General features: G+C 69.2%; 194 protein-coding genes, 1 tRNA gene and 2 riboswitches (2 of these 197 running past the window's edge). Of the genes, 106 read left to right on the forward strand and 89 right to left on the reverse strand.

Translation table 11 applies throughout. The features are described from left to right. From ACWPN5_RS09465 to ACWPN5_RS09530, 14 genes are all read right to left on the reverse strand, one after another. Positions 1-484: the 5' portion of a TetR/AcrR family transcriptional regulator gene (locus ACWPN5_RS09465; protein ID WP_145690998.1), read on the reverse strand. Its footprint begins 281 nt before the window's first position; only the first 484 of its 765 coding nucleotides appear in the window; it begins with the start codon at positions 482-484; the stop codon falls past the left edge of the window. 91 nt (positions 485-575) lie between these two features. Then, a complete protein-coding gene (locus tag ACWPN5_RS09470) occupies positions 576-1,190 on the reverse strand; it encodes an isochorismatase family protein (protein WP_145690990.1) in 615 nt (204 codons plus the stop codon). Beyond that, on the reverse strand, positions 1,187-2,233 hold the full coding sequence (locus tag ACWPN5_RS09475) for a 2,5-dihydroxypyridine 5,6-dioxygenase NicX family protein (protein ID WP_145690982.1): 1,047 nt from the start codon (positions 2,231-2,233) through the stop codon (positions 1,187-1,189). Before ACWPN5_RS09475 ends, ACWPN5_RS09470 begins: the two co-directional genes overlap by 4 nt. 27 nt (positions 2,234-2,260) lie before the next feature. After that, positions 2,261-3,070, reverse strand: coding sequence for an alpha/beta fold hydrolase (locus ACWPN5_RS09480; RefSeq protein WP_492295284.1), 810 nt, complete (start codon positions 3,068-3,070; stop codon positions 2,261-2,263). Positions 3,071-3,085: 15 nt separating this feature from the next. Further along, a complete protein-coding gene (locus ACWPN5_RS09485; protein WP_114861281.1) occupies positions 3,086-3,841 on the reverse strand; it encodes a maleate cis-trans isomerase family protein in 756 nt (251 codons plus the stop codon). Between the two features lie 135 nt (positions 3,842-3,976). Then, positions 3,977-5,200: an FAD-dependent monooxygenase gene (locus ACWPN5_RS09490; RefSeq protein WP_492295285.1), complete on the reverse strand. Its 1,224-nt coding sequence runs from the start codon at positions 5,198-5,200 to the stop codon at positions 3,977-3,979. A gap of 85 nt (positions 5,201-5,285) precedes the next feature. Then, on the reverse strand, positions 5,286-6,050 hold the full coding sequence (locus tag ACWPN5_RS09495) for an ABC transporter ATP-binding protein (protein WP_492295286.1): 765 nt from the start codon (positions 6,048-6,050) through the stop codon (positions 5,286-5,288). Continuing rightward, entirely contained in the window at positions 6,047-6,847 is an 801-nt protein-coding gene (locus ACWPN5_RS09500; protein WP_492295287.1) for an ABC transporter ATP-binding protein, read from the reverse strand. Before ACWPN5_RS09500 ends, ACWPN5_RS09495 begins: the two co-directional genes overlap by 4 nt. Next, entirely contained in the window at positions 6,844-7,815 is a 972-nt protein-coding gene (locus ACWPN5_RS09505; protein WP_492295288.1) for a branched-chain amino acid ABC transporter permease, read from the reverse strand. The genes ACWPN5_RS09500 and ACWPN5_RS09505 overlap by 4 nt, the downstream gene beginning before the upstream one ends. Before the next feature lies 1 nt (position 7,816). Beyond that, positions 7,817-8,689 carry a branched-chain amino acid ABC transporter permease gene (locus ACWPN5_RS09510; protein ID WP_492295289.1) on the reverse strand — a complete coding sequence of 291 codons (873 nt, stop codon included), beginning with the start codon at positions 8,687-8,689 and terminating at the stop codon, positions 7,817-7,819. 292 nt (positions 8,690-8,981) lie between these two features. Further along, positions 8,982-10,118, reverse strand: a complete 1,137-nt coding sequence (locus ACWPN5_RS09515) for an ABC transporter substrate-binding protein (protein ID WP_145690936.1) — start codon at positions 10,116-10,118, stop codon at positions 8,982-8,984. Between the two features lie 277 nt (positions 10,119-10,395). Beyond that, entirely contained in the window at positions 10,396-10,785 is a 390-nt protein-coding gene (locus ACWPN5_RS09520) for a hypothetical protein (protein WP_492295290.1), read from the reverse strand. A gap of 95 nt (positions 10,786-10,880) precedes the next feature. Next, the gene (locus tag ACWPN5_RS09525; RefSeq protein ID WP_145690930.1) at positions 10,881-11,159 is read right to left on the reverse strand and encodes a hypothetical protein; all 279 of its coding nucleotides are present in this window, start codon (positions 11,157-11,159) and stop codon (positions 10,881-10,883) included. Between the two features lie 158 nt (positions 11,160-11,317). After that, the gene (locus ACWPN5_RS09530; protein ID WP_145690928.1) at positions 11,318-12,589 is read right to left on the reverse strand and encodes an amidohydrolase/deacetylase family metallohydrolase; all 1,272 of its coding nucleotides are present in this window, start codon (positions 12,587-12,589) and stop codon (positions 11,318-11,320) included. Positions 12,590-13,268: 679 nt separating this feature from the next. Here ACWPN5_RS09530 and ACWPN5_RS09535 point away from each other — a divergent pair. From ACWPN5_RS09535 to ACWPN5_RS09605, 15 genes are all read left to right on the forward strand, one after another. After that, the gene (locus tag ACWPN5_RS09535) at positions 13,269-14,120 is read left to right on the forward strand and encodes a sulfite exporter TauE/SafE family protein (protein ID WP_247888549.1); all 852 of its coding nucleotides are present in this window, start codon (positions 13,269-13,271) and stop codon (positions 14,118-14,120) included. 7 nt (positions 14,121-14,127) lie between these two features. Next, a complete protein-coding gene (locus ACWPN5_RS09540) occupies positions 14,128-15,717 on the forward strand; it encodes a gamma-glutamyltransferase family protein (RefSeq protein ID WP_492295291.1) in 1,590 nt (529 codons plus the stop codon). 60 nt (positions 15,718-15,777) lie between these two features. Next, complete coding sequence (locus tag ACWPN5_RS09545; protein WP_145690923.1) at positions 15,778-16,932, forward strand: ABC transporter substrate-binding protein; 1,155 nt, start codon at positions 15,778-15,780, stop codon at positions 16,930-16,932. Between the two features lie 172 nt (positions 16,933-17,104). Continuing rightward, the gene (locus tag ACWPN5_RS09550) at positions 17,105-17,977 is read left to right on the forward strand and encodes a branched-chain amino acid ABC transporter permease (protein WP_035682121.1); all 873 of its coding nucleotides are present in this window, start codon (positions 17,105-17,107) and stop codon (positions 17,975-17,977) included. Further along, positions 17,974-19,011: a branched-chain amino acid ABC transporter permease gene (locus ACWPN5_RS09555; protein WP_492295292.1), complete on the forward strand. Its 1,038-nt coding sequence runs from the start codon at positions 17,974-17,976 to the stop codon at positions 19,009-19,011. The genes ACWPN5_RS09550 and ACWPN5_RS09555 overlap by 4 nt, the downstream gene beginning before the upstream one ends. Continuing rightward, positions 19,008-19,811 (forward strand): ABC transporter ATP-binding protein, encoded by an 804-nt coding sequence (locus tag ACWPN5_RS09560; protein WP_145690919.1) that lies wholly within the window; start codon positions 19,008-19,010, stop codon positions 19,809-19,811. Before ACWPN5_RS09555 ends, ACWPN5_RS09560 begins: the two co-directional genes overlap by 4 nt. Then, positions 19,798-20,502 carry an ABC transporter ATP-binding protein gene (locus ACWPN5_RS09565; protein ID WP_014199601.1) on the forward strand — a complete coding sequence of 235 codons (705 nt, stop codon included), beginning with the start codon at positions 19,798-19,800 and terminating at the stop codon, positions 20,500-20,502. The genes ACWPN5_RS09560 and ACWPN5_RS09565 overlap by 14 nt, the downstream gene beginning before the upstream one ends. A 21-nt stretch (positions 20,503-20,523) precedes the next feature. Further along, positions 20,524-22,893, forward strand: a complete 2,370-nt coding sequence (locus tag ACWPN5_RS09570) for a xanthine dehydrogenase family protein molybdopterin-binding subunit (protein ID WP_492295293.1) — start codon at positions 20,524-20,526, stop codon at positions 22,891-22,893. Then, positions 22,890-23,702: an FAD binding domain-containing protein gene (locus tag ACWPN5_RS09575; RefSeq protein WP_492295294.1), complete on the forward strand. Its 813-nt coding sequence runs from the start codon at positions 22,890-22,892 to the stop codon at positions 23,700-23,702. The genes ACWPN5_RS09570 and ACWPN5_RS09575 overlap by 4 nt, the downstream gene beginning before the upstream one ends. Next, entirely contained in the window at positions 23,699-24,187 is a 489-nt protein-coding gene (locus ACWPN5_RS09580; protein ID WP_247896037.1) for a (2Fe-2S)-binding protein, read from the forward strand. Before ACWPN5_RS09575 ends, ACWPN5_RS09580 begins: the two co-directional genes overlap by 4 nt. Positions 24,188-24,191: 4 nt before the next feature. Further along, the gene (locus tag ACWPN5_RS09585) at positions 24,192-24,902 is read left to right on the forward strand and encodes an SRPBCC family protein (RefSeq protein WP_492295295.1); all 711 of its coding nucleotides are present in this window, start codon (positions 24,192-24,194) and stop codon (positions 24,900-24,902) included. Positions 24,903-25,020: 118 nt separating this feature from the next. Beyond that, positions 25,021-26,202, forward strand: a complete 1,182-nt coding sequence (locus ACWPN5_RS09590; RefSeq protein ID WP_492295296.1) for an amidase — start codon at positions 25,021-25,023, stop codon at positions 26,200-26,202. Further along, the gene (hpxZ, locus tag ACWPN5_RS09595) at positions 26,199-26,579 is read left to right on the forward strand and encodes an oxalurate catabolism protein HpxZ (RefSeq protein WP_145690904.1); all 381 of its coding nucleotides are present in this window, start codon (positions 26,199-26,201) and stop codon (positions 26,577-26,579) included. The genes ACWPN5_RS09590 and hpxZ overlap by 4 nt, the downstream gene beginning before the upstream one ends. A 98-nt stretch (positions 26,580-26,677) precedes the next feature. Continuing rightward, complete coding sequence (locus ACWPN5_RS09600) at positions 26,678-27,163, forward strand: MarR family winged helix-turn-helix transcriptional regulator (RefSeq protein WP_051140919.1); 486 nt, start codon at positions 26,678-26,680, stop codon at positions 27,161-27,163. A gap of 174 nt (positions 27,164-27,337) precedes the next feature. Beyond that, positions 27,338-28,543, forward strand: a complete 1,206-nt coding sequence (locus ACWPN5_RS09605) for a YlbE family protein (RefSeq protein WP_492295297.1) — start codon at positions 27,338-27,340, stop codon at positions 28,541-28,543. A 28-nt stretch (positions 28,544-28,571) separates the two neighbouring features. Here ACWPN5_RS09605 and ACWPN5_RS09610 read toward each other — a convergent pair whose 3' ends face one another. The 8 genes from ACWPN5_RS09610 to ACWPN5_RS09645 all read right to left on the reverse strand — a co-directional run bounded on the left by ACWPN5_RS09610 (position 28,572) and on the right by ACWPN5_RS09645 (position 38,231). Then, on the reverse strand, positions 28,572-29,501 hold the full coding sequence (locus tag ACWPN5_RS09610; protein ID WP_492295298.1) for an electron transfer flavoprotein subunit alpha/FixB family protein: 930 nt from the start codon (positions 29,499-29,501) through the stop codon (positions 28,572-28,574). A gap of 35 nt (positions 29,502-29,536) precedes the next feature. Then, positions 29,537-30,286 (reverse strand): electron transfer flavoprotein subunit beta/FixA family protein, encoded by a 750-nt coding sequence (locus tag ACWPN5_RS09615; RefSeq protein WP_119506411.1) that lies wholly within the window; start codon positions 30,284-30,286, stop codon positions 29,537-29,539. Between the two features lie 30 nt (positions 30,287-30,316). Beyond that, positions 30,317-31,786, reverse strand: coding sequence for an FAD-binding oxidoreductase (locus ACWPN5_RS09620; RefSeq protein ID WP_492295299.1), 1,470 nt, complete (start codon positions 31,784-31,786; stop codon positions 30,317-30,319). A gap of 29 nt (positions 31,787-31,815) precedes the next feature. After that, the gene (locus ACWPN5_RS09625; protein ID WP_145690274.1) at positions 31,816-33,270 is read right to left on the reverse strand and encodes an aldehyde dehydrogenase family protein; all 1,455 of its coding nucleotides are present in this window, start codon (positions 33,268-33,270) and stop codon (positions 31,816-31,818) included. Between the two features lie 158 nt (positions 33,271-33,428). After that, on the reverse strand, positions 33,429-34,409 hold the full coding sequence (locus ACWPN5_RS09630) for a ketopantoate reductase family protein (RefSeq protein WP_492295300.1): 981 nt from the start codon (positions 34,407-34,409) through the stop codon (positions 33,429-33,431). 25 nt (positions 34,410-34,434) lie between these two features. Next, the gene (locus ACWPN5_RS09635; protein ID WP_492296373.1) at positions 34,435-36,225 is read right to left on the reverse strand and encodes a TRAP transporter large permease; all 1,791 of its coding nucleotides are present in this window, start codon (positions 36,223-36,225) and stop codon (positions 34,435-34,437) included. A gap of 169 nt (positions 36,226-36,394) precedes the next feature. Beyond that, positions 36,395-37,042: a TRAP transporter small permease subunit gene (locus tag ACWPN5_RS09640; RefSeq protein ID WP_492295301.1), complete on the reverse strand. Its 648-nt coding sequence runs from the start codon at positions 37,040-37,042 to the stop codon at positions 36,395-36,397. 103 nt (positions 37,043-37,145) lie between these two features. Further along, positions 37,146-38,231 (reverse strand): TRAP transporter substrate-binding protein, encoded by a 1,086-nt coding sequence (locus tag ACWPN5_RS09645; RefSeq protein ID WP_200479249.1) that lies wholly within the window; start codon positions 38,229-38,231, stop codon positions 37,146-37,148. A 388-nt stretch (positions 38,232-38,619) separates the two neighbouring features. Between ACWPN5_RS09645 and ACWPN5_RS09650 the strand changes: the two genes are divergently transcribed. The 8 genes from ACWPN5_RS09650 (at position 38,620) to ACWPN5_RS09685 (ending at position 47,602) form a co-directional block, all read left to right on the forward strand. After that, positions 38,620-41,289, forward strand: a complete 2,670-nt coding sequence (locus ACWPN5_RS09650) for a 2-oxoglutarate dehydrogenase E1 component (protein WP_492295302.1) — start codon at positions 38,620-38,622, stop codon at positions 41,287-41,289. Between the two features lie 42 nt (positions 41,290-41,331). Continuing rightward, the gene (locus ACWPN5_RS09655) at positions 41,332-43,020 is read left to right on the forward strand and encodes an acyl-CoA dehydrogenase family protein (RefSeq protein ID WP_492295303.1); all 1,689 of its coding nucleotides are present in this window, start codon (positions 41,332-41,334) and stop codon (positions 43,018-43,020) included. A 112-nt stretch (positions 43,021-43,132) separates the two neighbouring features. After that, entirely contained in the window at positions 43,133-44,092 is a 960-nt protein-coding gene (locus ACWPN5_RS09660; protein ID WP_014199620.1) for a LysR family transcriptional regulator, read from the forward strand. Between the two features lie 137 nt (positions 44,093-44,229). Next, positions 44,230-44,982 carry a glucose 1-dehydrogenase gene (locus ACWPN5_RS09665; protein WP_145690268.1) on the forward strand — a complete coding sequence of 251 codons (753 nt, stop codon included), beginning with the start codon at positions 44,230-44,232 and terminating at the stop codon, positions 44,980-44,982. 158 nt (positions 44,983-45,140) lie between these two features. Beyond that, entirely contained in the window at positions 45,141-46,346 is a 1,206-nt protein-coding gene (locus tag ACWPN5_RS09670; protein WP_492295304.1) for a CoA transferase, read from the forward strand. A 75-nt stretch (positions 46,347-46,421) separates the two neighbouring features. Continuing rightward, the gene (locus ACWPN5_RS09675; RefSeq protein WP_492295305.1) at positions 46,422-46,595 is read left to right on the forward strand and encodes a hypothetical protein; all 174 of its coding nucleotides are present in this window, start codon (positions 46,422-46,424) and stop codon (positions 46,593-46,595) included. 124 nt (positions 46,596-46,719) lie between these two features. Next, positions 46,720-47,322, forward strand: a complete 603-nt coding sequence (locus tag ACWPN5_RS09680) for a cytochrome c oxidase subunit 3 family protein (RefSeq protein WP_492295306.1) — start codon at positions 46,720-46,722, stop codon at positions 47,320-47,322. A gap of 4 nt (positions 47,323-47,326) precedes the next feature. Then, the gene (locus ACWPN5_RS09685) at positions 47,327-47,602 is read left to right on the forward strand and encodes a cytochrome C oxidase subunit IV family protein (RefSeq protein ID WP_145690265.1); all 276 of its coding nucleotides are present in this window, start codon (positions 47,327-47,329) and stop codon (positions 47,600-47,602) included. Between the two features lie 61 nt (positions 47,603-47,663). On the opposite strand, the gene purT is transcribed toward ACWPN5_RS09685, so the two are convergent. Together purT and ACWPN5_RS09695 are read right to left on the reverse strand one after the other, a co-directional pair. Continuing rightward, entirely contained in the window at positions 47,664-48,833 is a 1,170-nt protein-coding gene (purT, locus tag ACWPN5_RS09690) for a formate-dependent phosphoribosylglycinamide formyltransferase (protein ID WP_492295307.1), read from the reverse strand. Positions 48,834-48,930: 97 nt separating this feature from the next. After that, entirely contained in the window at positions 48,931-49,428 is a 498-nt protein-coding gene (locus ACWPN5_RS09695; protein WP_145690263.1) for a hypothetical protein, read from the reverse strand. 341 nt (positions 49,429-49,769) lie between these two features. Here ACWPN5_RS09695 and ACWPN5_RS09700 point away from each other — a divergent pair, with 341 nt between their 5' ends. From ACWPN5_RS09700 to ACWPN5_RS09710, 3 genes are read left to right on the forward strand one after another with little or no spacing between them, the layout of a single operon-like run. Next, positions 49,770-50,801, forward strand: coding sequence for an iron ABC transporter substrate-binding protein (locus ACWPN5_RS09700; protein WP_492295308.1), 1,032 nt, complete (start codon positions 49,770-49,772; stop codon positions 50,799-50,801). Then, the gene (locus ACWPN5_RS09705) at positions 50,725-51,810 is read left to right on the forward strand and encodes a FecCD family ABC transporter permease (protein WP_247888528.1); all 1,086 of its coding nucleotides are present in this window, start codon (positions 50,725-50,727) and stop codon (positions 51,808-51,810) included. Before ACWPN5_RS09700 ends, ACWPN5_RS09705 begins: the two co-directional genes overlap by 77 nt. Beyond that, on the forward strand, positions 51,807-52,610 hold the full coding sequence (locus ACWPN5_RS09710) for an ABC transporter ATP-binding protein (protein ID WP_145690261.1): 804 nt from the start codon (positions 51,807-51,809) through the stop codon (positions 52,608-52,610). The genes ACWPN5_RS09705 and ACWPN5_RS09710 overlap by 4 nt, the downstream gene beginning before the upstream one ends. Before the next feature lie 7 nt (positions 52,611-52,617). On the opposite strand, the gene msrQ is transcribed toward ACWPN5_RS09710, so the two are convergent. The 8 genes from msrQ to ACWPN5_RS09750 form a co-directional block, all read right to left on the reverse strand. Further along, positions 52,618-53,262 (reverse strand): protein-methionine-sulfoxide reductase heme-binding subunit MsrQ, encoded by a 645-nt coding sequence (gene msrQ / locus ACWPN5_RS09715; protein ID WP_492295309.1) that lies wholly within the window; start codon positions 53,260-53,262, stop codon positions 52,618-52,620. 1 nt (position 53,263) lies between these two features. After that, entirely contained in the window at positions 53,264-54,211 is a 948-nt protein-coding gene (gene msrP / locus ACWPN5_RS09720) for a protein-methionine-sulfoxide reductase catalytic subunit MsrP (protein ID WP_145690259.1), read from the reverse strand. 119 nt (positions 54,212-54,330) lie between these two features. Next, complete coding sequence (locus ACWPN5_RS09725) at positions 54,331-55,359, reverse strand: Gfo/Idh/MocA family protein (RefSeq protein WP_492295310.1); 1,029 nt, start codon at positions 55,357-55,359, stop codon at positions 54,331-54,333. A 5-nt stretch (positions 55,360-55,364) separates the two neighbouring features. Then, positions 55,365-56,000, reverse strand: a complete 636-nt coding sequence (eda, locus tag ACWPN5_RS09730; RefSeq protein ID WP_492295311.1) for a bifunctional 4-hydroxy-2-oxoglutarate aldolase/2-dehydro-3-deoxy-phosphogluconate aldolase — start codon at positions 55,998-56,000, stop codon at positions 55,365-55,367. Further along, entirely contained in the window at positions 55,997-56,746 is a 750-nt protein-coding gene (locus ACWPN5_RS09735; RefSeq protein WP_492295312.1) for a GntR family transcriptional regulator, read from the reverse strand. Before ACWPN5_RS09735 ends, eda begins: the two co-directional genes overlap by 4 nt. A gap of 22 nt (positions 56,747-56,768) precedes the next feature. After that, positions 56,769-57,701 (reverse strand): sugar kinase, encoded by a 933-nt coding sequence (locus tag ACWPN5_RS09740; RefSeq protein ID WP_492295313.1) that lies wholly within the window; start codon positions 57,699-57,701, stop codon positions 56,769-56,771. Between the two features lie 149 nt (positions 57,702-57,850). Next, positions 57,851-58,795: a DMT family transporter gene (locus ACWPN5_RS09745; RefSeq protein WP_492295314.1), complete on the reverse strand. Its 945-nt coding sequence runs from the start codon at positions 58,793-58,795 to the stop codon at positions 57,851-57,853. 166 nt (positions 58,796-58,961) lie between these two features. Beyond that, positions 58,962-59,438, reverse strand: coding sequence for a hypothetical protein (locus ACWPN5_RS09750; RefSeq protein ID WP_145690254.1), 477 nt, complete (start codon positions 59,436-59,438; stop codon positions 58,962-58,964). Between the two features lie 378 nt (positions 59,439-59,816). Between ACWPN5_RS09750 and ACWPN5_RS09755 the strand changes: the two genes are divergently transcribed. From ACWPN5_RS09755 to ACWPN5_RS09785, 7 genes are all read left to right on the forward strand, one after another. After that, the gene (locus ACWPN5_RS09755; protein WP_145690253.1) at positions 59,817-60,611 is read left to right on the forward strand and encodes a response regulator transcription factor; all 795 of its coding nucleotides are present in this window, start codon (positions 59,817-59,819) and stop codon (positions 60,609-60,611) included. A gap of 341 nt (positions 60,612-60,952) precedes the next feature. Then, on the forward strand, positions 60,953-62,197 hold the full coding sequence (locus ACWPN5_RS09760; RefSeq protein WP_014199642.1) for a flagellin N-terminal helical domain-containing protein: 1,245 nt from the start codon (positions 60,953-60,955) through the stop codon (positions 62,195-62,197). Between the two features lie 125 nt (positions 62,198-62,322). Continuing rightward, complete coding sequence (gene flaF, locus ACWPN5_RS09765) at positions 62,323-62,715, forward strand: flagellar biosynthesis regulator FlaF (RefSeq protein ID WP_145690252.1); 393 nt, start codon at positions 62,323-62,325, stop codon at positions 62,713-62,715. Beyond that, positions 62,705-63,157 carry a flagellar biosynthesis repressor FlbT gene (locus tag ACWPN5_RS09770; protein WP_145690251.1) on the forward strand — a complete coding sequence of 151 codons (453 nt, stop codon included), beginning with the start codon at positions 62,705-62,707 and terminating at the stop codon, positions 63,155-63,157. The genes flaF and ACWPN5_RS09770 overlap by 11 nt, the downstream gene beginning before the upstream one ends. A 4-nt stretch (positions 63,158-63,161) precedes the next feature. Further along, a complete protein-coding gene (locus ACWPN5_RS09775) occupies positions 63,162-63,554 on the forward strand; it encodes a FlaG family protein (protein WP_145690250.1) in 393 nt (130 codons plus the stop codon). Next, entirely contained in the window at positions 63,551-64,345 is a 795-nt protein-coding gene (locus ACWPN5_RS09780) for a DUF1217 domain-containing protein (RefSeq protein ID WP_145690249.1), read from the forward strand. The genes ACWPN5_RS09775 and ACWPN5_RS09780 overlap by 4 nt, the downstream gene beginning before the upstream one ends. Before the next feature lie 88 nt (positions 64,346-64,433). Beyond that, positions 64,434-65,468: a hypothetical protein gene (locus tag ACWPN5_RS09785; protein ID WP_014199647.1), complete on the forward strand. Its 1,035-nt coding sequence runs from the start codon at positions 64,434-64,436 to the stop codon at positions 65,466-65,468. Positions 65,469-65,541: 73 nt separating this feature from the next. Here ACWPN5_RS09785 and ACWPN5_RS09790 read toward each other — a convergent pair whose 3' ends face one another. The 9 genes from ACWPN5_RS09790 to ACWPN5_RS09830 all read right to left on the reverse strand — a co-directional run bounded on the left by ACWPN5_RS09790 (position 65,542) and on the right by ACWPN5_RS09830 (position 70,128). Continuing rightward, positions 65,542-66,078, reverse strand: a complete 537-nt coding sequence (locus ACWPN5_RS09790) for a hypothetical protein (RefSeq protein WP_211111706.1) — start codon at positions 66,076-66,078, stop codon at positions 65,542-65,544. A gap of 227 nt (positions 66,079-66,305) precedes the next feature. Further along, positions 66,306-67,376 carry a hypothetical protein gene (locus ACWPN5_RS09795; protein ID WP_145690248.1) on the reverse strand — a complete coding sequence of 357 codons (1,071 nt, stop codon included), beginning with the start codon at positions 67,374-67,376 and terminating at the stop codon, positions 66,306-66,308. 21 nt (positions 67,377-67,397) lie between these two features. Continuing rightward, positions 67,398-67,748 carry a hypothetical protein gene (locus ACWPN5_RS09800; RefSeq protein WP_014200165.1) on the reverse strand — a complete coding sequence of 117 codons (351 nt, stop codon included), beginning with the start codon at positions 67,746-67,748 and terminating at the stop codon, positions 67,398-67,400. Between the two features lie 61 nt (positions 67,749-67,809). Then, positions 67,810-68,385 carry a RebB family R body protein gene (locus ACWPN5_RS09805; RefSeq protein WP_492295315.1) on the reverse strand — a complete coding sequence of 192 codons (576 nt, stop codon included), beginning with the start codon at positions 68,383-68,385 and terminating at the stop codon, positions 67,810-67,812. After that, positions 68,382-68,615 carry a RebB family R body protein gene (locus tag ACWPN5_RS09810; RefSeq protein ID WP_145690246.1) on the reverse strand — a complete coding sequence of 78 codons (234 nt, stop codon included), beginning with the start codon at positions 68,613-68,615 and terminating at the stop codon, positions 68,382-68,384. Before ACWPN5_RS09810 ends, ACWPN5_RS09805 begins: the two co-directional genes overlap by 4 nt. Positions 68,616-68,740: 125 nt before the next feature. After that, positions 68,741-69,013, reverse strand: coding sequence for a RebB family R body protein (locus ACWPN5_RS09815; RefSeq protein WP_014200162.1), 273 nt, complete (start codon positions 69,011-69,013; stop codon positions 68,741-68,743). 96 nt (positions 69,014-69,109) lie between these two features. Then, positions 69,110-69,376: a RebB family R body protein gene (locus ACWPN5_RS09820; RefSeq protein ID WP_492295316.1), complete on the reverse strand. Its 267-nt coding sequence runs from the start codon at positions 69,374-69,376 to the stop codon at positions 69,110-69,112. A 91-nt stretch (positions 69,377-69,467) separates the two neighbouring features. After that, the gene (locus tag ACWPN5_RS09825) at positions 69,468-69,737 is read right to left on the reverse strand and encodes a RebB family R body protein (protein WP_492295317.1); all 270 of its coding nucleotides are present in this window, start codon (positions 69,735-69,737) and stop codon (positions 69,468-69,470) included. A gap of 100 nt (positions 69,738-69,837) precedes the next feature. Next, the gene (locus ACWPN5_RS09830) at positions 69,838-70,128 is read right to left on the reverse strand and encodes a RebB family R body protein (RefSeq protein WP_014200159.1); all 291 of its coding nucleotides are present in this window, start codon (positions 70,126-70,128) and stop codon (positions 69,838-69,840) included. Positions 70,129-70,632: 504 nt separating this feature from the next. Here ACWPN5_RS09830 and ACWPN5_RS09835 point away from each other — a divergent pair. The 3 genes from ACWPN5_RS09835 to ACWPN5_RS09845 all read left to right on the forward strand — a co-directional run bounded on the left by ACWPN5_RS09835 (position 70,633) and on the right by ACWPN5_RS09845 (position 72,635). Beyond that, positions 70,633-71,265 carry a YitT family protein gene (locus ACWPN5_RS09835; RefSeq protein WP_145690245.1) on the forward strand — a complete coding sequence of 211 codons (633 nt, stop codon included), beginning with the start codon at positions 70,633-70,635 and terminating at the stop codon, positions 71,263-71,265. Positions 71,266-71,382: 117 nt separating this feature from the next. Beyond that, positions 71,383-71,757, forward strand: coding sequence for a hypothetical protein (locus ACWPN5_RS09840; RefSeq protein ID WP_200479493.1), 375 nt, complete (start codon positions 71,383-71,385; stop codon positions 71,755-71,757). A gap of 128 nt (positions 71,758-71,885) precedes the next feature. Next, positions 71,886-72,635, forward strand: a complete 750-nt coding sequence (locus ACWPN5_RS09845; protein WP_145690243.1) for a superoxide dismutase — start codon at positions 71,886-71,888, stop codon at positions 72,633-72,635. A gap of 83 nt (positions 72,636-72,718) precedes the next feature. Here ACWPN5_RS09845 and ACWPN5_RS09850 read toward each other — a convergent pair whose 3' ends face one another. Next, a complete protein-coding gene (locus tag ACWPN5_RS09850; protein ID WP_492295318.1) occupies positions 72,719-73,399 on the reverse strand; it encodes an energy-coupling factor ABC transporter permease in 681 nt (226 codons plus the stop codon). Between the two features lie 172 nt (positions 73,400-73,571). Continuing rightward, positions 73,572-73,810: riboswitch (cobalamin riboswitch) on the reverse strand. 144 nt (positions 73,811-73,954) lie between these two features. Here ACWPN5_RS09850 and ACWPN5_RS09855 point away from each other — a divergent pair. Continuing rightward, positions 73,955-75,883 (forward strand): glycosyltransferase family 9 protein, encoded by a 1,929-nt coding sequence (locus ACWPN5_RS09855; protein ID WP_492295319.1) that lies wholly within the window; start codon positions 73,955-73,957, stop codon positions 75,881-75,883. Positions 75,884-76,090: 207 nt separating this feature from the next. Further along, positions 76,091-77,242 carry a glutathionylspermidine synthase family protein gene (locus ACWPN5_RS09860; RefSeq protein WP_492295320.1) on the forward strand — a complete coding sequence of 384 codons (1,152 nt, stop codon included), beginning with the start codon at positions 76,091-76,093 and terminating at the stop codon, positions 77,240-77,242. A 102-nt stretch (positions 77,243-77,344) separates the two neighbouring features. On the opposite strand, the gene ACWPN5_RS09865 is transcribed toward ACWPN5_RS09860, so the two are convergent. Together ACWPN5_RS09865 and phaR are read right to left on the reverse strand one after the other, a co-directional pair. After that, positions 77,345-77,569: a hypothetical protein gene (locus ACWPN5_RS09865; RefSeq protein WP_200479490.1), complete on the reverse strand. Its 225-nt coding sequence runs from the start codon at positions 77,567-77,569 to the stop codon at positions 77,345-77,347. A 144-nt stretch (positions 77,570-77,713) separates the two neighbouring features. Beyond that, the gene (phaR, locus tag ACWPN5_RS09870) at positions 77,714-78,376 is read right to left on the reverse strand and encodes a polyhydroxyalkanoate synthesis repressor PhaR (RefSeq protein ID WP_145690238.1); all 663 of its coding nucleotides are present in this window, start codon (positions 78,374-78,376) and stop codon (positions 77,714-77,716) included. Positions 78,377-78,861: 485 nt separating this feature from the next. Here phaR and ACWPN5_RS09875 point away from each other — a divergent pair, with 485 nt between their 5' ends. The 6 genes from ACWPN5_RS09875 (at position 78,862) to ACWPN5_RS09900 (ending at position 83,940) form a co-directional block, all read left to right on the forward strand. After that, positions 78,862-80,109, forward strand: a complete 1,248-nt coding sequence (locus ACWPN5_RS09875) for an alpha/beta fold hydrolase (RefSeq protein WP_492295321.1) — start codon at positions 78,862-78,864, stop codon at positions 80,107-80,109. A 112-nt stretch (positions 80,110-80,221) separates the two neighbouring features. Then, on the forward strand, positions 80,222-81,397 hold the full coding sequence (locus ACWPN5_RS09880; protein WP_492295322.1) for an acetyl-CoA C-acetyltransferase: 1,176 nt from the start codon (positions 80,222-80,224) through the stop codon (positions 81,395-81,397). Between the two features lie 98 nt (positions 81,398-81,495). Then, a complete protein-coding gene (gene phbB / locus ACWPN5_RS09885) occupies positions 81,496-82,218 on the forward strand; it encodes an acetoacetyl-CoA reductase (protein WP_119510469.1) in 723 nt (240 codons plus the stop codon). A gap of 278 nt (positions 82,219-82,496) precedes the next feature. Continuing rightward, positions 82,497-82,967 carry a hypothetical protein gene (locus tag ACWPN5_RS09890; protein WP_145690236.1) on the forward strand — a complete coding sequence of 157 codons (471 nt, stop codon included), beginning with the start codon at positions 82,497-82,499 and terminating at the stop codon, positions 82,965-82,967. A 14-nt stretch (positions 82,968-82,981) separates the two neighbouring features. Beyond that, positions 82,982-83,509 carry a hypothetical protein gene (locus ACWPN5_RS09895; protein WP_145690235.1) on the forward strand — a complete coding sequence of 176 codons (528 nt, stop codon included), beginning with the start codon at positions 82,982-82,984 and terminating at the stop codon, positions 83,507-83,509. 5 nt (positions 83,510-83,514) lie between these two features. Next, positions 83,515-83,940, forward strand: coding sequence for a hypothetical protein (locus ACWPN5_RS09900; RefSeq protein WP_145690234.1), 426 nt, complete (start codon positions 83,515-83,517; stop codon positions 83,938-83,940). A gap of 387 nt (positions 83,941-84,327) precedes the next feature. Here ACWPN5_RS09900 and ACWPN5_RS09905 read toward each other — a convergent pair whose 3' ends face one another. From ACWPN5_RS09905 to ACWPN5_RS09915, 3 genes are all read right to left on the reverse strand, one after another. Further along, a complete protein-coding gene (locus tag ACWPN5_RS09905; protein ID WP_145690233.1) occupies positions 84,328-84,729 on the reverse strand; it encodes a hypothetical protein in 402 nt (133 codons plus the stop codon). A 5-nt stretch (positions 84,730-84,734) separates the two neighbouring features. Beyond that, entirely contained in the window at positions 84,735-85,988 is a 1,254-nt protein-coding gene (locus ACWPN5_RS09910) for an MFS transporter (protein ID WP_186466221.1), read from the reverse strand. Positions 85,989-86,103: 115 nt separating this feature from the next. Beyond that, positions 86,104-87,039, reverse strand: a complete 936-nt coding sequence (locus ACWPN5_RS09915; protein WP_200479233.1) for a LysR family transcriptional regulator — start codon at positions 87,037-87,039, stop codon at positions 86,104-86,106. Between the two features lie 97 nt (positions 87,040-87,136). On the opposite strand from ACWPN5_RS09915, the gene ACWPN5_RS09920 reads away from it, so the two are divergent. Next, the gene (locus ACWPN5_RS09920) at positions 87,137-87,598 is read left to right on the forward strand and encodes an NUDIX hydrolase (protein WP_145690231.1); all 462 of its coding nucleotides are present in this window, start codon (positions 87,137-87,139) and stop codon (positions 87,596-87,598) included. Here ACWPN5_RS09920 and ACWPN5_RS09925 read toward each other — a convergent pair. The 6 genes from ACWPN5_RS09925 to ACWPN5_RS09950 all read right to left on the reverse strand — a co-directional run bounded on the left by ACWPN5_RS09925 (position 87,561) and on the right by ACWPN5_RS09950 (position 95,590). Further along, on the reverse strand, positions 87,561-88,397 hold the full coding sequence (locus ACWPN5_RS09925) for a putative bifunctional diguanylate cyclase/phosphodiesterase (RefSeq protein ID WP_492295323.1): 837 nt from the start codon (positions 88,395-88,397) through the stop codon (positions 87,561-87,563). The genes ACWPN5_RS09920 and ACWPN5_RS09925 overlap by 38 nt on opposite strands. 201 nt (positions 88,398-88,598) lie before the next feature. Further along, on the reverse strand, positions 88,599-89,699 hold the full coding sequence (ychF, locus tag ACWPN5_RS09930) for a redox-regulated ATPase YchF (protein WP_492295324.1): 1,101 nt from the start codon (positions 89,697-89,699) through the stop codon (positions 88,599-88,601). Between the two features lie 118 nt (positions 89,700-89,817). Further along, a complete protein-coding gene (locus ACWPN5_RS09935; protein WP_492295325.1) occupies positions 89,818-90,627 on the reverse strand; it encodes an energy transducer TonB family protein in 810 nt (269 codons plus the stop codon). Positions 90,628-90,655: 28 nt separating this feature from the next. Continuing rightward, positions 90,656-92,893, reverse strand: a complete 2,238-nt coding sequence (locus ACWPN5_RS09940) for a TonB-dependent receptor (RefSeq protein ID WP_492295326.1) — start codon at positions 92,891-92,893, stop codon at positions 90,656-90,658. Between the two features lie 220 nt (positions 92,894-93,113). After that, positions 93,114-93,539 (reverse strand): DUF2946 family protein, encoded by a 426-nt coding sequence (locus ACWPN5_RS09945; RefSeq protein WP_492295327.1) that lies wholly within the window; start codon positions 93,537-93,539, stop codon positions 93,114-93,116. A 101-nt stretch (positions 93,540-93,640) separates the two neighbouring features. Next, positions 93,641-95,590, reverse strand: a complete 1,950-nt coding sequence (locus ACWPN5_RS09950; protein WP_492295328.1) for an ATP-binding response regulator — start codon at positions 95,588-95,590, stop codon at positions 93,641-93,643. Positions 95,591-95,730: 140 nt separating this feature from the next. Here ACWPN5_RS09950 and ACWPN5_RS09955 point away from each other — a divergent pair, with 140 nt between their 5' ends. Next, positions 95,731-96,750: a chemotaxis protein CheB gene (locus ACWPN5_RS09955; RefSeq protein WP_492295329.1), complete on the forward strand. Its 1,020-nt coding sequence runs from the start codon at positions 95,731-95,733 to the stop codon at positions 96,748-96,750. A 46-nt stretch (positions 96,751-96,796) separates the two neighbouring features. After that, the gene (locus ACWPN5_RS09960) at positions 96,797-97,795 is read left to right on the forward strand and encodes a chemotaxis protein CheB (RefSeq protein WP_492295330.1); all 999 of its coding nucleotides are present in this window, start codon (positions 96,797-96,799) and stop codon (positions 97,793-97,795) included. Positions 97,796-97,816: 21 nt separating this feature from the next. Here ACWPN5_RS09960 and ACWPN5_RS09965 read toward each other — a convergent pair whose 3' ends face one another. From ACWPN5_RS09965 to ACWPN5_RS09975, 3 genes are all read right to left on the reverse strand, one after another. Beyond that, the gene (locus ACWPN5_RS09965; RefSeq protein WP_492295331.1) at positions 97,817-100,093 is read right to left on the reverse strand and encodes a CheR family methyltransferase; all 2,277 of its coding nucleotides are present in this window, start codon (positions 100,091-100,093) and stop codon (positions 97,817-97,819) included. 1 nt (position 100,094) lies between these two features. Next, positions 100,095-103,007: a DNA polymerase I gene (gene polA, locus ACWPN5_RS09970; protein ID WP_492295332.1), complete on the reverse strand. Its 2,913-nt coding sequence runs from the start codon at positions 103,005-103,007 to the stop codon at positions 100,095-100,097. A 100-nt stretch (positions 103,008-103,107) separates the two neighbouring features. Further along, the gene (locus ACWPN5_RS09975) at positions 103,108-103,770 is read right to left on the reverse strand and encodes a DUF6766 family protein (protein ID WP_492295333.1); all 663 of its coding nucleotides are present in this window, start codon (positions 103,768-103,770) and stop codon (positions 103,108-103,110) included. A gap of 154 nt (positions 103,771-103,924) precedes the next feature. Here ACWPN5_RS09975 and ACWPN5_RS09980 point away from each other — a divergent pair, with 154 nt between their 5' ends. After that, positions 103,925-104,458, forward strand: coding sequence for a hypothetical protein (locus ACWPN5_RS09980; protein ID WP_492295334.1), 534 nt, complete (start codon positions 103,925-103,927; stop codon positions 104,456-104,458). 73 nt (positions 104,459-104,531) lie between these two features. On the opposite strand, the gene ACWPN5_RS09985 is transcribed toward ACWPN5_RS09980, so the two are convergent. The 3 genes from ACWPN5_RS09985 to ACWPN5_RS09995 form a co-directional block, all read right to left on the reverse strand. Further along, positions 104,532-104,608: transfer RNA gene (locus tag ACWPN5_RS09985), tRNA-Arg, on the reverse strand. A 96-nt stretch (positions 104,609-104,704) separates the two neighbouring features. Further along, a complete protein-coding gene (locus ACWPN5_RS09990; RefSeq protein WP_492295335.1) occupies positions 104,705-105,682 on the reverse strand; it encodes an alpha/beta fold hydrolase in 978 nt (325 codons plus the stop codon). Between the two features lie 13 nt (positions 105,683-105,695). Then, positions 105,696-106,709, reverse strand: a complete 1,014-nt coding sequence (locus ACWPN5_RS09995) for an ABC transporter ATP-binding protein (protein ID WP_145690218.1) — start codon at positions 106,707-106,709, stop codon at positions 105,696-105,698. 171 nt (positions 106,710-106,880) lie between these two features. On the opposite strand from ACWPN5_RS09995, the gene ACWPN5_RS10000 reads away from it, so the two are divergent. From ACWPN5_RS10000 to sucD, 7 genes are all read left to right on the forward strand, one after another. Beyond that, a complete protein-coding gene (locus ACWPN5_RS10000; RefSeq protein ID WP_079285642.1) occupies positions 106,881-107,072 on the forward strand; it encodes a zinc-finger domain-containing protein in 192 nt (63 codons plus the stop codon). A gap of 339 nt (positions 107,073-107,411) precedes the next feature. Continuing rightward, positions 107,412-109,475 (forward strand): putative bifunctional diguanylate cyclase/phosphodiesterase, encoded by a 2,064-nt coding sequence (locus ACWPN5_RS10005; RefSeq protein ID WP_492295336.1) that lies wholly within the window; start codon positions 107,412-107,414, stop codon positions 109,473-109,475. 369 nt (positions 109,476-109,844) lie between these two features. Continuing rightward, positions 109,845-110,534, forward strand: coding sequence for a GntR family transcriptional regulator (locus ACWPN5_RS10010; protein ID WP_035673347.1), 690 nt, complete (start codon positions 109,845-109,847; stop codon positions 110,532-110,534). Between the two features lie 41 nt (positions 110,535-110,575). Continuing rightward, on the forward strand, positions 110,576-112,333 hold the full coding sequence (gene oxc, locus ACWPN5_RS10015; protein ID WP_492295337.1) for an oxalyl-CoA decarboxylase: 1,758 nt from the start codon (positions 110,576-110,578) through the stop codon (positions 112,331-112,333). 110 nt (positions 112,334-112,443) lie between these two features. Continuing rightward, a complete protein-coding gene (frc, locus tag ACWPN5_RS10020) occupies positions 112,444-113,721 on the forward strand; it encodes a formyl-CoA transferase (protein WP_114862152.1) in 1,278 nt (425 codons plus the stop codon). A gap of 234 nt (positions 113,722-113,955) precedes the next feature. Further along, positions 113,956-115,152, forward strand: a complete 1,197-nt coding sequence (gene sucC / locus ACWPN5_RS10025) for an ADP-forming succinate--CoA ligase subunit beta (protein WP_492295338.1) — start codon at positions 113,956-113,958, stop codon at positions 115,150-115,152. Position 115,153: 1 nt separating this feature from the next. Further along, positions 115,154-116,029 carry a succinate--CoA ligase subunit alpha gene (gene sucD / locus ACWPN5_RS10030; protein ID WP_014241630.1) on the forward strand — a complete coding sequence of 292 codons (876 nt, stop codon included), beginning with the start codon at positions 115,154-115,156 and terminating at the stop codon, positions 116,027-116,029. Positions 116,030-116,304: 275 nt separating this feature from the next. Here sucD and ACWPN5_RS10035 read toward each other — a convergent pair whose 3' ends face one another. Next, on the reverse strand, positions 116,305-117,192 hold the full coding sequence (locus tag ACWPN5_RS10035) for a LysR family transcriptional regulator (RefSeq protein WP_145690141.1): 888 nt from the start codon (positions 117,190-117,192) through the stop codon (positions 116,305-116,307). A 104-nt stretch (positions 117,193-117,296) separates the two neighbouring features. Between ACWPN5_RS10035 and ACWPN5_RS10040 the strand changes: the two genes are divergently transcribed. Both ACWPN5_RS10040 and oxlT (ACWPN5_RS10045) read left to right on the forward strand, forming a co-directional pair. Continuing rightward, on the forward strand, positions 117,297-118,514 hold the full coding sequence (locus ACWPN5_RS10040; RefSeq protein WP_492295339.1) for an MFS transporter: 1,218 nt from the start codon (positions 117,297-117,299) through the stop codon (positions 118,512-118,514). 454 nt (positions 118,515-118,968) lie between these two features. Then, positions 118,969-120,231 carry an oxalate/formate MFS antiporter gene (gene oxlT, locus ACWPN5_RS10045; protein WP_145690150.1) on the forward strand — a complete coding sequence of 421 codons (1,263 nt, stop codon included), beginning with the start codon at positions 118,969-118,971 and terminating at the stop codon, positions 120,229-120,231. 87 nt (positions 120,232-120,318) lie between these two features. On the opposite strand, the gene ACWPN5_RS10050 is transcribed toward oxlT (ACWPN5_RS10045), so the two are convergent. Then, on the reverse strand, positions 120,319-120,507 hold the full coding sequence (locus ACWPN5_RS10050) for a hypothetical protein (protein ID WP_114861944.1): 189 nt from the start codon (positions 120,505-120,507) through the stop codon (positions 120,319-120,321). A gap of 204 nt (positions 120,508-120,711) precedes the next feature. Then, positions 120,712-120,824: riboswitch (TPP riboswitch) on the forward strand. A gap of 115 nt (positions 120,825-120,939) precedes the next feature. On the opposite strand from ACWPN5_RS10050, the gene thiC reads away from it, so the two are divergent. Then, entirely contained in the window at positions 120,940-122,781 is a 1,842-nt protein-coding gene (thiC, locus tag ACWPN5_RS10055; protein ID WP_200479137.1) for a phosphomethylpyrimidine synthase ThiC, read from the forward strand. A gap of 84 nt (positions 122,782-122,865) precedes the next feature. Here thiC and oxlT (ACWPN5_RS10060) read toward each other — a convergent pair whose 3' ends face one another. The 5 genes from oxlT (ACWPN5_RS10060) to gcl form a co-directional block, all read right to left on the reverse strand. Then, entirely contained in the window at positions 122,866-124,164 is a 1,299-nt protein-coding gene (gene oxlT, locus ACWPN5_RS10060) for an oxalate/formate MFS antiporter (protein ID WP_492295340.1), read from the reverse strand. 254 nt (positions 124,165-124,418) lie between these two features. Continuing rightward, a complete protein-coding gene (locus ACWPN5_RS10065; RefSeq protein ID WP_145690136.1) occupies positions 124,419-125,681 on the reverse strand; it encodes a glycerate kinase type-2 family protein in 1,263 nt (420 codons plus the stop codon). A 279-nt stretch (positions 125,682-125,960) separates the two neighbouring features. Further along, positions 125,961-126,923, reverse strand: a complete 963-nt coding sequence (gene glxR, locus ACWPN5_RS10070; protein WP_247888519.1) for a 2-hydroxy-3-oxopropionate reductase — start codon at positions 126,921-126,923, stop codon at positions 125,961-125,963. A 10-nt stretch (positions 126,924-126,933) separates the two neighbouring features. Beyond that, a complete protein-coding gene (gene hyi / locus ACWPN5_RS10075) occupies positions 126,934-127,731 on the reverse strand; it encodes a hydroxypyruvate isomerase (RefSeq protein ID WP_145690134.1) in 798 nt (265 codons plus the stop codon). Between the two features lie 208 nt (positions 127,732-127,939). Further along, positions 127,940-129,709, reverse strand: a complete 1,770-nt coding sequence (gene gcl / locus ACWPN5_RS10080) for a glyoxylate carboligase (RefSeq protein ID WP_145690133.1) — start codon at positions 129,707-129,709, stop codon at positions 127,940-127,942. A gap of 195 nt (positions 129,710-129,904) precedes the next feature. Between gcl and ACWPN5_RS10085 the strand changes: the two genes are divergently transcribed. Together ACWPN5_RS10085 and ACWPN5_RS10090 are read left to right on the forward strand one after the other, a co-directional pair. Beyond that, positions 129,905-130,528, forward strand: coding sequence for a thiamine phosphate synthase (locus ACWPN5_RS10085; RefSeq protein WP_145690132.1), 624 nt, complete (start codon positions 129,905-129,907; stop codon positions 130,526-130,528). Between the two features lie 170 nt (positions 130,529-130,698). Beyond that, entirely contained in the window at positions 130,699-131,388 is a 690-nt protein-coding gene (locus ACWPN5_RS10090) for a GntR family transcriptional regulator (RefSeq protein WP_114859145.1), read from the forward strand. A gap of 41 nt (positions 131,389-131,429) precedes the next feature. Here ACWPN5_RS10090 and pyk read toward each other — a convergent pair whose 3' ends face one another. Further along, a complete protein-coding gene (gene pyk / locus ACWPN5_RS10095) occupies positions 131,430-132,893 on the reverse strand; it encodes a pyruvate kinase (RefSeq protein ID WP_038528090.1) in 1,464 nt (487 codons plus the stop codon). 192 nt (positions 132,894-133,085) lie between these two features. Here pyk and ACWPN5_RS10100 point away from each other — a divergent pair, with 192 nt between their 5' ends. Both ACWPN5_RS10100 and ACWPN5_RS10105 read left to right on the forward strand, forming a co-directional pair. Beyond that, positions 133,086-133,838 (forward strand): NUDIX hydrolase, encoded by a 753-nt coding sequence (locus ACWPN5_RS10100; protein WP_200478792.1) that lies wholly within the window; start codon positions 133,086-133,088, stop codon positions 133,836-133,838. A gap of 260 nt (positions 133,839-134,098) precedes the next feature. Then, positions 134,099-135,844, forward strand: coding sequence for a PEP/pyruvate-binding domain-containing protein (locus ACWPN5_RS10105; RefSeq protein WP_492295341.1), 1,746 nt, complete (start codon positions 134,099-134,101; stop codon positions 135,842-135,844). 85 nt (positions 135,845-135,929) lie between these two features. Here ACWPN5_RS10105 and ACWPN5_RS10110 read toward each other — a convergent pair whose 3' ends face one another. Further along, the gene (locus tag ACWPN5_RS10110) at positions 135,930-136,379 is read right to left on the reverse strand and encodes a CBS domain-containing protein (RefSeq protein ID WP_145690129.1); all 450 of its coding nucleotides are present in this window, start codon (positions 136,377-136,379) and stop codon (positions 135,930-135,932) included. Between the two features lie 347 nt (positions 136,380-136,726). On the opposite strand from ACWPN5_RS10110, the gene ACWPN5_RS10115 reads away from it, so the two are divergent. Next, complete coding sequence (locus ACWPN5_RS10115) at positions 136,727-137,476, forward strand: sulfite exporter TauE/SafE family protein (RefSeq protein WP_145690128.1); 750 nt, start codon at positions 136,727-136,729, stop codon at positions 137,474-137,476. Positions 137,477-137,498: 22 nt separating this feature from the next. Here ACWPN5_RS10115 and ACWPN5_RS10120 read toward each other — a convergent pair whose 3' ends face one another. Then, positions 137,499-138,047 carry a gamma carbonic anhydrase family protein gene (locus tag ACWPN5_RS10120; RefSeq protein WP_492295342.1) on the reverse strand — a complete coding sequence of 183 codons (549 nt, stop codon included), beginning with the start codon at positions 138,045-138,047 and terminating at the stop codon, positions 137,499-137,501. 139 nt (positions 138,048-138,186) lie between these two features. On the opposite strand from ACWPN5_RS10120, the gene ACWPN5_RS10125 reads away from it, so the two are divergent. After that, entirely contained in the window at positions 138,187-138,417 is a 231-nt protein-coding gene (locus tag ACWPN5_RS10125; RefSeq protein WP_200478789.1) for an FmdB family zinc ribbon protein, read from the forward strand. Positions 138,418-138,427: 10 nt separating this feature from the next. On the opposite strand, the gene ACWPN5_RS10130 is transcribed toward ACWPN5_RS10125, so the two are convergent. Further along, a complete protein-coding gene (locus tag ACWPN5_RS10130; RefSeq protein WP_145690126.1) occupies positions 138,428-139,969 on the reverse strand; it encodes a sigma-54-dependent transcriptional regulator in 1,542 nt (513 codons plus the stop codon). 235 nt (positions 139,970-140,204) lie between these two features. Between ACWPN5_RS10130 and ACWPN5_RS10135 the strand changes: the two genes are divergently transcribed. Continuing rightward, positions 140,205-141,557 carry a D-amino acid dehydrogenase gene (locus ACWPN5_RS10135; RefSeq protein ID WP_492295343.1) on the forward strand — a complete coding sequence of 451 codons (1,353 nt, stop codon included), beginning with the start codon at positions 140,205-140,207 and terminating at the stop codon, positions 141,555-141,557. Between the two features lie 19 nt (positions 141,558-141,576). On the opposite strand, the gene ACWPN5_RS10140 is transcribed toward ACWPN5_RS10135, so the two are convergent. After that, a complete protein-coding gene (locus ACWPN5_RS10140) occupies positions 141,577-142,326 on the reverse strand; it encodes a hypothetical protein (RefSeq protein ID WP_492295344.1) in 750 nt (249 codons plus the stop codon). Positions 142,327-142,455: 129 nt separating this feature from the next. Between ACWPN5_RS10140 and ACWPN5_RS10145 the strand changes: the two genes are divergently transcribed. Next, complete coding sequence (locus ACWPN5_RS10145) at positions 142,456-143,028, forward strand: type 1 glutamine amidotransferase domain-containing protein (protein WP_492295345.1); 573 nt, start codon at positions 142,456-142,458, stop codon at positions 143,026-143,028. A 47-nt stretch (positions 143,029-143,075) separates the two neighbouring features. Here the strand turns inward: ACWPN5_RS10145 and ACWPN5_RS10150 are convergent, their stop codons facing one another. Further along, positions 143,076-143,738: a LuxR C-terminal-related transcriptional regulator gene (locus ACWPN5_RS10150; protein WP_145679601.1), complete on the reverse strand. Its 663-nt coding sequence runs from the start codon at positions 143,736-143,738 to the stop codon at positions 143,076-143,078. Positions 143,739-144,091: 353 nt separating this feature from the next. Between ACWPN5_RS10150 and ACWPN5_RS10155 the strand changes: the two genes are divergently transcribed. The 15 genes from ACWPN5_RS10155 to ACWPN5_RS10225 all read left to right on the forward strand — a co-directional run bounded on the left by ACWPN5_RS10155 (position 144,092) and on the right by ACWPN5_RS10225 (position 158,316). Beyond that, positions 144,092-144,793, forward strand: coding sequence for a LuxR C-terminal-related transcriptional regulator (locus ACWPN5_RS10155; RefSeq protein WP_145690122.1), 702 nt, complete (start codon positions 144,092-144,094; stop codon positions 144,791-144,793). Between the two features lie 118 nt (positions 144,794-144,911). Further along, positions 144,912-146,378, forward strand: coding sequence for a xanthine dehydrogenase small subunit (xdhA, locus tag ACWPN5_RS10160; protein ID WP_492295346.1), 1,467 nt, complete (start codon positions 144,912-144,914; stop codon positions 146,376-146,378). Then, a complete protein-coding gene (gene xdhB, locus ACWPN5_RS10165; protein ID WP_492295347.1) occupies positions 146,371-148,710 on the forward strand; it encodes a xanthine dehydrogenase molybdopterin binding subunit in 2,340 nt (779 codons plus the stop codon). The genes xdhA and xdhB overlap by 8 nt, the downstream gene beginning before the upstream one ends. Beyond that, positions 148,703-149,545, forward strand: a complete 843-nt coding sequence (locus tag ACWPN5_RS10170) for an urease accessory protein UreD (protein ID WP_492295348.1) — start codon at positions 148,703-148,705, stop codon at positions 149,543-149,545. The genes xdhB and ACWPN5_RS10170 overlap by 8 nt, the downstream gene beginning before the upstream one ends. A 100-nt stretch (positions 149,546-149,645) precedes the next feature. Continuing rightward, positions 149,646-149,948 (forward strand): urease subunit gamma, encoded by a 303-nt coding sequence (locus ACWPN5_RS10175; protein ID WP_014240308.1) that lies wholly within the window; start codon positions 149,646-149,648, stop codon positions 149,946-149,948. Positions 149,949-149,959: 11 nt separating this feature from the next. Next, positions 149,960-150,265: an urease subunit beta gene (locus ACWPN5_RS10180; RefSeq protein WP_035673497.1), complete on the forward strand. Its 306-nt coding sequence runs from the start codon at positions 149,960-149,962 to the stop codon at positions 150,263-150,265. A gap of 26 nt (positions 150,266-150,291) precedes the next feature. Continuing rightward, the gene (gene ureC, locus ACWPN5_RS10185; protein WP_492295349.1) at positions 150,292-152,001 is read left to right on the forward strand and encodes an urease subunit alpha; all 1,710 of its coding nucleotides are present in this window, start codon (positions 150,292-150,294) and stop codon (positions 151,999-152,001) included. 184 nt (positions 152,002-152,185) lie between these two features. Next, positions 152,186-153,037 (forward strand): glutamate racemase, encoded by an 852-nt coding sequence (gene murI, locus ACWPN5_RS10190; protein WP_145690118.1) that lies wholly within the window; start codon positions 152,186-152,188, stop codon positions 153,035-153,037. After that, positions 153,034-153,615 (forward strand): urease accessory protein UreE, encoded by a 582-nt coding sequence (locus ACWPN5_RS10195; RefSeq protein WP_492295350.1) that lies wholly within the window; start codon positions 153,034-153,036, stop codon positions 153,613-153,615. The genes murI and ACWPN5_RS10195 overlap by 4 nt, the downstream gene beginning before the upstream one ends. Positions 153,616-153,664: 49 nt before the next feature. Next, a complete protein-coding gene (locus ACWPN5_RS10200; RefSeq protein WP_432612504.1) occupies positions 153,665-154,411 on the forward strand; it encodes an urease accessory protein UreF in 747 nt (248 codons plus the stop codon). Continuing rightward, positions 154,408-155,046, forward strand: a complete 639-nt coding sequence (ureG, locus tag ACWPN5_RS10205) for an urease accessory protein UreG (RefSeq protein WP_035673506.1) — start codon at positions 154,408-154,410, stop codon at positions 155,044-155,046. The genes ACWPN5_RS10200 and ureG overlap by 4 nt, the downstream gene beginning before the upstream one ends. A 100-nt stretch (positions 155,047-155,146) precedes the next feature. Beyond that, entirely contained in the window at positions 155,147-156,022 is an 876-nt protein-coding gene (locus tag ACWPN5_RS10210) for a PRC-barrel domain-containing protein (RefSeq protein ID WP_492295351.1), read from the forward strand. A gap of 28 nt (positions 156,023-156,050) precedes the next feature. Continuing rightward, positions 156,051-156,470, forward strand: coding sequence for a YgaP-like transmembrane domain (locus tag ACWPN5_RS10215; protein WP_200479662.1), 420 nt, complete (start codon positions 156,051-156,053; stop codon positions 156,468-156,470). Positions 156,471-156,757: 287 nt separating this feature from the next. Next, positions 156,758-157,543 (forward strand): enoyl-ACP reductase FabI, encoded by a 786-nt coding sequence (gene fabI, locus ACWPN5_RS10220; protein ID WP_014240318.1) that lies wholly within the window; start codon positions 156,758-156,760, stop codon positions 157,541-157,543. Positions 157,544-157,905: 362 nt separating this feature from the next. Further along, entirely contained in the window at positions 157,906-158,316 is a 411-nt protein-coding gene (locus tag ACWPN5_RS10225; protein WP_038528038.1) for a bacteriohemerythrin, read from the forward strand. Between the two features lie 17 nt (positions 158,317-158,333). Here the strand turns inward: ACWPN5_RS10225 and hutG are convergent, their stop codons facing one another. Together hutG and ACWPN5_RS10235 are read right to left on the reverse strand one after the other, a co-directional pair. After that, positions 158,334-159,152 carry an N-formylglutamate deformylase gene (gene hutG / locus ACWPN5_RS10230; protein WP_492295352.1) on the reverse strand — a complete coding sequence of 273 codons (819 nt, stop codon included), beginning with the start codon at positions 159,150-159,152 and terminating at the stop codon, positions 158,334-158,336. 180 nt (positions 159,153-159,332) lie between these two features. Continuing rightward, the gene (locus tag ACWPN5_RS10235) at positions 159,333-159,683 is read right to left on the reverse strand and encodes an ArsR/SmtB family transcription factor (RefSeq protein WP_014240322.1); all 351 of its coding nucleotides are present in this window, start codon (positions 159,681-159,683) and stop codon (positions 159,333-159,335) included. A gap of 322 nt (positions 159,684-160,005) precedes the next feature. Here ACWPN5_RS10235 and ACWPN5_RS10240 point away from each other — a divergent pair, with 322 nt between their 5' ends. The 5 genes from ACWPN5_RS10240 (at position 160,006) to ACWPN5_RS10260 (ending at position 164,890) form a co-directional block, all read left to right on the forward strand. Next, positions 160,006-160,476 (forward strand): hypothetical protein, encoded by a 471-nt coding sequence (locus ACWPN5_RS10240; RefSeq protein ID WP_200479660.1) that lies wholly within the window; start codon positions 160,006-160,008, stop codon positions 160,474-160,476. 87 nt (positions 160,477-160,563) lie between these two features. Next, positions 160,564-161,781, forward strand: coding sequence for a hypothetical protein (locus ACWPN5_RS10245; protein WP_492295353.1), 1,218 nt, complete (start codon positions 160,564-160,566; stop codon positions 161,779-161,781). Positions 161,782-161,830: 49 nt separating this feature from the next. After that, positions 161,831-163,078, forward strand: a complete 1,248-nt coding sequence (locus tag ACWPN5_RS10250) for a glycosyltransferase family 4 protein (RefSeq protein ID WP_492295354.1) — start codon at positions 161,831-161,833, stop codon at positions 163,076-163,078. Next, on the forward strand, positions 163,071-164,042 hold the full coding sequence (locus ACWPN5_RS10255) for a GumC domain-containing protein (RefSeq protein ID WP_211111492.1): 972 nt from the start codon (positions 163,071-163,073) through the stop codon (positions 164,040-164,042). Before ACWPN5_RS10250 ends, ACWPN5_RS10255 begins: the two co-directional genes overlap by 8 nt. Beyond that, complete coding sequence (locus tag ACWPN5_RS10260) at positions 164,039-164,890, forward strand: glycosyltransferase family 2 protein (RefSeq protein WP_145690111.1); 852 nt, start codon at positions 164,039-164,041, stop codon at positions 164,888-164,890. The genes ACWPN5_RS10255 and ACWPN5_RS10260 overlap by 4 nt, the downstream gene beginning before the upstream one ends. Positions 164,891-164,915: 25 nt before the next feature. Here ACWPN5_RS10260 and ACWPN5_RS10265 read toward each other — a convergent pair whose 3' ends face one another. From ACWPN5_RS10265 to ACWPN5_RS10280, 4 genes are all read right to left on the reverse strand, one after another. Continuing rightward, the gene (locus tag ACWPN5_RS10265) at positions 164,916-165,383 is read right to left on the reverse strand and encodes a helix-turn-helix domain-containing protein (protein WP_145679617.1); all 468 of its coding nucleotides are present in this window, start codon (positions 165,381-165,383) and stop codon (positions 164,916-164,918) included. A 120-nt stretch (positions 165,384-165,503) separates the two neighbouring features. Continuing rightward, positions 165,504-166,325, reverse strand: a complete 822-nt coding sequence (locus ACWPN5_RS10270; protein WP_492295355.1) for a glycosyltransferase family protein — start codon at positions 166,323-166,325, stop codon at positions 165,504-165,506. Continuing rightward, positions 166,322-167,833: an SLBB domain-containing protein gene (locus tag ACWPN5_RS10275; RefSeq protein ID WP_492296376.1), complete on the reverse strand. Its 1,512-nt coding sequence runs from the start codon at positions 167,831-167,833 to the stop codon at positions 166,322-166,324. The genes ACWPN5_RS10270 and ACWPN5_RS10275 overlap by 4 nt, the downstream gene beginning before the upstream one ends. 320 nt (positions 167,834-168,153) lie before the next feature. After that, positions 168,154-169,239, reverse strand: coding sequence for a polysaccharide biosynthesis/export family protein (locus ACWPN5_RS10280; RefSeq protein ID WP_492295356.1), 1,086 nt, complete (start codon positions 169,237-169,239; stop codon positions 168,154-168,156). 292 nt (positions 169,240-169,531) lie between these two features. On the opposite strand from ACWPN5_RS10280, the gene ACWPN5_RS10285 reads away from it, so the two are divergent. Continuing rightward, positions 169,532-170,176 carry a putative metalloprotease CJM1_0395 family protein gene (locus ACWPN5_RS10285; protein ID WP_492295357.1) on the forward strand — a complete coding sequence of 215 codons (645 nt, stop codon included), beginning with the start codon at positions 169,532-169,534 and terminating at the stop codon, positions 170,174-170,176. A 38-nt stretch (positions 170,177-170,214) separates the two neighbouring features. Here the strand turns inward: ACWPN5_RS10285 and aguB are convergent, their stop codons facing one another. Next, a complete protein-coding gene (aguB, locus tag ACWPN5_RS10290) occupies positions 170,215-171,111 on the reverse strand; it encodes an N-carbamoylputrescine amidase (RefSeq protein ID WP_492295358.1) in 897 nt (298 codons plus the stop codon). Positions 171,112-171,509: 398 nt separating this feature from the next. Between aguB and ACWPN5_RS10295 the strand changes: the two genes are divergently transcribed. Continuing rightward, positions 171,510-172,004, forward strand: a complete 495-nt coding sequence (locus ACWPN5_RS10295) for a MarR family winged helix-turn-helix transcriptional regulator (protein ID WP_247888511.1) — start codon at positions 171,510-171,512, stop codon at positions 172,002-172,004. 42 nt (positions 172,005-172,046) lie between these two features. Here the strand turns inward: ACWPN5_RS10295 and ACWPN5_RS10300 are convergent, their stop codons facing one another. Continuing rightward, positions 172,047-173,357, reverse strand: coding sequence for a pentapeptide repeat-containing protein (locus tag ACWPN5_RS10300; RefSeq protein ID WP_145679622.1), 1,311 nt, complete (start codon positions 173,355-173,357; stop codon positions 172,047-172,049). A 178-nt stretch (positions 173,358-173,535) separates the two neighbouring features. Between ACWPN5_RS10300 and phoU the strand changes: the two genes are divergently transcribed. Further along, positions 173,536-174,246 carry a phosphate signaling complex protein PhoU gene (gene phoU, locus ACWPN5_RS10305; RefSeq protein WP_200477841.1) on the forward strand — a complete coding sequence of 237 codons (711 nt, stop codon included), beginning with the start codon at positions 173,536-173,538 and terminating at the stop codon, positions 174,244-174,246. A 45-nt stretch (positions 174,247-174,291) separates the two neighbouring features. On the opposite strand, the gene ACWPN5_RS10310 is transcribed toward phoU, so the two are convergent. Beyond that, positions 174,292-174,516, reverse strand: coding sequence for a ChaB family protein (locus ACWPN5_RS10310; RefSeq protein WP_145690105.1), 225 nt, complete (start codon positions 174,514-174,516; stop codon positions 174,292-174,294). 230 nt (positions 174,517-174,746) lie between these two features. Beyond that, complete coding sequence (locus tag ACWPN5_RS10315) at positions 174,747-175,571, reverse strand: hypothetical protein (protein WP_492295359.1); 825 nt, start codon at positions 175,569-175,571, stop codon at positions 174,747-174,749. A gap of 662 nt (positions 175,572-176,233) precedes the next feature. On the opposite strand from ACWPN5_RS10315, the gene ACWPN5_RS10320 reads away from it, so the two are divergent. From ACWPN5_RS10320 to ACWPN5_RS10340, 5 genes are all read left to right on the forward strand, one after another. Next, positions 176,234-177,661 carry a Do family serine endopeptidase gene (locus ACWPN5_RS10320; RefSeq protein WP_492295360.1) on the forward strand — a complete coding sequence of 476 codons (1,428 nt, stop codon included), beginning with the start codon at positions 176,234-176,236 and terminating at the stop codon, positions 177,659-177,661. A 116-nt stretch (positions 177,662-177,777) separates the two neighbouring features. Next, on the forward strand, positions 177,778-178,536 hold the full coding sequence (locus tag ACWPN5_RS10325; protein WP_145679626.1) for a glycosyltransferase family 2 protein: 759 nt from the start codon (positions 177,778-177,780) through the stop codon (positions 178,534-178,536). A 31-nt stretch (positions 178,537-178,567) separates the two neighbouring features. After that, on the forward strand, positions 178,568-178,891 hold the full coding sequence (locus ACWPN5_RS10330; RefSeq protein ID WP_200477840.1) for a lipid-A-disaccharide synthase N-terminal domain-containing protein: 324 nt from the start codon (positions 178,568-178,570) through the stop codon (positions 178,889-178,891). Continuing rightward, positions 178,888-180,573: an ArnT family glycosyltransferase gene (locus ACWPN5_RS10335; protein ID WP_492295361.1), complete on the forward strand. Its 1,686-nt coding sequence runs from the start codon at positions 178,888-178,890 to the stop codon at positions 180,571-180,573. The genes ACWPN5_RS10330 and ACWPN5_RS10335 overlap by 4 nt, the downstream gene beginning before the upstream one ends. A 155-nt stretch (positions 180,574-180,728) precedes the next feature. Next, positions 180,729-181,112, forward strand: a complete 384-nt coding sequence (locus ACWPN5_RS10340) for a hypothetical protein (protein WP_145679629.1) — start codon at positions 180,729-180,731, stop codon at positions 181,110-181,112. Here ACWPN5_RS10340 and ACWPN5_RS10345 read toward each other — a convergent pair. Further along, positions 181,109-182,071, reverse strand: coding sequence for an ROK family protein (locus tag ACWPN5_RS10345; RefSeq protein WP_492295362.1), 963 nt, complete (start codon positions 182,069-182,071; stop codon positions 181,109-181,111). The genes ACWPN5_RS10340 and ACWPN5_RS10345 overlap by 4 nt on opposite strands. 256 nt (positions 182,072-182,327) lie before the next feature. On the opposite strand from ACWPN5_RS10345, the gene ACWPN5_RS10350 reads away from it, so the two are divergent. The 7 genes from ACWPN5_RS10350 to ACWPN5_RS10380 all read left to right on the forward strand — a co-directional run bounded on the left by ACWPN5_RS10350 (position 182,328) and on the right by ACWPN5_RS10380 (position 189,202). Then, positions 182,328-183,134, forward strand: a complete 807-nt coding sequence (locus tag ACWPN5_RS10350) for a hypothetical protein (protein ID WP_145690099.1) — start codon at positions 182,328-182,330, stop codon at positions 183,132-183,134. 400 nt (positions 183,135-183,534) lie between these two features. Further along, a complete protein-coding gene (locus ACWPN5_RS10355) occupies positions 183,535-184,440 on the forward strand; it encodes a branched-chain amino acid ABC transporter permease (protein WP_145679632.1) in 906 nt (301 codons plus the stop codon). Positions 184,441-184,444: 4 nt separating this feature from the next. Continuing rightward, positions 184,445-185,956, forward strand: a complete 1,512-nt coding sequence (gene livM, locus ACWPN5_RS10360) for a high-affinity branched-chain amino acid ABC transporter permease LivM (protein ID WP_492295363.1) — start codon at positions 184,445-184,447, stop codon at positions 185,954-185,956. A 29-nt stretch (positions 185,957-185,985) separates the two neighbouring features. After that, entirely contained in the window at positions 185,986-186,855 is an 870-nt protein-coding gene (locus ACWPN5_RS10365) for an ABC transporter ATP-binding protein (RefSeq protein WP_247883410.1), read from the forward strand. A gap of 3 nt (positions 186,856-186,858) precedes the next feature. Beyond that, positions 186,859-187,569 (forward strand): ABC transporter ATP-binding protein, encoded by a 711-nt coding sequence (locus tag ACWPN5_RS10370; RefSeq protein ID WP_014240352.1) that lies wholly within the window; start codon positions 186,859-186,861, stop codon positions 187,567-187,569. Next, complete coding sequence (locus ACWPN5_RS10375) at positions 187,569-187,928, forward strand: DUF6867 family protein (RefSeq protein WP_145690096.1); 360 nt, start codon at positions 187,569-187,571, stop codon at positions 187,926-187,928. Before ACWPN5_RS10370 ends, ACWPN5_RS10375 begins: the two co-directional genes overlap by 1 nt. Positions 187,929-188,101: 173 nt before the next feature. Next, on the forward strand, positions 188,102-189,202 hold the full coding sequence (locus tag ACWPN5_RS10380) for a branched-chain amino acid ABC transporter substrate-binding protein (RefSeq protein WP_492295364.1): 1,101 nt from the start codon (positions 188,102-188,104) through the stop codon (positions 189,200-189,202). Between the two features lie 100 nt (positions 189,203-189,302). Here the strand turns inward: ACWPN5_RS10380 and ACWPN5_RS10385 are convergent, their stop codons facing one another. Beyond that, complete coding sequence (locus ACWPN5_RS10385; RefSeq protein ID WP_145679637.1) at positions 189,303-189,566, reverse strand: hypothetical protein; 264 nt, start codon at positions 189,564-189,566, stop codon at positions 189,303-189,305. Here ACWPN5_RS10385 and ACWPN5_RS10390 point away from each other — a divergent pair. The 3 genes from ACWPN5_RS10390 to ACWPN5_RS10400 all read left to right on the forward strand — a co-directional run bounded on the left by ACWPN5_RS10390 (position 189,552) and on the right by ACWPN5_RS10400 (position 192,381). Further along, complete coding sequence (locus tag ACWPN5_RS10390) at positions 189,552-189,977, forward strand: hypothetical protein (RefSeq protein WP_247888509.1); 426 nt, start codon at positions 189,552-189,554, stop codon at positions 189,975-189,977. The two genes, ACWPN5_RS10385 and ACWPN5_RS10390, sit on opposite strands and share 15 nt — an antisense overlap. A gap of 423 nt (positions 189,978-190,400) precedes the next feature. Continuing rightward, positions 190,401-191,441 (forward strand): OmpA family protein, encoded by a 1,041-nt coding sequence (locus ACWPN5_RS10395; protein WP_492295365.1) that lies wholly within the window; start codon positions 190,401-190,403, stop codon positions 191,439-191,441. A gap of 295 nt (positions 191,442-191,736) precedes the next feature. Further along, positions 191,737-192,381 (forward strand): response regulator transcription factor, encoded by a 645-nt coding sequence (locus ACWPN5_RS10400; protein WP_145690093.1) that lies wholly within the window; start codon positions 191,737-191,739, stop codon positions 192,379-192,381. Here ACWPN5_RS10400 and ACWPN5_RS10405 read toward each other — a convergent pair. Next, entirely contained in the window at positions 192,358-193,821 is a 1,464-nt protein-coding gene (locus tag ACWPN5_RS10405; RefSeq protein WP_492295366.1) for an ATP-binding protein, read from the reverse strand. The genes ACWPN5_RS10400 and ACWPN5_RS10405 overlap by 24 nt on opposite strands. A 148-nt stretch (positions 193,822-193,969) precedes the next feature. Between ACWPN5_RS10405 and ACWPN5_RS10410 the strand changes: the two genes are divergently transcribed. Both ACWPN5_RS10410 and ACWPN5_RS10415 read left to right on the forward strand, forming a co-directional pair. After that, positions 193,970-194,269: a 4Fe-4S dicluster domain-containing protein gene (locus ACWPN5_RS10410; RefSeq protein WP_200479866.1), complete on the forward strand. Its 300-nt coding sequence runs from the start codon at positions 193,970-193,972 to the stop codon at positions 194,267-194,269. 85 nt (positions 194,270-194,354) lie between these two features. After that, positions 194,355-194,795, forward strand: a complete 441-nt coding sequence (locus ACWPN5_RS10415) for a DUF4383 domain-containing protein (protein ID WP_200479865.1) — start codon at positions 194,355-194,357, stop codon at positions 194,793-194,795. A 19-nt stretch (positions 194,796-194,814) separates the two neighbouring features. Here ACWPN5_RS10415 and ACWPN5_RS10420 read toward each other — a convergent pair whose 3' ends face one another. The 4 genes from ACWPN5_RS10420 to ACWPN5_RS10435 form a co-directional block, all read right to left on the reverse strand. Then, a complete protein-coding gene (locus ACWPN5_RS10420) occupies positions 194,815-195,504 on the reverse strand; it encodes an RluA family pseudouridine synthase (RefSeq protein WP_492295367.1) in 690 nt (229 codons plus the stop codon). 22 nt (positions 195,505-195,526) lie between these two features. Beyond that, positions 195,527-195,877 (reverse strand): hypothetical protein, encoded by a 351-nt coding sequence (locus tag ACWPN5_RS10425; protein ID WP_492295368.1) that lies wholly within the window; start codon positions 195,875-195,877, stop codon positions 195,527-195,529. Between the two features lie 79 nt (positions 195,878-195,956). Next, the gene (locus ACWPN5_RS10430) at positions 195,957-197,591 is read right to left on the reverse strand and encodes a fumarate hydratase (protein WP_145690088.1); all 1,635 of its coding nucleotides are present in this window, start codon (positions 197,589-197,591) and stop codon (positions 195,957-195,959) included. Between the two features lie 238 nt (positions 197,592-197,829). Continuing rightward, on the reverse strand, positions 197,830-200,859 hold the 3' portion of the coding sequence (locus ACWPN5_RS10435) for a Pls/PosA family non-ribosomal peptide synthetase (protein WP_492295369.1). It continues 954 nt past the right edge of the window; the window shows 3,030 of its 3,984 coding nt (coding positions 955-3,984); its start codon lies off the right edge, out of view; the stop codon is at positions 197,830-197,832.

Raw genomic sequence — 200,859 nt, forward strand, 5'->3', positions numbered from 1 at the left:
TGCGCAGCTTGTAGGAAATCTCCGGCGGCTCGGTGTGCAGCCGGGCCTGGAGCCGCATGAAGGTGCGGCCTCCCTCCGTCTCGCGCATGGCGAGCGCCGGCATCAGGAAGGCGTAGACGATGTCGCGCACCGGCGGCGGCGCGGGACCGCGGCGCAGCGCCTCCAGCCGCTCCATGCGCTCGTCGGCGATCTTCCGGCCGCGGCGCAGGAAGACCTCCTCGAACAGCCCGTGCTTGGACCCGAAATAGTAGCTGATGAGGGCCTGGGTCACCTCGGCCCGGTCGGCGACGTTGCGCAGGCTGGTGCCGGCGTAGCCGAGGTTGGCGAACTCCAGCTCCGCCGCGTCCAGGATCTGGTCGCGCACGTTGCTGGTGCCCTCCGGACGGCCCGGCCCGGCCCGGCGGCCGCGCGCGGGGCGGCCCCGCGCCGGGCCGCTCTCCGGCGCGGTGTCGGCGACGGGCGCGCTGTCCTGGACTTTGCTCATCGGTCGGCTCATCTCACTCCCGGCGGCACGCTTCGGATGGAAAGTCTAACATGGTGCAACGCCTGATCCCTCTTTCAACCCTGCTCCATCCTCATAGCGCGAGAATGCGCTCCGCCGGAACCACGTCGCCGTATTTCTGGCCGATGTCGAACAGGTTGGCCTCGTGCGGCGCCAGGGCGCGGTCGCCCACGCAATCGGCCATGACGACCGGGCGGAAGCCGTGGCACATGGCGTCCACCACGCTGGCCCGGACGCAGCCGCTCGTCGTCGCTCCGGCGATCAAAAGAGTCTCGACGCCGCGCTGTGTCAACCACGGCGCCAGCCCGGTCCCGAAAAAGGCCGACGGAACCGTCTTGCGCACCACCAGCTCCCCCGGCACCGGGGTCAGCTCCGGCACGATGGCGCTGATGGCGGCGTGCTCGGTCAGGGTCTGCATGCCCGGCACCTTGATGGAGAAGACGTTCCCGTCCGACCCGTCGTCGGCGTAGACGATCCGGCTGTGGGCGACGAACCAGCCGCGATTCCGGGCCTTCTCCAGCACCTGCGCCGTGCGGGCGATGGCCGGCGCGATGTTGCCGCCGCCGAACACCGCCGGGTCGGCGAAGCCGTTGACGAAATCGACGATCAGCAACCCGATCTGGCCCTGGATGCCCAGCGACCGGCCGAAGCCCTGCCGCTCATAGACGGCCTGTTCCGAAACACTCATGCCAGTTCCTTTCCGGCGAGCAGCTTGCCCTCGCGGACGACCTCGCGCCCGTCCAGGCGGACGGTGCAGTTCCGCATGGGAATGTCGATGTGGCAGGCGGTGGTGCGCGACCCGCCCGCCTCGTTGTTGGGGCCGAGCGAGAAGAGGAAGTTGCCGGCGAAGGCCCGTGCGTCCATGCCCAGCGTCTGTTCCCGGTCGTAGAGGCCGAGCGTCGACCAGCGCGCCCGCTTTTGCGTGCCCCAGCCGATGTGGGAGATGGCGTAGGCCTCCGGGTCGGCGAAGGCGTCCATGTAGTCGTTCAGCAGGTCGGCGTCCAAGCCGCCGGTGATGGCGGTGACGTAGCCCTTCTCCACCGTCATCTCGATCTGGGAGGTCAGGTAGGACTTCATCGGCAGCAGGATATCGCCCTTGTCGAGGATGATCCGCCCGCTCGCCTGCCCCTCGTTGGGGAAGGTGAAGCCGAAGCCGCTCGGCCAATGGTCCCAGCGCCCCGGCTCGTCGACGAAGCCGTATTCCTGCACCGTCGGAAACTCGCCGATGGGCAGGCGCAGGTCGGTGCCGGCCCGCGAGGTGACGTGCATCTCCTTCGCCGCCTTCAGCAGCGCGGTCGCCTCGCCGACGGTCGCCTTGTCCTCCAGGCTGGGCAGCAGGCGGACCAGCACCTCCGGCGGTTCGACGGCCAGCAGAATCTTGGTGCCGCTCTCCAGGATCTCCATCTGCTCCGGCGAGAAGAGCAGCGTCATCAGGTCCAGCACCAGATCGCTTTCCTTCAGCGCGGCCATGGCGGCGCGGTTTCCGGTCAGCGGGGTGGTGCCGAGATAGGCGAGGCTGTCGCGGCTGTGGGCGTGCTCCGCGTTCACCGGCGGCAGGTCCAGCCGGTTGACCCGCGCGCCCAGGTTCGAGGCGGCGATCAGGGCGGTGCGCAGGGTCTGCGGGTGGGTGCCGTCGCTGGTCAGGACGGTGACCACCTCCTGCGGCTTCAGCTTCGACAGGGTCAGAACATGGGTCCAGGCGCGGACCATATCGGCGTCACTGACGGGCATGATGCGTGTCCCTTTCCGGATGGGCGGTCAGACGGCGGTGCCGAGGACGGTGCCGAAGGCGCGGTAGAAGCCCTCTTCGTCGTCCCAGGGGATCATGTGGCCGGCCCCCTCGACGCGGGTCACGGCCAGCTCGGGCTGGAGCTTGCGGATTTCCGCCTCCTCCTCGGGCCGGATCACGTCGCCGCGCCCGGCGGCGATCAGCAGGGCCGGGCAGGGGATGCGCGGGAAGTCGGCGTGGATGTCGTCGGTCTGGAAGTCGTTGAAGGCGGTGACGATGGCCCGCTCGTCGCAGGTGTGCAGCCATTCCGCCCTCAGGCGGAGCTGGTCCTCCGTCCAGGTCGGGCAGAAGGGCCGCATCGCCTCCAAGTCGGCGCCCTCGCGCATCAAGCGGATGGAGTCCACGTACCAGGGAAGCTGTGCCGGGTAGGGGCGACGGCCCGGTCCGGAGACCGGCGGATCGACCATGACCAGCCGCGCTGGGGCGGCGCCGTGGCGGCTGACCGCGCGCAGGCCGATGCGCGCGCCCATGGAATGGCCGACCAGCGCGTAGTCGCGCAGGCCCAGCGCCGCGGCGAAGGCCGCCACGTCGGCGGCCATGGCGTCCAGCCCGTAGTCGAGCGCGTCCGACGCCTCCGACAGGCCGCGCCCGCGCACGTCGAGCACGTAGGTGTCGAAGTTGCGCCCGAAGCGCTCCGCCACGAAGCCCCAGGTGACGGCGGGGCTGGTGATTCCCGGAACGATGACGACGGGACGCCCCTGGCCGCCGTAGCGCAGGTAATGCTGGCGGATGCCGTTGGCGCGGACGTTCGCGCCGTAGCGGTAGGTGCTGCTGGTCATGGCGTACCTCCCCGCTCAGTAGGCGCCGGAGAGCAGGGCGCCGGCCCCCGGAACGCGCGTCGGCAGGCCCAATGCCTTCAGCTTGGCGTAGGTGGTGGCGACGGCGGCGCTCAGCACCGGCTTGCCGGTCATCGCCTCGACCTGCGCGATGGCGGGCAGCGACGGCATCTGGACGCAGGCCGACAGCACCACGGCGTCCACCCCGGCGGTGTCCATGCCGGCGACGATGCCCGGCAGGCGGGACGGGTCGTGGCGCCCGACCTCCAGATTGTCGGGAATCTCCAGCGCCCGCCAATCGACGACCTGCACGCCCTCATGCTCGATGTAATCGACGACGAGCTGGGCCAGCGGCTTCATGTAGGGGGCGACCAGGGCGATGCGCTTTGCGCCCAGCACATGCAGCCCGTCGACGAGCGCGCCGGCGCTGGTGATGACCGGGGCCGTCCCGCCGTTCTCCGCGGTCCGCCCGTGCAGCCGCTCCTGCGAGACGCGGTGATAGCCCTTGCCCATACTCATGATAGCGACGAGGCAGGCGTAGCCCAGCACGTCGACGCGGGCGTCCGACAGCTCCAGCGCGCAGCGGTCGGACTCGGCGTCCATGGCGGCGAGTTCTTCCTTCTTCACCGTCTTCATGCGCATGCGGCTGGAATGGAAGGTGAAGCGGGTGCCGTGCGCCAGCGCGTGGGCGGTCAGCATAGCCGGGATTTCCGTCTCCATGGTCGTGTTGGAGCTGGGGACGATCTGGCCGATGCGGTAGGTCTTGTTGGTCATGGTCGGTCCTTGAGGAAGTCTTCTGGCAGCTGGCCCCCACCCCGGCCCTCCCCCGCTCTTGCGGGAGAGGGTGCCTTCTGCGGAGCGGCGGCAGTCCCCTCCATCTCGCAGAGGGGGAGGGTTAAGGAGGGGGCATCACGCCACGAGGCGCGGCTTGTCGGAGAGGTTCGGGCGGAAGGCGCGGGCGTCGTACTGGTAGACCCAGTTGGCCTGGATGCCGGTGGCCTGCGGGTTGAAGAGCCCGCGCAGCCAGTACATGAAGTCGCGCTTCGCCTGGGCCAGCGGGGAGGGCAGGTGGTAGGTGCGCCCGCGCTCCCGCGCCTCCAGCTGGACGCGGCTGGTGCGGGGAAGCCGCTCCGCCTCGTAGTCGCGCAGCGCCGAGGCCACGTCGCCGCCGTGCCCCTTCAGGGATTCGGCCAGCACATAGGCGTCCTCGATCGCCATGGCCGCCCCTTGCGAGAGGAAGGGCAGCATGGGGTGCGCGGCGTCGCCCATCAGCGTGATGCGGCCCTTCGACCAGCTCGTCATCGGGTCGCGGTCGAACAGGCCCCATTTGTAGACCTGATCCACCTTGCTGAAGAGCGTTTCCACGTTGCGGTGCCAGCCGCGGAAGGCGCCGAGCATCTCCTCCTTGCTGCTGGGAGCGTTCCAGGACTCCTCGACCCACTCCTTGGTCTCGGCGACCGCCACGATGTTCACGGCGTTGCCGCCGCGCACGTAGTAGGTCACGACGTGGCTGTGCGGCCCGAACCAGAAGGAGGCGTCGGGGCTGACGTAGTCCACCACCCCGCCGGTCGGCACCACGGCGCGGTAGCACATGTGGCCGGTGAAGCGCGGCGCCTCCGGCCCGAACAAAGCGGAGCGCACGACGGAGCGCACGCCGTCGGCGCCGACGATCAGGTCGGCCTCGTATTCGCTGCCGTCGCTGAAGCTGGCGACCGCCGTGCTCTTGTCCTGGCGCACCCCGGTGCAGCCCACCCCGAAATTGGCGACGCTGTCCGGGACCAGCGAGGCCAGGATGGCGTGCAGGTCGGCGCGGTGGATGTGGATGAAGGGCGCGTCGTAGAGCACCGGGCAGGTCTCGATCAACGGCGTGCGGAAGCTCTCCCGCCCGCTGCGCCAGTTGCGCCCGACCAGCGATTGCGGCAGGAAGCCGGCGGCCAGCATCTTGTCCAGAAGCCCCAGCGACTTGATGACCTTCACCGCGTTCGGCGTCATCTGGATGCCGGCGCCGATCTCGCCGAAGCCCGGCGCCCGCTCGAACAGGCGGACCTCGAAGCCGCGCTGGAGCAGGCTGCCGGCCAGCGCGACGCCGCCGATGCCGCCGCCGACGATGCCAATTCGCATGTTGGTTCGCACTCTTGCCTCCTGAAGGACGGCGACCGAGAATTGTTCGGTCGTTCGTTTAATTATTCGTGACACGGCCTTTCGCCGTGTGGCGGCCTCAGCCGCCCAGATAGGCGCGCAGCAGGTCGGGATCGCCGCGCAGCTCCGCCGAAGGGCGGCTGGCGGTGATGCGGCCCGTCTTGACCACATAGGCGCGGCTGGCGACGCCCAGCGCGTTGTGGATGTTCTGCTCGACCAGCAGGACGGTCACGCCGTGGCCGTTGACGGAGCGCACCACGTCGAACACCTCGTCGGCCATCTTCGGGCTGAGGCCGAGGCTGGGCTCGTCCAGCATCAGCAGCCGCGGCTCCGACATCAGCGCGCGGGCGATGGCGAGCATCTGCTGCTCGCCGCCGCTGAGCGTGCCGGCCATCTGGCGCGACCGCTCGCGCAGGCGGGGGAAGCGGTGGAAGGCCATGCCGATGCGCCGCTGCACCTCCTCGCGCGAGCGGCAGAGATAGGCGCCGAGCGCGATGTTCTCCTGCACCGTCATGTTCGGCCAGACGTGCCGTTCCTCCGGGCAGTGGGCGATGCCGGCGGCGACGATGCGGTCGGCGGGCAGGTTCGCGATGGACTTGCCGTTCCAGGTGATGGTGCCGGAGCGCGCCTTCAGCAGGCCGGAGATGGCCCGCAGGATGGTGCTCTTGCCCGCACCGTTGGCGCCGATCAGGGCCACCGTCTCGCCGGCCCGCACGTCCAGCGACACGCCGTGCAGCGCGGCGGTGGAGCCGTAGGCGACGTGCAGCCCATCCACGGCGAGGACCGGCGCGTCGGCGGCCTGCGCGATGGCGGAGGGCGAGGGGAATTCGGAGAGCAGCGTCATGCGGCGGCCTTTCCGAGATAGGCTTCGGCGACCTGCCGGTTCTCGATGATCTCGGCGGGCCGGCCCTCGGCCAGTTTGCGGCCGAAGTTGAGGACGACGATCCGGTCGGACACCGACATGACCAGATCCATGTTGTGCTCCACGATCAGCAGCGCGTCGATGCTGCGCCCGATCAGCGTCTTCAGCACCGCGCCGAAGGTCCCGGCCTCGTGGCTGTTCAGCCCGGCGGCGGGCTCGTCGAGCATCAGCAGGCTGGGCTTGGCGGCCAGCGCCACCGCGACCTCCAGCAGGCGCAGCTCGCCGCAGGACAGCAGATGCGCCGGGGCGTTCATGCGCTGGGCCAGACCCATGGTCTCGACGATGGCGGCGGCGCTCTCCCGCGCCTCCCGCTCGGCGCGGCGCACCGCCTCGCCGGGGAAGAAGGTGGCGAGGAGGGATTGCCGGCTCGCCATGTAATGGCCGGTCAGCACATTCTCGAAGACCGTCAGCCGCTTCATGACGTTGGTCTTCTGGAAGCTGCGGACGAGGCCGAGCCGGGCGATGGCGTGGGGCTTGCGGTTGGTGATGTCCTGCCCCTTGAAGCGGACCCGCCCGTTGCTCGGCGCGTAGAAGCCGGTCAGCATGTTGAAGCAGGTCGTCTTGCCGGCGCCGTTGGGGCCGATCAGGCCGACGATCTCGCCGGGGTCGATGTGGAAGCTGAAGTCCTTCACCGCGGTGATGCCGCCGAAGGTCATGGTCAGGTCGTCGGCGCGCAGCAGCGGCTGCCGTTCGGTGGTCGGCTGGGTGGTCGCCGTCATACGGTGCGCTCCTTCGCGGCGTTGAGGGTCGGCTTGGCGGCCTGCTGCTCGCGGCGCAGGGCGATGAAGCCCATCAGGCCGTTGGGCAGGAACAGGACGATGGCCATGACGATCAGCCCGAACAGGGTGAGGCGGAGTTCCTGCACCTCGCGCAGATATTCCTCCAGCACCGTCACGATCACCGCACCGGCCAGCGGGCCGATCAGCGTGCCCTTGCCGCCCAGCAGGACCATGATGATCATCGTCGCCATGAAGGCGAAGCGGAACACCTCCGGCCCGACGAAGGAGATGTAGTGGGCGTAGAAGCCACCGGCCAAGCCGGCCAGGAAGGCGCCCAGCACGAAGGCCTGCATGGCCGTTCCGAAGGGATCGACACCGATGGACTGCGCGACGTAGCGGTTCTCGCGCACCGCCACCGCCGCCCGGCCGGCGTTGGAATAAACGAAGCGGTAGGAGAGGTAGAGCGCCACCGCGGCGATGCCCAGCACGATCAGGAAAAAGCCGGCCTTGTCGGTGACCGTGACGTCCCCGAAGAGGGTCTGGCCGACGCCCGCCAGCCCCATCGGGCCGTTGGTCACCGCGATCCAGTTGTTGGCGACGATGCGCAGCACCTCGGCGAAGGACAGGGTGACGATGACGAAGTAAGGGCCTTGCAGGCGCAGCGTGATCGCCCCGATGGCGAAGCCGAAGACGGCGGAGACCAGCCCGGCCAGCGGGATCGTCATCCACATCGGCATCCCCGCCTGGGTGGACAGCAGCGCCGCCGTGTAGGCGCCGGTGCCAAGGAAGGCGGTGTGGCCCAGCGAGAACTCGCCGACATAGCCGACCACCAGATTGAGGCTGCTCGCCAGCACCGCGTAGAACAACGCCATGATGGCGAGGTGCAGGATGTACTGGTCCGTCACCGCGAAGGGCAGAAGCGCCGCCCCCGCCAGAAAGGCCAGGAGGATGTTGCGTTCCAGGGTCATGTCAGGCCCTTTCCGTGCGGATCGAGAACAGGCCCTGGGGCCGGAACAGCAGGATCAGGATGACCAGGACGAAGCCGATCACGTCCACCATGCCCATGGAGACGTAGCCGCCCCACATCGCCTCGGCGACGCCCAGCAGCAGGCCCCCGGCGATGGCGCCGGCGAAGCTGCCCATGCCGCCGAGGATCACCACGACGAAGCTCTTCAGGCTGATCAGCCCGCCGACCGACGCCTGGGCGGAGTAGATGGAGGCCAGCAGCATCCCCGACAGCGCGGCCAGCGTGCAGCCCAGCGCGAAGGTGGCGGCGTAGACGTGGCCGGTGCGGATGCCGGCGAGGCTGGCCGCCATCGGGTCCTGGAAGGTGGCGCGCATCGCCGCCCCCAGCCGGGTCCGGCGGATCAGCAGATGGGCGCCGACGATCAGCGCGATGCCCACCGCCACGGCCAGCAGGCGCAGCTTGGTCACCGCGATCGGGCCGAAGAACAGCGGCCCTTCGGCCATCGCGCCCGCCACCTTCATGGGCGCCGGGCCGACCAGCAGAAGCGTGCCGTTGACCAGGAAGATCGACAGGCCGATGGTCAGCAGGATGCCCGGCTCCTCACCCTGGCCGCGCACCCGCTCGATCAGGAAGCGGTCGACCAGCCAGCCGACGGCGGCCATGAAGGCGGCGACCACGACCAGGCCGCTGAAGAAATCGAGGCCCAGGTAATTGGTGACGAACCAGCCGCTGACCCCGCCCAGCATGTAGAACTCGCCATGGGCGAAGTTGACCACGCGCATCAGGCCGAAAATCAGCGTCAGGCCGAGGGCGGAGAGCGCGTAGAACACGCCCATCACCAGCCCGTTGGCCAGGAACTGCGGAAAGAGATCCATGACGTTCTCGCAAAAGCAGGCCCGCACAAACGGTGCGTTGGATCGGTGTGCCCAGGGTTAATCGCATTTGAAGTCCCCTCTCCCCTCCGCTCACGCGCAAACGAAGTTTGCGCTGACGCGGCAGGCGGACCTTTGGTCCGCCGAAAGCGGGGAGAGGGTTAGGGTGAGGGGGTTGTGCTTTTGCCGGACGTATCGTCTTGCACATCCCCCTCACCGGCCCTTCGGGCCACCCTCTCCCCAGAGGGGAGAGGGCTATTTGGCCAAATGCGACGGCCCTGGCGGCGTCCGCCGGTCAGTGCGGCGCGTCCACCGGGGTGGAGGCGATCACCTTCGGTTCGCCCTTCTCAATCCGCACCAGCACCGCCTCGAAGCCGTAGGCCTGGCCCTTGTCGGTGAACTTGTAGACGCCGTTCGGCGCCTCGTAGCTGGTCTTGGCGAGCGACGCCCGGATGGCCTCGGCGTCGGTGCCGCCGGCCCGTGCGATGGCCTGCCCGGCGATGTTCAGGGCGTTGTAGCCGGCGGCGCCGTACTTGCCGGGCTTGATGCCGTACTTCGCCTGATATTTCTGGACGAACGCCTGGTTGCGTGGGGTGTCCATGCTGGAGGCGTAGGGGACAGCGGCGTGGATGCCCTCCGCGGCCTCGCCGGTCAGGTTGATGAAGTCGGCGGTGGCCCAGGAGCCGACGCCGAACACCTTGGTGTCCAGCCCCATCTCGCGGATCTGCTTGACCAGGATGGAGCCGTCCTGCGTCTCCGCGGCGACGAACACGCCGTCCGGCTTGGCGGCGCGCAGCTTGGTCAGCAGGGTGAAGAAGTCGGTGGCGCCGTGGTCGAAATACTCGGTCAGCACCGTCTTGACGCCCAGCGCCGTCAGGTCGCGGGAGAATTCCTCGACCCCGCCGCGGCCCCAATCGTCGTTGACGCCGATGTAGGCGACCTTGGTCAGCTTCAGGTCGTTGGCGAGGATCTTGGCGAAGGCCTCCGCCATCAGCGCGTCCGTCTCGGCGGCGCGGAAGAAGTAAGGGTTGCCCTGCTCTGTCAGGCTGGCCTTCGACGACACGCCGGTGATCAGCGGCAGCTTGTATTTCTGGGCCACCGGCATGATCGCCGCGGTGGCGGAGCTGCAGAAGGCGCCGACGAGCGTGACGACCTTGTCCTTCTGCACCAGCTTCTCGACGGCGTTGACCGAGTTGGCCGGGGTGCACTGGCCGTCCTCGACGATCAGTTCGATTTTCTTGCCGAGGACGCCCCCCGCGGCGTTCATCTCCTCGACGGCGAGCCGGGCGCCTTCCACCACGGACTTGCCGTTGTAGGCGACCGATCCGGTCAGCGGCTGGACCAGCCCGATCCTGACCGTGTCCTGCGCCTGCGCCGGAACCGACGCGGCGACGCCGGTCAACAGCAGGCCGCCCAGTACCACGTTTCTCATCTCTCCCTCCGCGTTCGACGGTGATGTCGCGATGACGGCGAATGACGATTCCCTGTCGGCGCCCCGCCGCTCTCGGCGTGGGCGCGTCGGCCCGTTGCGGGAACGCATGCCGTCCGATGCGGCAACCGTTCCCGTGTTTTATTATACGGCCAATTAATTATTCAGGGATGCTAACGGTCACGTCGCGGCGCTGTCAATCGCTTTTCCGACGAAGGCGGTTGGGGATTTTCCGGAGGGATTTTTCGCGGAGAGGTTTTGCGCCCGCTCGGGGCGCTCCTCAGCGGAGCGCGTCGAGCGTGTCGGCGTTGGGGCAGAGCAGCGCGTGCTCCGGCTGCGTGCAGCCCTCGGCGAGCAGATGGCGGCAGGTGCGGGCGCTGCGGCAGAGCGCGCAGACGCGCTGCAGATCGTTCATCAGGTCGGGGCGGTCCTGTTCCACCGCGGCGCCGTTGACGCCGTGCAGCGCCATCGCGGCGGGCAGCAGCGCGCCGACATGGCCGGCGCGCAGCACGGCCGGCGCGGTCAGGTCGGTCAGGCCGGCGTCGGCCAGCACGCGGTCGCGGTCGTGCGGCGCCAGTGCCTGAAGCGCGTTCAGGGACCGCGCGCCGCGCCAGCCGCGCAGGAGTTTCGCGCACAGGCCCTCATGCGGCGCGGGGGCGGGGGTGGTCATGGGAGTCTCCGAAGCGGGTTATTAATCGTTCGATTAATATTCGCCGCCAAGCCCCCCCCGGCGCCTTGATGTGGATCAGCCGCGCGCGGCTTTTATCACGGGGACGGCCGCGTCCCGACGCAGCGCACGGCGTAGCGCCGGAAGCCGAAGCCGGACTCGCCCTCGCACCGCTCGACCACGAAGGCCGCGCGCCGTGTGACGACGCGGCTTCCCATGGCGAGCGGGGTGTCGTGGGCCAGCTCCAACATCATGCGCTGCTGGCGCTGCGGGTGGGACAGCAGCAGGGCGCGGGCCTTGCCCAGCCGCCGCCCCTCGGCGTCGCGGCAACGGGCCGGGACCTCGAACATCCAGAAGGCAAGCGCGGCTTCGGACATGGGCGGAGTCCTTGTCGGATGGTGGGGTGTTCGGGTGCCGACGGTGCCCCCTCCCTAGCCCTCCCCCTCTGCGAGGTGGAGGGGACTGCCGCCGCTTCGCCGAAGGCACCCTCTCCCGCGAAGCGGGGGAGGGTTAGGGTGGGGGCGAGTCCGCCGCGTTACGCCGCCGCCGGAATCGGCTTCGGCAGCAGCGGGCTGTCGACCTCCTGCACCACGCCGTCGCGCAGCGAGAAGGCCGGAACGATCATCTCCGGCGCGGTCACCCGCTCGCCGCTGTTGTCGCTGAGCTGCCAGCGGCCGGCCTTGACCTCCAGCACCGCCACGTCCGCGGCCATGCCCGGGGTCAGCGCGCCGATCTCGTCGGCCATGCCCAGCATGGCGGCGGGGTTGCTGGTCACCGTCTTCAGCACGTCGCCCAGCGCCATGCCGAGCGTCAGAAGCTCGGTCATCGCGTGGGTCAGGCTGAAGGGGGCGACGCCGTAGAAGGGGTTGGCCTCGCGGTCGCCGCCGGCGCCCGCCGTCGGGGCCTTCACGTTGTAGCCGTGCAGGTCGGCGCCCAGCGTGTAGGGCAGGATGCCCGCCGCCAGCGTCCGCCGCGCCATCTCGAAGCTGAAATGCGAGCCGTGGCCGACGTCCACGGTCAGGCCGCGCTCCAGCGCCTTGTAGATGACCGGATGCACCTCGCCGGTGCGGGTCGAGATGAAGCCGCCGGGGTGGCGGGTGAAGGGGTGGGCCAGGATGTCGCGCGAATCCAGAAGCGGGACCAGCTCCTCCACCAGCATGTCGGGATCGACGGCCTCGCCGCCCTCGACCTCCGGCCAGAGCTGGCCGAGATGGACGTAGAGCGGCACGCCGATGCCGTCGGCGATGCGCTTGGCCTGCTTGATCACATCCAGGCCCCAGCGCGAGGCGCCGCCGACCTCCGCGTGGGCCTTGATGCCCTTGACGATGTCGCGGTTCTCGCGCCCGACGCGGATGGTGGCGTCGACATCAACGCAATCCGGGCGGTAGAGCTGCGGGTAATAGTGCCCCTCCAGCCCGCCGACCAGATAGGCCGACAGGAAGCACAGCGTGCGCGAGCGCGCCGGCTCGGCGATGAAGCGGCGGAAGGCCGGCAGGGTCATCAGGCTCGGCCCGCCCTGGTCGACCAGCGTCGACACGCCGGAGCGCACGCCCACCATGTCCGGGTTCAGCCCGAACCGCCCGGTGACCTTCTCGAAGACGTGCGCGTGGGTGTCGATCAGGCCCGGCGTCACGAGCTTTCCGGTCACGTCGAGGATGGTGTCGGCGGCATCGTCGGGCAGCCGTTCCGCCACCGCCGCGATGCGGCCCTTCGCGACCGCCAGATCGCCGACCAGATCCAGCCCGTTGGCCGGATCGAGAATCCGTCCGCCGCGGAGCACGAGGTCGAACGTGTGCGTCTCTGACATAACCCACCTTCTTGCGCTGATTTTTATCTGGCCGTTCTTTCAGCAAGCGTCATGCCAAGGCGGGATGGCGTCGCCGGGGCGCACAAAACTTCAGCACACTGACGAATGACCGCCTGTTGGGCATTCGGTGGTCAAAATACGCACAATACGGCATACCACGGCATGCGCCCGCCGCCCGTCGGCGCTCTGTTTTCCGCAGTATACTGATGATTCACGACGCGGCGGCGTGGCGTGGCACCCTGCCGCCGATTTGTGCACGAACATGGAAGCCAGGGCGAAAACCAGGGGTTTCCAGGGGCTCCGGGGGCGGTCCGCCGTCGCCGCGCCGGGGCATGCACGGGCTCTTCACGAGCATCGTCATATCGTCAGTATGCTGATGAATGCCCGTGCGGCAGGCAGAGGTTGCGCAGGAATCAAGCGGAAGGCCGATCCGCTCATAACTCACAATTATGTGTTGTTTATCAACGGGCTGGCCGCCGTTTTCCAGCGGCCGCGTGGCCCTTCCATCCATCCGTTTGCCCAACATTAGGGCGATTTCCGGCCCTGGCGCCGCGCCGCATTAGCCCTTCCGCCGAACCGAATTACGCAGTGGTCTGCCGGTTGGCACGGCGTTCGCAAAGGGATGGGAAACCAACGGAAAAAGTCGGATATCCATAAAAATGAGAGGGTTTCTGCAGATGTGGCGGGGCATCCCGTGACCGGGCTGGGGATCGCGGCGGTGCCGCAGCTTCCCATCCTCGGCGGCGGGCTGCTGCTGGCCGGCGGTTTCGCGGGGCTGGCGGCCGGCATGATGGGGGTCGGCGGCGGCATCGTGATCGTGCCGGTGCTCTATCACCTGTTCACCGTGCTGGGCGTGGACGACGCCGTGCGCATGCACGTCGCGGTCGGCACCTCGCTCGCCACCATCATCGCCACCTCGCTGACGTCGCTGCGCGCCCACCGCCGCCGCGGCGCCGTGGACGGCGAGCTGCTGCGGGCCTGGGGGCCGGCGATCTTCCTCGGCGTGCTGGCGGGAACGGCGGTGGCCGGCGTGGTGCGCGGCCCGGTGCTGACGGCGGTGTTCGCCGGGATGGCGGTCCTGGTCACGCTGCACATGCTGTTCGGCAAGCCGGAGTGGCGGATTGCCGACGGGCTGCCGAGCGGCGCGCCGCGCCAGGGGCTGGCCGGCGGCATCGGCATGATGTCGGCGATGATGGGCATCGGCGGCGGCACGCTCAGCGTCCCCATCCTGACCCTGTTCGGCTACCCGATCCACCGGGCGGTCGGCACGGCGGCGGCGCTCGGCTTCATCATCGGCGTGCCGGGAACGGTGGGCTTCGTGCTGACCGGCTGGAACGTGCCGGGTCGCCCGGATTTCAGCCTGGGCTACGTCAACCTGCTGGGGCTGGCGCTGATCCTGCCGGCCTCCATGGCGATGGCGCCGCTCGGCGCGCGGCTCGCCCACAGCCTCGACACCCGCGTCCTGCGCCGCGTCTTCGCCCTGTTCCTGGGGCTGACGGCGGCGCGGATGATCCACGGCCTTCTTCCCTGAGGTTCCCATGCTGAACACGCCGCGCAGCCGCCGGGGAATGGTCACCTCCCCGCATCATCTCGCCAGCCAGGCCGGTCTCCAGATCCTGCGCGACGGCGGCACCGCCGTCGAGGCGGCGGTCGCGGTCGCCGCGGCGCTGGCCGTCGTCTACCCGCACATGACCGGCATCGGCGGCGACGGCTTCTGGCTGATCGCCGAGCCGGGACGCGACCCCGTCGCCATCGACGCCTGCGGCGGGGCGGGCAAGGCCGTCTCGCTCGACCTCTACCGGCGCCACGGCCACGCCACCGTGCCTTGGCGCGGGCCGCTGGCGGCGAACACGGTCGCCGGCACCATCGATGGCTGGCGCGAGGCGCTGGCCGTCAGCGCCGGCTGGGCCGAGCCGCTGCCGCTCGCCCGCATCCTGGAGGAGGCCATCGCCCACGCCGAGCAGGGCATCCCGGTCACCGCCAGCCAGGAAGGGCTGACCCGCCAGAAGCTGCACGAGCTGAAGGACGTTCCCGGCTTCGCGGACACCTTCCTGCCGGGCGGCGCCGTGCCGCTGGAAGGCGCGACGCTGAAGCAGCCGGCGCTGGCCGCCACGCTGCGCCGGCTGGCGGCGGAGGGGTTGGACAGCTTCTACCGCGGGCCGCTCGCCGCCGTCATCGCGGCGGATCTGCAGCGCGCCGGCGCGCCGGTGGACGCGGCGGATCTCGCGGGTCACGCGGCGCACCGCCGCCCGGCCCTGTCGGTCGGCGTGCGCGGGGCGCGGCTGTTCAACCACCCGCCGCCGACGCAGGGGCTGGCCTCGCTGATGATCCTCGCGCTGTTCGACCGGCTGGGCGTGACGGAGGGCGAGGGTTTCGACCACATCCACGGGTTGATCGAGGCGACCAAGCAGGCCTTCCTGGTCCGCGACCGCGAGGTCGGCGACCCGGCCTATATGGGGCGGGAGGCGCAGAGCTTCCTCGACGACGCGGTGCTGGATGGGTTGGCGGCGAACATCGACCGCGCCCGCGCGCTGCCCTGGCCGCATGTCGCCAAGCCCGGCGACACGGTGTGGCTGGGCGTGATCGACGGGCAGGGCCGCGCCGTCAGCATGATCCAGAGCGTCTATTTCGAATTCGGCTCCGGCCTCGTCCTGCCGGAGACCGGGATAACCTGGCAGAACCGCGGCGCCTCCTTCCGACTGGCGGAGGACGGCTGGAACGCGCTGGCTCCGGGGCGCAAGCCCTTCCACACGCTGAACCCGGCAATGGCCCGCTTCGACGACGGGCGCGGCATGGTCTACGGCACCATGGGCGGGGAGGGGCAGCCGCAGACGCAGGCCGCCGTCTTCTCCCGCTACGCGATGTTCGGGCAGGGCCTGCAGGCCGCCGTCACGGCGCCGCGCTGGCTGCTCGGCCGCACCTGGGGCGAGGACAGCGTGACGCTGAAGCTGGAGAGCCGCTTCGACCCCGCCCTGGTCGCCGCCCTGCGCGACGCCGGGCACACGGTCGAGCTGCTCGATCCTTACACGAGCACCATGGGGCATGCGGGCGCCATCGTCCGCCATGCCGACGGAACGCTGGAGGGGGCGACCGATCCCCGCAGCGACGGCGCGGTCGCCGCCTGGTGAGTTCCATTGGGTGACCACCGCCTACTGACGGTTCAAATCAAAAAGAGGGGGCTAGACGACATGCGGACGATGAAGACCACGGCGTTGCTGCTGAGCGCCGCGCTGCTGGCGCCGGGCGTGGCCTTTGCGCAGGAGACGATCAAGATCGGCGTCACCCAGCCGCTGACCGGCGCGGTCGCCGCGTCGGGCAACTACGTCGCCAACGGCGCGCGGGTGGCGGAGGAGGTCGTGAACGCCAACGGCGGCGTTCTCGGCAAGAAGATCCAGCTGATCATCGAGGACAACAAGAGCAACCCGAAGGAGGCCGTCGCCTCCGCCGAGAAGCTGATCGTGCGCGACAAGGTCCCGGTGCTGATGGGCGCCTGGAGCTCCACCTTCACCCTGGCGGTGATGCCGAAGCTGGTGGAGTACGGCGTGCCGATGGTGGTGGAGACCTCCTCCTCGACCAAGATCACCACCTCGGGCAACCCGTGGGTCTTCCGCATCGCCCCGACCTCCGCCATGGAGGCCAAGTCCTTCGCGGAGAAGCTGGACCACTTCCAGCCGGCCATCCAGAAGGCCGATTTCCTGGCGGTGAACAACGACTTCGGCCGCGGCTCGGCGGAGGAGTTCCGCAAGATGCTCCAGGCCAAGGGCGTCAAGATCGGCGTCACCGAGACGATGGCGCCGGAGGCCACCGACCTGTCGGCCCAGCTCTCCAGCATCAAGCAGTCGGGCGGCGACACGCTGTTCGTCACCACCGGCGTCGAGCAGATCACCCTGATCCTCAAGCAGGCGGCGGAGCTGCGCCTGCCGCACCGGGTCATCACCAACGGCGGTTCCTCCTCCCCCGACCAGCTCATCGCGCAGGCGGGGGCCGCGGCGAACGGCGGCTACTTCACGCTGTTCTTCGCCCCCTGGTTTCCGGAGAAGGCGGTGCACCCGACGGTCGCCAAGACCTTCGTCGATGGCTGGAACAAGAAGGGCTACGACTTCGCCGGCCTGACCGAGGGCTACCGCGGCTATGACGGCATCATGACCATCGTGGAAGCCATCAAGACGGCCGGCAAGGCCGAGCCGCAGGCCATCCGCGACGCGCTGTGGACCGTCAAGCTGGACGGCGTGAACGGCGACATCGCCTTCAAGAAGGACGGCCCGGAGGGCAAGGAGAGCGGCCAGAACGAGGCCAACGTCTACGTCGTCCAGGTGAAGGACGGCAAGGTGACGATGCCGTAACCGGCTTCACCGCCCTCTCCCGCCCCGGGAGAGGGAAGGGGCCCGCGCCGCAGGCGTGGGAAGGGTGAGGGTCGTACGAGGATCAAGGCGCTGATCCTTGCCGGTACCCTCACCCGCCGCCTTCGGCGCCACCCTCTCCCGGGGCGGGAGAGGGGAAGTAAGGAGACACGCGGTGGAAGCGCATCTGCAGCATCTTTTGAACGCCGTGGTCCTGGGGGGGACCTACGCGCTGCTGGGAATCGGCCTGACGCTGATCTTCGGCATCATGCGCGTGGTCAACTTCACCCATGGCGAGCTTTACACCTTCGGCGCCTACATGGCCTACATGCTGGCCGGGATGATGGGGTTGAACTTCTTCATGTCCCTGGCGATGGCAGCCGTGCTGGGCATGGCGCTGGGCGCGCTGATCGAATTCACGCTGCTGCGCCCGCTGAAGGGCGCCGACATCGACACCACCATGCTGGTGATGATCGGCGCCGGCATCGCCATGCAGGCCGGCGAGCAGCTCGTCTGGGGCGGTGTCGCGAAGTCCGTGCCAAGCCCCTTCCCGACCGAGCCGGTGGTGCTGGGGTCGGTGTCGGTGGGCATGAACCGGCTGTTCGTCCTGGGCGTGGCGCTGCTGCTGCTGGGCGGCTTCTACCTGCTCATCAACCGGACCAAGCTGGGTGTGGCCATGCGCGCCACCTTCCAGGACCCGGACACGGCGGCGCTGATGGGCGTCAACCGCGGGCTGATGTACACGCTGACCTTCGCCCTCGGCTCCGGCCTCGCCGCCACGGCGGGGGCGCTGCTCGGCCCGATCTTCGTGGTCACGCCGACCATGGGCGATCTGGTGGCGCTGAAGGCCTTCGCCATCGTCATCCTGGGCGGTCTGGGCAACATCCCCGGCGCCACCATCGGCGGCTTCGTCCTGGCGCTGGCCGAGGAGTTCGGCGCCGGCTACCTGTCGTCGGGCTACCGCGACGCCATGGGCTTCATCCTCATCATCGCCGTGCTGATCGTGCGGCCCCAGGGTCTCTTCGCCATGAAGGAGCGGATCGGATGACGACGCGTCTCCTCCCCTGGCTGTTCGTCCTGGTCATGGCGGTCGGGCCGCTGTGGCTGGGCGACCAGTACATCCTCTACGTCCTGACCTCGACCGGCATCTTCATCATCGGGGCGATGAGCCTGAACCTGCTGCTCGGCTACACCGGGCAGCTCAGCCTGGGGCACATCGCCTTCTTCGGCATCGGCGCCTACACCAGCGCGCTGCTGTCGCTGGGCTTCGACCTGGACCTCGGCGGGGCGGAACCCTTCGTGCTGGGGCCGCAGCCGGTGTGGGTCGCCTTCCTCGGCGGCATCCTGGTGGCGGCGCTGTTCGGCTTCCTGATCGGCAAGCTCGCCTTCCGGGTGCGCGGGGCCTACTTCGTCATCGTCACCATCAGCTTCGCCCAGGTCATGCGCATGGTCGCGCTGAACTGGGTGGACCTGACCGAAGGGCCGATGGCGCTGAACAACATCCCGCCGCTGTCGGTCTGGCTGCCGTGGGACGGGGTGCTCCCGCTCTACAAGAAGGAATACAACTACCTTCTGGTGCTGGCGGTCGCGGTGGTCTGCTTCCTGGTGATCCAGCGGCTGGTGCAGTCGCGGGTGGGCCGGGCGCTGGTCGCGCTGCGCGAGAACGAGTCGCTGGCGCGCTCGGTCGGCATCGACGTGACGCGCTATCTGGTCGTCGCCACGGTGATCGCGGCGGGCATGGCCGGGGCCGCGGGCGGGCTCTACACCCACTACATCCGCATCGTCGACCCGGACGTCTTCATGTTCATCTACACGGTGACCATGGTCATCATGGTGGTGACGGGCGGCAAGGGCACGCTGGTCGGGCCGATCGTCGGCGGCCTCGCCTTCGGCGTCCTGCCCGAGGTGCTGCGCGAGGTGGCGCGGCCCGAGGTGCAGTGGATCATCTACGGCGTCGCCATGATCGTGGTCGTCTTCTTCCTGCCGCAGGGCATCGTCCCGGCGGTGAAGAACTGGTTCGCCGGCCGCCGCAAGCGCGTCGCCGGGACGGCGCTGGGCCTGCGCAAGGAGACCTCGGCATGAGCCTCGCGTTCGACGAATCCGCCGCCCCGATCCTTGAGGTGCGCGAGGTCGCGGTTCACTTCAGTGGCCTGATCGCCATCGCCTCGATGAGCTTCGCCGTGCCGGAGGGGGAGATCGTCAGCCTGATCGGCCCCAACGGGGCGGGCAAGACGACCGCCTTCAACGTCATCACCGGCTTCCTGAAGCCGACTGGCGGCAAGGTGCTGTTCCGCGGCACCGACCTGACGCGCCTGTCCTCCAACCGCATCGCCGGCCTGGGCGTCGTGCGCACCTTTCAGCGCACCAGCATCTTCGCCGGCTGCACTGTCTTCGACAACGTGCTGACCGGGATGCACCGGCAGGGGAAGGCGGAGACCTGGGGGGCGCTGCTGCGGCTCGCCTCGGTGCGGGCGGAGACGGAGCGGATGCGGGCGGCGGTGGCGGAGATCCTGGCCTTCGTCGGGCTGTCGCACCGCGCCGACGAGCTGGCCGGCAACCTCGCCTACGGCGAGCAGCGGCTGCTCGGCATCGCCATCGCGCTGGCCGCTGATCCGAAGCTGCTGCTGCTGGACGAGCCCGCCGCCGGGCTGAACCCGTCGGAGACGGAGGCCTTCATGGGCGTCGTCCAGCGCATCCGCGACCGCGGCGTGACCATCCTGCTGGTCGAGCACGACATGCGCATGGTGATGACCATCTCCGACCGTGTGGTGGTGCTGAACCACGGGCGCATCATCGCCGAAGGCCCGCCGGAGGTCATCCGCGCCAATCCGGACGTGATCCAGGCCTATCTGGGCCAGGGGGTGAAGCATGCTAAAGGTTGAGGGGATCACCGTCTGCTACGGCCAGATTCCGGCGCTCCGCAACGTCTCGCTGACGGTGGAGGAGGGGGAGCTGGTCACCCTGATCGGCGCCAACGGCGCCGGCAAGACCACCACGCTGCGCGCCATCAGCGGCCTGCTGCCGCTGGCGTCGGGCCGCATCACCTTCGAAGGGCGGGAGATCGGCAACGCAGCACCCCGCACGGTGCTGGCGCTCGGTGTGGCCCACTGTCCGGAGGGGCGGCGCGTCTTCCCCCACCTGACCGTGCGCGAGAATTTGGAGATGGGCGCCTATCTGCGCCGCGATCATCAGGCGGTGGCCCAGGACATGGAGCGGCTGTTCCACCGCTTCCCCCGCCTGAAGGAGCGGCTGAACCAGCCCGCCGGCACCATGTCGGGCGGCGAGCAGCAGATGCTGGCCATCGCGCGGGCGCTGATGTCGCGCCCGAAGATCGTGCTGTTCGACGAGCCGTCGCTGGGCCTCGCCCCCAACCTCGTGGAACGCACCTTCGAGATCGTGTCGGACATCCGCCGGGAAGGGACCACCGTGCTGATGGTCGAGCAGAACGCCTACGCCGCGCTCGACATGTGCGACCGCGCCTACCTGCTGGAGAGCGGGCAGGTGATGGAGCAGGGCACCGGGCAGGCCATGCTCGCCAACGACCACATCCAGCGCGCCTATCTGGGCGGTTAAGAAAAAAGAGAGGGTCAGGGAATGGGAGAGGTTAGCACCGCCGGCTCGGGCGCCGGCTCGGGCGTCGGCGCCAGGGTCCGCCGCAAGGAGGACGACCGGCTGCTGCGCGGGCGGGGCCGCTTCGTCGGCGACATCGCCCTGGTCGGCATGAAGGAATTGGCCTTCGTGCGCAGCCCGGTCGCCCACGCCACCATCACCGGCATCGAGATTCCGGAGGAGCACCGCGGCGCCGTCTTCACCTGGGCGGATCTGGCGGCGGGCGGCGTCAAGCCGATCCGCGCCGTCTCGGGCCTGCCCGGCTTCAAGGTGTCGGAGCAGCCGGCGCTGGCCGACGGCAAGGTGCGCTTCGTGGGTGAGCCGGTGGCCGTCTGCGTCGCCGCCACCCGCGCCGAGGCGGAGGACATCGCGGCCTCCGTCTTCGTCGATTACGCCGAGCTGCCGGTGAATTCCGACATGCTGGAGGCGGTGACGCCGGGCGCGCCTAAGGTGCACGACCACTGGCCGGACAACGTCTTCCTGGAGACCAACGTCGGCGGGAACATCGCGGAGATCGCGGCCACCGCCCCGGTGAAGGTGTCGCGGACCATCCGGACGGCGCGCCAGTGCATGGTGCCGCTGGAGGGCAAGGGCGTGGTCGCCCATTGGGACCGCCACGTCGAACAGCTCGTCCTGACCACCTCGACCCAGATGCCGCACATCGTGCGCGCCGGCCTGTCGGAATGCCTGGACCTCGACCAGGGGCTGATCCGCGTGGTGGCGCCGGACGTCGGCGGCGGCTTCGGCTGGAAGGGCCTGCTCCAGCCGGAGGAGATCGTGGCCGCCTGGATCGCCATGCGCCTCGACCGCCCCGTCCGCTGGACCGAGGATCGCCGGGAGCATCTGGTCGCCGCCGCCAACGCCCGCGAGCACCATTACGAGATCACCGCCTACGCCGACTCGCGCGGGCGGCTGCTGGGGATCGAGGCCGACGCCTGGGTCGATGCCGGCGCCTACTCCGTCTATCCTTTCTCGGCCTGCCTGGAGGCGGCGCAGGTCGGCAGCATCCTGCCCGGCCCCTACGACTTCGCGCATTACCGCTGCCGCACCTTCTCGGTCTGCACCAACAAGCCGCCGATCGTGCCTTATCGCGGCGTGGCGCGCACCGGCGTCTGCTTCGCCATGGAGCAGATGATCGACGCCGTGGCCGACGCCGTGGGACGGGAGCCGTGGCAGGTGCGGCTGGAAAACCTCGTCCCGCCGGAGAAGATGCCCTTCGACAACGTGACGAAGAAGCATTTCGACAGCGGCGACTATCCGGAATCCGTCCGCCGCGCCGTCGCCGCCATCGAGCTGGAGGGCTGGCGCGCCCGCCAGAAAAACGGAGAGCCGGACGGCCGGCTGATCGGCGTCGGCTTCGCCACCTATTGCGAGCAGTCGGCCCACGGCACCGCCGTCTATCACGGCTGGGGCATTCCCATGGTGCCGGGGCACGAGCAGGCGCAGGCCCGCATCACCCCGGACGGCGGGCTGGAGCTGCGCGTCGGCGTGCAGTCGCACGGCCAGAGCATGGAAACCACCTTTGCCCAGGTTGCGCACGAGGTGCTGGGCATCCCGCTGGAGAAGATCAAGCTGGTGCACGGCGACACCGGCCTGACGCCCTATTCGACGGGCACCTGGGGGTCGCGCAGCATGGTCATGGCCGGCGGCGCCGTCGCCACCGCCTGCCGCACGCTGGCCGAGCGCCTGCGCAAGATCGGCGCGCATCTGATGCAGGCCGGGCCGGAGGGCGTGCTTCTGGACGGCGGGTCGGTGAAGGCCGGGGCCGCCGCGGTGACCATCCGCGAGATCGCCCACACCTGGTACCGCGCGCCGCAGCTTCTTCCCGCCGACGTGGACCGCGGCGGGCTGGAGGTCACCGCCGGCTACAAGCCGGGCAGCGACCACGGCACCTTCTCCTACGCCACCCACGCCGTGGCGGTGGCGGTGGACCCGGAGATCGGGCAGGTCGAAATCCTCGATTACGTGGTGGTCGAGGACGCCGGGACCATGGTCAACCCGATGGTCGTCGACGGCCAGATCTACGGCGGCGTCGCCCAGGGCGTCGGCACCGCGCTCTACGAGCGGATGCCCTACGACGCGGAGGGCCAGCCGCTCGCCTCCACCTTCGCGGATTACCTGATCCCCGGTTTCACCGAGGTCCCGCACGTAAGGATCATCCACATGTTGACCCCCTCGCCCTACACCGAGTTCGGCGTGAAGGGCATCGGCGAGGGCGGCGCCATTGCCCCGCCGGCGGCGATCTGCAACGCCATCAACGACGCGCTGAAGCCGCTGGGAGTCATCGTCACGAACGCACCGATGACCCCGGAAGTGATTCTCTCCGCCATCGCGGGCAAGCGGGGTGCGGCATGAAGGCGGTCGATTTCGACTACGCGCAGCCGGCGACGCTCGACGCGGCGCTTGAGCTTCTGGCGCGCGAGGACGTGATGGTGCGGCCGGTGGCCGGCTCCCAGTCGCTCGGCCCCATGCTGAACCTGCGGCTGGCCCAGCCGGAGCTGCTGGTGGACATCACCCGCATCGCCGAGCTTCAAACGATCCGCCAGGAAGGCGACCGGTTGGTCATCGGGGCCTGCGTCACCCACGCGCGGCTGGAGGACGGCGACTACCCGGACGTGACGCGCGGCGTGCTTCCCAGCGTGGCGGCGGTGATCGCCTACCGCGCGGTGCGCAACCGCGGCACCATCGGCGGCAGCCTTGCCCACGCCGACCCGGCGGCGGACTGGGTGAACGTGCTGACCGCCCTCGGCGCCGAGGTGGTGATCGCCGGCACGGGCGGGTGGCGCAGCGTGCCGATGACCGACTTCATCCTCGGCGTGTTCGAAACGGCGCTGCAGCCGGGCGAGATCGTCGCGGAAATCCATGTCCCCGCCCTGTCCGACCGGGCGCGCTGGGGCTATTACAAGGTCTGCCGCAAGACCGGCGAGTTCTCCCACGCCACCGGGGCGGTGCTGATCGACCCGGCCCGCGGCGTCCAGCGCTGCGTCGCCGGTGCGACCTCCGGCAAGCCGGTGGTGATCGACGGCCCGGCCCTGTTCGAGGGCGGCTGCACCGAAGCGGCGATGGCCGCGCATCTCGCCGGCAGCCCCGCCGCGGACGACCCCATCGCCCTTCGGACCCACACCGTCGCGCTGAAGCGCGCCATCGCGCAGGTGATGTCATGAGCGCCCACGCCAAAACCATTTCCCTGACCGTCAACGGCACGCGGGTCGAGGCCAGCGTGCCGCCGCGCCAGCATCTCGGCGACTTCCTGCGCGAGCGGGAATTGCTGACCGGCACCCATCTGGGCTGCGAGCACGGCGTGTGCGGCGCCTGCACCATCCTGATCGACGGCGAGCCGGCGCGCTCCTGCATCACCTTCGCGGTGGCCTGCGACGGGCGGTCCGTCACCACGGTGGAGGGGCTGGACGACGACCCCGTCGCCGCGGAGCTGCGCGAAGCCTTCTCCGCCGAGCACGGGCTGCAGTGCGGCTTCTGCACGCCGGGGATGCTGGTGGCGGCGCGCGACGTCGTGCTGCGCCGCCCGGACGCCGACAATCCGGCGATCCGCACGGCGATGAGCGGCAACCTGTGCCGCTGCACCGGCTATGTCGGGATCGTCAACGCCATCCGCCGCGTCATCGACGCGCGCAACACGAACGCGGGGTAAGCCCATGCCGACCATGACCCAGACCCTTGCCGTCAACTTCCCGCGCGCCCGTGTCTGGCCGCTGCTCGGCGACGTGGAGCAGGTGATGTCCTGCATGCCCGGCGCCTCGCTGACCAAGCCGCGCGAGGGCGACCGGATCTTCGGGCAGATGCGCGTGAAGCTCGGCCCCATCGCCGCCGCCTTCGCGGGCGAGGGCACGCTGACGATGGACGAGGCGACCCACACCGGCGTCATCCATGGCCAGGGCACGGACCCCAAGAACAACTCCCGCGCCAAGGCCGACGTGACCTTCGCCGTTGTGGAGGAGGGGCCGGGGACGCGCATCGACCTGACCGTCGATTTCACGCTGACCGGCGTGCTGGCCCAGTTCAGCCGCGGCGCCATCGTGCAGGAGATCGCCAACCGCCTGACCGCCGAATTCGCCCGCAACCTGGAAGCCAAGCTCGCCGCGACCGCTCCGGTGGCGGAGGTGGCTGCGTCCTCGGATGCGGTGGCCGCTCCGGCCCCGGAGCCTGCCTCCAAGCCTGCCCCCGAGCCCGCCCCCGAGCCGGCCAAGGAATTGAACGCTGGCAATCTGCTGTGGAGCATGGTGAAGGATTGGCTGCGCAAGCTCTTCTCCAACCCTCTCCCCTCTGGGGAGAGGGTGGCCCGAAGGGCCGGTGAGGGGGATGCGCGTGGCGGTGCGTCCGGCAAAAGCGCAACCCCCTCACCCTGACCCCTCTCCCCGCTTTCGGCGGACCAAAGGTCCGCCTGCCGCGTCAGCGCAAACTTTGTTTGCGCGTGAGCGGAGGGGAGAGGGGATTCGAACCTACGTTAAGATTGACCATCCCATCATGCCGAACGACCCCCTGAACGCCTTCGTCCCCTACGGTCGGACCGAGGTCGCCGGAGCCGCAGACGGCCCGCTGGCCGGGCTGCGCTTCGCGGTGAAGGACCTGTTCCACATCGCCGGCCTGCCCACCGGGGCCGGCAACCCGGACTGGCTGCGCACCCACGAGGTCCCGCGGGAGACCGCGCCCGCAGTGCAGCGGCTGCTCGACGCCGGGGCGCGCGTCGCCGGCAAGACGCTGACCGACGAGCTGGCCTGGAGCTTGGCCGGCGAGAACGCCCATTACGGCACGCCGGAGAACCCGAAGGCGCCCGGCCGCATTCCCGGCGGCTCCTCCAGCGGGTCGGCCGCCGCGGTGGCGGGCGGGGCGGTGGACTTCGCCATCGGGACGGACACCGGCGGGTCGATCCGCCTGCCGGCGAGCTATTGCGGCCTCTACGGCATCCGGCCCAGCCATGGGGCGGTTCCGCTGGACGGCTCCGTTCCCTTGGCGCCGAGCTTCGATACGGTGGGCTGGTTCGCCTGGGAGGCGGCGCTGCTCCGCCGCGTCGGGGCGGTGCTGCTGCCCCCGTCGTCCGCCCTGGGGCCGGATGCGGCCTTCCGCCGCCTGCTGGTCGCCGAGGACGCCTTCGCCATCGCCGGAGAGGCGGTGCGATCCGCCCTCGCCCCGGCCGTGGAGTGTCTGCGCGGGCGGTTCGGGGCGGCGGACGCCGTAACGCTGGCCCCGGAGGGGCTGGAGCAATGGCGTCCGGTCTTCCAGACGCTTCAGGCCGCCGAAGCCTGGGCAGCGCACGGCGCCTGGATCACAGCAACGAAACCGACCTTCGGACCGGGCGTGCGCGACCGCTTCGCCGCGGCCGCCACGCTCGACCCCGCACTGGCCCGCGCGGCGGCGCAGACGCGGGAGGGCATCCGGCGGCGGATGGACGACCTGCTGGGCATGGACGGGCTGATCGTCCTGCCCAGCGCGCCGGGCATCGCGCCGCTGCGCGGCTCCTCGGGGGCGGCGGTGGACGCGGAGCGCGGACGGGCGCTGGCGATCCTCTGCCCTGCCGGTCTGGCCGGGCTGCCGCAACTCTCCATTCCCGCGGCGCGGCTCCAGGGCTGCCCGCTCGGCCTGTCGCTCATCGGGCCGCGCGGCAGCGACTCCGCGCTACTGGCCATCGCCGAGGACCTCTTCGCATGACGCCTGAGATCAACATCCCCGAGGTGGTGGCCGAGGTCACCGCCGCCTTCGAGCGCTACGAGCGCGCGCTGACCGGCAACGACGTGGCGGTTCTCGACGAGCTGTTCTGGAACCACCCGGCGACCCTGCGCTACGGCGTGGGCGAGAACCTGTACGGCTACGAGGCCATCGCCGCCTTCCGCCAGGGCCGCCCGGCGGCGGGGCTGGACCGGGTGTTGCGCAACACCGTCATCACCACCTACGGCCGCGACATGGCGACCGCCAACACCGAGTTCACGCGCTCTTCAACCGAGCGCGTCGGGCGGCAGAGCCACACCTGGGTCCGCATGCCGGAGGGCTGGCGGATCGTCGCGGCGCATGTGTCGCTGATGGGCTAGAGGTCACGGACGTCCGGCCCGGTTGCCGATCCTCCGGCCCGCCGCCATCCTCTCTCTGTTCACCGCTTTCCCAAACCCGCTCCGACGGACCGCCCGCGATGACCTTAGACGACCCCCTGATCGAAGAGGCGTACCGCGTCCTGGCGGAGCGTCCCGGATTCCTCATCCGCCGCCTGCACCAGATCCATGTGGCCATGTTCATGGAGGAGTGCGCGGAGTTCAACATGACCCCCGTCCAGTACAGCGTGCTGACCGCCCTGGTGGACCGGCCCGACCTGGATCAGGTGACGCTGGGCGCCCAGATCGGCATCGACCGCACGACCACGGCGGGCGTTCTGGCCCGGCTGGCCGAGCGCGGTCTGATCCAGCGCCGGGCCAGTCCGGTGGACAAGCGCATGAAGCTGGCCGCCATCACCGCGGAGGGGCGGAAACTGCTGCGCCGCATGGACAAGAAGGCCCAGCGCGCCCACGACCGCACCATCGCGCCGCTGCCCAAGGAGGACCGGGCGGTCTTCCTGCGCTACCTGCTGCATCTGGTCGACGCCAGCAACGGCTACGGCCGTGCGCCCCTGCATCTGCCATGAGGTGAACCATCCCCTCTCCCGCCCCGGGAGAGGGAGGGACCCACGCGCCAGCGTGGGAGGGTGAGGGTGCCGCCAAGGATCGGCGCCTTGATCCTCGCACGACCCTCACCCGCCCGCTCTCGCGGGCACCCTCTCCCGGGACGGGAGAGGGGTTGCACGCAAAGGACACACGCGATGAAAGACGCCACCGCGCGGGCCGTAGAGCGGATGCTGGCTGCCGATCCGGTGTGGACGGCGACCGGAACCGCCGGCGAGCGGATCGGGCTTGACCGCCACACGCTGCTGCACGCCGGGCCGCCCTTCGCCGATCCGGCGGAGATCTGCCCGCCGATCCTCAACGCCGCCGCCGCCGCGCTGCTGTTCGAAGGCATGGCCGGCGGCGTGGAGGAGGCCCGCGCGATGGTGCGGAGCGGCGCCGTGACCCTGCGCCCGGCGCAGGATTTCGGCGTGGTCACCCCGCTCGCCGCGGTGGTGTCGCGGTCGATGTGGCTGCATGTGGTGGAGGATGCCGGCGGCTCCGGCGTGCGCGCCTACAGCCCGCTCAACGAGGGCGGCGGCCCCGCCCTGCGCTTCGGCATCGTCAGCGGGGCGGTGGTGGAGCGTCTGCGCCTGCTGCACGGTGCGGTCGGACCGGCGCTGGCCGGGATCGGGCCGGTGACGCTGACCGGAATCGCCCGCGAGGCGATGGAGCAGGGGGATGAGCTGCACGGGCGCGTCGGGGTGGCCTCGGCGCTGCTGACCGAAACGCTGGTGTCGCGGCTGGGCGGGACCGGCGAGGTCTGCGCCTTCCTGAAGGAGGCCGGGCAGTTCTTCCTCAACCCATGGATGGCCGCCTGCAAAACGATGCTGCTGACCGGCGACGGGGTGCCGGGGGCGGCGCTGGTCACGGCGGCGGGCGGGAACGGGGTGCGCTTCGGGCTGCGCCTGTCGGGCATGATGGGCGAGGGCTGGGCGAGCGCGCCGGTGGCCGCGCCGCAGGGGCCGGACATCGGCCCTCCCGGCGGAACTCCCCGCCCGCGCCTGCCGGCGATCGGGGACAGCGCCGTCATCGACGCGCTGGGCTTCGGCGCGCTGGCGCTCGACGCCGCGCCGCTGCTGCGGGCGGAGCTGGGGGCGGCGGCCGAGACGGCCATCGCGGCGGCGGACCGGCTGCTCTGCGCAGACCACCCCGTCCATGGGCGGCGCGTCGGGATGGACGCCCGCGCCGTGCTGTTGGGCGGCCCGGTGCCCCCGGTCTGTCTGGCCGCCCTGCACGCGGCGGGGGAGGACGGGATCGTCGGGCGCGGCCTCGCCTGGCACCCGCCCTCCTGCCACGCCGAGGCGGTGGCGGTGGTGCACCGGCTGAGCCGCGCCGATCTCCCCGCCGCCTCCGCCCCTTAGGGGTAACGTCCGCGGGGATGCGTCGGCGTCACACCCCGGCCGTCAGCTCCGGCACCGCCTTGAAGAGGTCGGCGACGAGGCCGTAGTCGGCGACCTGGAAGATCGGCGCCTCCTCGTCCTTGTTGATCGCGACGATGACCTTGCTGTCCTTCATGCCGGCGAGGTGCTGGATGGCACCGGAGATGCCGACGGCGATGTACAGCTCGGGCGCCACGATCTTGCCGGTCTGGCCGACCTGGTAGTCGTTCGGCACGAAGCCGGCGTCCACCGCCGCCCGGCTGGCGCCGACCGCCGCACCAAGCTTGTCGGCCAGCGCCTCCAGAAGCTTGAAGTTGTCGCCCGACTGCATGCCGCGGCCGCCCGACACCACGATCTTGGCCTGGGTCAGCTCCGGACGCTCCGACTTGGTCAGCTCCTGCCCGACGAACCTGGCCGAGCCGGCGTCGCCCGTCCCGGCGATCGTCTCGACCGTCGCCGAACCGCCGGTGGCGGCGGCGGCCTCGAAGGCGGTGGTGCGCACCGTGACGACCTTGATCGGGTCGGCGGACTTCACCGTGGCGATGGCGTTGCCGGCGTAGATCGGCCGCTCGAAGGTGTCGGCGGAGACCACCCCGGTGATGTCGGAGATCGCCGCGACGTCGAGCAGCGCGGCGACGCGCGGCAGCAGGTTCTTGCCCTCCGACGAGGCGGCGGCCAACACATGGCCGTAGCCCCTGGCGAGGTTGACGACCAACGGCGCGACGTTCTCCGGCAGCGGGTGGGCGTAGGCCGCGTCATCGGCCAGCAGCACCTTGGCCACGCCGGCCACCTTGGCCGCGGCCTCGGCGACGGCCTGGGCGCCCTGGCCGGCGACCAGCACATGGATGTCGCCACCGATCTTGGCGGCGGCGCTGACCGCGTTCAGCGTGGCGGCCTTCAGCGCGGCGTTGTCGTGTTCGGCAATGACGAGAATGGACATGTCAGATCACTTTCCCTTCAGGGCGCATTTGCCCCTCAGATCGCGCGGGCTTCGTTCTTCAGCTTGTCGACCAGGGCGGCGACGTCGGCGACCTTGACGCCGGCCTTGCGCTTGGCCGGCTCGGCGACCTTGAGCGTGGTCAGGCGCGGCGCCACGTCGACACCCAGCGCGTCGGGGGCCAGCGTCTCGATGGGCTTCTTCTTGGCCTTCATGATGTTGGGCAGCGAGGCGTAGCGCGGCTCGTTGAGGCGCAGGTCGGCGGTGACGACCGCCGGCAGCGTCAGCTGCACCGTCTCCAGCCCGCCGTCGATCTCGCGGGTCACGGTGACCGAGCCCTCGCCCGGCGCGACCTTGGAGGCGAAGGTGCCCTGCGGCCAGCCCAAGAGGGCGGCGAGCATCTGGCCGGTCTGGTTGCAGTCGTCGTCGATCGCCTGCTTGCCCAGGATGACCAGGGTCGGGCCTTCCTTGTCGACGAGCGCCTTGAGCACCTTGGCGACGGCCAGCGGCTGCGTCTCGGCGTCGGTCTGGACCAGGATGCCGCGGTCGGCGCCCATGGCGAGGCCGGTGCGCAGGGTCTCCTGCGCGGCCGTCGGGCCGACGGTGACCACGATGACCTCGGTCGCCTTGCCGGCTTCCTTGAGGCGGACGGCCTCCTCGACGGCGATCTCGTCGAAGGGGTTCATGCTCATCTTCACGTTGGCGGTCTCAACGCCGGAACCGTCCGCCTTGACGCGGATCTTGACGTTGTAATCGACCACCCGCTTGACCGGGACGAGGACCTTCATGAGTTTCATCCTTGACTGGCGGAACCGCGCTCAGGCGCGCAGGATCTTGCCGGGATTCATGATGTTGTGCGGATCGAAGGCGCGCTTCAGCGTTGCCATCATGTCCAGCTCGACCGCCGACTTGTAGCGCGGCATCTCGTCGATGCGCAGCCGCCCGATGCCGTGCTCGGCGGAGATGGACCCGCCCAGCTCGACGACGATGTCATGGACGATGGCGTTGACCGTCGCCAGCTTCGCCTTCCATTCGGCCGGGTCGCCGCCCTCCGCCTGGATCGGGTTGAAGTGGATGTTGCCGTCGCCGAGATGGCCGAAGGCGAAGGGGCGGATGCCCGGGCATTCCCGTTCCAGCGCCGCGTTGGCGCGGTCGAGGAAGCGCGCCACGCGGGAGATCGGCACCGACACGTCGTGCTTGAAGGACACGCCCTCGCGCTTCTGGCCCTCCGGGATGCCCTCGCGGATGCGCCACAGCGAATCGGCCTGGGCCTTGGAGGCGGCGACGACGCCGTCCAGCACCTCGCCGGCCTCCATGCCCGCTTCCAGGATGCCTTCCAGCATCTCCATCAGGCGGTTGCCGCCGTCCTGGTCGGCCAGTTCGACCAGCACGTACCACGGGTAGCGGTCGCGCAGGGGATCGGGCACGTCCGGCACATGGCGGCGGGCGACGTCGATGCAGTCGCGCTGGATCAGCTCGAAGGTGATGATGCGGTCGCCGGCCACGCCCTTGGCGCGGGTCAGCAGGTCGACGGCGTCGCTGGGCGCCGACACCGCGACCAGCGCCGTGGCGGTGGCGCGCGGCAGCGGCGACAGCTTCAGCACCGCGGCGGTGACGATGCCGAGCGTGCCCTCCGACCCGATGAAGATCTGCTTCATGTCGTAGCCGGCGTTGTCCTTGCGCAGCCCGCGCAGCCCGTCCCAGATCCGCCCGTCGGGCAGCACCACCTCCAGCCCGGCGACGAGGTTGCGCATGTTGCCGTAGCGCACCACCTGAACGCCGCCGGCGTTGGTGGCGATGTTGCCGCCGATCTGGCAGGAGCCTTCGGCGGCGAGGCTCATCGGGAACAGCCGGCCGATGTCGCGCGCCGCGTTCTGGATGTTGGCGAGGATGCAGCCGGCCTCGACCGTCATCGTGTCGTTGTCGATGTCGATCTCGCGGATGCGGTTCAGCCGGTTGGTCGAGAGGACGATCTCCGTCCCGTCGGCGTGCGGCTGGCTGGCCCCGGTCAGGCCGGTGTTGCCGCCCTGGGGCACGATGGGGGTGCGCGTCTCCGCGCAGATGCGCACCACGGCCGCCAGCGCCTCGGTGCTGTCGGGCAGCACCACGGCGGGCGAGCGGCCGACCCAGCCGTCGCGCCAGGATTCCATGAAGGGCTGCATGGTGCCGGGATCGGTGATCAGCCCGCGGTCGCCGACGATGGCGTGGATGGGGGCGAGCACGGCCGTCGCGAAGTCCGGCCGCCCGGCGGTCAGGGTGTCGTTGGACCCCGAAATGTCTTTGGACAAGGAGACTCTCCCTGGGCTTCGGTTCGGCGTCACAGCGCGCGATAGGCCGTCTTGATGATGGTGTAGAACTCGATGGCGGAGCGTCCCTGCTCGCGCGGGCCGTAGCTCGACATCTTCCGGCCGCCGAAGGGGACGTGGTAGTCGACGCCGGCCGTCGGCAGGTTCAGCATGGTCATGCCGGCCTGGATGTTGGCCTGGAAGTGGCGGGCGTGCTTCATCGAGTTGGTGATGATGCCCGACGACAGGCCATAGTCGGTGTCGTTGGCGACAGCCAGGGCCTCCTCGTAGTCCTTGACGCGGATGACGCTGGCGACCGGGCCGAAGACCTCTTCCCGGTTGATGGTCATGGCGTTGCTGGTCTCGGTGAACAGGGTCGGGGCGAGGAACCAGCCGCGCGTCGGCCGGTCCAGCCGCCCGCCGCCGGAGGCCAACTGCGCGCCTTCCTTCAGGCCGGTGTCGATGTATTGCAGGTTCTTGGTGAGCTGGAACTCGTCGATGACCGGGCCGATCTGCGTCTCCGGCAGCAGGGCATGGCCGACGCGCAGCGCCGCCATCCGTTCGGTCATCGCAGCGACGAAGGCGTCGTGGATGGAATCCTCGACGATGAAGCGGCCGGTGGCGGTGCAGCGCTGGCCAGCGTGGAAATAGGCGCTGTTGACGCCGATCTCGGCGGCGCGCTCCGGGTCGGCGTCGCCCAGCACGACCAGCGGGTTCTGGCCGCCCAGCTCCAGCTGGACGCGGATCATCCGCTCCGCGCAGCGCACGGCGATGCGCCGTCCGGTGTTGACCGAGCCGGTGAAGGACACCGCGTCCACCGCGTCGACCACGGCGGCGCCGACGTTCGGGCCGGCGCCGATCACCAGATTGAACAGGCTGCTGGGCATGCCGTGGGCTTCCAGCGCCTCCGCGATCAGGCGGGTGACGGCGATGGAGATGCCGGGGGTCTTCTCCGACGGCTTCCAGATGACTGCGTTGCCGAAGGCCAGCGCCGGGGCGATCTTCCACATCGGCGTGGCGACCGGAAAGTTCCACGGCGTGACGAGGCCGATGACGCCGACCGGCTCGCGCGTCACGTCGACCTCGACGCCGGGCCGGACCGAGCCCAGCGTCTCGCCCGGCGCCCGCAGCGCCTCGGCGGCGAAGAAGCGGGCGAGGTGGGCGGCGCGGGTGATCTCGCCCAGCGCGTCGGGGATGGTCTTGCCGCCCTCGGTCGCGGCGATGCGGGCCAGCTCGTCCTTGCGGTCGAACAGCGCGCGCGAGATGGCGTCGAGCACCAGCGAGCGCTGCTCCACCGTGGCGGCGCGCCATTGCGGCTGGGCGGCGCGGGCCGCGGCGACGGCTTCAGTCACGTCGTCGGCGCCGGCCAGCGAGTAGGAGCCGGCCAGTTCGTCCAGGTTCGACGGGTTGAAGATGTCGAGCCGGTCGCGGCCCGGACGCCAGGAGCCGGCGATGAAGTTGGTGATGCGATCGGAAGCGGGGGACATTGGTTGTCTTCTCCGGAAAACGGTTCGTTGGGAAGCGCTGCCCCCTCCCTGACCCTCCCCCGCCCTTGGCGGTGGAGGGGACTGCCGCCGCGTCGCGGAAGGCACCCTCTCCCGCAAAGCGGGGGAGGGTTGGGGAGGGGGCTGGTGGCGTCCTGCGCTCAGGCGCGCGCCACCCGCTCCTTCAGGGCGGTCAGCGCCCACAATGTTTCGATGGTCGGCACCGGCACGCCGCGGCGGCGGGCCAGCTCCAGGACGGTGGTCACGATGGGGTCGATCTCCATGCTGCGCCCCGCCTCGAAATCCTGGAGCATCGACGGCTTGTGGCCGGGCACGCCGCTGCCCCGGCTCAGCCGCTCGTCGATGTCGTCGGGCAGGGCGACGCCCCAGGCATGGGCGACGTTCAGGCATTCGCGCATCAGCCGGCCCTGGACGGCGGCCATGCCGGGGGCCTGCTCCATGGCGCCCATGGTGGCGCCGGTCAGCACGCTGGTCGGGCCGACCGCCATGTTGAGCATCAGCTTGTTCCACAGCGTCACGCGGATGTCGGCGGGCAGGCGGGCGGTGGCGCCCGCCGCGTTGAAGGAGTCGGCCAGGGCCGCCAGCTTTTCCGCGTGGTCGCCGGGCCGGGGGGCGCCGAAGGCCAGCACCGGCAGCGCAGTGTGGGCGACGACGCCCGGCTCGACGATGCGGGCGGGCAGCACCTCCATCACGCAGGCGGCGACCCGCTCCGGGCCGATGGCCGACCAGATGGCGCCGCCGGGATCGACCACCTCCAGCGGTTCCGGCGTCACGCCGTCGCCAGCGCCGTACAGGTACCACCAGGGAATGCCGTTCTGCGCCGCCACCACCAGCGTGTCCGGCCCGCACAGCGCCGGGAAGGACGCGGCCAGGGCCGGCAGCCCGTGCCCCTTCACCGTGACGATCACCACGTCCTGCGGGCCGAGGTCGGCGGAGGAATCGCTGGCCCGCGGCCGGCTGGTCAGCGTGCCCTTGGGCGTCTGCACGGTCAGCCCGTTCTCGCGGATCGCCGCGAGATGGGCGCCGCGGGCCAGCAGCGACAGCTCGTGCCGGCCCGTGGCGGCGAGATACCCGGCCAGCGCGCCGCCAACGGCTCCGGCTCCTACGACGGCGATGCGCATGTCGCTCTCCCTTTCCCGGTCTCGTTCACTTGAATTCCAGCGGCGGCAGGTCGTCGTTCAGATCGCCGCCGAGGCCCTTGAACTGCTCCTCGATCTGCTTGTCGTCGAGCTTGGTGGCGGTCGACTTGTAATGCATGACCATCTGCGGGAAGGCGATCACCAGGGCCACCATGACGAGCTGGATGACCACGAAGGGCACCGCACCCCAGTAGATCTGGCTGGTCAGGACGGGGGCCGTCTCCTTCTTCGTGATGCGGTCGATGTAGGGCAGCTTCGGCGCCACCGAGCGCAGGAAGAACAGCGAGAAGCCGAAGGGCGGGTGCATGAAGCTGGTCTGCATGTTCACCGCCAGGATGATGCCGAACCACACCAGATCGATGCCCAGGCGATCCGCCGCCGGGGCCAGCAGCGGGATGACGATGAAGGCCAGCTCGAAGAAGTCGAGGAAGAAGGCCAGCAGGAAGACCATCACGCTGACCGCGATCAGGAAGCCCATCTGCCCGCCGGGCAGGGAGACCATCAGCTCCTCGACCCAGATGTGGCCGTTGACGCCGTAGAAGGTCAGCGAGAACACCCGCGCGCCGATCAGGATGAACAGCACGAAGGAGGCCAGCTTGGCCGTCGCGTAGGTCGCCTGCCGCACCATGTCGAGATTCAGCCGCTTCTTCATGGCCGCGAGCGCCAGCGCGCCGACCGCGCCCATGGCGCCGCCCTCGGTCGGGGTGGCGAGGCCGACGAAGATGGTGCCCAGCACCAGGAAGATCAGCGCCAGCGGCGGCACCATGACGAAGGTCGCCTGTTCGGCCATGCGGGAGATTAGGCGCCGGCCGGTCGCCCGCTCCACCACCGCCACCGTCAGGGCGTAGAGCGCGCCCGCCGCGATGGAATCGCCGATCAGGGCCAGGGTGGTCCACTCGTTGACCGTCAGCCACGCCGCCACCGCGGTCAGCGCCGCCGTGGCGACGGACTGCAGGACGAGGCGCTGCGCGCCGAAGCCGCGGTTGAAGGCGGCCGCCAGGAAGGCGACCAGCACCGCCACCGACAGCAGAAGCACGACGTAGTCGGCGCCCGACTTGACATCGGTGCGGCCCATCACCCAGGTGGCGACCGCGCCCGAGAACAGGGCGAGCAGGCCGAGCTGCCAGACGCCGCGCGCGCCGTTCGGCTCGCGGTGGGCGATGGCCTCCGGCGGCAGGCCGGGGGCGGCCTTGGGCCAGATCATCGAAACGACGAAGACGTAGAGGGCGTAGAGGCCGGCGAGCAGCAGGCCGGGGACGAAGGCCGCCTCGTACATGTCGCCGACCGAGCGGCCGAGCTGGTCGGCCATGACGATCAGCACCAGCGACGGCGGGATGATCTGGGCCAGCGTGCCCGACGCTGCAATGACGCCCGACGCCAGACGGCGGTCGTAGCCGTAGCGCAGCATGATCGGCAGCGAGATCAGGCCCATCGAGATCACCGACGCGGCGACCACGCCCGTCGTCGCGGCGAGCAGGGCGCCGACGAAGATCACCGCGTAAGCCAGACCGCCGCGGATCGAGCCGAACAGCTGCCCGATGGTGTCGAGCAGGTCCTCGGCCATGCCGGACCGCTCCAGCACCAGCCCCATGAAGGTGAAGAAGGGCACGGCCAGCAGCACGTCGTTGTTCATCGTGCCGTAGACGCGTTCCGGCAGTGCCTGGAACAGGTCGGGGCGGAACAGCCCGATCTCGATGCCGATCAGGCCGAACAGCAGCCCGTTGGCGGCCAGTGCGAAGGCCACCGGATAGCCGAGCAGCAGCATGCCGACCAGCGTGGCGAACATGATCGGCGCCATGTTGTGGCCGAACCAGCCGCGCCAGCCGTCCTGTTCGGCGAGCGCCGCGGCGCCGGGCACCGGCAGCACGTAGAGCGCCACGGCGACCACCGCCAGCAGCACCAGGGAGATGACGGACAGCCGGACGGCGCGCGGCGAAAGGGAGGGAGAGGTCGTGCTCATCGCGCGGTCACCGGCTGGGGAGGGTGTCGGGGTGGGAGGTGCGCTCGCGTTCGGCCGCCAGCAGCCGTTCCGCCTCGGCCTCGGCCGCCGCCTGATGGCCGCCGGCCCGGTGGTTGTCGTCCGCCAGATGGCCGGACATGATCGCGGCGCGCTTGGCCAGCTCGGACAGGCCCTGGATGAAGAGAACGGTGAAGCCCAACGGAATCAGCATCTTCGCCGGCCATTGCGGCAGGCCGCCGGCGTTCATCGACTGCTCCTCGATCGCGTAGGATGCTAGGGCGAAGGGCCAGGAGGTGACCAGCATCACGAAGCTGAAGGGCAGCAGGAAGGTCAGATGGCCGAACAGGTCGATGGTGTCGCGGGCGCGCTTGCCGAGCTGCGCGTTCACGATGTCGATGCGGATGTGCTCGTCCTCCTTCAGCGTCCAGGGGGAGCAGAGCAGGAACACCGCGGCGAACAGCACCCATTGCAGTTCCAGCCACGAATTCGAACTGACGTCGAAGGTCTTGCGGACGACGGCGTTGACCGCCGACACCAGGATGGCCAGCACGATCAGCCAGGATATCGCCTTGCCCAGCCGCGCGGTGACCGCGTCGACCAGCCGGCAGGCCCCGACCAGGGCCGTCATGAAGGGGGAAGCGTTGGGGCTCGGCATGGTGGGCAGGCCCTCCCGAAAAAGCCGGTCGCGCGGAACGCGACGATGCCATGACCGGGGAGCGGCGGGCCCGCTCCCCGGTCATGGTTGAGGACGTGCCGGATCAGCGCCGGGCGAGGCGGAGGACGGCGCTGTCGTAGGCGTATTCCGACGCCTGGTTCCACAGGTTGGAGTCCGCCTGGAAACGGCGGTAGCTCTCGTAGAACTTCTTGAAGGTCGGGTTCTTGTCCGACAGCTCGTCGTAGAGCTCCATGGCCGCCTTGTGGCTGGCCTGCAGCACGTCCTGCGGGAAGGCGCGCAGCTTGGCACCCTTCTCCACCACGCGCTTCAGCGCCGCCGGGTTCAGCACGTCGTAGCGCGCCACGCTGTCCACGTTGGCGAGTGCCGCCGCCGAGGTCAGCGCCGCCTGATAATGCTTGGGCAGGCTGTTCCAGCGGTTCGTGTTGATGAAGAAATGCTGGAGCGAGGTGCCGTCCCACCAGCCCGGGTAGTAGTAGTTCGGCGCGATCTTGTAGAGGCCGAGCTTCTCGTCGTCGTAGGGACCGTTGAACTCGGCGGCGTCGATGGTGCCGCGCTCCAGGGCCGGGTAGATGTCGCCGCCGCTGACCTGCTGCGGCACGACGCCCAGCTTGGAGAGGATCTGGCCGCCGAGGCCGGAGATGCGGAACTTCAGACCCTTGAGGTCCTCCATGCTCTTGATTTCCTTGCGGAACCAGCCGCCCATCTGGGCGCCGGTGTTGCCGCCGGCGAGCGCCTTCAGATTGTGCCCGGCGTAGAACTCCTCCAGCAGCTTGCCGCCTTCGCCATGGTAGAACCAGGCGTTCTGCTGGCGGGTGTTCAGGCCGAAGGGCAGGCAGCAGCCGAAGGCGAAGCTCGGGTCCTTGCCGACATAGTAGTAGGAGGCGGTGTGCGCCATCTCAACCGTGTCGTTGCTGGCGGCGTCGAGCGCCTGCAGCGCCGGGACCAGCTCGCCGGCGGCGAAGACCTGGATCTGGAACTTGCCGTCGGTGGCCTCGGCGATGTTCTTCGCCATCACCTCGGCGCTGCCGTAGAGCACCTCGATGTTCTTCGGGAAGCTGGACACGCAGCGCCAGCGGATCGTCGGCTCCGACTGGGCGATGGCCGGGGCGGCGAGGGTGGAGGCGCCGGCAACGACGGCGGCACCCTTGAAGAATTGACGGCGCTTCATGTGGATCTTCCTCCCGAGATTTTTGTGGCCGAGATTTTTGTTGCCCGGACGAGGCGATGCCGGCCCGAGGCGCTTGGCCCCCGGTGGATGGCCGGGGAGAGTGTGGTGACCCTGACAGTGGATCAGGCGGCCGCACAGCGGAATGCGTATTGCCGGCATATCAGCCATAAGCGCGGCAAGCCATCAGCGACACGAACGGTTTCACCCGAAACCCGCACGATCCCGCCCCGACCGGTGCGGACGCGGACGGTTTGCTATGCCCGCAATGAATATCTGTTACAGGCACGCCGTGCGCTCCGCACCGCGCGATGGGTCGATAAGCTGGAGGCAACTGGTCTCCGACCGCCATCAAACCGACGGATGTTCAATCGCATGAACGGTGTGCGCCATGTCTAGGCCGTCCTCCCCGCTCAACGCCGCCGGAGCCGCCTATCTCGAAGCGTTGCAGGAGCGTTTCCGCGAGGACCCCGCGTCGGTGGACGTGAGCTGGCGCGCCGTCTTCCAGATCCTGGACGAGCTGGGCGCCGTTCCCGCCGGAACGCCGGCTGGCGTCTCCGCCGGCGATCCAACGGTTCCGCTGCGGCAGGAGGAGATCCGCCAGCGCGGCCACGCCACCGCCGCGCTCGACCCGCTGGGCCGCGCCGCGCCTCCCGCATCCTCCGCGTCCGAGGACGCTGAAACCGCGCGCCTGCGCCGGCTCTACCAGGGCACGCTGACGCTGGAGACCGCGCACATCGACGATCCGGCCCTGCGCTCCTGGCTGCGCGACGCCTACGAGGGGGCGGAGACCGCTCCGCCCGCCGAGGCGCGCCGCCGCGCCCTGGCGCTGCTGACCGCGGCGGAGGAGTTCGAACGGCTGCTCGGCGTCCGCTACCCGACCAAGAAGCGGTTCGGGGCGGAGGGCATGGAGACGCTGATCCCGCTGCTCGACCGCATCCTCGCGGCGGCGGCGGCGGCGGGCGTCACCGAGGTGCAGGTCGGGACCATGCACCGCGGCCGGCTCAGCCTGATGGCCAACGCGCTGGGCAAGCCGCTGGTCGAGCTGTTCGCCGGCATCAAGGGCATGCACCCCTTCCTGGCCGACCCGCCGGTTCCCGCCGACGTGCCCTATCACATGGGGGTGGAGAGCAACCTCTCGTTTGGCGAGCGGTCGCTGGCCCTGACCCTGTCGCCCAACCCGTCGCACCTGGAGGCGATCAACCCGGTCACCCTGGGCCGCGCGCGGGCCCGCCAGGACCTGGAGCGCGACCAGGGCGGCGAGGCCAGGCGGGTGCTCTGCGTGCTGCTGCACACCGACGCCAGCGTGATCGGCCAGGGCAGCGTGACCGAGGCGCTGCAACTGTCCGGCGTTCCCGGCTTCACCGTCGCCGGCACCATCCACGTCATCGTCAACAACCAGATCGGCTTCACCACCGAGCGGGAGGAGGCGCGGACCTCGCTCCACTGCACCGGCCTGTGGAAGGCGGTGGACAGCCCCATCCTGCACGTCAACGCCGACGATCCCGACGCCGCGCTGCGCGCCGCCGACCTCGCCGTGGCCTTCCGGCAGGCGCACGGGCGCGACGCGGTGATCGACCTCGTCGGCTACCGCCGCAATGGGCACAACGAGATCGACGAGCCGCGCTTCACCCAGCCGCTCGACTACAAGGCGATCGACGCCCACCCGCCGGCCCGCGCCCTCTACGCGCAGCGTCTGGCCGCCGACGGGCTGGTCGGCCCCGAGGAGGCCGAGGCGCTGGCCGCCGGGCACAAGACCCGCTTCCAGGAGGCGCTGGCCGCGGCCGCCGACCATCGGCCGAACCACGACGGCTTTCCCGGCGGGCGCTGGGCGCCCTTCGCCCCGGCCGGCGCGGCTCCCGCCGAACCGGACACCGGCATCGCCGACGACCGGCTGCGCGGGCTGCTGGCGGCGCTGGCCGCCATTCCCGAGGGGCTGGCCGTGGACCGCAAGGTGGAGCGCGTCATCCGCCGCCGCGCCGATGAGCCGCTGGACTGGGCGACCGGCGAGGCGCTGGCCTTCGCCACGCTGCTGGCCGAGGGGACGCCGGTGCGGCTGACCGGCCAGGACGTGGTGCGCGGCGCCTTCTCGCACCGCCATTTCGCGCTGACCGACACCGTCACCGGGCGCCGCCATGTCAGCCTGAATCACCTCGGTGTGGAGCAGGCGCGCTTCGACGTGGTCAACAGCCCGCTGTCGGAATACGCCGTCCTCGGCTTCGAATACGGCTACAGCCTGGAGCGGCCCGACGCGCTGGTGATCTGGGAGGCGCAGTTCGGCGATTTCGCCAACGGCGCGCAGATCATGATCGACCAGTTCATCGTCAGCGCCGAGGACAAATGGCGCCAGCCTTCCGGCCTCGTCATCTTGCTGCCGCACGGGCTGGAAGGGCAGGGGCCGGAACACTCCTCCGCCCGGCCGGAGCGCTTCCTCCAGATGGCGGCGCGCGACAACATCCGCGTCGCCCATCCCTCGACCCCGGCCAACTACTTCCACCTGCTGCGCCGGCAGATGCTGCGCCGCGACCGGAAGCCGCTGGTGGTGCTGAGCCCGAAGACGCTGCTGCGCCTGCCCGCCGCCGTGTCGACCCTGGCCGACTGCGCGCCGGGCACCGCCTTCCAGCCGGTGATCGTCACCACTGGGGCGCGGGTGGAGCGCATCCTGCTGTGCAGCGGCAAGCTGGCCTACGAGCTGGAGCGCGAGCGGGCCGAGCGCGGCGCCGAGGCCGTGGCGGTGGTCCGGCTGGAATCGCTGTACCCTCTGCCCGACGCCGCTCTGTCGGCGCTGTTCCGCCGCTGGCCGGGCGCGTCCTGCGCCTGGGTGCAGGAGGAGCCGTGCAATCTCGGCGCCTGGACCTATCTGGACCGCCGTCTGGAGGCGCTGCGCGCGGCCGCCGGCTGTGCCGAGCCGCGCGTCGCCTGCGTGGCCCGCGACGAGGCGGCGTCGCCCGCCGGCAGCTTCCACGGCGACCACGAGGCCGACCAGCGCCGGCTGGTGGAGCAGGCCTTCGCCGGGATCGCCGCGTCCCTCCCGCCCCGCGAGACCATCGCGGCGGACTGAGCAAGAACAACACCAAAACAACACGCACCGAGGAAACCCGCCATGTCGTCCACCCCAACCTCCAACGGCCCGCTTCCGCTGCCCGAGCTGCTGTCCACCACGGCGGCGGCGCTCGACGCGGTGGCGCGGCTGGCCGAGGCCGCCGAGCGCGGCGTCGCCGCGCTGGTGGCGCCGGACGGGCGCGTCGATGCGGCGGCGCTCGACCGCCATCAGGTGGCGGCGCACGGCTTCGCCTGGGTGGCGACCTATGCCGAGGCGCTGCGCCAGATGCAGGGCTGGGCGGAGCGGCTGGACCGCGCCGGCCGGCTGGGCGAGCTGGAGGCCTGCATGCTCCAGGCCGCCTTCGGCGAGTATCTGGCCCAGCTCGACGGCGGTCTGGCGATGAGCCAGGGCGAGATCGTCCGCCCCGCCGATTTCGGGCTGGACGACGCGGAGCGCGCCGCCTTCCGCACCGAGGCGGTGCGCCGGCTGATCGCCGCCGGCAACGCCTCCGCCCTGCGGCTGCGCATCGCCGAGCGGCTGGCCGACGCGCTGCACGGCGGCGGCTTCGGCGAGGCGGCGCTGGAGGACGAGGCGCTCGACATGGTGCGTGAGCAGTTCCGCCGCTTCGTCGCCGACGTGGTGGAGCCGCACGCCCATGAGTGGCACCTGAAGGACGAGCTGATCCCGATGCCGGTCGTCGAACAGATGGCCGAGATGGGCGTCTTCGGCCTGACCGTGCCGGAGGAGGACGGCGGGCTCGGCATGGGCAAGCTCGCCATGTGCGTGGTGACGGAGGAGCTGTCGCGCGGCTACATCGGCGTCGGCTCGCTCGGCACCCGCGCGGAGATCGCCGCCGAGCTGATCCGCCTGGGCGGCACCGCCGAGCAGCGGGCGCGCTGGCTGCCGCGCCTCGCGTCGGGCGAGATCCTGCCGACCGCCGTCTTCACCGAGCCCAACACCGGCTCCGACCTGGGCAGTCTGCGCACCCGCGCCGTGCTGGACGGCGACACCTACCGCGTCACCGGGGCGAAGACCTGGATCACCCACGGCAGCCGCTCCGACCTGATGACCCTGCTGGTGCGCACCGATCCGGACGCCCCCGGCTACCGCGGCCTGTCGATGCTGCTGGCCGAGAAGCCGCGCGGCACCGAGGCCGACCCCTTCCCAGCCGAGGGCATGAGCGGCGGCGAGATTCCGGTTCTCGGCTATCGGGGCATGAAGGAGTACGAGATCGGCTTCGACGGCTTCGCGGTGCCGCGCGACAACCTGCTGGGCGGCGTCGAGGGCCAGGGCTTCAAGCAGCTGATGGCGACCTTCGAATCCGCCCGCGTGCAGACCGCCGCCCGCGCCGTCGGCGTGGCGCAGAACGCGATGGAGCTTGGTCTGCGCTACGCCCAGGAGCGCCTCCAGTTCGGCCGCCCGCTCGCCGCCTTCCCGCGGGTGGCCGGCAAGATCGCCTGGATGGCCGTGGAGACGATGATCGCCCGCCAGCTCACCTACTTCGCCGCGCGCGAGAAGGACAGCGACCGCCGGTGCGACATCGAGGCCGGCATGGCCAAGCTGCTGGCCGCGCGCGTCGCCTGGTCGAACGCCGACAACGCGGTGCAGATCCACGGCGGCAACGGCTACGCGGTCGAGTATCCGATCAGCCGTGTGCTGTGCGATGCCCGTATTCTGAATATTTTCGAAGGGGCGGCGGAAATCCAGGCCCAGGTTGTGGCGCGCGGTCTGCTCACCCGGCGCAATTGATCGCCAGACACGGCGGAGGACCGGGCAGGACTGACCTGCCAGGACTCCGCTTGTGTCATACCGGCGTATTCGCTATCCGACGCGGAGGCCGAACGACGAGACCTGTCCTCCGATGGAACTTCTGGAACTGCGCTACTTTGTTCAGGTGGCCGACCTTGGCAGCTTTTCCAAGGCGTCGGTCAAGCTTGGCATCACCCAGCCGGCGCTCAGCCGGCAGGTCCAGAAGCTGGAGCATGAGCTGCGCACCAGCCTGTTCTACCGCCATGGCCGCGGCGTCTCGCTGACCCAGCAGGGGCGCAAGCTCTACGACGTGGTGCGCCATCTGCTGGGCGCGCTGTCGGAGATCAAGGAGGAGATCCAGGACCAGTCGGAACGGCTGACCGGCTCGGTCACGCTGGGACTTCCCCCGTCGATCTGCGCCACGCTGGGGGCGCCGCTGGCCCGCCGCTTCCACGAGAACTACCCCGACGCCACGCTGCGCATCCACGAGGTGTTCAGCGGCACGCTGCTGGAATGGGTCGAGGGCGGGCGGTTGGACCTCGCCGTGCTCTACGACGCCCGGCGGGGGCGCAGCATGCTGTCCTCGCCGCTGCTCGTCGAAAATCTTCTGCTCGTCCAGCCCGCCAAGGACGCGGTGGCCGGCGACGACGGGCCGGTCGAGGTGGAGACGCTGGGCGGCCTGCGCTTCGTCCTGCCGGGGCTGGAGAACGGATTGCGCCGGGTGGTCGACGCCGCGGTGCGGCGGGCCGACATCGACCTCCAGGTCGACATGGAGATCGATTCCGTCACCGCCATCAAGCAGCTGGTGGAAGAGGGCATGGGCTCGACCATCCTGCCCTTCGGCGCCGTCCACCGCGAGGTGCGCCAGGGCCGGCTGATCGCCCGCGAAATCAGCTCCAAGGACATGCACGCCATGCTCGTCACCGCGACGCCACTGCACCAGCCGGTGTCGAAGGCGACGCGCGCCCTGCTGCGGCTGATCCACGCCGAGGTGGCGAAATGCGTCGCCAACGGCGTGCTCAAGGGCAAGGTCGTCGCCCCCGGCAGCGCCGGGGAGAACAGCGCGCCCTGACGCGATGGTCATCCTGACGCGATGGTCATGACCGGCTGTGCGGGCTGATAGCAGCTATGACGGATGGTCCATAGCACGGCCGGTGCGGCGCGGATAGCCTCCCCATCACCACATAATCCCTTGGGGAGGAAACAAGAATGACGAAGCGTCTGGACGGCAAGGTCGCCCTGATCACCGGTGCGGCGCAGGGGCTGGGCCTCGCGATGGCCGAGACCTTCGTGCGCGAGGGTGGCCGCGTCGCGGTCGTGGACATCAACGGCGACGCCGCCAAGGCCGTCGCCGAACGGCTGGGCGAGTCCGCCATCGGGATCGCCGCCAACGTGACCAAGCTGGCCGACGTCGAGATGACCATCGCCGCCACCGTCGAGAAGTTCGGGCGGCTGGACATCCTGGTCAACAACGCCGGCTCCACCCACGCCAACGGCCCGTTCGAGAACGTGACGGAGGAGGAGTTCGACCGCGTCTTCGCGCTGAACGTCAAGTCGATCTACCTCTACTCCAAGGCGGTCGTCGCGACTATGCGGGCGCAGAAGTCCGGCGTGATCCTGAACCTCGGCTCCACCGCCGGCCTACGGCCGCGTCCGGGCCTGGTCTGGTACAACGCGACCAAGGGCGCCGTGCACAACATCACCAAGTCGCTGGCGCTGGAGCTGGCGCCCGACAACATCCGCGTCTGCGCGCTCGCCCCGGTCGCCACCGAGACGCCGCTGCTCGCCACCTTCATGGGCGGCGACACCCCGGAGAAGCGCGCGCGCATGATGGGCATCGTGCCGCTGGGCCGCCTCGGCCAGCCGACCGACGTCGCCAACGCCGCCCTCTACCTCGCGTCGGACGAGGCGGCCTTCCTGACCGGCGTGGTGCTGGAGATCGACGGCGGGCGCTGCGTGTAAGGCGCGTCGGCCGTTAGCCCCCACCCTAACCCTCCCCCGCTGGGCGGGGGAGGGGACTGCCGCCGCTCTCGTGAAAATCTCCCTCCCCCGCCCAGCGGGGGAGGGCCGGGGTGGGGGCACCCGTCCACTACGTTGTTTCCATCTGGATCGAGACTCCCATGTCCTCGCTTCTCTCCGATCTGCGCGTCGTCGAGGTGTCGGCCTTCATCGCCGCCCCGCTGGGCGGCATGACGCTGGCCCAGCTGGGCGCGGAGGTGATCCGCATCGACCCCATCGGCGGCAACATCGACTATCGGCGCTGGCCGGTGGCGCCGAACGGCACCAGCCTCTACTGGACCGCGCTGAACAAGGCGAAACGGTCGGTGACGCTGGCGCTCGACCGGCCGGAGGGGCGGGAGATCGCCCAGGCGATCATCACCGCCTCGGGCGAGAACGCGGGCTTCCTGCTGACCAACCTGCCGGCCAGCGGCTGGATGGGCTACGAGGCGCTGTCGGCCAAGCGCGACGACCTGATCATGCTGCGGCTGACCGGCAACCCGGACGGGTCGGCGGCGGTCGACTACACCGTCAACTGCGCCAGCGGCTTCCCGATGGCGACCGGCCGCGGCGGCGAGCCGGTGAACCATGTGCTGCCGGCCTGGGACGTCGCCGCCGGCCTCTATCTGGCGACCGGCCTGCTGGCGGCGGAGCGGCACCGCCGCCGCACCGGGCGCGGGCAGGAGGTGACCGTGGCGCTGGCCGACGTCATGCTGGCGACCGTCGGCAACCTCGGCTACCTCGCCGACGTCCGGGTCAACGGCGCGGTGCGGCCGCCGATGGGCAACGACCTCTACGGCGCCTACGGCCGCGACTTCGCCACCGCCGACGGGCGGCGGGCGATGGTCGTCGCCATCTCCAACCGCCAGTGGAAGGCGCTGGGCAAGGCGACCGGGCTGACCGAGCGGCTGGCGATGATCGGCCCGCTGATGGACGTGGACATGAACGACGAGGGCGGGCGCTTCGTGGCGCGCGACGCCATCTCCGCCGTGCTCGCCCCCTGGTTCGCCGCCCGCACCCTGGCCGAGGTGGAGAGCGCTTTCGCCGGGGCGGGAGTGCTGTGGGGGCCGTACCGGGATTTCGGCCAGCTGGTGGCGGAGGACGCGCGCTGCTCCACCGCCAACCCGCTGTTCCGCGAGGTCGAGCAGCCGGAGGTCGGGTCGCTGCTGGTCCCCGGCTCGCCCCTCGGCTTCCCCGGCCTGGGTGAGCGCACCGACCACCGGCCGGCGCCCGTGCTGGGGCAGGACACCGACGCGGTGCTGGCCGACCTGCTCGGCCTGCCGTCGGCCGAGATCGGCCGCCTGCACGACGCCGGCATCGTCGCCTGATCCTGTGAGCGGGGCGAGACGACCGGCGCGCGGGGGTGTTGCTGAGGCTTACGGCGGGCCGCAGCGGCCCGCCTCATGCCGGAGGATGACGCGATGGGCGACAACCGCAACACCGACTCCCAACCGCAAGCCGAGAACGACCGCGCGACCGGCAAGCCCGACGACCAGCCGGCGGCGAGCAAGGACGAGATGACCAAGGCCCAGGAGGACGCGGCGCGGGAGCGTGCGGACAAGGGCGGCTATCAGTGACCGGCGCCAATTGATCAGCGCCAGCTGATCGGCAACCGGCCGCGAGTTTGCCCCTGGGCAAAGACGGCGTCCGTCTCCCGCGTCATGGTCCCTTCCGGTCATCACTTCCGGAAGGACAGCGGACATGACGGAGATTTCCGCGCCGACGGCGGTCGTCGCTGCGGAGGACGCTGCGGACGGGGAGGCCGCCGATTGGGGGCCTCTCTCCAGCCTGCCCGGCAACCCCATGATGTGGATTCTCATCCTGGGGGAGCTGGCGGTCTTCGGGGCGATGTTCATCGGCTTCGCGGTGACGCGCGCGCTGGACCCGGCGACCTTTGACGCGTCGCAGGCGCAGCTGGACCGTCTGCTCGGCGGCGTGAACACCATGGTTCTGGTGACGAGCGGATGGCTGGTCGCCGTCGCCGTGCGGCGCCGGGCCTTGGGCCGCTCCCACCGGGTGGCGATGCTCGGCGCGATGGCCCTCGGCGGCGTGTTCCTCGCCATCAAGGCGGTCGAGTACGGCGACAAGATCGGCCGGGACCTGACGCTGGAGACCAACAGCTTCTTCCAGCTCTATTATCTGCTGACCGGCTTCCACGCGATGCACGTCGCCGCGGGGATCGTCATCCTGGGCATCGTCACATGGTGGGACAGTCTGGAGAACCTGGAGACCGGGGCCGCCTTCTGGCACATGGTGGACCTGATCTGGGTGCTGCTCTACCCCATCGTCTATCTGCTGAGGTGAGGCGATGGCCATCCTGACACGCACCTGGGTGATGCTGATGCTGCTCACCGCCGTCTCGATGTGGGCGGGGCATGGCACCGGCACTCTCGGCCCGCTCGGGGTCGGACTCGTCCTCGCCGCGGCCACCGTCAAGGCCGACCGGATTCTCACCCACTACCTGGACCTTCACCGCGCGGACGGCGGCTGGCGGGCGGGGTTCCGGAGTCTGCTCACCCTGCTGGGGGTGGCGCTCTTCGGGATCTACGTTCTCTATCCGATGATCGGCGCGGCTTTGCGCTGAGAGGCGGTTCGCAGCCGGGTCGCGCCGTCGGAGATCGTCGGTCGCGCCCGGCTCCGCGACGTCACTCGTAGCGGATGCTGATCGCCGAAGCGGCCTTCAGCGCGCGCTCGCGCGCGTCGTCGGTGTCGGTGCCGGCGGCGAGCGCCACGCCCATGCGGCGGTTCTTGCGGGTCGTCGGCTTGCCGAACAGGCGGACGTCCACGTCATGCTCCGCGTTGCCGACGCGCATCGCGTCGGCCAGACCCTCGATGGCGAAGCGCTCGGCCTCGCGGTCGGCCAGGATGACGGCAGAGGCGGCTGGGCCATGAACGTGGATCGCCGGGATCGGCAGGCCCAGGATGGCGCGGGCGTGCAGGTCGAACTCCGACAGGTTCTGCGACAGCAGGGTCACCATGCCGGTGTCGTGCGGGCGCGGCGACAGCTCGGAGAAGACGACCTCGTCCCTGGTGACGAAGAACTCGACGCCGAAGATGCCGTAGCCGCCGAGATTGTCCACGACCTTCGCCGCCATGTCCTTGGCGTCGTCGAGCAGCGCCGCGGGCATCGGCACCGGCTGCCAGGATTCCTGATAGTCGCCGCGCTCCTGACGGTGGCCGATCGGCTCGCAGAACAGGATGCCCTCGCGGGTGCGGACGGTCAGCAGGGTGATCTCGTACTCGAAGGGCACGAACTCCTCGACGATGACCTTCCGGCGGTCGCCGCGCATGTTGGCGACGGCGTAGGTCCAGGCGGCCTCAAGCTCCGCCGCGGTGCGGACGGTGCTCTGCCCCTTGCCGGAGGAGGACATGACCGGCTTGATGACGCAGGGCAGGCCGGTGTGCTCCGCCCCGGCGATCACCTCCTCCAGGCTTTCGGCGTAGCGGTACTTGGAGGTGCGCAGGCCCAATTCCACCGCGGCGACCTCGCGGATGCGGTCGCGGTTCATGGTCATGGTGGCGGCGCGGGCGGAGGGGACGACGGTCAGGCCGGCGTCCTCGAACTCGTGCAGCACCTCGGTGCGGATGGCCTCGACCTCCGGCACGATGAAGTCCGGCGTGTGCTTGGCGATGGTCGCGCGCAGGGCGTCCGCGTCGAGCATGGAGAAGACCTCCGCCGCGTCGGCGACCTGCATCGCCGGGGCGTTGGCGTAGCTGTCGCAGGCGATGACCTCGCAGCCGAGGCGCTTGGCGGCGATGACGAACTCCTTCCCGAGTTCGCCCGAGCCGAGAAGTAGGATTTTGGCCGTGAACATGCGCGGACTCCCGTGACGCAGACGCCCGCGGAGCTTTACCCCAACGCGGGCCGCCCGTACATGGCTGAACGCATGCGTACGCCGCATGGACCGGGCGCTATTGCAGGCTGCCCCAGCGCCGGGTGGCGGGTTCGGCCAGCGCCCAGCGCCACTGGCCGTTCTTGGCCCGGCAGATGGTGGTGACGTTGAAGTCCGGGTCGTCGTCGAGCGTGAAGACCACATCCTTACAGGGGATCGCCTCGCCGAAGCCGCGGGCCACCTGCACGGTGCCGGTCTTGCCGCTCAGCGGCAGCTTTTCCTCCACCGTCCAGGTCGCCGCCTGCCCGACGGCGAGCGGACCGGCGGCGCGGGCGACGGCGTTGTGGACGTTGTCGGTGATCCGCCGCTCCGCGTATTTCACGCCCTGGTCGATGCCGTAGCTGGCCCCGGCGCCGGCGATGATGCCCAGCACCGGGTTGCCGGTGGCCGAACCGACCGTCGCCGCCACGCCCGCCGTGGTCACTCCCGTGACCGCCGAGCCGAAGCCGGCGCAGCCGGACAGCGCGAGCAGGGCGGCGGCGGCGAGGGTGGCGCGACGAAGGGGGGATGCGGTCATCGGGCGGTACGGGCTTTGTGGGCAGAACGCGGCACCCTATCCGTTCGGATGGGGAGGCCGCCCGTGGTCAAAGCGTGACCTTCGCGGGCGGCTTGGCGTGCTTGTCCTATGGACGGTGGCGGGTGCAGACCCCATGCTTTGGAGGGGCGGTTAATCCAACCCTCTCCCCTCTGGGGAGAGGGTGGCCCGCAGGGCCGGTGAGGGGGATGCGCGTGTCGCGGCGTTCGGCAAAAGCGCACCCCCCTCACCCTAAACCCTCTCCCCGGAGGGGAGAGGGGACTTTGAACACGGGTCCATGGAGGTGGTGGCGAATGGAGGGTGGTGCGGGCAGGCGTGGATGGATGCTGGGCGTGGGCACCGGGCTGCTGCTCGCCCTGCTGGCCGGGCCGGCGGCGGCGGAGCGGGTCGTCACGGACTCGTCCGGGCGCCGCGTCGCTCTGCCGGACCGGGTGGAGCGCGTGTTCCCCGCCGGGCCGCCGGCCTCCGTCGTCGTCTACATGCTGGCGCCCGAGACACTGCTGGGCTGGACGCGGGCGATCAGCCCGCCGGAGCGGCCCTTCCTGCCCGACCGCTACGCCGACCTGCCGGAACTGGGGCGGCTGACCGGGCGAGGCAACACCGTCAACCTCGAAACCGTGGTCGCCGCGAAGCCGGACGTCGTCGTCGATGTCGGCAGCACCGCCCCGACCTTCGTCTCGCTGGCCGACCGCGTGCAGGAGCAGACACGGGTGCCGACGCTGCTGATCGACGGGCATCTCGCCGACTCCCCGCGCACCTTCCGCACGCTCGGCGCGCTGATGGGCGTGGCGGAGCGGGGGGAGGAGTTGGCCCGCTACGCCGAGACGACGCTGGCCGAGGTGCGCCGGCGCTTCGACGGCGTGCCGGAGGACCGGCGGCTGAAGGTCTACATGGCGCGCGGGCCGCGCGGCCTGCAGACCGGCATCCGCGGCTCCATCAACGTCGAGGCGCTGGACGTCGCCGGGGTGCGCAACGTCGCGGCGGAAAACCTCGGCAACGGCGGGCTGGTCAACGTGTCGATGGAGCAGGTGCTGGCCTGGCAGCCGGACGCCATCGTCACCATCGACCGCGGCTTCTACGAGAGCGTGTGGACCGACCCGCTGTGGCAGGGGGTGAAGGCGGTGCGCGACCGCCGCGTCTACCTCTCGCCGGGGCTGCCCTTCACCTGGATCGATTCCCCGCCCGCCGCCAACCGCCTGCTCGGCCTGCGCTGGCTGGGCGCCGTCCTCTATCCGGAGCTGTTTCCGGAGGATCTGCGCGAGGAGACGCGACGTTTCTATGCCCTCTTCTACCACCGGGAGCCCACCGCGCAGCAGATCGACGCCCTCCTCGCCGGCAGCCGCCCGCCGGGGTGAGGTCCCCTTCGCGCTGACGCTGGGCGGGGTGGCCGCGCTGCTGGTCGCCGCGGTCTGCGTCGCCTTCAGCACCGGCGCCTACCCCGTCCCACCGGGGGAACTGGCCGGGCTGCTCGCGGCGAAGCTGGGGCTCGGGAGCGCCGCCGTCGCCCCGGCGGTGGAGACGGTGATCTGGGACATCCGCGGCCCGCGCGTGCTGACCGCCATGCTGGTCGGGGCGGGGCTGGCCGCCTCGGGCGCCGCCTATCAGGGGCTGTTCCGCAACCCGCTGGTCTCGCCGGACATCCTCGGCGTGTCGTCGGGGGCGGCGCTGGGGGCGGTGCTGGGCATCTTCGCCTCGCTGCCGGTCCTCGCCATCCAGGGCATGGCCTTCGCGGGCGGGCTGCTGGCGGTCGGGGTGGTGCTGGCCGTCGCCTCGGCCATCCGGGGGCGCGACCCGGTGCTGGTCCTGGTGCTGGGCGGTGTGGTGATCGGGGCGCTGCTGGGCTCCGGCGTGGCGCTGCTGAAGTATCTCGCCGACCCCTACAACCAGTTGCCGGCGATCACCTTCTGGCTGCTCGGCAGCCTGTCGGCGGTCAACCGCGGCGATCTCGCGGCGCTGGTCCCACCGGTGGCGGTGGCGCTGCTGCCGCTGGTCCTGCTGCGCTGGCGGCTGGACGTCATGACACTGGGCGACGAGGAGGCGACGGCGCTCGGCGTGCCGGTGCGGGTGGTGCGGGTGGTGGTGATCGCGGCGGCGACGCTGATGACCGCCGCCGCGGTGTCGGTCAGCGGCATCGTCGGCTGGGTCGGGCTGCTGGTGCCGCACCTCGCCCGGCTGATGGTCGGCCCGGCCTTCGTCCGGCTGCTGCCCACGGCGGTGCTGCTGGGGGCGGCCTATCTGCTGGCGGTGGATACGCTGGCGCGCAGCCTGGGGCCGGTGGAGCTGCCGCTGGGCGTTCTGACCGCGGTGATCGGCACGCCGGTCTTCCTCTGGCTGCTCGCCTTCGGAAAGCGCGGCTGGTCATGAGCGCGCGGCTGTCGGTGGAGGATCTCGCCTTCGGCTACGGCGGGCGGGTGGTCGGTGCCGGGGTCGGCTTCGCCGTGGCGGCGGGGGAGGTGCTGTGCCTGCTCGGCCCCAACGGCGGCGGCAAGACGACGCTGTTCAAGACGTTGCTCGGCCTGCTGCCGCCGCGCGGGGGGCGGGTGCACGTCGATGGCGAGGACACCGCCGGCTGGTCGCCGCGCCGCCGGGCGCTGGCCTTCGGCTATGTCCCGCAGGCGGGAGCCGGGCAGTTTCCCTTCACCGTGCGCGAGATGGTGCTGATGGGCCGCACCGCCCACCGCGGCGCCTTCAGCGCCCCCGCCGCGTCCGACCACGCCGCCGCCGAGGCCGCGCTGGAGCGGCTGGGCATCGGACATCTGGCCGAGCGTGACTGGCTGCGCATCAGCGGCGGCGAGCGGCAGATGGCCCTGATCGCCCGCGCGCTGGCTCAGGCGCCGCGCGTGCTGGTGCTCGACGAGCCGACCGCCAGCCTGGATTTCGGCAATCAGGTCCGCGTGCTGGAGCAGGTGCGGCGGCTGGCGGACGGCGAGGGCGGCGAGGGGCTGACGGTGGTCTTCTCCACCCACCACCCGGAGCAGGCCTTTGCCATCGCCGACCGGGTGGCGCTGCTGCACGGCGGGCGGCTGGCCCGCTTCGGCACGCCGGAGGCGGTCATCACCGCCGCCATGATGCGCGAGGTCTACGGAACGGAGGTCGAGGTGGTGGCCGTGGGGGCGGACGGGATGCGCGTGTGTCTGCCGGTCGGGCTCAAGAGACGGGGCTGAGGCGGGCTCAGGTCCGGTAGGACGGGGAGAGCCGCCGCCCCGCCGCCGGCGACTTCGCGTAGCGCAGCGCGACCAGCCCCAGGAGGATCGCCGCGTAGACGAAGGGCGGGTACTGCCAGCCCTTGACCAGCATCACGTAATGGACGCAGCCCGCCGCCCCGGCGACGAACACCGCCTTGTGCAGCGCCTTCCAGCGCCGCCCGCCGAGCCGCCGCACCATGCCGTTGGTCGAGGTCGCGGCCAGCGCCGTCAGGATCACGAAGGCGCCCATGCCGACCGTGATGTAGGGCCGCTTCACGATGTCCTTCCACACCGCCGCCCAGTCGAAGAACTGGTCCACCCCGACGTAAACGGAGACGTGAAGCAGCGCGTAGAAGAAGGCGAACAGCCCGATCATCCGGCGAAAGCGCGCCAGCCCCGCCTGCCCCGTCAGGATGCGCAGCGGCGTGACGGCCAGCGCGACCAGCAGAAGGCGCAGCGCCCACAGCCCGCTCTGCCGCACCGCCTCGGCCACCGGCTCGGCCCCCAGCCCGCCGCTCATGCCCAGCCAGACCATCCAGCCGAGCGGGAGGAGCCCCAGGGCGAACACCGCCGGCTTCGCCCAGCGCGAGGACAACGCCTGGGCGACCGGGCCTTTCGACGTTGCGGCCATCTCAGTAGTTCTTCCGCAGATCCATGCCGGTGTAGAGGGACGCCACCTCCTCGCCATAGCCGTTGAAGGGCAGCGTCTTGCGGCGCGAGAACTCGCCGACGCGGCGCTCCGTCGCCTGGCTCCAGCGCGGGTGGTCGACCTCCGGGTTCACGTTCGAATAGAAACCGTACTCGCGCGGCTGCGAACGGTTCCAGGAGGTCGGCGGCTGATCCTGCGTCAGGGTGATGCGGACGATCGACTTGATCGACTTGAAGCCGTACTTCCACGGCACGACCAGCCGCACCGGCGCGCCGTTCTGGTTGGGCAGCGTCTCGCCGTACATGCCGACCGCCAGGATGGTCAGCGGGTGCATGGCCTCGTCCATGCGCAGCCCCTCCACGTAGGGCCATTGCAGCACGGGATACTTCAGGCCGGGCATCTGCGAGCGGTCGGCCAGCGTCTGGAAGGCGACGTACTTGGCGTTGCCGGTCGGGTCGACGCGCTTCAACAGCTCGGCCAGCGGGAAGCCGACCCAGGGGATGACCATCGACCAGCCCTCGACGCAGCGCAGGCGATAGACGCGCTCCTCCAGCGGGAAGGCCAGCAGGTCCTCGATGCCGAAGGTGGTGGGCTTCCCGACATCGCCGTCCACCGCGATCTCCCACGGACGGGTGCGCAGCGTGCCGGCGTTCTCGGACGGGTCGGTCTTGTCCGTCCCGAACTCATAGAAATTGTTGTAGCTGGTCGCCGACTTCATCGGAGTCTGGGCGTCCATCTTGGGGTCCTTCGGGCTGACCGTCAGCGGGGCCTGGAAGGGCGCGGCCAGCGCTGGGCCCGAGAGGGCACCCGTGCCGCCGAGCGCCAGGGCTGCGGCGCCGCCGGCCATGATCGAGCGCCGGGACAGGAACAGGCCGCGGGGCGTCACCTCGTTCTCGCTGGCTTGCGACGCGCTCCGGACTTTGATGAGCATGAACACTCTCCACAGGAAAGCCGACGGGAGGCGGCAGCGCCCCCCATCCCTCATCTAGCCTTGGTCGCCGCTCCCGGCAAATCAAGCGCGGGACACGAGTTCGTGAGTGTGACGTGAGGTCAGTCTTCCGGAATCGCCGTGACGGCGCCGCTTTCCGAGGATTTGAGGATCGCCTCGATCAGCCGGTGGACCTTCAGCGCCTCCCGCCCGGACACGCGCGGCTGGGTGCCGTGGTCGAGCGCGTCGAGGAAGTCGGCCAGGACGGCGCGGTGGTGGGCGTTGGAGAAGGCCATCGGGTCGGCCCCGCCGCCCAGCGTGCCCGCCGTTTCCCCCGCCTGGACCGTTTCGCCGGAGCGCAGCTGCACCTCCAGCCGGTCGCCGGTCAGCAGGGCGGAGCCGGCGGTGCCGGCGATCTCGATGCGCTCCGGGTAGCCGGGATAGGCCGCGGTGGTGGCGTCCACCGTGGCGAGCAGCCCGCCGTCGTAGCGCAGGGCGGCGCACACCACGTCCTCGGTGTCGATGGGGCGCAGGCCGCTGGTGTTGGCAAAGGCGGCGACCTCCCGCGGCAGGCCGAGCAGGCTGACATAGAGGTCGAGCGTGTGGATGGCCTGGGTCAGCAGCACGCCGCCGCCGTCGCGCGCCTTCATGCCGCGTCCCGGCTGGGCGTAGTAGGCGTCGTCGCGCCACCAGCGCACCACGACGGAGGCCGACAGCGGGCGGCCCAGCGTGCCGGTGCGCAGCAGCTCCGCCAGCCGTTCGGCGGCGGCGCGGAAGCGGTGCTGGAGCATGACGCCGAGCGTCAGCCCGGCGCGCTCCATGCTCTCCACCACGGCGCGGCAGCCGGCGGGCGTGGCGTCCAGCGGCTTTTCCAGAAGGACATGCTTGCCGGCGGCGGCGCAGCGGGCGACGAGGTCGGCGTGGGTGTCCGGCGGGGTCAGCAGCAGGACGGCGGAGACGGTGGGATCGTCGAGGATCGCCTCCGCCCGGTCCACCGCCGGCAGGCCGAAGCGCGCCGCGAAGGCGGTCCGGCGCTCGGCGGACGGGCTGAAGCAGCCCGCCACCTCCACCCGGTCCGCCAGATCCAGCAGGCTCTGGGCGTGCGGCGTCGCCGCCATGCCCAGCCCGATCACGCCGACGCGACGCCGCATCTGGCTCAGCTCTGGGCCAGGGCGGAGGCCTCGCGGGCCAGCCGCTCGATCTCGGACCAGCGGCGCTCCTTGACCGCGTCGGCCGGGGTCAGCCAGGTGCCGCCGAGCGCGAAGACGTTGGGGAGCGACAGGATCTCCTTCACATGCTCGGCCTTGAGGCCGCCGGTCGGGCAGAAGCGGATCTCCGGCATCAGCGGCGCCATGCCGCGCAGCGCCGGGGCGCCGCCGTTCAGCATCGCCGGGAAGAACTTCAGCTCGCGGAAGCCGTGCTCCATGGCGATCAGCGCCTCGGCCACCGTGGCGATGCCCGGCAGATAGGGCAAGCCGGCGGTCTTGGCGGCCTCGGCCAGACGGTCGGTCAGGCCGGGGCTGACGACGAAGCGGGCGCCGGCGTCGCGGGCCTGGGCGAACTGCTCCGGCCGGATCAGCGTGCCGAGGCCGACCAGGGCGCCTGGAACGCGGGCGGCGATGGCCTCCGCGCAGGCTAGCGCCGCGGGGGTGCGCAGCGTCACCTCCAGCGTGTTCAGGCCGCCGGCGACCAGCGCCTCGGCCAGGGCGACCGCGGTGTCCGGCTCGTCGAGGACGAGGACCGGGACGATGCGCGGGCCGGACAGGGAGGGTTCAAGACGCGGGTGGGTCATGTCAGGGCCTCGACAGGAGAGAAGTAGAGTGGGGTGGCGTGCCGCATGTCGTCGATGGTCAGCAGCAGGCCGTCGATGTGGTCGCCGAGCGCCGTCACCGCGCGGTCGGGGTCATGGTCCGCGATGGCGGCGACGATGGCCTCGTGCTCGGCGATGACGGTCGCCAGGCGGCCGGGGTAGGGAAGCGTCATGTGGCGGCAGCGGTCGATCTGCACCTTCACCTGCTGGGTGATCGGCCAGAAACCGGGGTAGCCGGCGATGTCGGCGATCAGCGCGTGGAACGCCTCGTCCGCCTGATGGAAGCCGTCGGCGCAGCCTGAGGCGTCCACCTCGCGCTGGCGCTCCAGATTGGCCTGGAGGGCGGCGACCTGGCTGCGGGTGGCGCGTTCCGCCGCGAAGCGGACGGTCGCCTGCTCCAGCGTCTTGCGGATCAGGTTGGCTTCCGGCAGGGCGGCGATGGGGATGCGGGCCACGAAGGTGCCCGATTGCGGAAAGACCTCCACCAGCCCCTCGTCGGCCAGCCGCAGGACGGCCTCGCGCACCGGGGTGCGGCTGACGCCGAAGGCTTCGGCCACCAGCTTCTCCACGATCGGGTCGCCCGGCTTGCGGGCCAGCGACACGATGTCGGCTCGCAGGTCGCGGTAGATCGCCGCCGCCGCCGTGGTCCCGCGCTGCGACGCGCGGGGCGGCTTGACGATGGCGGGAACGGTCGTGGCCGGGCCCGTAGAAGGTTGGCCTGGGGGCATGGAGGGTCCCTCCGTCAGGGGATCAGCCGTCCAGCACGGACGCCATGGCGTCGCGCGGGATGACGGCGCCGCGGTGCTGGATGACCACGGCGGCGATGCGGTGGGCGGAGCACGCCGCCTCCACCGGGCCGAGGCCCTTCAGGCGGGCGCTGAGGTAGCCGGCGCTGAAGCTGTCGCCCGCCGCGGTGGTGTCCACGACCTTGGCGACCTTTTCCGACGGCACGGTCTCCTCGAGGCCGGGGGCGGAGACGATGCAGCCCGGCTTCTCCAGCTTGAGCACGATTTCGGTCACACCGGCATCGCGCACGCGGGCCATGGCGGTGTCGGCATCGGCGTCGCCGTAGAGGCCGCGCAGGTCCTCGACGCCCGGCAGGGCGATGTCGGCGCGGCGCAGCATCGCGTCGTAGGCGCGCTGCGCCGTCTCGCGGTCGGGCCACAGGCGGGGGCGCCAGTTGGTGTCGAAGGCGACGCGGCCGCCGCGCTCGCGCAGGCGGTCGAGCATGGGGAACAGCACCTCCCGCCCGCGCTCGCCCCAGATGGCCAGGCTGATGCCCGACATGTAGAGCAGGTCGTAGTTTTCCAGATCGGCGACCAGCGCCGGGCTGTCGGGCAGCACGAACAGGTCGCGGGCCGGCGCGGAATCGCGCCAGTAGAGGAAGCGCCGTTCGCCGCTGTCGTCGGTCTCGATCATGTAGAGGCCGGGGACGCGGTTGGGGACGCGCAGCACATGGCCGGTGCCGACCCCTTCGCCTTCCCAGGTGGCGACCATGGCGTCGCTGTTGCCGTCATCGCCCAGCGCCGTCACGTAATCGGTTGCCACGCCCAGCCGCGCCATGTAGACGGCGGTGTTCAGGGTGTCGCCGCCGAAGCCCATGGTGAAGGTCCCGTCGGGACGGCGCACCAGCTCGATCATGCATTCGCCAAGGGCCGCAACCCGGCGCGCGGACTCACCCATCGCCATCCCCCGTCCGACGGACCAACCCCGCCGGTCTGTGCTAAAGAGTTCGAACAGCACGGGTTTTTAGTCCCGTGCCTCCTGGGGGCAAGTATACTAATATATCAATATCCGAGGCAAGGCTTTTCGGGCCCCGGCCGTTGCTGTGGTCATGCGGCGTTTTGCTGCTGCTTCTTGCGCAGCCGCTCGCGGTGGGCGGTGTAGAGGCCGCTGGCGATGATGATTCCGGTGCCGAGGAAGGTCCAGTGGTCGGGCAGGGCGTCGAAGATCAGGAAGCCCAGCAGCGTCGACCAGACGATCTGCACGTAGGAGCAGGGGGCCAGCACCGACGCCTCGCCGAAGCGGTAGGCCTGCACCATCAGCCATTGCCCCATGGTCGAGACCAGACCGATCAGGGCGCCAAGCGCCACCTCCGTCGCGGTCGGCATGGTGACGTTGAAGGGCAGCAGCATCGTCAGCACGGCAAGGCCGGTCAGGGCGGACCAGATCAGGGTGGTGGTGGGGTGCTCCTGCCCGGTCATCTTGCGGGTGATGACCACGCCGGTCGCCCAACTCATCGCCGACAGGATGGGGAAGATGGCCGCCGGCTGGAAGGCCGCCCCACCGGGCCGGATGACGATCAGCACGCCGAGCAGGCCGACCAGCACCGCCGCCCAGCGGCGCGGCCCGATCTTCTCGCCCAGCACCAGGATCGACAGCACCGTGACGAAGACCGGCGAGACGTAGCTGGTCGCCGCCGCCTCGGCCAGGGGCAGATAATGCATGCCCATGATGAAGAACAGCGCCGACCCCAGCATGCCCAGCCCGCGCAGGACCTGGAGGCCGGGGCTGGCGGTCTTCATCACCGGCGGGCCGCCGCGGATCATCAGAGGCAGCAGCAGCGTGGTGAAGCCGACGTACCGCATCCAGCCGATCTCGATGGAGGGCAGCGTCTGGGCCAGATACTTCGCCGTCGCGTCGGAACAGGAGAAGAAGAAGACCGCGGCGACGACCATCAAAATGCCGCGCACGGGATCGTCGCGGCGCTCGCGGCCATGGGACGGCATGGTCTGGGCGGCGGACACCCCTTCCGGGGGTCGGGAGCAGTCGGGCATGGCCGGAGGGCGCTTCCAGGCAGGAGGGCGGCAAGCGGAAGGATGGCCCGGGTCTCGGCCCGGTTGACCGTCAGGTTACTGATATATCATGCCTGGGAACAATGGTGCGGAGCGTCATGGCAGCCATACGGCCCGGCCCCGCGAATCCACAAGACGGGCCTGCGGGTCAGCCGTCGCCACGCTCCGTCGGGGCGGGCGGGCGCAGGGCCGAGGTCACGGCGGGCGCCGGGCGCAGCAGGGGCGTTGGCGGGTTGATCGGCAGATCCATCAGGCCACGGCGGGCGGCGTTGCGCTCCAACTCGTAATCGGGGTCGGGAAAGCGCTGCAAAAGCGTCTCGTAGGTGTCGCGGGCGGCGGCGGGGCAGCCCAGGATGCGAAACGCCTCGCCTTGCCGCAGCAGGGCGCCGGCCTCCGTGCCGCGGTGGTAGGAGGCGAGGCTGGCCGCCACGGCGAACCAGTGGTCGTAGGCGGTCCACAGTGCCTCCACCGTCGGCCCCTCGCACCGCCCGGCCTCCACCGCCGCCTCCAGCGCTTGGCGATAGGCGGTGTCGGGCGCCGGGCTGGTCATCGCGCAGCCGCCCGCCAGCAGGAGAGCGCCCGCAAGCGCGGTTCCGGCAAACGCCTGTCGGTTGCGGGTCGGCATCGGTTCCTCTCCCCGTTCGCATCCTGTCGCCACCAGTGAAATACAACCCGGTTAAAGCCCGGTTCAAGCCTGAGGGATGGCCTGACGGATCGCCCGTGGGATGGCTGGCACGGAGGTTCGGCGTTGCGGGCAACTCGGGAGGAAAATGCTTCGAATTTCGAGGCAAAGAGCAGCCAAGAATCTACGCCTTAACGGATATTAAAAGTCATATAAAAGCAGGCCGTAACATTATCCCTTGAGGTAAGCCGGATGGTTGACTCGCGGTACAGGAAGGCTATTACCTGAGGGTGTGAGAAAATAAAGCACTCGGAATTAAGGAAAATTTTAAGTGCCTTGTCGTCCCGCCCTCTAGTTGAAACCCCTGTTGCGGAGAATCCCATGCGCGCTGTCCTGGTTGAACCGAATCCCCTGATCGCCGACGCGCTCGGCCGTCAGCTCGGCATGGGGAAGATCCGCTACGACCGCCAGGACTGGGCCGGGCTGGAGGAGCTTCTGCAGGAGCAGGGAGCCGACGGGCTGGGCTACGACGCCATCGTGCTCGGCAGCGTCGACGACCCGGCGCGCTGCGTGGCGGCGCTGCGGGCGCATCAGGTCGGGGCGGCGATCCTCTGCCTGCTCGACCGGCGCTGCGTGACGACGACGGTGGAACTGCTGCACGCCGGGGCCGACGACGTGCTGGTCAAGCCGGTGGTCAGCGCCGAGGTGCGGGCGCGCATCGAGGTGGCGCGGCGGCGCTCGCGCGGCCTGCTGAGCAACGCGGTGCGGGTCGGGCAACTGACGGTGTTCCTCGACGGGCGCGACCCGGAGGTCGCCGGCGAGCGGCTGCGGCTGAGCCAGCGCGAGCACGCCATCCTCGGCGTGCTGGCCGCCCACCACCGCCGCGTCGTCTCCAAGGAGCACATCTACGACGAGGTCTACGGCCTGTCCGGCGCCGACCCGCTCGACAAGGTCATCGACGTCTACATCTGCAAGCTGCGCAAGAAGATCGCCGAGGCCACCGGCGGCGCCCGCTACATCGAGACCGTCTACGGCCGCGGCTACAAGTTCGAAGCCCCGCCCGAGCATGAAGAGGCCGTTCCGGCCGCCGCACCCGCCACCGCCGCCCGCCGCTTCCCGGCCATCCCCTTCGCCGCCTCCGGCCTGCATCCCGGCTGTCTGGTCGCCGCCGAGTGACAGCGCCATAATTTCAAAGTCCCGCCCTACCTTCCGCTTTCGACAATTCGCCCTTCCGACATTTTGAAAGACGCCACGGCTGCGGCCCTTCGGGGCACGGCGGCTGAGCCGCTGTGCGCGGTTGCTGCATTTTTATAAAATGCGTGATTACTTTTAAAAAACGCCAATTTTTGAAGACGTGTTCGTTCCCCTGAAAAGGCTGCGGTTTTTTTACTCCGGTTTAAACGGGGTCGGTCACAGTCGAATGGTCGGTTGCGCGCCCATAAAAACCAAGTGGGAAGGCCCGCGCACCCGGCCCCAGCGTCAGAAAGGCGCTCTGCATCTCGCGAATGGAGATACACATGGCCTCGATTATGACCAACACCTCGGCGATGACCGCGCTGCAGACGCTGCGCCGGGTGACCGACGATCTGGCAACCACCCAGGATCGCATCTCGACCGGTCTCAAGGTCAACAACGCCAAGGACAACGCCGCCTACTGGTCCATCGCCACGACCATGCGCGCCGACGTCGCCGGCTTCAAGGCGGTGAAGGAATCGCTGGAACTGGGTTCGGGCACGACCAACACCGCGTCGGTGGCGTCCAAGAACATCGTCGAGAACCTGCAGACGCTGAAGGCCCGCGTCATCGCCGGCCAGACCAACGGCGTCGACAAGTCGCTGATCCAGAACGACATCGACCAGCTCGTCAAGCTGGTGAAGGGCGCCGCCGCCGACGCCTCCTTCAACGGCGATAACCTGCTGCGCATCACCTACTCCAACGACGGCACGGCCAAGGACCAGAACGTCGACATCCTGGCGTCGCTGAGCCGCAGCGCCGGCACGGTCGATCCGAGCTACATCAGCTTCCAGCGCCAGGACATGCAGGTCACCTCGATCGTCGGCAAGGCGACGATTGAGCAGCAGGTGGACTCCACCAACGACCTGAAGGCCAGCGTCGGCATCGCCATCGGTGCGCCGGACACCACCTTCATCGACGGCCAGAACCTGGGCCTGGGCAACCTGACCCTGAACGTCACCAACGAGGCGGGCACCAAGACCGCCGTGACGGTGGACCTGTCGGGCATCGACTACACCACGGATCTGGCGACCACCCAGGGCCTGATCGAGACGGCGGTCAACACGGCCCTGACCGCGGCCGGCGGCGACTTCCAGGTGGCCTTCAACGGCGACAAGCTGGAATTCACCGACCAGGACCTGAACACCGACGGCAACTTCACCGCCAAGGTGGACAGCCTGTGGGTCGGCTCGAAGGAAAGCGACGCCTTCGGCGGCCTGGCCGACCTGACGCAGATCGACGTGACCTCCAACGCCACCAAGTCGCTCGAGGTCATCAACGGCCTGCTCGACAAGGCCATCGGCAAGGCCGCGGTGATCGGTTCCATCGAGAACCGCGTGTCGGTGCAGAACGACTTCGTGTCGAAGCTGACCGACTCGATGAACAAGGGCATCGGCTCCCTCGTGGACGCCGACATGAACGAGGAATCGAGCCGCCTGCAGGCCCTCCAGGTCCAGCAGCAGCTCGCCACCCAGGCGCTGTCGATCGCCAACCAGGGTCCGCAGAACATTCTCTCGCTGTTCCGCTAACCCGGTCCGGCCGGCGTCCCTCTCCCGAGGGGGCGCCGGCCTCTTTTTCCTTGCCCGATCCGGCTCCCTTTTCGCTGCCCCAGCCCCCTTCCGGCGCCCCCGTGCGCGTTGCATAAGGTGCGACCATGAGCATCGCCGCCTACCAGCAGACGATGGCCGAGTGCGAAGACCCGCGCCGCATCGAATATCTGGTCTTCCTCCGCATCACCCTGGATCTGGAGGCCAACCGCGACGCCGGCTGGCGGTCGGCGGCGCTGAAGGACGCGCTGTGGCGCAACCTGGAACTCTGGAACACGCTGCGCGCCGACCTGCTGGAGGACGGCAACGCGCTGCCCGAGGCGCTGCGCGCCGGGCTGGTCTCGCTGTCCTTCTCGGTGGCGCGCCAGACCACCCAGGTGCTGCGCGGCGAAGCCGACGCGAGCGTGCTGATCGACATCAACCGGTCGGTCATGCGCGGCCTGCAGGGCGTGGCCCGCACCGAGGCTCCCGCCGCGATGGAGGCGTCCTATGGCGCTTAAGCTCCGCCTCAAGCCCTGCGAGCGCGTGGTCATCAACGGCTGCGTCGTGCAGAACGAGAACCGCCGCTACACCCTGACCGTCAGCAACTTCGCGCAGATCATCCGCGGCAGCGACATCATGCAGGAGGACGAGGCCGACACCCCCGTCCGCCGCGCCTACTTCGTGATCCAGAGCATGCTGCTGGACCCCCAGGCCGCGGAACAGTACGGCAGCGTCGTCGCTGGCATGATGGCCAAGCTCTACACCGCCTTCATGCATCCGGAGATGCAGGACCGCATCATGCAGGCGATGAGCAACGTCAGCGACCGCGACTACTACAAGGCGCTGGCCTGCCTGCGGCCGGTGATGGCCTACGAGGACGGGCTGCTGAACGCGCAGCGCTCCTCGCGGGACGAGCGCATTCCCGAGACTCGCGTGCCCCAAACCCACGCGGAGGCGTGACGCCATGCCCGCACCCATCCAGGGACTGACCGGCGGCGTGTCCGGCGTCAACGGCGAGCGCGGCACCGCCAGCGCCGACCTGATCGCCGAAGCCCGCCAGCGCCAGGCCGACCGGCTGCGCGCCGCCCAGGCCGAGGCCGTCAAGGCCACCGAGGTGGTCGAGGAAAGCCGGACATCGGCGGAAGCCGACAACGGCCGCCGGCCCGATCCAATCTTGCCCGACCCCATCCCGCCCTACCGCGTCAACCTCGACCCCGGCACGGGCCGCCTGTCCACCGAGGTGCTCGACACCCACACCGGCGAGGTGATCCTGCGCATCCCGCCCTCCTACGCCGACCCGGCGGAGGACGCGGCGGAGGAGAGCGGCCGGCCGGCGACCCCGGAGGTGAAGGCATGAGCACGCTCCAGGATTATCGCCAGATCGTCCGCAACCAGGACCGCTACGACGCGATGATCCGCTCGCGCCCCGACGTGAAGCGCAACATCGCCTATTTCGAGGCCAACATCGGCAAGATCTCCAGCGCCGAGGAGCTGCTGAAGGACGACAAGCTCTACCGCTTCGTCATGGTGGCCTTCGACCTGGAAAGCCAGACCTACGCGCGCGCCCTCATCCGCAAGGTGCTGGACCAGGGGGTGAAGGACCCGGAGGCGCTGGCCAACCGCATGAACGACGCCAAGTTCAAGGAGATGGCCACCGTCCTGTCCTTCAAGGAGACGGGCGGCGCCACGCTGAAGGAGCCGGCGATCGTCAAGGCCATCGTCGACCGCTACATCGACGTGTCGCTGGAGGTGAAGGCGGAGGAGAGCAACCCGGCGGTCCGTCTGGCGCTCTACTTCGACCGCAAGGCGCCGCGCATCACCAACTGGTATCAGGTGATGGCCGACCGCGCGCTGCAGAAGGTGGTCTTCACGGCGCTCGACATTCCCGAGCAGTCGGCGCTGGGCGATCTCGACCGGCTGGTCGACAAGCTGAAGAAGCGCTTCGACATCGCCGACTTCAAGGACCCGGCCAAGCTCGGGAAGTTCCTGGACCGCTTCTCGGCCATGTACGACCTGAAGAACGGCGGTCCCGCGGGAGCCTCGACAAACCTCCCCTACATCGGGCCGATCAACAGCCGCGGACGCTCCTCGATCGTCGCCATCGACCCGTCCATCACCATGTCGCTGCTGAACTTCCCGCGCTTCTGAGCGGCGGCGTTCCGGCTGACCGAATTCCGGGAGACTGGCTGTGCAGCCGAGCCGACAGGCCAGGCCGCCGGGCGCTTGGCCGCACGTCGTGGCCCTGCTGCCCGGCCCGGACGACCGGGACGAGGACACGGCCCGCGACTCCCTTCATATCCTGCCGATGACGATCCTGCCGCTGGAGACACCCGGCCTGCGCCGGGCGCGGCTGATCAAGAACGTCCGGCTGCAGACGGTGGTGGAGCTGTTCAACGACGTTCACGCCGGCAGCGGGCAGGTCATGCCCAGCCAGTTGCCGCTGCATTTCGGCAACCGCTCGCCCGAGTTGGACCGCGACCTGCTGATGATCGGGCAGATCGCCCAGGCCGCCAGCTTCGACGTCTATTCGCTGCGCATCGAGCTGCGCCGCCTGAAGATCGCGGTGGACGAGCACGCGGCACTCCGCCTGTCGCAGCGCCGGAAGGACCAGCTCACCCGCTACATGCGCGTCTTCACCCGGCCGCTGATCGAAAGCGTCTACGGCAGCGACGACGTGCAGGTGCAGAATGTCGAGGACCTGATCCGCCTGTTCGCCGAACCCGATCTGGCGGAGGTGCGCCGCCGGCTGACCATGATGGCCGACCGGCTGGACATCGCCATGGCCGACATCCCGGCCTTCCTGGAGGAGTATGGCGACATCTTCCTGTCGCTGGCCTATTTCAAGCAGTGCCTGGACGAGATCGTCCCCGACGTGCAGGCCTTCCTGGCCTGGATGGACGCGGTGCGCGGTTTCAGCGAGGTCCGCCGCGACGCCCGGCACGCCCGGATGCTCGACGAGGTGGGGCGCGACCTGACGGAGATCGCCGCCTCGATCACCGGGCGCTTCGAGAGCTTCGACAACCGCTCCAAGGACTTCTGGCGCAACATCAACGCCCAGAGCTTCCGCAGCATCCGCGACCTGATCACCAACCACCACGTCACCATCGGCGGGGTGCTGTGCGGGCTGGCGGTGAAGATGGCCCTGTGGAAGGCCCGTTTCTCCAGCGGCGGCGGCCCGGTCCGCCGGCTGGAGTTCATCCGCTCCGAGATCCTGCCGGGCCTGTCGCACATCCGCTCCCTGGAACGCTCGGCGCGGAGCGGAGGGCGGTAGATGCGGTGCCGCCCCGCGCGCCGGGAGACCGCGCGGTGTCGCGGTCATTCCGGGGCGTAGGTCGATGGCGGCCTCAGAGGGCCGGGTCGCCCTTGCTGTTCATCGCCCGGGCGATTTGGGCGCTGGCCGCGGCCATGGCCTGCTGCGCCGCCTCGTTGGCGGCGGTGACGGCCTTCTGCTGCTGCTCGCTGGCCTGCTGCATCGCCTGACCGCCGGCGCCGGCTCCGCTGGCGGCCTGGAGCGCCTGCGACATGGCCTCGTTCGCCTGGGACATCGCGCCCTGTTCGTCGGCGTGGCCGCCGGGGTGCGCGGTCAGGCCGGGAATCGCCTCCACGGCGTGGCCGGCGAGCTGGATGGCCTGCTCGACGGCGGCCAGAGCCTGCTCCGCGGCCGCGTTCACGCTTTTCACCGCGTGGTCGAGCAGCGCGCTGGCGATTTCGGCAGGCGTCTTGGTGCCTGCCTCGAACGGCGCCGTGTCGGCCGGCGGCGGTGCGTTCACCGCTGGCGCCGCAGGGGACGCCGCAAGCGACGCCGCAGCCGGCGTCTCCGGCGTCGCCGGAGCGGCCGACGGTTCAGGGTTGGGGCTGCTGGGGGGCTGGGAAACGCCCATCCTTCGATCTCCTTCGTCCGGTTCGGTTTTGCGATGCGGGCGCCGCCGGGGCTGTCCGAGCCCTCGCCGCCGTCGGCACCTCCGCCGCCGCTCCGGTTGGCCTGGAGGGTGGCGAGGGCGGTGTGGAGGGCGGCGTGGAAGGCGGTGCACAGGGAGGTGCCGATGGGGGCGCCCCGGTCACCGCCGGTCGCGGCGGGGCCTGTGGAGGCGAGTCCTGTCGCGGCGAGTCAGGCGGCGGCGGTGGTGACGGCGGCGGCGGGGGGATCGGGGCGAAAGCAGCGCAGGGAGATCACCCCCGCGGCCCCCATCTGGATTTCCGCCTGGTTGCCCTTGCCGAAGATGGGAAACAGGCAGGACGCGCCGTCCTGGCCCATGATGCCGCGTTGCGGCGGCGTCGCCGACAGCAGGGCCTGCGCGCCGGCGAGATAGCCGGCCACCAACACGCGCACCGCGTCGCCGGTCTCATCCCGGAAGGCGGTGTCGCGGACGATCTGCAGGGCGCCGTCCGACAGGCGGGCGAAGCCGATCGGCCGGCCGCGCTTCTGCCAGTTGGAAACGGCCCGCGCCACCTCCGCCGGGGCGGCCAGCGGGGGAACCTGCGGGCATTCCAGGAATCCGAAGAGCTGCGGCAGGATGGTGTCCAGCGCGCCGCCGGCCCGCTTCTTCCGGTCGTCCGGCGTCGCGGTCAGGGAGCCCAGCCGGTTCACGTAGATCAGGTAGAACTGATAGAAGTCCGCGAACTCCTGCACGGTGCGCGCCTGCTCCACCGCGAAGGCGGCCGCCTCCTTCTGAAGCTCGGGATTCGCGGTTCCCTGGCTTTCCTTGCGGTAGAGCAGCTCCTGCACCGCCAGCTGCTCGTCGAAGCCCATGAACTGGAAGACCGGAGCCCCGGAGACCCCCAGCCCGGCGAGGAAGGACGCGCTGGCGGCGAAATCGTCCTGCGTCAGGAGATTGTGGTCGGCGAGGATGCGCTTGACCTGGGCCGACACGGTGGCGCTGGTGTCGCCGGATTCGGCGTCGGCCAGCGTGCGCAGGCTGTCCACCCCCAGCGTCATCAGCTTCACCGGGCTGACCATCAGCTTCAGATTGGGCAGCAGGGCCAGCCGCGTTGCGTGAAGGCCCTGCTGGACCTGCTCCACGAGCGTGCTCTCGTCCGGGAAATCGTAGCGCGGACCGGCGTTGCTGATGGCCCAATCGAGCCACTCCGACCCGCCATCGATGAAGGCGAGCGCAAGCCGCCCCAGGTCGGTCAACCCGGCGCGGTTCTGGATCATCTTGTTGGCGACAGAGACGGTCATGGTGGGACACCTGCGTAAGGGTCAGCTCGACGGGAAGCTATTCAGGACCGTGGAGGCCGCGGTACCGATGCTGGTGAAGTCGTTGGCGGCGCTGGTCATCATTCCCTGCGCCTGGGTCAGGGCGGTGACGTATTTCGGGTCGCCGGTCGCCAGAAGCTGCGCCATCGCGACACCGATCGCCGTGGTGGCGATGGTCGAGACGTTGCGCAGCGTGTCCGTCGCGTCCTGCACGGCCATGGCCGTGGACTGGGCGACCGCCTGATAGGCTTTCCCCGCGCCGCTGGTGGTGACGACCTGCTGGCTCATGGTCGCCGTCTGCGTCTGGTTTATGACGTCAATGATCTGGGCATTGACCTTCGTGGGCTCCGACATGAAGGCTCCTCGCTCGTTGTGGCCTGGACGGCCGGCCGCTGGGGGATGGGCGCGGGGTCAATCACGACCCGCCGCTGACGGTGCTGTTTCCAGTGCCGCCACTGACGGTGCTGTTTCCAGTGCCGCCACTGACGGTGCTGTTTCCAGTGCCGCCGCTAACGGTGCTGTTCCCGGTACCGCCGCTGACGGTGCTGTTTCCGGTGCCGCCACTGACGGTGCTGTTTCCGGTGCCGCCGCTGACGGTGCTGTTCCCGGTGCCGCCATTGACGGTGCTGTTCCCACCGCCGCCGCTGACCGTGGAGGGCAGGGTGGTGAGCGAGGTCGTCAGCAGCGGGGTCAGCGGCTGCAGCGGCGACGCGCTGCTCCCGGAGGTGGGCGCGCCCGAGGGCGGAGGCGGGGGCGTGGTGGGGAAGGGCACGGACAGCATCTTGGCGCAGGCGGCGGTGACCGCGGCGGAATTGACCATGCCGGCGTTCTGCTGGCGGTGCACGGCGTTGTGCATCGCCATGCCGAGCGTCTCGACCATCACGGCGTCGAGCATGGCGAACGACTGCGCGGGGGACTGTCCCGTCAGAAGCGTGACGATGTCCGACGTCGCGTCGATCACCTGGGTGTTCACGGTGCCTTCGTCGCTCATGATTTTGCGGTTCCCTTGGTGATGATCAGCGTGAGGACCTGGGCGAGCGCGGCCTCGGTGATGACCTGGGCGCGCTGCTGGTTGGCGACGGCGTTCTGCATGGCCAGGCCGAGGCTGTTGGCCATGGCGACGTAGGTCATGTCCATCGCCAGGGATGGGGTCAGGCCAAGCGGTATCGCCGTGTTCGCCGCGACCGATCCGGCAAGACTGGAGGAGCCTCCATCCGGCATTCGCACACTCCTGCCTTCAGGCTGCTGCCACTGGCTTCTGCGGATGCGGGCTTATGCGCGACCGGGCGCTTCAACCTGCAGCGGAGGCCGCCCCCGGTGTCCCGAGGGCGGCCCGCCAGCTCTCCTTAGGAGAGGCCCAGGATCTGGGTGGTGACGACGCCGGTCGAGGCCGTGTCGACGGAGTACAGGGTCGACAGGCCCTGCGTGGTGGCCGCCTGCATCACCACGTAGGACTGCTGCTGGTTGTTCGTGGCGTTGTGGGCCGCGTTCGACAGCGCCTGGCTGGTGGCGACGAACAGGTTGCCCATCGCGACGGCCGGGGCGTCGCCCAGGACCTTGGTGTTGACCTGGGAGACCGAGTCCGTGATCTGGTTGTTCAGGGCGGTCGGGAAAGCCATCGTGTTTGCTCCTTACATCAGATGTTGCGTTGGTTCGAGGCCAAAGCGCCGGCGGCGGTGCGGCGGACGGCGGCGGGTGCCGCGTCCGCCGACCGGTCAGCCGAGGAGCTTCGACGTGGCGGCGCCGGTGGTCGCGGTGTCGATGGAGTAGAGCATCGCGACGCCCGTCGTCGTGGCGGCCTGCGCCGTGACGTACATCTGCTGCTGCGCCAGGGTCGCGTTGTGGGCCGCGTTGGCCAGCGCCTGGGCGGTGGCCTGGTACAGGTTGCCCATGGCGATCGCCGGCGAGCTGCCAACGACCTGGACGTTGCTCTGGGCTACGGAATTGGTGATCTGGCTGTTGACTGCCGTCGGGAAAGCCATCTGACGTTATTCCTTGGCGAATGGTTCGGGATGGATGGCCGGCGGCCCGTTCCGGATGCCCGCGGGCGCCCGGTCCTGGCCGGTCGGCTCATCAGCTCCCCAGGATCGACTTGGTGGCGACGCCGGTGGAGGCGGTGTCGATCGAGTAGAGCGTGGCGACGCCCATGGTCGTGGCGGCCTGCATGGTCACGTAGGACTGCTGCTGGTTGTTGGTGGCGTTGTGGGCCGCGTTGGCCAGCGCCTGGGCCGTGGCCTGGAACAGGTTGCCCATGGCGATCGCCGGGGCGTCGCCCAGGACCTTGGTGTTGGCCTGGGTGACGGAATTGGTGATCTGGTCGTTCACGGCGGTCGGGAAAGCCATTTGTTCGTCCTCTTCGGTTGTCTGCCGCCCGCCCGCGATCCCTCATGGAAGGCGGGGTGGCGCAGGTGGTTTGAAACGTCGACGGCGGCGCGGGGCCGGCTTACGAGCCGAGGCCCTTGACGCCGGTGCTGAGGATGCTCTTCGTCGCCACGCCGGTGGAGGCGGTGTCGATCGAGTAGAGCGTGGCCACGCCCTGGGTGGTGGCGGCCTGCGCGGTCACGTAGGACTGCTGCTGGGCGTTGGTGGCGTTGTGGGCCGCGTTGGCCAGCGCCTGAGCCGTGGCCTGGAACAGGTTGCCCATGGCGATCGCCGGAGCGTCGCCCAGGACCTTGGTGTTGGCCTGGGTGACGGAATCGGTGATCTGGTCGTTCACGGCGGTCGGAAATGCCATTGTCTTTCCTCACTGGTGGGGCCGGTTTCAAAGGCGGCCGCTGGTGGCGTCGATCATTCACGCACCCCCATGCGACCATGGGATGCGCGAACAGCGGACGGTGCGACTGTAGCGATGTGAGGTGTCGGCCGATTGGTCTATCCGGCGAAAGACTCCGCCGCATCGCGCGAACTTTGTGCGTCTGGGTTGCGCCATGGCCGGCAATGCGGGGAAAGCGTGTGACGCCGGCCGGACCGATTCTTGCGCGGCGGGAGCAAGAACGCTGACGGGGCCGCGCAACGCCGCGTCCCGGCGCCGCCGACCCGGTCGTTGGAGACCGGCGCCATCCGGCGGAATCGATGGCCGGGGCCCCGGCGACGGGGGATGGCGCAGCGACGCCCCGCGGATTGAGGGGGGCGCCAACGAACTCACGCCACTCTATTCTTGGTCTGGTCTTTGATGCTACTGTCAAAAGGGATCGAAGTCTGGAAGGTGCCCAGCGTGCTCAAGAAAAGTGCAGTATCCGTGGCTGCCAACACTGCCATTGCAACAAATGAAACCAAACGGGCGTCGCACAGCGCATTTGATAATGCGCAGGGGCAGCTGTTCGGCATCATCATGACCGCGTTCGGGATTTCCATCCTCCATGCCGCCGGATTGATCACCGGACAGGCGGCGGGGCTGTCCTTCGTCATCGCCTACGCCACGGGGCTGGATTTCGGCCCGGTGTTCTTCGTGGTGAACCTGCCCTTCTACGCGCTGGCGCTGGCGCGCATCGGCTGGCGCTTCACCGCCAAGTCGCTTCTGGCGGTGACGAGCATCTCGGTGCTGACCACCCTGGCCCCGCAGGCGATCCGCTACGACGCGCTGCACCCCTATGTGGCGGCGGTGCTGGCGGGCTTCTGCATCGGCATCGGGGTCATCGGCCTGTTCCGCCACGGCTCCAGCGGCGGCGGGGTGGGCATCCTCGCCTTCTACATCCAGGAGAAGACGGGCTTCCGCGCCGGCTGGCTCCAGGCCATGTTCGACGTGGTGATCTTCTCCATGGCGGTCTTCGTCATCGATGGGAAGGCGGTGCTGGCCTCGATGCTGGGGGCGGCGGTGCTGAACGCCTTCGTCGCCTTCAACCACCGGACGGACTGGTACGTGGCCCGCTGAGGGCCGCTTCCTTCGGCGGCGACCGGCGGGGCTAATCCGTAGGGGCCTTTGCCGCGGCGGCGTTATCGGTTGGATGATGACCTACCCGATCGAACGAACCCCCGGAGCCCTTCCGCCATGCCGACACCGCCGCAGGGAACGCCCGACCGTGGGCTGAAGCCGTTCATCCTCGCCATTCATCGCGAAGCGCTGGTCACCGCCGCGGCCAAGGGACTGACCGGCACCCTGGCGCAGGTCGCCGCCCTCCAGGACACCGCCAGCCTCGCCTCGGCCAGGGCCGGACGCCCCGTCACGGAGGAGGAGGTGATGCGCCTTCTGCTGCGCGAGCGCCGCGCCCGCGGGATCCTCGAGGCGGCGGAGACGGTCCCGGCCGCGCCGGTCCGCAAGCCGTCGGCCGCACCGTCGCGGTTCCGTCTGGGGCGTTGGCGGACCGTGGCGCTGGGCATGGCCCGCGTGTCGTCCGCCGGGTTGGCGGGAAAGGCCCGCCTGTAGAAATCGGTCGGCGCGCGGTGCGCCGGTACCGAGTGACTACGCCCATTGCCCTGTTGAGTGAGTTGGGAGGCGCACTGAGGCTGTGGCTTCCCCGCCGTTCGGCACGAAACACAACATTGGGAGGTCTCATGTCCGTTCGCCTGGATCGCCGCCAACTGCTGCTGTCCGCCGGCGCCGCCGCGCTGGTGCTGGCCGCGGCGCCGCGCTTCGTTTGGGCTCAAGCAGCAGGCCAGGCACCGGGCGGCAAGGGCTTCACGCTGCCGCCGCTGCCCTACGCGCCCGCCGCGCTGGAACCGCACATCGACGCGACGACGATGAGCGTGCACCACGACAAGCACCATCAGGCCTATGTCGACAACCTCAACAAGGCCCTCGCCAACCATGGCGATCTCCAAGCGATGCCGCTGGCCGACCTGCTGAAGCGCGTGCCGGAGCTTCCGGAGAGCATCCGCACCGCGGTGCGCAACAACGGCGGCGGGCACGCCAACCACAGCATGTTCTGGAGCATCATGGGGCCGAACGCCGGCGGTGCGCCGGACGGCGAGGTCGGGGCAGCCATCACGCGCGACTTCGGCGGCTTCGACGACTTCAAGACGCGCTTCAACACGGCGGGCGCCGGGCAGTTCGGCAGCGGCTGGGTCTTCGTCACCGCCGACCCGTCGTCGGGCAAGCTGGCCATCGCCGCCCGCCCGAACCAGGACTCCCCGGCCATGGAGGGGGTGCCCGTGCTGATGGGCAACGACGTGTGGGAGCACGCCTATTACCTGAAGTACCAGAACCGGCGCGCCGACTATCTGGCGGCCTGGTGGAACGTCGTCGACTGGGGCGCGGTGAACCGCCGCTACGCGGCGATCCGCAAGGGCGAGCTGGTGATCTGACCGGTCCGCTGATCGGAAACGGAAAAGGGCGGCGGGGATGTCCCCGCCGCCCTTCCTGCGAACCATCCGGTCCGAAGCGCCGGTCAGGCGCCCTGGTGCAGGCGGATGTTGAACAGCGGCCCCTGGCTCTGGCGGCGCAGCGTCTTGGCGACGGCCAGCACGGCGAGGTCGGCCAGCGGCTCGACGATGATGACGGTCATGTAGGCGGCGCCGAAGGAGGCGACTTCCGTCACGGTCTCGGCGGTGAAGCCGTGGCCGTAGAAGGCCCAGAAGGCCACCCAGGCGACGATGCCGCCCTGGTAGGCGGTGGAGAGGGCCAGCGCCTGCGAATACTTCAGGTCGACATAGGGGGTGGCGTCGGGAACGATCCGCTTCGCCAGCAGGCTGATGCCCCACAGCGGGACCAGCAGCGTGGTGACGTTCATGCCGTACTGCGGCAGGTCGAAGGGCGCGAAGAACAGGCCCTGGATCAGCAGGCCGGCGGCGAGGCCGATGGAGGCCGCACCGGCGCCGAACAGCAGGAGCAGCGTCGAGCCGAGGATCAGGTGAACCTCCGACACGCCCACGGGGTGGTGCGGGAACACCTCGAAGAAGCTGAAGACCAGCGCGGTGGCGATCAGGCTGCGCAGCACCAGCGGCGCGACCCCGCCGTTGTTGCGGACGTCGTCGCGCGCCAGCTTTCCGGCCATCGCGAAGCCGCCGGCGGCCGTCGCGTAGCTGAGAGCGATCTTGGCGCCGTCGACGACGCCGGGTTCGATGTGCATGCTCTATGCCCTTTCCGAGTCTGCCATGCGTTGGGAGGGCGTCGTTGCTGGCAGGCACCGGCATCGCAACCCCCTTGGTCCCCTGGATGGGCGCACCGGGGGACGGCTTGCGGAAGACGGGCGGCCGTCGGGCCGGACATCGGCAAGCGACCACCGGGGCACCCCGCCCGAGGACGTACGTTCGGTTACGGCAGGTCTCCTGGCTCGCGGGTCAAGGCGGCATCGTCCGGCCTTCCCGGCGCCCGTTCCCGCAGGCGGCGCCAGTGACACGGAAAGGACGAGGCCGCTCACCGCTCACAGTTGCGGGGGCAGCGCCGGATTTGCCGTTTCTCCCCGATTGGGGCGACGCACCGGCTTCCCTCTTAGCCCCGCGACCGGAGGACGCGGGGAACCATAACCGGCGCCAGGGTAGGGGCGGGGTCCCCCGCCGTCAAGAGGGGGATGGCGACCCATCGGGGGAGTCGCACGGCTTCCTTGACACCGCTCCCGCGGAACCGACAAGGTCCGGCGGACTGCGCGAGGCCGGATCAACGGGCGAAGGACGGGGTTGCGGGCATGCTACCGGTTCATTTCCTGACCATCGTCCTGAACGGCGATCCCTTCATCCGCTATCACCTGGAGGTGTTCCGCCAACTGCCCTTTCCCTGGCATTGGCACGTCGTGGAGGGGGTGGCGGAACTGGTCAACGACACCGCCTGGAGCGTGGCGCAGGGAGGGCGCGTCCCGCAGGACCTGCACCGCGACGGCCTCAGCAGCGACGGCACCTCGGCGTATCTGGACCGCATCGCCGCGGAGGAGACCGGGCGCGTGTCGGTCCACCGCAAGCCGCCGGGGGTGTTCTGGCGGGGCAAGCTGGAGATGGTGTCCGCGCCGCTGGCCGCCATGACCGAGGAATGCCTGCTCTGGCAGGTCGATGCGGACGAGCTGTGGACGGTGGAGCAGATCACCCGCGCGCGCCGCATGTTCCTCAATTCGCCGTCGCGCACCGCGGCGCTGTACCTCTGCCATTTCTTCGTCGGCCCGTCCCTGCTCCTCGACAGGCTGGACAGCTACGGCAACCACCGCTCCTACGAATGGCTGCGGACGTGGCGCTATCGGCCGGGAGACGCTTGGCAGTCGCACGAACCGCCCCGGCTGACGCGCCCGCAGCCGGACGGGTCCGCGGTCGATCTCGGCGCGGCCAACCCCTTTCTGCACGAGGAGACGGCGGCGGGCGGGCTGGTCTTCCAGCATTTCGCCTACGCGACGCGGGAGCAGGTCGCGTTCAAGGAAGTCTATTACGGCTACGACGGCGCGGTCCGGCAATGGGACGCCCTGCAGGCGGCGGGACGGTCGGTCGGCGGCGGCACCCTTGCGCTGCGCGATTTCTTCCCCTGGGTGACCGACGCGGCGACCGTCGTCCGCGCCGAGCACGCCCTGGTGGAGCCGCTGGCGCGCCCGGATGCCGAGGGGACCTGGGGTTTCGTGCCGCCGGCGCGGGGCGCCTCGACCGCCCCGGCGGTGGCGCTGCTGCGGGACTCCGGTTCCGCCGTCCGCCGCCGCACGCTCGTCCCCGGCGAGCCGCCGCCCTTTCCGACCGACCTGATCCAAAGCGTCGGCGTGTTCCTGCTCGACGGGGCCGGCGCCGTGCTGCGGGCGTCGGGTGTCCTGCGGGAATTGCGGCGCGCCTTGCCGCTGGCCCGGATCACCGTCTTCGCGACGCCGGACGCGGAGGCGGCGCTCGCCCTTTGCCCTTACGTCAACCAGCGGGTCACGCTGCCGCCGCTGAAGGGGCGGGCGCCCGACGACGCGCTGGTGAGTGCGGTCCGCCGGGAGATCGGCGAGCAGTTCCGTGGCGCCTTTGACCTCGCGGTCAACCCGATCCGCGGCGAGGATGCCGGCTTCGCCAACCGCCTGATGCAGGACACCGGCGCGCTGCTCCGCCTCGGTTGCAGGGTCGGTCGGCCGGTGCGCGGCTACTACGCCGACGCCTTCCTGACCCATGTCGCAACGACTCCCAGCGGTCTGATGGGCGCGCTCGGCGCCGGGGACGCGGAGACCGTCACGGAGGTCTGGACCTCCCCCGCCGGTGAGCGGGCCGCCGCCGCGCTTCTGACCGAGGGCGTTCCGGCGCGCTGGCGCTGCGCGGTCGGACTGTCCGCGGCCACCGGCAGCGGGACCCTGTCGGAGCTGTGCCGCCGCCTCGCCGCGCGGGGCGACACCGCCCTGGTCCTGGTCGGCGAGGAGGCGGCGAAGGGGGCCGCGGCGCGCATCGCCGGGGAAACCGGGGCCGCCTGCGTGAACGCGGTGGGGAGGCTGGGCTTCGACGGGCTGTCCGCCCTGCTGCGGCGCTGCGACCTGTTCGTCGGAACCGGCGCGCCGGCGGAGGACATCGCCGCGGCGGCCCGGCTTCCCATGGTGGCAACCGGCCCGCAGCAGGGCGATCCGACCGCCGAGGCGATGGAGGGCGCCATCGCGGCTTGGCTGGCCGACCGCGCTTATTGATGGGCGTTCCCGCCGGGTCTGTGGGATCCGCGAGGGGAAGCGTGGAAAAACGGAGGGGCAGGCGCGCAAGGCGCTTGTGTTGGCGCGTTTGCGCCGCAATGATCCGCCCCCACCGAATCCCGGACGGCCGCAAGCGGCGCGCCGCAGCGGGGCAAAACCATGGATTGAATCCGGCGGCCCGGTAAGCACACGATGCGCAGAGCAGTCATGAAACCCCGTGCGGATTGGCGTCCGGGGCTCCGCAAATACCCCTACGGCGTTCGCGCCATGAGCGCCGGCGCCTTCTGGCGCGAGGACGTGCGGTACGAGTTCTCCGCCCACCAGATCGACCTGATCGAGAGCGTCGCGGACGAGCTGCACACCATGCTGCGCGAGGCGCTGCGCGCGACGGTGGACGGTCGGGCGCTGGCCCGGCTGGGGGTGCGCGGCGGCGTGGGGCGGCTGCTGGAGGCCTCCTGGAACGACTATTGGGCGTCCGGCCGGCTGAACGAGCGGGCCGGCGCGCTGATCGGGCGGCTGACGCTGGCCTATGACGGGCGCGATTCGGTCAAGCTGGTAGCCTGCAACTACGACACGCCGGAGGGGCTGTTCGCCGCCTCGATCATCCAGCGCAACTGGCGCGAGGCCCTGATGGGCGACGCCAACCAGTTCAACGGCCTGCACGAGGGGCTGGTGGAGCGCTGGGAGGAGCTGGCGGCCGGCATGCCGGGCCGCGGACTGGTCCATCTGGCCTGCGCCACCCCCGACCCGATGCGGGAGAGCGAGCTGGTCTATCTGGCGGCCACCGCGGCGGAGGCGGGGATCGCCACGCATCTGCTGCCGCTGCAGAGCCTGGGCTGGGACGGCCGGCGTTTCGTTGACGACGAGGGGCGGACGGCCTCCTGGCTGGCGAAGATCTACCCCTGGCAGGGGCTGGCCGAAGACACCTTCCTGCAGAAGCTGCGCATGGGCGGCATGAGCATGCTGTCGCCGCTGTGGTGCTGGCCGATGTCGAACCACGGGCTGCTGGCGACGCTGTGGTCGCTCTACCCGCGCCACCCGAACCTGTGCCGCGCCGCGCTCGACCCGGATGAGCTGTCCGGCTGCGACGCGGTGACCGAGCGCAGCCTGTTCGGGCTGGACGACGCGGCCCAGCGCATGACCGCGCACGGCAGCATCGTTTCGGACACCGGCAGCGCCGAGTATCCGGGCGGACGGGTGTGGCTGGAAACCCCGCCGATCTTCGAGGAGGAGGGCGTCCACGCGCTCCTGCACTGCTGGATCATCGGGGACAAGTGCCTGGGCATGTCGGTCCGCGAGTTCGCGGACCCGCGGGTCGGCTCCGACGCGGCAATGGTGCCGCACATCTTCCGCGGCTGACGCGCCTTTCCAAAGGCGGGCGGAGCCGCCTGAGGAGCGGATTGAGCCCGCCCCGTCTGTGAAGGGCAGGGCGGGCGTGTCGATTGCGATCCGCCGGGAAGCTCAGCGGCCTCGGCCGGGGGCGAAGGGGTTGGGCAACGGCGAGCCGAAGGCCGCCCGGCGGGCGTCCCGCCACGCGACGTCGTTGCCGACGCCGCTGTGGGTGGCCGACACCGACACCACTTGGCTCTGGTGGCGCAGCCAGCCGCGCAGCTTCTCCTCGAACCGCTGGGCGTCCTGAGCGTCCGCAACCTCCAGTTCCATCGTCATCTGCAACTCGGTCTTCATGGCGTTCCTCCTGTGGACCGTTCCGTTGAGCAAACAGCCGGGCGTGTCACTGGTGCCGAAAAACAGAAAAGGGCGGGGAACTTTCCCCGCCCTGCGCCGCAGAACCGCTGATGCGATGGCCGTCGATGCGCTGCGCGCCGCCGTTCACTTCCCTTCGGGCTTCGCCGGGCGGGCCGGCTTGGCGATGCTGGCGATCTGCTTCTGCAGGTCGTCGATCTGCTTCTGCAGTTCCTCGTAGGTGTGGGCGGCCGCGACCGCACCGTTGGGCGGAGCGGCGGACGGACCGGGAGCCGCCGGGCGGGGCGGGGGGGCGGGGTGCTCGCCGGGCTGCCCGTCCTCAGCGCCGCCGAAGGGCGAGAACATGCGCATGGCCCGTTCGAACATCGCCATGTTCTGCTTGCCGACCTCTTCCAGCCGGCCGAAGGGGAACATGCCGCCCAGCGTGTTCTGGAAATAGTCGCGCATCTGCTCCTGGTTGCGCGAGAACGACTGCATCGAATATTCGAGGTAGCGTGGCACCATCCACTGCATGTTGTCGCCGTAGAAGCCGATGAGCTGGCGCAGGAAGCTGATCGGCAGCAGGTTCTGGCCCTTGCTCTCCTCCTCCACGATGATCTGCGTCAGCACCGAGCGGGTAATGTCCTCCCCGGTCTTCGCGTCATAGACCACAAAGTCGAGGCCGTCCTTGACCATCTGACAGAGATGGTCGAGCGTCACGTAGCTGCTGGTCGCCGTGTTGTAGAGCCGCCGGTTGGCGTACTTCTTGATCGTGATCGTCGCGGACTTCTGGTCTTCCTTGTCGGCCATCGCTGTTTCTTTCAAGAAGGGTCGTGCGGCGGGTATGTTCCAGATATAAGGACTACTCGAAGGAATGCACCCTGTCCAGTGCTGTGCCGCAGCGCTGCGACCCCAGGTGGACATCCTCCCGATAATTCGGGATTCGCGACATTTTTGATCGGTCCTTCGCGGCTCTGGTCAAGCGCACCGCCTCCCCCATATACTCCCGGCCATGGCCGAATCGTCCGAATCCGACATCCCGTCCCTGGAAACGCTCGCGCAACGGTACCTCGACCTGTGGCAGGAACAATGGGCGGCCTGCGCCGCCGATCCCGAGATGGCCGATGCCGCCGCCCGCCTGTTCCAGATGATGGCGCAGGGCGCCGCGGCGATGGCGCCCTTCGTCCTGGGGCCGGGCGGTTTCGCCTACAGCAGCGCGCCGGGCGCCGGCTGGAATCCGACGCCGGCCCCGTCCCAGCCAGCCTCATCCCAGCCGTCCTCCGAGGGAGAACCGCGTGACCGGGGACAACGCCACGATCCCCCCGCACCCCACACCACGGCTGGGGCCGCGGCCCCTGGCGCTGCATCTGGCGACGGTGGCGGCGACGCTGCTCAGCTCCTCCGCCGCATTGCCGCACTTGAGGAACGGCTCGCTGCCATGGAAGCCGCATCTGCGGGAACGGGCGGAGGACCTGCGCCGACGGATCGCCGCAACCGACGCGGACGCGTTCGCCCAGGCGGTTGACCGGGAGGTCCGCCGCCAGCTCTCCCTCGCCTTGACGGGGATCGAGCGCTACCGCCACCATCCCTACCGCCGCGACCTTCCCGACCCGCCCGTGCTGTGGACGGAAGGGGCGTCGCGCCTGCTCGATTACGGCGCCCTCGGCCCGGCGACCGGCGCGCCGGTGCTGTTCGTGCCGTCGCTGGTCAACCGCCATTACATCCTCGACCTGTCGGCGCGCAAAAGCCTGATGCGCTGGCTGGCCGCGCAGGGGCTGCGCCCCTTCCTGATCGACTGGGGCACGCCCGGCCCGCTGGAGCGGCGCTACAGCCTGACCGATTACATTGCCGGACGGCTGGAACGGGCCCTCGCCGCGGTGGTGGAGGCGGTGGGCCGGCCGGTTCCGGTGGTCGGCTACTGCATGGGCGGGCTGCTCGCCACCGCGCTGGCGCAGCGCCGCCCCAAGGAGGTCGCGGCGCTCGGCCTGCTCGCCACGCCCTGGGACTTCCACGCCGAGGACGCGGGCATGGCCCGCCGCGCCGCCGCCGTCTTCCAGCCTTTCGGCCCGCTGCTCGACGCCTGGGGGGAATTGCCGGTGGACGTGCTGCAGGGGCTGTTCGCCCAGCTCGACCCGCTGCTGGCGCTGAAGAAATTCTCGCAGTTCGCCCGCATGGATCCGGACAGCCGCGCCGCGCTCGCCTTCGTGTCGCTGGAGGACTGGCTGAACGACGGGGTGCCGCTGGTCGCCGGGGTCGCCCGCGACACGCTGGCCGGCTGGTACGGGCGCAACGACACGGCGCGCGGCGAATGGCTGGTCGCCGGCCTGCCGGTGGAGCCGGCGCGGCTGCGGATGCCGGTCCTGGCGCTGATCCCGGAACGCGACCGCATCGTTCCGCCGTCCTCGGCGGTGGCCCTGGCAAGATCAATCGACCGCGCGCAAATGATCAGGCCGCCGCTCGGTCATATTGGCATGGTGGTCAGCGCCGGAGCCGAAACAGGCGTCTGGCGACCCCTGGCCGAATGGCTTAGTGCGGCAGGATAACCGCAGCCAGTCAGGTGTCTTGCATTGCGGGAAATCCGCGCATAAGGTTTTTCCCACTCCGTGCGGCCCACTGACACGATAATAAAACTGACAAAATCTGAGGAGCGTCAACATGACCGAGGTTGTGATCGCCAGCGCAGCGCGTACTCCCATTGGCAGCTTCAACGGGGCGCTCAGCAGCGTGCCGGCCCATTACCTGGGTGAGATCGCCATCCGCGAAGCGCTGAGCCGCGCCAAGACCGACGCCGCGGAGGTGACCGAGGTCATCCTGGGCCAGATCCTGACCGCCGGTCAGGGCCAGAACCCGGCCCGCCAGGCCGCCGTCAACGCCGGCATCCCGGCCTCCGCCACCGCCTTCGGCATCAACCAGCTCTGCGGTTCGGGTCTGCGCTCGGTCGCGCTCGGCTACCAGGCGATCCGCAACGGCGATGCCGAGGTGATGGTCGTCGGCGGCCAGGAGAGCATGAGCCAGGCCCCGCACGTCATGCATCTGCGCAACGGCGTGAAGATGGGCGCCGCCGAGATGCTCGACACCATGCTGAAGGACGGCCTGATGGACGCCTTCAAGGGCTACCACATGGGCACGACGGCCGAGAACGTCGCCCAGAAGTGGCAGCTGACCCGCGAGGAGCAGGACGTCTTCGCCGCCGCCTCGCAGCAGAAGGCCGAATCCGCCCAGAAGTCGGGCCGCTTCAAGGACGAGATCATCCCGGTCACCATCAAGGGCCGCAAGGGCGACATCATCGTCGCCGACGACGAGTATCCGAAGCACGGCACCACCGCGGAATCGCTGGCCAAGCTGCGCCCGGCCTTCTCCAAGGAGGGCACGGTGACCGCGGGCAACGCGTCGGGCATCAACGACGGCGCCGCCGCGCTGGTCCTGATGACCGCCGAGAACGCCGCCCGCCGCGGTCTGACCCCGCTGGCCCGCATCGTCTCCTGGGCGACCGCCGGCGTCGATCCGGCGATCATGGGCACCGGCCCGATCCCGGCCTCCCGCCTCGCGCTGGAGAAGGCCGGCTGGAAGCACGAGGACCTGGACCTGATCGAGGCGAACGAGGCTTTCGCCGCGCAGGCCCTGGCCGTGAACAAGGACCTTGGCTGGGACACCTCCAAGGTCAACGTCAACGGCGGCGCCATCGCGCTCGGCCACCCGGTCGGCGCGTCCGGCGCCCGCGTCCTGACCACCCTGCTCTATGAGATGCAGAAGCGCGACGCCAAGAAGGGCCTCGCCACCTTGTGCATCGGCGGCGGCATGGGCATCGCCCTCACCGTCGAGCGGGGCTGATGACAAGCGGGCCGTTCCCTCCGGGGTGCGGCCCGTTTCGTATGTGTGCCTACAGAAACCCATAAAGAATCCAACATCAAGCTCTGGGGGAGGAGCCAATGGCTCGAGTTGCAGTCGTCACGGGCGGAACGCGCGGTATCGGCGAAGCCATCTCCGTCGCGTTGAAGAACGCCGGCTATGTCGTCGCCGCCAACTACGCCGGCAACGATGAGAAGGCGAAGGAATTCTCGGCCCGCACGGGCATCGCGGTCTACAAGTTCGACGTGTCGGACTTCGACGCCGTGAAGGATGGCATCGCGAAGATCACCGCCGAACTCGGGCCGGTGGACGTGGTGGTGAACAACGCGGGCATCACCCGCGACGGCGTGATCCACCGCATGACCCCGCAGCAGTGGAACGACGTCATCGCGACGAACCTCACCTCCTGCTTCAATCTCTGCCGCAACGTCATCGACGGCATGCGCGAGCGCGGCTTCGGCCGCATCGTCAACATCGGCTCGGTGAACGGTCAGGCCGGCCAGTACGGTCAGGTGAACTACGCCGCCGCCAAGTCGGGCATCCACGGCTTCACCAAGGCGCTGGCCCAGGAGGGTGCTGCCAAGGGTGTCACCGTCAACGCCATCGCGCCGGGCTACATCGACACCGACATGGTGCGCGCGGTGCCGCCCAACGTGCTGGAGAAGATCGTCGCCCGCATCCCGGTCGGCCGTCTCGGCAAGGCCGAGGAGATCGCTCGCGGCGTGCTGTTCCTGGTCGGCGACGACGCCGGCTTCATCACCGGCTCGACCCTGTCGATCAACGGCGGCCAGCACATGTACTGATCGGCCGGTGCCTTGACTCCCGGGTCTGCGGACCCGTTTGAAGCGACACGAAGCCTTCGCCCCTCTCCCGCCACCGCGGGGGAGGGGTTTTTCTTTTCCTCGCTCCCAAACGGCCGACTGGCCTGGGGGCGCAATTCATTTTGAGTTGCACCGCAAAAAATAGAGAACTCTTATAAACTATATACATACTCCTATATGCACGCTTTAGGTGTGGACTCAAACGACCGAAAAAATTAAAACTGAATTCGAGAAATCTTCGAGTTCATACAGGCCAAGAAATGAAAAAACGAACTGCGGGAATTGCGACCCTTCGTGTTGCCGTCTTGACGCTGGCGTTGGCTGGTTGCGCGACGGCGGACCAGCACAGGGCGGCTGTGGCGAACAATTCAAATGATCGGGTGACGGTCGGAACGGTCCAGCGCGAAATTCGCGTCGGCATGTCTTCCGCGGACGTCGTTCAGGTCCTGGGTTCGCCGAACATGGTGACCACGGACGAGCAGCGGCGTGAAAGCTGGGTCTACGACAAAATCTCGACGGAAACGGCCTACTCCACGTCCCAGGGAGGCGTTTCCGCTCTGGTCCTTGGCGGCGTCCTGGGGCCGGCCGGACTCCTGGGGGCGGGGGTTTCGCCGGGCTATGGTGAGGCCAGCGGTGCGAAGTCCGTAACGCAGCGCACTCTGACGATCATCATAAAGTTCGACAACGCTCAGCGCGTTCGGGACTTTGCCTATCGCACGTCGAGCTTCTGAGCGGGGGCCTTGTGATGAAGAAGACGATCGCGGCAACTTTGGCTGCCGCCTTTCTCATGTCCGGTTGCCAGCAGACCATTCCCAAGGAAGCCCTCCAGCTTTCCCATGAGAGCCTGCAGCAGCGGCAAATGCAGACGCGTCGCTTCGACACCAGTGAAGAAGCCAAACTGCTTCAGGCGAGCGCGGCGGTCATCCAGGACCTTGGCTTCACCATTGACGAGAGCACGGTTCCCGCCGGTCTGATCGTCGGTTCCAAAGACCGCGACGCGACCGAGGCCGGGCAGGTTGCCGGCGCGGTCGTCATGGCCGTCCTGTTCGGTGCAAACGCGATGCAGTTCGACACCAAACAGAAAATCCGCGTCAGCCTCGTGACGCGACCCATTGACGATCAGAAGACGGCCGTCCGGGTCACGTTCCAACGCATTGTCTGGAACAACCACAACGTGGTGTCGAAGATCGAAGGGCTGACCGATCCGGTGATGTATCAGCAGTTCTTTGACAAGCTCTCCCAATCCGTGTTCCTGACGGCCAACGAGATTTGATGATCATGAAGAAGTTTTTTGCTTTTCCGATGATCGCCCTGGCGATGACCGTCAGCGCCTGTCAGACGGATTCGCGCAGCCAGGTCCTCGAAACCTCCAAATCGCAGGTTCAGGTTCGGTCTTATCAGACGCGGGCCTACGACACCACCGACCAGCAGAAGATGCTGCGCACCATCATCGCGACGCTTCAGGATCTCGGCTTCGTGGTGGACAAGGCGGACGCGACGCTCGGTACGGTCAGCGCCACGAAGCTGGACGGCTATCTCCTGCGGATCACGGTGACCACGCGGGCTCGCGGCACCACGCAGACGCTCGTCCGGGCCAACGCCCAGTACAACATCATGCCCGTGGAAGATCCGGCGCCCTACCAGAGCTTTTTCGACGCCCTGTCCAAGGCGATGTTCCTGGAGGGGCATCAGGTCGACGCCTGATCACCGCCGGCGGCGGCCTTCATCATGGTGGAGGCTGCCGCACCGGGAACCCGAAAAAGCGAAACCCCCGCGCGGGGGGCGGGGGTTTCAGCGGCTGTGCCAGGACATCCGCAATGGTTGAGCCGTCTCAACGGCAATGTTCAGAAATGTGTGGCCGAACAGGTCGGCTTCCTCAAGTAAGCGCAGGTGGACTCATGATGATCACACCCTCCTGGCTACGGGAACATTTGCTGTGATGAGAAGCTGGCTTTTGGGCCAACTTGATGCGGTGTCCACCGCGTCTTCACCTCAACCAGTGTTGCTCTGAGAGATAGCCTGCTCTTCCTGGCGGGGGTTGTCAATACCCGAACTGCGGTCCTGTTGCCGCTTGATGACGGGTTTTTGACGTCACTTGAACTGGAAGCCGACCGGCCTCTTGTCGTCCAGCGAGACCACCGCGCAGCCGCCCAGCGCCGGGCCGACCGACAGCTCGCCGTAGGCGGTGACCGCCCCTTCCTCCTTCAGGCGGCCGACGAAGCCGCCGCCATCGCTGCGGGCGACCCAGGCGAAGGGGATCCAGGTCTGGCGCACCGGCTGGCCGCCGGCGCGGACCACCGCGGTGAAGGCGTCGGCGGTCGGGGTGCCCGGCGGGAAGACGGCGAGCACCGTGCCGCCGTCCTCCTCGTTGAGAGCCGCCTGCTTCAGCGCCACCCCCGTCACCGCCGCCCAGACGACCAGCGCCAGCGCGCCGAGCGCCAGCGCGAAGCCGTGGCCGAAGCCGGGAGAGGAGGCGGGCGCCGGGTTCGTCATGACCGTCAGGCCTTCGCTTCCGCCGCCAGGGCGGGGGCGGGCTTCTCGGCGATCGGCCAGTTCACCACCGCGGCGGCAAAGGCCAGGGCCACGCTGGCCCACCACACCATGTCGTAGGAGCCGATGCGCTCGTACAGCACGCCGCCCAGCCACACGCCGAGGAAGCCGCCCACCTGATGGCTGAGGAAGGCGAAGCCGTAGAGCATGCCGAGATAGCGCGTGCCGAACATCAGAACGACGAGGCCGGAGGTCGGCGGCACCGTGGACAGCCAGAGCAGGCCCATCGCCGCGGCGTAGAGGATCACCGAAACCGGGGTGACCGGCAGCAGGATGAAGAGCGCCGTGCACAAGCCGCGCAGCGTGTAGTTGGCGCAGAGCAGCAGGCGCTTGCTCATCTTGCCGCCCAGCACGCCCGACATGTAGGAGCCGACGACGTTGAACAGCCCGATCAGCGCCATCGCCCAGGAGGCGAGGCCGGGGCTGATCCCGGCGGCGGTCAGGTAGGGCGGCAGGTGCGTGGTGATGAAGGCGAGCTGGAAGCCGCAGACGAAGAAGCCGGTGACCAGCAGCACGTAGCTGCGGTGCTTGAAGGCCTGCCGGATCGTCGCGGCGAAGCCGATGTCGGCCCCGGTGACGGCCTGCGCGCTCTTCGACCCGGCCGCCCCGGCGAAGGAGGAGGCGAGCACCGGGATCATCAGCATCGAGGCGCCGAACAGGATCAGCGCCGTCTGCCAGCCGTAGGCGGCGATGAAGGCTTGGCCGGTGGGGGCGAACAGGAACTGGCCCATCGAGCCGGCGGCGGTGGCGACGCCCATCGACCAGCTCCGCTTCTCCGGCGGGACGATGCGGCTGAAGCCGGCGATGACGATGCCGAAGGACGCCCCGGCCAGACCCAGACCGATCAGCAGGCCGGAGCTGAGATGCAGCATCAGCGGCGTGTCGGCGTAGGGCATCAGCGCCAGCCCCAGCGCGTAGAGAACGCCGCTGATCCCCAGCACCAGCGCCGGGCCGTAGCGGTCGCAGAGCGCGCCGGCGAAGGGGGTGCCGATGCCCCAGACCAGATTCTGGATGGCGATCGACAGGGCGAAGACGTCGCGGCCCCAGCCGTGCGTCTCCGACAGCGGTGCAGTGAACAGGCCCATGCTGGACCGCGGGCCGAACGCCAGCATGGCGATCAGGCAGCCGCAGGCGACGACGAATCCCGGCGTCCGCCAGGAGCGGGGCGACGGCGCCCCGCCCACCCGGTTGCTGGTGTCCAAGTTATCCTCCCTCGGCGCGGGCTGTGGCCGGTGCGGCAACGCTGGCCCGCGTCTCATCAGGGTCACACGATAAGCGTGCGCCGGGCGTGCAGCAAATTCACAATGGGAAAGAAGGTTATTCGGCCGCGGAATGGCAGGGCAGGGGCAGAGGCGCCTCTTCCGCCGGGGGCAGCAGGTCCAGCAGGCTGTCCTCCAGCGCGTCGAAGACGGGGCCGATGCGCCCGGTGAAGCGGCCGCGCAGCAGCCACACCGCGACGGTCAGCGCGAAGTCCGGGCACTCCAGCGGCCGCACCTGCGTGGCGTGCAGCGTCGGGGCGATGAGCCGCAGCGGCGCCAGCCCGAACCCGACGCCGCGGGCGACCAGCGACAGCAGCAGCGACTGGTCGAATCCCTCCACCGTGACGTTCAGCGCCGGTCCGTGCTGGGCCATCGCCCGGCCCATGGCGGTCCGGTACTGGCAGCCCTCGGGCTGGAGCACCCAGCCCACCGCGTTCATCGCCGGCAGGGTCCAGTCCCGCTGCCCGGCCAGCTCGGCCGACGCGACGATCCGCACCGGCTCGCGCGAGATGCAGACGGCGTCCAGGTCGTCCGGCGGCGTCTGGGCGTCGTGGGTCAGCACCAGCGCGCCGTCCAGCGTGCCGTTGCGCACCTGTTCGACCAGCGGCGTGCTCCAGTCCGAATGCAGGCGGATGGTCAGGCCGGGGAAGGCGGCGCGCAGCCGGTCCAGCGGATGGTGCGCGGCAATGGCGCTCAGCACATGGGCCACGCCCAGCCGCAGCAGCCCCTTGGGCTGGGCGGCCCCGGCGAAGGCGTCCGACAGCTCGTCCGTCGCCTTCAGCACCCGGTGCGCGTGGGCCAGCGCCATCTCGCCGTCGCGGGTCAGGGCCAGCGGCTTGGTCTGACGGTCGAACAGGGACACGCCAAGCTCCGCCTCCAGCCGCTGGATCAGGCGCGAGACGGCGGACTGGGTCAGCCCCAGCCGGTGCGCGGCCTCCTGCACCGACTGGGCTTCGGCCACGGCGACGAAGGTGCGGATCTCGTTGAGCTTCATGGCGGCGTCCGGGGCGGCGGTTCGTTCGGCCTCTTGGCCACTGGTATCCGACTGTCCCCCTGGGTTAGCGTCGGGTCAAGCGCAACGAGGAGCAACCATGTCCAGCACACCCCCCGCCGACCGTTCCGGCCGTGAATACCCCGACCGTCCCTGGGTGGGGGTGGGCGCCGTGGTGTGGCGCGGCGACCGGGTGCTGCTGATCCGCCGGGGCCGTCCGCCGCGGATGGGGCAGTGGAGCCTGCCGGGCGGCGCCCAGTCGGTGGGCGAGACGGTGTTCGAGACGGCGGTGCGCGAGGTGCTGGAGGAAACCGGCCTGCACGTCGTGCCGACCGAGGTGGTCACGGTGGTGGACGCCATGACGCTCGACGACACCGGGGCCGTCCAGTACCACTACACCATCGTCGAGGTGGCGGCGGAGAGCCCGGAGGGCGAGGCGGTCTGCGCCGACGATGCCCTGGAGGCGCGCTGGGCCACCATTGAGGAGGCCGCGGAACTGACCGAATGGGACGAGACGGAGCGGGTCATCCGCCTGTCGGCGTCGCGGCGAGCCGCCGGATGAAGTCGGGGACCTGCGCCGCGTCCAGGGGCTTGGCCAGCAGATAGCCCTGGATGCGGTCGCAGCGGTAGGCGCGCAGATACAGAAGCTCCTCGTCGGTCTCCACCCCTTCGGCGATCGCCTGCATCCCCAGCGCATGGGCGAGGTCGATGATGGCGCGCACGATGGCGGCGGCGTCGCGGTCCTGGACCATAGCCTGGGTGAAATGCTTGTCGATCTTCAGCGCCTCCACCGGCACGCGGCGCAGCAGGGACAGCGAGGAATAGCCCGTCCCGAAATCGTCCAGCACCAGCCGCACCCCGGCGCCGCGCAACTGCGTCAGCACCTCGCGCGAGGACTCGCTGTGCTCGAACAGGGCGGTTTCGGTCAGTTCCAGCTTCAGGTTGGCGGCGGGCAGGCCGGTTTCGGCGAGGATGCCCAGGACGGTGCGGGCGAAGCCGGGGTCCTGCAACTGCCGCGCCGACAGGTTCACCGCCACCGGCACGTCGGCGATGCCGTCCTGCATCCAGCCCGCGGCGGTCTCGCAGGCGCGGCGCACCGTCCATTCGCCGAGAATGTGGATGGCGTCGCTGGTCTCCGCCATGGGAATGAAGACGTCGGGCGGGATCACCGTTCCGTCGTCGAGCCGCCAGCGCGACAGCGCCTCGAACCCGGTCAGACGGCCGCTGTGGGTGTCGGCCTGCGGCTGGAAGGCGAGGCGCAGCTCGCCATGCCGGATGGCGTCGCGGACGCGGTCGGAGAAGGTGCCGGCACCCGGCGCGATGGCACCCGGCGCGACGGTCGCGTTCTGGTTCACCGCCATATCCCCTCCGGTCCGGCCCTCGGTTGTCGCCCATCCAATGGGACTTAACAGCCGAAACGAGGCTTGTTAACCATATCTCAGGGGTATTTAAGCGGTTTTTCCAGTTTTACGAAAGGGTTAACGGATTTCTCGACGGTGATAAGATTGGGTGTTGTTAACCCCTTCTCCCTCGCAGAGGGGAAGGGGTTAACGGAATTCCAATCAGACGTTGAAGCGGAAATGGAAGATGTCGCCGTCGTTGACGACGTATTCCTTGCCTTCCTGGCGCATCTTGCCGTTGTCCTTGGCGCCCTGCTCGCCGCTCAGCGTGACGTAGCTGTCGAAGTCGATGGTCTCGGCCCGGATGAAGCCGCGCTCGAAATCGGTGTGGATGACGCCCGCCGCTTCCGGGGCCTTGGCGCCGCGGCGCACGGTCCAGGCGCGGGCCTCCTTCGGGCCGACGGTGAAGAAGGTGATGAGGTCGAGCAGCTGGAAGCCGGCGCGGATCAGCTTGTTGAGGCCGGTCTCCTCCAGACCGAGGGATTCCAGGAACTCCTGCTTCTCGGCGGCGTCGGAGAGCTGGGCGACCTCCGCCTCGATGGCGGCGGAGATGACGACCATGCCGGCGTTCTCGGCCTTGGCCTTCTCGGCGACCTTGGCGGTCAGGCTGTTGCCGGTGGCGGCGGAGGCCTCCTCGACGTTGCAGACGTAGAGGACGGGCTTGGCGGTCAGCAGCATGAACTGCTTGAAGACCGGCTTCTCCTCCTCGCTGACCTCGACGACGCGGGCCGGCTTGCCGTCCTGGAGGACCTTCAGCGCGCGCTCCATCAGATCGGCCTTGATCTTGGAGTCCTTGTCGCCGCCCTTGGCCTTCTTCTGGAGGCTGGTGAGCTGGCGCTCCAGGCTCTCCATGTCGGCGAGCATCAGCTCCGTCTCGACCACCTCGGCGTCGCGGAGGGGATCGACGTTGCCTTCCACATGGGTGACGTCGTCGTCCTCGAAGCAGCGCAGGACGTGGACGATGGCGTCCACCTCGCGGATGTTGGCGAGGAACTGGTTGCCCAGACCTTCACCCTTCGAGGCGCCGCGGATCAGGCCGGCGATGTCGACGAATTCGAGCTGGGTCGGGATGGTCTTCTGCGACTTGGCGATGGCCGCCAGCTTGTCCAGCCGCGGGTCGGGGACGCCGACGCGGCCGACGTTCGGCTCCTTGGTGCAGAAGGGGAAGTTCGCCGCCTCGGCCGCCTGGGTGGCGGTCAGCGCGTTGAACAGGGTCGACTTGCCGACGTTCGGCAGGCCGACGATGCCGCAATTGAAGCCCATGGGGGTGCTCGCCGTCGGAAATCTCGGGAATTGGGGCGCTTTATCCTACGTGGAGCCGCAAAGCGCAAACGGGAAGTGGGGGTGGGCAGGGTTGAGCGCCGCTTCCGGCGCGCCGGAGTCACCGCGGGCGGAACAGGAAGGGCACGGAGAAGACGCGATCCTCCGCCGTCAGGCCGGGCGGCGGGGTGGGGAAGGGGGATGCCTTGCGCACCGCGGCCAGGGCCGCCCGGTCCAACGCCTCGTCGCCGCTCGACGTCAGGATGGCGGCGTCGAGCACCTCGCCCGCCGTGCCGAGGGTCAGCTTGACGGTGGCCTGCCCGCCGCCGACCACCTTCTCCGGCTTGTGCCGTCCGATCCAGGCCCAGACCTGCGCTCCGTAATCCACCACCGCGCCCCGGCTCGCCGAGACCGGCTCGGACGCGGCGGCGGCGTGGCCAATTCCGGTTTCGGTGGACGGCGCCGGGGAAGGATTCGGAACAGGAGCCGCCTGCGGTTTCGTCATCGCCTTGACGGGCGGCTTCGGCGCTGGCTTTGGCAGCGGCTTGGGTGGTGGTGGAGGGATCGCTTCCGGTGCGGATTCCGGAGCCGGCTCAACCACCGGGGGCGCCGGTTCGGGAGTGGGCTCCGGCTCCGGTTCCGGTGCGGGGTCCCGCTGCGGCTCGATCTCCGGGGTGATCTCCGGCTCGGCAACCGCTGCCGGCGGCGGGCCGCTGTCCGCCTCGGACGCCACTAGCATCACCTCGATCACCGGGGTGATGGTGTCGTTGAGGCTGACGGCGCCGGTTTCCTCCGCGACGATGCCGGGGGCCGCTCCGGCGGCGGACAGGAGGACGGCCAGGACGCCGGCGTGCAGCGTCCCGGACAAGGCGAGCGCCCCCAGCGGCCGGCGGGCCGGCTGGGGACGCCCATGCAGGCGGATCGCGCGCAAGGCGGGGGACCTCGTCAGCCGGCCTCCATCAGAACGCCATGGTCAGGCCGAGGGTGAAGGACCTCCCCATGCCAGCCAGCGCGCCGATCGGCTGGCGGTTGCCGCTGGCGCGGAAATCGCCATAATCGACGCCGCCCAGCGGCAGGTCGTAGTGGGCGTCGAACAGGTTCTCGATCCCGACGTCGGCGCGCAGGTTGCCCCAGACGTAGCTGGTGCGCAGGTTGACCAGGGCGTAGCTGGGTGTTTCCGGCTCGTTCCGCCCGGAATCGACCAAAGACTTGCGCCCGACCATCTGGAACTCCAGGACGCTGCTCCAGTCGCCCAGCCGGTGGCCGAGGTCGATCGTCCCGTTCAGCGGCATGATGTGATAGAGGTCGCGCCCGGTGTCGAGGTTGCGGCCGCGGACGTAGCTGACCACGGCACCCACCGTGAACTCGCCCAGCCGCTCGTCCTGGTGGACGGTGCTGCGGCCCTCGGCGTTGATGCCGTACAGCTCCGCCGCGTGGTTGGCGAAGCGCAGCTGGACGAAGCCGTTCGACAGGGTGCCGACGCGGTCGGCGTCGATGAAGTTCTCGACGTGCGAGTAATAGGGCGTGACCTTGACCGACCAGCGCTTGGCCGCGGCGTCCTGCCAGGCGGCGGTGGCGCCGACCGTGTAGGCGGTCTCCGGCTTCAGGTCCGGGTTGCCGACATAGCCGTTGGCGTCGCCGTACCAGCCGATCATGGTGGAGGACATGCCCCCGGTGCCCCAGGCGAAGCGCTCGTACAGGTTGGGCGAGCGGGTCTTGCGGGCGAAGCCCAGCTCGTAGCGTTCCGACGCGGACGGCGCGAAGCGGAGCAGGGCGGTGGCGTCCATGTTCACGTCGGTCTTGGAGCGGTCGCCCCGGTTGAAGGCCCGCGCCGCCGCCGCGTCCGGGTTCGCCATGCCCATCATGCCCATGCCGATCGTGTTGGCCCAGGAATAGGGCTGGACCGGCCCGTTCTCCATCCACACCACGTCGTTGCGCACGCCGAGCAGCGAGGTCCAGGCCGGGGTCCAGCGCTTCTCCCACTCGGCGAAGGTGCCCAGCCGGTCGCGCCGCGCGTCGTTCAGGTTCACGAAGGTCAGCGGCGACATCATCGCCGCCCCGGCGACCGGCGGCCACCAGTCGTCGATGCGGTAGCGGACCAGCTCGTTGCCGACGCGCAGCGTGTCCTGCGCCGACAGCGGCACCTCCGCCGAGACGGCGTAGCCCATCTCGTGCGAGTCCGTGTTCATCGGCATGCCGCCGCGGTCGGCGCCGCCCTTGTCGTGCAGGAAATTCATGGCGTGGACGGTGCGCTGCCAGAAGGCGCGGCCGTCCAGCGTGCCCCAGTCGAACTCGCCCTTGTAATGGCCGTTCAGCGTGGTGCCGCGGTTCAGCGTCATGTCCATGCGCTGGTTCGCGAAGCCGGAATAGGGCGAATACTGGTAGCCGCCGGACAGGGTGATCTCGTGCCCGTCCTTGCGCGCGCTGGCCGACAGCGCGTGGTTCTGCACGTTGTAGAGGGTGGAGCGGACCTTGTCCCCGTCGCCGTCCTCGTAATCGTCCGCCCGGCTCCAGGCGCCGCTGTAGCGCAGGCTGAACCGCTCGGTCGCCGCGGTGGCGGTGCCGGACAGGGTGGTGCCGTTGCCGTTCGAGCGGTAGACGGTGGACAGGCTGCCCTCGCCGTGGATGGGCTCGCCGGGCTGGGCGTAGACGGCGGGCTTGCTGGTCACCGAGACGGTGCCGGCGATGCTGTCGCCGCCCTTGCTGACCGGGGTGACCCCGGCGATGGCCTCGATGGCGCCGATGATGGTGGGGTCGGCGTAGGACAGCGGCGCGTTCATGTGGTTGGCGCAGGCGGCGGTCATCGGCATGCCGTCGAGCTGGACGCGCACGCGGTCGTCGGCCAGACCGTTCAGCGCCGGCAGGCTGGAGAAGCCGCCCGCGCTGTAGAGCGACACGCCCGGCAGGCTGCGCAGCAGCGCCGCGGCGTCCGGGCTGGCCAGCTTACGGCTGGCGATTTCGGCGGCGTCGAGCGTGCCGGCGCCGAGCGGCCGGGACAGACCCGTCTCCGGCGCCGTGGCGGCGGGGGCGGTGTCCGTCTCGACCGGGACGGCGGGCAGGGCCTGCGGGGTCTGGGCTTGGGCCGGTGCTGCGCTCAGCGCGGCGAGGACCGCCGTCAGAAGGGCGGTGGAGGCGAGAAGGCGCTTGGACAAGCGGGGGGCGTTCGCCGCGGCGGCGGCGGTGGTCAGGCGAATCATCGGGGGCTCGTTCTCGACAGGGGACGAGTGAAAATCGGCGCAGCCTTGCCGTCCCGCCCGGTCACCGATCCGCGCGCGGGTGGCGCGCAAGGGATCGCGACCGGCGGATTGCGGTGCGAAGGCTGGCGTGACGGATGATGAGGTTGGGCACGGTCGGGAGGGCCGCGCCGCCGGGCTCAACAGCCGGGCGCGGCGATCACAGGGCGCGTGCCGAGTGCGGTCAGACGAGGGCCGGGGGCGCTCGGGCCTTCAGCCGGGACAGGAACCAGCCGGCGGCGATGTGCTGGCCGGGCAGCCCGATGGAGCTGTGGGCGACGACGGAAACCGGCAGCACCACGGTCAACGGCGGCGGCGGCGCGGTGAGGCCGGCGACCAGCCCGCAGACCGGGCAGTCCTCGCCCATGGACAGCGTGGGCTTGCTGTCCGGGATCTGGGCCGGAAGCAGGGATTGGGGCGGTGGGCCGTCGGGGAGGGTGATGGAGGCCATGCCCTGCGGTGTGCAGATCATGACCGTCTCGCCGGTCGCGGCGTTGACCACCGGGACCAGGAAGGCCCAGCCGAGAAGCTGCAGCAGCAAGGCCATGCCGCCCGCCATCACGGCGGCGCGGCCCAGCCTGCGTCCGATGCTTCCGAGCGAAACCCGCATGTCCCGGGCGAACCCCTTTATCCGAGCAAGGGGTTAGGCTAATCGGGCTAAGCCGAAGGGGCAATGGACCATTGGTCGCACCCCCGCGCCGGCACGCAACCTCAGGAGGGCAACACCTCGCCCAGCGCGCCGGCCAGATCGGCGGGCAGCACCGGCTTGTGCAGCAGGCGGCAGCCGAGCGACATCGCCTCGCGCAAGCGTTCCGGGGCGGTGTCGCCGGTGATGATGATGCCCGGCACCGGCCAGCGCTGGCGCACCAGTTCGACCACCGAGCGCCCGGAGTCGCCGCCCGGCAGACGGTAGTCGGTCAGCACCACATGGGGGCGCCGCAGGCTGGGCAGCGTCGCGGCCAGCTCCCCCGCCGAGGACACGGCGACCACGCGCAGGCCCCAGCGCTTCAGCATCATGGTCATGCTGCGGCGGACCTGCTCGTCGTCCTCGACCAGCAGCACCGTGCGCCCCTTCAGCCGCGGCTCCCGGCTGACGGCCGGCACCGCCGCGGCGCCGGTGGCCGGCTTGCGGGCGTAGGGGACCGTCACGGAGAAGACCGAACCCGACCCGACCCACGAGCGCAACGTCACCTCCGTTCCCAGCAGGTGGGCGATGCGCGACACGATGGACAGCCCCAACCCGAAGCCCTGGGTGGCGTTGCGCTCCGGGTTTTTGAGCTGGCGGAACTCCTCGAAGATGGCCTCGCGGGCGTCCTCGGGGATGCCCGGCCCGTTGTCCCACACCTGGAACTCGACCCCATCCGCCCGGCGGCGGCATCCGACCAGCACCCGGCCTCGGCCATCCATTCCTTTGCCGTCCGTTCCCTTCGGCCGGCCATGGGCGATGGCGTTGGACAGCAGATTGCGCAGCATCCGTTCCAGAAGGTGCGGATCGGTGCACACCGCAAGGCGGCTGGGCTGGCAGCGCAATTCGATGGACGAGGCCTCGGCCACGCCGCGGAATTCCTCGGTCAGACGGGTCATCAGGGCGGTGGGGGAGAAGTCTGCGACCGACACCTCGATGACGCCGGCCTCCAGCCGGGACAGGTCGAGCAGCCCGCTCAGCATGCCGTTGAGGCTGTCGATGGACGCCTTCAGCCGGTTGAGCGATTCCTGGGCGATCGGGTCGGCGCCGACCGAGCCGAGCAGGACGTGGGCGTAGAGGGCCGCCGCCTGGATCGGCTGGCGCAGGTCGTGGCTGGCCGCGGCGAGGAACTTGGTCTTGGCCCGGTTCGCCGCCTCGGCGGCTTCCTTGGCGCGCTTCAGCTGCTCCTGCGTCCGCTTGCGCTCGGTCACGTCGCGGAAGATCACGGCGATGCGGCGCTGCTCGGGGGCGCCGACCTTGAAGACGTAGAAGCTGAGCCACTTCTCCAGCGGACCGGCGTACAGCTCCGTCCGCGTTGGTTCCCCGTCACGGGCGGCGCGGCCGAACACCTCGTACCAGTGATCCTCGAAGGCCGGGCTGATCTCGCGCAGCCGCCGCCCCACGAAGTCCTCCCCCATCATGCGCTGCGCCGCGGGATTCATCTCCAGATGGAGGACATCCGCCGGCCGGTCGCCGTCGAACAGGACGTCGGCGAGGAGGAACCCCTCGTCCATCGCCTCGAACAGGGTGCGGAACCGCCGCTCGCTCTCGGCGAGCTGGGCCGTGCGCTCCTCGACCCGCTGCTCCAGATCGGCGTTGGCCTCCTCCAGTTCCTCGGTGAGGACCTGAAGCTCCTCGTAGGAGGTCTGGAGTTCCTCCGACAGATGGCTTTCGTCCCGGCGGAGCGTGTTCAAGCGCTGGTCGGAGTCCGCCAGGGCGTCGAGCAGTTCCGCCCGGCGGGTTTCCGACAGGGTGAGGCGTTCGCGCAACGCGGCGATCTCCTGCCGCTGCGCGGTCATCTCCTCTTCCATCTGAATCCGATCGGCGGCGAGAAGGCGGGCTTCCTCCTGCGCGTCCTCCGCCGTCACCAGGGCCTGTTCCAGGCTCCGGTCCAGCTCCGCGACGCGCTGGCGCAACGATTCACATTCGGACTCGCGCGCCTCGTCCCCCGCATGGATGGATGCCGATCGGTTCAAGCCCTCCCCCTTCGCTGGGAACGAATGATTGCACAGACCGCACAACAGCGCGCACGTGGAAAAGTTATAAGACCAAAGCCGGGATTTCCCGGCCGAAGCGCTGTTGGTGCTTTGCATGCAAAAACGGTTGTGCCCGACCCATGGATAAGAGGGACATCCTGGCCATCGGGGCCTCCGCCGGCGGGATCACCGCCCTGCGAAGGCTGTTTGCGGCCATGCCGCGCGACGTGACGGCTACGGTCTTCGTCGTTCAGCACATCGGTGCCACGCACAGCGTGCTGCCGGTTCTGTTGTCGCGCGCCGGCTGGCTTCCCGCCTTCCATCCCGAGGATGGCGAGCCGGTGCGGGAGGGCTGGATCCACGTCGCCCCGCCCGATCATCATCTGCTCGTCAAGGACGGCTGCGCGCTGGTGCGCCGCGGGGCGCGGGAGAACCGCTGCCGCCCGGCCATCGACCCGCTGTTCCGGTCGGTGGCGGTCGCCTATGGGGTGCGGGCGGTGGGGCTGATCCTGACCGGCACGCTGGACGATGGAACCGCCGGGCTGCGCGCGGTCAAGCGCTGCGGCGGGCTGGCGCTGGTCCAGGACCCGGACGACGCCGAATGGCCGGACATGCCGCGCAACGCCATGCGGCACATCTCCGTGGACGCCTGCGCCCCGCTGTCCGATCTGCCGGCGCTGCTGGGCCGCCTGATGAACGAGCCGCCCGGCCCCCCGGTGCCGGTGCCCGACGACGTCGCGATGGAGGCGCGCGTCCCGGAGAACGAGTTCGACGCGGTGCCGGAACTCACCGCCTCCGTCGGCAAGCCGAGCACGCTGAGCTGCCCCGATTGCGGCGGCAATCTGGTGGAGATCGAGGATGGCCCGCTGCTGCGCTTCCGCTGCAAGGTCGGCCACGCCTACGGCCCCGAGACCCTGGCGGAGGCCCACCGGGAGTCGATCGAGAAGGCCATCTGGGTTGCCCTGCGCACCCACCAGGACCGAGCCATCATGTTCCGGCGCCTGGCCGAGCGGGCCCGTGAGCACGGCCACGCCGCCGTCGAGGCCCATTGGGCCAAGTCCGCCCGGGAGGCCGAGCGCACCGTGGCGATGCTGAAGGAGGTGCTGTCCCAGCAGGGTCAGGCGTTGGCAGGCAGCATGGCCGGGGAAGGGGAGGATTGATGACAGCGCCTCCAGCCGATGCGGAACGGGCCAAGGCTGGGGCATCATGACGGACAATGCCCTGATCGTGGTCGGCGCGTCGGCGGGTGGGCTGGAGGCGCTGGAGGCCCTGGTCGGCGGCTTGCCGGGCGGGCTGCGCGCGGCGGTGTGTGTCGTCCTGCACATCGGGGATCGGCCCAGCGCCGCGCCGTCCATTCTTGACCGGGCCGGGCCGCTTCCGGCCAGCCACGCCACGGACCGGGAGGCGCTCCGATGCGGCCGCATTTACGTGGCGCCGCCGGGGTGCCATCTTGTGGTGGAACCGCCCTGGTGCCTGCGCCTGTTGCGCGGGCCGCGCGAGAACGGCACCCGGCCCGCCGCCGATCCGCTGTTCCGGTCCGCCGCGCAGGCTTGCGGACCGGCGGTCATCGGCGTGGTCCTGTCGGGGACGTTGAACGACGGCACGGCGGGCCTTGCCGAGATCAAGCGGCGGGGCGGCGTCGCCGTGGTGCAGGACCCCGTGGATGCGCGGTATCCCGGCATGCCGCGCAGCGCGCTCGACCACGTTGCGGTCGATCACTGCGTGCCGGCGGCGGCCATGGGGGCACTGCTCGTCCGGCTGGTTGCGGAACGCGATGCGGACGCCACACCGCCCGCGGCATCCAAGGAGACGCCCATGGAAGGCATATACGACTTGAACAGGCCGGCCGCCCTGACCTGCCCGGATTGCGGAGGGGCGCTCCGGGAGACCAGGGTGGACACGCTGCCCTACTTCACCTGCCACATCGGCCACCGCTACGGCGCCGACAGCATGGAGGAGGCGCAGCTTCACAGGATGGAGCAGGCGTTCGAGGTGGCGCTGCGGGCTTTGAACGAACGCGCCGCCCTGTGCCGGCGCCTTGCCGAGACGGCGCAGGGCATGGGGCAGGCGCTGTCCGCCAAGCGGTGGGACGAGGCCGGGCGCGAGGCGCACGAGCGCGCGGAGGTGCTGATCCGCTTCCTTGGCGAGGAGTGGATTCGCCCCCCTTTCCACCCCGGAAGCGGCAATGCGCCCGACCGGTTCTGACTCGTCTCCCTACCTGACCCCTTACTCCGCCTCCGCCTTCTCGCCGCCCTCCGTGCCGAGATGCTGGCGTTCGGTGGTGTCGTGCACCATGGCGACGAGGATCGGCGGCTGTTCCCCGCCGAAATGCTGAAGGCAGACCTCGACCGGATGGGGGCCGCGCTGGCTGCCCTGCATCACCGTCTCGAAGACCACCTCCTCCTTGTCGCCCGAGAGAAGAGGCGCCACGAGCGCCCGGAAGCGCTCCACCGGCACCTCGGGCATCAGATCGTGCACGGCCAACCGTTTCAGATGCTCCAGCTTGTAGCCCAGCTTGGTCTCGGCGCCGCGGTTCACCAGCAGGAAACGGAAGCTGGACGGGTCCAGGAAATAAACCTCGTTCAGGGATTCGCCGATGATCCGTCCGAGATAGCCGGCGAAGGCCTCGCTGCGCGTCTGCTCGGTCACGTCCTCGATGATCAGGACGACGCCGCGGGCCTCCCGCGCCTCGTACAGCAGCGGGGAGAGCCGGACCCGGCAGGTCACCGCGCGGCCGCGCCGGTCCACGGCGTTCAGCATGACGGGCGTCTGCGGCGCCTCGCTGTGCAGGACCCTCTCCAGGTCGAGGCGGAGCCGGTGCACCGGCAGGCCGATGTCGAGGTCGAGGAAGTCCTCGTCCTGCACCTCCTCGGCGCGCAGGCCCCACATGTTCTCGCCCCAGCGGTTCCAGGAGCGCACGCGCAAATCCTGGTCCAGGACGATGATGCCCACGTCCATGCTGCGCAGGACCGATTCCGAGTAGCGGCGGAACTCCCCGGACTCCTCGCCCTGGCGGCGCAGCTCCTCGTTGGCGACCTCCAGCTCCTCGTTCGCGGAGCGCAGCTCCTCGTTCATGGTCTCCAGCTCCTCGTTGGTGGACTGGAGTTCCTCGTTGGTGGTTTCCAACTCCTCGTTGGTGGACTGGAGCTCCTCGTTGGTCGTCTCCAGCTCCTCGTTGGAGCTTTGCAGCTCCTCGATTGTCGTCTCCAGGCTCTCCTGGGCCGCCTCCAGCTCCTGCTGCACCTGGAAATGCCGGCTGGTGTCGGTGAAGCCGAGCAGCGTCGCGAAGGGCTTGCCGTCGCGCCCGTAGAGCAGGGAGATTTCGATGGTCAGGCGCATCGGTTCGCCCGGCGGGCGGGCGAATTCCTGATGCTCGATGCGCACCACGCGCCCGGTCTTCTGCACCTCCTCGATGCGCGAGCGCAGCTCCGCCGGGCGGTAGGAGATCGACAGGTCCTGGAACGGGCGGCCGATGTCGATCTCGCCCACGTCGAGAAGGCGCCGGGCCATGGCGTTGGCGAAGACCAGGATGCCATCGCCATTGACCGACAGATAGGCAGTGGCGCTGCTGTCGACGATGCCTTCCATCAGCCGGCTCTGGAAGCTCTGCCGGTGGTTGTTGTTCTCCGGCGCGATGGTCAGGCTGCCGCCCAGGCTGCGCCGCCATTCCTGCGGCACCTTGCGGAAGATGCGGCTCTTCAGGTTCACCGGCTCGAACATTTTGGAGCGGGCGAGCTGGGTCTCCGCCTTGCCGAGGAACAGGACGCCGTCGTTGGTCAGCGCGTAGTGGAGGCGCGGCAGGACGATGTTCTGGGTGTCGCTCTCCAGATAAATCAGCAGGTTGCGGCAGACCAGCAGGTCGATGCGCGAGATCGGGGCGTCGGTCACCAGATTGTGCCGCCCGAAAATCACGCATTTGCGCAGCTCGCGCTGGAAGACATAGTGGTTGTTGGTGCGCTCGAAATACCGCTCCAGCAACGCGGGCGGCACGCTTTCCACGTCGCGCGGCGAGTAGATGGCGTGCCGCGCGGTGTTCAGCGCCGCATCGTCCAGGTCGGTGGCGTAGATCTTCACCCGGTTGATGAAGGCGTCCTTGCCCAGAGCCTCGGCGAGCAGCATGGCGAGGGAATAGGGCTCCTCCCCCGACGCGCAGCCGGCGCTCCAGATGCGGATGGGGTCGCGGTCGGACCGCTGCGCCAGGATCTGTGGGACTACGTCCTTCCGCAGCACGTCCCACGACTCGGTGTCGCGGAAGAAGGAGGTCACGTTGATCAGCACGGTGTTCAGGAGATGGATGAATTCCTGCGGGTCGGCTTCCAGCAGTCCGTGGTAGGCGGCGAAATCCTCGCAGTCGGCCTCCTCCATCCGGCGGCGGATGCGCCGTTGCAGGCTGGTGCGCTTGTAGCCGCGGAAATCGAGGCCGCGGCTTTCCTGGATGTAGCGGATCAGCGCCTCGAACTCGGGGTCGGCGGGTTCCTTGGCGCTGGCATCCTTGCCGGACATCTCAGTGCGCCTCATCCCAATTGCCGCCGATGCCGGCCTCCGCCACCAGCGGCACGCCGAGCGTCGCGGCCCCCTCCATGACCTGCCGCACCAGGGCGGCGGCGCGTTCGGCCTGATCCTCCGGCGCCTCGAACAGCAGTTCGTCGTGCACCTGGAGCAGCATGCGGACCTCGTCGAAGCCGGCCTCCGTCAGGGCGGCGGGCACGCGGGCCATGGCGCGCTTCATGATGTCGGCGGCGGTGCCCTGGATCGGCGCGTTGATCGCCTGCCGTTCCGCGAAGGCGCGGCGGGCGGCGTTCTTGTCGTGGATGCCGGGGATGTAACAGCGCCGCCCGAACAGAGTCACCACATGGCCGTTCTGGCGGGCGAAGGCCTTGGTCGCCTCCATCCACACCTTCAGCTCGTGGAAGCGCTCGAAATAGGCCTTGATGAAGGCGTTGGCCTCGCCCGGCGCGATGCCGAGCTGGCGGCCCAGCCCGAAGCCGGAAATGCCGTAGATGATGCCGAAGTTGATCGCCTTGGCCTTGCGCCGGATTTCCGAGGTCATCTGGTCCAGCGGCACGCCGAAGACCTGGCTGGCGGTGGCCGCGTGAATGTCGATGCCGTCCTGGAAGGCCTGTTTCAGCGCGGCGATGTCGGCCATCTCGGCGACCAGCCGCAGCTCGATCTGCGAATAGTCGATGGAGATCAGCTTGTGGCCGGGAGCGGCGACGAAGGCGCGGCGGATCTTGCGCCCCTCCTCGGTGCGGACCGGGATGTTCTGCAGGTTCGGGTCGGTCGAGGACAGGCGGCCGGTGTTGGTCGCCGCCATGGCGAAGGCGGTGTGGACGCGCTCCGACCCCTCGACGATCTGGGCCTGGAGCGCGTCGGTGTAGGTGTTCTTCAGCTTGGCGAGCTGCCGCCAGTCGAGCACGCGCTGGGCGATGACGTGGCCCTGCTCCGCCAGCTCCTCCAGCACGCTGGAATCGGTGGAGTAGGCGCCGGTCTTGCCCTTCTTGCCGGTGCCGAGCTTCATCTCGTCGAACAGGATCTCGCCGAGCTGCTTGGGCGAGCCGATGTTGAAGCTGCGCCCGGCGTGCCCGTGCACCTCCTTCTCGATCTCCGCCATGCGGACGGCGAGGTCCTGGGACAGGCGGGCGAGTGCGGCCCGGTCCACCCGGATGCCGCAGGATTCCATGTCGGCGATCACCGGGACCAACGGGCGTTCCAGCGTCTCGTAGACGGTGACCATCCGCTCGTCGACCAGCCGCGGCTTCAGCACCCGCCACAGGCGCAGCGTGATGTCGGCGTCCTCCGCGGCGTAGGCCAAAGCCTTGTCCAGCGGCACGCGATCGAAGGTGATCTGGTTCTTCCCGGTGCCGCAGACCTCCTTGTAGGGGATGGTCGTGTGGGCGAGGTGCAGCTCCGCCAGCTCGTCCATGCCGTGGCCGTGGGCGCCGCCCTCCAGCACGTAGGAGATCAGCATGCTGTCGTCGATTGGCGACACGCGCACGTCGTGGCGGGCGAAGAGCTGATGGTCGAACTTGAAATTGTGCCCGATCTTCAGGATGGCCGGGTCCTCCAGCACCTCCTTCAGGGCCTTCAGCGCGTCCTCCGCCGGGATCTGCTTGGGCGCTTCCGGCGTCTCGAAGGACAGCTCCCCGCTGGCCGCGGCGTTGGGGGCCTGATGCGCCAGGGGGATGTAGCAGGCCAGCCCCGGCTCGGTCGCCAGCGAGATGCCGACCAGCGTCGCCGTGGCGGGGGTCAGCGAGTTGGTCTCGGTGTCCACGGCCAGGACGCCGGTGGTGCGGGCGCGCTCCAGCCAGACGGCCAGGGCGTCGAGGTCCTGCACCAGTTCGTAGCGCTGCTCGACGTCGGTCGGCGGGGCAGGGCGGCTGCGCGGCGCGCCGATCTCCGCCGCCGGGGCGGTGCCGGTGGAAGCGGTGGCCTTGGCCGGGCCGGCGGACGGCGTGACGGATGAGGGGACGGCGCCGTCGGCGATGGTGCCGTCCTTGCGCATCTCCGCCTCGACGCGGCTGACGATGGTGCGGAAGCCCTGGGCGCGCAGGAAGTCGATCAGCTTCTGGTGGTCGGGCTCGCGGACGCGCAGCTCCTCCAGCGGCTTCGGCGGCGGGGCGTGGTCGTCCAGCAGGACGAGGCGGCGGGAGATCCGCGCCTGCTCCGCGAAGTCGATCAGCTTCTGGCGGCGGGCCGGCTGCTTGATCTCGCCGGCGCGGGCCAGCAGCGATTCCAGGTCGCCGTATTCGGTGATGAGCTGGGCGGCGGTCTTCACGCCGATGCCCGGCACGCCCGGCACGTTGTCGACGCTGTCGCCGGCCAGCGCCTGCACGTCCACCACCCGGTCGGGGGCGACGCCGAACTTCTCGAACACCTCGTCGGGGCCGATGGGCTTGTTCTTCAGCGGGTCGAGCATGCGCACGCCGGGGCGGACGAGCTGCATCATGTCCTTGTCGGACGACACGATGGTGACCTCGCGCCCGGCCTCGTTGGCCAGCCGCGCGTAGGTGGCGATCAGGTCATCGGCCTCGTAGCCCTCCAGCTCCAGGCAAGGCAGGCAGAAGGCCTCCGTCGCCTCGCGGATCAGGGCGAACTGGGGCTTCAGCTCCTCCGGCGGCTCCGGGCGGTGGGCCTTGTATTCGGGATAGAACTCGTTGCGGAAGTTCAGCCGCTTCGAATCGAAGACCACCGCCACCGCGGAGGCCTTGAGGTCAGCCAGCAGCTTCAGCAGCATGTTGGAGAAGCCCAGCACCGCGTTCACCGGCGTGCCGTCCGGGCGGTTCAGCATCGGCAGGGCATGGAAGGCCCGGAAGATGAAGCCCGACCCGTCCACGAGATACAGGCCGCTGCCTTCCCCGGCGGGCGCGGGGGCGTCGGTGACGGTCTGGAGCGTGTCGGTGGTCTTTTCGTCGGACATGATGCGGCCTCTTCCCTTCGGGGCGATACCATGGCCGAAGGCGGCCCGAGAGTCGAGCGCCCGACGCCCCCGAAAAGACCGGTCGTGAAGGGCCGTGCGGTCAGTCGCCGGTTTGGCGGTTGGGGGCGGCGACCGGCTTGGATTCGGGGGAGCCGCGCTCGCGCAGATAGATGCCGAGCACGACCAGAACCCCCATGGACAGGAACTCGCTTTGCCAGTTCTGGAAGCTCTCGTACCAGAATTCCGGATCGGCGAGGGTTTCGCCCATGGTCCGGATGGGCTGGTGATGCCACGCCGCCTCCTCGTTCGAGCGCCGCGTGCTGCCCGCCAGATGCAGGACGAAGGACATCACGAACAGCGTCACCAGCGCGACGCTGAGCGAGTGGGAGTAGAGCCGCAGCAGCAGGCCGCCCCGGTGCACCGGCCAGGGCGCGTCGGGATCGCCGCGCCGCCGCTCGGGCGCTTCGTCCTCCGGGTTGGCCTCTCCCGGCTTCTTGGATTCCGAGGAGCCCTTCTGGACCAGGATGGCGGTCAGCAGCACATAGACCGACATCTGGAGGAACTCGCTCTCCCAGTTCTCGAAGGTCGCCGACAGGAAATGGCCGGTGGTCAGGTAATCGAGGAAGCCGACGGGCGGCTGGGCGTGCAGGTGAAGCTCCTCCGCCAGGGCCCGCCACCCGGCCAGCACCTGCCCGACGATGGAGACGAGGAACAGCCCGAACAAGGCGACCGACAGTCCGTTGTCCCGCAGAAAGCGACGCATGTGCTGCACCTTGATTCCGATGCCACGCCCTGATCCGTTCAACGCTTGGCCGGGCAAGAGGTTTCGCCGGCGCCCCTGGGGCTTCGCCAGGAACCTTGAAAGGCGGGGTCCTGTTGATTGGAGGCTCACCACAACAACCTCTGGTCCCTTTCCCATGAACCACTCTGTCGCCGGAGCCATCGCCGGGCTGGCCGGCACCGTCGCCATGACGGCGGCCATGCGCGCGATGTTCCGCGCCCTGCCGGAGAAGGACCGTTACCCGTTGCCGCCGCGCCTGATTACCGACCGGGTCGTCGGCCCGACCGGTGTGATGGACGCGCTGGACGAACCGGAGCGCCGCGACCTGACGCTCGCCCTGCATTACGGCTACGGCGCCGCCGCCGGAGCCCTGTATCCGGTGGTCGCGCAGCGCGTCGGCGGACCGGCGGTGGCGACAGGGATCGGCTACGGCCTCGCGGTCTGGGGCGCCAGCTATCTCGGCTGGATTCCGGCGATGCGCATCCTGACCCCCGCAACCCGCCATCCACGTGCCCGCAACGGCCTGATGCTGGCCGCCCATGTGGTGTGGGGAGGGGTGACGGGAGTCACGGCCGCGTATTTGATGGGAGGGGGGAACCGGAGCCGGGCCGGTGAGGACCCGATGGCGGGCACCCGCGAGCATGCCCCTGTTGTCCGGGAGCTGGCGTAGCGTTCAAACAGCAATGCGGGGATACAAATAAAAAAAGGCCTAGCCCGCATTGCGGCTAAGCCTTTGAAATCGCTGGCGGACCCGAATGGATTCGAACCATCGGCCTCTGCCTTCGGAGGGCAGCGCTCTATCCAGCTGAGCTACGGGTCCATCATCAGCGGAGGCGCACCATAGCGAAAAGCCTGACCGAGTGCAAACACTCCTTTCGACATTTTTTCACCCCCCGCCGGGGCCGCCCATCCGTGCTTATTTCGCGGCCAGGAGGCTGCGGTTGCGGTCGGCGCCGCTGGCCAGGGGCTGCTTGGGGTTCTCGAGCCAGGCGGCGATGTCGTTGACCACCACCTGACCCTTCAGGTCGCGCAGCAGCATGTGCCAGCCGTCGGGATAGACCGCCACCACATGCCGCCCGCCGGACTCGAAGTCCTCGACCGCGCGGTTGACAGGGGTCTTCGGCAGCACCTCCTCGTGGGCTCCATAGAGCACCAGGGACGGCACCTTCAGATGGGCGCAGGCGGCCAGGGCGGTGCCCATCAGGTCGGTCAGCCCCTCCAGCGCATCGACGCGGGAACCCTTGATGACCAGCGGGTCGCGCCCCAGCGCGCGCAGCATCTCGATGTTGTCGGACGCCTGGATCTTCAGGTCCTTCGGTGGGTGCACCACCATCCCCGGCACCATGTTGTAGCTGAGCCAGAGCAGGGCCCGCGGGAAGAAGCCCATCGCGTCCCGGCCCCAGACGGCGGGGGCGACCAGGACCGTGCCGTTCACGTCGGGCGGAGTCGCGCTGGTCATCGCCGCCAGCACCACGGCGCCGCCCATGCTCTCGCCCATCAGATAGACCGGCAGGCCGGGATGGCGGGCGTGGATCTGCGAGACGGCGGTCTTGAGGTCGGCGACCAGCGTGTCGGTGCCCGGCCAGATGCCGGTGTTCCGCGTGGCGCCGAACCCCCGCTGGTCGTAGGCGTAGACCGCGATCCCCCGCGCGGCGAGGCTGCGACCGGCCCCGTCGAAGGCGTTGGAATAATCGTTGTAGCCGTGCAGGGCCAGAACCACCGCGTGCGGCGCCCCGCCCTCGGGCAGCCAGCGGCGCAGCGGCAGTTCGAAGCCGTCGGCGGCGACCAGGGCGCTGTCGGTCAGGGCCGGCTGGGCCACGGGGAGGCCCATCGGCTGGTAGGCCGCGGTGCAGCCGGACAGCAGAAGGCCGATCCCGACGATCAGTTTTGCCATCCGGCCGCCCGCCCTACGCCGCATCGTGCGCGATCTCCTTGCGGGCATGCGCGCCGCCGGTCAATTGCAGGAAGATGTCCTCCAGGTCCGACTCCTCGGTGCTGAGGTCGACCACCCCCAGCCCCGCCCCGGCCAGCGCGGCGAGGATGCCGTCCACCCGCTGGCGGCTCGGCTGATAGCGGACGATCAGGCGCCGCGGCTCGGCCAGTTCGGCGGTGAAGGCGGACAGCTCCGCCGGCACGGCGTCCAGGTCGCGGTCGACCAGCACGGTCAGCGCCTTGGCGTCCACCCGGCGGAGCAGCGTCGCCGTCGGCTCGCAGGCCACCACCGTGCCATGGTTGATGATGGCGATGGAGTCGCACAGCTCCTGCGCCTCCTCCAGATAGTGGGTGGTCAGCAACACCGTCGAGCCCTCGCGGTTCAGCTTGCGCACATGCTCCCACAGCTGGATGCGCAGTTCCACGTCCACGCCGGCGGTCGGCTCGTCCAGCACCAGGACGGGCGGGGTGTGCACCATCGCCTTCGCCACCATCAGCCGCCGCTTCATGCCGCCCGACAGCGACCGGGCGTAGGCGTCGGCCTTGTCGCGCAGACCCACCGCCTCCAGCAGCTCCTCGGTCCGGCGCTCGGCCTTGGGCACGCCGTAGAGGCCGGCCTGAAGCTCCAGCATTTCCCGCGGGGTGAAAAAGGGGTCCATGTTCAGTTCCTGGGGGACCACGCCGATCGACGCCCGCGCCTGGCGCGGATGGGCGTCGATGTCGGTTCCCCAGATCGACACCGTGCCGCCGGTCTTGTTGACCAGTCCGGCCATGATGTTGATGAGCGTGGACTTGCCCGCTCCGTTCGGCCCCAGCAGCCCGAACACCGCACCGCGCGGAATCGCCAGGTCGATGCCCTTAAGGGCTTGTTTCGGGCCGGCCTTTCCAGAGGCCTGGTAGGTCTTGGTGAGGCCGCGCACCTCCACGGCGTAGGCGGGGACAACGTGGGCGGGCAGGGCGGCGGCGTTCAGCGGGGCGTTCGCAACCATGGAGTCGAAAGGGCCTTTCCAGTCGTGCCCCGAGTCCGAACCCCCGGGGTCGATCACTGTCCAATCACTTGATCCGTCCGGCGCGTTGGGTATGATCCGACCCCGCGCGCGTGCCTCATTCGGTGGGCATCTTAACGATGGCGTTAACGCGCGCGTGTGTCAAAGCGGAGGATGTCTGCCATGCAGCCAATTGAAACGATCGAAGTCGAGACTCTGACCGTCGGATGCGACGGTGGTGGTGGCGCGCTCGGCCACCCGCTGGTCTATCTGACGCTGAGCGCCGAGGGGAAGGTCGAGTGCCCCTACTGCTCGCGCCACTTCGTCCTGAAGGAAGGCGCGAAGACGGGCACGCACGGGCACTAACCCCGGCGGCGCCTCTTACAGGGCGGAAATCCCGCACGCAGCGAGGGCCGGAGCGATCCGGCCCTTTTTGTTCGCCGGCGGTCCGAGCCGGTGATTCGAGGTGATTCTGTGGCCTTTCCGCCACCCGACGCTGCGACGATGCAACGTGTGGGCGGCGGCGGTCATATGCTTCTTTTGTTGCAATTGTGAAAAATATAGAACGAACCGCCTTGACGCGCGTCGCGATCCGCCCTCTACTTTTTTGCGGCGCAAAAGAGGCGTCCATCGCAATTGCCCGTTCAGGTCCTCCGCATGCTTTTTCCAGAGGCCAACGCTCTCGCGCCAGATGAGGCCCGATCCATGAGCCAAGAGACGGAAGAGCAGTACAGAAGTATTTTCGAGAACGCGGTCGAGGGCATCTACCAGACCACGGTGGACGGGCGTTACTTGCGGGTCAACCCGGCGCTGGCGCGGATCTACGGCTACCGCTCGCCGGACGACCTGATCGACAACCTGACGGACATCGCCGGCCAGCTCTACGTCGATCCCGGCAAGCGCGAGGCCTTCGCCCGCCTGATGGCCGAGCGCGACGTGGTGCAGAGCTTCGAGGCGCGGGTCTTCCGCAACGACGGCTCGATCATCTGGATTTCGGAGAACGCGCGCTGCGTGCGCGACCCGCAGGGCCGCATCCGCTATTACGAAGGCACCGTCCAGGACATCACCGAGCGCAAGCAGCACGAGGAGAAGATCCGGCTGCTCGCCACCGTCTTCGACAGCGTGGCCGACGGCATCCTGATCGTGGACCCCGACCTGTCGGTGCAGGCGGTCAACCCGGCCTACGAGGTGATGACCGATTTCCAGCGCGAGGCGCTCCTCCACCGCCCGCTGGTGATCTTCGCCCCCGGCTCGCACGAGCGCGCCTTCATCGAGGACATCTGGCGCACCGCCCGCACGGAAGGCCGCTGGCAGGGCGAGGTGACCAGCTTCCGCCATTCCGGCGACGCCTTCGCGGCCTCGCTGTCGGTCACGGCGGTGCGCGCGCCGGGCGGGGTGCTGGAGCATTACGTGCTGACGCTCGCCGACATCAGCCAGCGCAAGTACCAGGAACACCAGATCCGCTACCAGGCCAGCTTCGACCGGCTGACCGACCTGCCCAACCGCTGGCTGGTCTGCGAGCGGCTGGAGGAGGCGATCGTGCGCGCCCAGCGCATGCGCACCAAGGTCGCCGTGGCCTTCCTCGACCTCAACCGCTTCAAGCAGGTGAACGACACGCTGGGCCACCACGCCGGCGACGACCTGCTGAAGCTGGTGGCCAAGCGGCTGCGCAACTGCACCCGCGTGTCCGACACGGTGGGCCGGCTGGGCGGCGACGAGTTCCTGATCGTGGCGCCCGACGCGGTGGACCGCGCCGCCGGCGCCCGGCTGGTCGAGAAGGTGCTCTACTCGATGGGCGAGCCCTTCGCCGTCCACAATCAGGAACTCTTCTGCGGCGCCTCGATCGGCGTCGCCTTCTTCCCGGACGACGGCGAGACGGCGGACCAGCTCCTGCGCAACGCCGACCTCGCCATGTACCACGCCAAGCGCAACCCGGAGTGCAAGTTCGTCTTCTACGAGGCGGGCATGCGCGAGCGCACCGGCTTCACGCTGGGGCTGGAAAGCGACCTGCGCCGCGCCGCCGCGACCGGCGAGGAGTTCGAGCTGCATTTCCAGCCCAAGGTGGACATGCCGCGCCGCGGCTTCCACCGGGTGATCGGGGCGGAGGCGCTGATCCGCTGGCGCCATCCGGTCCGCGGCCTCGTCAGTCCGGCGGAGTTCATCCCGCTGGCCGAGGAGACGGGGCTGATCTGGGAAATCGGCGCCTGGACCCTGAGGGAGGCCTGCGGCCGGCTGGCCGGCTGGCTGGCCGCCGGGCTGGACATCGCGTCGGTGTCGGTCAACCTGTCGCCGCGCCAGTTCCAGGACGCGCGTCTGGTGAATTTCGTCCGCGACGTGGTGGACCGCAGCGGCGTGCCGCCCGAACGGCTGGAACTGGAGCTGACCGAGGGCGCCATGATCGGCGACATCGAGAAGGCGGTGACCATCCTGCACGGGCTGAAGGGGATCGGCATCCGCCTGTCCATCGACGATTTCGGGACCGGCTATTCCTCCCTGGCCTATCTGAAGCGGTTCCCGATCAACACGCTGAAGATCGACCGCAGCTTCGTCCGCGACATCGTGCAGTCCTCGACCGACCCGGCCATCGTCAACACCATCGTGAACCTCGCCGACAGCCTGGGCTTCGACACCATCGCCGAAGGGGTGGAGACGGAGGAGCAGGCGGACATGCTGCGCCGCCAGCGCTGCACGCGCATCCAGGGCTTCCTGATCAGCCGTCCGCTGGACGTGGATGCCTTCCAGCGCTTCCTGGTGGAGAACGCCGGGTAACCGGGGCCCGCGATCGCGCTTTCATCCTCGGAGCCTCCCTTGGAGGAATCCCCGGTCGACCGAGCGCCGTCCAACGGCGGCGACGGCGGGGCGGTCGCGTCATCGACGCGCCGGCAGCGGGGGCGTTTGCCTCCAAAAGCTCCCAAACGCGCCGCAACTCCGACGCGACATTCCCCCCAATTCCAAGTGCGTTCGTGAAACAGTTCGCTGAGCGAACATAATCGCTTGCGGGCTAGTGGTATCTGGTATACCGTATCACCAATCCAAGCCGCTTCCCTTCTCCGGGGCAACGAAACCGCGGCCCAAACCCCTTCAGCCGGGGGCCCTTCCAACGTGAAGGGGAAAGAAGAGTCAGGGACGGGAACAGCCATGCAGACGATGAGTTTCTCGGTCGCACCCCTCGATCAGGGGATGAGCTTCAAGGCCAAGGCCTACCAGTCGCTGCGCCAAGCCATCACCCAGATGGACATCTACGGCGGGCCGAGCGAGATCCGCCTCGACGAGCGTCAGCTCTGCGAGGCGCTGGGCGTCAGCCGCACCCCGGTGCGCGAGGCCATGGCGCTGCTGGAGCAGGAGGGCTTCATCCGCTCCATGCCCCGGCGCGGCATCTTCGTGGTGCGCAAGACCAAGGCGGAGATCATCGAGATGATCACCGTCTGCGCGGCCCTGGAGGGCATGGCCGCCCGCCTCTTCGTCGAGCGCGCCGACGAGCGCGGCATGGCCGACCTGCACGAGACCTTCGACCGCTTCGCCGAAGGCGAGCTGGCCGATCACGTGCTGGAGTATTCCGACGCCAACGTCGCCTTCCACCAGTCGATCATCCAGGCCTCGGGCTGCACGCTCATCGCCGACCTGACCGACCGCTTCTTCATCCACATGCGGGCCATCCGCCGCGTCACCATGCGCCGCGGCGGCCGGGCCGAGACGTCCATCGTCGAGCACCGCGACATCATCGACGCCCTGACCCGGCGCGACGCCGACCTGGCCGAGCGGCGGGTGCGCGAGCACACGCTGGGGCTGGCCCGCCATGTCGAACAGCACTGCGATTTTCTCGATTGACCGATCGTGAACCTAATAAGAGTTGGGGAGGAGTAACCCTTATGTCAGCCGTCACAGTCCTCAACAACCAAGCCACGGCCGCCACCGATGCGGAACCGGCGCTGACGGATGGTTTCCAGCTCGTCATCGATGCCCTCAAGCTCAACGGCATCGAGAACCTCTACGTTGTGCCGGGCATCCCGATTTCCGACCTGCTGCGCATGGCCCAGGGCGAGGGGCTGCGGGTCATCTCCTTCCGCCACGAGCAGAACGCCGGCAACGCCGCGGCGATCGCCGGCTTCCTGACCAAGAAGCCGGGCGTGTGCATGACCGTCTCGGCGCCGGGCTTCCTCAACGGCCTGACCGCGCTGGCCAACGCCACCACCAACTGCTTCCCGATGATCCTGATCTCCGGCTCGTCGGAGCGTGAGATCGTCGACCTGCAGCAGGGCGACTACGAGGAGATGGACCAGCTGGCCATCGCCAAGCCGCTGTGCAAGGCGGCCTTCCGCGTGCTGCACGCCCAGGACATCGGCATCGCCGTGGCCCGCGCGATCCGCGCCGCGGTGTCGGGCCGTCCGGGCGGCGTCTACCTCGACCTGCCGGCCAAGCTGTTCTCGCAGGTGATGGACGCCGCCGAGGGCGCCCGCTCGCTGGTCAAGGTGGTCGACGCCGCCCCGGCGCAGCTGCCCTCGCCGGACTCGGTGTCGCGCGCCCTGGAGGTGCTGAAGGGCGCCAAGCGGCCGCTGATCATCCTGGGCAAGGGCGCGGCCTACGCCCAGGCCGACGAGGCGGTGCGCGAGCTGGTCGAGAAGTCGGGCATCCCGTTCCTGCCGATGAGCATGGCCAAGGGCCTGCTGCCCGACACCCACCCGCAGTCGGCGGGGGCGGCGCGCTCGATGGTGCTGAAGGACGCCGACGTGGTGGTGCTGGTCGGCGCGCGTCTGAACTGGCTGCTGTCGCACGGCAAGGGCAAGACCTGGGGCGAGCCGGGGTCGAAGACCTTCATCCAGATCGACATCGAGCCGCGCGAGATGGACAGCAACGTGGCGATCGTGGCGCCGCTGGTCGGCGACATCGGGTCGTGCGTGTCGGCGCTGACGGCGGGCATGGCCAAGGGCTGGACGCCGCCGCCGGCGGAGTGGACGGGGGCGGTGTCGGCGCGCAAGGAGGCGAACATCGCCAAGATGGCGCCCAAGCTGATGAGCAACGCCTCGCCGATGAACTTCCACGGCGCGCTGGGCGCGCTGCGCCGGGTGGTGCAGGAGCGGCCCGACGCTCTGCTGGTGAACGAGGGGGCCAACACGCTGGACCTGGCGCGCGGGATCATCGACATGCACCAGCCGCGCAAGCGCCTGGACGTCGGGACCTGGGGCGTGATGGGCATCGGCATGGGCTTCGCGGTGGCCGCTGCGGTGGAGTCGGGCAAGCCGGTTCTGGCGGTGGAAGGCGACAGCGCCTTCGGCTTCTCGGGGATGGAGGTGGAGACGATCTGCCGCTACAACCTGCCGGTGTGCATCGTGGTGTTCAACAACAACGGCATCTACAAGGGGACGGACGTGAACCCGACGGGCGGGTCGGACCCGTCGCCGATGGTCTTCGTTCCGGACTCGCGCTACGACAAGATGATGGAGGCCTTCGGCGGCGATGGCGTCAACGTGACGACGCCGGACGAGCTGTACCGCGCGGTCAGCGCGGCGATGGACAGCGGCCGGCCGACGCTGATCAACGCGGTGATCGACCCCAACGCCGGGTCGGAGAGCGGCAACATCGGCAGCCTCAACCCCACCAGCGCCGTCCGCAAGGGGCCAAAGACCTGACGATCGAGCGGTAACCAAGGACGCCGGTTCTCCGGTTCCAGGCCGGGCGGCCCTGCCAGCGAGGGGGGGCCGCCCTTTTCAGACACAGAGCACCACCGGGAGGAACGACGATGGGAAAAGCTCTTGAAGGCGTGCGGGTTCTGGACTTTACCCACGTTCAGTCGGGTCCGACCTGCACGCAGCTTCTGGCGTGGTTCGGCGCCGACGTCATCAAGGTCGAGCGTCCGGGCGAGGGCGACATCACGCGCGGCCAGCTGCGTGACGTGCCCGAGGCCGACAGCCTCTACTTCACCATGCTCAACCACAACAAGCGGTCCATCACGCTGGACACCAAGAACCCGGACGGCAAGCGCGTCCTGGAGGATCTGGTGCGCATCTGCGACGTGATGGTCGAGAATTTCGCCCCCGGCGTTCTCGAGCGCATGGGCCTGACCTGGGAGCGCATCCAGGAGCTGAACCCCCGCATCATCGTCGCCTCGGTCAAGGGCTTCGGCCCCGGCCCGTACGAGGACTGCAAGGTCTATGAGAACGTCGCGCAGTGCGCCGGCGGCTCGGCCTCGACGACCGGCTTCGACGACGGCCCGCCGATGGTCACCGGCGCCCAGATCGGCGACAGCGGCACCGGCCTGCATCTGGCGCTGGGCATCGTGACGGCGCTCTACCAGCGCACCCAGACCGGGCGCGGCCAGAAGGTGCTGGCGGCCATGCAGGACGCCGTGCTGAACCTCTGCCGCGTCAAGCTGCGCGACCAGCAGCGGCTGGAGCGCGGCCCGCTGAAAGAGTACCCGCAGTACCCGAACGGCGAGTTCGGCGACACCGTGCCGCGCGCCGGCAACGCCTCGGGCGGCGGCCAGCCGGGCTGGATCCTGAAGTGCAAGGGCTGGGAGACCGATCCCAACGCCTACATCTACTTCATCACCCAGGCGCCGGTCTGGGCGAAGATCTGCGACGTCATCGGCAAGCCGGAGTGGGTCACCGATCCGGATTACGCGACGCCCGCCGCGCGCCTGCCGCGCCTGAAGGACATCTTCGCGACCGTCGAAGAATGGACCATGACCAAGACGAAGTTCGAGGTCATGGAGATCCTGAACAAGTACGACATCCCCTGCGGCCCCATCCTGTCGATGAAGGAGCTGGCGGAGGACCAGTCGCTGCGCGAGACCGGCACCATCGTCGAGGTCGATCACCCGACGCGCGGCAAGTACCTGACGGTCGGCAACCCGATCAAGCTGTCGGACAGCCCGACCGAGGTCACCCGCTCCCCGCTGCTGGGCGAGCACACCGACGAGATCCTGCGCGAGGTGCTCGGCTTCGACGAACGCCGCATCGGCGAGGTCCGCGACAGCGGCGCGCTGGGGCTGGTCGTTCCCCGCATGGCCGCCGAGTAAAGACAGCCGTGGCAGGGGCGTCCCGACGGGACGCCCGCTCCATGCAGCACGGATAACAGGCGCACGCAGTCCCGAAGAGCGGGGGCGTTGACGCACACATCCGGTGAGCCGCAGGCTCACACCGTTATTCTTCCACGGATTCAGCACAGGACGCAGGGTGCCGGCGCGGAAAGCGTCAGCGCCGATGCCGGCCTGCGCCCCGCACCCTTCCATTTTAAACACCCGAAGACAGCCATGAACATCCATGAGTATCAGGCCAAGGGCCTGCTGAAGACGTACGGCGTCGCGGTGCCCCGCGGCGGCGTCGCGTTCTCTCCCGAGGAGGCCGAGACCGTCGCCCGCGAGCTGGGTGGCCCGGTGTGGGTCGTGAAGTCGCAGATCCACGCGGGCGGCCGCGGCGCCGGCCGCTTCAAGGACAACCCCGAGGGCAAGGGCGGCGTCCGCGTCGTCAAGTCCATCGAGGAGGTCGGCAAGAACGCCGCCGAGATGCTGGGCCATGTGCTGGTCACCAAGCAGACCGGCCCGGACGGCCGCGAGGTCAAGCGCCTCTACGTCGAGGAGGGCGCCGACATCAAGCGCGAGCTGTATCTCGGCATGCTCGTCGACCGCGCCACCGGCCGCGTCACCATCATGGCGTCCACCGAGGGCGGCATGGAGATCGAGGAGGTCGCCCACAACACGCCGGAGAAGATCGTCAAGGTCGCCGTCGATCCGGCCACCGGCATCCAGGGCTACCACACCCGCAAGGTTGCCTTCGCCCTCGGCCTCGAAGGCAAGCAGGTCGGGGCGGCGGCGAAGTTCCTGACCGCCATGTACCGCGCCTTCACCGAGCTGGACTGCGCGATCGTCGAGATCAACCCGCTGATCGTCACCGGTTCGGGCGAGATCCTGGCGCTCGACGCCAAGATGGCCTTCGACGACAACGCCCTGTTCCGCCACAAGAACGTGGCCGAGCTGCGCGACGTCGCCGAGGAGGACCCGGCCGAGGTCGAAGCCGCCAAGCATGACCTTAACTACGTCAAGCTGGACGGCAACATCGGCTGCATGGTCAACGGCGCCGGCCTGGCGATGGGCACCATGGACATCATCAAGCTGTACGGCGGCGAGCCGGCCAACTTCCTCGATGTCGGCGGCGGCGCCACCAAGGAGCGCGTCACCGCGGCTTTCAAGCTGATCCTCTCCGATCCCAATGTGAGCGGAATCCTGGTCAACATCTTCGGCGGCATCATGCGCTGCGACGTCATCGCCGAAGGCGTGGTCACGGCGGCCCGCGACGTGAAGCTGCATGTGCCTCTGGTCGTCCGCCTGGAAGGCACGAACGTCGAGCTGGGCAAGAAGATCCTTGCCGAGTCCGGATTGCCGATCCTCTCGGCCGACAACCTCGCCGACGCCGCCGAGAAGGTGGTCAAGGCCGTGAAGGAGGCCGCGTAAGATGGCTGTTCTCGTCGATAAGAACACGAAGGTGATCTGCCAGGGCTTCACCGGAGCCCAGGGCACCTTCCATTCCGAGCAGGCGATCGCCTACGGCACCAAGATGGTCGGCGGCGTCACCCCGGGCAAGGGCGGCACCAAGCACCTCGACCTGCCGGTCTTCGACACGGTGGCCGACGCGGTCGAGAAGACCGGCGCCAACGCCAGCGTCATCTATGTGCCGCCGCCCTTCGCGGCCGACGCCATCCTGGAGGCGATCGACGCCGAGATCCCGCTGGTGGTGTGCATCACCGAGGGCATCCCGGTGCTCGACATGGTGCGCGTCAAGCGGGCGCTGGGCAACTCCAAGACCCGCCTGATCGGGCCGAACTGCCCGGGCATCATCACGCCCGACGAGTGCAAGATCGGCATCATGCCGGGCCACATCCACAAGCGCGGCAAGATCGGCATCGTCTCGCGCTCGGGCACGCTGACCTACGAGGCGGTGGCGCAGACCACCGCGGCGGGTCTGGGCCAGACGACCTGCATCGGCATCGGCGGCGACCCGGTGAACGGGACGAACTTCGTGGACAGCCTGGAGCTGTTCCTGAAGGACCCGGAGACTGAGGGCATCATCATGATCGGCGAGATCGGCGGCGACGCCGAGGTCAAGGGCGCGGAGTTCATCCGCGACTCCGGGACCAAGAAGCCGGTCGTCGGCTTCATCGCCGGACGCACCGCGCCTCCGGGCCGCCGCATGGGCCACGCCGGCGCGGTGATCTCCGGCGGCAACGACACCGCGGATTTCAAGATCGAGTTCATGAAGTCCGTCGGCATCGCCGTTGCCGACAGCCCCGCGAGCCTGGGTTCCACCATGCTCAAGGTCTTCAAGGGCTGATCTGTTTTCTTCGCAGTGGTGTTTCCCCGAAGTGACTGGCCGCGCCGGCAACGGCGCGGTCTTCTTTGTTGTGTATTCGGGCAGGGAAGGGGGCTGTTTCCGCAATGTGGAAAGCTAAAAATGAGGGATTGCGGCGAGTGGTCTGACCAGTCATCTTGGTCTTGCACAGGGTGCTTCACCCTTTGTATCGGGCGGGTTGTTGCTCTGCATTTATGCGAGCCTCTCGAAATCACTGGCCGTGCTGGAAACAGCACGGCCATTTTTTGCTCACTTGCTTATTGATCCGGTGCCCGCGCGAGGGCAAGGAAGCCGGCGATGTAATCCACGCTCTCCTCGCCGCGGCGGACGCCGAGATGAATGCTCTTGCCGATCCCTTCGTTCCCCAGCCGCACGCAGCGGACGGGCAGGCCGGCGCCGTCCTCCCGCACCAGCCAGTCCGGCAGGACGGTGACCCCGCGCCGGGCGGCGACGAGCTGGAGCATCAGGTCGGTCGTCTCCGCCGTCTTGTGGCGGAGTGGCCGGCAATGCGCCGGGACGAGGAAGCGGGTGTAGACGTCCAGCCGCTCCAGGCCGACCGGGACGGTGATCAGCTCCTCCGCGCGCAGGTCCTCGGGCCGCGCCACGCCGCGCGCGGCAAGCGGATGCGTCTCATGGACCACGAGGACCAGCTCATAGTCGAAGACCGGCGTGAACAGCACGTCGGGGGTTTCGATGGGGTCGGGTGTGATCAGCAGATCGATCTCGTTGTCGAGCAACGCGCCCAGGCCATCGAAGCGGAAGGCGGTGCGGACCTCGAATTCCACATCCGGCCATTGCGTGAGGTAGCGGGCGGTCATCCGCATCAGCCAAGCCTGGCAGGGATGGCATTCCATGCCCACCCGGAAGGCCCCGCGGCGCCCCGACGCGAAGTCGGCAAGAGCCCGTTCGGCGTGCTCGAACTGCGGCAACAGGCGCTGCGCCAGCGACAAAAGATGCTGCCCGGCCTGGGTGAAACGGAGGCTGCGCCCCTTCTTCATCCAAATCTCCACGCCGCAGCGCTCCTCGAACTTGCGCACCGTGTGGCTCAGCGCCGACTGGCTGAGGTTCAGGCGTTCGGCGGCGGCGGTGACGCTGCCCGCCCGATCCACCTCCCGCAGGATCGCGAGAATCTGGCGGTCAAGCATTCATGATCCCCATTCATCCAATCATGAGAAAATACCATTTTCATTCATGATGGCGGGTCAGTAGGTGTGGGGCAACCGTCACCGAACGATTCCCGGACACCGATATGAGCCAAGCCGACCCCACCCCTCATGCACAGGGCCTTTACCCTCACGGGACGGCGAACGTTCTGCGGCTGGCGACCGCGCAGGCGCTGGCCGGCGCCAACGCGGTGGTCGTCTACGCGACGGGGGCCATCGTCGGGAACACGCTGGCGCCGAGCCCGGCACTCGCCACGCTGCCGCTCTCCATCTTCGTCGTGGGCATGGCGGTCTGCACCATTCCCGCCGGGGCCATCGCGCGGCGGCACGGGCGGCGCGCCGCCTTCCTGGTGGGGACCGGCTGCGGCGTGCTCGTCGGTCTGCTGTCCGCCCTGGCGGTGCTTTTGGGGTCTTTCTGGCTGTTCTGCGCGTCGATGATTCCCGGCGGCGCCTACGCCGCCGTGGTCCTGTCCTTCCGCTTTGCCGCGACCGATTGCGTCGAACCGGAACGGCGCCCGCGGGCCATGTCGGCGGTGATGGCTGGGGGGGTGTTCGCCGGGGTCATCGGGCCGCAGCTCGTCACTTTCACGATGGATGTCTGGCCGCCGTACCTGTTCCTGGCGACCTTCCTCGCCCAGGCCGCCGTGGCGGCGCTGTCCGCGCTGGTGCTGGCCGGCGTGCGGCTGCCTATGCCAACCGCCGCCGAGGCCGCCGGAGGCCGCCCGCTCGGCGTCATCGTGCGCCAGCCGCGATTCATCACCGCCGCGCTGTGCGGAGTCGTCTCCTATCTTCTGATGAACTTCATCATGACGGCCGCCCCGCTGGCGATGCGGCTGTGCGGCCTGTCGCAGGAGGCGTCCAACCTCGGCCTGCAATGGCACGTCATCGCCATGTACGCCCCGAGCTTCGTCACCGGGCGTCTGGTCGAGCGGTTCGGCGCGTCGCGCATCGTGTTCGCCGGACTGGGCCTGATCGCCGCCTCCGCCGTGGTGGGGCTGGGCGGCGTCGACGTGACGCATTTCTGGGTCAGCCTGATCCTGCTGGGTGTCGGCTGGAACTTCGGCTTCCTCGGAGCCTCCGCCCTCGTTCTGGAGTGCCATCGGCCGGAGGAGAAGACCCAGGTGCAGTCGCTCAACGACTTCATCGTGTTCGGCACGATGGCGGTGGGGTCCTTCGCGTCGGGCGGGCTGCTGGCCGCCTTCGGTTGGGATTCGGTGCTGTGGGTGTCCTTCGTGCCGCTGGCGGCGGCCATTGCGGCGCTCGCCGTCACCGCCTCGTCCCGCGCCGCCTCCGCGGCCGCCTGAGGCCGTTCGCCCCCTCCCTTCCGCGATTGCGCAGAGTGCCGACGGGTCCCGCCTTTCGGGCGGGGCCACCCCTGCCGACGATCCGGTTTTCGAAAGCCCGAAAAATTTTTGGATGAAAAGCGCAACACGCCAAAAGTTCGTGTTGCCAACAATCGTGTCTCTGGCATACCATATGCCGTATCTGGAGCGCCACGAACGCAGGGACGGCGAGACCGGCTCTCCAGCTCATCATTGAACCATGACTCACATCGGCACGGAACAAGGCCGCCCATGACGCGGCGATGCGGACGCTCGCTCGGACACCGCCTCGCCGGCTCAAGGGGACCCTCATGCCCGGTATCAAAGCGTCGCAATCCCACGGGAGGGAATGATGGTTGGATCGACAGAATCCCAGAGGCCAGCTTTTAACAGTTCCGGCGGCTCGCAGGCGCCCATCTCCGACGGCGCGCGCTGGATGCAGATTGTCGTCGGCATCGTCTGCATGGTGGCCGCGGCCAACATCCAGTACGCCTGGACGCTGTTCGTGCCGGAAATCCAGGCCACCCATGGCTGGACCCGCGCTTCGATCCAGACCGCCTTCACCGTCTTCGTCGTCGTCCAGACCTGGCTGACCCCCATCGAAGGCTACTTCATCGACCGTTACGGCCCCCGCGCCATCGTCGCCTTCGGCGGCGTGATGACCGGCCTCTCCTGGATCGTCGACAGCTACGCCGGCTCGCTCGGCATGCTCTATGTCGGTTCGGCCATCGGCGGCATCGGCGTCGGCTGCGTCTACGCCACCTGCGTCAACAGCGCCCTGAAGTGGTTCCCGGACAAGCGCGGCCTCGCCGTCGGCCTGACCGCGGGCGGCTACGGCGCCGGTTCGGCCGTGACCATCCTGCCGATCGCCAACATGATCCACTCCTCGGGCTATCAGGCGACCTTCTTCTGGTTCGGCCTGCTGCAGGGCACGATCATCCTCATCGCCGCCTACTTCCTGCGCGCCCCGCAGAAGGATCAGGTCAAGGCCTCGACCAAGGTCCTGCAGTCCCGCCGCGACTACACGCTGAAGGAAGCGCTGCAGACGCCGGTGTTCTGGGTCATGATGCTGATGTTCATCTGCACCGTCTCCGGCGGTCTGATGGCGGTGGCCCAGCTCGGCGTGATCGCCCACGATCTGGGCGTGAAGGAAGCCCCGATCAGCCTGTTCGGCATCACCATGGCGGCTCTGCCCTTCGCGCTGATGCTCGACCGCGTGATGAACGGCATCTCCCGTCCGCTGTTCGGCTTCGTCTCCGACCACATCGGCCGTGAAGCGACGATGTTCATCGCCTTCACCTTCGAAGGCCTCGGCATCCTGATGCTCAGCCGCTTCGGCCACGACCCGATCATGTTCCTGATCCTGTCGGGTCTGGTGTTCCTGGCCTGGGGCGAAGTGTACAGCCTGTTCAGCGCCACCTCGGCGGACACCTTCGGCACCAAGCATGCGGCGAAGATCTACGGCGTGCTGTACTGCGCCAAGGGCGTCGCGGCGCTGCTGGTCCCGCTGGGCAACCTGCTGATGGAGGCCACCGGCACCTGGGCGACCGTGCTCTACATCTGCGCCACCATGGACCTCATCGCGGCCTTCTGCGCCATCGCGGTCCTGCGGCCCATGTTGCGCAAGCACCATGCCCGAAACGCCGAACTCGCCGCCCAGCAGGGCACGGGTGGGCTGGCGGTGCAGCCCGGCCACTGATCGGCCCGCGAAGCTCCAGGTTTCGTATCTCGGACGACTTTATCTCGGATGACGGCCGCCGCGCGCACCCCGCGCGGCGGCCTTTTTTCATTCCAGGAAGAAGGGACGGTTGTGGCCCTCGCCGGACTGGTTGAAGCGGTCCGACGACCAGAGGCCATCCGGCTGCTCGTCCTGCGGATCGGCATTCCACTCGTCGTCCTCCCGCATCAGCAGGGTCAGGCCGTGGCCCATCAGGCCGGCCAGAGCGACGAAGGCGATCAATTGGGATTCGAGCATGGGATGGGCTCCGGGCTCTCGGGAGGGGGCGTTGCTTTTTGTTGTTGTGATGCATCGTAGCGGCCCGGCTCAGGCTGCGCAATAGGATTTTGTATACCAGATAATGGATACCAGAATCGCGTCGCTTGCATTGATCGGGTGGGATTCGCCGTGAATCGCGACTTAAATCGCATTGACGTGGGTGGGGCGGATGGTTCAGCATGGCGACGTTCCAAGGGGAGCCCCATAGCACGGGGCTGAGATGATGCCGTAAGGCGCCGAACCCTTTGAACCTGATCCGGGTCGTACCGGCGTAGGGACAGGAACAAACGGGCCACGGTCACGCGCACCCCATCGCGCACCCCTTTATGGGGACCGCTCCGGTCGTCCGTTCTGCCGCTCCGTCACACCCGGGTCTCCAACGATCCTATGTGCGATGGAGATCCACAGCAGATGCCCGACACTCTTCCCCCCGCTTCCCAGAAAGCCGCGCCGTCCGACCATTTTTCGGTGACGACCGGCCCGCTGCCCTCGTCCAGCAAGGTTCATGTGGCCGGGGAGCGCTTCCCCGACCTGCGCGTGGCGATGCGCGACATCCATGTGGGCGGCGGCGAGCCGCCGGTGCGCGTCTACGACACCTCTGGCCCCTACAGCGATCCCGCCGTGCAGACCGACATCCGCCGCGGCCTGGCGGAGCTGCGCCGCTCCTGGATCGAGGCCCGCGGCGACGTCGAGGCCTATGAGGGCCGCGAGGTCCGTCCGGAGGACGACGGGCTTCGCGTCGGCGAGACGCGCGCCGTGCCCGTCTTCGACCGCGCAGGGCGCCGTCCGCTGCGCGGCAAGCCGGGCCGGACGGTCACGCAGATGGCCTACGCCCGCGCCGGCATCGTCACGCCGGAGATGGAGTACATCGCCGTCCGCGAGAATCTGGGCCGCCAGCGGCTGGCCGAAGCGGCGGCGCGGGACGGCGACGACTTCGGCGCCTCCATCCCCGACCATGTGACCCCGGAGTTCGTCCGCGACGAGGTGGCGCGCGGGCGGGCGATCATCCCGTCCAACATCAACCACCCCGAATCGGAGCCGATGATCATCGGCCGCAACTTCCTCACCAAGATCAACGCGAACATCGGCAACTCCGCCGTCGCGTCCTCGGTGGGGGAGGAGGTCGACAAGATGGTCTGGTCGATCCGCTGGGGCGCCGACACCGTGATGGACCTGTCCACCGGCCGCAACATCCACACCACCCGCGAATGGATCCTGCGCAACAGCCCGGTCCCCATCGGCACCGTGCCGATCTATCAGGCGCTGGAGAAGGTGGGCGGCAAGGCCGAGGACTTGACCTGGGAGATCTTCCGCGACACGCTGATCGAGCAGGCGGAGCAGGGGGTGGACTATTTCACCATCCACGCCGGCATCCGTCTGGCGCACATCCCGCTGACCGCGAAGCGCACCACCGGCATCGTGTCGCGCGGCGGCTCGATCATGGCGAAATGGTGCCTGTCCCACCACCGCGAGAGCTTCCTCTACGAGCGGTTCGAGGAGATCTGCGAGATCATGAAGGCGTACGACGTCGCCTTCTCGCTGGGCGACGGGCTGCGTCCCGGCTCCATCGCCGACGCCAACGACGCCGCCCAGTTCGCCGAGCTGGAGACGCTGGGCGAGCTGACCAAGATCGCCTGGAAGCACGACGTGCAGGTGATGATCGAGGGGCCGGGCCATGTGCCCATGCACAAGATCAAGGCCAACGTCGACAAGCAGCTGGCGCTGTGCGGCGAGGCGCCCTTCTACACGCTCGGGCCGCTGACCACGGACATCGCGCCGGGCTACGACCACATCACCAGCGCCATCGGCGCCGCCATGATCGGCTGGTTCGGCACGGCGATGCTCTGCTACGTCACGCCGAAGGAGCATCTCGGGCTGCCGGACCGCGACGACGTCAAGGTGGGCGTGGTAACCTACAAGATCGCCGCCCACGCCGCCGACCTCGCCAAGGGCCATCCCGGCGCCCAGGAACGCGACGACGCCCTGTCGCGCGCCCGCTTCGAGTTCCGCTGGCGCGACCAGTTCCACCTGTCGCTCGACCCGGAGACGGCGGAGCGCTTCCATGACCAGACCCTGCCGGCGGAGGGGGCGAAGGTCGCGCATTTCTGTTCGATGTGCGGGCCGAAATTCTGCTCGATGAAGATCACGCAGGAGGTGCGGGACTACGCCAACTCCGGCATGGCCGAGATGTCGGAGAGCTTCCGCGCCAAGGGTGGGGAGATCTATCTGGAGGAGGGGCAGGCGGCGGACTGACCCCCGAATCGAAAAGGGGACGCCCTCGCGGGCGCCCCCTCGCTTCGGCTCCTTCCCCAAGCGGGGGGAAAGGGGAAAAGAGCGTCAAGGTGTTGCCGTCACGCTCCGGCCGCTGCGCGCGTCCAGCGACCCGGCGGCCATGCGGTTGCGCATCGGGCGCAGGACGAACAGCGCCAGCACGGCGGCCAGCGCGTTGACCGCGGCGGCCAGCAGGAAGACCGCGTGCCAGCTTCCCGTCGCGTCGGCGATGATGTTGGCGAAGGGGATCAGCAGCGCCGCCGTGCCTTTGGCGGTGTAGAGCAGCCCGGCGTTGCTGGCGGCGAACTTCGACCCGAAGGTGTCGGCGCAGCAGGCGGGGAACAGGCTGTAGATTTCGCCCCAGGCGAAGAAGACAAGACCGGTCAGCAGCACGAAGGCCACCGGGTCGCGGCCGTAGAGGCTGAGCGCGACGATGCCCACCGCCTCGATCGCGAAGGCGATGAACATGGTGTTCTCGCGCCCGATGTGGTCGGACACCCAGCCGAAGAAGGGGCGGGTCAGCCCGTTCAGCACCCGGTCGATCGACAGGGCGAAGGTCAAAGCGGGCAGGGTCAGGCCGAGGATGCTGACCGGCGCGTGGGCCAGCCCAAAATCCTGGGCGATCGGGCCGAGCTGGGCCGTCGCCATCAGCCCGCCGCCGGCCACCATGACGAACATGGCGTACATGACCCAGAAGACCGGGGTGCGGACCATCTGGCTCGGCGTGTACTGCCGCTGTGCGGGCGGGGCGGCGAAGCCGCCGCGGGCGAGGGGAGCGGAGGGCGGGGCGACCAGCAGCCAGGCGAGCGCGAAGACCACCAGACCCTGGCCCAGCCCGAAGGCCATGAAGGTCGCCTCGTAGCCCGAGGTCTCGATCATCGTGGCGATGGGCACCACCGTCAGGGCGGAACCCGCTCCGAAGCCCGCCGCGGTGATGCCGGCGGCCAGACCGCGCCGGTCGGGGAACCATTTCAGCGCGTTGCCCACGCAGGTGCCGTAGACGGCGCCCGCCCCGATGCCGCCGATGGCCGCCGCGACGTAGAGCACGAGCAGCGAGTCCGCCACCGCGTTCAGCGCCCAGGAGGCGGCGCAGAGCAGCGAGCCGAACAGCACGACGATCCGCGGGCCGAAGCGGTCGACGAACCAGCCCTCGACGGGCACCAGCCATGTTTCGGTGACGATGAAGATGGTGAAGGCCACCTGGATGGCCGCACGGCCCCAGCCGTGCTTGTCGTCGATGGGTTCGACGAAGAGGGTCCACCCGTACTGGAGATTGGCGATCATCGACATGCAGATGACGCCGGCAAGCAACTGCATCCAACGCCCGCCGACAGGCAGGGCGCTTTGCGCACCGGTTTGGCGCATATGGTTCCTCCCGGATGGTCCGCGATCTCGTTCTTGTCCTGGCGCGCGCGGGGTGCGTTGGGTGCCCGACCGCTTCGCTTTATCCTTCGAACGGGGCTGTCCGGTTGGATGCCTGTGGCATGCCAGACGCCATATTCGTGATGCCTTGACGGTGAGTGTGGCGGATAATCCGTGAAGTCATCAACAAATTTTCGTGAGCGGGCGCCGCTCTGGCCGTAAGTGATATATCAAATCGGCCGGCGGCGCCTCACCGCTTACACGACCAGAACCGCGCGGAAGTCGTTGACGTTGGTCAGGGTCGGTCCGGTCACCAGCAGGTCGCCGAGCGCGCTGAAGAAGCTGTAGCCGTCGTTGTCGGCCAGCCGTTCCTTGGCGTTGACGCCGGCCTCGGCGGCGCGGGCCAGCGTGTCGGGAGTGAGCAGGGCGCCGGCGTTGTCCTCCGTGCCGTCGATGCCGTCGGTGTCCGCAGCCAGGGCGTGGACGCCCTTCATGCCGTCCAGCGCCACGGTCAGGGCCAGCAGGAATTCGGCGTTGCGGCCGCCGCGGCCCTTGCCGCGCACGGTCACCGTGGTCTCGCCGCCGGACAGCAGGACGCAGGGCTTGGCCGCCGGCTGGTCGTGCTCGACGATCTGGCGGGCGATGCCGGCATGGACGAGCGCCACCTCGCGCGACTCGCCCTCCAGCGCGTTGCCGAGGATGACCGGGGTGACGCCGGCCTTGCGGGCGACCTCCGCCGCGCGCTCCAGCGCCATCTGCGGGGTGGCGACGAGGATCGTGCTGACGCGCTCCAGCCGCGGGTCGCCCGGCTTCGGGCTCTCGTCGCGGCCGGCCAGCAGATGGTCCATGACCGGCTGCGGCGGGGTGATCCCGTACTTCTCCAGCACGGCCAGAGCGTCGGCGTAGCTGGTCGGGTCGGGCACGGTGGGGCCGGAGGCGATCACCGACAGGTCGTCGCCCGGCACGTCGGAGATGACCAGCGAGACCACCCGCGCCTTGGTCGCGGCGGCCAGCCGCCCGCCCTTGATCGCGGACAGGTGCTTGCGCACGCAGTTCATCTCGGTGATGTTCGCGCCGGAACGGAGCAGCGCCTTGGACACCGCCTGCTTGTCGGCCATCGAGATGCCCGGTGCCGGCAGGGCGAGCAGGGCGGAGCCGCCGCCGGAGATCAGGCAGAGCATCAGGTCGTCGGGGCCGAGCGAGGCGGCGATGTCGAGGATGCGCTTCGCCGCCTGCTGGCCGGCCTCGTCGGGGACGGGGTGCGACGCCTCGACCACCTCGATCCGCTCGCAGGGCACGTTGTGGCCATAGCGGGTGACGACCAGACCGGACAGCGGACCCTTCCAGTGATCCTCCACCGCCTTCGCCATCGAGGCCGCGGCCTTGCCAGCGCCGACGACGACCGTGCGGCCCTTCGGCGGTTCCGGAAGGTGCGGCGGCACGCACAGCGCCGGCTGCGCCGAGGCGACGGCGGCGCGGAACATGTCGGTCAGAAGCGCGCGGGGATCGGTGGTCGTCATGGTCTGGTTGTGTCCCTTCCCTGAGCCGCGCCATTCACCGGCGCCGGTCCTCATGTGCTGGGAATGCTAACGAATTTGGCGCGGGGGGCAATGTTTACCCTCTCCCCTCTGGGGAGAGGGGAGGGTGAGGGGGATGTCCGTGGCGGCACGTCCGGCAGCAGCGCAACCCCCTCACCCCAACCCTCTCCCCCCTTTCGGCGGACCGGAGGTCCGCCTGTCGCGTCAGCGCAGACTTCGTCTGCGCGTGAGCAGAGGGGAGAAGGGGCTAGTACTCCAGCCTCACTCCGCGGGTTCGGTCACGCGGTGGTTCTGGCCGATCTCGTGGTTGGCGAGCAGCTCCAGCGCGCGGACCATGCCGGAGTGGTCCCACGCCTTGCCGCCCTGGGCGGCGCAGGCGTTGAACAGCTCCTGGCAGGTCGCCGTGTTGGGCAGCGACACGCCGAGCGCACGGGCGCCGGCCAGGGCGAGGTTCAGGTCCTTCTGGTGCAGCTCGATGCGGAAGCCCGGATCGAAGGTGCGCTTGACCATGCGCTCGCCATGCACCTCGAGGATGCGCGAGGAGGCGAATCCGCCCATCAGGGCCTGACGGACCTTCGCCGGATCGGCGCCGGCCTTGGACGCGAACAGCAGGGCTTCGCCCACCGCCTCGATGGTCAGGGCGACGACGATCTGGTTGGCGACCTTCGTCGTCTGACCGTCGCCGTTGCCGCCGACCAGCGTGATGTTCTTGCCCATCTTCTCGAACAGCGGCTTCACCGTCTCGAAGGCCTTGTCCGGACCGCCGACCATGATGGTCAGCGAGGCGGCCTTGGCGCCGACCTCACCGCCGGACACCGGGGCGTCGAGGTAGTCGCAGCCCAGCTCGTTGATGCGCTGGGCGAAGGCCTTCGTCTCGATCGGGGAGATCGAGGACATGTCCACCACGATCTTGCCGGCGGACAGCCCCTCGGCGACGCCGTTCGGGCCGAACAGGGCGGCCTGCACATGGGGGGTGTCGGGCACCATCGTGAAGACGATGTCGGCCTTCTGCGCCACCTCGCGGCTGGAGCCGCAGGCGGTGACGCCCTTGGCGAGCAGGTCTTCCGGGGCCGGGTTGATGTCGTAGACGAACAGGGTGTGGCCGGCGTCGGCCAGATGACCGGCCATGGGGCGGCCCATGATGCCGAGACCGATGAATCCAACGTTCATGGCTGTGTCCTCAAATCTTCTGTGTTCGGGCGGTCGAAATGGGGTGGCGCTCAGGCGGCGGCCCTCAGGCGGCGACGGTCTCGCCGGTGGTGGCGGCGCGCATCCAGCCCAGCCCCTCGCTGGTCCCCTTGGCCGGCTTGTACTCGCAGCCGACCCAGCCGTCGTAGCCGATCCGGTCGAGCGCCGCGAAGACGAAGGGGTAGTTGATCTCGCCGGTGCCCGGCTCGTTGCGGCCCGGATTGTCGGCGATCTGGACATGCGCGATCTTCGGCAGCAGGCGCTGCATGGTCGGGACGAGATCGCCCTCCATGATCTGCATGTGATAGACGTCGTACTGGATGAAGAGGTTGTCGGAGCCGACGGCCTCGAGGATCCGTTCCGCCTGCGCGGTGTTGGTCAGGTGGAAGCCCGGAATGTCGCGGGTGTTGATCGGCTCGATCAGGAAGCGGATGCCGGCCTGCTTCAGCGCCTTGGCGGCGAAGGACAGGTTGTCGACGAAGGTGCGCTCCAGCGCGTCCGCCGCCACGCCCGCCGGGGCCTTGCCGGCGAGGCAGTTGATCTGCTTGCAGCCCAGCGCCGTGGCGTACTCGATGGCGCGGCCCACCCCGTCCTGGAACTCGCCCACGCGGTCCGGCAGGATGGCGATGCCGCGCTCGCCCGCGTCCCAGTCGCCCGCCGGCAGGTTGTGCAGGACCTGGGTCAGCCGGTTGGCGGCCAGACGCTCGACAAGCGCGTCCTTCTCGAAGGCGTAGGGGAACAGATACTCGACGCCGGTGAAGCCGTCCTTCGCCGCCGCGGCGAAGCGATCGAGGAAGGGCAGCTCGTTGTAGAGCATCGTCAGGTTGGCGGCGAACTTGGGCATGTCTCTCTCCCGGATGGTCGTTTCGGGCCGGATGTTCGTTGCAGGCTTGGCCGGTTGGCGGTCAGGATCGAAGGGTGACGGTGGGGGCGTCAACGCGGGGATGACGCTTTTTCACCCTGCGGGAACGTGGAACTGGTCGGGCCGCTTGCCCCCTCCCTGACCCTCCCCCGCTGCGCGAGGGAGGGGATTTGGGCGCGCGGCGTGCCGATCAGACCCGCACCAGCTCCGGCTCGTCCGCGGGCACGTCCAGCACGTCCTCGAACTCGGTGATGTTGTTGATCTCCGTGCCCATGGCGATGTTGGTGACGCGCTCCAGGATGACCTCGACGACCACGGGGACCTGGAACTCGTCCATCCACTGCTGCGCTTGCGCGAAGGCGGATTGCAGGTTGTCCGGGTCGGTGACGCGGATGGCCTTGCAGCCCAGACCCTCGGCCACCGCGACGTGGTCCACGCCGTAGACGCCGATCTCCGGGGCGTTGATGTTCTCGAACGAGAGCTGGACCTGGAAGTCCATCTGGAAGGCGCGCTGCGCCTGCCGGATCAGCCCGAGGTAGCTGTTGTTCACCAGGACATGGATGTAGGGCAGCTTGAACTGCGCCCCCACCGCCAGCTCCTCGATCAGGAACTGGAAGTCGTAGTCGCCGGACAGCGCGACGATCTTGCGCTTCGGATCGGCCACCCGCACGCCGAGCGCCGCCGGCAGGGTCCAGCCGAGCGGGCCGGCCTGACCGCAATTGATCCAATGGCGCGGCTTGTAGACGTGCAGGAACTGCGCGCCGGCGATCTGCGACAGGCCGATGGTCGAGACGTAGCAGACGTCCTCGCCGAAGGCGGTGTTCATCTCCTGGTAGACGCGCTGCGGCTTGATCGGCACGTTGGCGAAGTCCGACCGGCGCAGCATGGAGCGCTTGCGGACCTGGCAGGTCTTCACCCACTCCGACCAGTCGCGCAGCTTGCCGGCGGCCTTCCACTCCTTCGCCACCTCGATGAAGAGGTCAAGCGCCGCCCCGGCGTCGGACACGATGCCCAGGTCCGGCGCGAAGACACGGCCGATCTGGGTCGGCTCGATGTCCACATGCACGAACTTGCGGCCCTTGGTATAGACGTCGACCGAGCCGGTGTGGCGGTTGGCCCAGCGGTTGCCGATGCCCAGCACGAAGTCCGACGCCAGCATGGCGGCGTTGCCGTAGCGGTGGGCGGTCTGCAGGCCGACCATGCCGGCCATCAGCGGATGGTCGTCCGGAATGGCGCCCCAGGCCATCAGGGTCGGGATGACCGGCAGGCCGACGACCTCGGCGAACGCGACCAGGCGGTCGCTGGCGTCAGCGTTGATGATGCCGCCGCCGGCCACCAGCAGCGGACGCTCCGCCGCGTTCAGCATGGCCAGCGCCTTCTCCACCTGGGCGCGGGTCGCCGCCGGCTTGTAGGTGGGCAGCGGCTCGTAGGCGTCGGGATCGAACTCGATCTCGGCCATCTGCACGTCGATCGGCAGGTCGAGCAGCACCGGGCCGGGTCGGCCGGAGCGCATCAGGTGGAAGGCCTGCTGGAAGGCGTAGGGGACCTGCCCCGGCTCCAACACGGTGACCGCCCACTTGGCGACCGGCTTGGCGATGGACGGGATGTCCACGGCCTGGAAATCCTCCTTGTGCAGGCGGGCGCGCGGCGCCTGGCCGGTGATGCACAGGATCGGAATGGAGTCGGCGGAGGCCGAATAGAGGCCCGTGATCATGTCGGTGCCGGCGGGGCCGGAGGTGCCGATGCACACGCCGATGTTGCCGGCCTTGGCGCGCGTGTAGCCTTCGGCCATATGCGACGCGCCTTCGACATGGCGCGCAAGAACGTGGCCGATGCGGCCGTTGCGTTGCAGCGCCGCGTAGAACGGATTGATGGCCGCTCCGGGGACGCCAAAGCAAACGGACACGCCTTCTTTTTCCAGGACATGCACCGCCGCTTCAATCGCCATCATCCTAGCCATGGCTTGGTCTCCTCCCTCGCGTAACGGGTCGCTGTTGCGTTGGATTGAGCTTTCATCAGCAGGGCGGCTATTGGCAAAGTGTTGGCGAATCCTTTCCGCGTGATGGAAATCGCGCCGAATGGGGCAGTCCTTCACGGCGCTTCGGACAATTATGCTGCACTTGCACAGTCCCGATGGCGCTGTCATCGTGAGCGGATGATGGCGATTCCGAGTCCCCGCCTCCTGGCGATCACGGACCGGCGGCAGGCGGCGCAGCCCCTGCCGGAGCTGGCGGCGCGCCTGTTCGCCGGGGGCTTGCGCTGGCTGTCGCTGCGCGAGAAGGATCTCGACGACTCCCGGCAGATCGCCCTGGCGCATGCGCTGGTGGAGCGGGCGCGGCCCTGGGGGGCGCTGGTCACGCTGCATGGCGATCCGGATCTGGCGCTGGCCGCGGGGACGGACGGGGTCCATCTGCCCGAGGGGGCCGACGTGGCGGCGGCACGGCAGCGCCTCGGCCCCGGCGCCCTGGTCGGGCTGTCCGCCCACGACGCGGAGGGGATTCGCCGGGCCGCGGCCGGCGGGGCGGACTACGTCACGCTGTCGCCCGTCTTTCCGTCGCCAAGCAAGCCGGGTTACGGCCCGCCGCTCGGGACGGAGGGGTTGAGACGCCTGGCCGCGGAGGCTCCCCTGCCGATCATCGCGCTCGGCGGCGCGGAGTCGCGCAATATTGGCGAGTGTCTGGCCGCGGGAGCCGCCGGAGTGGCGGTCATGGGTGCGGTGATGCGGGCTCCGGACAGCCTGTCCGGTCTGCTCAAGGCCTTGAAAGCTGGACAACCGTAAGGATCGGGGTCGGACGAAACCGTCCTTTCCTTATCGTGGTTCTGGACTTTTCAGTCCGAAATATGCATCTGGTATCTTATATACGAAAACGATGCGATGCCTTTCGCACGACCGGGCCGGCGCACAGTGGGGTGCTTCCGGACGGCCAGCATTGAGGAACGGTGCCGACCATGAACCCTCCGCCGATCAACGTCCAGCCGCTCGACACCGGATCGACCTTCCGCGCTCAAGCGTATCATGCGTTGAAGCAAGCCATCTCGCAAATGGACATCTACGACCATAACGACGAGATCCGGCTTGAGGAGCGGCAGCTCAGCGAGTTGCTGGGCGTCAGCCGGACGCCGATCCGCGAGGCGCTGACCCTGCTGGAGCAGGAGGGGTTCATCCGCCTCCAGCCCCGCCGGGGCATCTTCGTCATCCGCAAGACCAAGGCCGAGATCGTCGAGATGATCCAGGTCTGGGCGGCGCTGGAGAGCATGGCCGGGCGGATGGTCGCGACGCAGGCGACCGACGAGGACATCCGCACCCTCTGGGACCTGTTCCGCAACTTCGAGATGCGGAACCCCAAGGAGCATGTCAACGAATACTCCGACGCCAACATCGCCTTCCACAAGAGCATCATCCGGCTCAGCGGTTCCAAGCTGATCCAGGAGATGACCGACAACCTGTTCATCCACATCCGCGCGATCCGCAAGCTGACCATCGGCCAGGACAACCGGGCGGAGCGGTCGATCAACGACCACAAGGAAATCATCAAGGCCCTGGAACGCCGCGACGTCGACCAGGCCGAACACCTGATCCGCGACCACACGCTGGGTCTGGCGGCGCATGTCGAGAAGCATTGCGACTTCCTGGAGTGAGGTCCCTCCCCCGGTGAGGGGGAGGGGTGCGGACACGAGCGTCAGACCGGCTCGTGGAGCTTCGCGGTCGTCACGCTGTTCAGACCGTTCGCGGTGATCGTGACCACGCGCAGGCTGTTGGTGGTGCCGGGCGTTCCGAAGGGGACACCCGCCGTCACGATCAGCGACTGGCCGGGGGCGCCGATGCCCTCCTGGGCGGCGACGAGGCTCGCCCGCTCGACCATCTCCGCGAAATTCGCCACGTCGGCGGTCCACACCGGATGGACACCCCAGGCCAGCGACAGCAGGCGGGCGGTCCCGCGTTCGGCGCTGAGGCCGAGGATCGGCACGGTCGGACGCTCGCGCGAGGCGCGCCGCGCGGTGGAGCCGGTGCTGGTGAAGGTGGCGATGCCGGCGGCCGAGATGGTCTCGGCGATCTGGCGCGCCGCGGCGGACAGGGCGTCCGGGGTGGTCGCCTCCGGGCTCGGATGCTCAGAGTCCATGATGCGGCGGTAGAGGGGATCGCGCTCCACCCGGCGGATGATGCGGTCCATCATCGCCACGGCCTCCACCGGATGCTTGCCCGAAGCGGATTCCGCCGACAGCATCACGGCGTCCGACCCGTCATAGACGGCGGTCGCCACGTCCGACGCCTCGGCGCGCGTCGGCGTCGGCTCGGTGATCATGGATTCCAGCATCTGGGTGGCGACGATCACCGGCTTGCCGGCGGCGCGGCTTAGGCGGATCATCCGCTTCTGCAGGCCGGGCACGTCCTCCGGCGGCAGCTCCACGCCGAGGTCGCCGCGGGCGACCATCACCGCGTCCGACAGCGCGATGATCTCCTCCAGCCGAGGCAGGGCGGCGGGCTTCTCCACCTTGGTCATGATGTGGGCGCGGTCGCCGATCAGGGCGCGCGCCTCCAGGATGTCCTCCGGCCGCTGCACGAAGCTGAGGCCAATCCAGTCCACGCCCAGCGTCAGGCCGAACTGCAGGTCGCTGCGGTCCTTCTCCGACAGGGCGCTGAGGGCCAGCGTGGTGCCGGGGACGTTCATGCCCTTGCGGTCGGACAGGGTGCCGCCGACCATGACCTCGGTCTCCGCGTGGTCGGGGCCGCAGCTCAGCACGCGCAGGCGCATGCGCCCGTCGTTCAGCAGAAGCTCGTGGCCCGGCTCCAGGCTGGCGAAGATCTCCGGATGGGGAACGCAGACGCGGCTGCGGTCGCCGGGGGTGGGGTCGAGGTCGAGGCGGAAGCGGTCGCCGCCGGCCAGGATCACCGCCACCTCCTTGAAGGTGCCGACGCGCAGCTTCGGACCCTGAAGATCGAGAAGCACGCCGATGGGGCGCCCGACCGTCTCCTCGACCGCTCGGATCTGGCGGTAGCGCTCGGCGTGGTCGCGCTGCGTGCCGTGGCTGGCGTTCAGGCGGAAGACATCCACGCCGGCCTCGGCGAGGGCGAAAATCTGGCTGTAGGTCGAGCTGGCCGGCCCCAGAGTGGCGACGATCTTGGTGCTGCGGTTGCGCTGCATGGCGCGGGCCTCCTGAGAGGGCGATGACTTGACGATGACTGGGTGGTGCTTGGGGCGATGCTGCGACCGGGGTGGGGCGGGGGTCAAACCGCCGCTATGGCTTTTCCACATAGCGGGAAGTCACACGGTTGGTTTGACCGGGGGTGAGCCCTGGGCGGACACTGAACGCCCGCGATCAGCCAGGACGATGCCATGAACACGCCTGTCGAGCCGCTTTCCGCCGCCGGCCTGATCCTTCTGCGCGACAGCGTGGACGGGCTGGAGGTCTTCATGATCCAGCGCCACCGCGACCTTCGCTTTGCGCCCGGCGCCACGGTGTTTCCCGGCGGGCGGCTGGACGCGGAGGACAGCGCGCTTCCCTGGCGGGAGCTGTCGCTGCCGCTGACCGACGACATGCCGCAGCGGATGGCCGCGATCCGCGAGGCGTTCGAGGAGTGCGGGCTGCTGATGGCCGGCGGCACGGTGGATTCTGCCGTCCTCGACGGGCTGCGCAATGCGTCGGGCGGGACCTTCCTGGACCGGCTGCTGGCGGCGGGGTTGGAGCCGGACGTGGCGGCGCTGGTGCCCTTCGCCCGCTGGGTCACGCCGGAGAGCGTGTGGCGGCGTTACGACACCCTGTTCTTCCTCGCCAAGGCGCCGCCGCGCCAGACCGCCGTCGTCGACGGGGTGGAGGCGGTCGCCGGATTCTGGGGCACGCCGCGGGCCATCCTGGCCGAGGCGGCGGCCGAGCGGCTGTCGCTGGTCTTCGCCACCCGCATGACCCTTCTGCGTCTGGCCGATTGCCGCACGGTGCGCCACGCGATGGAGGAGGCCGCGCGTTTCCACCCCCTGACCGCCATCCTGCCGCGTCCCGCCGACACTCCGGACGGTCCGGTGCTGAGCATCCCGGACGGGCTTGGCTATCCCCTGACCCAGGTCCCGCTGGAGCAGGCGCGGCTGGGCTGAGCGCTTGGGCTGTGCGCCCGGGCATTCCGGGCTCGGCGTCGCGCATTTCTGGTCAGCAATTCGCCTAAAATTCCGCTATGCGGAATTTCCCGTGCCTTTTTTCGACGCCGAAGCGTTATCGTCGCAAATGCGACTATTTGTGCATTGCACTCAGTTCGCAAAGTGGCATTATGAGGAAATAAGATATCGATTTGACCGGAGAAATTTTCCGTTCATGTCCACAGGGTGCCTGAACACCACGCCGACGCGAGGATAGGTCCATGTTCCACCAGTCCATGATCCAAGGCTCCACCGACATCAGCGGCCCCATCGCCGTCGGTGCCGCCGTGGTTGCCGGGCACGCGGCGCTGCCGGCGGCCAATGGACAGGCGGCCAATGGACCGCGGTGGGTCTACGCCTTCGGCGATGGCGGTGCGGAGGGGCACGGCGGCATGCTGGCCGAGCTGGGCGGCAAGGGCGCCGGGCTGGCCGAGATGGCGCGGCTGGGCGTGCCGGTGCCGCCGGGCTTCACCATCGTGGCGGAAGCCAGCCGCCGGCACCGCGCCGGGCAGGGCGGGTTCCCCGCCGGACTGGCCGCCCAGGTCGAGGAGGCGCTGGCCCGGCTGGAAGCCGTGGCGGGGGGGCGCTTCGGCGGGTCGGAGAGCCCGCTGCTGGTGTCGGTCCGCTCCGGCGCGCGGGCCTCGATGCCCGGCATGATGGACACCATCCTGAATCTCGGCCTGACCGACGCGACGGTGACGGGGCTGGCGGCGCGCAGCGGCGACGCCCGCTTCGCCTACGACTGCTACCGTCGACTGATCCAGACCTACGGCACGGTGGTGCAGGGGGTTGGCGCCCACGTCTTCGACGCGGCGCTGGAGGCCTACAAGGAGACGCGCGGCATGACCCGCGACGCCGACCTGGACGCCGCCGACTGGCGCGCCGTGGCCGGCGCCTACCGCGACGTGATCGAGCGCGAGGCGGGGGAGCCCTTCCCGCAGGACGCGCGGACCCAGCTCTTCGCCGCCATCGGGGCCATCTTCCGCTCCTGGAGCAACGCCCGCGCCGTGGCGTTCCGGGCGGTGCACGGCATTCCCGACGACTGGGGCACCGCGGCGACGGTGCAGGCGATGGTGTTCGGCAACCGCGGCGGCGCCTCCGGCACCGGCGTCGCCCACAGCCGCGACCCGTCCACCGGCGAAGCCGTGCTGTGCGGCGAGTTCCTGGCCGACGCCCAGGGCGAGGACATCGTGTCCGGCCTGCGTACGCCCGGCCCGCTGGCCGGCGCTGATGCCTCGCTTGAGGCGGTCGCCCCCGCGGCCTTTGCCGAGTTGGGCCGCATCGCCGACCGGCTGGAGCGCCATTTCGGCGACCTGCAGGAGATCGAGTTCACCGTCCAGCAGGGCCGCCTGTTCATCCTTCAGTCGCGCGCCGGCAAGCGGACGCCGGAGGCGGGGGTGCGGATCGCCACCGAGATGGCGCAGGCCGGCATCATCTCGCGGGCCGAGGCGGTGCGGCGCGCCGACCTGCCGGCGCTGGCCGACAGCCTGCGTCCCATCGCCGATCCCGACGCCCCCCGCGAGGTGATCGCCTGCGGTTTGCCGGCCTCCTCCGGGGCGGCGACCGGCGTCGCGGTCTTCACCTCGGACGATGCGGTGCGGCTGGCGGCGGAGGGCGTGGCGGTGGTGCTCTGCCGTCCGGAAACCTCGCCCCACGACGTGCACGGCATGCAGGTGGCCTGCGCGGTGGTGACCGCCCGCGGCGGCGCGACCAGCCACGCCGCCACCGTCGCCCGCGCCATGGGGCTGCCCTGCGTCACCGGAGCGCGCATGCTGCGCGTCGATCCGGCGGCCGGCGTGATGACCGTGGGCGACCTGACCGTCCGGGCGGGTGAGATCATCACCGTGGACGGCGGGGCCGGCCAAGTGATCCTGGGCAGCGTGCCGATGATCCGCCCCGAGCCTCCGGAGGCCATGGCGCTGCTGCTGCGCTGGGCCGAGGGGGCCGACGAGGGCGTTGGCGACTGACGGTTTGCGGCCATGACGAAAGGCCCGCCGTCCGATGGGACGGCGGGCCTTCTGGCTGGGGCCTGTGCGCTTTCGCCGGGCCGCCTCAGTGGGCGTAGACCGGGGATTCCTGGGCCGGCGGCTGGGTGTGGGCGATCATCTCGGTGAGCTGAAGCTTGGTGAAGTCACGGGCGCTGACCACGCCGACCAGCGTGGCGCCGTCGAGCACCGGCAGATGGCGGATGTGATGGCGGTCCATCAGCTCCAGCGCGTGGACGACGCTGTCGTCGGGCGAGCAGGTCTGCGGCGCGCGCGACATCAGCATGAAGACCGGCGTCTTCAGAACGGAGGCGCCGCGCTCCAGCAGCGCATAGACCACGTCGCGCTCCGACAGCATGCCGGCGACGGCGTTGCCCTCGGTCCGGCAGACGTCCTTGACCACCAGGGCGCTGATGTTCTCCGACTTCATCAGCCGGATCGCCTCCTCGATGGTTTCGCCGGAACGCACGGTGACGACGCGGGATTCCTTGGTCCGAAGAATGTCGGCGACTTTCATGGCGAGCCCTCCACCAGACAGCGGGTTGCGTAAGCGCGCCCTGCACGGAGACCCCCGCGGGGGACCGGAGCTTGACCGGTGGGGCCGCGTCGGGCCGGTCGAAGGCCGTCGGCGGCACCTGGGCATCGGGCAGTGGCAGGCGATGGGTATTTGGTATACCAAATGCCATGGAGCGTCAATGGCTAATGTGACAAACAATCAGCGGAATCGCATTTTTTTATGAGGGTGGGTCGCTGAGCCGCGCGGCTGCACCCACGGCGTTCACCCGCCTCCTATGGCGTTTGTCAGGGTCCACACAACGATAGCTGGTATGCCAAATACGTGAGTTGGCTGAGGGTGGGGATGCGATGCTTGCCATGGTGCTGCTGATGGTCGCGGCGTTCGCGTCGGGTGTTCTCAACGCGGTCGCCGGTGGCGGGGCCTTCATCACCTTCCCGGCGCTGCTGTTCGCCGGGGTGCCGCCGGTCAGCGCCAACGTGTCGAGCACCGTCGCCCTGTTCCCCGGCCAGATGGCCAGCGCCTGGGCCTACCGCAAGGAGATCCGCGGCGTGACGGAGGTCAGCGTCACCGCCTTCTCCGTGGTCAGCCTCGTCGGCGGGGTGGTCGGGGCGATCCTTCTGCTGACCACGCCGGACCGCGCCTTCGCCGGGCTGGTGCCCTGGCTGCTTCTGTTCGCCACCGCGGTCTTCGCGGTCGGCAGCTTCATGCCGACGCTGGCCGCCCGGCTGCGGCTGAGCGGTCGCTCCGTTCTGGTCGTGCAGTTCGTGATCGCCGTCTACGGCGGCTATTTCGGCGGCGGGATCGGCTTCCTGATGCTGGCGGCGTTGACCCTGTTCGGCCTGCGCGACATTCACGCCATGAACGGGTTGCGCATCCTGCTGGCCGCGCTGATGAACGGCGCGGCGGTGGCGGCCTTCTGCCTGTCCGACGCGGTGTCCTGGCCGGAAACCGCCGTCATGGCCGTGTCGGCCATCGCCGGCGGCTATGCCGGCGCCCACGCGGCGAAGCGGGTCAGCCGCGACGTGATGAAATGGGTGGTGGTGTCGATCGGCGTGGGGCTGACCCTGTACTTCTTCATCAGGGGCGCCGGAGCCTGAGGGCGCCCCACGCGGTGGCGCGTCAGGGCTGGCCTGGAACGGTGCCGGGGGCGGAGATCGGGCGCAGCCCCTTGGCGTAGCTCTTCCACCGCTGCTGGTAGACGGCGGCGGGCGCGCGCATGCGCTCAACATCCTCGTCCGACAGCGTGCGCACCACCTTGCCCGGCGCGCCGAGCACCAGCGAGCGGTCGGGGATCTCCTTGCCCTCGGCGATGAAGGCGTGAGCGCCGATCAGGCAGTCGCGGCCGATGCGGGCACCGTTGAGCACCGTGGCGCCGATGCCGATCAGGCTGCCGTCGCCGACGGTGCAGCCATGCACCATCGCCAGATGGCCGATGGTCACGTTCCTGCCGATGAGCAGCGGGAAGCCGGGATCGACGTGGAGGACGGCGTTGTCCTGGACATTGCTGCCGGCCTCGATGTGGATGCGCTCCTCCTCGGCGCGCATGACCGCACCCCACCAGACGGACACGTCCTCCTCCAGCAGGATGTCGCCGACGACCGTGGCGTTGGGAGCCACCCAGCAGGCGGGCGACAATTGCGGGACCTTGTCGTTGAAGGCGTAGATCACCCGTTCCTCCATATTTATCGCTGAGCGATCCTAGCGCAGATCGCTGCGGCGGGGTGGGGTTGCTGCACTGCGCTATACCCATAAGAAAATTACGTGATAGGATGGGTGCGCTTGGTTCCCGACCCGTGTGAGGACTCCCATGCCGCTCTACTCCTACCGCTGCACCACCTGCGACCACGACTTCGAAGCGCTGGTGCGCTCGTCGGACACCCCCGTCTGCGCGTCCTGCGGCTCGGCGGCGCTGGAGCGGAAGGTGGCGCGCATCGCGCCCGACACCAAGGCCGACAAGTTCCTCAAGACCGCCCGCGGCGCCGCCGCCGCGGAGGGCCATTTCAGCAACTACAGCAAGGCGGAACGCTCGCGCATCTAGCGCGCGGATTTCAGGTCCCGTCCGGAATCCCATACTTGCGCAGCTTGTTCGCGATCATCGTGTGCGAGGTGTGGAGCCGGGCGGCCAGCTTGCGGCTGGATGGGTAGCGCGGGTAGAGGCGACGGAGCAGGCCGCGCTCGAACGCCGCCGCCGCCTCGTCCCAGCTGGACGGCTCGGCGGGCTCGGCCCCGGTTTCGGCCTCCATGCGCGCCCCGGCCAGCTCCAGGTCGGCGGCGTCGAGATAGGCGCCGTCGCTCATCGTCACGGCGCGGAAGATGACGTTTTCCAACTGGCGGACGTTGCCCGGCCAGGGGTTGGCGAGCAGGGCGGCGCTGGCCGCCACGGTCAGCCGGCAGGGCGGCCGGCGGGCCTGGGCGCAGGCGCGGGCGATGAAGTGCCGGGCGAGCAGAAGGATGTCGTCGCCGCGCTCGCGCAGCGCCGGGACCTGGAGCGACAGCACGTTCAGCCGGTAGAACAGGTCCTCGCGGAAGCTGTGCTCGGCGACCATGGCGTCGAGGTCGCGGTGGGTGGCGCTGACCACGCGCACGTCCACCGTCTGCTCGCGGTCGCCGCCGACGCGGCGGAAGCGCCCGTCGTTCAGGAAGCGCAGCAGCTTGGCCTGGAGGTAAGGCGACATTTCCCCGATCTCGTCGAGGAAGACGGTGCCGCCATGAGCCAGTTCCAGCAGGCCGGGCTTGCCGCCGCGCTGCGCCCCGGTGAAGGAGCCGGGGGCGTAGCCGAACAACTCGCTCTCCGCCAGACTTTCCGGCACGGCGGCGCAGTTCAGCGCCAGGAAGGGCTTGTCGCGGCGCGGGCTGGCGCGGTGGCAGGCGTGGGCGATCAACTCTTTGCCGGTGCCTGTCTCGCCCAGGATCAGCAGCGGCGCGTCCACCGCCGCGACCCGCGCCGCCCGCGCTTTCAGCGAGCGGACCGGAGCGGACTCGCCGAGGATGCGGTCGAAGCCGCCCTCGTCGAAGTTCTGCAGCGCGTTCAGCCGCTCGCCCAACCGGCTCGGTGCGAAGAGGGTGACGACGCCGCCGGCGGCGCGCCCGTCCTCCACGATGGGGGTGACGTCGAGCAGGAAGGGCTGGCCGTTCAGCGTGACCTCCTGCCCGGCGGCGAGGCGGAAGCCGTTGTCCACCAGCAGGTCGGACAACTCGGCATCGCCGAACAGCCGCCCGAAATCGGCGCCGGTCAGGTCGGCCTCGCTGCGCCCGGCGACCGTCGCCGCGGCAGCGTTCGCCACGACGATGCGGCCCGCGCGGTCCACCGCCAGAACCGGGTCGGGCAGGGCGGCCAGCAGGGCGTCCAGATGCAACCGCCGCCGCGTGCCGGGCAGGATGTCGATGGGGGTGACGGACTCCACGCCAAGGACGGCGCGCAACGCCGCGTCGAGCGCGCCGAAGCCCGGCACGTCCAGTTCCGGCGCGTCGATGTGGATGTGCGGCGGGTCCACCTCGACCGCCACGACGTTCAGGCGCCGCTTGGCGAGAACGGCCAGGATTTCGTGGGCGATGCCGACCCGGTCGGTAAACAGGACGTCGATGCGCATGGCTCTCCCCGGTGGAGGGATGAGTGTACCAACAATGGGTGCATCCGTAAACATATGTGTACACCGTAACGTTTTTTATACGGTGATGGCAAGTCGCTGTTCTGGCTCTGTTTGTCAGGGGTACGGGAAGCGCTTTCCGGCTACCGTGTAACGATTAATGTACAGATGCCGTCTGGCGCCCAACCGTCCACCCCAGTGTTTCCGCGGATTCCGGCACTTGGCATCGCGTTTGCGAATGGGATGCGAACAAATCCGTGATCTCGGGAGCCTTCACATGCGCGTCATCGTCCTCGGCAGCGGCGTCATCGGCGTTTCCACCGCGTATTTCCTGGCGAAGGCCGGGCACGAGGTCACGGTGGTGGATCGGCAGCCCGGCCCGGCGCTGGAGACCAGCTACGCCAACGCGGGCGAGGTGTCGCCGGGTTACTCCGCCCCCTGGGCGGCGCCGGGCCTGATGGCGAAGGCCGTGAAGTGGATGCTGATGAAGCATTCCCCGCTGGTGATCCGGCCGAAGCTCGACCCGGCCATGTGGTCCTGGTGCCTGAAGCTGCTGGCCAACGCCAACGAGCGTTCCTACGAGATCAACAAGGGCCGCATGGTCCGGCTGGCCGAATACAGCCGCGACTGCCTGCGCGCGTTGCGCGACGAGACGGGCATCCGCTACGACGAGCGCGCCAAGGGCACGCTCCAGCTTTTCCGCACCCAAAAGCAGGTGGACGCCGCCGCGACCGATATGGCCGTGCTGGACCGCTTCAAGGTGCCCTACAGCCTGCTGGACGTCGAGGGCTGCGCGGCGGTCGAGCCGGCGCTGCGGCTGGTCAAGGACAAGATCGTCGGCGGCCTGCTGCTGCCGGGTGACGAGACGGGTGACTGCTTCCGCTTCACCAACGCGCTGGCCGCGCTGGCGACGGAGATGGGGGTGGAGTTCCGCTACAACACCGCCATCCGCAAGCTGGAAAGCGATGGGCGCCGCGTCACCGGCGTGGTGACCGACGCCGGCACGCTGACCGCCGATTCCTACGTCGTCGCCATGGGCAGCTACTCCCCGACACTGGTGAAGCCGTTCGGGCTGGACCTGCCGGTCTATCCGGTGAAGGGCTATTCGCTGACGCTGCCCATCGTCGATCCGGCGGGCGCTCCGGAATCCACGGTGATGGACGAGACCCACAAGATCGCGGTGACCCGCCTCGGCGACCGCATCCGCGTCGGCGGAACGGCGGAACTGACCGGCTTCGACCTGACCCTGCGTCCGGGCCGCCGCGGCCCGCTCGACCATGTGGTGAGCGACCTCTTCCCGACGGGCGGCGACCTGTCGAAGGCGGAGTTCTGGACCGGCCTGCGGCCCAACACGCCGGACGGCACCCCCATCGTCGGCTCGACCCCGGTGCGCAACCTGTTCCTGAACACCGGCCATGGCACGCTGGGCTGGACGATGGCCGCCGGCTCGGGCCGGGTGGTCGCCGACGTGGTCGGCGGTCGCCAGACGGAGATCGACATGGACGGCCTGACGGTCGCCCGCTACGGCCGCTCCGCCGCCGCGGCCAGCCGCCCGGCGGTCGGCGGCGTGGCCCGCCCGGCGGCCCGATAAGCGCGTTTTCGCGCGGGGGTTATTCCTGGCGCGCCTGGGCGCCCTGGTTCAGGCGCGCGGTGTTGAACTCCTTCATGCGCGCCGCGTCGAAGGAGCCGAGCGCCTTCACCTGGTCCGGCGTCGCCTGCAGCGTGACCGAGGTCAGGCCCGGCTCCAGCGCCGCCGCGTTCCAGGCGACGGCGTAGGGGCCTTCACCGTCCGGCTCCGGGGTCACCACGACGGCCTTGAGCGCGCCGTTGCGGTCGAACACCAGATCCTCCACCGTGCCGAAGAAGCCGGCCTCCGTCGCGCCGCCCGCTGTGTTGGCCGGCTGGCCGATCAGGGCGGAGACGCGCCAGTCGCCGGGGCGGCTGGCCGCCTGCTGCTGACGCCGGATCAGGTCGAGCGTGTCGGGGCCGGTGACCGGATAGGCCAGGATGCCGTCCACCGATCCGGGCATGAGCTGGTGCCAGGGCACGGTGAAGCGCGCCTCGCCGACGTCGAGCATGCCGCTCGCCTCGATCACCGCGCTTTCCAGCCGTCCGTCCGGTCCGACGACGAGGTCGACCACCTGCCCAAGCTCCTCGCCAAGCAGCCCCTCGACCTCGGTGCCGACAATCACGCCGGCCCGCCAGCCCTGGTAGAGCCGGGGGTAGGATGCCTCCGCGGTCCGCACCATTTCGGCGGAGTGGGAGGGTTGTGCCTGGGCGGGTTGAGGAACGCCCAGGGTCAGGGACGTGGCGATGGCGAACGCGGCGAGGATGCCCGCCGAAGTGCCGCTGTAACGCATGGGTCTGTGCTCCCGATTGTGACGCGCGGTCCGTCAAAGGGAACATGGGAGGTGCATGGCGGTTCCGGAGGGAACTCCCCAGAGGTACGCCGGTTGCTGACCGGACAGGCCAACCGAGGAGGTGATCCCATGGCAGGAAAACTCGAGAAGAAGACCGTCGCGGTTCTGGCGACCGACGGCTTCGAGCAGGTCGAATTGACCGAACCGGTGAAGGCGCTGCGCAACGAAGGCGCCGAGGTGCGGATCGTCGCCCCTCAGGGCGGCCAGATTCAAGGCTGGAACCACCACGACAAGGCCGACCGGGTGGACGTGGACACGACGCTTGACCAGGCGGACCCCGGAAGCTTCGACGCGCTGGTGCTGCCGGGGGGCGTCATCAATCCCGATGCGCTGCGGCTGGAGCCGAAGGCCATCGAATTCGTGCGCAGCTTCGTCCAGTCGGGCAAGCCGATCGCCGCGATTTGTCACGGACCTTGGACGCTGATCGACGCGGGCGGCGTGAAGGGACGGCGCATGACCTCGTGGCCGTCGCTGAGAGCCGATCTTGGCAACGCCGGAGCGAATTGGGAGGACAGCGAGGTGGTCACCGATCAGGGGTTGGTGACGTCGCGCAAGCCGGACGACCTGCCGGCCTTCTGCCGCAAGATGGTCGAGGAGTTCGCCGAGGGCCGCCACGGCGGCCACCGCCACGCGGCGGAGTGACGATGCACCGTCCCCTCTCCGCTGCGCTGGGAGAGGGGACGAACTCTCTAGACGGACGCCAGCGGCGACAGGCCGTTCTGGATCGCCCACACCGCGGCTTGCGTGCGGTTCTGGGCGTTGATCTTTCGCATCACGTTCTTGAAATGCATCTTCACGGTCGATTCCGTGATGTGCAGGTTGCGCGCGATGGCCTTGTTCGACTGTCCGGCGAGCAGGCAGCGCAGAATCTGGATCTCGCGCTTCGACAGCTCGTTGTTGGTGGGCTGGGCACGCTCGGGCTGCGGGCGTTCGGTGTTCGCGTTGGCGATCAGCAGGCTGGCGACGTGGGTCGGGTAGACCACCTCGCCCAGCATGACCAACTGCAACGCGCGCAGCAGGGACTCGCTCGACATCGACTTGTTCAGGTAGGCGTCGGCGCCGGCCTTCAGCGACAGCGACAGCGTGCGGTCGGCGATGGCGTCGGCCAGAACGGCGATGCGCGCGCTGGTGGCGGCGCGCAGCCGCTTCACCCCGCCGGCCTCGTCGTTCGTCGCATCCCCAAGCGCCACCACGATCAGGTCGGGCTGCACGCCCTGCGCGATGGCCGCCTCGGCGTCCTCCACCGTCGTGGCGTGGTGACAGACGCGGAACGGGCCGCCGCTGATGAGCGTTCCCAGCGCCGCCGAAAACAGCCGATCATGGTCCACGAGCATGACGTTCCAGGTTCTCATCGACACTCCTCCGTGACGCCACCCGTGACGAGCAGCGCACAACGCCAATCGTTGTCCGTTTTCGCCTGGGAAAAGGGAAAAAAGCCGTCTTTATTGTAACGAAAAAGCGTGCTTTACGCTGGTTGTCCCGATGATTTATACGGATGGTCAGGGAGCGGCGCAAGATGCTTGGAAGAAGCTCGATACGAATGAATCATAAATGGCTTCGAAAAGGCAGGAATTCGCAAAGGCGCTGCTTCTGCAAAGTCCAAAAGAGGTATCTTTATACTTTTCCGCTGGACAGAAAGTCGGGTCGGCTTGGGGTGTCTTTCTTTCCAAACCGGTATTCGGCGGCTTGATGGGGTAGCAAAGCAATGGAAGTTCAGCTGCAGACGCGCGGCAAGGAGCGGTCGGTGGCCGGCAGGGCGCAAAAGTTTTTGGTGGTGGACGACCATCCCCTGGTGCGGCACGGCTTCGCTCTCTCGGTGGGGGAGATCCACCCGGATGCGCAGGTGCTGGAGGCTGGCTCGCTGGACGAGGCGATGTCCATCGCCGACCGCACGCCGGACCTGACGCTGGTTCTGTTCGATCTCAACCTGGGCGACCGCAGCGGCCGTGACGGGGTGCGCCGCATGGTCGAGGTGCTGGGGAATCGTCCCCTGCTGGTCATTTCCGGGTCTGACGAGGTGGCGGACATCGTGGACAGCGTGCGGCTGGGGGCCAGGGGCTACATCCTGAAGACCAGTTCCACGGCGGTGCTGGAGCACGCGATCTCCCTGGCGCTGACCGGGGAGACCTTTCTGCCGCTGCCGCGCGCCGTCCTGTCCGGCAACGTCGCGACGGAGGTGGCGCGCCCCTCGGGGCAGATCCTCGACCGGCTGACCGACCGGCAGCGCGACGTGTTCCAGCTTCTGCTGGCCGGCCACTCCAACAAGGAGATCGCGCGGGAACTGGGCGTGCTGGAAGGGACCGTGAAGGTCCATGTGCGGGCCATCATGCAGAAGCTGGGCGTGCGCAACCGCACCCAGGTCGCCGTCGTGGCCGCCCGCAGCGGCTGCTTCCCCGAGGACGCCTGACCCCCTTCGGCGCCGTTTATCCATCCGAACCATGCCTTTATGGCTAGACGGCCGGCCCGCCATTGCGGCCTGCGGAGACTTTCCGGCACTATGACGGAAACGCCCGACAGGAGGGACAATGACGGGCTCTGTGCGTTTCGTGCTCGGCGGACGGGTGGTGGAGGTGCGGGACGCCGATCCCACCACCACGGTGCTGAACTGGCTGCGCGCCAACGGGCGCCCCGGTTCCAAGGAGGGCTGCGCCGAGGGGGATTGCGGCGCCTGCACGGTGGTGCTGGGCGATCTTGCTACGGATGGGCGCGTCCGTTACCGCGCCGTCAACGCCTGCATCCTCTTCCTGCCGATGATCGACGGCAAGCTGCTTCTGACCGTCGAGGATCTGGCCGGCGCGGACGGTGAGCTGCACCCCGTCCAGGCGGCGATGGTGGACAAGCACGCCTCGCAATGCGGCTTCTGCACCCCCGGTTTCGTGATGGCGCTGTTCGCGCTCCATCATGACGGGCGTGTGGCCGATGGCGGCCTGACCGATGCGGCGATCCACGACGCGCTGGCCGGCAACCTGTGCCGCTGCACCGGCTACCGCCCGATCCTCGACGCCGCCCGGACCATGGCGGCGGAGCGGAGCGACGACCGCTTCGACCGGGCGGAGGAGGGCATCGCCACGGTGCTGCGCTCCATCCAGCGCGACGGGGCGCTGACCGTGACCCACGGCGCCGCCAGCTTCCACGCGCCGCGGGGCGTCGATGAGCTGGCCGCCCTGTTCGCCGCGCACCCGAACGCCACGCTGGTCGCCGGGGCGACCGACGTCGGGCTGTGGGTGACCAAGCAGGGGCGCAGCCTGCCCACGCTGATCCACCTCGCCCAGGTGCGGGAGCTTCATCGGATCGACGAGGGGGCCGACGCGCTGGAGATCGGCGCGGCGGTGACCTACACCGACCTGCTGCCGGTCCTGGAGCGCCGCCTGCCCGAGCTGGCCGCGCTGGTCACCCGCATCGGCGCGGCGCAGGTGCGCAATTCCGGCACGCTGGGCGGCAACATCGCCAACGGCTCGCCCATCGGGGACAGCATGCCGGCCCTGCTGGCGCTGGGCGCCTCGCTGGTGCTGAACCGGGGCGGGGTGCGGCGGGAGCTGCCGCTGGACGGCTTCTACCACGGCTACCGCCAGAACGACCTGAAGCCGGGCGAGTTCGTCGAGCGCATCCGCATCCCCCTGCCGCGCGACGGGCAGCGCTTCGCCACCTGGAAGGTGTCCAAGCGGCGGGACCAGGACATCTCCGCCGTCTGCGCCGCCTTCCTGCTGACGCTGGATGGGGAGGGGCGGGTGGCGGAGCTGCGCGCCGGCTACGGCGGCATGGCGGCGACCCCGGCCCGCGCCCCGGCGCTGGAGGCGGCGCTGGCCGGGCAGCCCTGGACGGCGGACGCTGCGGCGGCGGCCCTGCCGGCGCTCGACCAGGACTTCCGCCCGATGACCGACATGCGGGCCGGCGACCGCTACCGGGCGCTGGTGGCGAAGAACCTGCTGATGCGCTTCCTTCTTCACACGACCGGGGCCGAGATGCCCTTCCTGGAGGCCGTGCATGGCTGACGGCGGCACCATCCAACCGATCCGCGGCGGCGTCCACCGGGGCATCGAGCATGAAAGCGCCCGCAAGCATGTGACGGGTGCCGCGGCCTACACCGACGACATCCCGGAACTGCCCGGCACGCTGCACGTCGCGGTGCGGCTGTCGGAGCGGGCGCACGCGCGCATCCTGGGCATGGACCTGTCGCGGGCGAAGCAGGCGCCGGGCGTCCACGCGGTCCTCACCTACGCCGACGTTCCGGGGGATGGCGACATCGGCGCCGTCCAGCGCGGCGACCCGATCCTGGCCGACGATCTGGTGACCTACGCCGGGCAGGCGGTGGTCGCCGTGGCGGCGGAAACGCTGTTGCAGGCCCGCGCCGCCGCCCGGCTGGTCGAGATCTATTACGAGGACCTGCCGGCGGTGCTGACGGCCGAAGCGGCGCTGGAGAAGGGCAGCGTCGTCTCCCCGCCGCTGACCTTCCGGCGCGGCGACGCGGCGGCGGAAGTCGCCGGAGCGCCGCACCGGCTGACCGGCACGCTGGAGGTCGGCGGTCAGGACCATTTCTACCTGGAAGGCCACATCGCCTACGCCATCCCCAAGGAGGACGGCGACCTGCTGGTCCATTCCTCGACCCAGCACCCGTCGGAGGTCCAGCACGCCGTCGCCCAGGTGCTTGGGCGGCCGATGCACGGCATCGCCGTGGAGTGCCGGCGCATGGGTGGCGGCTTCGGCGGCAAGGAGAGCCAGCCGGCGCAGATTGCCGCCATCGCCGGCCTGCTGGCCGACGCGACGAAGCGTCCGGTGAAGTTCCGCCTGGACCGCGACGACGACATGCTGATGACCGGCAAGCGCCACGACTTCTTCGTGCGCTACGACGTCGGCTTCGACGGCGAGGGGCGCATCCTTGGTATGGAGATGGACCTCGCCGGGCGCTGCGGCGTGTCGCTGGACCTGTCCAACGGTGTGGTCGACCGCGCCATGTTCCACGCCGACAACGCCTACTATCTGCCGGCGGCGCGGGTGACCGGGCATCGCTGCAAGACCAACACGGTGTCCAACACCGCCTTCCGCGGCTTCGGCGGGCCGCAGGGCGTCATCGCCATCGAGCATGTGGTGGACGAGATCGCCCGCTCCCTCGGCAAGGACCCGCTCGACGTGCGGCGCACCAACCTCTACGGCGGGCCGGGGCGTGACACCACCCATTACGGGATGCCGGTCGAGGAGCCGGAGATCCTGGCCGAACTGATGGACCGGATCGAGCGGGACGGCGACTACCGCCGCCGCCGCGCGGAGATCGACGCCTTCAACGCTCGCAGCCCGGTGCTGAAGAAGGGTCTGGCGGTGACCCCGGTGAAGTTCGGCATCTCCTTCACCGTCAAGCACCTGAACCAGGCGGCGGCGCTGGTCCATGTCTACACCGACGGCTCCGTCCAGGTGAACCACGGCGGGACCGAGATGGGGCAGGGCATCCACACCAAGATGGCCCAGATCGCCGCCCAGGAGTTCCAGATCGACGTGGAGCGGGTGCGGGTCACCGCCAGCGCCACTGACAAGGTGCCGAACGCCCCGCCCACCGCGGCGTCGGCCGGCACCGACCTGAACGGCATGGCGGTGCGCATCGCCGTGGGGACCATCCGCGACCGGCTGGTGGCGTTCCTCGCCCAGCACTGCCACACCACGCCGGACAAGGTGGAGTTCCGCGACAACGCCGTCTTCGCCGGCAACCACGCTCTGAGCTTCGCGGAGGTGGCGAAGCTCGCCTGGCTGAACCGGGTGTCGCTGTCCTCCACCGGCCATTACGCCACGCCCAAGATCTGGTGGGACCGCGAGAAGTGCGAGGGGCGGCCCTTCTTCTACTTCTCCTGCGGCGTCGCGGTGACCGAGGCGCTGATCGACACGCTGACCGGCGAGTACCGCTTCCCCCGCGCCGACGTGCTGCACGACTGTTCCGGCAGCATCAACCCGGCCATCGACCTCGGGCAGGTGGAGGGTGCCTTCGTCCAGGGGCTGGGCTGGGTCACGTCGGAGGAGCTGTGGTGGGACGGTGAGGGACGCTTGCGCACCCACGCGCCCAGCACCTACAAGATCCCGACCTCGCGCTCGCTGCCGGAGGATTTCCGGGTGGCGCTCTACACCGACCGCCCCAACCGGGAGGACACGGTGTTCCGCTCCAAGGCGATCGGGGAGCCGCCGCTGATGCTCGGCATCTCGGCGTGGCTGGCGCTGAAGGACGCTGTCGCGGCGGTGGCCGGCCACCGGCTGCCCGTGCGCCTCGACGCGCCCGCGACGCCGGAGCGCGTGCTTCTGGCGGTCGAAGACGTAAAAGCAAGGATGGGTTCCGCTGGTGGCTGACGCGTTGATGAAGAAGGTCGCCGTGCACGGCGCGGCGACGGTGCGGTTCGAGCATCGCCATGGGGCCACGCGCCTCGCCACGCTCTACCACCACGACCCGCTGCGGGTGCTGCTGCCCGATCCGCGGGCGGGGGACCTGCCCATCGCGGTGCTGGTCACCACGTCGGGCGGGCTGGTCGGCGGCGACCGGCTGGACGTCGCCCTGTCGGCGGGGCCGGGGGCGGCGGCGCTTGTGACGACGCAGGCGGCGGAGAAGGTCTACCGCTCCGCCGGGCCGGACTGCCGCATCGACACCCGCGTGACCGTGGAGGCCGGCGGCTGGCTGGAATGGATGCCGCAGGAGGCCATCGTCTTCGAGGGCTCCCGCCTGCGCCGCCTGACCCGGCTGGAGCTGGAGGGCGACGCCCGTCTGATCGCCGGGGAGATGCTGGTCTTCGGGCGCGCCGCGTTCGGCGAGACGGTCACCCGCGGCCTCGTCCGCGACGCCTGGGAGTTGGTGCGCGACGGCCGCCTCGCCTGGGCCGACGCCCTGCACATGGACGGCGACCTCGCCGAGACGCTGGCCCACCCGGCGGGCTTCGGCGGGGCCGGGGCCTGCGCCACCCTTCTGTTCGCCGCTCCCGACGCCGGAAGCCGGCGGGACGCCCTGCGCGCGGCGGCGGAGGGGCTGGAGGGCGTGCGGGTCGGTGCCACGGCCTTCGACGGGCTGCTGGTCGTCCGCATCCTGGGCGGCGAGGCGCGGTCGGTGCGCAACGCCTACGCGGCGCTGTGGTCGCACCTGCGCGCGGCGGCGGCCGGCCTGCCGACGCGCTTGCCGCGGCTGTGGGAGGTCTGACCGGCGCGAAAGCGCAGCGCATCCGTCAAAACGGGATTGGCGCACCGCAGCGACGTGGCATAATCCCGCCAACCCAATGGGAAGGCGGAGAGACAGCCCCATGAACCTGACACCGCGCGAGAAGGACAAGCTTCTCGTGGCCATGGCCGCCATGGTGGCGCGCCGCCGGCTGGAGCGTGGCGTGAAGCTGAACCATCCCGAGGCGGTGGCCCTCATCACCGACTATGTGGTGGAGGGCGCGCGCGACGGGCGCACCGTGGCCGAGCTGATGCGCGACGGCGCGACGGTGATCACCCGCGATCAGGTGATGGACGGCATCCCGGAGATGATCCACGAGATCCAGGTCGAGGCCACCTTCCCCGACGGCACCAAGCTCGTCACCGTCCACCAGCCGATTCGCTAAGGGGAGCCCCGATGAAACCCGGTGAAATCATCCCCGCCGCGGGCGAGATCGAACTCAACGCCGGCCGCGACACGGTCGAGCTGGACGTCGCCAACGCCGGCGACCGCCCGATCCAGGTCGGCTCGCACTACCACTTCGCCGAGACGAACGGGGCGCTGACCTTCGACCGCGAAAAGGCGCGCGGCTTCCGGCTGGACATCCCCGCCGGGACGGCGGTGCGCTTCGAGCCGGGGCAGACGCGGCGCGTGCGGCTGGTCGCCTACGCCGGCAACCGCGTGGTCATCGGCTTCAACGGCAAGGTCAACGGCAGCCTGTAAAAGGCGCCAGCGGAGGGCATCAGACAATGGCGCATCGCATCGACCGGGCCGAATACGCGGCTCTCTACGGTCCCACCGTCGGCGACCGTGTCCGGCTGGCCGACACCGACCTGATCGTGGAGGTCGAGAAGGACCACACCGTCTACGGCGAGGAGGTCAAGTTCGGCGGCGGCAAGGTGATCCGCGACGGCATGGGGCAGGCCCAGACCTCGCGCCAGGGCGGCGCCGTGGACACCGTCATCACCAACGCGCTGATCATCGACCACTGGGGCATCGTCAAGGCCGACATCGGCATCATCGGCGGGCGCATCGCCGGCATCGGCAAGGCCGGCAACCCGGACGTCCAGCCGGGCGTGACCATCGTCGTCGGGCCGGGGACCGAGGTCATCGCCGGTGAGGGCAAGATCGTCACCGCCGGGGGCATCGACGCCCACATCCACTTCATCTGCCCGCAGCAGGTCGACGAGGCGCTGAACAGCGGCGTCACCACCATGCTGGGCGGCGGCACCGGCCCGGCGGCCGGCACGTCGGCCACCACCTGCACGCCGGGGCCGTGGCACATGGCCCGGATGCTCCAGGCGGCCGAGGGGCTGCCAATCAACCTCGGCTTCTTCGGCAAGGGCAACGCCAGCCGTCCCGACGCGCTGCTGGAGCAGATCGCCGCCGGCGCCTGCGGCATGAAGCTGCACGAGGACTGGGGCACCACCCCGGCGGCCATCGACACCTGCCTGACGGTGGCGGAGGAGACGGACATCCAGGTGGCGATCCACACCGACACGCTGAACGAGTCGGGCTTCGTGGAGAACACCATCGCCGCCTTCAAGGGCCGCAACATCCACGCCTTCCACACCGAGGGCGCGGGCGGCGGCCACGCGCCGGACATCATCAAGGTGGCTGGCCTGCCCAACGTGCTGCCCAGCTCCACCAACCCGACGCGGCCCTTTACGGTCAACACGGTGGACGAGCATCTCGACATGCTCATGGTCTGCCACCACCTGTCGCCCCGCATCCCGGAGGACGTGGCCTTCGCCGAGAGCCGCATCCGGCGCGAGACCATCGCGGCTGAGGACATCCTGCACGACCTCGGCGTCTTCTCGATGCTGAGTTCGGACAGCCAGGCCATGGGCCGGGTCGGCGAGGTGATCATCCGCACCTGGCAGACCGCGCACAAGATGAAGGTCCAGCGCGGGCGTCTGGCCGAGGAGCCGGGCGAGAACGACAATTTCCGCGTCAAGCGCTACGTCGCCAAATACACGATCAACCCGGCTCTGTCGCACGGCATCGCCCATGTCGTCGGCTCGGTCGAGGTCGGCAAGCTGGCCGATCTGGTCGTCTGGTCGCCGGCCTTCTTCGGCGTGAAGCCGGACATGGTGCTGAAGGCCGGGACCATCGCAGCGGCGCTGATGGGCGACCCCAACGCCTCCATCCCGACGCCGCAACCGGTGCATTACCGCCCGATGTTCGGCGCCTATGGCCGTGCGATGCAGGCCAGTTCCCTGACCTTCGTCAGCAAGCTGTCGCTGGAGAATGAGGCGCTGCGCTCGCTCGGCCTGCGGCGCGAGCTGGTCGCGGTGACGGGGGTGCGGGCCATCGGCAAGAAGCAGATGATCCACAACGATTCCACACCCCACATCGAGGTCGATCCGGAAACCTACGAGGTGCGCGCCGACGGCCAGCTCCTGACCTGCGAGCCGGCGGACGTGCTGCCCATGGCGCAGCGGTACTTCCTGTTCTGAGGCGAGAATGGAACATTTCCCTCTCCCGACCCGGGAGAGGGTGCCCGCGAAGCGGGCGGGTGAGGGTCGTTCGAGGATCAGGGCGCTGATCCTTGGCGGCACCCTCACCCTCCCACCGCTTCGCGGTGGGTCCCTCCCTCTCCCGGGGCGGGAGAGGGAATTCGAGGCAGAGGGTGACGGGTTCGTGATTGGTGTCTTCGATTCCGGGCATGGCGGTTTGACGGTGCTGCGCGCGCTGGTGGCCGCCGCTCCCGGGCGTCCCTTCGTCTATCTCGGCGACCATGCCGCCGCTCCCTATGGTCCGCGCAGCGAAGAGGACATCTACCGCCTGACGGTCCAGGGGGTGGAGCGGCTGTTCGCCCAGGGCTGCGGGCTGGTCGTCCTGGCCTGCAACACGGCGGCGGCGGTGGCCCTGCGGCGGATGCAGCAGACGTGGCTGCCGGTGGCCCATCCGGGCCGCAACGTGCTGGGCGTCCTGGTGCCGATGGTCGAAGCGATCACCCGCGTGCCCTGGATGCAGGACGGGCCTGCCGCCGACTGGCGTCCGGAGCCGCGGACGGTCGGCGTCTTCGCCACCCCGGCCACCGTCGCGTCGGGCTCCTTCCCGCGCGAGATCGGCAAGCGGGCGCCCGACGTGCGGGTGGTGCAGCAGGCCTGCCCGGACCTCGTCCCGCTGATCGAGCGCGGGGCGGGGGACGCGGAACTGGCTCCGGCGGTGCGCGGCTGTGTGCGGGCGCTGCTGGAACAGCTCGGCGGCCAGCCGCTGGACGCGGCGGTGCTCGGCTGCACCCATTACCCGCTGGTGGCGCATCTGTTCGCGGAGGCGTTGCCGCCGGGGGTGGAGGTGCTGTGCCAGCCCAGTCTGGTCGCCCGGTCGCTGGACAACTACCTGGAGCGCCACCCCGAATACGCCCCGGCCGCGGGTGAAGCGGCGGGCGCCCTTCGTTTCTTCACCACGGGAGCGGCGGAACCGGTCGGCGCGCTCGCGGGACGTTTCTTCGGCCGGCCCACACCTTTCGAACGGCTTTCTCCATGACCGACACGCTCCGCCGCGCCACCCGAGTCCACGCCCGCGGCCATTGGCCGGCCGAGCGCGAGGCCGGCACGGTGACCCTCGCCTTCGATGACCGCCATCGGCGGCGCATGGTGATGACGGACGATGCGGGGGCGGACTTCCTGCTGGACCTGCCGCGCGCGGTCGCGCTCGACCATGGCGACGGGCTGGAACTGGGCGACGGCGCCTACCTGCGCGTGGTCGCCGCCGACGAAGAGCTGATGGAGGTGCGCTGTGGCGGCGGGACGGAGGGCTTCGCCCGCATTGCTTGGCACCTCGGCAACCGCCACCTGCCGGTGCAGATCGTCGGCGAGACCATCCGCCTGCGCCGCGACCATGTGATCGAGGACATGCTGAAGGGGCTGGGGGCCAGCGTCGCCGCCATCCACGCGCCCTTCGCGCCGGAGGGCGGAGCCTACTCGGGGCAAGGGCATGGCCACTCGCACGGGCACGGCCATGACCATGGGCATGACCACGACCACGATCACGGTCATTCGCATTCCCACAGCCATTCCCATTCTCATGGGCACTCCCATTCCCACGGTCATTCGCATGACTGAGGGCGCTTGCCCCCACCCTAACCCTCCCCCGCCTCGCGAGGGAGGGGACTTGGGCGAGGATAGGCACCCTCTCCCGCGCAGCGGGGGAGGGTCGGGGTGGGGGCCCGTCTCGGCAACCCACCTCACCAAGCTCCTCGCCTGGCTGTCGCCGTCCTTTCCGGTCGGCGGCTTCTCCTACAGCCACGGCATCGAGGCGGCGGTGGAGCAGGGGCTTGTCCGCGACCGCGACACGCTGGCGCGCTGGATGGACGGCATCCTACGCCACGGCGCCGGGCGGACCGACGGCATGCTCTTCGTCGCCGCCCACCGCGCCGTGCTGGCGGGTGACGAGGCGGGCTTCGCCTGGGCGGTCGAACGCGCCGACGCCATGCGCGCCTCCTCCGAAACAGCGCTGGAGAGCCGCGCGCAGGGGCAGGCCTTCCTCATCGCCGTGCGCGCCGCTTGGCCGCTGGAGGGGATGGAGCGCTGGGACCGGGTGATCGCCGACAGCGGCCGCCCGGTCGCTTATGCCGTCGCCGTGGCGCTGGCCGCAGCGCTGATCGGCGTGCCGGAGGGACCCGCCCTGTCGGCCTACCTGCACGCCTTCGCCGCCAACCTCGTCTCCGCCGGGGTGCGGCTGGTGCCGCTGGGCCAGACCGACGGGCAGAAGGCCCTGGCGGCGCTCGATTCCGTGGTGCACTCTGCGGCGGAGGCCGCGCTGGCCGCCCCGCTCGACGATCTGGGCAGCCGCGCCATGGCCGTCGATTGGACCTCCATGATCCACGAAACCCAATACACGAGGTTGTTCCGCTCATGACCGCCCCGATTTCCAAGAGCCATGGTGGCCCCCTGCGCGTGGGCATCGGCGGGCCGGTCGGCTCCGGCAAGACGGCGCTGACCGACGCGCTGTGCAAGCGCATGCGCGACGACTGGGAGGTCGCGGCGATCACCAACGACATCTACACCAAGGAGGACGCCGAGTTTCTCACCCGCTCCGGCGCGCTGAAGCCGGACCGGATCATGGGTGTGGAGACCGGTGGCTGCCCGCACACGGCGATCCGCGAGGATGCTTCGATCAACCTCGCCGCCGTCGACGAGATGAACCGCAAGTTCCCGAATCTCGACCTGATCTTCGTGGAATCGGGCGGCGACAATCTGGCGGCGACCTTCTCGCCGGAACTGGCCGACCTGACCATCTACGTCATCGACGTGTCGGCGGGTGACAAGATCCCGCGCAAGGGCGGGCCGGGCATCACCCGGTCGGACCTGCTGGTCATCAACAAGATCGACCTCGCCCCGCTGGTCGGCGCCAGCCTGGAGGTGATGGACCGCGACGCCAGGAAGATGCGCGGCGACCGGCCCTTCGTCTTCACCAACATCAAGACGGGGCAGGGGGTGGACGCGGTCCAGTCCTTCATCGTTCAGCGGGGTGGGTTGCCGCTTCCGGGTTGACCGCTTCGCGGAAGAAGCAGGCGCGGAACCTCCGTCTTGGCCGTGCTGTTTTCCACGCGTGAGAACCACACGCACGGAAACCAAGCCGGAGGCACCCACGATGAAACGTTTGCTCCTCAGCGCCGCCATGATCGCGGGGGCGCTCGGGCCTTGGCCGGCGCTCGCCGAGACCTGCCCGGAGGGGGTGAACCGGCTGGGCCAGCGCATCGGCGCGCTGGAGGCCGCCGGCAACCAGACCCCCGCCTCCATAAGCCCGCAGGAGCTTGGCCAACTCCGCGCCCTGCGCCAGACCGCCGAGCGTGCCGGGCAGCGGGGCGGCGAACCGGCCTGCCAGACCATCCTGGGCGAGGCCGACGCGTTGCTGCGCTCGGTCGAGCATCCGCGCGTGGTCGCCGCCGACGATCTGGCGAAGGCCAAGCTGCACAACGCCAGCGGCGAGGAGATGGGCTCCATTTCCGAGCTGGTGGTTGATCCGAACACCGGGCGCGTCGCCTACGCCGTGGTCGAGGCCGGCGGCTTCCTCGGGCTGGGCGAGCGCAATTTCCCGGTTCCCTGGGCGCTGGTTCAGCCGGCGCAAGCCGGTGACGGCTATGTCCTGAACGTGACCAAGGACCGGCTGACCGCAGCCCCCCAGTTCACCCGCTCCAACCGTCCGGACATGTCGGACCGGCAATGGGCGGTGGCGCTGCACACCTATTACGGCGTCCAGCCCTATTGGATGCGCGACGGTGCGGCCCTCGCCGCGGTTGGTATGCCGGAGGGCGGTGCCGCGGGCTCGCCGCAGATCCAGTCGGAGGTGCAGCGCCTCTCCCAGGAGGTGGATCGGCTGAACCGTGAGCTGTCGCAGGCCCGCACGCTGGCCGATACGGCCCGCAAGCCCGATGGGTCGGCTCAGCCGGGCTCGTCCGGATCGACCGGCGGTGCGCCAGCCCCGGCGGATCAGGGCGGTTCCACGCCGCCCGCCCCGCAGCAGTGACCATAGAAAAAGATCGAGGAGAGCAGCGATGGCGATGACGAGCCAACAGGGCATGGGCAGCCGCAACGCGGCCCTGCCGGACGATCTTGAGCGCATGATCAACGTCGGGCACACCGAGCGCTTGGTGTCGCTGGTCGGCGGCGGTCTGCTCGCCGTGCTCGGGTTGCGCCGCCCGACCGTCGGCGGGGCGGCGCTGGCGCTGGCCGGCGGCGCCCTGGTCGCCCGCGGCCTGACCGGCTATTGCCCGGCCAAGGCGATGATGGAGGACTGGAACGGCCAAGAGGGCGCGGATGCCTCCGCCGAGGATGCGGAGCGGGGCGTCCATCGCTACTCCCGCCATCCCGGCGACATCTATGACGACGCCGACGACAAGGAGAAGGTGGACGAGGCGTCGATGGAATCCTTCCCAGCCAGCGATCCGCCGTCTTTCACGCCCGGCGCCGTCTGAGCGTCATGTCCTTTGTAAAAAGGCCCCTCTGAAAGGTGGGGCCTTTGTTTTTGTTGCGGTCCTCGCTATGAATACGCAAGAAAGAGGTATGGATTACCGCCGCGGACTTCGCGTCTTCGCTGTGTGAAGGCTGTGTTACGGATAAACAAAGCGATAATGTCGGATATATTGCGACTTTAACAAGTTGCCTATGACCTTCGATTGCATTATGGTGCGTTGCACAATTCGAGTGATCCGATCTGGCGCACTCTGAATCCGGCCACCTTGCAATCCGGGAAAGCCAGCCTATGACCACGATCATCCCCGCCGCCGCCACCCTTGAAGGCAAGAAGGGCCTCGTGCTCGGCATCGCCAACGATCAGTCGATCGCGTGGGGCTGCGCCCGCGCCTTCCGCGCGCTGGGCGCGGATCTCGCGGTCAGCTACCTCAACGACAAGGCGAAGCGCTTCGTCGAGCCGCTGGCCCAGCAGCTCGAAGCGGAGATATTCGAGCCGGTGGACGTCACCGGCGAGGGTGAGCTGAAGGCCATCTTCGAGAAGATCGAGCAGAAGTGGGGCAAGCTGGACTTCGCGCTGCATTCCATCGCTTTCGCCCCGAAGGACGACCTGCACGGCCGCGTCGTCGATTGCTCGCGCGAAGGCTTCCAGATGGCGATGGACGTGTCCTGCCACTCCTTCATCCGCATGGCCCGCTACGCCGAGCCGCTGATGAAGGACGGCGGTTCGCTGTTCACCATGTCCTACTTCGGCGCCAACCGCGTGATCGACAACTATGGCGTCATGGGGCCAGTGAAGGCGGCGCTGGAGGCCAGCGTTCGTTATCTGGCGGCGGAGCTGGGCCCGAAGGGCATCCGAGTGCACGCCATCTCCCCCGGACCGATCAAGACGCGCGCCGCCTCCGGCATCGCCCATTTCGACGAGTTGATGGAGAAGGCCGCGGAGCGCGCGCCGGAGCAGCGCCTCGTCACCATCGAAGAGGTCGGCTACACCACCGCCTTCCTGGCGACGGATGGGGCAAAGGGCATCACCGGCAGCACGACCTATGTGGATTGCGGCTATTCGATCGTCGGCTGATCGGACGTTGTTTGACCGGTAAGTTGGGGCGGCTGATCATCGCCTCATCTTCATAAAGTCGATGCGGAGGCAGGCGGAAACATGATGTTTCCCCTGCCTTTTCGCGTCTTTGTTTTGGTGCGGCAAAATGCCATGTGACGATCGTATGCGTTCGTTTTGTAGAAAATGCGCCCATAATGCAGGCAAAGGCCGTCGGTTGCGGAGTCGGCGGTAACAAGGGTCGCGGCGTCCGGTATTTACGGTTCCTTGACGGGTTGCGCACCTTCATCTTCAGTTGCGCAAGCTACGGCGCGCTTCCCTTCAATGCGGTGGCTTTCGGCGGAATGGCCCGGTGGCCGCGGACGACAGGGTGCGGAGGGTTCATGGGTGTCATTACGTGGAGGCGGCAGCTCAGCGTCGGCCAGCCGTCCATCGATGAAGATCACAAGCACCTGATCGAGTATCTGAACGAACTGGATGCCGCGTTGAATTCGCGCAGCTTCATGCCCGTGCGCGTCGCCAAGATCCTGATGAAACTGTTGGAATACACCCAGCAGCACTTCGCCCGCGAAGAAAAGATCATGCAGGCCGTGCATTACCCGAAGTTCGAGGAGCATGTGCGCCAGCACCACGAGGCGGTGCGGACCTTGAGCGAGCTGTCCGCGGTCTTCACCCGCGATCCGACCCACCAGAACGCCGAGCGGATCTACACCTTCACCGCGAACTGGCTGGTCCACCACATCATCATGCAGGACACGCAACTGACGCCCTATGTGCGGGGCGTCTGGGTCTGAGGGCGGACCGGCCGGCCTTACAGGAAGGCGCTGCGCCGCCGCCCGGCGGCGTTCTCCCACGCCCATTCGACGACGAGGCTGACCAGGCGCTCCAGCGTCGGGCGCACCTGACGCGCCGCCTCCTCGCGGAAGCCGAAGGGAGCCTCCTCGTCCATGTAGGTGAGCTGCGACAGTTCGAGCTGGATGGAGTGGATGTTGTCGGTGGGGTTGCCGTAACGGCGGGTGATGAAGCCGCCTTTGAAGCGCCCGTTCTGCACCGACGAAAACCGCCCGGTCGCGGTGAGCACGTTCATCACCCGGCCGACCAGCGCCGGCGAGGCGCTGGACCCCTCCGCCGTGCCGAGGCTGAAATCCTGGATCTGGCCGTCGAAGAAGCGCGGCACGCGCGACCGGATGGAATGGGCGTCGAACAGCACCGCCACGCCGAAGCGTTCCTTCAAAGCCTGAAGCTCGCCGTTGAGCTGCTCATGGTAGGGGCGCCAATAGGCGCCGAGCCGCCGCTCCACCTCCGCCGCGTCCGGCTCCATCCCCGGCCGATAGATCGGCTGATGATCGAAGGTGGTGAGGGGGCAGAGTTCGGTGCCGCCGGCGCCGGGAGCGGCGCTGTCGGGATCGCGGTTCAGATCGATCACGTAGCGCGACAGGATCGGCTTCAGGAATCCGATGCCCAGCGCCGGGGCGAAATGATAAAGGCGGTCGAGATGCCAGTCGGTGTCCGGAACCGCCAGGGCGGAGTCGGTCATGGTGGCCGCGATGTCCGGAGGCACCACGGTGCCGACATGCGGGATGCTGAGCAGGACGGGGGTTTCCCCCGGCTGGAAGCGGAACGTCTCCATGCCAACACCCTTTGTTTCCTGGCCCGATTCTTCAAGCCATTTGTGCAACAACGGTTTGATGCGCCGCAGCATGGTCGGAACTATGCGGCGCAACCGGCATGGCGGTCAAATCCTATTGCGTATTTGTTATAAAGGCTTCAACGGGTTGTGGCACTGTGAGTCTCCGCAACCGAAGTGGCCTCAGGCTTCCAGGTCGCCTTCGCTTTCCTCCGCCACATGGTCGACCATGTCGGACAGGACGCGCCGGATGTGCTCGTCGGTGATCAGGTAGAAGACTCGGTTGCCACGCCGTTCCGCCTGGATCAGCCGTCCAGCCCGCAGCAGGCGGAGGTGATGGCTGACCAGGGACGGCGACAGCCCCAGCGCCGCCGCCATGTCGCCGACCGAGGTCGAGGTGTCCAGGCAGGCCAGGATGATGCGCAGCCGGCTGGGGTCGCTCATCAGGCGGAACATGTCGGCCAGTTCGGTGGTCTGGTCTTCGGACAGGCGGAGATGCGCCGGCTTGTCCTTCGGTGCTGACCCTTTTTGCATGCCGCGTTGGTTCCCGCTTGTAAGGTTTTTATCGGTTACGGCGTTTTATCGGTGGTTGCCGCCCTTTACAAAGTATAGGCCGGCCGCCGCGTCAATCCCATAGGTTGGCGAAACAACGATCGAAGTCGATGGGCGACGCCCTCTTCCGTATGGCCTATCGCTCGCCAGTTGACCTTGGGCGAAGGCTCGGGAACAATTCGGCCGCAAGCACGACGGTCTGGGACAAAGGCCGCACAGAATGCCTTCAACGATCCAATGAACGGGATCGAACGAACGGTCGAACGAACGACCGGAACGGGCAGGATCGAGGGGGAGGACCGCCATGACATCGCGCCGACAGGTTCTGTTGCCGCTCGCGCTGGCCCCGGTGGCCGGCTGGGCGATCTGGGCCACCAACGCCAGCGAACCCACCCATCCCGTGGGCCCGTTCCATCTGCCGCTGGACGACACCACGTCCCTCTGGCGGGATCTGGTGCAGGTCCGGATGGAGGGACCGGCGGCCAACCCGGTCTTTCCGACCCGGGTCAAGGCGCTGGAGGGCAAGCTGGTTACGGTGCGCGGCTTCATGGTGCCGTTGGGCGACGCCCCGGCCCACAACCGCTTCATCCTCGCCGCCAACCCCATATCCTGTCCGGCCTGCCACCGGCCCAGCCCGTCCAGCATGCTGTATGTCCACAGCCAGATTCCGGTGCGCGAGACCCAGGTGCCGGTGCTGATGACCGGCACGTTGCGGCTGAATCCCCTGGAAGGACTGTTCTACCGCCTCGACCGCGCCGAGTTGCGTTACGCCTGAGCGTTGCGGATCGGGTTGGTTGTTCCTTTTTTCGCTGTGTCGTGAAATTCTGCCGCCCGTTCGAGTCGGAGCGATGGCGGGGAGCGCGTGGCCGGAAGGGGAGTGGCGCTGTGGCGGGCCGCCGGGCTGTCCCTGGCGCTTGCGCTGTATGGCCTGCTGAGCGCTCCGGCCCCGGCGGAGATCCGCCTCGCCGAAGCGCTGATCGGCGCGCTGCTGGTTCTGGGCGTCGGGCTGTTGCGTCCCCTGTCGGTGGCGACGGGCCACGCGCTGCTGGAGAGCGACTCTCCGCCGTGGGAGATGCCGGCGGTGCTGGCTCTGGCGGTGCTGCTGTGGTGCCCCCTGATGCGCGGGGTGTGGCTCGACTGGGCGCCGGGCGACATGCTGCGCGACGTGGTGCCTCTTCTGTACCTGTTTCTTCCCGTGCTTCTGGTGCCGATGCTGCGCGCCGCTCCGGACCGGGCGGTGGGGCTGCTGGCCGGCGGTCTGGCGGTGGCCGGCGTCGGTTTCGCCCTGCGTTGGTGGAAGCAGGCGGAGTGGGGATTCGGCGCCGTCGGCGTCCGGGCGATGGCGGACGGCGGCGTCTATCTGCTGAACGCGCCGTCGGTGCTGTTCGCGGCCATCGCCTTGCCGGCCTTCGGGGTCGGGATGCTGGCGCAGGGCGGGTGGCCACGCCGCGCCGCCGGGGTGGCCGCGATTCTGGGCGGCTTGTTGTGCCTGGCGGCGCTGGCCGGCGCGGTGCACCGGATGGCGCTCGGGCTCGCCGTCCTCGCCTTCACGGCCCTCGGGTTGTGGTGGCTGCGCCGGGCGCCGCTGGCCGTGCTGGGGGCTGGCGTGGCGGGGTTGCTGGTGCTGGCGCTCTTTCACGAGGCGTTGTTCGGCGCCCTCGGGCAGATGGCGGAGAAAACCCGGCTGGCCGGGGCGAACACCCGGTGGGAGGAGGCGGAGGCCGCGGTCGGGCAGGCCCTGTCCTCCCCGGCGGCGTTTCTGTTCGGGCAGGGGTGGGGGGCGCTCCTCGCCAATCCGGCGGTGGGCGGGTGGCGGGTGTCCTACACCCACACGCTGGCGACCTACGCCCTCGCCAAGACCGGCGTGGTCGGCCTGTGCGCCCTGATCGCCTATCTGGGCGGACTGGCGCCGCGAGCCCTGCGCCTTGTCCGCTCCGACCCCGCGCTCGGCTGGGCGGTGCTGGCGCCGCTGCTGATGGCGCTCGGCCTGCACACCAGTTTCAAATACCTCGACACGGGCCTCCTCCTCACCGTGGCGGCTCTGGCGGCGGAGCGCGGGAAGCGGTTGCCCGCGCGCTGATGGAAATGCATACTTACGCGTGTTCAATCCGTGAAGCGATCGTTCATCCATGGATTCGCCATCCATCCTGTTCGTCAATCGCGTGTTTCCTCCGGACAAGGGGGCGACCGGGCGTTGCGTGCGCGACGTGGCGGAGCGGATGGCGGCGATGGGCTGGCGGGTCACCGTGGTCGCCGACGGTTCGGGCCCCAGCGTCGCCCCGCCCGGGGTCACCGTCTGCCGCGCCGGTTGGGGGCGCTCTTCCAAAGCGGGGGCGATGTCCGGAGATGTGCGGGCGACCACACGCGGCTATCTGGCCGCCGCGCTGCGGTTGATTCACCGGGCGTTGCGCCTGCCGCGGCACGACGTCGTGGTGACGATGACCGACCCGCCGCTGCTGGTGTGCGCCGGGCCGCTGATCGCCGCGCGCCATGCCGCGGCGTCCCTTCATTGGAGCCAGGATGTGTTTCCGGCCTTGCTGCCGGTGCTCGGCGTCCACTTGCCGGACCCGCTGATGCGGATGGTCGAACGGGCCAGCGCCCGGGCGCTTCGCCGCCAGGACGCGGTGGTGGCCATCGGACGCTGCATGGCCGAGCGACTGGCGGCGGTGGGGGTGCCGGCCGAGCGGATCACCGTTCTGCCCAACTGGCCCGACCCGGATATCCGGCCGGTGCCGCGGGAGGAGAATCCGTTCCGGCAGGCGCATGGGCTGGGCGACCGCTTCACCGTGGCCTATTCGGGCAACATGGGGCTGGCCCACCCGATGGACGCGGTGCTGGACGCCGCGGCACTGCTGGCGCGCAGCGACCCCGCCATCGCGATTCTGCTGATCGGCGACGGGCGCCGCCGGGCGGCCGTGGCGGAGGCGGTGGAGCGGCGTGGCCTGACGAACGTCCGGATGCTGCCGCTCCAGCCCTCGGATCGGCTGGCCGAAAGCCTGTCCGCCGCGGACCTGCATCTGGCGACGATGGACCCGCGGGCGGAAGGACTGCTGGTGCCCAGCAAGGTGGCCGGCGCGCTGGCGGCCGGGCGGCCCTGCCTGTTTCTGGGACCGGCGGGCAGCGACGCGGCCGCGCTGCTGGACGGCTGCGGGCAGAGCCTGGCGCCCGACGATGCGGCGGGACTGGCCGCCGCGATCCGCCGTTATGCCGGCGATCCGGCCCTGTGCGCGGCCCAAGGGGAGCGGGCGTTGTCCGTCGCGGCGGCCTGGGACGCCGCTGCGGCGGCGCGGCGCTTCGCGGCGCTGGCGGACGGGCTGCGCCGGAGGACGCCGCTTGGCGTGCCCGTTCTGCCGGGGCGGAGCCTGCCCCATGCCTGATGGCGTGCCGCTGCGCCGCTCTCCACTGGAGTTCGAAGCGGTGGAATCGGCGCTGCGGCTGCGCCGATTCCTGCGGACGATGCGGGAGGGCTGGCCGATCCTGCTCATCGGGACGGCGCTGGGGGTGGTGGCCTCCGTGACCGCCTTGCGGCTGGTGGTTCCGCAATACACCGCGGTGATGGTGATCGGACCGACCGCCCGTGTCGGCGCGGCGGCCATGGGCGCGCGGCTGCCCGTTTTGATCGGCCGGGAAGCCGCCGCCGCCGCGTCCGAGCCCGGTCCGGGGGATGAGATCCTGTCGGACTTCGCGCGCTACCTCCAGCTTTTCACTTCCATCCCGGTGGCGGAACGGATGATGGCCGACCCGCTGCTGCTGCGCGGCCTGTTTCCCGACCGCTGGGACGAGGAGGAGGGGGGCTGGCGCCCGGCGCCCGGCGCCGTGGCGTCCGCCAAGCGTCTGTTCCTGGCGCTCGTCGGCCGGTCGGACTGGGTGGAGCCCGACGCCGAGCGGGTGGCGAGCGCGCTTCGCGACCGGCTGACCGTCGATATGGTCGGCAGCGGGCCGATGCGGCGGCTCCGGCTGCGTCACGCCGACCGCGCCATGGCGCTGCGGATCTTGTCGGCCGCGGCCCAGGCGACCGACGCCCATCTGCGGGCGGAGGCGTCGCGGCGCAGCGCCGCGCAGATCGCCCATGCCCGCGCCCGTCTGGCCGGGATCACCGTCGCCGAGCACCGCCGCGCGCTGGCCGATCTGCTGTCGGAGCAGGAGCGGATCGCCATGATGATCGAGGTCGACCTGCCGCTGGCGGCGGACGCCATCGAACCCCCCGCCGCGGCGCAGCGCCCCGACTGGCCGAACCCGGTGACGGTCGTTCCATTCGCGGCGCTGGCCGGGCTGGTGGCCGGTGCGATCCTCGTCAGCCTGCGGCGCCTGTGGCGGGCGGGCGGTGAGGCGGAATCGTGATCCCCGTGTCGGTGGTGGTGATGACCCGCAACGAGGCGGTCAATCTTCCCCACTGCCTGCCCGCGCTGGCGCGGTTCGCCGAACGCTTCGTTGTGGACAGCGGCAGCACCGACGGAACGCCGGACATCGCCGCGGCGGCCGGCGCGCGGGTGGTGGCCTTCCAGTGGGACGGACGGTACCCGAAGAAGAAGCAATGGTGTCTGGACCGGCTGCCGTTCAGCCGGGACTGGGTTCTGTTCGTCGATGCGGACGAGCGGCTCGGCGGCGCCCTGGTGGAGGAGATCGCCGCGCTGATGGCCGCGGGGCCGCGGCACGCCGGTTACTTCATCGATGGCCGTCCGGTGTTTCTCGGCCGGCGGCTGCGCTTCGGCGCGGGCAATCGGAAGCTCGCCCTGTTCGACCGGCGACGGGCGTCCTTTCCGCCCGCACCCGATCTGGATGTCGCCACCATGTGGGAGGTGGAAGGCCATTATCAGCCGGTGATCGCGGGGAGCGTCGGACGGCTGCGTCACAGCCTGGACCACGCCGACGACAAGCCGGTCGCCGCTTGGTTCGAACGGCACGCCCGTTACGCCGACTGGGAGGCGGCGCTGCGTTCGGATGGACGGATGACGGGGTTGATCACGCGGGAATCCGGGGCGCGGCGGTGGATGAAGATCGGCCTCAACCGGTTGCCGGCCCGTCCGTTTCTGGTCTTTCTGTATGGCTATGTCGTGCGGCTGGGCTTTCTGGACGGCGGTCCCGGCTTCCAACACGCGCTGGCGCGAGCTTTCTACTATTGGCAGGTCGGCGTGAAGATCGCGGACGCGAGACGGCGGGCCGTGTCACCCGCGTCCACCGATGTCTGAGGGTTCGGACAGGCTGTGCCGCGCCTCACACCGCCTCGTCCAGAGCGCGCTCGCCGCCGAGGGCCTTCAGCAGGTCGAAGGTCCGCTTGCGCACCGATGGGTCCTCGATGCGGTAATAGGCCCGCACCAGCTCCAGAGTCTCGCGGCGGGCCATCGACTCGAACTCTTCCGTTTCCGACGGCGGAAGGTCGGGCGACGGGGTGGCGATGTGCTCGGGCGACGGCATGTCTTCGAAGAAGTAGCTGACCGGGACGCCCAGGACCTGCGACAGGTTGAACAGGCGGCTGGCGCTGATGCGGTTGGACCCGCGCTCGTACTTCTGAAGCTGCTGGAAGGTGATCCCCACCGCTTCACCCAGCTTCTCCTGGCTGAGGCCGAGCAGGGTCCGGCGCAGCCGCAACCGGGCGCCGACATGGATGTCGATCGGGTTCGGTCCCTCGCCGCGGCGTGATAGGGTGTGGGCGGGTGATAGCTTGGATTTCGTGGCACTCATAATAGACCCTCAGTATGGAGGTGGACCGCGCCACCAGGGAAATTGGTTAGTTCAGAAAGTAAATTCTATGCAACTTTTCGTGCGCATCAATAGCTAGATGCGTAAAACAGAGGCCAAAGCTTATGAAAGCAACGATCGTTCATTTGGTGAGAAACGATATTTCGCGTAAAGCCATGGGATTGTCTGGCGCAGGGTAAGGGCAAGCCATTGTAATCCCCATAATGTTGCGTTGGCTGCAAAGCCGAGCCCAAGCACCTCGCGACGGATGATCGCCTGCTCCCGTCGACCGCGCGCCGGGTCCTGCTGCGACCGTCCGCCGCCAGCAAAAATGCATACCGTAAGTGGCAAGCGCTGCGCTGGAAGCCCCTGCTTGAGGATGGACAGCGTGAACGCGTAATCGGCGGCAAGTCCGTGGCGGAGATCGAACCGGCAGCCCGACGACTCGGCCAAGCGGTAGACCATGGCCTGATGGTGCGTGAACATGCCCAGCAGGGCGCGGCGGTGCGACCGCGCCCGCTTCACCACGAGACGCCCGCCGGGCAGCGCCTCCAACGCATCACCATAGAGCAGACCGGCGTCCGGATGCTCGGCCAGGAGGGGAAGCAGCCGTTCGAGAACCCGGTCGTCGGCCAGCCGGTCGCCGGCGTTGAGGAAGAGGACATGGCTGCAGGAGGGCGGAGACCGTTCCGCAATGGCGTCCATCGCGATGTTCATGGCGTCGTACAGGCCCCGGTCGGGCGACGAGCGCCACCAGACCGTCTCGTCCCGATGGTCGGCCAGCCAGCAAGCCGTCCCGTCGCCGGAGCCTCCGTCCGCCACGAACCAGTCGTAGGCCGCCGTGGTCTGGGCGCGCAGGCTCGCGCGGGTGGCGAGCAGGCCGGACAGGTCGTCGCGGACCACGGTGACCACCGCCAGCCGGATCGTTCCCGCCGCGCCCGTCATTCGGAGATCACCGCGATGGCCGCCGCCGAGATGGCGAGCTGGCCGAGGATCGTTCCCATGTTCTTGGAGAACTCCATGAGGTCGAACGGCTTCGGGTCGCGGGGCACCACGATGGACGAGCCGGGCGGGATCGCCGTCACCGTGTGGTTCCAGGAGGACAGGGACAGCGGCTGCGCCCGCCCGTCCGGCAGAACCAGGAAGATGCGGCCGTCGTCGGCGTTGCGGCTTGCTCCGCCCGCCTCGCGCAGATAAGCCTCGGCGGTCTTGCCGCTGACGAACTGGGCGGCGGTCGGGTGCAGCACCTCTCCGGCTACGGTCACGGTCAGCGGCCGTTTCGGGATCAGGACGCGGTCGTCCGGCTCCAGAAGCACGTCCAGGTCCGGCCGCTGCCGCAGCACCTGGGGGTCCGCCTCGACGACGATGCGGCCCAACGGTTCGACGCCGCGCAGCTGGGTGGCGAGCTGCCGGGCCAGCCCGACCACGTCGGAACGCGCGGCCTCACCCTTCTCGACCTCCTGCACCATCCAGCGCTCCAGGTCGCGGGCCTGCTGGTCGAACCAGGCGCGCTCGCGCTTGCGCTCGCTGTCGCGCAGGAAGCTGGTGCCGGCGGGGTAGGCCTCCTCGGTCAGACCGCCGGCCCGGTCGATCAGCGAGGACAGCGTCTCGCCGCGCCCCACATGGTAGCTGCCGGGGCGGCGCACCGCGCCGGAGATGGTGACCGCCCGCGCCTCAAGCGCCTGCGGCAGCGGGTCGATGCGCAGGCTGTCGCCCGGATGCAGCGCGGTCCGGGCAGATGCTCCGTCGCGAAGGTTCAGGCGGCGGCGCTGCCCGGTGGCGCTGGTGAGTTCCAGGCTGGCGAGATCGGCGGTCGCCGTGGGGCCGCCGGCGGTCGCCAGAAGGGCCTCCACGGACGCCGTCTCCGCCACGGGATAGGCGCCGGGCAGGCGCACGGCGCCACCCACCTGCACACCGCGCTCCCGCACCAGGGCCGCGACGTCGCCGGGAAGGGACGGTTCGGCGTCGGCCGGCGTCCCTTCGGTCGGGCCGTCCTTGTCCGTGGGGGTGGTCAGCGCTCGCACCTCGGCGGCGGAGAGCAGGCGCACCCGGTCGCCGTCAGCGAGCGCGCGGTTGGCCTGACCGGAAGCCACCTCCTGCGGCGAGAAAGGAAGCAGGCGGCGGGCGAGGGTGCGGCGGTCGAAACGCTCGATGACACCGAGCAGGGGATAGACGTCCCGCATCAGCGCATCGCCGCCGCTGAGGGCGTCGCGCAGCGTGGCACCCCCCGCCAGCGGGCGGACGCCGGGGCGGCGGGTGTGGCCGGTCAGCTCGTAGACGGGCTCGTCCGGCTCAAGGATGGAGCCCGGCGCCGCGGCGCGGCGCGGCGGTCCGAGCCCGGCGGCGGGCGTTTCGTAAGGACCGGATTCCGGCCCGCCCGCGGCGAGCGCCAGCTCCGCGGCGCTTCTCCGTCCGGTGGAGGGATAGAAGCCGGGGCGGGGCACCCCGCCCATCAGGAGCGTGGAATGCTCCAGCGCGAAGACGAGCAGGTCGGGAATGGCGTCGAACAGGGGCGGGCAGGGCGTGCGTCCGCCGGTCAGCTTTGCCGCCGCCCGGGTCTGGGGTCCGCTGGCGAGGGGGCCGTCCGGCTGCGCCGTCAGCGCGCGGGCCAGCACGACCAGACCGCGGCAGGCGTCGGGGGCCGGCTCGCGCGCACCGCGCAGCAGCGCCAGCACCGGTTCGGCGGTGAGGAAATCCACCTCCTCCGCGCCCAGCACGTAGAGGACGTCGTTTTCGGCCAGGGGACGGCGGTCGCGGCCATTGAGCACGGCCGTCAGGTCGATCGACTGGAGGACGCGGGCGCGGCTCCCCGGACGGGTCGAAGCCAGCACAGCGAAGGGCAGATAGGGGGTGGGTCCCAGATCCGTCGCCGCGACCAGGGCGGCGATGGTCGGGGTCCGCCCCAGAGCCCGCGGACCGGGGCGCAGGACATGGCCTTCCAGACGCAGGTCGTCGCGCCGGTCCTCACGGCGGGGCGCCAGCAGCAGCAGGTCGCCGTCGGCCAACGGGGGCGCCTCGGTCTCCGGCAACTCCTCGGCCCGCTCCTCGCCGTCCGGGCCGATGGCGTAGCGCAGCGCCCGATGCGCGCCGGGCCGCAGGAGGCCGCCGGCCAGCTCGCGCGCCGCCGCGACGGGCAGGCGGTCCTGGCTGGGGGAAGCTCGTAGACGCCGGGACGCTTCAGCGGGCCGGCCAACGCCACGGTGGGGCCGAGCGGTGGCACGAAGATGCGGTCGCCGTCCCGCAGACGCAGGCCCGCGGTCGCCCCGTCTCCGGTCATGAACAGGTCGTACAGGTCGATGGGCAGCCCGGCGGGCGGGCTTCCCCCGGTGCCCTGGGCGTGGAACAGGCGGATGCGGCGCAGCGACCCGGCGCGGGTGACGCCGCCCGCGGCGCCCAGCGCGTCGATCAGCGTCGCGAAGGCCCCCACCTCCTGCCGGCCCGGACGCGCCACGGCGCCGGTCACCAGCACACCGATCCGCCGCACCTCGGTCACCGAGACATAGACCTCGGTGTCCGGAAAGGAGGCGGTCACGGCGTTGGTCAGCTGGGCGCGCAGCTCCGCCAGGGTCAGGCCTTGTGCCACGACGGGGCGGACGTCATCGGCGGTGAGCAGCCCGGCCGCGTCGATGACGTGGCGCTTGCTGGAGGACTTCTGGCCGCGCAGGGTCACCAGAAGCTCGTCGCCCGGACCCAGCGTGTAGTCGGCCTGCACGCCGCCCGATCCGTCCCGCCGTGGCGGCTCCTCACCGAACTGGTCGTAACCGAACTGGAGGAGGACCGAGCCGGCCCGCTCGCTGTAGGCGGCTTCGACCGGCGACAGGGAGGCTGGGGGGAGGGCGGGCTTTGCTTGGGCTGGCACGGCGGCCGACGGCCGCGGATGAGGGACCGGGGGGAACGGTTCCGCAGCCGATGCGGCGAATCCCCAGGTGATCACAGCCAACGGCACCAAAAGGGCGAGGAGTCTGCGCAAGGAGTCACACGCAAATTGTGGGCGCGCCAAGTCCCGGCACCATTGGGGGCGTCCCGTCCGGACGTTATAAGACTAATGCGAGCATAATCGGGAAAAGGCAACGGCCAAGCTGCGTTGCCGCGCCGGCCCGCGGCGTGTAGACTGTGGATCATCGCGTGGAGCGCGCAGGAGCCGCGGGCCCATGGTATCCGGTGTTTCGTCCAGTGCCGTTTATGGCGTGCCGCTCCCGCGGTCCGGTCAGCCGGCGCGCGACCGCAGCCAAGTCGGCGATCAGGATGGCGCCCAGGACACCGGTCGGACCGGCGCGGGCCGCAACGCGGCCGGCCAGCCGGGGACCCTGACCGACGATCAGCAGCGGCAGGTCCAGGAACTCAAGCGCATCGACTCCAGCGTCCGCCAGCACGAGGCGGCGCATCAGGCGGCGGGCGGCCCCCACGCGGGAGGCGCCTCTTTCACCTTCACCCGCGGCCCGGACGGTAAGAACTACGCGACCGCCGGCGAAGTCCAGGTGGATGTCGGTGGCGAGAGCGACCCCGAAGCCACCGTTCGCAAGATGGACACGGTCAAGGCGGCGGCCTTGGCGCCGTCCGACCCGTCGGCCCAGGACCTTCGTGTCGCCCAGCAGGCGGACGCGGCGAAAATGCAGGCGCAGCAGGAGCTGCGGCGGAAGGGGCCGGGCGGGAGCAGCGACGGTCCGTCCGACGAGCGGAACGGTGCGCCGCCAAGCGAGACCGCCGTGCCGGCGCTGGCGGCGCGCGGCGCGGCGGCGTACGCGTCGGCCTCCGGCATCGGCCGGCGGACCAGCGCCGCCGGCATCATCGTCTGACGCCGGAGTCTGCCGCCGGGCGGCCCGGTTCCGGTGGGTCAGCGGCGGACGGGAGTCTCGCCGTCGAGGGTCAGCAGCGGTCCGTACAGCTCCGGACGGCGGTCGCGGAAGACGCCCCAGGACGCGCGCTGTGCGGCGAGGCGGTCGAGGTCGAAGCTGGCGGTCAGGACCGTCTCGCTCTCCCGGTCGGCCTGCGCGACCAGTTCCCCGGTCGGCCCGGCGATGAAGGACGACCCGTAGAAGCTGATCCCGCAGGTGTCGCCCTCTTCCCGGCCGATGCGGTTGGAGGCGACCAGCGGCATCAGGTTGGCCCCGGCATGGCCCTGCATGACCCGCGTCCAGTGGGCCTGGCTGTCCAGCGACCCGTCCTGCGGCTCGGACCCGATGGCGGTGGGGTAGAACAGCATCTCGGCGCCCTTCAGCGCCATGGCGCGCGCCGATTCCGGGAACCACTGGTCCCAGCAGATTGCGCAGCCGATGGCGGCGTAGCGCGTCTTGTAGACCTGGAAGCCGGTGTCGCCAGGGTTGAAATAGTATTTTTCCTGGTAACCGGGACCGTCCGGGATGTGGGACTTGCGGTAGACGCCCATTACCGTGCCGTCGGCGTCGATCATGGCCAGGGAATTGTAATAGGCGTTCCGTGCCCGCTCGAAGAAGCTGGTGGGGATGACCACGGAGAGTTCACGGGCGAGCGCGCTCATCCGGGCGATCACCGGGTGATCCTCGACCGGGTGGGCGAGGGCGAACAACTCCTGCTTCTGGTCCTTGCAGAAATAGGGCGTCTCGAACAGCTCCTGGGGCAGGATGATCTGCGCGCCGCGCGCCGCCGCGTCGCGCACGAGGCGTTCGACGCCGTTCACATTGGCGTCGCGGTCCCAACTGCAGGCCATCTGGGTCGCCGCGACGGTGACGGTGCGTCCGGTGGTGGGGCGCATAAGCTGGTGCTCCTGTGCTCTGGCGTGTGCTGCGCCGTGTTAGTGGGCGGACGGCCGGGTGCGCAACCCCATCTCCGCCCTGTCACAAACGTTTCAGATTCGTCCGGGTTTCCGCGCCGGACCAACCATGGCCCTCGCCGTTGGGCACGCGCAGAACTCGACAGTCATACGCATAAATACAAAAATGCCCGATCAGGGACCGCTCTTCGGTTACACGACATATTATTGCATGCACGAGAAATTTAAATCCTCAATTGCTTTGCGATTTTTCCGAGAGAAGATATGATCGGGTAAGTTGATTTCGTCCGTTGATTTCGTCCGCTGCACCGCACCACGGCCTGACGGACGTCTGCCGAGAGATCGTCGTCATGGTTGGGCGTTTCAAGAGACAGGAACCCATGTTGGTCGAACCGCAACGTGAGGACGCTGCCGGACTGCCGCAGTCCGGCGCGACCCTGCCGCGGGCCGTGCGGGAAGCCCATCGCGCGCTCACGCGCGCGCTGCAGATCCGCATCGTCGACCATGGCGTCAGCATGGGGCAGTGGTATTTTCTTCGCGCCCTGTGGGACGAGGACGGGCTGACCCAACGCGAGTTGAGCCAGCGGGTCGGCATGATGGAGCCCACCACGGTGACCGCGCTGAACAATCTGGAGCGGTGCGATCTCGTCCAGCGGGTGCGCAACCCGCACGACCGGCGCAAGGTGAACATCTACCTGACGCCGAAGGGCAAGGCGCTGCGGGCCGACATCCTGCCCTGTGCCGAGGAGATCGAGGAGAGCGCCACCCAGGGCGTCTCGTCGGACGACTTGGCCCTGGCGGTCAGCGTCCTGCGCCGGGTCTCCGCCAATCTTGGCGGCCTGCCCCCCATCGGCGGGGACGATGATCTGGGATGACGCAAGGGGCCGCGGCCCGTCGCGCAAGTTCGTCCGCGGTCGTCAGTCGTCGAGATCGGGGGGCGGCGGCAGGCTGGCGCCGGTCAGGTTGGCGCCGGTGAAGCGCGCGTCGCGGATGTTCGCATCGCTCAGAATGGCCCCGGTCAGGTCGGCGCTGGAGAAATCGCAGCCGGCAAGGTTGGCGCCGCGCATGTTGGTGCGGATGCACGAGGCGCCCGCGAAGGTGCTGCCGGTCAGATTCGCCGCCCACAACCGGCCGGTCGGCCGGCCGTCCGGGCCCTTGATGTCGACCCAGCCGATGCCCGCCCCGTCGAACCGGGCCCCGGTCAAATTGGTGCCGCGAAGCGTCGCCCCGTCGAGGATGGCGCCGCTGAAATCGCTGCCGGTCAGGTCGGCGGCGGAGATGTCGCACATGATGAGCAGGGAATCGCGCATCTTGGCGCCGACCAGCCGCACCCCGCGCAGGTTCGCTCCCGACAGGTTCACGCCGTGCAGGTCGATGTGCGAGAGGTCCGCGCCGCTCAGGTCGGCGCGCGATCCCATGGCGCCGTTGGTGTTGATCCAGGTGTAATGGTTGTGCAGGGCTTCCTGAATCTGGATCGAGAAATTCTCGGCAGAGCGCGCCATGTTGGCGCCCGTCGTGTCCGCCCCGGCAAGATCGGCCCCCTCCATTTTCGCACCCTGGAGGTCGGCGTTGCGCAGGTTGGCGCCGGCCAGCACCGCGCCGTTCAGGTTGGCGTCACGCAGGACGGCGCCCTGAAGATTGACGCCGGACAGGTTGCAGCCGCGCAGGTCGGCGCGGGCAAGGTTGCAGTTCTTCATGGTCGAGCGCATCAGCGTGGCTCCGGCCATCAGCGCACCCTCGCAGTCCGCGCCGTTCATCGACACGTCGGTCAGGTCGGCGCCGGACAGGTTGGCGTTCGACATCATCGCGTCGTCCATGTCGCTGCCCGACAGGTCCGACCGCACGAAGTCGAGCCCCTTGCTGCCGTTCGCGCCGCTTCCGCCATAGAGCAGCGCGCCGCCGCGCAGGTCGGCCTCCTTCAGAATGGCGCGTTTCAGCTTGGCACCGCGCATGTGGGCGCCGCGCAGATCCGCCCGGTAGAAGTTGCAGCCGGTCAGGTCGGCCTTGGTCAGGTGGGCGGCGAACAGGTCGGCATGGCTGAGATTCGCGTTGGACAGGTCGCAATGGGCCATGTTGGCCCCCGACAGCTTGCCCTGCGTCAGCTCCACCCCGGCGAGATTCGATCCCTCCAGGTTGGTCATGGTCAGGTTGGCGCGGGTGCCGCCCGACCGGTTCTTCAGCCAACGCTCGTGCTTTTCGAGCACGGCGACCAACTCATGTGGCGTCATGACCCCGTCCGACAATCGGCCCGTTCCCGGCGCGAGGGAGATGGGCGCGGTTACTCCAGCGCTTTGGCAGTGTCATAAGATAATCTGGTTTAAATGTTAACATGCCGTTCCGTCGCCGGGCGCCGCGCGACATCGGACCGGTGCGCCACGGCGGGCAAACAAGGAAGAGGGGCTCGGAATGACCGGGGGACATACGGTGGCGGCCTTCGACGCCGAACTGGCACGCCTGCACCAGATCATCGTGACCATGGGGCGGCGGGTGGAGGAGCAGTTCGCCGCCGCGCTGCAGGCCATCGCGGAACGGGACGCCGGCAAGGCCGCGCGGGTGATCGAGGCGGACGCCGAAATCGACCGTCTCGAGCTGGAGCTTGAGGCGCTGAGCGTGCGCTTGCTGGCTCTGCGCCAGCCGATGGCGAAGGATTTGCGCGACATCGTCTCGGCGCTCAAGATCGCCTCGAACCTGGAGCGCATGGGCGATTTCGCAAGCTCGGTCGCCAAACGCGCGGTCACCCTGGCGGCCCTGCCGGTGGAGACACCCGTCGCGTCGCTGGCCTGGATGGGCGAGACGGTGCTCGGCATGATCCGCGAGGTGGTGAGCGCCTATGATGAACAGGACGCCGAACGGGCAATGGCCGTCCGCAACCGGGATGGCCAGGTCGACGCTGCCTACACCAGCCTGTTCCGTGAGTTCCTCACTTACATGATGGAGTCGCCGGCGCAGATCACCGGCTGCACCCATCTGCTGTTCGTGGCGAAGTCCATCGAGCGGGCCGGGGACCACGCCACGAACGTGGCCGAGAACATCTGCTACATCGTTCGGGGACGCCTGCCGTCAGAGGAGCGGAGCAAGGGCGACCTCAGCAGCTTCACGGTGGTGGACAAGGAGTAGGGGCGCAACGCGCGCCCCTCGCGTTGACGGTCGCGGTTTCGGCGATCAATGCTTGGGGCGCCAAGCGCCGCCGTCCGGCTCGTAACGCCGCCGGACCGCGGCCCAGGCGACCTTGTGCGCCAGCCGTTCGCGCTGCATGGCCTGAGCGGCCTCCGGCGACCGGCATCCCTGCCAAGTGTGATTGAAGGCCGAGCGGTAGATGTCCTGCGCCGACGGCGGCAGGCATCGCTTCACCGATTCGGGGAGTTCGGTGTTTCGGCGGAAGGTCATCGGGCGTTCCTCCGGCTTATGTTTGCCTTGTTGTCCCCAGTATAGCCGTCATTCCACTGCAAGCCGTAGGGCTTTTTCCTGAGGCGTTGGAGGTAGGCGGGACGGGCGGGTGGCTTAGACCGAAGGTCCGATGCCGGCACCCGGGCATGAAAAAGCCCTTCCCCAGGCGGTGGGGAAGGGCTTTTTGCGAACCCAAGCAGCGTTGCGACGACCCGTTCTGATGGCCTGCCTTACGGCGTGCGGCGCGCGGTGCGGTGCGCCGGGATCGGAATGGGCCGGATCGCCTGCTCTTCGCGGCGGCTGGCGGACATGTCGATCTCGATGCGGGCCAGGGCCTTGCGCAGTTCGTGCACCGCTTCCGACAGCGTCTGGATCGACGCTTCGCCGGGCTGCTGGCGCCACCCGCGGTAGGCGTTCAGGCAACCGCGTGCGGTGTCGCGCAGCCGCGCCTCGACGGCGTCGACCGGCGGCGGGTTGGTGCCGGCCGGGCGGTTCGCATCCGCCGCCGTGGGTTGGGCAGCGCCCTGGGCGGGAGCCTGGGCGGCGGGCGCCGCCGGCTGGACCGGGGCCGGCTGGGGAGCCGGCTGCGACTCCGGACGGTTGAGGCGCAGCGTCTCGGTCTGGGCCGGAGCGGCCGGCTGCGTCGGGGCGGGCTGCGGAGCCGCGGTCGGGGCGGCCGCCTGGGCGGTCGGAGCAGGGGCCGCCTGGGCCGAAACCGGGGCGGCGGCGCGGCGCGCGGGCTTCACCGGCGCCGGCGCTTCCGGAACGGCAACCGGAGCGGGCGGCGGCTCCTCGGCCATGGCGTCGCCGGCCGGCGCCTCTTCCGCGGCGGAGTCGATGACGGCGGCCTCTTCGACCGGCGCGTCCTTCTCGCTGGCCGCTTCGGCCTTGCGGATGATGTAGGAGATGGCGCTCGGCGTGCATTCGAATTCACGCGCGATCGCCGACAGGGTGACGCCGGAACGGTAACGCTCAAGAATCTGCGGCCACGCCGACTGGGGGATTCGTCCGCGCTTCTTCGGAGCCTCCGGTTCGGACCCGGTTTCTGCGTTCATTATGTCGCTCGGTTGCCAAAGTGAATTTTGAGTCATGCGTACGCTGCTTGGGCCGTATCGCGCGCCTTCCGACGCAGCGGCACGCGGGCGCGTGCACGAGCATCACGTCAGGAGCCGTTTTTGCGTGCGATGTTGTCGGTATGGATGAATATCGGGAACTTGCAGGGAAAATGCCAGAAGAACTTTGCGCCGCATGGAAAAATTGCGCTTAGGCGGGTCGCCGGAGCCTTAGTCCGAAGGCCGGATTGCCTTGCGGCGTTGCTCCCGCGAACCGCATAGGAACATCCGCGGACGCGAATTTTAAAAACTGTATTTCACGAATCGGTCGTGCAGGACGCGGTTGCAAGGCGGTTTGAAAATCCACGGCGGTCCGGAATGCGTTGCAAAGCGTTCTGTTGACATCAAGCGCCCCTCGCATGGCGCGCGCTGTCCGACAGGCGGAGTTTCTTCATGCCGCGTTCCATCGATCGATTCCGGCCCCGGTCCGGCCCCGTCCGGCGCCCAGCCGGATTGAAGACCGGATTGACGAGCGGATCTGCACCGCGCTCGGCGGTGCCCACCGTGTCCGCGGGGCTTTTCGCCGCCATCCTGGCTTTTTCGGCACCGGCCTTCGCGCAGGATGCGGGGGAGGGGCCGCTCCGGCCCCCGCCGCGCCGCCGCTGGTGTCCGCCCTGCCGCCCAACGCGCCCCCGACCTTCGCCGATCTCGCGGACAAGCAGCTCGACGCGGTGGTCTTCATATCGACGACGCAGGCGCCCCCGCAGGGCGGTCCGCAAGCGGGGCCGCGCGGGCCGGAGATGCCCGGCTTTCCCCCGGGATCGCCCTTCGAGGAATTCTTCCGCGAATTTCGCGACCGCCAGCGCGGCCAGCCGCAGCAGCCGCAGCAGGCGCCACGCCCGACGGCGGCGCTGGGCTCCGGATTCATCATCGACCCGGCGGGCTTCGTGGTCACCAACAGCCATGTGGTGTCCGAAGCGTCGGAGATTTCCGTCACCCTGCACGACGGCACGAAACTGCCCGCAAAGCTCGTGGGCGTGGACGGGCCGACCGACCTTGCCGTTCTGAAGGTCGACAGCAGAAAGCCGCTGGTCGCCGCCCCCTGGGGCGACAGCGAGGCGCTGCGCGTCGGCGACTGGGTGGTCGCCATCGGCAATCCCTTCGGCCTCGGCGGATCGGTGACCGCGGGCATCCTGTCGGCGCGGCAGCGCGACATCCAGCAGGGGCCCTACGACGACTATCTGCAGACCGACGCCTCGATCAACCGCGGCAACTCCGGCGGACCGCTCTACAACCTGAACGGTGAGGTGATCGGCATCAACACGGCGATCTATTCGCCGACCGGCGGGTCGGTGGGCATCGGCTTCGCCATCCCGTCCTCCGTCGCCCGCCCGGTTGTCGAGCAGTTGCGCGACCATGGTCAGGTGCGCCGCGGCTGGCTGGGCGTCCAGGTGCAGAGCGTGACCCCGGACATCGCCGAGAGCCTGGGCATGCAGGAGCCGGCGGGCGCCCTGGTGACCAGCGTGTCGCCGGAAGGGCCGGCGGGCAAGGGCGGCGTCCGCCAGGGCGACGTCATCACCCGCTTCAACGGCGAGTCCATCGAGCAGATGCGCGAACTGCCGCGCGTCGTCGCCGCCACGAAGATCGGCTCGGCCGTGCCGCTGGAACTGGTGCGCGAGGGCAAGCCCGAAACCGTCACTGTGACGGTGGGCGAATTGGAGCCGCAGGAGCAGGTGGCGCTGTCCGGATCGAGCGGGACGCCGCGTCCGGAAACGACCATAGACACCAAGCAGGTTCTCGGCCTGACCCTGTCGCAGCTGACCCCCGGTCTGCGCGATAGCTTCTCCATCAACCCCGATGTCGAGGGCGTGGTGGTGACCGAGGTCGGCGACGCCAGCGCTGCCAGCGAGCGCGGAATCGAGGCCGGCGACGTCATCGTGGAGGCCGGGCAGGAACCGGTGAAAACGCCGGAGGACCTGAACCGGCTGGTGGACGATGCGCGCAGCCAGGGGCGCAAGACCGTGCTGATGCTGCTCAGCCGCGACGGCGACCTGCGCTACGTGCCGATGCCCATCGAGGACCGCAAGGGCTGAGGACGGCCGGAGGCGGCACCCGGAGGTTCTCCACGGGGCCGTCTCAACCTTTTCCTCTACCGTTTGCCGGGCGGCGGGAGTAATTTGCACGCCGCTTGGCGAATGGGATTAATCCAGTGAGTGTAGATTCCGAGGGCCGTCCGCCCGTGCGGCTGTCGGTCGTGGTTCCGGTCTTCAACGAGGCCGAAAACGTCCTTCCCCTTCTTGAAGAGATCGAGCGCGCGCTGTCGCCCGCCGCCGTGCTGGGCCGCGCCTTCGAGGTGATCTACGTGGACGATGGGTCCAGTGACGACACGCTGACGCGCCTCGCGCCGATCGTCGCGGCCGGCCGCCTGCGGCTGGTCCGCCACGTCCGCCGGTCCGGGCAGAGCGCGGCCGTGCGCACCGGAGTCAAGGCGGCGCGCGGGGAGTGGATCGCCACCCTCGACGGCGATGGCCAGAACGACCCGGCCGACATCCCCGCTCTGTTCGCCCTGGCCGCCAAGGGCGGCCCGGACGCGCCAGTGCTGGTCGGCGGCTTGCGCAAGAAGCGGCAGGACACCCTGTCCAAGCGTCTGGCCTCGCGTTTCGCGAACGCGGTCCGGCAGTCCTTCCTCCAGGACGGCTGCACCGACAGCGGCTGCGGGCTGAAGCTGTTCCGCCGCGACGCCTTCCTCGATCTGCCCTTCTTCGGGGCGATGCACCGTTTCCTGCCCGCCCTGTTCCGGTCGCACGGCCATCCGGTGGCCTATGTGCCGGTCAACCACCGCCCGCGGGAGCGCGGCGTGTCCAAATACACCAACTGGCGCCGCGGCCTCATCGGCGTGGTCGACCTGCTGGGCGTCTATTGGCTGAAGCGGCGCACCGCGCTGTCGCCCGCGGTCGAAGACCGCTGACCCCCTCTCCATCCGGACCGGTCGCCGCCCGATGCTCGAACGCGCCATCGCCTGGTACCAGAGCCAAAGCAGCGCCGACCTGATCTGGGTCGGCGTCGGCTTTTTCGCGCAGATGCTCTTCATGATGCGCTTCGTCGTCCAATGGATCGCCAGCGAGCGCGCCCGGCGCAGCATCGTGCCGGATCTCTTCTGGTATTTCTCGATCGGCGGCGGGGTTCTTTTGTTGGCCTATTCGATCCAGCGGGGTGATCCGGTGTTCATGTTCGGGCAGGGGCTGGGCCTCATCATCTATTTCCGGAACCTCTACTTCGTCCTGAACAACCGCCGGAACGGCGGCGCGGCGGGCGTCCCGTGAGCGCGGTGCCGAACGCCGCGGCCGGCCGCCTGCCGGTCCTGGCCTATCTGGCGCTGGCGGTGATCAGCGTCCTGTTGTTCCTGCCCGGCTTCTTCGATCTGCCGCCCTTCGACCGCGACGAGGCGCGCTTCGCCCAGGCGTCCCACCAGATGCTGGAAAGCGGCGACTATGTGGACATCCGCTTCCAGGACGAGGCGCGCCACAAGAAGCCGGTGGGCATCTACTGGCTGCAGACCGCGGCGACCCGACTGGTCGAGGGGCCGGGCGGAGTGCCGAAGGAAATCTGGACCTTCCGCATTCCCTCGCTGCTCGGGGCGGTTCTGGCGGTTCTGGCGACGGCCTGGACCGGGGCAAGGATGTTCGGCGGGACGGTCGGCTTCCTCGCCGGGCTGATGATGGCCTCCTGCGTCGTGCTGGGCGTCGAGGCGCGCATGGCGAAGACAGACGCCGTGCTGCTCTCCACCATCGTGATCGGGCAGGCGGCCCTGGCCAGCCTCTATCTGAACCGCCACGCGGAGCGGTCCGGCTGGGCGGCGCCGCTTGCCTTCTGGATCGCCGCGGGCGTGGGCATCCTCATCAAGGGTCCCATCGTCCTCCTGGTGTCCGGCACCACGGCGCTGGTGCTGGCGGTGCTCGACCGCCGGGCCGGCTGGCTGAAGCGGCTGCGCCCGCTGGTCGGCCTCGCCATCGTGGTCGCCATCGCCGCGCCCTGGCTGATCGCCATCACGGTGAAGACCAAGGGCGCCTTCTTCGCGGAATTGGTCGGCCACGACATGATGGGCAAGGTCGTCGGCGGGCAGGAGGCGAAGGGATTGCCGCCCGGCTATTACCTCGGCACCTTCTGGGTGACCTTCGCGCCCTGGTCCTTCCTGGCGCTGCTGGCCGTTCCCTGGGCGTGGCGTCACCGCAAGGGCGGCGGGCCGGTGGCGGACGCCGTGCGCTTCTGCGTCGCCTGGATCATCCCGAGCTGGCTGGTGTTCGAGGCGGTGCCGACCAAGCTGCTGCATTACACGCTGCCGGTCTTCCCGGCCATCGCCATCCTCACCGCCGCCGCGGCGCGTGAGCATTTCCTGCGCCGCGCCGACGCGCCGCGCTGGGGCCTGTTCTCGGTCGCCACCGTTCTCGGGGCTGTCGGATTCGGCGCGCTGACCATCGCGGTCGCGGTGATTCCCTATCTGGTGGAGGGGCGCGTCGATCCGGTGGCGGTCGCCATGCTGCCGGTGGTTCTCGTGCTGTACGCGCTGGCCGTGCGCCTGTTCGCCCAGCGCCGGGAGACGCCGGGGTTCGCGGCGGGTCTGGCGGCGGCGGCGGTGCTGTACGCCGGCACCTACGGTGCGGTCCTGCCGGGCATCGACGGCGTGTGGATCAGCCGCCAAGCGGCGCGGACGGTCGCGGCGGCGCGGCCCTGCGCCGACAGCGTGGTCGCCTCCGCCGGCTATTCGGAGCCCAGCCTCGTCTTCCTGCTGGGGACCGGCACGCGCCTGACCCATGGGACGGGCGCCGCTGCCCATCTGGCGGAGAATCCGTCCTGCGGGTTGGCCCTGGTGACCGACCGGGAGGAGGCGGAGTTCCGCGCCGCGTTGAAGGGGGCGGAGCCGGTCCAGCTCGGCCGTTTTGCCGGCTTCAACTACAACACCGGCAAGCGGCTTACCCTGACGCTCTATGGCGCGGCGCGCCCCTGAACGAGCCGGAATGGGGTGTCCGTCCGATGGAGGTTGCCAGATGGAGACTGCGGGCTGAGTAACCCGCCTCCCCCCTGGACATGAGCGGCCGCGTCCGGCGGAATCGGTCTTCCACACGCAAAAGGATGGAAGGCCGCCGTGTCATGCTTCGAACGATGACTGTAGCGACCCTCGCGGTGCTGGCCTACGCCGCACCCGCCGAAGCGCAGAGGCAGGAATACCCTTCCTGGGTGTATGAGGAGATGGTGCCGACCGGACCCTACATGCGCCGCATGGAGGAGGCCCAGCCGGTTCCCGGCCCGCGGCCGTCCCATTGGGGCGCCATGGGCAACGGCGAGCAGTTCCGCGCCGGTTCGCGCGGCTACGGCACCGATCCGGCCCGCGCCACCCCCTCCTATTCCCGGACCAATTCGCTGACCCCGCCGGTCCGCGACGCGCGTGGTGCCGCTGCAGCGGCGCGGCGGGGCGGTGGCGGCGACAACGTGCCGGGCACCCCGCGCGAGGTGACGCTCAATCCGGAATACAACTTCGATCGCTAGCCGCGGCTTCGATCGCCAGCCACGGCCTCCTCGGGCCGCCACAGCCAGGCGGCCCCGCGGACTCCGCTCGAATCGCCGTGGACGGCCCGGCGGACCGGCGTGTCCAGGCTGTCCGTGAAGGCCCAGCGGGCGATGGCCGAGGGAAGGGCGGTGTAGAGGAACTCCAGGTTCGACAGCCCGCCGCCCAGCACGATGACGTCCGGGTCCAGCACATTGACGATCCCCGCCAGCCCGCGTCCCAACCGGCCGACCAGCCGGTCGAGGGTGGCGCGGGCGGCGGCATCGCCGCGCTCCGCCTGCGCGGCGATGGCTTCCACCGTCAGGTCCGCGCCGGTGGCCCGGCGATGGTCGGCGGCGACCGCGGGGCCGGACACGAAGGTCTCCAGACAGCCGGCCTTGCCGCAGTAGCAAGTCGGTCCGGGCCGCTCGTCGTCGGTCGGCCAGGGCAGGGGATTGTGCCCCCACTCGCCGCCGACGGCGTTGCGGCCGCCCAGAGGACGCCCGTCCACGACGATTCCCGCCCCGCAGCCGGTGCCGAGGATCGCCGCGAAGACCACGCCGCAGCCGGCCCCGGCCCCGTCCGCCGCCTCCGAGACGGCCAGACAGTTGGCGTCGTTCTCGACTCGCACCGGCCGCTGCAGCGCCGCGGCCAGGTCGCGGTCGAAGGCCTTGCCGATGAGCCAGGTCGAGTTGGCGTTCTTCACCAGCCCGGTCGCCGGGGAGATGGCGCCGGGAATGCCGATTCCGACGGTGGCGCCCGCCGATCCCGTCGCGCTTTCCAGGCGCGCCACCAGATCGACGATGGTCCGCACCGTCGCGTCGTAGTCGCCGCGCGGGGAGGGGACGCGGAAGCGGGCGTGCTCCGCGCCGGCCGCGCCGAGCGCGATCCCCTCCGTCTTGGTGCCGCCGAGGTCGATGCCGATGCGGATGGCCGGGAGGAGGCCGCCGGTGCCTTTCATGGGAAAATGCCCTGATCTGTGGCCCGCGTCACAGACGGACGCCGGTGCTGTTGCAATACTGGGAAAGACCGGCACCCCGCAAGCCAAGCAACCGTCCGGCCTTTCCGGCGACGGTCGCGCCACAGGTTGGGACAAATGGTCTTTGCGCGGGCGATATGGGTTGACCGTCTGCCGGGATCTTGTAGAACCAGCGAAGGAGAGGGCGTGATCCGTCGGATTCCGCCCGTCAATCAGGGCCACCGGAGCCGGACCAACGATGAATCGCCAGCGCGCCGCCCATCGCATTCCTTCCTTCACCTTGCGCAGCGCCGCCGCCGTCGGCCTTGCCGTGCTGTTCGCCGGCGCCGCGCTGCCGGCCGTCGCCAAGGAGGCGGCGAAGCCCGCTGAAAAGACGGCTGCGAAGGCCACCGCGAAGCCGGCCGCCGCCAAGAGCACCGCCGCCAAGAGCACCACGGCCAAAGCCGCCGCGACGAAGCCCGGCGCCTGCTACAGCCGCGCCGAGCACGCCGCGGAGCAGACCATCCGCATGCACACCGAGATGATGGTGGTCGGGCTGACCTGCCAGCAGGTGAATCCGGACAAGAAGCCGTTCAACCTGTACCAGGACTTCACGGTCAAGAACCGCTCGCTGATCTCCAACTCGGAAGCGTCGATGATCGACCACTTCCGCAAGAAGGGCGGCGGCAACGCGACGCGGCAGTTCGACATGTTCCGCACCGAGCTGGCGAACGAGGTCAGCCGCCGCGCCGCGGTGATCGGCACCGGTCTCTATTGCGCCAATTTCGTGGACCGGTCCAAGGCGGCGATGGATCTGACGGCGGACGACCTTCGCGTCCTGACCGGCGATGAAAAAAGCGCCGGCCTGATGCATTTGTCGTCAAAGCCGCTGTGCGACGTGCAGGTCGTCAGCAACCCGGACGTGAATTACGACGTGGCCCAGGCCCCGGCCTCGCGCAGCGGCAGCGCGGCGGCGCCGTCCAAGTCGACCGGCAAGGCGACGGCCAAGGCCCCTGGAAAGCCCAAGGACCCGGCGAAGGCGCAGGTGGTCTCCGCCAAGCGCTGACCGGCCAGTATCGATGGTGATGCCGGAGGTCATAGCCGGACCGGCATCATGCATCGCAGCAGTGGCACAGTTGTTGCGAAACCCTCTTCACCACAGTGAAGAGGGTTTTTTCATGCGGTGCATTCGCTATGGTAGAACGCAAGCGCAAAGTTCACGGAACTGACATGAATCGATATTGCAAATTCTCGGAAAATTGGTATTACCGCAGATAGAGTGCGGGTTTGCCCTCTTGCTCTGTTGAGAGCCGCTGGGCTAACGTTCCGCTCACACAACAATCTTGGCCCCGCGCTCAAGAGCACGGGTAAGCCAATTCGGGGAGTGGCACTTCACGTGACTGGTGTACGAGCGCGCTTGTCTCGCTCGCCGAAGCCTGCGCATCGCGCCGAGGCGAGGTAAGACAATGGAATACTTCCTTCAGCAGTTGATCAACGGCCTGTCGCTGGGTGCCATCTATGGCCTCATCGCGATCGGTTACACGATGGTGTACGGCATCATCGGTATGATCAACTTCGCCCACGGCGAGATCTACATGATCGGCGCCTTCGTGGCCCTCATCACCTTCCTGGCCATCGGCACCCTGGGCATCACCTGGGTTCCGCTGGCTCTTCTGATTATGCTGGTCGCATCGATGCTGTTCACCGCCGTCTACGGATGGACGGTGGAGCGCATCGCCTATCGCCCGTTGCGCAGCTCGCCGCGTCTGGCGCCGCTGATCTCGGCGATCGGCATGTCGATCTTCCTGCAGAACTACGTGCAGATCCTGCAGGGCGCCCGCAGCAAGCCGCTGCAGCCGATCCTGCCGGGCAATCTGACCATGATGGACGGGGCGGTGTCGGTCAGCTACGTGCGTCTGGCGACGATCGTCATCACGATCGCGCTGATGTACGGCTTCACCCAGCTCATCACCCGCACCTCGCTCGGCCGCGCCCAGCGCGCGTGCGAGCAGGACAAGAAGATGGCCGGCCTGCTGGGCGTCAACGTCGACCGCGTCATCTCGCTGACCTTCGTCATGGGCGCCGCCCTGGCCGCCGTGGCCGGCATGATGGTCCTGCTGATCTACGGCGTGATCGACTTCTACATCGGCTTCCTGGCCGGCGTTAAGGCCTTCACCGCCGCCGTGCTCGGCGGCATCGGCTCGCTGCCCGGCGCCATGCTGGGCGGCGTGGTCATCGGCCTGATCGAGGCCTTCTGGTCGGGCTACATGGGCAGCGAATGGAAGGACGTGGCGACCTTCACGATTCTCGTGCTCGTCCTGATCTTCCGCCCGACCGGCCTGCTGGGCCGTCCGGAAATCGAGAAGGTGTGAGGCCATGACCGCGATTTCCATGTCCTCCCCGCGGGCCATCGCCTGGCCCGTGATCCTGAAGGAGGCGGCGATGACCGCCTTCGTCGCCCTTCTCCTGACGATCCCGCTGGTCGGCCTGCGCACGGTGGACCGTCCCACCGGGCTCGGGCTGGAGACCCGCTGGAACGAGGTGGCCGCCGCCGTCGGCTTGGTCTTCCTCGGCCGCCTCGGCCTCTGCCTGATCCGCGAGGGCCACGCCGTCATCGTCCTGGTGCTGGCCGCCGCCGCCACCGCGGCGGGCTTCTTCATCGCCATGCCGACGGAGGCCCTGCGGGTCATCCTGATCGGCGGCGGTGCCGTCATCGCGATCCGCGCCATCCTGGCGATCCGCACCGGCCGCTCCAAGCTGTCGCAGGCGGAGCGCGACAAGCGGATGGACCACATCGCCGCGCAGGTGCAGCACGCCTCGCGCTGGCTCGGCCCGATCGCCGTCGTCGTCGCGCTGGCCTTCCCGTTCACGCCGCTGGCCGACCGCCAGCTGCTGGACATCGGCATCCTGCTGCTGACCTACATCATGCTGGGCTGGGGGCTGAACATCGTGGTCGGCCTCGCCGGCCTGCTCGATCTCGGCTATGTGGCCTTCTACGCGGTGGGCGCCTATTCCTACGCGCTGCTGGCCCATTACTTCGGCTTCAGCTTCTGGGTCTGCCTGCCGCTGGCCGGCTTCCTGGCGGCGATGTCGGGCGTTCTGCTTGGCTTCCCGGTCCTGCGCCTGCGCGGCGACTATTTCGCCATCGTGACGCTGGGCTTCGGCGAGATCATCCGCATCATCCTGATCAACTGGTACCAGTTCACCGGCGGCCCCAACGGCATCTCCGGCATTCCGCGCCCGAGCTTCTTCGGCATCGCCGACTTCACGCGGACCCCGGCGGAGGGCACCGCGGCCTTCCACGAGATGTTCGGCCTGGAGTTCAGCCCGCTGCACCGGATCATCTTCCTCTACTACCTGATCCTGGTGCTGGCCCTGGTGGTGAACCTGTTCACCATGCGCGTCCGCAAGCTGCCGCTGGGCCGTGCCTGGGAAGCGCTGCGCGAGGACGACATCGCCTGCGCCTCCCTGGGCATCAACCGCACGAACATGAAGCTGGCGGCCTTCGCCATCGCGGCGATGTTCGGCGGCTTCGCCGGCTCCTTCTTCGCCACCCGCCAGGGCTTCATCAGCCCGGAGAGCTTCACCTTCATCGAATCGGCGATCATCCTCGCCATTGTGGTGCTGGGCGGCATGGGCAGCCAGATCGGCGTCGTCGTGGCGACCCTTCTGGTCATCGGCCTGCCGGAAGCCTTCCGTGAACTGGCCGACTACCGCATGCTGACGTTCGGCATGGGCATGGTTCTGATCATGCTGTGGCGTCCGCGCGGCCTGCTGGCCCACCGCGACCCGACCATCCTCCTGCACGGCAAGGGTGGAGCCGGCGGCCCCGCCGCGGGCACCGCCGCCGCCGGCGGCCAGGGCATCGCCGGGGGGAGCGCGAAGTGATGGAAGATACTGTGATGACGGGTCGTTCCATGACCACCACGCCCCTGCTGACGGTCGAACACCTCACCATGCGCTTCGGTGGCCTGGTGGCGGTCAACGACGTTTCCTTCTCGGCCAGCAACGGTGAGATCACCGCGATCATCGGTCCGAACGGCGCCGGCAAGACCACGCTGTTCAACTGCATCACCGGCTTCTACACCCCCACGGTGGGCCGGCTGACGCTGCGCCACGCCAACGGGAAGGAGTTCCTGCTGGAGCGGATGCCGGGCTACCGCATCTCGCAGCAGGCCAGCGTCGCCCGCACCTTCCAGAACATCCGCCTGTTCGGCGGCATGAGCGTTCTGGAGAACCTGATCGTCGCCCAGCACAACAAGCTGATCCGCGCCTCGGGATTCTCCATCGCCGGCCTGCTCGGCCTGCCGTCCTACACCAAGACGGAGCGGGAGGCGGTCGAACTGGCCAAATACTGGCTGGACCGCGTCCGCCTGCTGGAATTCGCGGACTGGGAAGCCGGCAATCTCCCCTACGGCGCCCAGCGCCGGCTGGAGATCGCCCGCGCCATGTGCACCGAGCCGGTGATGCTCTGCCTGGACGAGCCGGCGGCGGGCCTCAACCCGCGCGAGTCGGGCGAACTGGCCGAACTGCTCACCTACATCCGCGACGAGCACAAGATCGGCGTGCTGCTGATCGAGCACGACATGAGCGTGGTGATGACCATTTCCGACCATGTCGTGGTGCTGGATTACGGGCGGAAGATTTCCGACGGTGATCCGGCCTTCGTCAAGAACGACCCGGCCGTCATCCGCGCCTATCTGGGCGAGGAAGAGGACGAGGAGTTGCCGCCGGAGGTCAAGGCCGACCTGCCGGAGGTCGCCAAGCGAGCCGAGGAGGGGGCCTGAGCCATGCTGAAGGTATCGGGCGTCCACACCTTCTACGGCGCCATCGAGGCGCTGAAGGGGGTCGATATCGAGATCGGGGCCGGCGAGATCGTCTCGCTGATCGGCGCCAACGGCGCCGGCAAGTCCACGCTTCTCATGACCATCTGCGGCAGTCCGCGCGCCCGCATGGGCCGGATCACCTTCGAAGGGCAGGACATCACGCAGATGCCCACCTACGAGCTGGTCCGCCTGGGCATCGCCCAGTCGCCGGAAGGCCGCCGGATCTTCCCGCGCATGAGCGTGCTGGAGAACCTGCAGATGGGCTCCATCACCGCCAAGCCGGGCAGCTTCGCCAACGAGCTGGAGCGGGTCCTGACCCTGTTCCCGCGCCTGAAGGAACGCATCAGCCAGCGCGCCGGCACCATGTCCGGCGGCGAGCAGCAGATGCTGGCCATCGGCCGCGCGCTGATGAGCCAGCCGCGGCTGCTGCTTCTCGACGAGCCGTCGCTGGGGCTCGCCCCGCTGGTGGTGAAGCAGATCTTCCAGGCGGTGAAGGACATCAACCGCGAGCAGAAGATGACCGTGTTCATGGTCGAGCAGAACGCCTTCCACGCGCTGAAGCTCGCCCACCGCGGCTATGTGATGGTCAACGGCAAGGTCACCATGTCGGGGACCGGCGCGGAACTGCTGGCGAACGAGGAAGTTCGCTCGGCCTATCTGGAGGGAGGTCACTGATGGACGGCGTTCTCGGGTCCTCTCTGCCGGTGTTCCTGGGCCTGACGGTCCTGGTGTTCGGAGGCTGCGGCGTTTTGACCGGCCAGACCCTGGCCGAGGGCTGGAAGCCGCTGTCGAGCGCCATCGCCTACTCCGTCCTGCTGGGCTTGGGCGACCGGTTCCTGGTCTGGGGCCTGTTCGGCGGCCAGCTCCTGTCGGTGTATGGATTCGTGGTGCACACCCTGGTGATCGGCGCGATCACCCTGACCACGTACCGCATTTCGATGGCGCGCCGAATGGTGTCCCAGTATCCTTGGCTGTATGAGCGTTCCGGACCCTTCAACTGGCGCGAACGCGTCGGCGGAACGCTCGCCCAGTGATTGCGAATTCCATAGGTCCGATCGGGACTGGGACGCGGGTGAAACTGTCGCACTTGGCGATGATCGGACTATAGTGGAACCTTGTCGGCACCGGCTCCCCCAGCCCTTGGGGGACCGGTGAAAAGGCCCCCGCGGGGCCGGCGTACGACTCATAACAGGGAGCCAACGAAACTATGAACTACAAGCTTTCCCTCCTCGTTGCGGTTGCGGCGACCGCTATGACCGCCTCGGTGGCGAAGGCCGACATCGCGGTGGCGACCGCCGGCCCGATCACCGGCCAGTACGCCACCTTCGGCGAGCAGATGAAGAAGGGCATCGAGCAGGCGGTCGCCGACATCAACGCCGCCGGCGGTGTCCTGGGCCAGAAGCTGAAGCTGGAAGTGGGCGACGACGCCTGCGACCCGAAGCAGGCCGTCGCCGTGGCGAACCAGCTCGCCAAGGCGGGCGTGAAGTTCGTCGCCGGCCACTTCTGCTCGGGCTCCTCGATCCCGGCCTCGCAGGTCTACGCCGAGGAAGGCGTCCTGCAGATCTCTCCGGCCTCGACCAACCCGAAGCTGACCGAGCAGAACCTGAAGAACGTCTTCCGCGTTTGCGGCCGCGACGACCAGCAGGGCCAGATCGCCGGCAAATATCTGCTGGAGAACTACAAGGGCAAGAACGTCGCCATCCTGCACGACAAGTCGGCTTACGGTAAGGGTCTGGCCGACGAGACGCAGAAGGCGCTGAACGCCGGCGGCCAGAAAGAGAAGATCTACGAAGCCTACACGGCGGGCGAGAAGGACTACTCGGCGCTGGTGTCCAAGCTGAAGCAGGAAGCCGTCGACGTCGTCTATGTCGGTGGCTACCACACCGAGGCCGGCCTGCTGGCCCGTCAGATGAAGGATCAGGGTCTGAACGCCCCGATCGTGTCGGGCGACGCGCTGGTGACCAACGAGTATTGGGCGATCACCGGTCCGGCCGGCGAGAACACCATGATGACCTTCGGCCCGGACCCGCGCGAGATGCCGGAAGCCAAGGACGCCGTGGAAAAGTTCCGCAAGGCCGGTTACGAGCCGGAGGGCTACACCCTCTACACCTACGCTGCCCTGCAGATCTGGGCGGACGCGGTCAAGCAAGCCAACTCCACCGACGCCGCCAAGGTCGCCGAGGTTCTCCGCAAGGGCAACTACAGCACGGTGATCGGCAAGATCGGCTTCGACTCCAAGGGCGACGTGACCACCCCGGCCTACGTCTGGTACCGCTGGAACAACGGCCAGTACGCCCAGGTCAAGTAAACCGGTCGTACGATCCGTAACCCTTCGGGAAACGATCTCGTGCAAAGGCCCGGCGGGGAACCGCCGGGCCTTTCGCGTGACCGGGTGTCCGCCGCGCGGATCAGAGGGTGGCGGTCTGCGCCGTCATTGAGGGTGCCATCGGAGACGCCATCGGCGGCGATGTGGGAGGGGGCGCCAAAGCCGGAGAGCGTTCCGCCAGAAGCCTCTCCGAGGTCTGCATCACGTCCCGCCAGAAGGCGGCGGCGCGCAGGTTGTTGGCAGCCGTGAGTTCGACGAGGCGGACGCGGCTGATGCGGATGGCGGACTCGCCCAGTTCTTCCACGAGGCGGGTCGCGAACAGGAGCACGTCGTGATCGATTTTCATGACGGCATCAACACGGTGGATTGGCGGATTGTTCCGCAGGTGCGAAGACGGTTGTTGCAGCACCGCTACATCCCGCCTCCGGTATGCGTGGCGCGCGCAGCGGACGCTCGCCAAGCGGGGGTGCTTTGGTGTTTGTATGGTCTGCCGTACCCGCAGGGTTCGCGGGTCTGTCGTTTTGGGTTTTGGAGATCGGATATGCGCAGAAAGCGCGAAGTCGTCGAAGGCCAGATGTTCCGCAAACTGGGTCCGGGCGGTGGCATCTGGCAGGTGATCGCCATCCGCAAGGATGGGCTGGGCACCCAGCATGCCCAACTTCAGCGGTCCGATGATCACAAGACCTTGAAAACCCTGGCGGTCTCCGCCCTGCTTGATGCCACCCAGTTCGAGATGGTCGCCGAACCGCAGGACTGATTTGAACGTCCGCATCGGCCGCGGGCACTCCTTGATCAACGACACTGCGGGCGCGCCGTCCCTGCCGAAGGCGGGGCGCTTTCGCGCGTCCGGATTGTTGGACTTAGGCACAAAACCATTCCAAAGGTCATGCATCCTATCCAATGGGCTTAGGAAGAATTCGACATTCGATTGCTTCGATATCAAATGAATAGGAAGAGAACGACGAACGTTCGGGTAATGCAGAAATGCAACATCTCTGTGCATCCTTTCGTGGGGCACTTGTGACGGTGAGTGGTTGCTGTTATTTCCGGGTTATGACGTTTCAACCGCCGACGGAATGCGGCGGGCTCCCCCGATGAAGGCTGGCGTCGCCAGACACCCGCCCTTCGAACGGTTCGCTTCGACAGCCCCGGCAACGCCGTGCACAAAGGAAAGAAGAAAATGACTCTGCGTGGGATTCTGCTCGGAACGGCGCTCGCGGCGATGCTGCCGACCGCCGCCATGGCCGCGACCGAGGGCTTTTACGTCGGCGCCGGCGCCGGCGTGAACTGGACGCGCGACGCCGATCTGCGCTTCGAGAACACCCCGACGGACGCCAGCACCAGCTTCAAGCTGGGCGGCATCGGCGACATCTCGGCCGGTTATGCGACCGCCGCCGGCCCGCGCGCCGAACTGGAGTTCGCGTGGCGCTGGCGCAACTCGATCGACAGCACCGACAGCTCCAACGCCGCGGTGAACGGTCTGGGCGGCAAGGCCAGCTCGATCGCCTTCATGGGCAACGTGCTGTACGACATCAAGACCGGCACCGCTTTCACGCCCTACATCGGCGTCGGCGCCGGTATCGCCCAGGTCCGTCTGGATCTCGGCGGCTTCGATGATCGCGACTGGGTGTTCGCCTACCAGGGCATCGCCGGCGTGTCCTACGCGCTGACCCAGAACTTGGCGCTGACGCTGGATTACCGCTACTTCGCGACGCTCGATCCGAAGTTCGATCTGGGCGGCCCGGCCGGCCTCGCCAGCTCCACCGTGAAGGGCGAGTACCAGAACCACACTGTCATGGCCGGCCTGCGCTACACCTTCGGCGCTCCGGCGGCCGCGCCCGCGGCGGCCCCCGTCGCTCCGGCGGCTCCGGTCCAGGCGCAGCCGCAGTCGGAGTATCTGGTGTTCTTCGATTGGGACAAGGCCAACATCACGGCGGCGTCCGACAAGATCATCGGCGACGCCGCCGCCTCGGCCGGTCAGGTGCGGGCGGTCAGCATCCATGTGGTCGGCCACACCGACACCTCGGGCTCGCCGGCCTACAACCAGCGGCTCTCGCTGCGCCGCGCCGACGCGGTGAAGAACGCGCTGGTCGGCAAGGGCGTCGCCGCCACCCAGATCACCGTCGAGGGCAAGGGCGAGACCCAGCTCCTGGTGAACACCGGTGCGAACGTCCGCGAGCCGTCGAACCGCCGCGCGCAGATCCTCATCCGCGTGCAGTGATCGGGCGGGCTGGCCGGTCTTCTTCAAGGCCGGCCGGCGCGATCAGAGCAGGGACAGGGAAGGGGCGTCGCCACCGCGGCGCCCTTTTCGCATGCGCAACTTCGCCATGCGCGGGATAAGCACGAGCGGCATCGTGGAAACATGCATCAATTGTGGCATGAAATCTCCGGTCGGCGTATGAGGTTCATACCGGATGCCGCACTTTGGTTTGAGACGACCGAGGCCGGCCCGGTCCCAGCGGACCCTGTCCCATCGGGTCATTCCCTCTATCCGCCTCCGCCGAAGCAGGGTTGTCATGCAGGTATTGATCGCCGACGATCACTCCATCGTTCGCAGTGGCCTGACCCATCTGGTCGGGGAGTTGGACGAGCAGGCCGGCGTGGCGGCGGCGACCAGCTTCGGCCAGTTGAACCAGCTGCTGGACCAGGGGACCTACGACCTCGTCATCATGGATCTGCGGATGCCGGGCCTCGGCGGCTTGGATGACGTGGAGGCGGTGGTGAAGCGGGTGGCGCCGGTGCCGGTCGTCGTCTTCTCGATGATCGACTCGCCGGATGAAATGCGCGCCGTGCTGTCGCGCGGGGTGCGGGCCTTCATCCCGAAGTCCACCGACGACGTGCTGGTCGTGAACATCCTGCGTCTGGTCATGGCCGGCGGGTCCTACGTGCCGCCGGTCCTCGGCATGCCGGGGATCGCCCAGGCTCCGGCCGCCACCAAGCCGCATGAGCCGAGCGTCTTCGACGGCATGACCCGCCGCCAACTCGAAGTGCTGGACCTGCTGGCCCAGGGCCTGTCGAACCAGGAGATCGGGGAACGGCTGGGCCTCAACCTGTCGACCGTGAAGACTCACGTCACCGGGGTTCTGAAGGCCCTCGGGGTGGGCAGCCGGACCCAGGCGGTCCTTCTGGTCAAGGAATCAGGCCGCGACCGTCTCGTGTAGGCTGCGGACCAGGGGTACCCCTACGGCGAACACCGTTCCGCGCCCCTCGACCGAGCGCAGTTCCAGCGGGTGGCCGAGCAGCCGGGCCAACCGGTCGACAATGGCCAACCCGAGCCCGATCCCCTCGCTGCGGTCGCGGTCGGGCCGGTCGAGCTGCACGAACTCCTCGAAAATGCGCCGGCGGTCGGCTTCGGCGATGCCGCGCCCGGTGTCGTAGATCTCGATCCACACCGTGCCGCCGCGGCGTCGGCATCCCATCAGCACGCCGCCCTGCTCGGTGTAGCGCACGGCGTTGGTCAGCAGGTTGCGCAGGATGCGCTCCAGCAGGAAGGGATCCGTCCGCACCGACAGCTCGGTCGGTGCGACGCGCAGCCGCAGCCCCTTGTCCTCGGCGATCCCGGTGAACTCCGCTTCCAACTGGTCGAACAGGGCGGACAGGGCGATGTCGGCGGGCTTTGGCTCGACCACGCCCGACTCCAGCTTCGAGATGTCCAGGATGGCGTTCAGCAGGTCGTGCATGGAGCGCTGGGCGAGCCGCAGGTCCTTCACCAGCGCCAGGGCGCGGGGCTTGTCGAGCTGCCGTTCCAGCATGCCGGTGAACATGTTGATGGCCTGCAGGGGTTGCTTCAGGTCGTGGCCGGCGTGGGCGAGGAATCGCGACTTCGCCAGATGGGCCTGCTCCGCCACCACCTTGGCCGTGTGCAGCTCCGCGGTGCGGGCGCGGACCTGGGCTTCCAGCGTGACGTTGGTCTGCTCCAGCGCCTGGGTCATGCGGGTGATGTCCGCGAACTGGCGTTCCACCTGTCGGACCATCGGGCGGAAGATCACCAGCACCTCGGCGCACAGCGTCAGCAGCGTCAGGATCAGGGCGGCGAAGCCCAGATTGTGCAGGGTGGCGAAGCCGCGCTCGCCCGCCTCCTGGTAGCGCGCCACCATGTCCTCCAGCCCGGCCAGCAGCGGTCCGAGCGCCTGATGGATGACGAGGTCGGCCTCGGGCATGTCGGGGGGCAAGCCGGCGGGTCCGGCGGCGATCACCGCGCGGAGCGCGGCGATGTGGCGGAGCACCAGATCGTTCAGCGGCTCCGGCCCGTCGAAATAGAGGCGGCGCACGTTCTTGCCCATGGCCGGCCCCTCGTCGGCGCCGGTCAGGCGCCGGTGGGCACGCTCGAACATGTCGGTCGCCTCGGCGAGGCGCGCGGTCAGGGCGACCCGCTCGGCGTCGGTCGGGGCGTTGCGGAGCTGCTCCGCCAGCAGGGCCGTGCGCTGGGACAGCATGCGCTGACGGCCCGAGATGTTCACCACCTCCAGCATGTCGGCGTGCTGGTCGATGACCCGTTCGGTCATGACGAAGCCGGCCAGCGTGCACAGCGCGATCACCCCGAGCGCCAGCCCGTAGCGAAGCGTCATCCAGCGCGCCGTGGTGTTGCCGATGGGGACCATGCCGTCCGTCCTTCCGTCCGGTGCGGACCTTGACGACGATCAAGGCCGGGTGGTGCACGAACGGTCAGTGTACCGCCATCGCCGATGCTCGGCATTCGCGAATGCAGCAACGGCCGAGCGACGGAAAAAGGAGGGGAGGGCGACCATCGTGGCGATCAGTCGCGCGGACCTGTTCCGGGGACGCATCCGGTCCGAATCCACACCGGCCCAGCCGACACCGGCGGCGCCCCAGGCGGTGCAGGCGCGCATCGGGGCGGGCTGCCTATCCTACACCGGGACCGACTGCCGGATGTGCGGCGACCATTGCGATCGCGGCGCGATCCGCTTCCGTCCGCTGGGGCGCGGACGCTGGCTGCCGATCATCGAGGAGAGCGACTGCACCGGCTGCGGCGACTGCGCGGCCGTGTGCCCGGTCAAGGCCGTCTCGATGGAGACGGTGGCCGCCTGAGATTGCCGGCCGAATCTGGGAACGCTGTTTCTAAACCCTCTGTTGGTAAGGCGGATTCATCCCCTGTCTGCCAACGGAGACGCACATGTGGTGGCGCAACGTTACGCTGGTCTACGCCGCGGCCTTTACGGCCATCGGCATATTGGGCTTCATCCCGACCTTCCTGTCCCCGCCTCCGGACGGTGTGGTCCTCGCCGTCGAGTCCTTCCACGGCTATCTGCTCGGGTTGTTCCCGGTGAACCTGCTGCACAACATCGTGCATCTGCTGTTCGGCCTGTGGGGCTTCTTCGCCTACTTCTCCAGCCGCCTCGCCTCGCGCAGCTATCTGCGCAGCGTGGCGGTGGCCTACGCCGTGCTGACCGTCCTCGGCTTCATCCCGGGTCTGAACACGCTGTTCGGTCTGGTTCCGCTGCACGGCAACGACATCTGGCTGCACGCCGTTCTCGCCATTGTCGCCGGCTATGTCGGCTTCATGGTGCATGAGACGGAGGCGGGCACCGAGAAGCGCGCCGAGTGGCGGGCGTAATGGCCCGGAGGCCCGGCCGTCAGGCCGGGTCGTCGCCTTGAAAGCCGCAGGCCGCGAGCGCCGCGCGCATGTGGGGCGGAACCGGTGCCACAGCGCCGACCGCCTCGCGGGAGGGGTAGAGTGGCAGCGAAATGGCCCGCGACTGCAGGTGCAGCGGATGCCCCTCCGGCCCGCCATACTGCGGATCGCCGAGCAGAGGGCAGTCCAGCGCCGTGGCGCAGTGCACGCGGATCTGGTGCGTGCGCCCGGTGTGGGGCTTCAGTTCCAGCCACGTCATGCCGTCGCCGCGGCCCAGGACACGGTAGTCGGTGACGGCGCTCTGCCCGTCGTCGGCCACGACGATCCGCCAGCCGCCGGTCTTGTTGGTAACCTTCTTCAACGGCAGTTCGATGCGCCCCTGTTCCTCCGGCGGGGTGCCGGCGACCACCGCCCAATAGGTCTTGTCGACCTTGCCATCCTGGAACAGCTTGCCCAGCTTGCGCAGGGCCTTCGGGTGCCGCCCGAGGATCAGACAGCCGGAGGTGTCGCGGTCGAGCCGGTGGGCGAGCCCCGGCGGTTTCGGAAAGCCGAAGCGCAGGGCGTCGAAATGGCGCTCCAGGTTCGGGCCGCCGCCCGGCCCCGCGTGGACGGGCAGCCCGGCGGGCTTGTCGATGATGAGCATCAGCCCGTCGCGGTAGAGGACGCGGGCCTGGATCTGTTCGGGTGTCATGGTGCCTTAACGGACGAGTCGGTCAGTCTTCCTCATCCTCTTCGGGGTTGATGGCGGCTTCGTCAACCGTTGTCAGCACATCAGGCCGGATTGCGGCCAGGGCAAGCAGCACCGCCCGGACCGTGTCCGGCGAGTAGGCGTCGCCCGCGACCTGGGCCACCAGCGCGTCAGTCACCGGAGGGGCGGCCGGGAGCCGGCGGCGGATCGCGCGGATTTCCTTCTCGATCGCCTTGCGCTCCTCCGCCACGTCGTTGGCGTAGTGCGTTTGGTGGCGCATCGAGAAATCGTGCAGGCGGCGGTTGACGATCACCTCCGCGGCGAACAGGGCGCGGCGCTGGGCATCGGCGATCTTGGCGGTCAGGTCCTCAGACATGGCGGGTCCTTGAATGGCAGGCACTTGCCCCCACCCTGACCCTCCCCCGCTATCGCAGGGGAGGGAAAAGGCGCGGGCGTCAGGCCAGCTTCAATTCCTTGAAGAAGTCGTTGCCCTTGTCATCGACGATGATGAAGGCCGGGAAGTCCTCGACCTCGATGCGCCAGATGGCTTCCATGCCGAGTTCCGGATACTCGATGCACTCCACCTTCTTGATGCAGTCCTGGGCGAGACGGGCCGCGGCGCCGCCGATGGAGCCGAGATAGAAGCCGCCATGCGCTTTGCAGGCCGCCGTCACTTCCGGGCTGCGGTTGCCCTTGGCCAGCATGACCATCGAGCCGCCCGCCGCCTGGAACTGCTCGACGAAGCTGTCCATGCGCCCGGCGGTCGTCGGACCGAAGGAGCCCGAGGCGTAGCCTTCCGGGGTCTTGGCCGGACCGGCGTAGTAGATGGGGTGGTTCTTGAAATAGTCCGGCAGCGGCTCGCCGGCGTCCAGCCGCGCGCGCAGCTTGGAATGGGCGAGGTCGCGGGCGACGATCAGCGGGCCGCTCAGCGACAGGCGGGTGCGGATCGGATACTGCGTCAGCGTGGCGAGGATCTCGCTCATCGGCTGGTTGAGGTCGATCTTGACGACCTCGCCGGCCAGATCGCCGTCGGTGATCTCCGGCAGATATTTGGCCGGATCGGTCTCCAGCTGCTCCAGGAAGATGCCGTCCTTGGTGATCTTGCCCACCGCCTGACGGTCGGCCGAGCAGGACACGCCGATGCCGATCGGCATGGAGGCGCCGTGGCGCGGCAGACGGATGACGCGAACGTCGTGGCAGAAGTACTTGCCGCCGAACTGGGCGCCGATGCCCATGGTCTGGGTCAGCTTGTGCACCTCGGCCTCCATGGCGAGGTCGCGGAAGGCGTGCGCGTCCTCGCCGCCCTCGGTCGGCAGATTGTCGAGGTAGCGGGCCGAGGCCAGCTTCACCGTCTTCAGATTCTGCTCCGCCGACAGGCCGCCGATGACGATGGCGAGGTGGTAGGGCGGGCAGGCCGAAGTGCCGAGGTAGCGGATCTTGTCCTCAAGGAACTTCAGCAGCCGGTCCGGCGCCAGCACCGACGGGGTGGCCTGATGCAGGAAGGTCTTGTTGGCCGATCCGCCACCCTTGGCCATGAACAGGAACTTGTAGGCATCCTCGCCCTCCGCGTAGATCTCGACCTGGCCCGGCAGGTTGTTGCGGGTGTTCTTCTCCTCGTACATGGAGATCGGGGCGAGCTGGCTGTAGCGCAGGTTGCGCTTCAGGTAGGCGTCGCGGGCGCCTTCCGACAGGGCGGCCTCGTCGCCGCCCTTGGTGAAGACGCGGCGGCCCTTCTTGCCCATGATGATGGCGGTGCCGGTGTCCTGGCACATCGGCAGCGTGCCGGCTGCGGCGATGTTGGCGTTCTTCAGCAGGTCCAGCGCCACGAACTTGTCGTTCGGCGAGGCTTCCGGATCGTCGAGGATCGCGCGGATCTGGCCGAGATGGCCCGGACGCAGCAGATGGTTGATGTCCTTGAAGGCCTCTTCGGCCAGCAGGCGCAGGCCCTCCGGCTCGACCTTCAGGATCTGCTCGCCGTCGAACTCGACGACCGAGACGTGATCCGAGGTCAGCTTGCGGTAGGTCGTGTCGTCCTTGGCCAGCGGGAACAGCGTCGCGGCGCCGCGGGCGGGGCTGATGTCGTCGGGCATTCGGGGGGCTTCCTTCCTGTTCTTGGGTCACAGGCCCCGATGCGGCGCGTTGGAGCGCGCAAAAGGGCCAGGGCCACGCTCGCGCACCGTTATACACCCCTGCGCCCCGCGCACAACGGGAACGGAACACCCTGCGGCGATAAGGAAACGCCGCCGTCCGGGCCCAGAAACGAAGCGGCCCGGCCCCACCGCCGAAGCGCTGGAGACCGGGCCGCAACCATCAAACACCGACAATGATTTAGGCGGCGCTCTTGAACTGATCCGTCAACTCGGGCTGGCCTTCGGTCACCGGCTCCGCCGGGGCGCCGGCCCATTCGGTGTGGGCCGGGATCTCTTCGCCCTTCATGACCAGGGTCAGCGGGCCGAGATGGGCGTAATCACCGACGCTGGTGTCGTAGAGCACGGTGGAGCCGGCGCCGATGGTGACGCCGCGGCCGACCTTCACGCAGCCGACCTTCATCACGCGGTCCTCGTAGAGGTGCGTCTGCAGGGCCGACAGGGCGTTCACCGCGCTGTGGTCGCCGACCGAGACGCAGTCGAACTCCGTGATGTCGGTGGTGTCCATGAAGACGCCCTCGCCGAACTTGGTGCCGAACAGGCGCAGCACCCACGGCAGCATCGGCGTGCCGCGCAGATGGTCGAGCAGCACCTTGCCGGCAAGGCCCCAGTAGAGCACCGCCACCGCTTCCGTCTTCATGGCCCACCAGGACCACATCGGCTTGACGGTCGGCGCGTAGCGGCCCATCAGCAGCCACTTCACCAGAATGACGACCGCCACCATCGCCACCGGAATGGCGACGCTGACGCCCAGGAATTGCGCCAGGAAGGCGCCGTAGCGCTGCTCCAGGATGGCTGGGGCGAACAGCTCGACGGCCAGCGTGCCGAAGGTGATGAACAGCATCGTCGGCATCGACAGGCTGAAAGCCTCGAACACCGCGCGGCCCAGACGGCGCGCCTTGGACGGCTCGTAGGTCCAGTTGGCGCCGACCCCGTCGAAGCGCTGGCGCACCGGCAGCTTGATCGGCGGGCTGCCGAACCACGTCTCCCCGGCGGACATCGCCTCGTTGGCGGGCGGCTTCGACTTGATGCCGATCAGCGAGCCGGTGGGGATGCAGGCGCCCGCCGGCACCACCGCGTCGTTGCCGACGAACACGCGCGCCTCGGTCTTGACCGGCTTCAGGAACATCCAGCCGCGGCGGATGTCCTCGTCGCCCAGCACCACCTCGTCGGCGATGAAGCACTTCTCGCCGATCTCCACGAGGTCGTAGCGCCCGGCGAGGTTGGTGGAGATCTCCGCGTCCTTGCCGATCTTGGCGCCCATCAGCCGGTACCACGCCCGCATGTAGACCGTGGCGTAGAGCGAGCTGAGCGTGTCCAGCATCACCTCGGTGGACAGCGCCACCATCCATTTGCGCAGGTAGAAGCCGCTGTGCACGGAGTAGGTGCCGGCCTCGACGCGCGGCAGGACGATCCAGCGCACGGCGGCGATCATGCAGACCGTCACCGCCACCAGCGCCATCGCGGTCGGCCAGGCGATCAGCGGCAGATAATAGAGGTAGCTGACCCCGAAGACCGACCCCAGAACCCCGTCCAGATTGTCGAACAGGTAGAAGGCCGGGAAGATCGGCATCAGCGAGATCGGCGGCAGGGCGAGCAGCATCGCCGTGTAGAAGGCGGCGTTCAGCCCCCGGCGCAACCGTCCGGCGGTCGCCGGGGCGGGCAGCTCCGCCCGGTCGACGCTGCCGACGCGGCGGGCGGGCGAGCCGTCCCAGCGCTCATAGGCGCCGGTGCGGGCGCCGGCGGGCAGGGCGGTCAGGTCGGCCAGTTCCGTGCCGGGACCGACCACCGCGTCCATGCCGATGACGCAGGAGGTGCCGATATAGGCGTCGGCGCCGATCTCCACCGCGCCGATGACCAGCTCGTTGCCGATCACCTCGGCGTTCGCCAGTTTCACCTTGCCGCCGATCGAGGCGCCGGCCCCGATGGTGACGAGGTCGATTGCCCCGGACTCGAACTCGCCGATCAGCGCCTCGTCGCCCACCTTGGCGCCGAGCGCGCGCAGGAGGACCCGCATGACTGGGGAGCCCTGGAACCACTTCAGATGGACGAGGCTGATGAAGCGCTGCGCCAGCCACCAGCGATAATAGTAGGCGCCCCACAGCGGGTAGCGCCCGGGCTTGGTCCGTCCAATGACCAGCCATTTGGCGGCGACGGCGATCACCACCGTGGCGGCGTTGATGACCATGTAGACGCCGAGCAGCGTGACGATTTCCTGGAGGAAATTGGCGTCCTCGCCCGACAGCAGCATGTAGCTGACGAAGACGCCGAGCCACTGCGCCGTCATCAGCGCGAGGATGAAGGGCAGGGCCGCCGCCTGCGCCGCGCCGCAGAGGAAGCGGCGCAGCAGGGGAGGCGGCGTGAAGGAGCGGTCCTTGCGTTCGGCTCCGTCGCCGTTGCCGCCGCGCGGCGCGCGGGCGTCCAGCCGCTCGGCCATGGCGCGCAGGCTGCGGGCGCCGTAGACGTCCTGCAGGGTCAGCCCGTCGAGGTGCCGGGTCTCCCGCACCGCCGACACGAACCGCGCGGCGAGCAGCGAATGCCCGCCCAGGTCCATGAAGAAGTCGGCCTCCAGTGGGACCGACTGGCCGGGGAAGACGCGCTTGGCGGCTTCCAGCAGGGCGGCCTCCGTCGGGGTCTGCGGCTCGTCCTGCTCGCCGGGGCCGACGTCGTCGGTCAGCGGGGCGGCCTGCAGCGCCTTGCGGTCGGCCTTGCCGGAGGTCAGCCGGGGCAGGCGGTCCGTCAGCTCGAAATGCGACGGCACCATGTAGCTCGGCAGCTGAGTGCGCAGCTGGTCGCGCAGCGCCGTTCTGTCCAGCGTGGCGCCGGCCTGCGGCACCAGGAAGGCGACCAGCCGGTCCAGCCCGTTGTCGTTGCGCAGCACGACGGTGGCCTGGCTGACGCCCGCCATGTCGGTCAGCTTCGCCTCGATCTCGCCAAGCTCCAGCCGGAAACCGCGGATCTTGACCTGATCGTCGATGCGGCCGTGGAACAGCAGGTTGCCGTTCGGATCGACGCTCACGGCGTCGCCGGAGCGGTAGAGCAGCGGGTCGTTGCCGTGGATGGCGAAGCTGTTGCGGATGAACTTCTCGGCGGTCAGGTCGGGGCGTCCCAGATACCCCTGGGCAACGCCCGGCCCGCCGATCAGCAGCTCGCCCTGGGTGCCGGGGGCGACCAGCGCCATCGCCTCGTCCACCACATAGCAGCTGTAGTT

Source organism: Azospirillum sp. UENF 211521, from assembly GCF_058780535.1.

Coding starts and splice junctions, on each gene's coding strand:
- ACWPN5_RS09470 (WP_145690990.1), bottom strand. CDS start 1,190: ATGAGTGTTTCGGAACAGGCCGTCTATGAGCGGCAGGGCTTCGGCCGG.
- ACWPN5_RS09475 (WP_145690982.1), bottom strand. CDS start 2,233: ATGCCCGTCAGTGACGCCGATATGGTCCGCGCCTGGACCCATGTTCTG.
- ACWPN5_RS09480 (WP_492295284.1), bottom strand. CDS start 3,070: ATGACCAGCAGCACCTACCGCTACGGCGCGAACGTCCGCGCCAACGGC.
- ACWPN5_RS09485 (WP_114861281.1), bottom strand. CDS start 3,841: ATGACCAACAAGACCTACCGCATCGGCCAGATCGTCCCCAGCTCCAAC.
- ACWPN5_RS09495 (WP_492295286.1), bottom strand. CDS start 6,050: ATGACGCTGCTCTCCGAATTCCCCTCGCCCTCCGCCATCGCGCAGGCC.
- ACWPN5_RS09500 (WP_492295287.1), bottom strand. CDS start 6,847: ATGACGGCGACCACCCAGCCGACCACCGAACGGCAGCCGCTGCTGCGC.
- ACWPN5_RS09505 (WP_492295288.1), bottom strand. CDS start 7,815: ATGACCCTGGAACGCAACATCCTCCTGGCCTTTCTGGCGGGGGCGGCG.
- ACWPN5_RS09510 (WP_492295289.1), bottom strand. CDS start 8,689: ATGGATCTCTTTCCGCAGTTCCTGGCCAACGGGCTGGTGATGGGCGTG.
- ACWPN5_RS09515 (WP_145690936.1), bottom strand. CDS start 10,118: ATGAGAAACGTGGTACTGGGCGGCCTGCTGTTGACCGGCGTCGCCGCG.
- ACWPN5_RS09520 (WP_492295290.1), bottom strand. CDS start 10,785: ATGACCACCCCCGCCCCCGCGCCGCATGAGGGCCTGTGCGCGAAACTC.
- ACWPN5_RS09525 (WP_145690930.1), bottom strand. CDS start 11,159: ATGTCCGAAGCCGCGCTTGCCTTCTGGATGTTCGAGGTCCCGGCCCGT.
- ACWPN5_RS09530 (WP_145690928.1), bottom strand. CDS start 12,589: ATGTCAGAGACGCACACGTTCGACCTCGTGCTCCGCGGCGGACGGATT.
- ACWPN5_RS09540 (WP_492295291.1), top strand. CDS start 14,128: ATGCTGAACACGCCGCGCAGCCGCCGGGGAATGGTCACCTCCCCGCAT.
- ACWPN5_RS09545 (WP_145690923.1), top strand. CDS start 15,778: ATGCGGACGATGAAGACCACGGCGTTGCTGCTGAGCGCCGCGCTGCTG.
- ACWPN5_RS09555 (WP_492295292.1), top strand. CDS start 17,974: ATGACGACGCGTCTCCTCCCCTGGCTGTTCGTCCTGGTCATGGCGGTC.
- ACWPN5_RS09560 (WP_145690919.1), top strand. CDS start 19,008: ATGAGCCTCGCGTTCGACGAATCCGCCGCCCCGATCCTTGAGGTGCGC.
- ACWPN5_RS09565 (WP_014199601.1), top strand. CDS start 19,798: ATGCTAAAGGTTGAGGGGATCACCGTCTGCTACGGCCAGATTCCGGCG.
- ACWPN5_RS09570 (WP_492295293.1), top strand. CDS start 20,524: ATGGGAGAGGTTAGCACCGCCGGCTCGGGCGCCGGCTCGGGCGTCGGC.
- ACWPN5_RS09575 (WP_492295294.1), top strand. CDS start 22,890: ATGAAGGCGGTCGATTTCGACTACGCGCAGCCGGCGACGCTCGACGCG.
- ACWPN5_RS09580 (WP_247896037.1), top strand. CDS start 23,699: ATGAGCGCCCACGCCAAAACCATTTCCCTGACCGTCAACGGCACGCGG.
- ACWPN5_RS09585 (WP_492295295.1), top strand. CDS start 24,192: ATGCCGACCATGACCCAGACCCTTGCCGTCAACTTCCCGCGCGCCCGT.
- ACWPN5_RS09590 (WP_492295296.1), top strand. CDS start 25,021: ATGCCGAACGACCCCCTGAACGCCTTCGTCCCCTACGGTCGGACCGAG.
- hpxZ (WP_145690904.1), top strand. CDS start 26,199: ATGACGCCTGAGATCAACATCCCCGAGGTGGTGGCCGAGGTCACCGCC.
- ACWPN5_RS09600 (WP_051140919.1), top strand. CDS start 26,678: ATGACCTTAGACGACCCCCTGATCGAAGAGGCGTACCGCGTCCTGGCG.
- ACWPN5_RS09605 (WP_492295297.1), top strand. CDS start 27,338: ATGAAAGACGCCACCGCGCGGGCCGTAGAGCGGATGCTGGCTGCCGAT.
- ACWPN5_RS09610 (WP_492295298.1), bottom strand. CDS start 29,501: ATGTCCATTCTCGTCATTGCCGAACACGACAACGCCGCGCTGAAGGCC.
- ACWPN5_RS09615 (WP_119506411.1), bottom strand. CDS start 30,286: ATGAAGGTCCTCGTCCCGGTCAAGCGGGTGGTCGATTACAACGTCAAG.
- ACWPN5_RS09625 (WP_145690274.1), bottom strand. CDS start 33,270: ATGTCCCCCGCTTCCGATCGCATCACCAACTTCATCGCCGGCTCCTGG.
- ACWPN5_RS09630 (WP_492295300.1), bottom strand. CDS start 34,409: ATGCGCATCGCCGTCGTAGGAGCCGGAGCCGTTGGCGGCGCGCTGGCC.
- ACWPN5_RS09635 (WP_492296373.1), bottom strand. CDS start 36,225: ATGGCGCCGATCATGTTCGCCACGCTGGTCGGCATGCTGCTGCTCGGC.
- ACWPN5_RS09640 (WP_492295301.1), bottom strand. CDS start 37,042: ATGCCGAGCCCCAACGCTTCCCCCTTCATGACGGCCCTGGTCGGGGCC.
- ACWPN5_RS09645 (WP_200479249.1), bottom strand. CDS start 38,231: ATGAAGCGCCGTCAATTCTTCAAGGGTGCCGCCGTCGTTGCCGGCGCC.
- ACWPN5_RS09650 (WP_492295302.1), top strand. CDS start 38,620: ATGTCTAGGCCGTCCTCCCCGCTCAACGCCGCCGGAGCCGCCTATCTC.
- ACWPN5_RS09655 (WP_492295303.1), top strand. CDS start 41,332: ATGTCGTCCACCCCAACCTCCAACGGCCCGCTTCCGCTGCCCGAGCTG.
- ACWPN5_RS09660 (WP_014199620.1), top strand. CDS start 43,133: ATGGAACTTCTGGAACTGCGCTACTTTGTTCAGGTGGCCGACCTTGGC.
- ACWPN5_RS09665 (WP_145690268.1), top strand. CDS start 44,230: ATGACGAAGCGTCTGGACGGCAAGGTCGCCCTGATCACCGGTGCGGCG.
- ACWPN5_RS09670 (WP_492295304.1), top strand. CDS start 45,141: ATGTCCTCGCTTCTCTCCGATCTGCGCGTCGTCGAGGTGTCGGCCTTC.
- ACWPN5_RS09675 (WP_492295305.1), top strand. CDS start 46,422: ATGCCGGAGGATGACGCGATGGGCGACAACCGCAACACCGACTCCCAA.
- ACWPN5_RS09680 (WP_492295306.1), top strand. CDS start 46,720: ATGACGGAGATTTCCGCGCCGACGGCGGTCGTCGCTGCGGAGGACGCT.
- ACWPN5_RS09685 (WP_145690265.1), top strand. CDS start 47,327: ATGGCCATCCTGACACGCACCTGGGTGATGCTGATGCTGCTCACCGCC.
- purT (WP_492295307.1), bottom strand. CDS start 48,833: ATGTTCACGGCCAAAATCCTACTTCTCGGCTCGGGCGAACTCGGGAAG.
- ACWPN5_RS09695 (WP_145690263.1), bottom strand. CDS start 49,428: ATGACCGCATCCCCCCTTCGTCGCGCCACCCTCGCCGCCGCCGCCCTG.
- ACWPN5_RS09700 (WP_492295308.1), top strand. CDS start 49,770: ATGCTGGGCGTGGGCACCGGGCTGCTGCTCGCCCTGCTGGCCGGGCCG.
- ACWPN5_RS09705 (WP_247888528.1), top strand. CDS start 50,725: ATGCCCTCTTCTACCACCGGGAGCCCACCGCGCAGCAGATCGACGCCC.
- ACWPN5_RS09710 (WP_145690261.1), top strand. CDS start 51,807: ATGAGCGCGCGGCTGTCGGTGGAGGATCTCGCCTTCGGCTACGGCGGG.
- msrQ (WP_492295309.1), bottom strand. CDS start 53,262: ATGGCCGCAACGTCGAAAGGCCCGGTCGCCCAGGCGTTGTCCTCGCGC.
- msrP (WP_145690259.1), bottom strand. CDS start 54,211: ATGCTCATCAAAGTCCGGAGCGCGTCGCAAGCCAGCGAGAACGAGGTG.
- ACWPN5_RS09725 (WP_492295310.1), bottom strand. CDS start 55,359: ATGCGGCGTCGCGTCGGCGTGATCGGGCTGGGCATGGCGGCGACGCCG.
- eda (WP_492295311.1), bottom strand. CDS start 56,000: ATGACCCACCCGCGTCTTGAACCCTCCCTGTCCGGCCCGCGCATCGTC.
- ACWPN5_RS09735 (WP_492295312.1), bottom strand. CDS start 56,746: ATGCCCCCAGGCCAACCTTCTACGGGCCCGGCCACGACCGTTCCCGCC.
- ACWPN5_RS09740 (WP_492295313.1), bottom strand. CDS start 57,701: ATGGGTGAGTCCGCGCGCCGGGTTGCGGCCCTTGGCGAATGCATGATC.
- ACWPN5_RS09745 (WP_492295314.1), bottom strand. CDS start 58,795: ATGCCCGACTGCTCCCGACCCCCGGAAGGGGTGTCCGCCGCCCAGACC.
- ACWPN5_RS09750 (WP_145690254.1), bottom strand. CDS start 59,438: ATGCCGACCCGCAACCGACAGGCGTTTGCCGGAACCGCGCTTGCGGGC.
- ACWPN5_RS09755 (WP_145690253.1), top strand. CDS start 59,817: ATGCGCGCTGTCCTGGTTGAACCGAATCCCCTGATCGCCGACGCGCTC.
- ACWPN5_RS09760 (WP_014199642.1), top strand. CDS start 60,953: ATGGCCTCGATTATGACCAACACCTCGGCGATGACCGCGCTGCAGACG.
- flaF (WP_145690252.1), top strand. CDS start 62,323: ATGAGCATCGCCGCCTACCAGCAGACGATGGCCGAGTGCGAAGACCCG.
- ACWPN5_RS09770 (WP_145690251.1), top strand. CDS start 62,705: ATGGCGCTTAAGCTCCGCCTCAAGCCCTGCGAGCGCGTGGTCATCAAC.
- ACWPN5_RS09775 (WP_145690250.1), top strand. CDS start 63,162: ATGCCCGCACCCATCCAGGGACTGACCGGCGGCGTGTCCGGCGTCAAC.
- ACWPN5_RS09780 (WP_145690249.1), top strand. CDS start 63,551: ATGAGCACGCTCCAGGATTATCGCCAGATCGTCCGCAACCAGGACCGC.
- ACWPN5_RS09790 (WP_211111706.1), bottom strand. CDS start 66,078: ATGGGCGTTTCCCAGCCCCCCAGCAGCCCCAACCCTGAACCGTCGGCC.
- ACWPN5_RS09795 (WP_145690248.1), bottom strand. CDS start 67,376: ATGACCGTCTCTGTCGCCAACAAGATGATCCAGAACCGCGCCGGGTTG.
- ACWPN5_RS09800 (WP_014200165.1), bottom strand. CDS start 67,748: ATGTCGGAGCCCACGAAGGTCAATGCCCAGATCATTGACGTCATAAAC.
- ACWPN5_RS09805 (WP_492295315.1), bottom strand. CDS start 68,385: ATGAGCGACGAAGGCACCGTGAACACCCAGGTGATCGACGCGACGTCG.
- ACWPN5_RS09810 (WP_145690246.1), bottom strand. CDS start 68,615: ATGCCGGATGGAGGCTCCTCCAGTCTTGCCGGATCGGTCGCGGCGAAC.
- ACWPN5_RS09815 (WP_014200162.1), bottom strand. CDS start 69,013: ATGGCTTTCCCGACCGCCCTGAACAACCAGATCACGGACTCGGTCTCC.
- ACWPN5_RS09820 (WP_492295316.1), bottom strand. CDS start 69,376: ATGGCTTTCCCGACGGCAGTCAACAGCCAGATCACCAATTCCGTAGCC.
- ACWPN5_RS09825 (WP_492295317.1), bottom strand. CDS start 69,737: ATGGCTTTCCCGACCGCCGTGAACGACCAGATCACCAATTCCGTCACC.
- ACWPN5_RS09830 (WP_014200159.1), bottom strand. CDS start 70,128: ATGGCATTTCCGACCGCCGTGAACGACCAGATCACCGATTCCGTCACC.
- ACWPN5_RS09840 (WP_200479493.1), top strand. CDS start 71,383: ATGCCGACACCGCCGCAGGGAACGCCCGACCGTGGGCTGAAGCCGTTC.
- ACWPN5_RS09845 (WP_145690243.1), top strand. CDS start 71,886: ATGTCCGTTCGCCTGGATCGCCGCCAACTGCTGCTGTCCGCCGGCGCC.
- ACWPN5_RS09850 (WP_492295318.1), bottom strand. CDS start 73,399: ATGCACATCGAACCCGGCGTCGTCGACGGCGCCAAGATCGCTCTCAGC.
- ACWPN5_RS09855 (WP_492295319.1), top strand. CDS start 73,955: ATGCTACCGGTTCATTTCCTGACCATCGTCCTGAACGGCGATCCCTTC.
- ACWPN5_RS09860 (WP_492295320.1), top strand. CDS start 76,091: ATGAAACCCCGTGCGGATTGGCGTCCGGGGCTCCGCAAATACCCCTAC.
- ACWPN5_RS09865 (WP_200479490.1), bottom strand. CDS start 77,569: ATGAAGACCGAGTTGCAGATGACGATGGAACTGGAGGTTGCGGACGCT.
- phaR (WP_145690238.1), bottom strand. CDS start 78,376: ATGGCCGACAAGGAAGACCAGAAGTCCGCGACGATCACGATCAAGAAG.
- ACWPN5_RS09880 (WP_492295322.1), top strand. CDS start 80,222: ATGACCGAGGTTGTGATCGCCAGCGCAGCGCGTACTCCCATTGGCAGC.
- phbB (WP_119510469.1), top strand. CDS start 81,496: ATGGCTCGAGTTGCAGTCGTCACGGGCGGAACGCGCGGTATCGGCGAA.
- ACWPN5_RS09890 (WP_145690236.1), top strand. CDS start 82,497: ATGAAAAAACGAACTGCGGGAATTGCGACCCTTCGTGTTGCCGTCTTG.
- ACWPN5_RS09895 (WP_145690235.1), top strand. CDS start 82,982: ATGAAGAAGACGATCGCGGCAACTTTGGCTGCCGCCTTTCTCATGTCC.
- ACWPN5_RS09900 (WP_145690234.1), top strand. CDS start 83,515: ATGAAGAAGTTTTTTGCTTTTCCGATGATCGCCCTGGCGATGACCGTC.
- ACWPN5_RS09905 (WP_145690233.1), bottom strand. CDS start 84,729: ATGACGAACCCGGCGCCCGCCTCCTCTCCCGGCTTCGGCCACGGCTTC.
- ACWPN5_RS09915 (WP_200479233.1), bottom strand. CDS start 87,039: ATGAAGCTCAACGAGATCCGCACCTTCGTCGCCGTGGCCGAAGCCCAG.
- ACWPN5_RS09920 (WP_145690231.1), top strand. CDS start 87,137: ATGTCCAGCACACCCCCCGCCGACCGTTCCGGCCGTGAATACCCCGAC.
- ACWPN5_RS09925 (WP_492295323.1), bottom strand. CDS start 88,397: ATGGCGGTGAACCAGAACGCGACCGTCGCGCCGGGTGCCATCGCGCCG.
- ychF (WP_492295324.1), bottom strand. CDS start 89,699: ATGGGCTTCAATTGCGGCATCGTCGGCCTGCCGAACGTCGGCAAGTCG.
- ACWPN5_RS09940 (WP_492295326.1), bottom strand. CDS start 92,893: ATGATTCGCCTGACCACCGCCGCCGCCGCGGCGAACGCCCCCCGCTTG.
- ACWPN5_RS09945 (WP_492295327.1), bottom strand. CDS start 93,539: ATGCGGGTTTCGCTCGGAAGCATCGGACGCAGGCTGGGCCGCGCCGCC.
- ACWPN5_RS09955 (WP_492295329.1), top strand. CDS start 95,731: ATGGATAAGAGGGACATCCTGGCCATCGGGGCCTCCGCCGGCGGGATC.
- ACWPN5_RS09960 (WP_492295330.1), top strand. CDS start 96,797: ATGACGGACAATGCCCTGATCGTGGTCGGCGCGTCGGCGGGTGGGCTG.
- ACWPN5_RS09965 (WP_492295331.1), bottom strand. CDS start 100,093: ATGTCCGGCAAGGATGCCAGCGCCAAGGAACCCGCCGACCCCGAGTTC.
- polA (WP_492295332.1), bottom strand. CDS start 103,007: ATGTCCGACGAAAAGACCACCGACACGCTCCAGACCGTCACCGACGCC.
- ACWPN5_RS09975 (WP_492295333.1), bottom strand. CDS start 103,770: ATGCGTCGCTTTCTGCGGGACAACGGACTGTCGGTCGCCTTGTTCGGG.
- ACWPN5_RS09980 (WP_492295334.1), top strand. CDS start 103,925: ATGAACCACTCTGTCGCCGGAGCCATCGCCGGGCTGGCCGGCACCGTC.
- ACWPN5_RS09990 (WP_492295335.1), bottom strand. CDS start 105,682: ATGGCAAAACTGATCGTCGGGATCGGCCTTCTGCTGTCCGGCTGCACC.
- ACWPN5_RS09995 (WP_145690218.1), bottom strand. CDS start 106,709: ATGGTTGCGAACGCCCCGCTGAACGCCGCCGCCCTGCCCGCCCACGTT.
- ACWPN5_RS10000 (WP_079285642.1), top strand. CDS start 106,881: ATGTCTGCCATGCAGCCAATTGAAACGATCGAAGTCGAGACTCTGACC.
- ACWPN5_RS10005 (WP_492295336.1), top strand. CDS start 107,412: ATGAGCCAAGAGACGGAAGAGCAGTACAGAAGTATTTTCGAGAACGCG.
- ACWPN5_RS10010 (WP_035673347.1), top strand. CDS start 109,845: ATGCAGACGATGAGTTTCTCGGTCGCACCCCTCGATCAGGGGATGAGC.
- oxc (WP_492295337.1), top strand. CDS start 110,576: ATGTCAGCCGTCACAGTCCTCAACAACCAAGCCACGGCCGCCACCGAT.
- frc (WP_114862152.1), top strand. CDS start 112,444: ATGGGAAAAGCTCTTGAAGGCGTGCGGGTTCTGGACTTTACCCACGTT.
- sucC (WP_492295338.1), top strand. CDS start 113,956: ATGAACATCCATGAGTATCAGGCCAAGGGCCTGCTGAAGACGTACGGC.
- sucD (WP_014241630.1), top strand. CDS start 115,154: ATGGCTGTTCTCGTCGATAAGAACACGAAGGTGATCTGCCAGGGCTTC.
- ACWPN5_RS10035 (WP_145690141.1), bottom strand. CDS start 117,192: ATGCTTGACCGCCAGATTCTCGCGATCCTGCGGGAGGTGGATCGGGCG.
- ACWPN5_RS10040 (WP_492295339.1), top strand. CDS start 117,297: ATGAGCCAAGCCGACCCCACCCCTCATGCACAGGGCCTTTACCCTCAC.
- oxlT (WP_145690150.1), top strand. CDS start 118,969: ATGCAGATTGTCGTCGGCATCGTCTGCATGGTGGCCGCGGCCAACATC.
- ACWPN5_RS10050 (WP_114861944.1), bottom strand. CDS start 120,507: ATGCTCGAATCCCAATTGATCGCCTTCGTCGCTCTGGCCGGCCTGATG.
- thiC (WP_200479137.1), top strand. CDS start 120,940: ATGCCCGACACTCTTCCCCCCGCTTCCCAGAAAGCCGCGCCGTCCGAC.
- oxlT (WP_492295340.1), bottom strand. CDS start 124,164: ATGCGCCAAACCGGTGCGCAAAGCGCCCTGCCTGTCGGCGGGCGTTGG.
- ACWPN5_RS10065 (WP_145690136.1), bottom strand. CDS start 125,681: ATGACGACCACCGATCCCCGCGCGCTTCTGACCGACATGTTCCGCGCC.
- hyi (WP_145690134.1), bottom strand. CDS start 127,731: ATGCCCAAGTTCGCCGCCAACCTGACGATGCTCTACAACGAGCTGCCC.
- gcl (WP_145690133.1), bottom strand. CDS start 129,709: ATGGCTAGGATGATGGCGATTGAAGCGGCGGTGCATGTCCTGGAAAAA.
- ACWPN5_RS10085 (WP_145690132.1), top strand. CDS start 129,905: ATGATGGCGATTCCGAGTCCCCGCCTCCTGGCGATCACGGACCGGCGG.
- ACWPN5_RS10090 (WP_114859145.1), top strand. CDS start 130,699: ATGAACCCTCCGCCGATCAACGTCCAGCCGCTCGACACCGGATCGACC.
- pyk (WP_038528090.1), bottom strand. CDS start 132,893: ATGCAGCGCAACCGCAGCACCAAGATCGTCGCCACTCTGGGGCCGGCC.
- ACWPN5_RS10100 (WP_200478792.1), top strand. CDS start 133,086: ATGAACACGCCTGTCGAGCCGCTTTCCGCCGCCGGCCTGATCCTTCTG.
- ACWPN5_RS10105 (WP_492295341.1), top strand. CDS start 134,099: ATGTTCCACCAGTCCATGATCCAAGGCTCCACCGACATCAGCGGCCCC.
- ACWPN5_RS10110 (WP_145690129.1), bottom strand. CDS start 136,379: ATGAAAGTCGCCGACATTCTTCGGACCAAGGAATCCCGCGTCGTCACC.
- ACWPN5_RS10115 (WP_145690128.1), top strand. CDS start 136,727: ATGCTTGCCATGGTGCTGCTGATGGTCGCGGCGTTCGCGTCGGGTGTT.
- ACWPN5_RS10125 (WP_200478789.1), top strand. CDS start 138,187: ATGCCGCTCTACTCCTACCGCTGCACCACCTGCGACCACGACTTCGAA.
- ACWPN5_RS10130 (WP_145690126.1), bottom strand. CDS start 139,969: ATGCGCATCGACGTCCTGTTTACCGACCGGGTCGGCATCGCCCACGAA.
- ACWPN5_RS10135 (WP_492295343.1), top strand. CDS start 140,205: ATGGGATGCGAACAAATCCGTGATCTCGGGAGCCTTCACATGCGCGTC.
- ACWPN5_RS10140 (WP_492295344.1), bottom strand. CDS start 142,326: ATGCGTTACAGCGGCACTTCGGCGGGCATCCTCGCCGCGTTCGCCATC.
- ACWPN5_RS10145 (WP_492295345.1), top strand. CDS start 142,456: ATGGCAGGAAAACTCGAGAAGAAGACCGTCGCGGTTCTGGCGACCGAC.
- ACWPN5_RS10150 (WP_145679601.1), bottom strand. CDS start 143,738: ATGAGAACCTGGAACGTCATGCTCGTGGACCATGATCGGCTGTTTTCG.
- ACWPN5_RS10155 (WP_145690122.1), top strand. CDS start 144,092: ATGGAAGTTCAGCTGCAGACGCGCGGCAAGGAGCGGTCGGTGGCCGGC.
- xdhA (WP_492295346.1), top strand. CDS start 144,912: ATGACGGGCTCTGTGCGTTTCGTGCTCGGCGGACGGGTGGTGGAGGTG.
- xdhB (WP_492295347.1), top strand. CDS start 146,371: ATGGCTGACGGCGGCACCATCCAACCGATCCGCGGCGGCGTCCACCGG.
- ACWPN5_RS10175 (WP_014240308.1), top strand. CDS start 149,646: ATGAACCTGACACCGCGCGAGAAGGACAAGCTTCTCGTGGCCATGGCC.
- ACWPN5_RS10180 (WP_035673497.1), top strand. CDS start 149,960: ATGAAACCCGGTGAAATCATCCCCGCCGCGGGCGAGATCGAACTCAAC.
- ureC (WP_492295349.1), top strand. CDS start 150,292: ATGGCGCATCGCATCGACCGGGCCGAATACGCGGCTCTCTACGGTCCC.
- ACWPN5_RS10195 (WP_492295350.1), top strand. CDS start 153,034: ATGACCGACACGCTCCGCCGCGCCACCCGAGTCCACGCCCGCGGCCAT.
- ureG (WP_035673506.1), top strand. CDS start 154,408: ATGACCGCCCCGATTTCCAAGAGCCATGGTGGCCCCCTGCGCGTGGGC.
- ACWPN5_RS10210 (WP_492295351.1), top strand. CDS start 155,147: ATGAAACGTTTGCTCCTCAGCGCCGCCATGATCGCGGGGGCGCTCGGG.
- ACWPN5_RS10215 (WP_200479662.1), top strand. CDS start 156,051: ATGGCGATGACGAGCCAACAGGGCATGGGCAGCCGCAACGCGGCCCTG.
- fabI (WP_014240318.1), top strand. CDS start 156,758: ATGACCACGATCATCCCCGCCGCCGCCACCCTTGAAGGCAAGAAGGGC.
- ACWPN5_RS10225 (WP_038528038.1), top strand. CDS start 157,906: ATGGGTGTCATTACGTGGAGGCGGCAGCTCAGCGTCGGCCAGCCGTCC.
- hutG (WP_492295352.1), bottom strand. CDS start 159,152: ATGGAGACGTTCCGCTTCCAGCCGGGGGAAACCCCCGTCCTGCTCAGC.
- ACWPN5_RS10235 (WP_014240322.1), bottom strand. CDS start 159,683: ATGCAAAAAGGGTCAGCACCGAAGGACAAGCCGGCGCATCTCCGCCTG.
- ACWPN5_RS10240 (WP_200479660.1), top strand. CDS start 160,006: ATGACATCGCGCCGACAGGTTCTGTTGCCGCTCGCGCTGGCCCCGGTG.
- ACWPN5_RS10250 (WP_492295354.1), top strand. CDS start 161,831: ATGGATTCGCCATCCATCCTGTTCGTCAATCGCGTGTTTCCTCCGGAC.
- ACWPN5_RS10255 (WP_211111492.1), top strand. CDS start 163,071: ATGCCTGATGGCGTGCCGCTGCGCCGCTCTCCACTGGAGTTCGAAGCG.
- ACWPN5_RS10265 (WP_145679617.1), bottom strand. CDS start 165,383: ATGAGTGCCACGAAATCCAAGCTATCACCCGCCCACACCCTATCACGC.
- ACWPN5_RS10270 (WP_492295355.1), bottom strand. CDS start 166,325: ATGACGGGCGCGGCGGGAACGATCCGGCTGGCGGTGGTCACCGTGGTC.
- ACWPN5_RS10275 (WP_492296376.1), bottom strand. CDS start 167,833: ATGGGCGGGGTGCCCCGCCCCGGCTTCTATCCCTCCACCGGACGGAGA.
- ACWPN5_RS10285 (WP_492295357.1), top strand. CDS start 169,532: ATGGTATCCGGTGTTTCGTCCAGTGCCGTTTATGGCGTGCCGCTCCCG.
- aguB (WP_492295358.1), bottom strand. CDS start 171,111: ATGCGCCCCACCACCGGACGCACCGTCACCGTCGCGGCGACCCAGATG.
- ACWPN5_RS10295 (WP_247888511.1), top strand. CDS start 171,510: ATGTTGGTCGAACCGCAACGTGAGGACGCTGCCGGACTGCCGCAGTCC.
- ACWPN5_RS10300 (WP_145679622.1), bottom strand. CDS start 173,357: ATGACGCCACATGAGTTGGTCGCCGTGCTCGAAAAGCACGAGCGTTGG.
- phoU (WP_200477841.1), top strand. CDS start 173,536: ATGACCGGGGGACATACGGTGGCGGCCTTCGACGCCGAACTGGCACGC.
- ACWPN5_RS10310 (WP_145690105.1), bottom strand. CDS start 174,516: ATGACCTTCCGCCGAAACACCGAACTCCCCGAATCGGTGAAGCGATGC.
- ACWPN5_RS10315 (WP_492295359.1), bottom strand. CDS start 175,571: ATGAACGCAGAAACCGGGTCCGAACCGGAGGCTCCGAAGAAGCGCGGA.
- ACWPN5_RS10330 (WP_200477840.1), top strand. CDS start 178,568: ATGCTCGAACGCGCCATCGCCTGGTACCAGAGCCAAAGCAGCGCCGAC.
- ACWPN5_RS10340 (WP_145679629.1), top strand. CDS start 180,729: ATGACTGTAGCGACCCTCGCGGTGCTGGCCTACGCCGCACCCGCCGAA.
- ACWPN5_RS10345 (WP_492295362.1), bottom strand. CDS start 182,071: ATGAAAGGCACCGGCGGCCTCCTCCCGGCCATCCGCATCGGCATCGAC.
- ACWPN5_RS10350 (WP_145690099.1), top strand. CDS start 182,328: ATGAATCGCCAGCGCGCCGCCCATCGCATTCCTTCCTTCACCTTGCGC.
- ACWPN5_RS10355 (WP_145679632.1), top strand. CDS start 183,535: ATGGAATACTTCCTTCAGCAGTTGATCAACGGCCTGTCGCTGGGTGCC.
- livM (WP_492295363.1), top strand. CDS start 184,445: ATGACCGCGATTTCCATGTCCTCCCCGCGGGCCATCGCCTGGCCCGTG.
- ACWPN5_RS10365 (WP_247883410.1), top strand. CDS start 185,986: ATGACCACCACGCCCCTGCTGACGGTCGAACACCTCACCATGCGCTTC.
- ACWPN5_RS10370 (WP_014240352.1), top strand. CDS start 186,859: ATGCTGAAGGTATCGGGCGTCCACACCTTCTACGGCGCCATCGAGGCG.
- ACWPN5_RS10375 (WP_145690096.1), top strand. CDS start 187,569: ATGGACGGCGTTCTCGGGTCCTCTCTGCCGGTGTTCCTGGGCCTGACG.
- ACWPN5_RS10380 (WP_492295364.1), top strand. CDS start 188,102: ATGAACTACAAGCTTTCCCTCCTCGTTGCGGTTGCGGCGACCGCTATG.
- ACWPN5_RS10385 (WP_145679637.1), bottom strand. CDS start 189,566: ATGAAAATCGATCACGACGTGCTCCTGTTCGCGACCCGCCTCGTGGAA.
- ACWPN5_RS10395 (WP_492295365.1), top strand. CDS start 190,401: ATGACTCTGCGTGGGATTCTGCTCGGAACGGCGCTCGCGGCGATGCTG.
- ACWPN5_RS10400 (WP_145690093.1), top strand. CDS start 191,737: ATGCAGGTATTGATCGCCGACGATCACTCCATCGTTCGCAGTGGCCTG.
- ACWPN5_RS10405 (WP_492295366.1), bottom strand. CDS start 193,821: ATGGTCCCCATCGGCAACACCACGGCGCGCTGGATGACGCTTCGCTAC.
- ACWPN5_RS10415 (WP_200479865.1), top strand. CDS start 194,355: ATGTGGTGGCGCAACGTTACGCTGGTCTACGCCGCGGCCTTTACGGCC.
- ACWPN5_RS10420 (WP_492295367.1), bottom strand. CDS start 195,504: ATGACACCCGAACAGATCCAGGCCCGCGTCCTCTACCGCGACGGGCTG.
- ACWPN5_RS10425 (WP_492295368.1), bottom strand. CDS start 195,877: ATGTCTGAGGACCTGACCGCCAAGATCGCCGATGCCCAGCGCCGCGCC.
- ACWPN5_RS10430 (WP_145690088.1), bottom strand. CDS start 197,591: ATGCCCGACGACATCAGCCCCGCCCGCGGCGCCGCGACGCTGTTCCCG.